A 226,196-nucleotide genomic window follows, 5' to 3' on the forward strand; every position below is an offset into this window, starting at 1 on the left:
ACCCGGGCCAGCACGTCGGAGAGCAACGCCTTGCCGTTCAGCGCGGCGTCGATGTCGGCCTGGATCGCCAGGTCGCAGAACCCGGCGGGGTTGAGCGGACTCGGCGTCGCACCGTCCGGCGCGTCCCCGACGCACCCGAACTCGCTCGCGAGCGCCGCCGCCGAGTCACCGGCGTCGACGCGCGGCACGACAGCGATGTCGACGTTCTGCTCGACCAGTTCCTTGCTGAAGAGGTCCTCGGCGGTCGGCGTGACGACCTCGGAGTCAACCCCGCGGTCCTTCAGTTGCACTTTGATCCGGTTCGCGAGGCTCACGTACGGCTCGGTCTTCTCCGGCGCGGCGATCCTCAGCTTGAGCGGCTTGCCGTCCTTCTGCCACTCGGTGCCGGACTTCACGAACCCGGACTCGGTCAGCAACTGATCGCTCAGCGCCGCGTCGAGCGTGTTCGCGTTGATCGTCTTCGTGTACCCCGCACGGCTGGGCGGCACGACGTAGGAGTCGGCGCGGAACGAGGCACTGGGCCCGCTCTGCGTGCCGGACGCGATCAGCGCCTCCCGATCGAGCGCGGCGAGAATCGCCTTCCGCATCTTGACGTCTTTGAGCTGCGCGCTGCCCGGCCGGAGCAGCACCTGCACGACCTCGTTGCGCGGCACGGGTTGCGTGGTGACCTGCTCGATGGTCTTCAGCAGGTTCACGTCCGACGCGTCAGCCCTCAGCAGTGCGGCCTGATTGTCGCCTTTGGACAGTGACTCGGCCATCTGACTGTGCGTGGCACGACGAATCACGACCCGGTCGAGCGTCGTCGGCACCTCCCAGTACCGGTCGCTGCGTTCGAGCACGACTTCGCCTCGTGGTTCGTCGAGGCTGCGCACCTGGAACGGGCCCGCGGTGGCCGGGAAGTTGCTGGAGAGCACGTTCGACCACGTGCCCGGGGCGTCCTTGAGGAGGTGGGCCGGCAGGAGGTTCGAGAACAGGCTCCGCCAGCCCGGGAACGGCTTCCCGAAGGCGACCTCGACGACCTTGCCGCCCTCCCGGGCGCTGATGTTGTTGATGAGCCTGTAACCGGCCGGATCCACGACGCCCGGTTCGGCGCGCATACGCTGCCAGAGGTAGTAGAAGTCCTCGGCGGCGATCGGTGCGCTGTCCGACCAGCTGGCGTCCTTGCGGATCGTGTAGGTGACCGTGAACGGTTCGGCCTTGGTGACCTTGGCGCTCACCATCAGGTTGCGGTCCAGCTGCGGGGCGCCGTCGTTGCCCGGCCGGAACGGGGATGGGAGCAGGAGTGAGCTCAGCGCGGTGGTGATGGGGCTCTGGGCCGCCAGGGAGTGCGGGTTGTAGCCGCCTGCCACGTCGTCCACGCCCACGACTATCTCGGTCACCTTCGGGCCCGTCGTGGTGATGACCGGGGCCTCGGACTTGGGGACCAGAGGGGGAGGGGGCGCGTTCGTGCACGCCGCGGCTGTTGTGCACAGCACTGCGGCGGCTAGCACTCCCCCGAGTCGCCTCATGGTCCTCACATTGCCAGAAGGGGTGTGGTGGTGTTCGGGCAACCCAGGTTTTGTCACCCTTGCCACTCGTGGCGTCAGTTGTCGCCTCACTTGGTTGGACGCGGGTGGGCGGGGTGGGGTTGCGTTCCAGCGTGGTCGTGCAGACCTGGACGAGCTTTGGTTTCGACATCGCCGCTTCGCGACGATAGGGATTGGGGCTTGACTTCGGGGCCCTTGCGAGGCGCTGGTCGGCCGGAAAGGGCCGGGCTGAAAAGCGCCCGGCCGAGCCACGAGTGGTAGCACCTCGCACCCAAAGTCAAGCCCCAATCCCACACGTACGTGGTTGCGTCGACACCGCACGTCACCGATACCGGCTGGACGGTTTCGCCACGACTGACGGGCTCGCCTTCGGCTTCGCGTAGCTCGGGCGCGCGTTGTCTTCAGCCAAGAAGGACGCCTCGCCTCCGGCTTTGCCGTTGGGTCTTGGGTGGGCTCGGCTGCGCCATCGCGATGCTCGCGCTCATTCGGCCTGTCCTGCGGCTTCGTTCTCCTCAAGCCATTGGTCACTTAGCTCTTGGCTGCCCGTCGCTCGGCTACCGAACGCTCTGCCACCTCACCCGCCCATCTGGCCCCGTCTCCCCCTCGTTCCCCACGAACGCCGAAGGGCGGCAGAACCCTGGTGGGTCCTGCCGCCCTTCGTGCGGTCAGCGGTGGTGCGGTCAGACGCGGTTCTTGAGGCGCGAGCGCTCGCGGCCCCGCAGGTTCGCGTCCAGGATCACCTTGCGGACGCGGATGACCTCGGGGGCCACCTCCACGCACTCGTCGAAGGCGCAGAACTCGAGGGCCTCCTCGAGCGAGAGCTTGCGGGGGCGGGCCAGGGTTTCCATCACGTCCGCGGTGGAGGAGCGCATGTTGGTGAGCTTCTTCTCGCGGGTGATGTTGACGTCCAGGTCCTCGGCGCGCGGGTTCTCGCCCACGACCATGCCCTCGTAGGCGTCGGCGCCGGGCTCCACGAAGAAGGTGCCTCGGTCGGCCAGCTGGATCATCGCGTACGCGGTGATGGAGCCGGTGCGGTCGGCCACCAGGGAGCCGTTGTGGCGGGTGCGGATCTCGCCCGCCCACGGGCCGTAGCCCTCGGAGACGGCGTTGGCGATGCCGGTGCCGCGGGTCTCGGTGAGGAACTCGGTGCGGAAGCCGATGAGGCCCCGCGACGGGACCACGTAGTCGAGCTTGATGCGGCCCGTGCCGTGGCCCGACATGTTCTCCATGCGGCCCTTGCGGTTCGCCAGGAGCTGGGTGACGGCGCCGAGGTGCTCCTCGGGGCAGTCGACGGACAGGCGCTCGAACGGCTCGTGGATCTTGCCGTCGACGGTGTGCGTGACCACCTGGGGCTTGCCGACGGTGAGCTCGAAGCCCTCGCGGCGCATCTGCTCGACCAGGATGGCGAGGGCGAGTTCGCCTCGGCCCTGCACCTCCCAGGTGTCCGGGCGCTCGGTCGGGAGGACCTTGACCGACACGTTGCCGACGAGTTCGGCGTCGAGGCGGGCCTTGAGCACGCGGGCGGTGAGCTTGGTGCCGCCGTTGCGGCCCGCCAGCGGCGAGGTGTTCACACCGACGGTCATCGAGATGGCCGGCTGGTCGACGGTGATGCGGGGCAGCGCGACCGGGGCCTCGGCGTCGGCGAGGGTGTCGCCGATCGTGATGTCCGGGATGCCGGCGATGGCGACCAGGTCACCCGCGCGGGCGAACTCGGCCGGCTGGCGGTCGAGGGCCTCGGTGATGAGGAGTTCGGTGATGCGGACCTTGACGGGCTCGCCGTCCTCGCGGCACCACGCCACGGTCTCGCCCTTGCGCAGGGTGCCCTGGTGGATGCGGCACAGCGCGATGCGGCCGAGGAACGTCGACGCGTCGAGGTTCGTGACGAGCGCCTGCAGCGGGCCGTCGACGTCGACCTCGGGGGCCGGGATGTGCTCGAGCAGCACCTGGAACAGGGTGTCGAGGTTCTCCTCGTCCGGCAGGCCGCCGTCCTCGGGCTGGGTGAGCGACGCACGACCGGCGCGCGCGGAGGCGTAGACGACCGGCAGGTCCAGGACGGACTCGTCGGCGCCGACCTCGGTCGCCAGGTCGAGCAGCAGGTCGTGGGCCTCCTCGACGACCTCGGAGATCCGGGCGTCGGGGCGGTCGACCTTGTTGACCAGCAGGATCACCGGAAGGCCGGCGGCGAGGGTCTTGCGCAGCACGAAGCGCGTCTGGGGCAGCGGGCCCTCGGACGCGTCGACGAGCAGGACGACACCGTCGACCATGGACAGCGCGCGCTCGACCTCGCCACCGAAGTCGGCGTGGCCGGGGGTGTCGACGACGTTGATGATCACGTCGCCGTCCGGCGTGTGCCTGCGCACAGCCGTGTTCTTGGCGAGGATCGTGATGCCCTTCTCGCGCTCGAGCTCGCCCGAGTCCATGACCCGGTCGACGAGCTCGGCACGCGCGGAGAAGGCGCCGGACTGGCGCAGCATGGCGTCGACCAAGGTCGTCTTACCGTGGTCGACGTGCGCGACGATCGCGACATTTCGCAGGTCAGTGCGCGTCTGAAGGGCAGACGCGGTGGCCGTGGGCACGCAGAACTCCTAGAGCTTCGAAGGCGTTGGAGGGGCTCGCGCCGGACACTTCGATGCGCAGGGCCGTTGCTCATACTACCGGCTGCGTCGCCATTACCACACAACACTGCCAGTGAACTGAGCCTCACCTACTCTAGCGATACGTGTCGGAGTGGAGTTCAACCAGTGGGTAAAAAGCTCAAGAAGAAGTGCTGCCGTTCGAAACCCCAGTGCAAGCGCTGTCCGGTCCCGTTCCTGCTCAAGGAACGTGACAAGGCCCGCAAGAAGGCCGCCAAGAAGGCGGCGAAGGCAGCCAAGAAGGCCCTCAAGAAGGCCGCGTGAGACCTGAGGCCCTGGCACACGTCGACGAGGCTCTCGACCTCCTCCAGCGCCACTCGATCGAGAGCGCGAGAGCCGACTGGGCCGCCTTACGTGCTCAAGCTCACGCCGCCGAGAACGCCGACGAGGCGATCCGGCACGTGATCGCGGCCCTCGGCAACCCGCACACCCACCTGATCACGGCCGAGCGCGTGGCCTCACCGCCACCGCCCGTCGTGCCGACCGGTCAGGTGACCGGAACGACCGCTGTCGTGCGTCTCCCCGAGATCCACGCGAGCCACGGCCACACCTACGTCACCGAGGGCCTCAAGCTGATGCGCGCCCTCATCGCGGCGCACCCGATCGGGTGGATCGTGGACCTGCGCGGCAACCGCGGCGGCGCGATGCACCCGATGCTCACGGTCGTGGCCCCGCTGCTGGGCGAGGGCGAGCGCGGCAGGTTCGTCGGCCCGCACGGCGAGACCGGCTGGGGCGTCAGGCGCAGGCACCTCTACAGCGGCGGCACGCGCTCGTACCGCTGGCACCGGGTCCCGCCCGCGCAGCACGGCCCCGTGGCGGTGCTCGTCGACGGCAAGACCGCCAGTTCCGGCGAGGCGGTGCTGGTCTCGTTCCTGGGCGCGCACAACACGCGCTCGTTTGGCGCGCCCACCGCCGGCTTCGCGACGGCGAACCAGACCTATCAACTCAAGAACGGCGCGCGGCTCGCCATCACCACCGCGGTCATGGCCGACCGCACTGGCAGGACGTACGGCAACGCCCCGATAGCCCCGCACGTGTCCACGGACGACGCGCTCACCAAGGCCATCGAGTGGATCGAGAACCAGACCTAGTGCTGGAGCACGGCCTCGTTCAGCTTCAACAGCTCCGGCGCCGTCCGAGTCGCCTCGAACTCGCAGATCTCGTACTTCACGAGCTTCTGCTCCGCCCACGGGTCCGTCGCGAGCAGCGCTTCGAGCTTGCCCCGGGGCATGGGGCGCGTGATGATCACGCCGCCCGTCCTCGGCACCTGACGCCCCGAGGCGAGGAACAGTCCCCGCTCGTACTGCTTCTCGACCCACGCTCGGTGGTCGGGGAGGGCGTAGTCGATCTGTTCCAGTGGCGCGGAATACTTCAGCAGCACGATGAACATCCTTCGACGGTAGCCCTATACTGGGCATCGTGCGCACTCTGAACGCCTTCTGGTGGGCCGCTTTCAGGCGGCCGGAGTAGACGCGCGCTCGTAAGAGACGCAGGCCGCCCCGACGGGCGGCCTTTTTCATGCGGTCAGTCCCGGGGCAGGTCACCGAAACCCAAGGGAAGGACCAACATCATGATCCGCCTCTCCGCCATCACGCCCTCCGGCCAGGTGCACCTCGGCAACTACCTCGGGGCGCTCCGCACGTGGGCGACCGAGGGCACCGACGAGGACGTGTACTTCATCAGCGACCTGCACGCGATGACGTCGTCGCACAACCCGCAACGCCTGCGATCCATGACGCGCGAGCAGCTGGCCGTGCTCGTCGCGTCCGGCATCGACCCCGCGAGCGTGTGCGTGCAGAGCGACCTCATCCGCGAGTTGGGGGCCCTGAACTGGGTTCTGGAGTGCACCTGCACCTACGGCGAGGCCGCGCGGATGATCCAGTTCAAGGAGAAGTCGCTCGGCCGCGAGTCGGTGCGGCTCAGCCTGCTGACCTATCCGGTGCTGATGGCCGCGGACATCCTGTTGCAGGGCACGGCCGAGGTGCCGGTCGGCGAGGACCAGCTCCAGCACGTCGAGCTGGCGCGGGCGTTGGCGCGCCGGTTCAACCACGCCTACGGGGACGCGTTCATCGTGCCCACGGCGGTGGTGCCGAAGGTCGGGGCGCGCATCAAGGACCTCTCGGACCCCGCGCGCAAGATGGACAAGTCGGCGCAGAACTCCGCGGGCGTGGTGTTCGTGCTCGACGACCCGGACCTGGTGCGGCGCAAGGTGCGCCGGGCCGTGACGTCGACCGAGGGCGTCGCGAACCTGACCGAGATCCTGGCCTCCTGCACCGGCAAGGAGCCCGAGGACTACACGAGCAGGTTCTCCGAGCTGAAGAACGACGTGGCGGAGGCCGTGATCGAGGAGCTGCGACCGGTGCGCGACCGCACGCTGGCGTTGCTGGGCGACCCCGCCGAACTGGACCGGATCCGGAAGGCCGGTGCGGAACGGGCCCAGGACCGCGCCCAGCACCGGCTGACCGCGGCGCTGAGGTTGTCCGGTCTCAGTTGAGGAGAGCCTGAAGGGCGGGCACCAGCACGCGATCCGCGGGCAGCCAGTCCACGGCGGGCAGCTCGTCGGCGGTGAACCACCGGACAGCGTTGTGCTCCAACGCTTCCGGCTCACCGTCGGCGAGCTCCGCGGCGAAGATCCGCAGCACGAGATCGCGCTTCAACGGCACGTCCGGCCCGACCTGCTCGCCCACCACGACCGTAGCCCCGAGCTCCTCCAGGCATTCGCGCACCAAAGCGTCGGAAGGCTTCTCACCGGCCTCGACCCGGCCGCCGGGCAGTTCCCACTTCCCCGCCGTGTCAACGGGAAACGACCGCTGCTGCGCCAGCATCCGTCCATCCCGGACGATCGCCGCCCCGACCACGACTCGGGCGGACACCAGGTCCGCGCACCGGGCGGCCAGCAACGCGGACCGCTTCTGCAGCACCCGCAACGCCATCCCGCGCCCGACCGTCACGTCCGCGAACCGCCCGACGACCCCGCCGACGGCCTTCCACGAGACCCGGTCGACCACCATCGTCCCGGCCCCGGTCACGACGAGATCCGTGTGCAGCTCCAGGAAGTCCCCGGCAGCGGACACACCGGACAGATCCGCGCGGGTCACCACCAACCGGACACCGAACGGCCCGACGAGCTCATCTCCCAGGCACAGCAACGGTCCCCGCACCCGCACGCCGAACCCCGCGAGCAGCGAGGTGTCGAGCAGGGCACCGGCAACGGCGGCAACGGGCGCGTCGACCAGTGCCGACGCTCGCAACTCTGGCACCAGAGCTTGCTACCAGGACGGCCAGCGGATCTCCAAACGCGCACCACCGGCGGGCGACTCGGCGGCCAGCACGGACCCGCCGCGCCGTTGCACGAGGTGCGCCACCAACGCGAGCCCGAGGCCGAAGCCACCGGTCCGGCGGCCGCGGTCCTCGTCCACCCGGTAGAAGCGGTCGAACACCTTCGTCCGGTGCTCCACCGGGATGCCGTGCCCGTCGTCGTCCACGATCAGCCGCACGTCCCGGCCGACCGGCACGAGCGTCACGGTGATCGTCGAGTACGCGTACCGGGCGGCGTTGCGCAGCAGGTTGTCCAGCACCAGCTCGACCTCGGACCGCGCCGCCGACACCAGGCACGCCGACGGCGGCGCGTTCAGCCGCACCAGCAGTTCCGCGTCCAGCCGGGAGATCGCGGCCTCGGCCTCCAGCACCAGGTCGACGGCCTCGGCGCGCGGCGGTGCCCCGGTGTCCGCGCGGGCGAGGATCAGCAACGAGTCCACCAGCGCGCTGAGCCTGATCGACTCCTCGACCACGGACTCCAGCACCTCGATCGAGAAGTCCGGATCGGGGTGCGCGACGGCGACCTCCGCCTGCGCCCGCACCGACGCGACCGGTGACCGCAGCTCGTGCGCCGCGTCCCCGGTGAAGCGTCGCAACCGGTCCGAGGCGTCGTCGCGCCGGGCCAGCAGAGCGTTCAGCGCCTCGGCCAACGCCTGCAGTTCGTCGCGGGACGGCGGCACCGGCAACCGTTCGCCGTGCGGCAACTCCCCCGCCGCGACCCGCATCCGTTCGACCGGCCGCAACGACGACCGCACCGCGATCCAGGTCGCGATCCCCACCAGCCCGGCCACCAGGACCGCGGCGACGGCGAGCCAGCGCGTGCCGAGCGTGTTCGCGCTCCCGTACCCGAGCAACGTGCTGCCGTACACCTCCAGCCGCGGCGTCCCGTCCCCGCCGAACACCACCTGCCCGCGGAACCGCAGCGCCGACTGGCCCTCCATGCGCAGCACGGGTTCGCCGGACTTCAGCGACCGGATGTCCTGCGCCGTCAACGGAAGCGGCGGCCCGCCGTCCACCGGCACCCCGGCGACGTCGAGCACGCGCGGCGGGGCCTTCTCCAGTTCCTGGTCCACCGCGGTGATCTGGATCAGCCCGATCAGCGCGGGCGCGATGCTGGTGAACGCGAGCAGGCACAGCAGCGCCACCCCCGTGGCCACCACGGTGATGCGAAAACGCAGGGTGCGCCGCAACCACCAGCCAGGGGTCACTTGTTGCCCAGCGCGTTGTCGAGGTCCGGAGTGGACGCGATGTACCCGTGGCCGCGGATCGTCCGCACGACCTCACCGGCGCCGACGGCCTCCAGCTTGCGCCGCAGGTACCCGACGTAGACCTCGACGGCGTTGCGCGTCGCGGCCTGCTCGTCCCCCCACACCGTGCGCAGCAGTTCGTCCTTGGTCACCACGGACCCGGCGCGGGACGCCAGCACGTCGAGCACGGCGTACTCGCGCGGCGACAGCGACACGTCCTGCCCGCCCCAGCTGACCTCGCGCAACCCGCGATCGATCACCAGGCTGCCGAGCGTGAGCTTGCGGCGCGCGCCTCCCCCGCGGCGCAGCAACGCCCTGACCTGCGCGACCAGCACGACGAAGCTGAACGGCTTGACCAGGTACCCGTCGGCGCCGAGGTCGAGGCCGTCCGCCTGGTCGATCTCACCGTCCTTCGCCGACACCATCAGCACCGGAGTCCGCACCCCGTCGGCCCGCATGCGTTGCAGCACGCGGTACCCCGACAGACCCGGCAGCATGATGTCCAGCAGCACGACGTCGAACGCTCCGGTCAGCGCCACTCGCAACGCCGTGGGCCCGTCGGAGGCCGTGACGACCTCCATGCCCTCGGCCGAGAGCCCGCGCTCCAACGCCCGGCGCACGCCGACTTCGTCGTCCACGACCAGCACACGAGGCTTCACGGGTCACAGCATGCCGCGCCGGACTCTCAGCTGCCCGCAAGATCTCAGCCGACTCTCAGAAAACGTCGTGCGGCAGGCACATAAGCGCAGGTAGGCGTAGTCTCAGCACCATCTCAGCAACCCACCACCAAGCTATGAGTACAAGCCCTTGGAGGAGGGGAACCACTGATGAACAAGCGAAAGGTGACCCTGGCCGCTGCGGCGGCCGGTGTGCTCACCGGTGCGGCAGGCCTGAGCCTGCTCGCCATGCCGGCGGGTGCGGGCCAGCCGCCCACCCTGCCCGACGTGTCCGCCGAGTCGCTCGTCGAGCAGGTGCTCACGAGCAAGCCCGGTGCGTTCGGCGGCACCGTGGAGGTCGACAACAAGCTCGGTCTCCCGTCGATCGCCGAGATCCCGCAGCTCGCCGACGGCAAGCACAGCGCGCGGATCTGGACGGACGGCAACGGCAAGTTCCGCGCCGCCCTGCCGAACGGCCAGTCCGAGCAGACCATCGTCGACGACGGCACGACCACCTGGTCGTGGAACTCCGCCGACAACGAGGTCACGAAGTCCGAGCACAAGGCCGACCAGCCGCGGCCTTCCGAGGACAAGTCCGAGTCGGTCAACCCGGCCGAGGCGGCCAAGCAGGTCGTCGGCATGACCAAGGAGTTCAGCGACATCACCGTCGACGGCACCGCGCGAGTCGCGAACCGTGCCGCCTACGAGTTGGTGCTGACCCCGAAGGCCACCGAGAAGACGCTGATCCGCGAGGTGCGGATCGCCGTCGACTCGGAGCTGAAGATGCCGTTGCGCGTTCAGGTGCTCACCAACGGCACGGCCGAGCCCGCGGGCACGGTCGGCTTCAGCGAGATCAACGTCGGCCCGCAGGACTCGAAGCTGTTCGAGTTCACGCCGCCCGCCAACGCCAAGGTCACCACGCCTGAAGCGAAGGAAGAGCGCCGGGGCGAGAAGCCCGAACTGGGCATCGAGCAGGCGTTGCAGGGCAAGGACCCGCAGATCTTCGGGACGGGCTGGGACACGGTCGTCGGTGCGCGCATTCCGGCCGAGGCCATGACCCAGGTGCCTGCTGAGGCGCAGGGCCTGGTCGACAAGTTCACGAAGAAGGTCAGCGGTGCCTGGGGCAGCGGTCAGATCTTCAACACGAAGGTCGCGACGATCCTGATCGCGGACGACGGCCGCGTGGTCGCGGGTGCCGTTCCCGAGCAGGTCCTGTTCGACACGATCGGACAGGTGAAGTGACCACCTCGACCAGCGCGCCGGTGACAGCGCCTGCCAAGACCGCTGTCGCCGCGCGGACCAAGGGTCTGCGCAAGGAGTACGGGAGCACGGTCGCCGTGGACCGCGTCGACCTCGAGGTGCCGGAAGGAGCCGTGCTCGGCATGCTGGGCCCCAACGGGTCCGGCAAGACGACCACGATCCGGATGCTGCTCGGGTTGGTCCGCCCCACGCAGGGGGAGATCGAACTGCTCGGCCGGCCGCTGCCGGATGGTGCCGAGCAGTCGCTGCCGCACGTGGGCGCGCTGGTCGAGGGTCCGGGGTTCCACCCGTTCCTCAGCGGGCGGGAGAACCTCGTCAGGTGTGCCGCGTTCGAACCTCTGCTGCCGCGCAAGGAGATCAAGCAGGCGGTCGAGGACGCGATCGAACGCGTCGGGCTCGCCCAGGCGGCCCACCGCAGGTACCGGGGGTACTCGCTCGGCATGAAGCAACGTCTCGGCCTGGCCGCGGCGTTGCTCGTGCCGCGCAAGCTGGTCGTGCTCGACGAGCCGACCAACGGCCTCGACCCGGCCGGCACGCGGGAGATCCGCAAGATCGTCGCGGACCTGCACGCGGCCGGCAGCACGGTGGTGGTGTCGAGCCACCTGCTGAGCGAGGTCGAGGCGACCTGCACGCACGTCGCCGTGTTGCACCGCGGAACCGTGGTGGCACAAGGGGAACTGACCGAACTGCTGCAGGCGGGCGGGTCGGCGCTCCAGGTCATCACGCCGGACGTCGAGAAGGCGCTGAGCGCGTTGCGCCAGGCCAAGATCTCCGCTCGCCCGCTGGGCGACGGCCTGCGCGTCGAGCTCGCGGGGACGAGCGCGCCGCAGGTGATCGAGACGCTGGTGCGCGGTGAGGCCCGAGTTTTCGAGGCCACGCGGTGGAAGACGGGACTCGAGGAGCTGTTCGCGCGGCTCACCGAGGCCGAGGAGGCCGAGCGCGGAATGTCCGCAGTGGACACCCTGGACGGGGGACGCCGGTGATCACGCGCCAGTTCGGTTCCGAGTTGCGGTGGATGCTGCGCCGCCCGCGCACGTTGATCGGGCTGTTCGGCCTGATGCTCGTGCCGATCATCATCAGCTTCGGCATCTGGACCGCGGGCGACGACGGCGGCGGAGGCCCCGGCATCGCCGCGATCATCCAGGGCAACGGCCTGGTCGTGCCGATCTTCACGTTGTTCCTGTCGCTCAACCTGTTGCTGCCGCTGGTGGCGTCGATCTGGGCGGCGGACGGCCTGGCGGGCGAGGCCCAGCACGGCACGTTGCGCGGCCTGCTCGTCGCCCCGGTGTCACGGGTGCGGCTGCTGTTCGTGAAGCTCTTCGGCCTGGCCGCGATGTCGCTCTTCGCCGTCACGCTGATGGCCGTGGTCGGCATCATCGCCGGCACCGCGTTCCTCGGCTCCGACGGCATGGCGACGTTGTCCGGCACGACGTTGTCCACCGGTGAGGGCCTGGTCCGCATCGCGTTGTTCGTGGTGCTGGTGACGTTCCAGATGGTGTCGGTGGGCGCGGTCGCCCTCGCCGTCTCCGCCACCACCGAGCACCCGCTCGTGGTGCAGGCGGCGACGATGGTGACGATCATCGTGTTCCAGGTGCTGGGGCAGTTCAGCTCACTCGACTGGCTGCACCCGTTCCTGATCACGACGGGCTTCCCGGGGCTGGTCGACGTGATGCGCGATCCGATCCCGTGGGGCCAGATCGGCGACAGCACGGTGCTCGCCGGGTGCTACCTGTTGATCGGCACTGGGCTCGCGGCGATCCGCCTGGTCACCAAGGACAGCTAGCAGTCGACAGCTTGGCGACGCTTGCTCGGCGTTCCGCCCGCTCCGACACAGCACTGACCGCCGGTGGCGGACACGTGGGAAGCGCCACGTGTCCGCGACCGGCGGGGTTGCTGTGGGCACGAGGGCGAGGCGCCGCGAACGCGAGGTCCTCAGCTGCGACATCTCGGTCGTCTTCGGTCAGCGCGTGCCCTTGCCAAGCGAGCAGGTCGTGTTCCTGGGGCGCGCTGGAATCACGAACGCGGACGCGCCATGGCCGCCCTCGTCCCCAGCCTCGAACGCCGTTCTCTGCCGAGCAGACACGGCCATGCCTCCCGTCTCGCGCACGGCGGGAAGCAGAACGGGCACTCGTACCCGTCCGGCGCGTGGCTGATCACCGCCGGAAGCCGCCCTCGCTGTTCAGCACCTGACCGGTGATCCACGCTCCGTCGGGCGAGCAGAGCCACGAGATCAACCGGGCGGCGTCGTCCGGCAGGCCCCAGCGCTTCGCCGGCATCCGCTCGTTCACGAACTCCACGAGCTCCGACCCCGCCCAGCCCGTGTCGGTCGGCCCGGGGTTCACCGCGTTGACCGTGATGCCCCGGTCCGCCAGTTCGTACGACAAAGTCGCCACGATCGCCGCCAGCGCCCCCTTCGAGGCCGCGTAGGCCACCTCGCCGGGCATCGGGCCCAGGTTCTGGCCGGACGTCATGAACACGATCCGTCCGCCATCGGTCCTGGTCCACTGCTGAGCAAACGCTTGCGCGAGCAGGATCGACGAGCGGGTGTTGACGGCGTAGTGCTCGTCGAGCTTGGTCGCGTCCATCTCGGCCAGCGAGCCGTCGCCGCCGGAGCGGGCGTGGTTGCACACCAGCACGTCGACCCGGCCGTGCGCCTCGATCGCGGCCGCCATCAGCTCCGCCGGGGCGTCCGGCCTCGCCAGGTCCACGCCCAGGCCCTGCACGCCGAGGTCCGCCAGCACCTCGCCCACGTCGTCGGCGCCCCACGGCTGTCCGGCGTCGTGCGCCACGTGGTGTTGCACGAACACCTCAGCGCCCAGCCCGATCAGGCGTTGCGCGATGGCGTAGCCGATGCCCTGCCGCCTGCTCACGCCGGTGACCAGCGCGACGCGTCCCCCGAGTTGTCCCATAGGGCCTAACAACTACCCGACTCGCGCGACGCCGTCCAAGTCAATTGCGAGCCGCACGCGGTCGCCGACGGACACCGGGCCGACGGCCTCGTACTCCTCGCCGTCGATCTCCACGAGCAGCCGGACGTGGTCGCGCCGGTGCACGCGTTCGACGACCGTGCCTTCCAGCGGGCCGTTCGAGTCCACGCGCAACGCCGTGGCGCGCAGCCCGACCCGTCCGGCATCGAGCCCCACGAACGAGCCGGGCACGAACTTGTTGCAGCCCAGGAACTTCGCGGTCTCCACGTCGACCGGTGACGACCACACCTCGGCCGGCGGGCCGACCTGGACGATGCGGCCGCGCGACATGATCGCCACGCGGTCGGCCAGGGTGAAGGCCTCGTCGTGGTCGTGCGTCACGACCAGCGCCGTGGTCGCGGCCTCGCGCAGCAACCGGGCCAGGTCGACGGCGAGTTGTTCGCGCAACGCCCGGTCCAGCGCCGACAGCGGTTCGTCCAGCAGCAGCAACCGGGGTGACGGTGCCAACGCGCGGGCCAGCGCGACGCGTTGCTGTTCGCCGCCGGACAGCTGCGTCACGCGGCGGTCGGCATAACCTTCGAGGCCGACGAGTTCCAGCAACGACAGCACGCGCTTGTCGCGCGCCTCGCGTTCGACCTTCTGCATGCGCAGGCCGAACGCCACGTTGCCCGCGACCGTGCGGTGCGGGAACAGCTGCCCGTCCTGGAACACCAGCCCGAACTCGCGCCGGTGCACGGGAACGCCCGCGAGGTCGGCCGAATCCCACCGCACCGCACCGGAAGACGGCTTCTCCAGACCCGCGACCGTGCGCAGCAACGTCGACTTGCCGCAGCCCGACGGCCCGAGCAGCGCCACGACCTCGCCGTCCGCCACCTCCAGCGAGACGCCGGACACCGCCGTCGTCTGTCCATAGCGGACGGTGATCGCGTCCAGTTCCAGTGCCATCAGAACTCCCCGCTGCTCGGCACGCGCAGCCGTTCGATCAGCAGCACGCACCCGACCGTCACGACCATCAGCAGCGCGCACGCCGCGTAGGCCATCTGGCTGTTCAACTCCCCCGGCCGCGACATCAGCCGCGCGATCACCACCGGCAACGTCGGCGCGTCCGGTCGAGCGAGGAAACTCGTCGCCCCGAACTCCCCCAACGCCACCACGTACCCGAACCCCGCCGCGGCTGCGAGAGACCGGCCGACCAGCGGCAGGTCCACCTCGCGCCACACCCGCGCGGGCGAGGCACCCAACGTCGCCGCCGCCTGCCGCAGCCGTTCGTCGACCGCCCGCAGCACCGGCAGCACCATCCGCACGATCAACGGCGTCACCACCAACGCCTGCGCCAGCGGCACCAGCATCGGCGAGGTGCGGAAGTCGCCCGGCAGCGCGTCCATCGTGATCAGGTAGCCGAAGCCGACCGTCACCGCGGACACCCCGAGCGGCAGCATCAACGCCGTGTCGAGCACCTCGGCGAACCGCGCCCCCGACCGCCGCAACCCGACCAGCACCACCGCCGAGAACACCCCGACCACCAACGCCACCAGCGTCGCGTCGAAGGCCGTGCGCAACGAGTTCACCGCCGCGTCGATCCCGGTCACCGCCAACGTGCCGCGCTCACCCCGGCTGTTCAACGCCACGTACCCGGCGAAGCTCCAACCGTCCCGTGTGGACAGCGACCGCGTGATCAGCCCGACCACCGGCAGCAACAACAGAGCCACCACAGCGAAAGCGGCACCGACGACGTACCACTCGCCACCGGACGGCCTGCGAGCCAACTCCTCGCGACCGCGCAACGCCAACGCGGTCTCCCGGCGCCTGCGGGCCAACGCCCCGAGCACCAGCACCGCGAGCACCGCCGCGAACTGCAACAACGACAACGCCGCCGCCCCGGACAGGTCGAACAACTCGACCGTCCGCAGGTAGATCTCGGTCTCCAGGGTCCGGAACCGCGACCCGCCGAGCACCAGCACCACACCGAAACTGGTGGCGCAGAACAGGAACACGACCGCCGCCGCCGACCCGATCGCCGGTGCCAACGCGGGCAACACGACCGAGAGGAACGCACGCGGCCGTGACGCCCCGAGAGCCCGTGCCGCGTCTTCGGCCCGACGATCCGTGTGCGCCCACAGCCCGCCGACGGTCCGCGCGACCACGGCCACGTTGAAGAACGCGTTGGCCAGCACGATCGGCAGCACCCCGCCGTCCGGCCAGAACGTCCGGAAAGCCAGGCCCACCACCACGGTCGGCAGCACGAACGGCACCATCACGGCCGCCCGGATCACGCCGAGCCCGCGGATCCGGCAGCGGGCCAGCACGAACGCGAGCGGCATGCCGGCGACGACCGCCACGACGGTGGAGGCGGCGGCCTGGCCGAGGGTGAAGCCGACGAGTTCCCAGGTGTCGGTGGAGAGGGCGGCGTCGAGGACACCGCCCTCGCGCAGGCCGAGGGTGACGATCGCGAGGACGGGCCAGGCGAAGAAGAGGGCGAGGAAGGCCAGCGGCAGCAACGCCGCCGCAGACCAGCCCCACCGCGCCGGAATCAGGCGCGGTGCCTTGCCCGTGCGCGAACTCAGCCCTGCACCAGCTTGCGCCACTGCTCGACCCAAGCCTCGCGGTTGTCCTTCACCTTGTCCGCCGGCAACGACTGCGGCGAAGACGGCAACGGAGCGTCCTTGGCCCACGACTCGGGCAGCGCGACGCCCTCACGTGACGGGTACACGTACATCTGCTCGGCCACCTGCGCCTGGAACTTCTCGCCCAGCAGGAAGTCCAGCACCTTCTTGGCGTCCTCGGGGTTCTTGGCGCCCGAGAGCACGCCCGCGTACTCGACCTGGCGGTAGCAGGTGTCGAGCACGGCCTTGGTCTTGCCGCCCTCGGCCGACGGCGACGACGCGTACGACACGACGATCGGCCGCGTGCCCTTGGTGGCGGAGAACTCCTGGTTGTAGGCCTCTTCCCAGCCGCTCACGACCTTGACGCCGTTGGCCTTGAGCCTGGTCCAGTAGTCCTGCCAGCCGTTCTCGCCGTACTTCGCGATCGTGCCGAGCAGGAACGCGAGACCGGGCGAGGACGTGGCCGGGTTCTCGACGACCAGCATGTCCTTGAAGCGGGGGTCGGCCAGGTCGTCGTACGACTTGGGTTCGACGCCGCCGAGCTTGGCCGGGTCGATGTTGAGGCACACGTCCCCGACGTCGACGGCCTGCAGCCGGTTCGTGTCGTCGGCCTTGTACCGCTGGGCACCCTTCGACGCCTCCGGCGAGGCGTACTCCGCGAACACGCCCTCCGACAACGCCCGCGACGCGAACGTCGAGTCGACGCCGAACGCGATGTCACCGATCGGGTTCGCCTTCGTGAGCACCAGCTTGTTCGTCAGCTCGCCGGCGTCACCGCTCGCGATCTGCTTCACCGTGATGCCCGAGGACTTCTGGAACTCCTCCAGCACCTCCGGCTGCACCGCGAACGAGTCGTGGGTGACCAGCGTGACCTCGTGCGACTGCGGTGCGGTCGACGTCCCGGCCGAGCACCCGGCCAGCACGAGAGCAGCACAAACAGCAAAAATCCTTCTCATCAGACCTCTCCCTACGCCGGTATGACCCGGATCAGGTGGACGGTCGAGGGCTTGCGAGCCCTCCTCTCAGCCCGGCGCTTCACCGGACTCCCGTGGTAAACGCGCAGCTTACGTCACGTGATGGGACGATCAGGACATGGCCGAGCTGTTGAGCGACGATCAGTTGAACGACGTGCTGCCCAAGCTGCCCGACTGGAGCGCCCAGGACGCGGCGCTCGTGCGGACCGTGGAGCTGGAGAGCTTCCCGAAAGCGATCATGGTCGTGAACCGGATCGCGGAGATCGCGGAGAACGACAACCACCACCCGGACATCGACATCCGTTACAAGACACTGACATTTCGCCTGTCCACGCATTACAAGGGAGGAATCACCGCGCTGGACGTGACCCTCGCCGAGGAAATCGACGGGGTCCTGGACGCGCTGGGCTGATTCGGTCAAGATGTGCGCTGCCGCCGCCCGCGGAAATGAGAGGGAACACCCTCATGCGGTTGCGCACATCACTTTTTGCTCTGGTTTTGACCGGGACACTCACCGCAATTCCGACCGGAGCGCAGGCCGTACCTTGTGCCGTGACGGACACGATGATCAAGGCCAGTCAGGCCTGGGTCGACCGCGGCACGGACCAGGCGGCGAACAACTGGTCCAACGCGAACTTCCACGTCGGCAACCTCGCCCAGGTGCGCACCACCGGGATCAGCAACCACAAGACGTGGCCGTGGGTGCAGGCGAACTCCTACCTGCTGCCGATCGACCCCGCGAACCCCTTCGCCCCGGACGCGCAGGCGACCGGTGAGCCGTACCTCGACGTGGCGTTCTTCCACCCGGAACCCGAGGTGCTGCAACCGTTGCGGGACAACCTGCGCGCCCAGGTGAAGGACGGGAGGAACCACTGGCGGCAGCCGGACGCACTGGCCATGGCGCTGCCGTCGTTCACCCGAATCGCGTTGGCCGACAACGACAAGGCGATGCTCGACTACTCGTTCAAGTCCTACAAAGCCTTGAAGGCAAGGACGTTCAACGAGTTCACGGGCCTGTGGAGCCTGAACGTGCAGACGAACGGCTGGGCCGTGCAGGGCCTCGCGAAGGCGATGCTCGCGCTCCCGGCTGACCACCCGTACCGCGCCGAGTACGCGAAGACGCTGGCCAAGAGCCTGAAAACCCTCAAGCTCCTGCAACGCCACGACGGTTTCTGGGGCGCCACGGGCAAGGACTCGGCGGCCACCGCGATGATCACCTACGCGATCGCGGCGGGGATCAACGCGGGTGTGCTCGACAAGCAGAGCTACCTGCCGCACGTCCAGAAGGGCTGGCAGGCGTTGCAGACCGCGCTCGACGCCGACGGACTGCTCGGCTGGACCGCGGCCCGCAACTCCTGGAAGCCCGCGTCAGCCGGCGACTCGGCTGGGTTCGCTGTCGGCAGCTTCCTCGTCGCCGGGCAGCAGATCGTTGCGCTTACGCCTGGTTGCTAGGCCGATCGCGATCAACGTGAGCATGCCCGCGGCCGGATAACCCCAGCCGAGCACCACGAAGACGAACGGGCGCGGGAAGTCCCAGATGTTCGGCTGGGCGAGCAGCAGGAACGAGATCAGGTAGCCGCCGGTCAGCAGCACCCACAGGCCGGCGGTGATCTTGCAGAGCAGGTGCCCGCCCTCGTAGATCAGCCACAGCAGGGCGGGCACCATCCACACCCAGTGGTGGCTCCACGAGATCGGCGACACGAGCAGGCCGAGCATCTGGACGCTGACGATCAGTGCCAGCACGTCCTTGGTCCTGCTGACCGCGAACCACGTCAGCGCGGCCGCGACGAGCACGGCGGCGATGTAGATCGGCCCGGTCTGCACGTCGTAGCCGAACGTCCGGCTCAACGCGCCGCGCATCGACTGGTTGATCGCGCTGCCGACGGGCCCGACGCGACTCGCGTCACCGAGCAGCTGGAACCAGAACTTGTCCGACTGCGAAGGGGAAATCGCCCACCCGATGCCGTAAACGACGACAAAGGCGACGAACGACCACACCGCGGCCATCCACCGGCGTTGAATCAGGAAGAACAGCCCCGAGATCGCGGGCGTGAGCTTGATGCCCGCGGCGAAACCCACACCGGCGCCACCGACCCAGTTGCGCGCGCTGGCGAGCGTGCCGATCAGGATGGCGACCAGCACGAGGTTGATCTGGCCGTAGTTCAGCGTCGTGCGGACCGGCTCGATCCACAGCGTCAGCGCGGTCCACATCATCACGCGGCGCGGGTCCTGGAGCTTCAGCAGCTTCAGGGTGACGTGCACGATGTAGTAGAGGCAGCCCAGGCAGATCAGCTGCCAGAGCCAGCGCGACGCCTCCCACGGCACCCAGCTCATCGGGGTGAAGATCGCGGCGGCGAACGGCGGGTAGGTGAACGGCAGCGGGAACACGTCCGCGTACTGGTCGAGCCGCCACTCGTAGAGGTCGCCGGAGAACAGGTGCGGCGACCCGTTGCGGTACACCAGCAGGTCGATCATGGTCATCTTCGCCTGGAACGCGACCATGAACAGGTGCCCGGCGACCGACAACGCGAGCAGCCACGGTGCTACGGAGAGCACACGCGCTTCCACAGCACGGAGTTTCACCCCGAAAACGTTACCCGAGGCAACGAACCGGGGTACCCCGGCGTCAACTGAACGGGAGAGTCGCAAGAGGGAGTTTTTTCGATCATGTCAGTTGATGTTGTTGTCGCCGCTGTCGCCGCTCTGGTCATGCTGGGGGTCGCGTTCGGAGTGTTCGCGGCTGCCGCGCGCGCGAAGAACCACGTGTAAAGCCGTTGTGAGCCAAAGAGAAAGGGCCAACCTCCACAAAGGAGGTTGGCCCTTTCGCCGTTCCAGAGGGGGAGGGAACGGCCGATCAGAAGTAGTGCGCACGCCCGCCGATCGGCTTGCCGACCGCGCCCAACACGGCGAGGATCGCGCCGATCACCAGAAGCACCACGCCGAGCGTCGTCAGGATGCTGATACTCGTCAGCCATCCGACGACGAGCAGGATGAGACCAAGGACGATCATGACACCTCCAGGTGGGGACTCCTTTTCAGGATTACCCCGCGGAGGTCGGTACAAACCTCGCTTCATACATCGGTCACCGATGAAATTCGCTCCCTGATTCCGGCGGCCCGCGCGTCCCCCAACTCCTCGAAGATGGCCGCAGACTCCGCGAGGGACTCCCGCGCGCCCTCCGCGTCGCCCGCCACCAGCTGGCTCTCGGCGAGTTCGCTCAGCGCGTCCGCGAGGTCGAGGGTCTCCCTGCGCTGCCGCATCATGCGCACCGCCTCGCGGTGGTGCCGGACGGCCTCGTCGGTGCGGCCCGCCGTCAGGTGGATGTCGGCGATCGTCTGGAGCGCGAGCATCATCGTGGGGGACGGCAGCGGCATGTTCTGCGCCTCGAACCACGCCCACGCGACGAGGCAGAACTCCAGGCCGCGTTCGGAGTCCCCGACGCGGTGGTGGGCACGGCCCAGTGCGACCCGCAGGGCCGCCTGCTCCCTCGGTTCGAGCCGTTCCACCTGCGGGTACACCGCGAGCAGGGCTGCCAGCGCGTCGGCGTCGCGGCCCTGTTCCTCGTAGACGAAGGCGAGACCCCGGGCGAGGTTCGCCTTGCCGTCGGCCCGCCCGAGCAGTTCCTCGCACCGCATCGCGGCGTTGATCTGGGCCTCGCCCTTGATCCAGTCGCGCTGCGCGACGTGCACCCCCGCCAGCGAGCGGTGCAGGCGCGCCTGCCCGAACACGTTCTCCAGCCGCAGCGCCGCCTCCAGCCCAGCGGTCTCGACCGCCTCCGCCTCGGCCAGGCGGGCGCTGTTCACCAGGTAGAGGTGCATGTTGTAAGCGGCTCGCCACGCGTGGTCGTCGGTCCCGGCGGTCGCCATCGCCGGCACCACCCGCGCCATCACCTGCCGTTCCGCGTCGTACCACGCGTGCGCGGCGTCCACGTCCGGCAGCGGCACCAGCACCACCTCCTCGGCGGCGGGTGCGGCCACCGGCGTCCACTCGATCGGAGCCGAGGCGAGCCAGTCACCCGCCACGAGCGAGGTGTGCAGGTAGTGGTCGAACAGGCGGCTCCTGGCGGCGGAGCGCACCTCGGCCGGCAGCTCGCCCACGCGTTCGGCGGCGTAGTCGCGCAGCAGGTCGTGACGGGTGTACCGGCCGCCGGGCGCCGCGGTGAGCAGGCTGCCTGCGACGAGTTCGGTGAGGACCCTCCTGGCCCGCGCCACGGGCAGCGCGGCGAGGCTCGCCACGGCCTCGACGCCGAAGTCGGGGCCGGGGTGCAGGCCCAGCAGCACGAACACCTCGGCCGTGGTCTCGCTGACCGACCGCAGCGACCAGGAGAAGACGGCGCGCACGGCCGTCGCCGGGTCCTCGATGTCGAGCGCGTCGAGCCGTTCCTGGGCCAGCTCGTCGGCGAGGGTCGTGAGCTGGTCGCCGTAGGCCGCGCGGGCGGCCACGATGCCCAGCGCGAGCGGCAGGCCCGCACACCGTTCGACCAGGCGGGCGACGGCCTCCGGCTCGGCGGCGGCGCGGTCGGCACCGATCCTGGCGCTCAGCAGGACGGTCGCCGCGTGGTCGTCCAGCACCTCGACGGCGAGCGGCCGCGCGCCCTCCCGCACGACCAGGCCGCTCAGCCGGTTGCGGCTGGTGACCAGCACCAGGTTGCCCGTGCCGCCGGGCAGCAGCGGGCGGACCTGGTCGACGTCGCGCGCGTTGTCGAGCAGCACCAGCAGCCTGCGCCCGGCGAGCACCGACCGGTACTCGGCGATCAGGGCGGCACCGGACGGCGGGAGGTCGTCCTCGGCGACGCCCAGCGCCAGCAGGAAGTCGCGGGCCACGGCGACCGGGTCGAGCGGGTCGGCGTCCAGGTCGAAGCCGCGCAGGTTGACGTGCAGCTGGCCGTCCGGGAAGCGGCCGGCGACCTGGTGCGCCCACTGCAACGCGAGGGCCGTCTTCCCGACCCCGCCGATGCCGTTGAGGGCGGAGATCACCACGGGCTCGCCCGGCCTCGTCCTGAGCATCTCGGTCAGGGCCCCGAGCTCCTGCTCGCGGCCGACGAAGTGCGGGTGCGCGGGCGGGAGCTGGCGGGGCACCTCCGCCGCCGCGGACGCCTCGTTGGCCAGCACCCGCGCGTGCGCCTCCCGCAGCCGTGCGCCGGGATCGACGCCCAGTTCGTCGGCGAGGTGCGCGCGGATCTCCTGGTAGGCCGCGAGCGCGTCGGCCTGCCGGCCCGCCTGGTGCAGGGCGAGCATCAGCTGCGCCCAGAACGTCTCCCGGTCGGGGTGCTGCCGCACGAGCGCGCGGAGTTCCGGCACCAGCACGTCGGTGACACCGGCGAGGTCGGCGTCGATCCGCTGTTCCAGGGCGACGATCCGCTCGTGTTCGATCGGCGGCACGTCGTCGCGCTGCACCGGGTCGGACTGGACGTCGGCGAGCACGGGACCGCGCCACAGTTCCAGCGCCTCCCGGTGCGCGCCCTGCCCGGTGAGCCGGCGGAACCGCATGAGGTCGAGCTGTCCGTCGTGGACCTCCGCCGTGTAACCGCGCGTCCTGGTGCGGACGCAGTTGGCCGCCCCCAGCGACTGCCGCAGCCGCGCGACGACCATCTGCAACGTCTGGCGCGCCCTGTCCACACCGGGCGGGCTGCCGTCCCAGACCCGTTCGACCAGCTCGTCCACCGGCACGAACTCGTTGGGGCGCAACAGGAGCGTGGCGAGCAGCACGCGGCCGCGACCGGCCGGCACGTCGACCTGCTCACCGTCGAGGAGAACTTCCAGCGGCCCCAGAACGCGGTACTCGACGATCACCCTGCGAGTCTATTGCCGGTCAGGCCTCGGGCAGCGTCGCGAGCAGGTCCCGGACCTCGGCCACGTCCGACCGTTCGAGCCGCTCGTAGAGGGCGAGCGCCTCGACGAGCGATTCCCTGGCCGTCGCGGGGTCTCCCGCCCTGATGCCGAACTTCGCCAGGTGGACGAGCGCGTGGGCGGCGTCGAGGTGGGCGTTCATCCTGCGCAGCACGTCGAGGCCGGCGCGGTAGTGCGCGGTGGCCTCCGCGTACCGGCCGAGGTCCGCGTAGACGTCCGCGAGCGTCTCGAGGTTGTTCGGCATGGGATTGGCCGTGTCCGCGTCGGAGATCGCGGCGAATCTCGCCTGCGCCTCCAGGCAGAGTTCCAGCGCGCGGTTCAACCGGCCGACCCGGTGGTGTGCCCGGCCGTACGCACCGACGAAGCACGCCTGCTGGTATTCGGTCAGCTCGGCGATCCTCGGGTAGATCGGGCCCAGCACTCGCAGCATGCGCTCGTGCTGTCCGGTCACCTCGTAGATGTGGGCGAGGCCACGCGAGACGTCCGCCTGCCCGTTGGCGTTGCCCATCTCCTGCTCGCACCGCAGGGCGGCGAGGAGGTGGTCCTCGGCTTCGGGGTAGTTCTCCTTCGAGATGTTGATCGCGCCGAGCGCGCGGTGCATGCGTTGCCTGCCGAACACGTCGTCGCGCCGGCGCGCGGCCTCCAGCCCGAGCAGTTCCGCGGCCTCGAGGTCCGCCAGCTGCCCCTCGCGCAGCAGCAACAGGTGCAGCGTGTAGGCGAGCCGCCAGACGAGGTCGTCCGCACCCGCGGTCACCATGTCGCGCAACACTCCCAGCAACACCCGGTGCTCGGAGAGGATCCAGAGCCGCGCCGACGGCACGTCCGCCGGCTCCAGGACCACGGCGTCCGGGGACGGGGGCGCGAGCGGCGTCCACTTCGCGTGGGGCTCGGCGCACAGGTTCGCGGCCAGGGCGCTGTGCGCGTAGTGGTCGAACATGCGGTTCTGCGCTTCGGCCCGTTCTTCTCGGGCGAGCTCGCCGAACCGTGCGGAGGCGTAGTCGCGCAGCAGGTCGTGCAGGGTGAACCGGCCGGTGGCGGTCCTCGTGACGAGGCTGCCCGCGACCAGTTCGTCGAGCACGCGCCGGGCCCGGGCGGGCGGCACCGCGGTGAGGCTCGCGGCGGCCTCCACCGTGAACTCGGGCCCGGGGTGGGCGCCCAGTGCCACGAACGTCCTGGCCGCGCCGTCGCTCACGCACCGCAGCGACCAGGAGAAGACCGCGCCGACACCCGTCTCGGGGTCGTCGATGTCGAGCGCGCGGAGCCGTTCCCCTTCGAGCTCGTCGGCAAGCGTCGTGAGGGAGTCGCCGTAGGAGGCGCGGGCAGCCACGATGCCGAGCGCCAACGGCAACCCGGCGCACCGCTGCACCAGCCGGGCCACCGCGGCGGGCTCGGCCGCGACCCGAGCCGCACCGATCCGCTCGGTCAGCAGGTCGGTCGCCGCCTGCTCGTCCATCACGTCGAGCGCGACGGGGTGCGCGCCCTCGCGGACGACGAGGCCGCTCAACCGGCTGCGGCTGGTGATCACCACCAGGCTCCCGCCGCCACCGGGCAACAACGGACGCACCTGCTCCACGTTCCGCGCGTTGTCGAGCAGCACCAGCACCCGCCGGTCGGCCAGCGTCGAACGGCAGGCATCGAGCACCGCGTCGTCGGACCTGGGCAGGTCCTGCACGCCCAGCGCCACGAGAAAGTTGCGAGCGGCCGCGACCGGGTCGAGCGGTTCCGCGCGCAGGTCGAACCCGCGCAGGTTCACGTACAACTGGCCGTCGGGGAACCGATCGGCCAGCTGATGCGCCCACCGCACGGCCAGCACCGTCTTCCCGACCCCGCCGATGCCGTTGATCGCGGAGATCAGCACGGGTTCGCCCGGCCGCGCCCGGAGCGTCTCGGTCAGCCGTGCCAACTCGTCCTGGCGGCCGACGAAGTGCGGGTGCACCGGTGGCAGCTGCCGCGGCACCTTGACGGACACGTCGCCGGCGAGCACCTGCGCGTGCGCCTGCCGCAACCGCGGACCGGGATCGACGCCGAGCTCGTTGGCCAGCAGCGTGCGGATCTCCTGGTAGGCCGCGAGCGCCTCCGCCTGCCGGCCGGCCCCGTGCAGCGCGAGCACCAACTGAGCCCAGAACGTCTCGCGCAACGGGTGTTCCCGCACCAGCGACCGCAGCTCCGGCACCAGCACGTCCGCGGCCCTGGCCAGATCGGCGTCGATCCGCCGTTCCAGCGCGACGACCTGCTCCTCGACGAGCCGCTGTACTTCCTCGCCGTGCAACGAATCAGACCTGACGTTCGCCAGCACCGGCCCACGCCACAACTTCAGCGCCGCACCGTGCTCCCCCTGCGCGACGAGCTCCCGGAACCGGGTGAGATCGAGCTGGTCCGGCCCGACCTCGGCCCGATAGCCCTGCGCCGACGTCCGAACGCAGTTGGCCGCGCCCAACGACCGCCGCAACCGCAGCACCACCGTCTGCAGCGTCTTGTGCGCACGCTCCGGGTCGGGCGGATCGCCGTCCCACACCCGCTCGACCAGCTCGTCGACCGACACGAACTCGTTGGGACGCAACAGGAGCGCGGCTAGCAGCACCTGACCGCGACCGGCCGGAACAGCGACCGGCACGCCGTCGAGGAGCACCTCCAACGGCCCCAGCACGCGGAACTCGACGATCACGCCGACGAGTCTATGGGTGTGCGCGGACGCCGCACTCTCGATAGACGGCAGCGGCCAGTGCCTCCGCTTCCGCGGAGCCGGCCACGTCCCCCGTGGCGAGGCGTGCCGCGGCGAGCGCCTTGAGCGACTCCGACTCCTCGTACCGCTGGTGCAGGCGCTGGTGCACGGCCACCGCCTCCTCCGCGCTGCGCACCGCCTCGCCGGGTTCGCCCAGTGAGAGGTGCAGCCACGCCCGTTCCCTGCTCGTCTTGCCCGTGTTCAGGCCGAGCTCGCCGCCGAGTATCTCGGTCATCTCGTCCAGGTGGTGCGCCGCCTGCTCGTGCTCACCGAGCCGGCAGTGCGCACGCGCGGCCGCGAGATGCGCCTCGCCCCGCATGTGCGGCTCGCCCTGCTGGTCGGCGACCTCGACCAGCAGCCTGGCCACGGCCGCCGCGTCCTCGTGTTCGCCCAGGCGGTCGAACAGGTCGGCCATCAGCAGCCAGGCGTCGCCGTGTTCCTCGAGGCTGGCTCTCGTCTGCAGCGCTTCGAGCACGTCGAGCGCACTGTCGAACGCCTCGTCGACCTGCCCGAGGACCATCTTCGCGCGGGCGAAGGCGATGGCGCCGATCATGATCGGCTGGGGGTTCCCGAGCGTGGTCAGCAGTGCGTTGTAGGCCTCGTGGTGCGCGATCGCGTCCGCGAACCTGCCGAGCACGTCGTAGAGGCTGGTCAGCATGGCGTGGACGTGGATCCGCACCGCTGACGAACTGGCCAGCTCCAGCGCTCTGAGCAACGAGCGCTCCGCGCCCAGGAGGTCGGGCGCGTAGTACAGGGCCGTGGCGATGTTGGACAGGCTGACCGCCTGCCCCTCCAGATCACCCATCTGCTCGTGGATCGCCAACGCCCGCTCGTGGTGGTGGAGCGAGGCCGTCACGTCGCCCTCGTCGTGCCGGACCACGGCCGCCATGAGCTTGTGCGCGGTCGCCTGGGCCTTCAACCGGCCGGTCCGGAGGCTCAGTTCGAGCGCCACGGTCGTGAGTTCCCGCACGCGGTCGAAGTTGCCGCGGTACACGTGGTAGACCGCGTGGGAGAGGTTCGCGTCGGCGATCAGGTCGTCCTCACCGGACGCCTGGGCCGACTGGTCCCGGATCTCGCACAACACCGACCACCGCGTGAGGTCACCGAGTTCGTAGCAGTACGCGCTGAGCACGGCGCCGATCTCGTTGGCGGGCCAGTGTTCGCCGCGGTCGGCCGCGAGCACGACCGCCGACAACAAGTTCTGGTACTCGCTCGCCATCCACGCGAACGCCTCGTCCGGCGTCTTCAGCACGACGTCGGGCAACTGGGTCGTGGTGGTGTTGAGGGGAAACCGGCGCTGGTCGGGGAACAGCAGCTCACCGACGTCGTCGGTCATGCGGCGGTAGAAGTCGTAGAGCCTGGTGACGGCCTCGCCGACCTCGTCCCGGGCGCACTTCTCGTTGGCGTACACGCGCAACAGGTCGTGCAGGGCGAAACGGTCGCCGCGTTGTTCCACGAGGTGCACGGAGACGAGCTGGTCCAGGTGCGGTCGCGCGTCGGGCAGGCCGGCGATCACGGCGGCTTCGTGCGCGGTGAAGTCGGCGCCGGGCAGCAGACCGAGGCGGCGCAGCACCAACCGGGCCTGCTCGGGCAGTGCGGCGTAGCTCTCGTCGAACACGACGCCGACCGCGGCCGCCGGATCGCCGGGCACCGCCAGCTCGCCGAGCCGGTCGGCGCCGAGTCGCGCGACCTTGCTCGTGATGGTCATGTCGTCCTGGGCGCGCAGGTCCGCCGCCGCGATGCGCAACGCCAGCGGCAACCCGCCGCACAGCCGCACGAGCGCGGCCGCGGCGTCCTTCTCCCGATGCACTCTCGCGGCGCCGAGCACCCGTTCCAGCAACCGCGTGCCGCCGTCATCGGTCAGCGTCGGCAGCCGCACGAGGTCGGCGTCGTTGAGCGTCAGCCCGCGCAGGTCACCCCGGCTCGTGACGATCGTCAGAGCCCCCGCCGACGCGGGCAGCAGCGGCCGCACCTGCTCGGCGTTGGCCGCGTTGTCCAGCAGCAGCACCAACTTCCGGTCCGCGACGAGCGACCGGTACAGCGCCACCTGCTCGTCCAGTCCGCCAGGGACGGTGTCGACGCCGAGCCCCTTGAGCACCAGCACGAGCGCTTCCTGCGGTGCCATCGCGCGCACCTGATCCTGGCCGCGCAGGTTGACGAAGATCTGCCCGTCCCCGAACCGCCCGGCGATCCGGTGTGCCCAGTGGACGGCGAGGGAGGTCTTGCCGACACCACCGGTGCCGGAGATGACGATGATCCGGGCCTCGCTCGCGGCCAGCCGTTCGACGTCCCGCTCCCGCCCGACGAACGTGGCGAGGTCCGGCGGCAGCTGCCTCGGCGTGACGCGCCGTTCCCTGGGAGCCGCGACCTCGCCGCGCAGGATCTGGTCGTGCAGCGCGCTCAGTTCGGGTGCCGGATCGATCCCCAGCTCGTCCGCGAGCATCTCGCTGACCTGCCGGTAGGCCGCCAGTGCCCCCGCCTGCCGCCCGGACCTGTACAGCGCCAGCATGAGCTGGTGCCAGAACCGGTCGCGCAGGGGGTGCTCGCGCGTGAGTTCCTGCAACTCCGGCACCAGTTCCACCGACCGCCCGGCCGCCAGATCGGCCTCGATCCGCTTCTCGACCGCCGCGAGCAGTTCCTCCACCAGCAACGGCACCTCGTCGCGGTGCAACGACTCCGAGGCGACGTCGGCGAGCACCGGCCCCCGCCACAGCGCGAGCGCCGCAGCGAACTCCTCCCGCTCGACGAGCCGGCGGAACCTGCCGAGGTCGAGCTGGTCGGGCTCGATCCTGGCCAGGTACCCGCCCCGCTCGGTGTGCAGGCAGTTCGCCGCACCCAACGCCTGCCGCAGCCTGGTGACCACCATCTGCAACGTCTTGTGCGCCCGGTCCAGATCAGGCGGCTCCCCGTCCCAGATCCGCTCGACCAGCTCGTCCACGGACACGAACCGGTTGGCGCGCAACAGAAGTGTGGCGAGCAGTACCCGCCCCCGCCCCGCCGGAACCGCCACGGGCTCCCCGTCGAGCACGACCTCCAACGGCCCCAGCAGCCGGTACTCAACCCTCACAGGCCGAAGTCTAGGGGCGGTCCGCCGCGGGGGCCGGAAGCGCCGCGATCGACTCCCTGACCGCCGCCGGAGACGAGAACGGGCCCTGCGCCGAAACCGGCCCAGAGCCCGCCTGAACTGCGAATCCGCTAGACGTTGAAGCGGAACTCGACCACGTCGCCGTCGGACATGACGTAGTCCTTGCCCTCCATGCGGACCTTGCCCGCCGCCTTCGCGTCGGCCTTGGAGCCCGAGGCCACCAGGTCGTCAAACGACACGACCTCGGCCTTGATGAAGCCCCGCTCGAAGTCCGTGTGGATCACGCCGGCGGCCTGCGGAGCGGTGGCGCCCTGCGGGATCGTCCAGGCGCGCGACTCCTTCGGGCCCGCGGTGAGGTACGTCTGCAGGCCGAGGGTGTGGAAGCCGGCGCGGGCCAGGGCGTGCAGGCCCGGCTCGCTCTGGCCGATCGACTCCAGCAGCTCCAGGGCCTCGGACTCGTCGAGCTCGATCAGCTCGGACTCGACCTTGGCGTCGAGGAACACGGCGTCGGCCGGGGCGACCAGCTCGCGCAGCTCCTTCACGCGGGCCTCGTCGCTGAGAATGCCCTCGTCGGCGTTGAAGACGTAGAGGAACGGCTTGGTGGTGAGCAGGCTGAGCTCGCGGAGGAGTTCACCGTCTACTTCGGACTGCGCCGAGAAGAGGGTGCGGCCGGAGTCGAGGATCTCCTTGGCCTTCTTGGCGTTCTCGAGGGCGGCGCGGCGGTCCTTCTGCATCCGCGCCTCCTTCTCGATGCGCGGGATGGCCTTCTCGAGGGTCTGCAGGTCGGCGAGGATCAGCTCGGTGTTGATCGTCTCGATGTCGCTCGACGGGTCGACGCGGCCGTCGACGTGCACGACGTCCGGGTCGTCGAAGACGCGGATGACCTGGCAGATCGCGTTCGCTTCGCGGATGTTCGCGAGGAACTTGTTGCCGAGGCCCTCACCCTCCGACGCGCCCTTGACGATGCCCGCGATGTCGACGAACGACACCACGGCGGGCACCTCGCGCTCGGAGCCGAAGATCTCGGCGAGCTTGGTGAGGCGCGCGTCCGGCAGCGGCACGACGCCCACGTTCGGCTCGATGGTCGCGAACGGGTAGTTCGCGGCGAGCACGTCGTTGCGCGTGAGCGCGTTGAAGAGGGTGGACTTGCCAACGTTGGGCAGGCCGACGATACCGAGGGTCAAACTCACGGTGAGCGAGTCTACGGCAGCCGACGGTCGTGTCCGATTCCCGCGAGCCAACGCCCGTTCTCGCTGGCAGGATCGTTGGCATGGTCATTGACGAAGAACACGCGTACCGGGTGTGCTCCGCACGTGACGCCCGTTTCGACGGGTGCTTCATCCACGCGGTCCAGACGACCGGCATCTACTGCAGGCCGTCGTGCCCCGCGGTGACCCCGAAGCGCCGCAACAGCCGTTTCTTCCTGACGGCGGCCGCCGCCCAGTCGGCGGGCTTCCGCGCCTGCCGCCGCTGCCTGCCCGACGCCGTCCCCGGCTCCCCGGAGTGGAACCTCCGCGCCGACCTCGCGGGCAGGGCGATGCGCCTGATCAGCGACGGCATCGTGGAACGCGACGGCGTGACGGGCCTGGCGTCGAAGCTCGGCTACTCCGAGCGCCACCTGACCCGCGTCCTCACCGCCGAACTGGGCGCGGGCCCGCTGGCCCTGGCCCGCGCGCACCGGGCCCACGCGGCCCGGCTGCTGATCGAGACGACGGAACTCCCGTTCGCCGACATCGCCTTCGCCGCGGGCTTCGCCTCGGTGCGCCAGTTCAACGACACCATCCGCCTCGTCTTCGCCTCCACCCCGTCCGACATGCGGGGCCGGGGCAAGGCCCCGATCGGCACGCCGGGCCGCATAGTCCTGCGCCTGCCGTACCGCCCGCCGTTCGACGCGGAGGGCCTCCTGCTCCACTTCCGCGCCCACGCGCTCCCCGGCGTGGAGGAGATCACCACCGACTCCTACGCCAGAACGCTGGCCCTCCCCCACGGCGAGGCGACGGTCCGCCTGACGTTCCCGACGGACCACGTCCTCTGCTCCCTGCGCCTCGCCGACATGAGGGACCTCGGCGCGGCCGTGGCCCGAGTCCGCCGCCTCCTGGACCTGGACGCCGACCCGGTGGCCGTCGACACGTTCCTGGGCACCGACCCGACGATCGGCCCGCTGGTCAGGGCCACCCCGGGCATCCGCGTGCCGGGCAGCGTCGACGGCGCCGAAACCCTCCTGCGCCTGGTGGCGCCGTTCGCCGGCGTCCCGCTCCAGATCCCGGACGGCAACCTCACGCACCTCTACACAGCGGCCGACCACCCCCTGACCGAGGCCCTGGCCACCGGCAGACTCGCCGTGGACGTGGGCAGAACGCTCGAAGACCTGACCGAAGAACTGACCACCGCCGCAGGCCCCGAGGTGGCAAACGAGGTGGCGATGCGAGTCCTGGGCGCCCCGGACGTCCCGGCACTCCCCACCTCCGCCCGGCACCTGGCCGCCGAGGCCCAGAACTGGCGCCCGTGGCGCTCCTACGCGGCAGCACACCTGACGAGGAAGGCAGCAACATCATCATGACCGTCGCCCACACGTCCACAGTGGACACCCCAGCGGGCCCGTTCACCGCGATCGTCGCCTCCGACGGCGCGGTCCTGGCCAGCGGCTGGACCGCGGACCTGGCCCTGCTGACCCCGCAGATCCACGCCACCCTCATGCCCACCGAGATCACCGAACGACCGGACCTCGGCGACGTCACCAAAGCGGCGATCGCCTACCACGAGGGCGATCTGACGGCGATCGACTCCATCCCGGTCCGCCAGAAGTCGGGCCCGTTCCTCCAACACGCCTGGGACGTCCTGCGCACGGTGAAGGCAGGCGAGCCGGTCACCTACTCCGAGTACGCGGAACTCTCCGGCCGCCCGGCCGCGATCCGCGCGGCGGCCTCGGCCTGCGCCCGCAACTCGGCGGCCCTCTACGTCCCGTGCCACCGGGTGATCCGCCTGGGCGGCAACCTGGGCGGCTTCCGCTGGGGCCTCGACGTGAAGCGCTGGCTCCTGGCCCACGAGGGCTAACCGACGAGGTTGATCTCCGGCGGCCCGCTGATGGTCACCAGGTCCGCGCCGCACCGCGCGCACGGCCTGGTGATCGGCCACACGAGGTTCGTCTGCACGGACTGCTCACCGCCGTACCAGTCGTCCACGCCCGCGTCACGGCACGTGTGGCAGCCGACGCGGTAGTAGAACCGGACCCACGGACCGGCCCCCAGCTCACCGGTCTGCGCCGCCGGACGCTCGTGGTCGGTGAACGGCGACCACCAGAAGGACAACCGGCACCGCAACGTCCGGGTGGCACCGTCACCGGCCGAATCGAAGCCGGTGACGCGGATGGGCGCCGGGTGATCGCCCGGCCGGATCTCGGTCTGCCCGGCCTGCTCGTCCTGCCACTCAAGCGCAGACCGGGACGAGTGGCACACGCCGTGCTCCGCACCGTGCCGCAGGCTGACGGTCCGGCCCGCCCGGCGGCACACGAAGCAGTCGTGCGAGTACTCCACCTTGTTCGACCACCCGAAGTGGGCGGCCTTGGTGACCGTGACGCGCGCGGTGATTTCCACGTGGGACAGCACCGGCCGAGGTTAGGCCCTGTCCTGCAAGTCCGCCGGGCGACAGTGGCGGCCGAGGGACCCGGAGGCGGCACCGCCACGACGCCCGAATACCTCCGGTATGAGGGCATCGCGGCGGCACCGCCTCCGGCTCGCTCACCCGCGCCTGCCACCGGACAGACCTGCAGGACAGGGCCTAACCGAGCGAGACCTCCAACGTGGACCCGGAACGCGCCTTGCGCACCCTCAACCGGGTGGGAATGCGCTGCCGCAGTTCCTCCACGTGGGACACGAGCCCGACGACCCGCCCGCCGGCGCGCAGTTCGTCCAGGGTGTTCATGACGATGTCGAGCGTGTCCGAGTCGAGGGTGCCGAAGCCCTCGTCGATGAACAGGGTGTCGAGCAGCGCGCCACCCGTCTCGTTGGCGACGACGTCGGCCAGCCCCAGCGCGAGCGACAACGACGCGAGGAACGACTCCCCACCGGACAACGTCTTCGCCGGGCGCGCACGGCCCGAGTAGTCGTCCAGCACGTCCAGGCTCAACCCGACCTTGCGGGTTCCCTTGGAGCTGGCGGAATCGGAGTGCACGAAGCCGTACCGCCCCTGGCTCATCCGGTGCAGCCGGGCGGAGGCCGCGACCGCGACCTCCTCCAGCCGGGCCGCGAGCACGTACGACCGCAGCGTCATCCTCTTGGCGTTCTGGCCGGAACCGTTGATCACGTCACTCAGCCCGACGAGCTCCGCGTAGGCAGACTCCAGCGGTTCCAGCGACTTCCACTCGGCGCGCAACCGCGCGGCCAGCTGACCGACCCGGTCGAACGCCTCGCGGGCGCGGACCCTGGCCGTCGCGGCGGAGGACGCGGCGGCCCGCGCCGACGACCACACGGCGGTCACCTCGCCCAGGTCCACCTCGGCGTCCAGGTCGACCCCGGCCAGCTCCTCCAGCGTCGCGAGCGCGGAGGCCCGAGCGCGTTCCCACGAGGCGATCCACTCGTCCAGCGCCTGGAGCTTCTCGGGCGATCGGGCCGCGGCCCTGGCGGCGTCCACGTCCGCGAAACCCGCCTCGGTGGCGAGGGTGGTGACCAGCGTTCGCTGCTCGTCGACCCGCGCGGCGGCGGCGTCGCGGGCGGAGCGGCGATCGGCCAGTTCCACCAGCGCCTTCGCCAGGCGCAGCAGGTGGTCGCGCCGCGTCAGCACGTCCTCGTGCTCGCCGCGGGCCTTGTCCAGGCGGGCGCCCCGGTCGTCGACCACGACCACCAGCGAGGCGTGTTCGGTGCGCAGGCTCACCAGGTCCTGCTCCACCTGGGCCTTCTCCGCGCCCAGTTCGCGCGTCTTGGCCTCCAGGCCGACGAACTCGGTCTGCCGCTGCGCACGGGTGCGGGCCAGGTCCAGCGCCGCGCGGTACTCGGCGACGGCGACGGCCGGTTCGTCGGAACCGAGGGCTTCCCAGCAGGCCTGGATGCGCAGCTCGGCGCCGTGGGCGGCCCGCTCGGCCTCGGTGCGGCGGTCCAGCGCCACCTGCTCCTCGGCCGCCGCGTCGTCCTCGTCGGTCGCTCCCACGCCACCCAGCATCGGCTGCGCGGGTGCCGGGTGGGAGGACGAACCGCAGACGGCACAAGGCTTGCCGCGCTTGAGAGCCGCCGCCAGTTCGATCGCCATGTTCTCCAGGCGCTGGTGGCGGACCTGCTGGAGGACGTCCTTGGCCTTCTGGTGGACGTCGATCGCCTCGTGCACGGCCTTCTTGGTGCGTGCCAACGCCTCCGTGGCGTCGGGGAGGGCCAGGGCGGCGTCGGCCCTGGACTTCAGCGCCTCCAGGCGGGCGGAGGCCTCGGCGGCCGCGTCGAGCTGGAGGCGGCACCGGGCCACGCGTTCCGGGAGCACGTCCAGTTCGGCGTTCAGCGCCAGCAGGCGGCGTTCCACCTTGTGCGAGTTGTCCTTCAGCACCGAGAGCCTGCGCCGGTCGGACTGCTGGCGCTCGGCCTCGGCGGCCAGTTCGCCCAGGCCGCCCGCCTCCTCGCGGAAGCGCTCGGCGTCCTCCCGCAACGACGACCCCGCGTACCCCAGGCCCGCCAACGCCTCCGCCGCCCTGGCCTCGTCCCGCACGGCGAACTTGTAGGTCTCCTGCAGTTTCGCGATCTCGCCGAACGCGGGGCCCACCGGGCTCGCGCGGCGGGCGGCGTCGCGCTCGGCGAACCACGACGCGGAATCCGCGGCCTCCACGCGAGCCAGCATGTCCCGGGCTTCCCGGGCCCGCCGGAGCTGTTCGGCCTGCACCCTGGACTGGGCCAGCAACGCCTCCGCTCCGTCGGCCACGCCCGCGGTCTCCTCCGACAACGCGTCGGCCGCGGCCACGGCGGACGAGAGCCGCTCCAGCGCGGAGTCCAGCCAGCCCGGCTCGGACGACGGCTCCTCACCGGCGGCCTCGGCCACGCGCTGCACCAGTTCCGCGGCGACCTGGCGGCGGTCCTCCAGCGCCCGGCCGGCGGCGACCCTCTTGTCGCGGAACCACTTCTCCACGTCCAGGAACCGCCCGGTGCCGAAGAGCTTCTCGAGCAGCACCTCGCGCTCGGCGGTGTCGGCGCGGAGGAACCTGGCGAACTCTCCCTGCGGCAGCAGCACGACCTGGAAGAACTGGTCGTGCGACATGCCGAGCAGGCTGTCGACCGCCTGCGCCACGTCGTCGATGCGGGTGAGGCCTTCCCCGTCCCAGCCCTCGAGCCACGTCAGCGAGCACTTCGCGGGCTGGGTCGTGAAACCGCCGGAACCACGCTTCTTCGGCCGGTCGAACTCGGGTGAGCGGACGATCCTGAACCGCCGCCCCTGGACCGTGAGTTCGAGCGACACCTCCGTCGGCTTCTGCGGATCGGCGTAGTCGCAGCGGAGCTTCTTCACGTCCCCGCGGGCACCGGGAACCTTGTTGAACAACGCGAACGCCACGGCGTCGAGCAACGTCGTCTTGCCCGCGCCCGTGTCGCCGTGCAGCAGGAACAGCCCGTCCGCGCCCAGTTCGTCGAAGTCGACGACCTCGGTCCCCGCGTACGGCCCGAACGCGGTCAGCTCAAGGCGATGAAGTCTCACTGCCTCTTCTCCCTCGCCACCGACGCGAACGCCTCGCGCAACAACGCCTTCTCGGCCTCGGAAGGCTCGGAGCCGCGCGTGTCCGACACGAAGCAGCACGCCACTTCCTCGTCGGAACGGCCGCGCACCCGTTCCGCATAGGTCATGTCGTGCTGCAGCCCCTGCTCCGGCCGCCACTCCACGTGCACCGCGTGTTCGAAGCGCTTCTGCAACTGCCGCAACGCGTCCATCGGGCGCACCTGGTCCGTCAGCACCACCGACAGGAAGTGGTCCTCCAACGGCGTGTGCGCCGGATCTTCCAGCACCTCGGCCAAAGTGCCGGACACCACCGCCAACTGACGCGGCACCGGCAGATCACGCCGTTCCACGCCGACGAGCCCACCGGCGTCCAGTTCCACCAGCCACACCGACTTGCGGTGCCGCGCCTCGGAGAACGAGTACGCCAGCGGCGACCCCGAGTAGCGCAGGTTCTCCGCCAGCGTCTGCGGCCCGTGCAGATGCCCCAGGGCCACGTAGTCGACGCCCGCGAACACCTGCATCGACACGTCCTGCACACCACCCACCGCGATGGTGCGCTCGGACTCCGAAGGCGCCCCTCCGGTCACGAAAGCGTGCGCCAGCACCACCGAACGCGACTCGCGCGATGCCAGGTCGGCGCGAATCCGCCGCATCGCCTCACCGAGCACGGGCGCGTGCCCCTTGTCCGCCACCCCGAGCACGTGCCGCGCCGGTTCGGGTTCGAGGAACGGGATCCCGTACACCGCCACCGGACCGTGCTCGTCCTCCAGCTCGACGGGCTTGTCCAGCAACGAGATCTGGGTGCGCAGGTGCAGCCCGCCCGCCGCGGCGAACTCCCCGAACACCCCGATCCGCGCCGCCGAGTCGTGGTTGCCCGGGGTGATCACGATCCGCGCGCCCGCGGCACGGATCCGCATGAGCACCCGAGCGCACAACGCCACCGCGTCCGCCGACGGCACCGCGCGGTCGTACAGGTCGCCCGAGATGACCACGACGTCGACCTTTTCGGAAGACACCAGGTCAGCGAGGCCGCTCAGCACCGACTCCTGCTCCACGAGCAGGTCGCGGCCGTGGAACGTCCGTCCCACGTGCCAGTCGGAGGTGTGCAGGAGTCGCATGGGACCAACCGTAGAGACGGGGTCTGACAAATCTCCGGGAGGGTTCCCGGCGTGTCACCCGATCGAGTTCAACATCTCTGGGGGAGCATCATCGGTGCCGTGACCGCAGTGATCATCACCGCCCTGATCGTCCTGGCGCTCGTCAGTGCCGGGGCGCTGCTGTTCGTCTGGCGCCTGTACCAGGACAGCGTCCGGCGCACCGACGAAGCGTTGGCAGCCATCAGCACGGAACGCGCGCGCTACGACTCCCAGCAGCTGGCTTTGCAACGCTACGAAGTGGCGTTCTCCAGTGTTTCGGGACGCGGCGAACTCGGCGAACAAGTGCTCGTCGAAACGGCGCGCGCACTCGGTCTGAGGGAGAACATCCACTACACGCTCCAGACGGACGTGGCAGGCGGCGGCTCGGTCCGGCCGGACATGGTGCTGAACGTGGGCGGCGGCCGCGCGGTCCCGGTCGACTCGAAGATGTCCATGGCCACCTGGGCCGAGGCCGTCGAGACCGACGATCCGCAGGAACGCCAGGACGCACTTCGCGTGCACGTGCGCAACATCCGTTCGCGTGCCGCCGAACTGGCCGGCAAGGGCTACCAGCGCTGGGCCGACGCCATCTACGGCACGATCATGTTCGTTCCCAACGACGGCGCGGTCGTCGCGGCCCTCGACACCGATCCCGAACTGCTGCGCTGGCTGCTCGACCGGCGCGTCTTCCTGTGCGGCCCGACGGGGTTCGCGGTGATCGCGTCGAGCGCGATGTTCGCGGTCACCGAACGCGCGCTGGCCGACGACGTCGAGCAGGTCAGGCTGTCCGCCGGGCGCGCGAACCGGGCCGCCGACAGCGCTATTGAGGCCGTCAACCTCTCCACTACGCACCTGCAGCGGTTCCTGAGTGCACGCCGCCGCGAACTGGAGGCGTTGGAGGGTTTCCGGGCGAGTGTGGAGCCGTTGACGGACGCTTCAGCCACGCCCACGCCCCTTCCTCTCGTCCGAAGGGCTGACGAACAGTCCGCTTAAAACGCACGCACTGTGTCCGCAGGTTGCTTCTGGGTGAGAAACGAACGGACTGACGAACACCGAATGGCCGAACGGCTACCGTGTGCGTCGTGAGTGAGTTGCGCGAGCGTTCAACGGCCTTCGATGACGACGTCGAAGACTACGAAGAAGTGCCGTGGAACTACCGGGCCATCTTCGGCGAGTTCAAGGGCATCCCCTGGTGGGCGGCCATCCTGGCCGCCCTGATCCCGGCGTTCATCGGCGCGTTCATCGACATCAACTCCAGCAAGACCGTCGGCTGGACGTTCAACGTCGTGTTCTTCGCCGGCGCGCTGGCCGCGATCCTGCTGGTGCAGCGCCGCAGCCTCTTCGGGCCGATGGTGCAGCCGCCGCTGATCCTCGCCGCGACCGTGCCCGCCCTCGTGCTGCTCACCGGCGGCGTCTCGAAGGGCGGCCTGTCCGCCATGGCGCTCGGCCTGGGCAAGCCGTTGATCGACAGCTTCCCGGTCATGGCCGTCACCACGATCGTCACGGTCGGCCTCGGCATCCTGCGGATCTTCCTGCAGAAGGACCCGAACCGCCCCACCAAGGACGAGGTCCGCGAGGCCAAGGCGGAGATCAAGGAACGCTCCAAGCCGGTTCGCCGCCCGCGTGAGGACGCCGACGAGGACGTCTCGCGTGAGGAACGCCCGCGCCGCCCCCGCCCGGAACGCGCCGAACGGTCCGACGACGACCGCCCGCGCCGCCCGCGTCCCGAGGGCGCGCCCGCCCGCCGTCCCCGCCCGGACGGTGCCCGCGGCGAACGCCCGGCAGGCCAGCGCAGGCCCCGCCCGCCCCGCGACGACCGCTAGCGCCTGGCCAGCCGTTGTTCGCGGCCACTCCCCCAACCGCGAACAACGAGGTCGGAACAACTTCAGGGCAGAACCGCAGCACTCTGCCAGCATGAGTGCGATGCCTAGGGGAGAACGTCCACTGGACGAGGGCGACAGCCCGTTGCTGCGGTTCGCAAGGGATCTGCGCGGGCTGCGCGCGGACGCCGGCACCCCGACCTACCGGGAACTCGCCCGGCGTGCGCACTTCTCCGTCACCACGTTGTCCGACGCCGCCGGTGGCCGCAAACTGCCCGGACTGGACGTCACGCTCGCCTACGTACGCGCGTGCGGCGGCGACGACCTGACGTGGACGCAACGCTGGCACGAGGTCAACGAGAGCTGCGCACTCTCGAAGACCAGCCCCTCGCCGTACGTGGGCCTGAGCGAGTTCACGAGAGAGGACGCGGACCGCTTCTTCGGCCGCGAGAAACTCACCAACGCCCTGAAGCACCGCCTGGAGACGCACGACTTCCTGGCCGTCTTCGGAGCGTCCGGCGAGGGCAAGTCCTCCCTGCTCAAGGCAGGTCTCGCCCCGCACTTCACGCACCCGGTCACCTGCACCCCGGGCACCGACCCGGACGCGGCCCTCGCCGAGGCGCTGGACCGGAACCCCGACCTGCTGATCGTCGACCAGTTCGAAGAGCTCTTCACCCTGTGCGACGACCCGGTGCAACGCGAGGCGTTCGTCGATCGCCTGCTCACCGCCGGGTGCAAGACGGCGATCGCGGTGCGGTCCGACTTCTACCCGCACTGCTCGCAGCACCCGGCGCTGGCCGAGGCGCTCACCGACGCCCAGGTGCTGCTCGGCACGATGACGCCCGACGAGCTGCGGCGCGCGATCACGCAGCCCGCAGCGAAGGTCGGGTGCGTGGTCGAGGGGGCGCTGCTGACCACGCTGATCGCCGAGGCCAGCGGCCGCAGCGGGGTGTTGCCCCTGGTCAGCCACGCCCTGGTGGAGACCTGGCACCGCAAGCGCGGCAACATCCTCACGCTGGCCGGGTATCAGGCGGCGGGCGGGATCCACGGGGCGCTCGCGCAGAGCGCCGAGGCCGCGTTCGCGAGCCTGAGCCATTACCAGCAGCACCTCGCCAAGCAGCTCCTGCTGCGCCTGAGCACCAACGACACGAAACGGCCCGTCTCACGCCAGGAAGTCGTCGGCGAGGAGGTCCTCGACGCTCTCGCCGACGCCCGGCTCATCACCGTCGACGAGCACACCGTCGCGGTCACCCACGAGGCGTTGTTCCGCGCCTGGCCCCGCCTCGCGGCCTGGCTGGACGAGGACCGCGAGGGCCTGCGCACCCACCGCAGGCTCACCGACGCCGCCCGCACGTGGCAGGAGCTCGACCGCGACTCCGGAGCGCTCTACCAGACCGTCCGGCTGGCCGAGGCCGTCGAGTGGGCGTCCCGCGGCGACATCGTCCTCACGAGCACCGAGCAGGCGTTCCTGACCGCGTCGGAGCACCTCGCCCGCCGTCGCACCCGCCGCCTGCGCCTGGCCGCGATCACGTTGGTCGCGTTGGTCCTCACGGCGAGCATCAGCGCCGTCACGGCCACCCAGCAACGCCGGGAGATCGAACGCCTTGGGCTCGTGACGCAGTCGCAGCAGCTAGCGGCCCTCTCGGCCGCGTTGTTGCAGAGCAACCCGGACGAGGCCGCCCGCACCGCCGCCGAGGCCTTCCGCACCGCGCCGACCAAGGAGGCGCGCAGCCAGGTGCTGAGCGTCGCGGCCGGGCGGCAGCGCGAGGCCAAACCGGTCGTGGGCGTCGGCATCAAGATCGGCAACGGTCTCCTCGGCGTGACGTCGCAGGCCGGAGCGCCGCTCTACGACTCCACCACGCTCGCGCCCGTCACCGTCCTGCGCCCGGACGACCAGGTGGTCGGTCTGGACTTCGCCCCGGACGGGAGCATCGTCGTCGCGGACTCGAACGGCCGTGTCACCCTGCACTCCTCCCCCGTCGCGGAACCCGTGGTGCTGCGTGAGTCCGGCGAGTGGGGCAGGGCGTGGTTCATCGACGACGGCCGTGCGGTCGTCATCGGCAGACAGGTGTGGGACGTGCAGGCGCGCACACTCCGTGCCGAAATCCCCGTAGGTCCCGAATCGCTCTGGTGGGACGCCTACGGCGACACGCTCGTCACCAGCAGCGGCACGGCCGTCTCGCTGTGGAACCTCAAGACCGGCCAACGGACCGGCGGGTTCCAGCTCGACACCGAGGTCCGCACGGCGAAGCTGCTGCACGGGGGCCTGCTCGCGATCGGCACCGTCCAGGACGACCTGCGGTTGTGGAACACGGCGACCGGCAGCCCGGTCCGCGCGCTGACCCCGCCGAGCGGCTGGCTCACCACGGCCGTGAGCGCCGACCGCACCGTTCTCGCCGTGGCGGGGTCGGGTGACACCCAGGTGAAGCTGTGGGACGTCGTCCACGACACCGCGCTGCCGCCGGTCCGCGTCGACACCACGACGGCGGAGATCGCCTTCACCCGCGACGGCAGGCTCGTGTGGAGCGCGGGCACCAAGTTGCGGGTCCTGCCGCGCAGCGCCGTGCCCGTCGCGTCCGCGCACTCGGTGCGGGCGCTCGCGATCGACCGCGACGGCAGCGTCCTCACGTTCGACGAGGCGGGCGTGATCGAACGCCGCGACACCGCGTTGCGCAGCATCAGCCGGATCACCACGGGTGCGCCCGGCCGTTCCCTCGCCTGCTTCAGCCCGGACCGCAAGCAGCTCGCCACGTCCGGCGGCGACGAGATCGCGGCGGTGCGCCGCACGTCCGACGGCAAGCTCGACACGACCAGCGCCGACGGGTTCCCGCCGGCCGCGCTCGCGTTCGGCGGCGGCCTGCTCTACGCGGGCGCGAGCCGGACGGCGACGGTGCTCACGGACTCCACCAAGACCATCGACACGACGAAGGAGGGGCCCACGACCGCCGCCGCGTTCGGCCGCACCGACCGGGAGATCGTGCTCGGCACCGAATGGGGTCTCGTAGTCATCAAAGACGTCCGCACCGACGACGACTTCAACCTCGGCGCGGTGCACGAGGGCCCGGTGCGCGCGCTCGCGATGTCCCCCGACCAACGCACGCTCGCGACGGCAGGCGATGACGGCGTAGTGCTGCTCTGGGACACCGAGACGTGGAAGAAGAAGGGCGAACTGCGCGGCCACACGGGCACGGTCGGCACGTTGGCGTTCAGCCCCGACTCCACCCGGATCGCAAGCGGTGGCAACGACAAGACCGTCGTCGTCTGGGACGTGAGCACCACACAGGCGTGGGCGACACTGCGCGGTCACGCCGAGGGCGTCACGCACATCGCGTGGATGCCCGACGGCCGTGCGGTGGTGTCAGCGGCCGCCGACGCCCTGCTCGTGTGGCAGCTCGACGTGGACAAGGCGCTCGCGACACTGGGGTGAGCGGCCGGACGGTGCCGTCCGGCCGCTCGAACATTTAGCGAACGAGGTCCTTGCGGAGCTCACGCGGCAACGAGAACGTGATGCGCTCGTTCGCCGTGGTGATCTCCTCGACCTCGCCGAAGCCGTGCGTCTCCAGGAACTTCAGCAGTTCCATCACCAGCAGGTCCGGCACGGACGCGCCCGACGTGACACCCACGGTCTCGACGCCCTCGAGCCACGCCAGGTCGACCTCCTTGGCGTAGTCGATCAGGTACGAGGCCTTGGCGCCGTGCTGCAACGCCACCTCGACCAGGCGGACCGAGTTGGAGGAGTTCTTGGAGCCCACGACGAGCACCAGGTCGCACGACGGCGCCATCGTCTTCACCGCGGTCTGGCGGTTCGAGGTGGCGTAGCAGATGTCGTCCGACGGCGGGTCCTGCAAGTCGGGGAAGCGGTCCTTGAGCTGCCGCACGCGCACCATCGTCTCGTCGACCGAGAGCGTGGTCTGGGACAGCCAGATGACCTTCGAGGGGTCGCGCACCTCGACGCGGGCGGCGTCCTCGGCGGTGTCGACGAGCTGGACGTGGTCCGGCGCCTCACCGGCGGTGCCCTCGACCTCCTCGTGCCCCTCGTGGCCGATCAGGAGGATGTCGTAGTCCTCCTTGGCGAAGCGCACCGCTTCTTTGTGGACCTTCGTCACCAGCGGGCAGGTGGCGTCGATCGTGCGCAACGAACGCTGCTCGGCCTCCGCGTGCACCGCGGGCGACACGCCGTGCGCTGAGAACACCACCAGTGCGCCCTCAGGAACCTCGTCGGTCTCGTTGACGAAGATGGCGCCGCGGTCGGACAACGTCTCCACGACGTACTTGTTGTGGACGATCTCCTTGCGCACGTAGACAGGTGCGCCGTACTTCTCGAGGGCGAGCTCGACCGTCTCGACGGCACGATCAACGCCCGCGCAGTAACCACGCGGCTTCGCCAACAGGACTCGCTTGGGCATGGCTCCAGGGTACCCAGTGAGCTTCCTAGGCATTCGACGTGCAGTTGCGGCAGGCTTAGGCCCATGAAGCCACTGCCTTTGGGTGTTCGCGTCGCCGCCGGCCTCGCGGTGACCGCCCTCGAACAGGCCCGCAGGCTGCCCCAGCAGCTCGCCGGACTCCCGTTGACGGTGGTCAGCGAGGCGATGCAGCTCTCCATGCGCGTGCAGCAGCATGTGACCGAACTCGCCATCAAGGGCGACGACGTCCTCTCCGGACTGCGGCCTGCCGAGGAAGAACCGGAGTGGGCGACCTTCGACGAGGACGAGACGCCCGTCACGACTTCTCAGGAAACTGCCCCGGACACCTCTCTGGCGGACGACCCGTGGGAGGAAGAGGAACGGGCCATCGTCGCCGAGGTGCCCGACTTCCTGCCTGCCTACGACGAACTGTCGATCGCCCAGCTGCGGGCGCGGCTGCGCAACCTCGACGTGGCGCAGCTCGAGGAGCTGCTGACCTACGAGAAGGCGCACGAGTCACGGCCTGAGTTCGTGGGCATGCTCAACCGCAGGATCGCGACGGTCAAAGCCCAATCGTGAGTGAAGCAAAATCCACGCCGGAGAACCCCTGGCCGGTGCGGACGGTCGCCCGCAAGCTGCTCGACTGGATCAACCGGCTCGGCGACGTCTGGGTCGAGGGTCAGGTCACGCAGCTCAACGCGCGCAGCTCCACGGCGTTCCTGACGTTGCGCGACGCGAGCGTCGACATGTCGATGTCGATCACCGCCAACTCGTCGCTGGTGCGCGAGCTGCAGCTCACCGAGGGCAGCCGGGTCATCGTGCACGGCAAGATCAGCTTCTACCCCAACCGGGGCACGCTGTCGTTGCGGGCGGACGAGATCCGCGCGGTCGGCATCGGCGAACTGCTGGCGCGCATCGAACGGCTGCGCAAGCTGCTGCACGCCGAGGGCCTGTTCGACCCGCGCCGCAAGCGCCGTCCCCCGTTCCTGCCCGGCAAGATCGGGCTCATCACCGGACGGGCGAGCGCGGCCGAGCGGGACGTGCTCACCAACGCGCGGAATCGTTGGCCTGGAGCGCACTTCCGCGTCATCAACGTCGCCGTGCAGGGCCCGACGGCGGTGACCCAGGTGATGACCGCGCTGTCCACTTTGGAACGCGATCCCGAGTGCGACGTGATCATCATCGCCCGCGGCGGCGGCAGCGTGGAGGACCTGCTGCCGTTCTCCGACGAGGCGCTGTGCCGCGCGGTCGCCCAGTGCCGCACGCCGGTGCTGTCCGCGATCGGCCACGAACCGGACACGCCGCTGCTCGACCACGTCGCTGACGTGCGATGTTCGACGCCGACCGACGCTGGCAAACGGGTGGTTCCGGATGTCGCTGAGGAGAGTGAACGCGTTCGCCAGATGCGCGATCGCGGACGGCGCGCGCTGCACGGCTGGGTTGATCGAGAACGCAAACTGCTCGACGCGTTGAGGTCCCGACCAGTACTTTCGGACCCGCATGGCCCGCTGGAGCGCCGTTCCGAAGAAGTGAAGCGTTTTCGCGACCAAGGTCGCAGGGCCGTGACGCAACGACTCGATCGGGAAGACGTCCACCTGTCGGGGACCAAAGCCCGCTTGACGACCCTCGGACCAGCCGCCACGCTGGCCCGCGGATACGCCGTTGTGCAACTCGTCACACCTGACGGGCCCGACGGCGTGTTGCGCTCTGTGGCGGACGCACCGGCCGGAACACAGCTGCGGGTACGCGTCGTTGACGGAGCAGTGCGCGCGGTCGTCAGCGACCCGGAAGTCGACTCGGAAGGGGGAGGTACCGATGATGCGTGATGCCGTGTTCCTGCCCCTCACCCTGGAGGCGGCGGGTTCCTGCGGCTCTGGCCTGCGGACGAAGGCGGAGGCGGCGAACCGCGCCGCGGCGGAGTGCTGGACGGCGATGGTGGGCGACTGCGACACCCCGAGCCGCCGCACGCTGGTCCTGACGTTGCACGACCTGAGCGAGGCCACCGCCGGTACCGTGCAGTACCGGCGCGTCGCGGAGGCCGAGGCGCTCATCGACGAGGCGGTGCGAGAGGGTGACGGCGAGGAGTTCGCGGAGGCGCTGGTCGGCTACGACCTGGCCGTCGCGACCGTGCTGAGCCGTCTGAGGAGTCAATCCGCGTGAGTTCGGAAACACTCGGTTACGAAGCCGCCCGTGACGAGTTGGTCGAGGTGGTCCGCAAGCTCGAGGCCGGTGGCCTGTCGCTGGAGGACTCCCTCTCGTTGTGGGAACGCGGTGAGGCGCTCGCCAAGACTTGTGAGCAGCATCTCGCCGGTGCGCGCGAGCGAATCGATGCAGCTCTGGCTGTCGTCGAGGAGGACGTTTCGGACGCGTGATCCCGTGCAAGGATTCAGTTGCCGATCACAAAATCCGGCACGCTGAGTAGTCGCATGGAGGCGCGCAATGGTGAACACCCCCGCGGAACGACGTCGCGAAGCCCCCGACCGGAACCTGGCATTGGAGCTCGTGCGCGTCACCGAGGCAGCGGCGATGGCCGCGGGCCGGTGGGTGGGACGCGGCGACAAGAACGGCGGTGACGGCGCTGCCGTCGACGCGATGCGCAAGCTCATCCACACCGTCTCGATGCGCGGTGTGGTGGTGATCGGCGAGGGCGAGAAGGACGAGGCGCCCATGCTGTTCAACGGCGAGGAAGTCGGCAACGGCGAGGGCCCCGACTGCGACGTCGCGGTCGACCCGATCGACGGCACCACGTTGATGGCCAAGGGAATGCCGAACGCGCTGGCGGTGCTCGCGGTCGCCGAGCGCGGGGCCATGTTCGACCCGTCCGCCGTGTTCTACATGGAGAAGCTCGCCGTCGGCCCGGAGGCGGCCGACGTCATCGACATCACCGCGCCGCTCGCCGAGAACATCCGGCGCGTCGCGAAGGCCAAGCACAGCGACGTCTCCGACGTGAACGTGTGCATCCTCGACCGGCCGCGGCACGAGAGCATCGTGCGGGAGGTGCGCCAGGCCGGCGCGCGCATCCACTTCATCTCCGACGGCGACGTGGCCGGTGCGATCGCCGCCGCGCGCCCCACGTCGGGCGTGGACATGCTCGTGGGCATCGGCGGCACGCCCGAGGGCATCATCGCGGCGGCGGCCCTCAAGTGCGTCGGTGGCGCCATTCAGGGCCGGTTGTGGCCGAAGGACGACGAGGAGCGCGAGAAGGCGATCGGCGCGGGCCACGACCTCTCCCGCGTGCTCACCACGAACGATCTTGTCAGTGGCGACAACGTCTTCTTCTGCGCGACCGGTGTGACCGATGGTGACCTTCTGCGCGGCGTGCACTACCGCGCGGGCGGCTGCACGACCCAGTCGATCGTCATGCGCTCGAAGTCCGGCACGGTCCGCATGATCGACGGCTTCCACAGCCTCCACAAGCTGCGCGAATACGCCTCGGTCGACTTCGACCTGCCCGAGGACGTTCAGCAGCCTTTGCCGTAATCGTCCCATTCACTGTGAACTGTGAACGCTCGGTAACCAGACGAGTGACCCTAGTGACAGTGTGACCTTCGTCCATAACTTCCCTCCTGACCCCGGCAACCCTGCGCCGGGTTCAGGAAAGGAAACTCAACGATGAGGGCACGTTCGTTGTTCTCCGCAATCGTCGTGGCCGCGGGCGCCCTGCTCGCCACGGTCACCGCTGCGGCTGCGGCACCGGCTCCCACCGCCGACGGCGAGGTCTCGCCGATGATCGTCGGTGGCACCAACGCCTCCCAGGTCTACCCGTTCATGGTGTCCCTGCAGAGCACCTCCGGCAGCCACTTCTGTGGCGCCTCGCTGGTCAAGGCCAACTGGGTCGTGACGGCGAAGCACTGCGTCCAGGGCTCCTCGGCGTCCTCGATCCGCACCCGGATCGGCACGACGAACCGCACCAGCGGCGGCACCACGACCGGTGCGTCGCGCATCATCCTGCACCCGTCCGCGGACCTCGCGGTCGTGCAGCTCAACACCTCGGTCAGCCAGGCCCCGATCAGCATCCCGACCTCGTCGGGCGCGGTCGGCACGGCCACCCGCATCATCGGCTGGGGCCAGACCTGCCCGGTCCGCGGCGCGTGTGGTGCCCCGGTGACCCTGCAGGAGCTCAACACCTCGATCGTCGCCGACAGCCGGTGCTCCGGCATCAGCGGCGTGTCGGAGATCTGCACCAACAACACCGGTGGCAACAAGGGCGCCTGCTACGGCGACTCGGGTGGCCCGCAGGTGAAGTCGGTCGGCGGCCGCTGGGAGCTCATCGGCGCGACCAGCCGCTCCGGTGGCGGCGCGAACTGCGCCCAGGCGCCGTCGATCTACGTCGACGTCGCGTACTACCGCTCCTGGATCAACTCGAACGTCGGCGGCCTGTAACCAGGTAAGCGCGTTCCCGAGGCCCGTCTCCCAACTGTTATGGGAGGCGGGCCTTCGCGTTGCAACCTGAGTGATCCTCCCGTCGTCTACTTCGGCAAGGGATGGATCGAACCAGGGGGTGCGCCATGCGGATGCTGGTCGCTGCGGTCGCGTTGTTGTCGCTCGCGGGGTGCGCGCAGGGTTCTGTGCAGGCGGAAACCCCGACATCGGGCCCGCCCTCGTCGTCTTCGGTGCTGTCGTCCTCGACCGTGCCGCCCCCTCCGTCCACCACTTCGGAAACCCCTCCCCCGCCGCCTCCGCCGCCGCCCGTCGTGAAGCCCACGCCGTGCACGATCAGCGACGGCGCCTGCATCCAGCTGTCGACCAACCAGACGTGGGTCGTCCGGGGCGACAAGATCGTCTACGGGCCGAAGCCGATCACGCACGGCCGCAAGGGCTTCGAGACGCCGCTCGGCAACTTCCCGGTGCTGCGCAAGGTGAAGGACGAGTGGAGCCGGCCGTACAACGCGCCGATGCCGTGGTCGACCTACTTCACCGAGAGCGGCATCGCGTTCCACGAGGGCGAACTGGACGTGCCGTCGCACGGCTGCATCCACCTCGACCCGCAGGCGGCGCAGTACTACTTCACCAACCTCTCGATTGGCGAGACCGTCCAGGTGGTCTCATGATCATCAGCCATGAGAATCGTGGCCGTCACGGCCCTCTTCCTGCTTAGCCTCACCGCTCCCGCACACGCCTCCGGCTGCACCGTCTACAACGGAGCGTGCGTGCAGAAGCACTCGAACCTCGCCTGGCTCGTCACCAACGGCGTGACGAGCTACGGCCCGGTCCGGATCAGCCACGGCAAGCCCGGCTTCGGCACGCCCGTGGGCAACTTCCCGGTGCTGCGCAAGGTGAAGAACGACTGGAGCGTCCCCTACAACGGCCCGATGCCCAACTCGGTGTACTTCACGACCGACGGCATCGCGTTCCACCAGGGCGACCTGAACTCCCAGTCGCATGGCTGCGTCCGGCTCTCCTGGAACGACTCCGAGGTCTTCTACAACAACCTCTTCCCCGGCGAGCGCGTCCAGGTGCTTCCATAAGTCGGTGATTGAAGTCACCCCATCGTGGTTACCCCACTACCGAGGGGTGATGAGAGATGCGAGTTCTGATCGCGACGGTGCTCCTGATCCTCGGCTTTGCTGTTCCCGCACAGGCTCAGGCGGGATGCACCGTCCAAAACGGAGCGTGCCTGGAGAAGCATTCCAACCAGGCGTGGCTGGTCTTCAACGGCAACGTGAGCTACGGGCCGGTGACCATCAGCCACGGCAAGCCGGGGTACGAAACCCCGGTGGGCACGTTCTCGGTGCTGCGCAAGGTGAAGAACGACTGGAGTGTTCCCTACAACGGGCCGATGCCGAACGCGGTGTACTTCACCACGACCGGTATCGCGTTCCACCAGGGTGACACCGCCGTCCAGTCGCACGGCTGCATCCGCATGCCGTCGGACGCCTCGCTGGTGTTCTACGACAACCTGATGATCGGCGAGCAGGTCCAGGTGCTGCCGTAACCGATTCCCGTTGTCAGGCCCGACCGTTCGCGGTCGGGCCTGTCAGCACTTCTCCCGCCTGCCGGCGAACTCCTCGGCGGTCAGGTAGTCGCCGCCGAACTTGACCTTGCCGTCCTTCAGGCCGTCCAGCGTGAACTCGACGGTCGAGGTGTCATCGTTCTGCCGCACCGACAGCCGGACCGGCTGATCGCCCTGCGGCGGTTGCCAGGCGACCTTCTCCTGCGCGCCTTCCGGCTTCTGACTGACGGTCACCTCGCCGATCTTGACCGGCTGCGCGAACTCGAGCCGCCAGATCTCCTTGCCGTCCTGCTCGACCCGCACGTCCGACACCGGCGGCGCGTCGCAGCCGGTGTCGACGAACTGCGGCAGCCCTGTCGGCGTGAGCTTCACCGCCCAGGACTGCCCGGCGGAGCAACCCCCGAGCGCGGTCACCGCGGCCAGCACCGCGACGAGCTTCCACCGGGTCATTCCACGTCTCCTCAGCCGATCGCCACCCACCGGCGCCCATCATCGCCTCCCGGCGCCGCCGGCGGTGCCGCAGGGCTCAGGTGCCGTCGCTGGAGTGTCCTGGGAACAGGTGCGCCGACGGGTTGAGCGCCACCGCGATGTTGTTGACCGCGGTCGCCGCCTCCCCGAAGCCGGTGGCGATGAGCTTGACCTTGCCGGGGTACTGCGCCACGTCGCCCGCCGCGTAGACCCGGTCGAGCTTGGTCTTCATGGTGGAGTCGACGAGCACGGCGCGGTGGTCGAGTTCGAGCCCCCACGACTCGATCGGGCCGAGGTCGGCGGTGAAGCCGAGGGCAGCCACGACGGTCTGCGCGGGCAACGTCCGCGCGTCGCCGCCCTTGACCTTGACGTCCACTTCGAACAGTGGCTCGCCGCGCAACGCGAGCACCTCGGCGTCGGTGATCATCTCGACCCCGAGTTCGCGGACCTGCCGCACGGTGGCGGCGTGCGCGCGGAAGTTGGCCCTGCGGTGCACGATCTTGACGCTCGCGGCGATCGGGTGCAGCGCCAGCGCCCAGTCGAACGCCGAGTCGCCGCCGCCCACGATCACGACGTGCTGCCTGGCGTGCTCGGCCAGCACCGGCACGAAGTGCACCATGCCGCGCCCCAGCCAACCGTCGCCGGCGGGTAACGGCCGGGGGTTGAACTCGCCCATCCCGGCCGTGATCAGCACGGCCTTCGTGGTGATCGAGGACCCGTCCGCGAGGCCGATCCGCAGACCGTCCTCAATGGACTCACAGGTGCGCGCCTGCCGGCCGAGCAGGTAGGTCGGCTTGAACTGACCGGCCTGCTCCACCAGGCCGTTGACGAGGTCACGTCCTCGCACGGCGGGGAACCCGGCCACGTCGAAAATCATCTTCTCCGGATACATCGCGGTGACCTGACCGCCCGGTTCGGGCAGGGCGTCCACGACCGCGACGTTCATCTCCCGGAAGCCTGCGTAATAAGCGGCGAACAACCCAGTCGGACCCGCTCCCACGATGAGGAGGTCGACGTCACGCTCCATGAGTGGTGCCCTTCTGCCAGTGGTGGGTGGCAGTGCTGTGATCGACCATAGAGACTCGAAGGTATGTCTGAACAGGAGTACCGCGTCGAGCACGACACGATGGGTGAGGTCCGCGTGCCGGTCGACGCATTGTGGCGCGCGCAAACCCAACGCGCGGTCGAGAACTTCCCGATTTCCGGTCGAGGCCTGGAACGCGCCCAGATCCGCGCGCTCGGTCTGCTCAAGGCGGCGGCCGCCCGTGCCAACGCCCGCCTCGGCGTCCTCGAAGAAGACGTGGCCTCCGCCATCGCTGCCGCCGCCGACGAGGTCGCCGCAGGCAGGTGGGACGACCACTTCCCGGTCGACGTCTTCCAGACGGGCTCCGGCACGTCCTCGAACATGAACGCCAACGAGGTCATCGCCACCCTGGCCACCCGCGCGCTCGGCCGTGACGTGCACCCGAACGACCACGTCAACGCCTCGCAGTCGTCCAACGACACGTTCCCGACGACCCTGCGCGTGGCCGCCACCGAGGCCGTGGTGACCGACGTGATCCCGTCGCTGCAGTACCTCCTCGGCGTGCTGGAGTCACGGGCTCTGGAATGGGCCGACCTGGTCAAGTCCGGCCGCACGCACCTCATGGACGCCGTGCCGATCACGCTGGGCCAGGAGGCAGGCGCCTGGGCGTCGCAGGTCCGCTACTCCGTGGAACGCCTCTCCGCCTCGATTCCACGCCTCGCGGAACTCCCGATCGGCGGCACCGCGGTCGGCTCGGGCCTGAACGCCCCCGCCGAGTTCGGCGCCCTGGTCGCAGCCGAACTGGCCGCCGCCACCGACCTCCCCCTGGCCGAGGCCCGCGACCACTTCGAGGCGCAGGCCACCCAGGACGGCGTCGTCGAGATCTCGGGCCAGCTCCGCGCGACCGCCGTGGCGTTGTTCAAGATCGCCAATGACCTCCGCTGGCTCGGCTCGGGCCCCCGCACGGGCCTCGGCGAACTCGCCCTGCCCGACCTCCAGCCGGGCAGCTCGATCATGCCGGGCAAGGTCAACCCGGTGATCTCCGAAGCGACGATGATGGTCGTGGCCCAGGTCATCGGCAACGACGCCGCCGTCGCGTTCGCCGGCTCGCAGGGCAACTTCCAGCTCAACGTGATGCTGCCGGTCATCGCCCGCAACGTCCTGGAGTCGTCCCGTCTCCTGGCCGCGGTGTCCCGTCTGCTCGCCGACAAGGTCCTGCTCGGCACCGAGGCGCAGGCTTCGCAGATGCGCGAGTACGCCGAGTCGTCGCCGTCCATCGTCACGCCGCTGAACCGCTACATCGGCTACGAGGAGGCGGCGTCGATCGCCAAGCAGTCGCTGAAGGAGCGCAAGACGATCCGCGAGGTGGTGCTGGAACGCGGCCACGTGCCGGGAAAGCTCACCGAGGAGCAGCTCGACGCGGCCCTCGACGTCCTGCACATGGCCCGCGGCGGCCGCTGACGTTCAGGCGCTCCGGTCGTCACGCCTCGGCGACCGGAGCCGCCACGTCCTCGGCCAGGAACGGATAGCGCAGACAGGCGACCGCCAACCACTCCTCGTCGGTCATCTGCGGCACTTCCCACCCGTTGGCCGCCATGTGCGCGAGGAACGCTTCGGGCAGCGCCACGTGGTACTTCCGCAGGTAGTGCACGAGCGTGCCGCCCCAGAACCACACGCCGTCGGTCCACTCACCACGTTCGTTGACGCTCGGACCGTCCGGGTCAAGCAGGTCAGTCGCCCACGCCATCGGCAGCACGACCATCTGCCCCTGCTCCAGGTATCGCAGCGCGTCCTTCGCCCAGGGCTGTTCACCACCGGCCATCGCGGCCCGGACCTCGTCGGCCGACTCGTAGAAGCCGATCTCGCGTGCGCTGACACCGCCGCCGCGGAGCTGGTACGGCGTCACCTCGACCTCACCGCACACCGCGGTGGAGACGGTGACCAGGTCGCCTTCCGCGGTCATGACCTCGCAGGCGACCTCGATGTCGAAGGGAAGATCGACCCCGAGGCTCAGCCAACCGCGGTGGTCGACCGCAGCGGGGTTCTCGACCGCGCTCCGCTCCACACCCCGTGCGTCGGTGAGCCGGACTTCAACCGCCCCGTCCACCCACCGAACCGCCTGGCACACAACGCGTGTCATGTGGCCAGACGGTAGAGAACGTCAGGAGTACATCGCGAGCCAAATGGCGATGTAGTGGCAGATCGCCGCCACGACCGTCGCGGCGTGGAAGAACTCGTGGTACCCGAACACCTGCGGCCACGGGTTCGGCCACCGGGTCGCGTAGAACACCGCGCCCACGGTGTACAAAGCGCCACCCACCAGCAGCAACACCAGCGCCGCAACCCCGGCGTGGTGCAGCAGCTCGGGCAGCACGAACACCGCCACCCACCCGAGCGCGATGTAGATCGGCACCCCGAGCCAGCGCGGCGCGTGCGGCCAGGCGAGCTTCAGCGTCACCCCGAGCAGCGCGCCGATCCACACGACCCACAGCACGGTGGAACCGGTGCCGGGATCCATGGCCAGCAGCGCGAACGGCGTGTAGGTGCCCGCGATGAACACGAAGATCATCGAGTGGTCCATGCGCTTCATCCACGTGCGGACGCGGTCGGACTTCCACGTCACGCGGTGGTACAGCGCCGAAACACCGAAGAGTCCGAGAACTGTCAGGCCGTAGACGGAGGTGGCCAGGGCAGCGCGCGCGGACACTGTGGACGCCGCGAGAGCGATGAGCGTCGCGCCTGTCGCCACCGAGGCGATGAACGACCAGAAGTGCAGCCATCCACGCAGGCGCGGCCGCAGTCCGGGCTGGGGAGGAACGGTCGCAGTGGTCACAGGACCCTAGGTTACGCGACCGTAGGTTTCCTACCGCGACTCAGTGATGAACCTTGCACGGCGTACGCTGTTCGGACGTGGCACTCCGCACCCGTGTGAAAGACGTCGCAATCCACTTCTACGAGTGGATTCTCCGCCGTGAGGTGAGTTCGAGCGCCCAGGCGCCCAAGCACGTGGGCGTGGTCCTCGACGGCAACCGCAGGTGGGCACGCGAAGCCGGGTTCACCGACGTCGCACATGGACACCGGGCCGGCGCGCGCAAGATCCTCGAACTCCTCGAGTGGTGCGGCGAGGCGAACGTCGAGGTCGTCACGCTCTGGATGTTGAGCACCGACAACCTCAGCCGCGACAACGACGAGCTGGCGCCGTTGCTCGACATCATCGCGGACATCACCGACGAGCTGGCCGAGGACGGCAAGCCGTGGCGGGTCCGGCACGTCGGCGCGCTCGACATGCTGCCCAAGGAACACGCCGAGCGCCTCACGAACGCCACCGCGCGCACCAAGAACCGCACGGGCATCCAGGTCAACGTCGCCGTCGCGTACGGCGGCCGGCAGGAGATCGCGGACGCCGTCCGGAAGTTGCTGCAGGCGCACGCGGAGCGCGGCGGCACGATCGAGGAACTCGCGGAGGTCCTCGACGTCGACCACATCGCCGAGCACCTCTACACGTCCGGGCAGCCCGACCCCGACCTGATCATCCGCACGTCCGGTGAGCAGCGGCTCTCCGGGTTCATGCTGTGGCAGTCGGCGCACTCGGAGTTCTGGTTCTGCGAGGCCTACTGGCCCGGATTCCGCCGCACCGACTTCCTGCGGGCCATGCGCGAGTACGCGAAGCGCCACCGCCGTTACGGCGGCTGAACCTCAGAAACGCCGAAGGGGCGCTCACCGCGAGGTGAGCGCCCCTTCGTGCAACCGAGATCAGCCCCAGTGCGGGCCGAAGTCGTCGCCGTCTTCGATGCCGCCGGCGGCGCAGGTGTCGGTGATGGAGGGCGAGTTCACCGGAACCGCTCCACCGAGCACCGCGACGTTGTTGCCACAGGCACCAACGACACCGTTGAGGTTGTTGGCGTTGCCGACGATCAGCAGCGGCTCGTTGACCCAGTGGTGGCCGGGGGCGGCCATTGCCGGGGAACCGATGGCGGCGAACGCAGCAGCGACGCCGAGCGCGGCGGCAGCCTTCTTCAGCACGATTTTTCTCCTCATGAAGGTTTAAAGCGGGAAAAACGCGTCTGGGGGCGCCAGAAATGACGCCCCCAGACGTGGATCAAAGGGAGATCAGCCCTCGTCGACGATGCCGCCGGCGGCGCAGGTCTCGGTGATCGACGGCGAGTTGATCGGCACGGCGCCGCCCAGGACACCGACGTTGTTGCCGCAGGCGCCGATGGTGCCGTTCAGGTTGTTGCCGTTGAGCAGAACCAGCAGGGGGCCGTTCTTCCAGTGGTGTCCACCGTGGCCCTCGCCGGCCATGGCGGCCGGGGCGAACGCGAGCGACAGCGCGGCAGCAGCAGCCACCACGGCACAGGCCTTCTTCATGTGATTCTCCTTCATGTCGGGTTATCCCCGTCATTTCCGGAGTCTTCGGGGATCTCCGGAGTCGGTGGGGTCTCCGGGCGGAAACGCTATAGGTGTTGATCCGAATTCGCGGCCCGCGTGACCCCATTGTGTGACGTCAAGATCAACAACATTCCCCGATGGAGTGGTCGTCGATTCACGATTCGGTCGCGAGTAAGACGCTGTGGTAGACGCTCTAAGCTCTCCGGCTCATGGACGCCAACGAGCTCGTGCGCGCGTACCTGGTGCTGGGGCTGCGGCTCGGGCGCCTGGTGTCCGGGTTCGTCGACTCGTTCACCGGCGACCCGGCCCTGAGCCGCGCCGTCGACAACGAACCACGCCTGCACCCCAGGGCGTTGGGCGACCACGCCCGGCTGCTGCGCCGCGAACTGCCCGGCAGCGACCTCGCTGAACAGCGCAAACGGTTCCTCGACGCGCACCTGAGGGCGTTGGAGTGCACGGCGCGCAAGCTCGACGGCCAGCGCATCTCGTTCGTCGACGAGGTCCACCAGTACTTCCAGGTGCGCATCCGCCCCGGTGACGAGGACGCGTACCGGCAGGCGCACCGCAGCCTGAACGCCGTGCTCGAAGGCCCCGGCACGCTCGCCGAACGCCTCGGCGACTTCCGCGCGGACGACGAGGTGCCCCGGCGCCGCCTCCAGGGCGCCGTGCAGGCGTTGTCGAGCGCGCTGAGGGACCGGGTGCGGCAGAAGTACGCGCTGCCCGAGCAGGAGATCGTCGAGTACCAGATCGTCACGAACAAGCCGTGGAGCGGCTTCAACTACTACCTGGGCGACTACCGCAGCCGGGTCGCGATCAACGCCGACATGGGTCATCGCATGGCGAACCTGCCGCACCTGGTCGCGCACGAGTCCTATCCGGGCCACCACACCGAGCACTGCCGCAAGGAGGCCGGGCTGGTCGCGAAGCGCGGCCACGCCGAGCAGTCGATCTTCCTGATCAACACGCCGCAGTGCCTGATGGCCGAGGGCATGGCGGACCTGGGCCTGCACGCCGCGGTCGGGCCGGGCTGGGGGCGCTGGACCGAGGAGGTCCTCGGCGACCTGGGGTTGCGAATGGACGGCGCACTGTCCGAAAAGGTCGAGGCGGCGGCGTCCGGCCTGCTCACGGTGCGGCAGGACGCGGCGCTGCTGCTACACGATCGGGGTGCGGATCAGGATGACGTGGTTGCGTATCTGTGCAGGTGGCTGCTAGTCCCCGAGGCACGCGCACGGCAGATGGTTCGTTTTCTGGCGGACCCGTTGTGGCGCGCGTACACGACCACATACGTCGAAGGGGTGCGTCTGGTGCGGGCTTGGCTCGACGTCCGCGCACCCGGTGAGTCGCTCGACTCCCGCTATCTGAGACTTCTCGACGAGCCCCTCGTACCGGATTCACTCGAATCCCAGGTGCGTGACGGTCTGTCGTGGCTTGCCCGCAACACCCAGGAGAACGCCATCTGACCAGGTAGAACACGTCTGCGGTCATGTTTCGGTTTGTTGTCCGGTAGATGACAAATTCGGATTCACCTGTGTGGCTTCGTGCAGATGGGGCACTTCCACAGGTAACTTCGAAAGCGGCGGGACGCGACCACTGCGGACCGCGCAGGGAGGCTCTGATCGTGGCAGAAAAAGTCGCGAGGGGGCCGGCACCCGGCCCTCGTGGTCGACCTGCCTGACGCCGTCACCGGCGGAAGGCGAGACGACCGATCAGGGTGGTGCCTGGCCCAGCGAGGAGCGGACGCGGGTGCCGCGTTCGTGAGGGAGTTGCCGTGAACGCACGACGTCCCGCGAGCCGTACCTCAGGCTCATCGCGCAGTTCTTCCTCCCGGCGCAAGTCCGCCGCCCCAGCCATCACGACATATGTGCTGGACACGTCGGTACTGCTGTCCGATCCTCTCGCCCCCACCCGGTTCGCGGAGCACGAGGTCGTGCTCCCGCTCGTGGTGATCAGCGAGCTGGAGGGCAAGCGCCACCACCCCGAACTGGGCTGGTTCGCAAGGGAAGCACTGCGTCTTCTCGACGACCTGCGCTTGCGGCATGGTCGCCTCGATTCGCCGATCCCCATCGGGGATCTGGGAGGCACCTTGCACGTCGAGCTCAACCACTCCGACCCGGAGGTGTTGCCATCAGGTTTCCGAACGGACTCCAACGACGCCCGAATCCTCGCGTGCTCCCTCAACCTCGCTGCTGAGGGGCGCAACGTCACCCTGGTGACGAAGGACATGCCGCTGCGGGTCAAGGCCGGATCGGTCGGACTGCCGGCGGAGGAGTACCGGGCGCACGACGTGACCCTGTCAGGCTGGACGGGAATGTCCGATCTGGACGTTCCGCAGTCCCTGGTGGACAGCCTGTTCAAGGAGAACGTCGTCGACCCCACTCAACACGAGGACCTCGAGCACATCGCCGAACTGCCCTGTCACACCGGACTCCGGTTGCTGTCGGGCACGTCGAGCGCTCTGGGCCGGGTGACCGCGGACAAGCAGATCAGGCTGGTGCGCGGAGATCGGGAGGCGTTCGGACTGCACGGGAGGTCCGCGGAACAGCGGATCGCCCTGGATCTCCTGCTGGACTCCGATGTCGGCATCGTCTCGCTGGGCGGACGTGCGGGCACGGGCAAGTCGGCGCTGGCGCTCTGCGCGGGCCTCGAGGCCGTGATGGAGCGCAGGCAGCACCGGAAGGTCGTGGTGTTCCGGCCGTTGTACGCGGTCGGCGGCCAGGAGCTCGGGTACCTGCCGGGTAGTGAGAACGAGAAGATGGGGCCGTGGGCGCAGGCGGTGTTCGACACCCTCGGCGCGCTCGTGAGCCAGGCGGTCGTGGAAGAGGTGATGGACCGCGGCATGCTCGAGGTCCTGCCCCTCACCCACATCCGCGGCCGTTCGCTGCACGACTCCTTCGTGATCGTGGACGAGGCGCAGTCGTTGGAGCGCAACGTGTTGCTGACCGTGCTGTCGCGGCTGGGCAGCAACTCGCGGGTGGTGCTGACGCACGACGTGGCGCAGCGCGACAACCTGCGGGTCGGGCGGCACGACGGCGTGGCGGCGGTGATCGAGAAGCTGAAGGGCCACCCGCTCTTCGCTCACGTCACGCTGACGCGCTCGGAGCGTTCGCCGATCGCCGCTCTCGTCACCGAGATGCTGGAGGAGGACTACGCCTCGTAGTCCTTGGTTTGCTCAAGGACGGCCCCGCGCACTTTCGTTGCGCGGGGCCGTTTTCCTTCTTGGGGTCTAGTCCAGGGCGCGTTTCATGAAGCCGCGCAGGCCGAGGGCTCCGAAGCCCGCGATGGAGACGACGAGCACGAGCAGCACGATCGGCAGCGGCATGTGCGGGACGTTCGGCACGAGTTCGGCGCGCATGCCCTCGCTGATGTAGGTGAGCGGGTTGAGCGCGCAGACCACCTTGAACCAGAGGAGATCGTCGCTCAGCGACCGCCACGGGAACTGCGCCGAGCCGGTGAACAGCAACGGCGTCAGGATGACCGCGAACATGACGTTGACCCGGCGTGCGGGCACCGACGTGCCGATGACCATGCCGACGGATCCGCCGGCGAGGCAGCCCAGGACGATCACCAGCAGTGCGCCGGGAATCCCTTCCCACGGCCAGGAGACGTCGAGCATCACGAACCCGACGGGCACCATCAGCACGGCCGCGAAGAAGCCGCGGACGGCGCCGAACACGATCTTCTCGACGGCGACGAGCGGGATGGAGATGGGCGCGAGCAGCCGGTCCTCGATCTCGCGCGTCCAGCTGAAGTCGAGCACCAGCGGCAGCGTGGTGTTCTGCAACGCGCCCAGGAACCCGTTCATCGCGATGATGCCGGGCAGCAGCACCTGCGCGAAGTCGTTCTGCACGTAGCCGATGTCCCCCAGCACCTTCGCGAAGATGAAGAGGATGAAGAACGGCTGGATGATCACCTGGGCGAGGAAGCTCGGCAGCTCGCGGCCCGTGACGAACACGTCGCGCCACAGGATCGCCCGGAACGTCCGGAGTTGGCTCACCGCAGCTCCCTGCCGGTCAGGTGGATGAAGACGTCTTCAAGGCTGGGCTTGCCGATCGCGACGTCGCTGACCGTCACGTCCAGGTCCCGCAACACGTTCAGCACGGCGGGCAACGTGATCGCGGTGTCGGCGTCGGTGTAGACGCGGAACATGTTCCCGATCTCCTCGACCCGCTGCGCTCCGTCCACTTCGGACAGAACTTGGGTGATCTTGGCGCTGTCGTGGCCGTTCGGGCCCACCGTGACGCTGACGGTGTTGCTGCCGGGCAGGTTCTTCGTGAGCTCGTCCGGCGCGTCGAGGGTGAGCAGCTTGCCGTGGTCGACGATGCCGACCCGGTCGCACAACTTGGTGGCCTCGTCCATGTCGTGCGTGGTGAGCACGACCGTGACCCCGTCGGCGTGCAGCGCCGCGACCCGTTCGTGCACGAAGAGCCGGGCCTGCGGGTCGAGCCCGGTGCTCGGTTCGTCGAGGAACAACACCTTGGGCCGGTGCATCAGCGCGCGAGCGATCATCAACCGCTGCGCCTGCCCACCGGACAACGTGTCGACGAGCGCGTTCTGGTGGTCCTTGAGACCCATCCGCTCGATGATGTCGTCCGCGAGCTGCTGCCGCTCCTTCGGCCCGATGCCGTGATAAGCCGCGTGGAACAACAGGTTCTGCCGCGCGTTGAGCGACCGGTCGAGGTTGTTGCGCTGCGGCACCACGGCCAGCAACTGCCGCGCCCGCTTCGAGTCGGCCACCACGTCGACCCCCTCCACGAGCGCCTGCCCCGAGGTGGGGCGGACGCGCGTGGTGAGGACGCCGACCGTCGTCGTCTTGCCGGCCCCGTTAGGCCCGAGCAACCCGAAGACCTCACCCCGATGAACGTCAAAACTCAGACCGTCCACCGCAGGTTTTTGTCCAGTTTTATAGACTTTGCGGAGATCTCTTACCGAGACCGCTTCGTCCACTTTCTCACCATCCCCCTGGCAACGGCCTTCCCTCCGCAAAACCAGCGGCGGACTGAACGCCGAGCACAGCCTTGTCGTGGAATTCCTCCAGCGAGGTCGCACCGGCATACGTGCAGGCCGAGCGAACGCCGGACGTTATCGCATCGAGCAGATCCTCCACGCTCGGACGCACCGGGTCCAACCGCATTTTCGAGCTGGAGATCCCTTCCTCGAACAGCCCCTTCTTGGCCCGCTCAAACGCGTTGTCCCCCCGCGTCCGCGCGCTCACGGCCCGCTTCGAAGCCATTCCAAAGGATTCTTTGTAGAGGTTGCCGCGCTCGTCCCGCTGCAGATCCCCGGGCGACTCGTAAGTACCCGCGAACCAACTGCCGACCATCACACTGCTCGCCCCGGCAGCCAACGCCAACGCCACGTCCCGCGGGTGCCGCACACCCCCGTCGGCCCACACGTGCTTCCCGAGTTTCCGCGCCTCAGCAGCACACTCGGCCACAGCGCTGAACTGGGGCCGCCCCACCCCGGTCATCATCCGAGTGGTGCACATCGCGCCCGGCCCAACCCCGACCTTGACGATGTCGGCCCCAGCCTCGACCAAATCCCGCACACCGGCGGCCGTAACCACGTTCCCCGCGGCCACCGGCACGCCAGGATCGGCCTCCTTCAACGCCTTCAGCGCCGCGATCATCTTCTCCTGGTGCCCATGAGCCGTGTCCACCACAAGAACATCCACCCCGGCCTTGACCAACGCCTCAGCCTTGGCCCGCACATCCCCGTTGACCCCAACAGCAGCCGCAATCTTGAGCTTGCCGCCACCATCAGCCGCAGGCTGATAAACCTCGGCCCTGAGCGCCGTCAACTCGGTCAACACCCCACGAAGCCGCATCGACTCGTCCACACCCAACGCCACCTTGTGCGCACTGTGATGCAACTCGTCGAACACATCCTGCGGCCGCGACTCGAGCGACAACTTCAACACGTCGGTGTTCATGACGTCCCCAAGCCGCGCAAACCGATCCACCCCGGTCAACGCGGCCTCGTCCACCACCCCGAGCGGCCGCCCGCCGCCGTCCACCACGACCACGGCCCCATGAGCCCGCTTGTGCAACAGATTCCACGCATCCGCCACCGCATCACCGGTGCCGAGCGTCAACGGCGTGTCCCAAACAGGATGCCGCTCCTTGACCCAGGCAATGATCTCCGCAACGGCCTCGGTGGGCACGTCCTGCGGAATCACCACCAGCCCACCCCGCCGCGCAATGGTCTCAGCCATCCGCCGCCCGGCCACAGCCGTCATGTTCGCGACGACGATGGGGATCGTGGCCCCGGTGCCATCCGAGGTGGAGAGGTCGACGCCGAACCGCGACTCCACGGCACTCCGGCCGGGAACGAGGAACACGTCGTCATACGTCAGGTCGTAAGAGGGTCGATGCCCTTCGATGAACCGCACGTGCTTCCACGATACCCGCAGCGTCTCACCTGGGCACGCTCCTCACCCGCCGGCCCAGCCCTACCCGCTGGCGGCGTCGTGCGCCAGCCTTGCCTCGCGTGTGGAACGCCGCTCGTCAGCACACCCCCGCAGCCCGTGCCGCGCTGTGTCGGCAGCGGGGCGCGCTGCGGCAACAGCGGAGCGTGCCGTGTCGGCAGCGGACCGCGCTGCGGCAGCATCGCTCGCCTGCCGCGCCCGGTTGGATGCGTCCCCGACTGCCCCGCCAATCAAGCAGGCCGCGCCCCTTCTCACGCCCGCCCCACGCGACCACCCGAACCACAACTACATGGACTACTCGCACGGCGATCGCTACCACCAGTTCACGCTGAGCCAGAGCACTCGGGTTCAGCCAGCCGCACCCTGCCGGTCATGCCCGCCTGCGACTCCGCTCGGCTGGCCTCGCCTGGCCACGCTCTTGTCTCGGCTGGCCACGCTCTTGTCTGCCTGTCGAGTTCGAGTGAGCCGGGTTCTAGGGGCGGGCCGGTCCTGTTCGGACGCCTCACGTGCGGAATCGGGATGGAGGCCAGGCCTGCCAAGCGTGCACCCAATACAGCAGCACCCAATACAGCAGTCCGGGTCCCGACCGCCCCGGCCCCCGCGCTTCCTTACCTTGCGGAACGAGTGAAAGTCGATTTGGGTTCCCGGCTATCCACAGGTTATCCCACGCTCAGGTTTCCGCAGTTCAGAAGGACACCAACCTGTGGATAACTCGCGATCTTGCTGCAACCAGCAGGCTGGCCGGCAGCGCCGGCCGCGCACCTTGCTCGGCCTCAACAGGTGGAACCTGGGGGCGAAGGCTGCTCTGCTGGTGCGTCGCGGCGCGGCTTGGCACGTCTCGAGCGCGACTCGGCGCGACAGCGGGCCGAAGGGTCAGGGCTTTGGGGTCCACGCGTAGCCCGTTGTGGTGGTGATGGTGGTGAAGCCCAGGCGTTCGAGGATGGGGCGGCTGTCCTCGGAGGCGTCTACCTGGAGGTATTTGGTGCCTCGGGCCACTGCCAGGCGGGCTCGGTGGGCGATCAGGGCTCGGTAGATGCCTTTGCCTCGCCAGGCCTTCAGGGTGCCACCTCCCCACAGGCCCGCGAACTCGGTGCCGGGGACGAACTCGATGCGCGAGGACGAGACGACCTCGCCGTTGGCCTCGGCGATCACGGGTACCACGTTCGGGTCGTGCTGCTTTTCGAGGAGGTGGTCTACCAGCCAGTCGTGCGGCCTGCCGAAAACCTTGGTCGCGGTGGCGGCCAGTTTGTGGATGTCGGACTCGTCCTTTGCCTCGCGGATGACCACGCCGTCGAGGGGTGGCTGGGTGGTCAATTCGTTGGCGAGGCCTACCAGGACCGTTTCCTGGCCTTCTGACTCGAAGCCTGCTGCCAGTAGGCGGTCCGGGAGGTCCGCTGGGGTGTCGTGGCTCCAGGTCTTCCACTCGACGCCCTGGTTGCGGGTGGTGAAGTAGTCGCGTTGGCGGGCGATCAGGGTGTCGAGGGTGGTGCCTTCTACGCCCAGGGTTGGTGGGCCGGCGATGAAGCCTCGGCGGCGGGGCCAGGTCACGCGGTAGACCGGGCCGTCCTGGTGCACTTCGGCGCCTGGGTCCGGGGTTGTCCACTCTGCTGGGCGGGCCTGGGTGTCGAAGGCGCTGAGCAGCGCGGCAGCGGAGGTCATTGGCTTGACGCTATGGCCGGCGGCGATTGGGCGCATTCGAATATCGAGCCGGGTGTCAGGCCTTTGGATGTGGTTGTGCGGTGGGCAGCAGTGCCCGCACCTCCTCGATCGTCGTTGCTTCTGACGGGTCCTTGTCCGGGCGGTAGCGCACGACTCTCGCGAAGCGCAGGGCCACGCCTCCCGGGTAGCGCGGGGAGACTTGGACGCCGTCCAGTTCGATCTCGATCACCAGGTCCGGGCGGACCATGACCACCCAGTCGTTCTGGTCGGTGGCGATCTCCTGCAGGGCCTTGGTCTGCCACTTCAGGAGTTCGTCGGTCAGGCCCTTGAAGGTCTTGCCGACCATCACCGGTGGGCCGCCGTCCGGGTCTCGGGCGCCCAGGTGCAGGTTCGACAGCCAGCCTCGGCGGCGGCCGCTGCCCCACTCGACGCCCAGCACCACCAGGTCGAGGGTGTGGACGGGCTTCACCTTCTGCCACGCGCTGCCTCGGCGGCCTGCCGCGTAGGGCGAGGCCAGCGACTTCACCATCACGCCCTCGTGACCCGCGGACAGGGCGGCCTTCACCACGGCCGCGGCCTCTTCGGGGGACGGGTCCAGAACGCCGGGGATGACGTGCTCACCCGCTACCTGCCGCAGGGCGGCCAGGCGGTCGCGGAGCGGGTCGTCGAGCAGGTCCTTGCCGTCCAGGTGCAGGCAGTCGAAGAAGTACGGGTGCAGCAGCAGCTCGCGTTCGTCCTGCGCGCCGAAACGGCTCATCGTCTCCTGGAACGGGCGGGGTCTCCCCTCGTCGGTCAGGGCCAGCGTCTCGCCGTCGAGCACCACTGACGTGCACGGCAGGCCGCGCACCAGTTCGACCAGCTCGGGCACGGTCTTGGTGATCTCGCGCAACGTGCGCGTGTAGACGTGGACCTCGTCGCCGGAGCGGTGCACCTGGATGCGCGCGCCGTCGAGCTTGTGTTCCACGACGCAGCTGCCGAGCTCGGTCAGCGCCTCGTCCAGCGACTCGGCGGGCGAGGCCAGCATCGGGCGCAGGGGGCGTCCGACCTCCAGCCGGAACGCCTCCAGGGCCGGTGCGCCGCCTTCCAGCGCGGCCACGGCGGTCTCCGGTAACCGGCCGGACAGCATGAACGCCCGCCGCACGGTGTCACCGGGCACGTCCGCCGCGGAGGCGATCGCGTCCAGCATCACGCCCTCCAGCGCGCCCTGGCGGAGCTCGCCGGTGAGCAGGCGACGTAAGAAGTCCTGCTCCTGCTCGGTCGAGCGGGCGAAGAGCGCGGTCAGCAGGTCGACCCGGCGTTGCGCCGAGCCCTTGCCGGACGTCGCGGCCACCTCGGCGAGCGCCGCGTCGACCTCGGCGATCGTCAGTTCGGCGCTGTCCACGGGCGCGACGGACAGGTCGACGACGGTGCGCCAGCCCGCACCGATGCGACCCTGCCGCGGCGTGCCTATGAGGAAAGACACCACCGCGACCACTACGTCCGCCGTCGCCGCGCGCAGCAACGCGGACAGCGCCTTGACCTTGGCCAAGCGCGACCGGGTCGCCGCTACGGCGGCTGACGTGTCGACCACTTCGGAGAGAAGCACAGGTCTCATGGTGCACCCGAGCACTGACAATTTCTGGAGGCGCGGACTAGGCTGGCCGCGTCAACCGTTCTACCTGGGGGTTTACCACGCCATGCGTGCTTTCATCGCTGCCGCCCTGCTGTTCGCCGCCGTCGCGGCCACCTCGTTCGGCGGTCCCGCCACGGGCGACCGCGAGCACATCCTCGGCACCGACACGAGCGCTGACACGAGTGCCAAGCGCGAACACATCCTCTAGGCCACCGCGACGGCCGCGATCTCCCTGACCGCCTCGCGCAGGCGGTCAGGCGTGAGCGCCGCGTAGCCGAGGACCAGCCCGGGCCACATGGGCGTGCGCGTGTACTGCGCCAACGCCCAGACGTGCACGCCACGGTCCTCAAGTCTGCTCTTCAGCGCGAGGTCGTCCGTTCCGTCGGGCATGCGCAGCACGACGTGCAAACCGGCCGCAACGCCGATGGGCTGCCACGCGGGCAAATGCGATGCAACGGCCTCCAGCAACGCATCCCGCCTCTTCCGGTAGAGCGCGCGCGTACGGCGCAGATGCCGGTCATAGCCGCCCGTGCGCAACAAGTGCGCGAACGCTGCTTGCGGGATCGTGCCGGTGCCCATGTCGTTGTACTGCTTGCGTTGCACGATGCCCTCACGCAGCCGTTCGGGCACTACGAGCCATCCGAGGCGCAATGCGGGCGCCAGCACCTTGCTCGTCGTCCCCTGGTAGACCACGTGGTCGGGTGCTAGCGCCTGCAACGCTCCCAGGGCCGGACGGTCGTAGCGGTGCTCGGCGTCGTAGTCGTCCTCGATGATCAACCCGTCCCGCTCGCGCGCCCAGTCGACGAGCGCTCGCCGCCGCTCCGGGTGGAGGACCACGCCCAGCGGAAACTGGTGTGCCGCGGTGACCAGGACGGCTCGACAGTCCGTTTTGGACAGCAGGTCGACGCGGATGCCCTTGTCGTCCACCGGAACCGGCACGGTGTTGAGTCCGTGCGACCGCAGCATGTGCTCGCCGCCGAAGTGGCTGGGTTCCTCGATCGCGATGCTGCCGTTGAGGATGCGAGCGGTGAGCTGGAGACCGTCCGCGGCGCCGTTGGTGATCACCGCGTCCTTCGCGACGACCGCTCTGACGCGCGCCAGGTAGTCGACGATCTCCTTGCGCAGCCCCACGAATCCGGCCGGGTCGGGGTAGGCGAGGTCGTCGTCGGGGAGCTCGGCGAGCGCCGCGCGGTGCGCCGCCACCCACTCGGCTCGGGGGAAGGCGCCGAGCGCGGGCAGGCCGGGTCGCAGGTTGTAGCGCCACCGCTGGGGTGGTTCCGGAACGCCGCACGCGCCGGCCGGGCCGAGGCTCGCAACCGTGGTGCCGGAGCCGCGTCGCGTCGTGAGGTAGCCCTCCGCGACGAGCTGCGTGTACGCGGACGTGACGGTGCCGCGTGCGACGTCGAGTTGGGCGGCCAGGTCCCGGCTCGACGGCAGCCGGGTGCCCGGCGGGAGGCGCCCGTCCCGGATCGCCTTGCGTAGCTCGACCTCCACACCGCGGCGCCGCTGATGCCCCGGCAGCAGCAGCTCGCGGAAAGTGGTCCAGTTCGTAGCCATTGAAGTGGAGCTTATGCCTGGACCAGTTCGGCGCAAGGCTTTCAGGCATGAAACTCGGGGTGGCCGCGGGAGCGACAGCGGCAACGATCGTCGGCGCGTCGGTGCCGGTCACGGGCATGTTGGAGGGCTATCCGGTCCTGACCGGTCAGGCCATGCGCTACGCCCTCGGCGCGGCGGTGTTGCTGCTGGTGGCACGCCGTCTGCCGATGCCGTCGTGGCGGGACGTGCCGCCGCTGCTCGGTGTGGTCGTCACGGGCATGCTCGGCTTCAACGCGGTGCTCATCGCCGCTCAGCAGTACGCGGAACCCGGCTTCGTCGCGGCCGTCATGGGCGGTGCGCCGATCGCGTTGGCACTGCTTTCTCGTCAACGCACCGTGGCCGCCGTGGTAGGTGCCGTAGTGGTGGCGGCGGGCATCGTGCTGTTGTCCGGCGGCGGGTCGTGGCACGGGCCAGGTCTCGCACTCGCGTTGGTCACCATGGCCGGTGAAGTCTGCTTCACGCTTTTCGCCGTGGGAGTCGTACGGCGCCTTGGCGTTCTGGGCGTGGCCACGTGGACGTGCATCCTCGCGACGGTGATCGGCGCGGTGCTGGGGACGTTCGTCGGCGGCTGGCGGATGCCGGACGCGCGGCAGGCCTTCGCACTCGGGTTGCTGGCGATCGTGGTGACCGCGCTGGCGTTCGGGCTCTGGTACTTCGCAGTGAACCGGTTGGGGTCCGACCGCGCTGGGGTGCTCATCGGACTGATGCCGGTGTCTGGCCTTGCGACTTCCGTGCTGCTGGGTGCGCAGTCGCTCTCTCTCGTGTCCGTCATTGGCGTCACCACGGTCGCACTCGGGTGCGTCATCGGATTGCGGCGGAACGGAGCAGAAGCGGGGCCGCTGCCGACAGTTCGTCGTGCGAGCGACCCCGCGCCTCTTCCGGCAACGCAGCAGGTCAGGTGAGATCCGGCCCCTGGGAGCGCAGGTCGTCCACGCGGGACATGGCGTCGCGGAGTTCGTCCAGCCATGTGTCTGCGTGTTCGCCAACCAGGCGCACGGCCCATGCGAGAGCGTCTGCTCGTGAGCGGGCCACGCCGGCAGCCACCAACGTGTCCAGCACCTGGCGTTCGGGCTGACGCAGGCGCGTCATCACCGGAACGGCCAGGTGGGTGAAGAGTTCGCGCGTGCCGCCCTGGACGGCTCCCCAGGCGACCTTGCGGCCGTAGCGGTGCTCGGCCTGACGCGCGATCTCGATGCGTTCGTCGCGGGTTTCCTCACGCCAGCGCGAGATGCGGCCCGACTCCGCTGCGGACCTGGAGGCGTCGTCGAAGTCGCCTTCCAGGTCGGGCAGGGTGCCGATGACCGTGATCTCCTCGCGGTCGACGATCACCTCGGCCGCGCCGGTGAACCAGCCGTCGGGGAGCCTGCCCGCGAACCACGCCGCCGCGTCGTCGGCCGAGGGCAGGTCGGCCTGCTGCCACCCGCCTCTGCCTCGCCATCCACGTCCCATTGCGACCACCTCTGATTACATGATTACGTCATTACTGACGTTACGCCTGCAATCCGCGGGTGGTGTTCGCCGTCAGCGAAGTGACCAGGGCTTCTGCGGAGATGACAGGCCTGTCGCAGACGTAGCCGCGGCACACGTAGGCGGCTGGGGCCTCGTCGACGAGCGGGCGGTCTTCCAGCAACGGGACCGATGACGGCTCACCGGCCACGACGACGCCGCCTCCGGGCACATGAGCCACGGCTGCCGCCCACAGCGATGCGCGCCGTGTGTCGTCGGAGCCCACCACGGCCACTTGGAGCGGTCCGGCCACCAACGCCTCGGCAACCGTCAGCCAGTGCCCGGCGAACCGAGGCGCGCGTGCGGCCAGCAGACCAGCGCGGGTCACAGCGGCCGCGGCCGCCTCGTAGTAGCGCGAAGAGCGGTCGGGGCCGGACAGCAAAGACGCGGTCAGCAGGGCTGAAGCCAGCGAGGATGCGCCTGAGGGAGAGGCGTTGTCCGTGGAGTCGGCGGGGCGGCGGACCAGCGCCTCGGCATCGTCGGCTGTGTCGTAGTAGGCGCCGGGAGAGTCAGGAACGGCGAAACGAGAGAGTGCGGTGTCCAACAGGCCGCACGCGAGGTCCAGCCAACGGATCGAACCCGTGACTTGATGCAACGCCAGCAGGCCATCAGCAACGCAGCCGTAGTCCTCCAGAACGCCGAACGATGGCCCGGCGACGCCGTCACGCGAGGTCCGCAGCAATCGGCCCTCCACCAGGTGCACGGACGCCAGCAACGACGCCGCGTCCGAGGCCGCCGCGATCCACGACGGCTCGTCGAAGAACGCTCCGGCCTCGGCCAACGCCGCGATCACCATGCCGTTCCAGGAGGCAACCACCTTGTCGTCACGGCCGGGCTGCGGCCGTGCGGCACGCACGGCCATCAACGACGCCCGCACCTCCTCCCCCGGCTCCGACACGAACCGCAACGTCGACTTGCCGTCCTCGAAGTTCGGCTCAGCGGTCACACCGAAAGCGGGTGCGGCAGACCCCAACTCGTCGTAGGACCACACGTAAGTAAGGCCCTCAACGCCAGAAGTGTCTGCGTCCAGCGAAGCCGCGAACCCACCGGCGGCCGTGCGCAACTCACGCAGCAAGAACGCAACCGTGTCACGCACGACGCGCGCATAACGCTCAACCCCGGTCACACGAGAGAGGTGCACGTAGAACCGGAGCAACAAAGCGTTGTCGTACAACATCTTCTCGAAGTGCGGCACCGTCCACGACGCGTCGACGCTGTACCGCGCGAACCCACCCCCGAGCTGGTCGTAGAGCCCGCCGTTGGCCATCGCGTCGGCAGTGGCCGTCGCCATCGAGACCGCCTCGACCGACCCGGTGCGTTCGTGGTGCCGCAGCAGGAACTCCAGCGCCATCGACGGCGGGAACTTCGGCGCCCCACCGAATCCGCCGTGGCGCCGGTCGAACTCCCCGAGCAACGACACCACCGCACCAGCCAGCACGTCGGCGTCCACAGCGGACGGCGGCAACGGCACCGCCTGACGCGAGATCTCGGCCACCACAGCGGAAGCGGACTCCAGGATCTCGTCCGGACGTGACGCCCAGGTCGCCGACACGGCCTCGATCAGTTGCCGGAACGACGGCATGCCTGGCCGCGGCGATGGCGGGTAGTAGGTGCCCGCGTGGAACGGCCGCGCGTCCGGCGTGAGGAACACCGTCATCGGCCATCCGCCGTGACCGGTCATGGCCTGTGTGACCTCCATGTACACGGCGTCGACGTCCGGGCGTTCCTCCCGATCCACCTTCACCGACACGAAGTTCTCGTTCAGGTACGAAGCGACCGATGCGTCTTCGAACGATTCGTGCGCCATCACGTGGCACCAGTGGCAGGCGGCGTAACCAACGGACAGCAGCACCGGCACGTTGCGCCGTCGGGCCTCCTCGAACGCCTCCTCGGACCACGGCCACCAGTCGACCGGGTTGTCCGCGTGCTGGAGCAGGTACGGGCTGGTCGCGTCCGCAAGTCGGTTCGCCATGCCTTCCACCCTAAATCGCCTGCGAAAACAACGACTCTCGATCAAACTCGACCTCGTGGACGACTCGACGAGCGGCAGAGCACCGTACGACCTCAGGCACGAGACCGGACCGTTCGACGTGTTCGGTGACGTGCACGGATGCCGTGCGGAACTAGAGGAACTGCTCGCGAAGCTCGGCTACGAGATCCAGCGCGACGACAAGAACCGCGCCATCGACGCGATCCCACCGGGCACTCGCAAGGCCGTGTTCGTCGGCGATCTCGTGGACCGCGGCCCGGACACTCCCGGCGTGCTGCGGCTGGTCATGGGCATGGTCGCCAACGGCCACGCCTTCAGCGTGCGCGGAAACCACGAGGAGAAGCTCGTGCGCGCGTTGCGGGGCCACAACGTAACGGTGCGCCACGGCCTGGAGAAGTCCCTCGACCAACTCGCGCAGGAAACGCCTGAGTTCCGCCGAAAAGTCGAGAAGTTCTGCGACAGCCTCGTTCCGCACTACGTCCTCGACGGCGGCAACCTGGTCGTCGCGCACGCCGGTCTGCCCGAACGACTGCACGGCCGCGAGACCGGCAAGGCGCGCAGCTTCGCGTTGTACGGCGACACGACCGGCGAGAAGGACCAGTACGGACTGCCTGTGCGCCTGCCGTGGGCCGACAACTACGGCGGCGCGGCCATGGTGCTGTACGGACACGTGCTGTCAGACGAGGCGGAATGGGTCAACAACACCATGTGCCTCGAAACGGGTGTGGTGTTCGGCGGCAAACTGACCGCGGTGCGTTATCCGGAGAAGGAACTCGTCTCCGTGTACGCGCACCAGGCCTGGTACCGCAGCGACGGGCCGTTCCCGTCGAACGCCGACCGGGTGGTGTCATGATCCTCCAGGTCGTCATCGGCTCGCACGCCTACGGACTCGCCGGCGAACAGTCCGACGTGGACAGACGCGGGGTGTACGTCGCGCCCACCGAAGCGTTCTGGCGCTTCGAGAAACCGCCGACGAGCGTCGAGGGCCCCGAACCGGAGTTGCTCAGCTGGGAGGTCGAGCACTTCTGCAAGCTGGGCCTGAAGTCGAACCCGACGGTGCTCGAGACGCTGGTGAGCCCGCTCACCGAGATCAGCACGCCGATGGGCGAGGAACTCAAAGAACTGTTGCCCGCGTTTCTCTCTCGGCACGCCGTCAGGGCGTTCACGCGCGCGACGGAGATGCAGCTGTCGCGCGCGGGACGCAACCTCAAGCCGAAGCAGCTCATGCACGTCGTACGGCTCCGGCTCGTGGGTCTCAACCTGCTGCGCACGGGCCGATACGACATCACGGCAGATCGTGAGCTCCTCAAGATCCGTCACGAGGAGATGCCGTGGAACGACGCCGTCGCATGGGCGCACAGGTTGGGTGACGAGATCGCGGAAGCGAAAGGCCCGCTGCCAGAGGAACCGGACAGGGCGCGGGTGGAGGACTGGGTGGTGTCGGTGCGCAGGAGGATGTTGTGAGCTACGAGGTTCCCGACCTGAGCGCGGTGGTCGCAGAGCAGTCGCACGACCTGCTGTTCGCGACGGTCTCCGGCGCCCACCTGTACGGCTTCCCGTCCCGCGACTCGGACGTGGACCTGCGGGGCGTGCACGTGCTGCCGCTCGCCGAGGTCCTCGGACTGCGGCACGGACCGGAGACCAAGGAACGGATGTGGGTGCGGGACGGGGTGGAGATCGACCTCGTCACGCACGACGTGCAGAAGTTCTGCCGTCTGCTGACGCGCCCGAACGGCTATGTGCTCGAACAGCTGCTTTCGCCGTTGGTGGTGCACACGACCAACGCGCACAAGGAGCTGACCGCGTTGGCGAAGGGGTGTCTGACGTCACGCCACGGGCACCACTACCGCGGGTTCGCCGTCACGCAATGGCGGCTGTTCGAGAAGACGGGCGAGATCAAGCCGTTGCTGTACACGCTCCGTGCGTTGCTGACGGGCGTGCACCTCATGCGCACCGGCGAGGTCAACGCGCACCTGCCGACGCTCGTCGAGAAACTCGACGGCCCCGACTACCTGCCCGGACTCGTCGAGGCCAAGATCCTCGGCGAGCACCGCGCGCTGGCGGGCGTGCAGAACAGGCCGAGTCCCGAACGGCTGGAGGCCGACGTCGCGCACTGGCACGAGCAGCTGCGACTGGCGCGGGAGACCAGCGACCTGCCGCTGGAGCCGCCCGCGTTCGAGGAGGTCCACGACTTCGTGGTGAACCTCAGGCTGACCTAGTCCTTCTTCTCCGGCGCGGTGTCCGCCGTCTTCGAGGGCTCGGCCGGCTCGTCGAACGACGCCGGCAGGCCCTTGATGTGCTTGTTCATCGACTTGACGAGGAAGAACACCGCGATGAAGAAGACGATCAGCAGGACGAGGCCGACCGGGGAGGACTTGCCGAAGTCCTCGCCCTGGCCGCCCTTGTCCGTGTCGTTCGTGTTCGACGGCTGCACGGCGACGAGCGCCACCGTGCTGCCGAGGGAGAAGTCTGGGGAGAGCACCCCTAGACCTTAACTCCGGCGAACAGGTCGGTTTCCGGCAGCGTCGAGTCGACCTGGGAGCGGACGAGCTCGTACTCCTCGGTCGGCCAGATCTCGCGCTGCAGTTCCATCGGGATCCCGAACCAGCGGCTGGTCGGGTCGATCTGGGTGGCGTGCGCCTTCAACGCCTCGTCGCGCACGTCGAAGTACTCGGCGCACTCGACCTGGGTCGTCACGCGATCCATGACGTCCGGGCGGTCGGTGTTCCAGTTCGCGAGCCACTCGCCGTACGGCGACTCCAGGCCGCGGGCCTCCATCGCCTCGTGGAAGGCGACGATCTTGGCACGCGAGAAGCCGTGGCCGTAGTAGACCTTCTGGGTCTCCCACGCCTCACCGAGTTCCGGCTTGAACGAGGCGTCGGCGGCCGCGTCGAGGGCGGCCATCGAGATCTCGTGCGTGCGGATGTGGTCCGGGTGCGGGTAACCGCCGTTCTCGTCGTAGGTGACGACGACGTGCGGGCGGAAGTCGCGGATGGCCTCCACCAGGGACGGCACCGACTCCTCCAGCGGCACGAGGGCGAAGCAGCCCTCGGGCAACGGCGGGAGCGGGTCGCCCTCGGGCAGACCGGAGTCCTTGAAGCCCAGCCAGCGGTGCTGGATACCGAGGATCTTGGCCGCGTTGGCCATCTCCTCGCGGCGGACCTCGACGATGTTCTCCAGCACGTCCGGCTTGTCCATCGCCGGGTTCAGAATGCTGCCCGCACCACCGTCGGTACAGGTCACGACCATCACGTCGTGTCCTTCGGCGATGTAGCGAGCCATCGAGGCCGCGCCCTTGCTCGACTCGTCGTCGGGATGTGCGTGCACTGCCATAAGGCGCAGCTTGTCGGCCATGACCCCCGTGGTCCTCCTGTGTCAACGGTCCTGCGACACTCATCAACTGAACGTCGGGCACCATTGTTCCCCAGAGACCGAGGAGGGCGCGGACAAGTGGCACAGCGCGTGCTCCCCGAGGGGCGCTACAGCAGGCAGAGCCGCAAGCCGCTCTCGAAGTGGGCTCGCTGGGCATTACTCGCTGTAGCGGTGGCAGTAGGTGCCGTCATCGCCTTCGTCGGTTACCGAAATCTCGGCACAAAACCGATCGAGGCGAAGCAGACCGCGTTCATCCTCCTCGGCGACGACCAGGTGAAGGTCAGTTTCGAGGTTTCCCGCGATCAACCGGAGCGCGCTGCCGTCTGCATCATTCGGGCCCGATCCAAGGACGGGGACGAAGCAGGTCGGCGTGAAGTTCTGGTGCCCCCGGGAAATGACGTCGTCGTAGAGACAACAGTTCTCCGCACCTCGAAGCCGCCGGTCACCGGCGAAGTGTTCGGGTGCTCCTACCAGGTTCCCGCCTACTTGTCCACGAGCTAGCGGCCAAGCGGGTGATCTGCGGTTTAACGGCGAGATTCGGGAACAAATCGCCGTCGTTGAACGTTGTCTGCGTGTTACTATTGCAGCTCAAGCACGGCCCCGGCGCGGGCCGTGTTTTTCCGTTCCGAGCCCCAGGCCCGGGAACTATCTGGTGCACACGCATGCACCAGAGCAAGACGAGGAGTTGGTGACCGTGAGCGACACCCAGGTGACCTGGCTGACCCAGGAGGCCTACGACCGGCTCAAGGCTGAGCTGGACGAACTGATCGCGTACCGCCCGGTCATGGCTGCCGAGATCAACGCTCGTCGCGAAGAGGGCGACCTCCGCGAGAACGGTGGCTACCACGCGGCACGCGAGGAGCAGGGCAAGCAGGAGGCGCGCATCCGCCAGCTGCACGAGCTGCTCCAGGCCGCGAAGGTCGGCGAGGCTCCCACCACCAAGGGTGTCGCGGCACCGGGCACGGTGCTCACCATTCGCTACGAGGGTGACGACGAGTCGGAGACCTTCCTGCTGGCGACCCGCGAAGAGGGCGCGCACGGCGAGATGGAGGTCTACTCCCCGCTGTCGCCGCTCGGCAAGGCTCTGAACGGCGCGAAGGACGGCGAGACCGTGTCCTACGAGCTGCCCAACGGCAAGCAGCAGAAGGTCACGCTGATCTCCGCGGTGCCGTACTCGGCGTAACACGCCACTCGACGTGCGAAGGGCCGGTCACTTCTGTGGCCGGCCCTTCACGCGTTCCAGGAGCGGCCGCACACGTGGGGGCACCGGCGTCGACAGCGCGATCGACGTCGACAACCGGCGGACGTGCGGCACGTCGACGATGTGATCGACGACGCGCTGCAGGTCGGAGTTCGACCGCGCGACCATCCGCACGAACAGATCGCCCTGGCCCGTCGTCGCGTGCACCTCGCACACCTCGGGAATCGCGGCCAGCCCCTCGCACACCTCCGAGCGGCGGCCCTGCGCGATCTCGACGGTGGCGAACGCCGTCAGCCCGTACCCCATCGCGCCGAGGTCGAGTGCCGGCGGGAACCCGGTGAGCGCGCCGCGTTCGGTCAATCGATCCAGTCTGGCCTGCACGGTTCCGCGCGCGACCCCCAGCCGGCGCGAGCATTCGAGCACGCCCAGGCGGGGTTCGTCCGTCAAGAGCAGGAGCAGCTTCGCGTCCAGTTCGTCGACGAGCTGGTCAGAGTGCTCACTCTGCTGATCAGTGGCCATAGATCACTATACAAATTGCCCTGAGAAATCGCTGACTGTTGCTCATCATGTCGGGTCTATTCATGCTGAATGACATGACGCAGCAGCTTGACGACGTGAGCTACGACCAGCTCCGGCAGCTCGTGGGGTTGGTCGACTACGACGCGACCAAGGACCCCTTCCCCGTGCGCGCCATGGACGCCGTGGTGTTCGTCGCGGGCAACGCCACGCAGACCGCGTGGCTTTACCAGGTGGCGTTCGGCATGGAGCTCGTGGCCTACGCGGGCCCCGAGACCGGCCAGCGCAGCCACAAGTCGTTCGTGCTGAAGTCGGGCTCGGCCCGCTTCGTGATCCACGGCGGCGTCACGCCCGGTTCCGACCTCCTCGACCACCACCGCCGCCACGGCGACGGCGTCGTCGACCTCGCCCTGGAGGTGGGCAACGTCGACCAGTGCGTCGAGCACGCCCGCAAGCAGGGCGCGACCGTGCTGGAAGAGCCGCACGACGTGTCCGATGAACACGGCACGGTGCGTCTCGCGGCCATCGCGACGTACGGCGAGACCCGCCACACGCTCGTGGACCGCACTCGGTACAACGGCGTCTACCTGCCCGGTTACGTCGCCCGCACCTCGACCGTGAAGCGTCCGGAAGGCGCCCCGAAGCGCCTGTTCCAGGCCGTCGACCACTGCGTCGGCAACGTCGAGCTCGGCAAGATGGACTACTGGGTCGACTGGTACAACCGCGTCATGGGCTTCGTGAACATGGCGGAGTTCATCGGCGACGACATCGCCACGGACTACTCGGCACTCATGTCGAAGGTCGTCTCCAACGGCAACCACCGCGTCAAGTTCCCGCTGAACGAGCCGGCGATCGCGAAGAAGAAGTCGCAGATCGACGAGTATCTCGAGTTCTACGAGGGCGCGGGCGTCCAGCACATCGCGCTGGCCACCAACGACATCATCGCGACCGTCACGGCCATGCGCGACGCGGGCGTCGAGTTCCTGGAGACCCCGGACTCCTACTACGACGACCCCGCGCTCCGTGCGCGCATCGGCGAGGTCCGCGTGCCGATCGAGGTCCTCAAGGAGCACCGCATCCTGGTCGACCGCGACGAGGACGGCTACCTGCTGCAGATCTTCACCAAGCCGATCGGCGACCGTCCCACGGTCTTCTACGAGATGATCGAGCGGCACGGCTCGCTGGGCTTCGGCAAGGGCAACTTCAAGGCACTTTTCGAGGCGATCGAGCGCGAACAGGAGCGACGCGGCAACCTCTAGTTGTGTTCCCCCGGTAGGCTGCCTTACGGGGGGCTCACATCGTCTGGAGGTGGCATGGCATTCGCACGACGCGTGGCCGCGGTGATTCCGCTGGTCGGAGCCGTGACCACGGCAGTGGCACTGACCGGCGCGGCGTTCCTGACGGTGGCGCACGCGGGCTGTGACGAGGCCGGCCGCTTCGTCCGCACCGGCGACGCGATCCAGTTCGTCGGCGGCTGTGTCAACGGCGCCGACCTGCCGGCGGCGCCGACGGCCGAGGCCGAGAACGTGGACAGGTTCGGCTCGAAGAAGCCTTAGCGAACGACGAAGGCCCCCTCACCGCTGGTGAGGGGGCCTTTCGCATTGTCTGGCGGTGTCAACCGCAGTCGCCAACGCAAGGCGACCACCGTCTTGGCCCGGCGCGCGCACGCAACTGGCGGCCACCAACGCACGCCAACCACCTACGAATCCTGGCGTGGCGAAGCGAAGCGAGCCCGAACGAGCTGATCAGCTCTGGGAACCGGTTCCGCCGTTCATGGCGATTGGGGCTTGACCTGACGGACCACCCTCGCAAGGTGACAGAACCCCAGGTACGCGACCAACCCCGCTGGAACAGGAACCCGCCAGGCAAAGCCGACCCGCAGGAACTCAGCCCAGCGCGGCCAGCAGGTCCGCCACCAGGTCGTCCCCGGACTCGATGCCCACCGAAACGCGCACCAGATCCGCCGGCACCTCCAGCAGCGACCCGGACGTGGACGCGTGTGTCATCTTCCCGGGGTGCTCGATCAGCGACTCGACGCCACCCAGCGACTCGGCCAACGTGAACAGCTTCGTCCGAGCGCACACCTCAAGGGCAGCAGCCTCGCCACCCTCGACCAGGAACGACACCATCCCGCCGAACCGCCGCATCTGCTTCGCCGCGACGGCGTGCCCGGGGTGCGACTCAAGACCGGGGTAGATGACCTTCTTGACCCGCGGGTGCCGCAGCAGAGCCTCGGCCACGAGCTCGGCGTTGTCGGAGTGCTTCTCCATCCGCAGCTCAAGCGTCTTGATGCCGCGCAGAGTCAGGTAGGCGTCGAACGGCCCGGGCACCGCACCGGCACCGTTCTGCAAAAAGCCAAAAGCCGCGTCGATCTCGGCATCGGAAGTGATCAGAGCACCGCCGACCACGTCGGAGTGGCCACCGATGTACTTGGTCGTCGAGTGCAGCACGACGTCCGCGCCCAGCTCCAGCGGAGTCTGCAGGGCGGGCGAGGCGAAGGTGTTGTCGACCACCAACCGAGCGCCGGCCTCGTGTGCGACAGAAGCGATCGCCGCGATGTCGCCGATGTTCAGCAGCGGGTTGGTCGGCGTCTCGATCCAGATCAGCTTCGTCTCGGGGCGCACGGCCGCGCGGATCGCGTCGATGTCGGAGACCGGGGCCGGCGAGTGGGTGATGCCCCACTGCGAGAAGACCTTGTCGATCAGGCGGAACGTGCCGCCGTAGGCGTCGTTCGGGATGACGATGTGGTCGCCGGGCTTGAGGAACGTGCGCAGGGCGGCGTCGGTCGCGCCCATGCCGGAGGAGAACGCGCGGGCGTGCGTGCCGCGTTCGAGGGACGCGAGGCACGTCTCGAGGGCGCGGCGGGTCGGGTTGCCGGTGCGCGAGTACTCGAAGCCCTCACGGAGGCCGCCCACGCCGTCCTGGGCGTACGTCGACGTCGCGTAGATGGGGACGTTCACCGCGCCCGTGGTCGGGTCCGGGTCCTGACCGGCGTGGATCGCCCTGGTGGCGAAGCCGTACGGAGTGCTCATGTCCGAAGGGTACTCACCCGTCCGGCCCCCGACCGACGCAGTCCACGGGGTGAACATCACCCGCAAAAAGAGCCCCCGGCCACCAAGAGGTGACCGGGGGCTCCGACAAAACGAGGCTTTACCAGCCCTGCTGCTGACCGCCGTAGCCCTGCTGCGGAGGCTGGCCGTAGCCACCCTGCTGGGGCTGCTGCGGGTAGCCACCCGTCGAAGGCTGCTGCGGGTAGCCGCCGGTCTGAGGCTGGCCGTAGCCGCCCTGACCGGGGTAGCCGCCGCCTGCGGTGTCCGGCCAGTTGATGACGACCGTGCCGCAGATCTTGTCCGAGTAGGTCTCGTTCTTCGGCTTGTTCCACAGCGGCGACAGGTAGTTGATCAGCGAGCCGATGCCGCAGAGCAGACCGAACGCGTAGTTCAGCAGGAGGCGCAGGAACGCGGTGCCGCCGCCGGGCGGCTGCTGCGTGTCCTCCTTGATCAGCTTGATCTTGGCGACCTTCTTGCCCATCGACTGTCCGGTCGAGCCGCCCTTGAGGACGGTGTTCCAGATGAAGAAGCCGAGCAGGCCGCCGTAACCGACGACGTACGCGATCAGCACGAGGATGCCGCCCGTGGAGGCGTCGCTCGTGGAGGTCGCGCCGATGCCGGCGAAGACGCTGATGATGATGGCCGCGACGACGCCGGGCGCGACGTAGTCGATCAGACCGGCGATGGCGCGCGGGCCCCACTCGGCGTAGCCGGTGGGAGGCATCGGAGCCATGCCGTAGCCCGGCTGGCCGTAGCCGGCGGGCGCGCCGCCGTAGCCGCCCGCGGCCTGCTGGCCGTACGGGTTCGACTGCGGAGCGCCGTAGCGCTGCTGCGGGGCGCCGTAGGCACCGGCCGCGGGCTGGCCGTACGGGTTGGACTGCGGTGCGCCGTACGGCTGCTGCGGCGGCTGCTGGCCGTAGGCCGGCTGCTGCGGAGCGCCGTACGCGGGCGGCGGCTGCTGGGCGGGGAAACCGCCGGAGCCGGGTCCCTGCGCAGGGAAGCCACCCGAGGACGGGGGCACCTGCCCGGGGCTGACGACCTGGGTGGCGTCCGCGTTCTGCTGCGGTGCAGCGGGAGCCTGCCCTGGCGAGACGACCTGCGTCGCGTCCGGGTTGGGGTTCGCCGCTGCCGGCTGGCCACCTCCCGGGACGATCTGCGTTGCGTCCGCGTTGGGCTCCTGCGGCTGACCGCCGAACGGATTTCCTGGCGGCTGCGGAGCGTTCATCCGGTTTCCAACCCCCTTGGCTGGGCCGTGTACGAGTGAGACAGGTGTTGATCTGGGGCGTCACGCTATCGGACGCACGGGGTTCTACGCTCAGCGACCAGCCAAGAACCCCAGAATGTCCTGCCGAGTTACGACACCCGCAGGCTTCCCGTCCTCCAGGACGAGGGCCGCGTCGGCGTGCGAGAGCGCGCTCATCGCGATGCCGACGGGCTCGCCCGCACCGAGCGTGGGCAGCGGCGGCGACATGTGCTTGTCCAAACGGTCGGACAGCTGGGCCTTGCCGGCGAACAGCGCGTCGAGCAGGTCCCGCTCGTTGACGGCGCCCGCGACCTCGGCGGCCATGATGGGCGGCTCGGCGTTGACGATCGGCATCTGGGAGACGCCGAACTCGCGCAGGATCGCGACGGCGTCACCGACGGTCTCGTTCGGGTGGGCGTGCACGAGGTCGGGCAGCATGCCGCCCTTGCGGCGCAGCACGTCGCCGACGGTCGCGCCGGTCGAGTCGGGCGGCAGGAAGCCGTAGGACGCCATCCAGCGGTCGTTGAAGACCTTGGACAGGTAACCGCGGCCGCCGTCCGGGAGGATCACGACCACGACGGCGTCTTCCGGCAGGTCCTTGGCGATGCGCAGCGCCGCGGCGGCCGCCATGCCGCAGGAACCGCCGACGAGCAGGCCCTCCTCGCGGGCGAGGCGGCGGGTGACGTCGAACGAGTCGGCGTCGGAGACCTCGATGATCTGGTCGGCGACGGTCTTGTCGTACGCCTCGGGCCAGAAGTCCTCGCCGACGCCCTCGACCAGGTACGGGCGGCCGGTGCCGCCGGAGTAGACCGAACCCTCCGGGTCGGCGCCGATGACCTGCACCGCGCCGTTGGAGATGTCCTTGAGGTAGCGGCCGGTGCCGGAGATGGTGCCGCCGGTGCCGACGCCCGCGACGAAGTGAGTGATCTTTCCTTCGGTCTGCCGCCAGATCTCGGGGCCGGTCTGGTGGTAGTGGCTCGCCGGGTTCTCCGGGTTGGAGTACTGGTCGGGCTTCCACGCGCCGGGGATCTCGCGGACCAGGCGGTCGGAGACGTTGTAGTACGAGTCGGGGTGCTCGGGCGCGACGGCCGTCGGGCACACCACGACCTCGGCGCCGTAGGCCTTGAGGACGTTGCGCTTGTCCTCGCTGACCTTGTCCGGGCACACGAAGACGCACTTGTAGCCCTTGCGCTGGGCCACGAGCGCGAGGCCGACGCCGGTGTTGCCCGAGGTGGGCTCGACGATCGTGCCGCCGGGCTTCAGCGCACCGGACTTCTCAGCCGCCTCGACCATGCGCAGCGCGATGCGGTCCTTCACGCTGCCGCCGGGGTTCAGGTACTCGACCTTGGCCAGCACCGTGGCCTTGATGCCCGTGGTCAGGGAGTTGAGTTTGACCAGCGGCGTGTTGCCGACCAGATCGACGACGTGCTCGACGTACTCCACCGGTATCTACTCCCCTGTTCCACTCTCCGAGATAGCGGAACGAAGCCTAGCTCTAGTGGCTGCGGAGGTTAATTCGAACGGCGGTGCCGACGATTCCACTGGAGAAGGGGGTGGTGCGGATGATCGGGCTGAGGACGCTGCGGGCGGTGGCCATGACGGCCGCGACGCTCGGAGGACTGTCGGGTGCGGCCATCGGCCTGCTCACTGAGCAGGGCAGACGCGCTCGGACGGCGATCGGCGTGCTGGAACACCTCTGGCCGGCGCCGGACGGGGTGTACCTCGACGACGGCCGCGACCCGCTGCGGTTCGCGGTGCTCGGGGACTCGATGGCGGTGGGCGTCGGTGTGACCCATCCCTCGCAGATGCCGGGCGTGTTGCTGGCCCAGGCGCTCGCGGAGGAGGCCGAACGGCCGGTGCGCCTCTCGACGTACGCCATCAGCGGCTCCACCACCCGTGACCTGGTGCCGCAGGTAAACGCGGCCGTGCTGGACGCCCCGCAGGTCGCGTTGATCATCATCGGCGCGAACGACGTGACGTCGCGGATGGGCACCGCCGAGTCGGCCCGGTTGCTGGCCGAGCAGGTGCGGAAGTTGCGCGCCATCGGGTGCGGCGTCGTCGTCGGCACCTGCCCTGACCTGGGCATCGTGCGGCCGATCCCCCAACCCTTGCGGATGGTCGGACACCGGTACAGCCTGCGGCTCGCGGCCGCGCAGACCGCCGCGGTGCGTCGCGTCGGTGCCGTGCCGGTGTCGTTGGCGAACCTGCTGGCGCCGGAGTTCATGGCACGGCTGGACATGTTCAGCTCGGACCGCTTCCACCCGAGCGCGGCGGGCTACGAGGCCGCGGCGGGCGTGCTGCTGGCGCCGTTGTGCCAGGTGGCCGGGCTGCAACCGGGCTGGGTCGCGCCGGTGCTGCCGTTGCGGTCGGCGGCGGCTCTGGCCGTGCGGCCGTCACGGGTGCCGTCGTGGCTGCTGAAGCGGCACGCCTGAGTTTCGGAATTCTCGTCACTCGCGCTGGCCGGGGTGAGCGGGCGTTAACTAGGCTCGACGGCAACCCTGACTCTCAACGAGGAGTTTCGTGATGCCTGAGGCAGTGATCGTCTCCGCCGCCCGCTCCCCCATCGGACGCGCGGGCAAGGGTTCGCTGAAGGACGTCCGTCCCGACGACCTGGTGGCGCGGATGATCCGCGCGGCGCTGGACAAGGTGCCGCAGCTCGACCCCGCGCAGATCGACGACCTGATGCTCGGCTGCGGCCTGCCCGGCGGCGAGCAGGGCTTCAACATGGCCCGTGTCGTGTCCGTGCTGCTGGGCTACGACAACCTGCCCGGCACGACCGTGACCCGGTACTGCGCCTCGTCGTTGCAGACCACGCGCATGGCGCTGCACGCCATCAAGGCGGGCGAGGGCGACGTGTTCATCTCGGCCGGTGTCGAGACGGTGTCGCGGTTCGCCAAGGGCAGCTCCGACTCGTGGCCGGACACGCACAACCCGCTGTTCGGCGAGGCCGAGGCGCGCACGGCCTCCGTTGCTGCTTCCGGCGCTTCCGAGTGGATCGACCCGCGCACGCTCGACGTCGTCCCGGACGTCTACATCCCGATGGGCCAGACCGCCGAGAACCTGGCGCTGCTCAAGGGCGTCTCGCGCCAGGAGATGGACGAGTTCGGCGTCCGGTCGCAGAACCTCGCCGAGAAGGCGATCGCGGACGGCTTCTGGGCCCGCGAGATCACCCCGGTCGAACTGCCCGACGGCACGATCGTCTCCGCTGACGACGGCCCGCGCGCCGGGGTCACCTACGAGGCCGTGTCGCAGCTCAAGCCGGTCTTCCGCCCCGACGGCCGGATCAACGCCGGCAACTGCTGCCCGCTCAACGACGGCGCGGCGGCCCTCGTGATCATGTCCGACACCAAGGCCCAGCAGCTCGGCATCACGCCGCTGGCCCGCATCGTGTCGACCGGCGTCTCGGGCCTCTCGCCGGAGATCATGGGCCTCGGCCCGGTCGAGGCCTCGAAGCGCGCCCTCGCGCTGGCCGGCCTGTCGGTCTCCGACATCGACCTCGTCGAGATCAACGAGGCGTTCGCCGCCCAGGTCATCCCGTCCTACCAGGACCTCGGCATCGATCTGGACCGGCTGAACGTCAACGGTGGCGCCATCGCCGTCGGCCACCCGTTCGGCATGACGGGCGCGCGCATCACGACGACCTTGATCAATTCGCTCCAGTTCCACGACAAGCAGTTCGGCCTCGAGACGATGTGCGTCGGCGGCGGCCAGGGCATGGCGATGGTCATCGAGCGCCTGAGCTGAGCGTTTGCTCGTTTTCGGACAAGATCTGCAAATTGAAGCTTGCAAGTAGCTCCGCTTCACCCGAACGGAGCTACTTGCAAGCCCCCTTTCTGCCGATGAGATGAATCGTCGCCCAATGGCGTCATCTGGCGAGGGGAAGTCCGTCCCTACCGATGAGTAAGGAGGGGTCGGACATGCCCTATGTGTGGTGGCAAAGCGAATATGACCTGCAATGCCATGCTTTCTCTCTCGATCAAGCCGATGGCCCGCGCAGCTTTTACGAGGCGGTTTGCGACCATTCGGTGCCAGACGAACGAGTCTCGCGGGCGCAGGCGGGCGCGCTCTGCATGGACTGCCTGATCAAGGTCGGCACCGAACTACCGGACGTGCGCTGGCGGGTCTAGACCCGTTTCATGCCGATACTCGCCGGTGCGCTCTCCACGAACCCGTGTCGTGCGTAGAGACGACGGCCGGGCGGGTCGGCCAGCAGGTTGACGTACGCGTTGGGCGCGTGCGCTTCGATGCGATCGACCAACGCGGTGAGGATCGCGTCACCGATGCCTTTGCGTTGATGATCCGGCAGCACCGCCATGTCGATGATGTGGAAGTACCAACCGCCGTCGCTGAGCACCCGGCCCATGCCGACGGTTTCCCCCGATTCCACGTGAACGACAATCGCACTGGCCCACGCGCCGTCGATGCCGTTTTCGGCTTCTTGCCTGGTGCGCGCACTCAGTCCGGATTCCTGCCGCAAGCGCAGGTAGTCGTCGACCGATGGCGGTTCCAGGACGAGTCGATAAGCCGAATCCACCGCAATTCCCCCTCAGTTGTGCGCATTGTTCGCGCGATGACGATAGAGGGCGGTGCGCGCCTCTTTGGTGTCGAGCTTCTGGAGACCGGTGGCGGCCCAGCTCGCGAACGACTCGTCCTCGTGATCCAGGTGTTCGACCAGGATCGGCAACGCCTCGGGTGATCGCGCGTCACCGATCAGTTCGAGCAGCCAGCAACGCAGGCCGTGGTCCTCTTCCGTCCGGAACGCGGCGATCAACTCGTCGAGGTGCTCTGCCGCGTGCGGTCGCAACGTCCAGAACCCGTCCTCCCGGGCCTGCGGATCACGGCGGCGCATCATCCGCATGCACTCGTCGAACCTGTTCGTCATGTCTCCCCCGTGAGAAACGCCGAAGGGGCGCCCCGCCGAAGCAGGACGCCCCTCCAGCACACCCGAAGCGTCAGTCCGAGTTGAAGTACGACAGCAGGCGCAGGATCTCGGTGTACAGCCACACGAGGGTGACGGTGAGACCGAACGCGATCTGCCACGCGAACTTGGCCGGCACGCCGGCGCGGATGGCCTGGTCGGCCGCGTCGAAGTCGATCAGGAAGCTGAACGCCGCGAGGCCGATGCAGACGAGGCTGAAGATGATGGCGATCGGGCCGCCCGAGCGGATGCCGAGGCCCTCACCGGAGCCGAAGAAGCTCAGGATGAAGTTGAACAGCATCAGCACGCCGACACCGATGATGGCGCCGGTGATCCACTTGGTGAACTTCGGCGTCACGCGGACAGCGCCGGTCTTGTAGACCACGAGCATGCCGAGGAACACGCCGAGCGTGCCGATCACGGCCTGGCCGATGACCGCGATGCCGTTGCCGGGCACCACGTTGTCCAGCGCACGACCGATGATGTAGCTGATGCCACCGAGGAAGATGCCCTCCGCGACGGCGTACGCGATGACGAGCGGCGGGCTCGGGTTGCGCTTGAACATGATGATCAGCGCGAGCACGAGGCCGACGATCGCCGCGGGGAACGCGAGGGCGTACAGCCCCGACACGAACGTGGCGACCGCACCGACGGCGACCACGCCGAGGGTGATGGCGGTCTTGGTGACGACGTCGTCGATCGTCATCGGCCGCTCGCTGGTCAGCGGCGGCGGGCCCTGCTGGTAGCCAGCCTGGTCTGGCTGGCCGAAGCCTGCGTAGCCTCCGTACCCGCCGCCGGTCGGCAGGTTACGGAAAGCCGGGTTGCTGCTCGAGCGCACCTGGTCCTCCTGGGGCGTTGCTTTACGCCGTCACTGGATACAACGAGCACGTTCCGTGCCGTGTTCCCCGTCGGTAAAGGCGACTTTACCCGCAACGACGATCACACGTGCGCAAATACTGCGCTAACTCCGGAGCGTAGTGAGACTACGGCGTGTCGCGGCGTGTCACCCACGATGGGCGTAATGCCCGTCACATTCCAATCACGTTCACACCCTCAGTAGCGCGAGACTTCCCCCTCGTGGCGGCTTGTCCCCGGTGTGGGGGACCGACAAGCTCGCACGCGGGATACACACAGGTCAGAGGGGATCACGATTCACCATGGGCTGGAAACGTCTGGCCGCCGTGGCGATGGTTTCGGGGCTCGCGCTCCTCACCGTCCCCGCGACGGCGACAGCTGTCGGCGTCAAGGGCATCGGCCACAACGCGTCCGGGCTCCAGCCCAACGCCACACCCGGTAGCGAGTGGCACGGCTCATACGTCTGGCAGGGCAAGCACGTGTGGTGCGTGCAGTACGCACTGCCCGCGCCGGACAGCAACGTCGGCTACCAGGAAGGCGACGAGCTCAAGACCAAGGCCGGCAAGTCGCTCGCCCCGGACATCGCGGCGAACATCTCCTACCTGCTGCTGCGCTACTCCACGACGCAGTCGCCGGACGAGGCCGCGGCGCTCGCGCACCTGCTGCACACGTGGACGTCCGTCGTGGACGGTCCGGTGCGGCTCGACACGACCGACCCGAAGCTCCTCGCCTACGACTCCGCCTTCTACGCCGCGCGCCTGCCGCAGTCCGTCATGGACACCGTCGCGCGCATCAAGGCCGACGCCGAGGCCAACCGCGGCCCGTGGAAGCTCACCGCGACCGCGCCGAAGGAACCGCTGATCATCGGCGCCGAGTCCACCTGGACCACGTCGTTGCTCAAGGCGAACGACAAGGGCGTCACGAACGCCCCGATCGCCTTCACGCTGACCGACGCGAAGCTCGCCGACGGCTCGACCAGCGGCACGGCCAAGACCGGTGCCGACGGCAGCCCGGCCGCGATCAAGCTGATCGCCACCGGCCCGAAGCCCGCGATCGCCGTCACCGCGGACTCCCCCGCCGACCGTCCCGTCGTGCACTTCCCGATCCAGACCGAGAACATGCAGCGCATGGTCACGACCGGTGGCGAGAAGAAGCTGAACGCCGGCGCGAACACCACCGCGAAGACCGCTCCGGGCGCCGTGAAGATCACGAAGATCGACTCGGAGACCAAGAAGGCCATCCCGGGCGTCGCGCTGCGCGTCACCGCGAAGGACCAGACGAAGCCCGCGAAGAAGCAGGACGACACGGACCTCGTCGGCACGGACGGCAAGCCGCTGGTGCTGCAGACCGGCCCCGACGGCACGGTCGAGGTGCCGGACCTGCGCACGCCGCAGGAGATCTGCCTCGTCGAGGTGGCCGCCCCCAAGGGTTATGAGGAGTTCTTCGACCCGAAGGCGCCGCCGTCGGCGTGCGGTGCGGTCGCGGCGGGCCAGACGCTCGCGCTCGAACTGGTGAACAAGCCGAACACGCCCGTGGTGCCGAGCACGATCCCGGCGGGTGCGGACGGCCAGACGCCGGTCGCGACCGCGTCGTTCGACACGCAGCTGCGTCCGGGCCTGATGCTCGGCGTGGGTGGACTGGTGCTGCTCGGTGCGGCGCTGGCAGGCTTCCTGGTGTGGCGCAGGCAGTGAGTCCGAAGGCTTTTCTGACCGGTGCGCTGGTGGCGGGCATTGCCGCCGCCGGCGTGCTGGTCGGCACGTCCGAGACCGAGGTCCTGCGCGGGCGCGCGGTCGCGGACGAGATCCCGGTGGTCGGGCCGGGGCCGGTGGCGGACAGCCTGAGCACCGGCCGCGGTCCTGACCTCACCGGGTTGCTCGGCGGGGCGAACACGGACAACGCCAAGCCCGCCGATCCCCCACCGCAGCAACAACAACAGCAGCCCGCGCCGCCCAAGGCCGGACCGGGTTCGGTGCGGCTGCCCGCGGGCGGGTCGGCGACGCTCGTGCGCAAAGAGGTCAAGGACGGCGTGCTGCCGGTGCCGGACGGCATCGGCGAGGCGACGTGGTGGGGCACCGAGCTCGCGGGCGCGGAGGGCGCCACGGTGCTCGCCGGGCACGTCGACTGGAAGGGCGCGAAGGGCCCGTTCGCGGAGCTGTGGCAGGCGCAGAACGGCCGTGAGGTCGTGATCGCCGACAGCGCGGGCAAGGAGTTCAAGTTCCGCATCAAGCAGATCGAGACCGTGCGCAAGGAAGAGCTGCCTGCGCGCGCGATGGAGTTCTTCGGTCCGCGCGGCCCTCATCGGCTCGTGCTCGTCACGTGCGGCGGCACGTGGATCGGTGGTCAGCAGGGGTACGAGGCGAACCGGGTCGTGATCGCCGAACCCGTTCTGTGACCAATTGCCCACCTCGCGCAACCCGTTCGGGTAACCAGTCGTCTCCTTTAGTGTGAAACGGTGGGGATGGTTGACCACGGGCCTGGCTCTGGGGCTGGTTCTAGCGATGGTGTTCACGCTCGGCTCGAACAAGGAGCCGGCGAACCAGGCTGATTCAGGTCCGTTGCCGATGGCACCGCGACTGCCCGCTCCCAAGGACGCCGGGCCGACGCCGACGGTGCCCGCGCCGTCCCCCGAGCAGATCGCCGCGCAGCCGTGGATGCGCAAGCTCGGACCCGGCGAGAAGCCGCCGCAGTTCGTCCTCTTCTCGTTCGACGGCGCGGTGTCGAAGCAGCACTGGGACAAGGTCCTGCCCATCGCGAAGGACAAGAAAGCGCACGTCACCGGCCTGCTGTCGGGCGTCTACATGCTGGCCGACGCGGACAAGAACCAGTACCAGCCGCCCGCGGGCCTCAAGCGCGGCGTCTCCGACATCTCGTTCGGCGGCACCAGGCAGGACATCACGGCCCGCATCGGCTACCTGAACCAGGTGATCGCCGACGGCCACGAGATCGGCACGCACTACAACGGCCACTTCTGCTCCGGCGGCACCCAGCCGTCCGTCGACAAGTGGGACAACGCGGCCTGGAACGCGGAGCTGGACCAGTTCCGGCAGATCGTCGACAAGTCGCGCGCCGCGGGCCTGAACCTGCCCGCCGACGCGGTCCGGGGTGGACGGACGCCGTGCCTGGAAGGCAACTGGGATCAGGCTTTCCCGGCGATGGCCGCGCACGGACTGGTCTACGACACCAGCAAGGTCGCGCTCGGCGTGCAGTGGCCGACCGTCCAGAACGGACTGTACGAGTTCCCGATGCCCGAGGTCCGCGTGCCCGCGCTGGGCAAGCAGGTCGTGATGATGGACTTCAACCTCTGGTACTCGCTGAACCAGGCGAAGGACCAGCCGGAACGCGCCGCGGACTTCTCCCAGATCGTGCTCGACACCTACAAGTCGGTGCACCAGGCCGCGTTGAACGGCAACCGCGCGCCGATCGTCGTCGGCAACCACTTCAACGAGTGGAACGGCAACGCGTTCTCCACGGCGATGGAGCAGTTCATGGAGTTCGTGTGCGACAAGCCGGAGACGGTGTGCGCCACCTACACCGAGGTGATCCAGTGGATGCAGCTGCAGGATCCGGCGGTGCTGGACCAGCTCCGCCGGATGCCCGCTGCTCGCAACTGAAGTTCTAGCCGTCGGTGGAGATGATCCGGTCGTCGTTGGCGCCCGGTGAGCCGTTCGCGTCCTGATTGGACGTTCCGAGCCACAGCGTGCCGTCCGGCGCCGGAGTCACCGCGCGCACCCGGCCGTAGCTCGAGAACACCGCCTGCGGGGTGCCGAGCGTCGTGCCGTTCACCGGGATCTTCCAGACGCGCTTGCCGGTGACGGCACCGACGTAGAGGGCGTTCTTGTAGAAGGCGACGCCCGCGGGCCCGGCCTGGCTCGTCGACCAGGTCTTGACCGGGTTGGTCATGCCCGCGGTGTTGCAGTTGCCCTCACACGTCGGCCAGCCGTAGTTCTTGCCGGCCTCGATGCGGTTGAGCTCGTCGGTCGAGTTGTTGCCGAACTCCGTGGCGTACGCGGTGTTGCCGATCCACGTGATGCCCTGGACGTTGCGGTGGCCGATCGAGTAGACGACGCTGCCGGCGCGAGGGTTGCCGGCAGCGGGTTTGCCCGCCGCGTCGAAGCGGAGGACCTTGCCGCCCAACGAGTTCCAGTTCTGCGCGTTGGCCGTGTTCTGGCCGTCGCCCGTGGTGGCCCACAGGAAGCCGTCCGGACCCCACTCGAGGCCGCCGCCGTTGTGGTAGCGGTTCTTGGGGATGCCGGTGACGATCGGCTGCGGGGTGCCGCCGAGCTGGAGCTTGGCGACGCGGTTGTCGCTGGCCGTCGAGTAGTAGATGAAGACCGAGTTGTCGGTCGCGAACGTCTTCGACACGGCGAGGCCGAGCAGGCCGCCCTCGCCGTTCGTGGTCTGGGCCTGTTCGACCGTGTCCAGTTCGGTCACGGTCGTGCCCTTGATCTTCTTGATCTTGCGGGTGTCCCGCTCGGTGAAGATCCCGCTGCCGTCCGGCAGGAACTCGATGTCCCACGGGATGTCGAGCTTCGTGGCGAGGGTGCGTTCCGCCAGCGTGGACGGCCCGTCCTGGGCCGACGCGGGCAGCACGCACAGGGTTGCGGCCACGGCAGTGCAGGCTGCCGCTGCTGCGATACGACGAGCACGCATGGAGTGCTCTCCTTAGGGTCCGCTCGAATTAGTCTGCGGCGGCGGTGTTGCAGGGCGTGTTTACGCAATCACAGATCGCAGCCACCCGCAACGCTCGCTCGTTGTTCCGGGAACGACAGCTTCGCGGACCAGCTCTGGACCTCGACGCCCTTCACCCCATACCGTGTGGTTCGCCGCCGCACTCACGGAAAGCGCTTGCCCGCCTCACGGCCGGCGAGCCGGAGACCGAGGAGTTGCGCCATGAACGTTGCCGTCCCGACCACCGAGACGAAGCTTCCCGAAGTCAAGCGCGAGTGGGTCAAGCCCGACTTCCGCGACTTCGAGACGCCGATGGAGGTCACCGCCTACGCGGCCCGCAGCTGACGTCAGGCATCGCGCCGGGGTTTCTGGTCTGCTACCGGGAACCCCGGCTCCGCGCGTCGTTCCTGGAGGTTTCCGCCCATGTCTGCCGTTGCCCCTGCGGAGTTCGTCGCCGAGTTGCGCGCCCTCGCACCCCGGTACTGGGACAGCCACCCGTTCCACCTGCGCATGCACGCAGGCCGGCTGAGCAAGCACGAACTGCAGGCGTGGGCCGCGAACCGCTGGTACTACCAGCGGTGCATCGCGCAGAAGGACGCCGCGATCCTGTCCAACTGCCCGTCGCCGGAAATCCGGCGCCAGTGGCGGGAGCGGATCATCTGGCACGACGGCACGCAGCCGGGCGAAGGTGGTGCGGAGAACTGGATCCGTCTCGCGGAGGCCGTCGGGCTGACGCGGGAGGAGGTGCTCGACGAACGGCACGTGCTGCCCGGCACTCGGTTCGCCGTGGACGCATATGTGAACTTCGCGCGCACGCGGCCGTGGGTGACCGGGATCGCCTCCGGGCTCACCGAGATGTTCTCGGGTGCGTTGATGCGCAGGCGTTTGACGGCGTTGCGGGAGCAGTACCCGTGGATCGCCGAGGAGGGCTTCGCCTACTTCACCCATCGCATCCAGGCGGTCGCCGGTGAAGGACAGGCCACTTTGGACATCGTCGTGGAGCATTCGCGGACCCGTGAGCAGCAGCTCGAGGCGGTGGCCGCGCTGTCGTTCAAGTGCGACGTGCTGCGGGCCGTGCTGGACGCGGTCGACTACTACTCGGGCAAGGGCAAGCCGTGACAACGGCCCTGGACTCGGTGCCGCGGATCCGGCGCGGGGTGAAGTGCACCTACGACCAGATCCGCTCGGCGCACGTGGTGCTGTTCCCCGAGGGGGTGCTGGTGCTGAACGAGACGGCCGCATCCGTTGTGGCGCTTTGTGATGGCGTTCGGTCGGTCGGCGACATCGCGGTGGTGCTGGCGGACGAGTACAGCGGCGTGGAGCCGTCGGACGTGGCCGCGCTGGTGTCGCGGCTGGTCGAGCGGAGGGTGGTGGACGTCGATGGCTGAGGCGCCGTTCGGACTGCTGGCGGAGCTGACGCACCGGTGCCCGTTGCAGTGCGGGTACTGCTCGAACCCGCTGGAGCTGGTGCGGCGGGAGGCCGAGCTGTCGACCGAGGACTGGCGGCGGGTGTTCGACCAGGCCCGGTCGCTCGGCGCGTTGCAGATCCACCTGTCCGGCGGCGAACCGTTGCTGCGGCCGGATCTGCCCGAGCTGGTGGCGCACGCGAACAGCCTCGGGTGCTACGTCAACCTGGTCACGTCCGGCGTCGGGCTGTCGCGCGACCGGTTGCGAACGTTGGCCTCGCTCGGTGTCGATCACGTGCAGCTCTCGTTGCAGGACGCGACCCGCGCCGGGAACGACCGGATCGCGGGCATCAAGGCGTTCGACCGCAAGGTGGAGGCGGCGGCGTTCGTGCTGGAGGAGGGGCTGCCGCTGACCGTGAACACGGTGCTGCACCGGCAGAACCTCGACAACATCGCCGGCATCATCGCGATGGCCGAGCAGATGGGCGCCGAACGGCTGGAGCTCGCCAACACCCAGTACTACGGGTGGGCGTTGCGCAACCGGGCCGTGCTGCTGCCGACCCGCGAGCAGCTGGCCGTCGCCGATCCGATCGTCGCCGCCGCGCAGGCGAGGTTGAAGGGGCGGATGGAGATCGTCTACGTCATCGCGGACTACCACGAGGCGCATCCGAAGCCGTGCATGTACGGGTGGGGTGCGCGGCAGTTGACGGTGGCGCCGAACGGGGACGTGCTCCCCTGCCCCGCCGCTTCGGTGATCTCGTCCTTGCAGATCGAGAACGTGCTTTCTTCGTCGTTGCACGACATCTGGCACGACTCGCCGTCGTTCAACGCGTACCGCGGGTTCGGCTGGATGCAGGACCCGTGCCGGTCGTGCCCGCGCAAGGAGATCGACTTCGGCGGGTGCCGCTGCCAGGCGTTCCAGCTGACCGGTGATGCCGCGGCGACCGATCCCGTGTGCTCGCTGTCTCCCGCGCGGTCCACTGTGGACCTGATTCTGGAGACCGAGATGAAGCCTGCGGCCGAACCCGCGATGGCGATGAGGAAGATGCGGTGAAGGCGGTTCTGCTCGGCACGACGGCCGGTGGTGGGTTCCCGCAGTGGAACTGCGCTTGTGCTCTGTGCGTCCGTGCGCGGTCCGGTTCGTTGCCCTCGCGGACCCAGGACTGCCTGGCGATCAGCGCGGACGGCACCGACTGGTGGCTGGTCAACGCCTCGCCGGACATCCGCACGCAGATCGCCGGGTGTTCGGTCCTGGACCCCGGTCCCGGCGCGCGGGAGACCCCGTTGCGCGGGGCGTTGTTCACCGACGCCGAGCTTGATCACACGCTCGGTTTGCTGACGTTGCGCGGCGGGGCGGGGCTGACGGTGTGGGCGCCGGGACCGGTGCTGCACGCGTTGCAGGACCAGTTCGACCTGCGTTCGGTGATCGACGGGTACGCGCCCGTGGCGTGGCGGCAGGTGGACGGCGACTTCGACCTCGGGGGCCTGCGGGTGTCGGCGATCCCGATCAGCGGCAAGCGGCCGAAGTACGCCCGATCGTCCACTGTGGACGGCCACTGGGTGGTGGCGTACCGGTTCTTCGACCCGGCCACCGGTGGGGTGCTGGTGTACGCGCCGTGCCTGGCGTCGTGGCCGCCCGGCTTCGACGAGGTGGTGGCCGATGCCTCGTGCGTGCTGCTGGACGGCACGTTCTACGCGGCGTCGGAGATGGGGTCGGCGACCGGCAGCTCGTCCGGGCAGGCCGCGATGGGGCACCTGCCGATCACGGCCAGCCTGCCTGAGCTGCGCCGATTCCCTGCCGTGCGGCGGATCTACACGCATCTGAACAACACCAATCCGGTGCTCGACCCGGCCTCGCCTGAGTCTTCGAAACTGCGCGAGGCGGGCGTCGAGGTCCCGTTGGACGGCACGGTCCTGGAGATCTAGGCCAGAATCGGCGGATGTCCTACGTGATCGGTGGACGTCCGCTCGCCGCGCGGCTCGTCGCGGAGATGCCGTCGTTCGTGCGGCAGGTGGTGTCGGCGCTGGTCGAGCGCGTGCCGGCGTACTCCCAACTGCCCGCGGAGGAGCTGTCCGGCGACATCTACCGGGTCACCGAGCACGCGTTGCGGGCGTTCGCTCTCGTGCTCGACTCGGGCGAGTTGCCGTCGGCCGAGGAGCTGCGGTTCCTGCGCGAGTCGGCGGCGCGGCGGGCCGAGGAGGGTGTGCCGATCGACGTGGTGCTCACGGCGTACCACGTGGGCATCCAGGTCGTCTGGGAACGGCTGGTGCCCGAGGCCCGGCCGGAGGAGGTGCAGGACGTGCTGGCGCTCAACGCGTTGGCGCTGCGGTACTTGCAGCTCGTGACGCCCGTGGTGAGCGCCGGATACCTCGACGAGCGGCAGACGATGTTCGACGACGAACGCTCGGCGCGGGCGACGTTGCTGACCGGCCTGCTCGCCGGAACCGTTGAGGCGCAGGGACCTTACGTCGTGCTGGCGTTGTCCGTGCCGCCGCACCCGGACGAGCTGCTGCCGGACGTGGACACGGCGGTGGCGTCGCGGCGCAAGCTGCGGCGGTTGCGGGTGGAGCTGGAACGGCACAGCCGGGAGCCGCTCTCCTCCCTGACGCCGGAAGGTGGTCTGGCGCTGCTGCCCGGCGAGGACCTGCCGTTGGAGCGGATCGTGGCGGACGTGACGCGGGCCGCCGGCGTCCCGGTGACGGTGGCGGCGATCGCGGCCCCTCCCTCCGGGGTCGCGACCGCCGCCGTGCTGGCGCGCGAGGTGCTGGCCGTGGCGTCCGGTCCCGGCCTGTTCCGCCTCACGGACGTGCTGCTGGAGTACCAGCTCTCCCGGCCGAGCGCCGCGCTCGGGCCGTTGGCGGAGATCGTCGCGCCGCTGACCGAGGAACTGGTGCAGACGCTGGAGGTCTACCTCCGCCGCGGCTCACGCAGGCCCGCCGCCGGTGAGCTGCACGTGCACCCGAACACCGTCGACTACAGGCTGCGGCGCGTGGCGGAACTGACCGGCCTCGACCCGACGCGCATCGAGCACGTCACGCTTTTGACGGCTGCGCTTGCTGCACGGCGCGCGCGACCGTAGCCCCGAACACCTTCATGCCCGCAGCGTTGGGGTGCAACGGCGCCGCGATCGTCGTCGGGATCAACCCTTCCAGGTACCGCTCGGACGGCTTGGCGCACGTGTCGTGCCCGACGCTGACAGCCGCTAGGTCCACATAGGACGCACCACGCTTCTCCGCCTCCGCCTTGGCCGTGGCGCTCAACAGGTTCACCGACCCCTGGATGTAGTCGGCGTCCCGCGCCCAGATCGGCTGCACCGGGTAGCACCCGCCGGGCCGCACGTACGTCCCGTAGCCGGTGACGAGGATCTTGGCGTGCGGTGCCCGGCGCTTGACCTCGTCGAGCGCGGCCCCGAACTCGGGTGCCCACTGCGCGATCTTCGCCGCCACCTGGTCCCCACCCGCCGTCAGCCGGTCCTTGCACGAGAGCCCGATCGGCTCCGGCAGCAGGTTGATGCAACCCAGCGCCGTCTGCACGAGCCCGACGTCGTTCCCGCCGATGGTGATCGACACCAGGTCCGTGCTCTTGGAGAGCGCCTCGTACTGCGGCTTCACGAACCCGAACTGCCGACCCGCGAAGTCGTCCGTCGTAGCACCCGAACACGTGACGTCCGTGAGCTTCGCCTTGAGGATCTTCGCCGCGACCTGCGGGTAGTTGTTGTTGCTGCTGCGCAGGCACCACAGCGCCGGGTCCTGGTTCGGGATCAACGGCCCGGCCGCCGCCGAATCGCCCATGGCCACGTACTCGACGACGTCTGCTTGCGCCGTGCTTGTTCCGGCGACCAACATCGCCAGCGCCGCCACGCCCGCCAAGATTCGCATCCCGATCCTCCAACGTCGTTGTCAGGTCTGCTCATCGTGGTGGCTCAGGTCACCGCCGCGGGTAGGACGTTGCCCAGAGTCATCCGGTCGTGTTTGTGACCGATCACAATGGGCCTCGTGACCCCAGCCGAACTGCTAGCCCTGGCCGCCCGCTCCTGCGTGGACGCCGCCGCCCTCCTGCGCGACGTCCACGTCGACGTGTCGTCGAAGGGCACCTACGACCAGGTCAGCAGCGCCGACCTGGCAGTGGAGTCGTTCCTGCGCTCGGCGTTGGTGGCCGGCGCCCCCGACTCGGCCGTCGTAGGCGAGGAACTCGGCAGCGCCACGGCCCCGGTGACCTGGTACGTCGACCCAATCGACGGCACCCGCAACTTCGTGCGCGGCATCCCGTTGTCGTGCATCTCCGTGGCCGCGGCGGTGGACGGCGTGCTGGTCGCGGGCTGCGTGCTCGACCCGTTCCGCGACGAACTCTTCACCGCTGCGGTCGGGGTGCCGTTCTCCGTCCGGTCCGGTGGCCTGGTGATCCCGCCGTCCGCCGGACCCCGGCCGTTGGTGCTGACCGACATCCCGTTGCCCGGCAGCCCTTACACGGGCGAGATGGAACTGCTCGGCTCGTTGCTGGAGATCGCCGACGTCCGCCGCGTCTACTCGACCGCTCTGTCCTTGGCCTGGGTGGCGGCCGGCCGCGCCGACGCCGTCGCGAACATCGGCGTGTTCCCGTGGGACGTGGCCGCCGGCGCCGTCCTGGTCCGCGAGGCGGGCGGCAGGTACGTCGAGGTGGCTGACAACGCCTTCGCCGCGGGCCGTGGTGAGATCGTCGACTGGCTGGTCTCCCACGTGAAGGGCATCGTCTCGTGATCGATCTCAGCGGCAAGGTCGTCCTGGTCACTGGCGCGGGCGGCGGTGTGGGCGCGGGCATCTGCGATCGTTTCCTGGATGCGGGCGCTCACGTCGTGCGCCACCGCGGGTTGGCCGACGGCGACCTGCGAACCGCGGCTGCCCGTGTCGTCTCCGACGCCTTTTCTCTGCACGGCCGCCTGGACTGCGTGGTCAACAACGCGGGCGTGCAACCCGTGGAACCGTTGCCGGACATGACCGTCTCGCAGTGGCAGTCCGTTGTGGACACCAACCTGCTGGGCCCGTTCGCCGTGACGCAGGCCGCCGCTCCGCTGCTGCCTCCCGGCGGTTCGGTCACGCACATCGCGTCGATCGAGGGCACCCACCCCGCTCCGGGCCACGCCCACTACGCCGCCTCGAAGGCCGCACTGATCATGCACGCGCGTGCGGCAGCGTTGGAGTACGGCCCGCGCGGCATCCGCGTGAACACGGTCTCGCCTGGCCTGATCGCCCGGCCCGGCATCGCCTCGGATTGGCCGGAGGGCGTCGCCCGCTGGGAGGCCGCCGCGCCGTTGGGACGCCTGGGCACGCCGTCGGACATCGGCGACGCCTGCGTGTTCCTGGCCTCGGACCTGGCCCGCTGGATCACCGGCCACGACCTGGTCGTGGACGGCGGCGTGACGGCCCGCCCGACCTGGTGACCACCCAGCATCCTTCGTACCGCCCCAAATCACCCGTCCGGTTCATCCTGAATCGCCTGGCGTGATAGGAGGAGGCATGGGAGCCGGACCCCGACGCGACGTTCGACAGCGACGAGATGGTCGCGCCACCCGTGATCGGCGACTGGGACGACTGACCCGGCCCCGTCACTCCCCCACGAGGTACTTGTAGGACAACGGCGTCAGGTTGGGCACCGCGATCTGCCACGGGTGGACGACCCGCAACTTCCCACCTGAAGCCGTCGGCGGCGTAGCGGTGCGGTCGAGCACGATGCTGCTGACGATGACCAGCATCGTGTTCGGGTACTTGTCCAGGTGCAGCTCGACCTCGTTCTTCGTCAAGACGATCTCGGAGCTGTCCGTCCACACCGTCGTGGTGCCCTTCACTTCCACGAACAGGTGCTCACCCGCACGGCGGGCATCGATGTCGTAGGACTCCTTCGCACCCACGTCCTCGACCTCGTACCCTTGCCCGTCGAGGTGCTCCATCGCCACCGCGACGGCACGACGTTCGATCGCGATGCGCTCCGCCGAACTGAGGCGCAACCGACGCCGACGCCGGGCCTTTCCGGCGGACCGCTCGGCCTCGACCTCCGCGTCGGCTATCTCTGGCGCCTGCTCGCCAGGCAGATCGACGGCTCGTTCGACGATTTCGTAAAGCTCGCTGAGCACACCGCCGAGAAACGTCAGGTCGGCTTTCAACACCTCGTCCGAAGGCAACGCGCCCAACGAGTACTCGAACGCGACGACGTTCCCGGCTTCGTACGCCCGCCCCAGATCCGACTTGCGCGCCTTGAGTTCGATCTCGTCGACGAGGTCCGGACGCTCGAGCAGACGCGTCGCCAACCGACCCCGCATCCACCGCGCCCGCTCCTGCAGTTCGCGCCGGGGCCGCGGCTTGAACTCACCGTTCTGCCAGCGAGTCGCGCCCTGCATCAACGACAGGTAGACGCGGTCGCCCGGCGCGGAGAACAGGTAGACGACGTACCAACCCTTGGTCGCGGAATCCGAGCGGCTGAACGAGTGCACGCGGGCCCACGGGATCTCAGCCTTGAGGCCGGTGCCATCACTTCCCTCGGCCTGCCAGTCGTCGATCTCCACCGGCACCGCCTGCCGAATCGCGGGCAACTGCTCCTTCAGCCAGTCCGCCACCTCGTCCCGGACCAGCTGGCCACGCCGCTTCATCCCCAGCGTGTTCTTGGAGGTCCACTCGGGCTGAAGCAGCAGAACAGCGCGCAGATGCTCACGCATGAAGAACGGACCTCTCCCCCAACAGCACGATCAGTAATCACAAGATCGCACGTCGCCCGTTCAGGTGTTACTCGATTGGATTTCCCCTTGCGTCATTCCACTTCACTCCGTCAACGCGCGAGGTCAGCCAGCGAGCAGGAGGCCGTCGAGGTCCGCAGAAGTCGCTCGTGATCAAGGCCACACCGGAACGGGCCTGCGAATGGTCTCGACGGCAGCAGCGATGATCACCAACAGTCACCGCGACGCGCGATGTCACCGGCAGTTACAAGATCACCCCCTGACCGCGTATCCGCTGGTCAGAGGGTGATCCATACAGGTGAACGAAAGTACCCCCGACGGGATTCGAACCCGTACTGTGATCCTTTTAAGGGACCTGCCTCTACCGATTGGGCTACGGGGGCGCGGTGAGCCTAGGCCTTGATCGTCGGCTTGTGTGAGCGGATGGTGGTTTCTCGCCCGAGCGGCCCAGCGAATTGGACTAGAGCGAGCATCCGGGTAAGCGTCGAACGGACCCGAACATCAGCGTGCCCTTCCGGCGCCGAGGAGCTCCTTGAAGCGGAGCGCCACCCAGTCGTGGACCGCGGTGGAGACGCTGGTGTCGTCGGCGCGGTGTTCGAACCAGCGCCAGTCGCAGTTGACGTTGATCTCCAGGAACACGTGGTCTCCACCGGTCACCAGCAGGTCGAACGCTGCTACCTGGACTCGCCAGTGGCGGGCGAGGGCTAGCAGCTTGTCCGAGAGGGACGCGGGCACCGACGTCGGCGTGACGCGGACTGCGTCGGGATCCACCCAGAGTTGGGCCGGGTCGAGTTTGTCGACCTGGAAGGCGATGCAGCGTTCGCCCACCACGAAGACTCGCAGTTCCGTTTCGGACGGGACGTACTCCTGGACGATCACCGGGGCCGGCTCGGGGGCGTCTGAGGCCCTGGAGGTTTCCAGGGGTCTCGGGAAGAGGCCGTGTTGGACGCCTGGGCGGGGTTCCAGGAGGTGTCGGCCCGCCGTTTTGACGATGCAGGCGCCGCCTCCTGGGCGCGTTCGGCCCGGACGGGTTGTCACGGCCGTGCGCGGCACACGCAACCCGAAAGAAGAGGCGTCGGAAAGCTGCGTGAGGCGGTCCAGGTGCGTCGAGAAGCGGCTGGGGTTCACATGTGCCCAGTCGGCTCGGGAGGACAGCCAGTTGGCCACTGAGGCCCACTGGTCGACGGCGTAGGCGCCAGCGAGGGTGCCTGGTTCCACCGGGACCGCGGAGAGTTCGAAGTGGCGGCGCCAGACGAGCAACGGCCTGAGCAACCAGCGGTCGAGTTCGATCAACGGCTGGTCGGTGTAGACGGAGAGAGGGAGGTCCACGCAGCGGTCGGCGTCTATGCGGGCCATGCGGATGCCGCGTTCGGCCAGGGCGATGGAGAGTTCGTTCATCTCCATGTCGGCTGCGCGGGCGAGGACCAGCACGCACGGTTGTGGGTTGCCGTCGCCCTCGTCGACCATGCCGAGGCGGTGGACCTGCTCTTGGAAGTCCAGGCACTTGGGTGGCGAGCGGAAGAGGTATTCCTGGCCCTGGAGCAGAAGGGGCCTGGCAGCCTCGGACGGGGCCCCTGGCACCCGCCCGTCAGCCGACCTGCTCAATCGTCCTTCTTGCTGCGGAAAACTTGCCCCGCCTGCGCGTACTCTGCGGCGTACTGCGCCAACGCGGGGTCCTCGATCTCACCGCGACGAAGCTGTGCGGCCAGCTCCTCGAGAGACATCGGGATCACCTCTCTCCCCACATGGCGAATCACGCATTCAGGTGATGCACCAGCCGTAGCTTCGAAACACGTAACGCAATGTCAAGGCAGCCCCTGGAGCTTACTCCGATTGGGGGCTCAAGTTCCGCCTCCAGACCAACGAAGTGCCCCGAACGGGATCCCGTTCGGGGCACTCGGTCACTCACAAGGAGTGATGGTCTAACCGTGCGTCAGGAAGGACGTCACGCCCGACGTCAGGACTGGACCGCGCGGTCGAAGTCCGACTTCGGGTCGTTGATCTGTCCCAGAGCCACGATCTCGCGGCCGTAGAACAGCGCCTGCGTCCAGTCCATCAGCACGCGCAGCTTGCGGTTCACGGTCGGCATGAACGCCACGTGGTAGCTGCGGTGCATGAACCACGCGGGCACGCCCTTGAAGCGCAGGCCGAACACGTCCGCGACGCCCTTGTAGAGGCCGAGGCCCGCGACCGAGCCGAGGTACTTGTGGAAGTAGTCCTTCGGCTTCTGGCCGCGCAACGACGCGACGATGTTCTTCGACAGCAGCTTCGACTGACGGATGGCGTGCTGCGCGTTCGGCACGCACGTCGCCGTCGGGTCCTCCTCGATGCGCGAGAGGTCCGGCACCGCGGAGCAGTCACCGGCGGCCCACACGCCGTCGAGGCCCTGGACCTGCATGGCGGCGGTGCACCGGACGCGGCCGCGCTCGTCGAGCGGGAGGTCCGTGTTGCGCAGCACCGGGTTCGCCTTCATGCCGGCGGTCCAGATGATCGTGTCGGAGTCGAACTCGGTGCCGTCGTCGAGAACGACGTGGCCGCCCTCCAACGACTTCACGCGGGTGTCGAGGTAGATCTTCATGCCGCGCTTCTCGAGCGCCTCGACCGTCCACGCGCCGAGCTTCGCGGAGACCTCGGGCATGATCCGCCCGGCGGCCTCGACGAGGACCCAGTTCATCTCTTCGGGCTTGATGCCCTCGTAGTACTTGAGCGCATACCGCGTCATGTCCTCGAGCTCGGCGAGCGTCTCGATGCCCGCGAAGCCACCACCGATGACGACGAAGCTGAGCAGCTTCTTGCGCAGGTCCGCGTTGTTCGTGCTCGCGGCCTGGTCCAGGCGCGACAGCACGTGGTTGCGGACGTAGATCGCCTCGCCGATCGTCTTCATGCCGATGCCGACCTCGGCCAGGCCGGGGATCGGAAGCGTGCGGGAGATCGCACCCAGCGCGGAGACGAGCACGTCGTACTCGATCTCCTCGACGTGGCCGTCCGACAGCTCGGCGGTCACGATCTTGCGCGCGTGCTCGATCTTGGTGACGCGGCCCGTGACGACGTGGCAGCGCTTGAGCACCTTGCGCAGTGGAGCGACGACGTGGCGCGGCTCGATGGAGCCGGCCGCCGCTTCGGGCAGGAAGGGCTGGTAGGTCATGTGCGGCTGCGGGTCGATGACAGTGACGGACGCCTCGCCGGAGCGCAGTTTCTTCTGCAGTCCGAGAGCCGTGTACATCCCGACGTACCCACCGCCGACAATGACGATTCGCGTGGGGTTCGACTTCACAGCAGCCATACACACATGGTCGCACCACGACCCCATTTTTCGCGCGTCCGAAGGGGCCGTTGTGACTACCGTCGCCGGGTGATGCCGGACACGATCGCGCCTGACCTGGGACTCGACCCCAACTCGAGGCGTTGTGCCTGAGAGTCTCGATTCAGATCCTCAGCGCGACGACCCCGATGACGACCGTCAAAGCACCCAGTCCGAGCACCTCCACGAGCCCGATCCCGGCACCCGATGGGACCACGGCCGCGAACGCCGCCACGACAAATGTGATCACTTGGACAATGGCGAACCGGCGCGCTGGTGCTTTCAGCGCAGCGAGCTCGATTTTCGTTTTCACCGGAACGACCGCCGCGAGCGCGGAAGTCACGTGAATCAGGTGCAACGACGGAATCATGATCAGCACGCCGAGCCGCAACGGGTGCCCGTCCGCGAACGCCATCGCCAGCGCCGCGTACCCGATCAGCAACGCCGGACCGGCGCTCCCCGGCATCAGCACGGTCAGCACCGTCAGCCCCACGACGATCACCAACGGCACGAGCGACGTCGCCTCCAGGTGCAGCACCACCGCCACCGGCACGGCCGCGAGCACGATCAACAACCGCATCAGCACGACCGCGTCACCGCCACCCCGTGCTCGGCCATCCTCCGCAGCCGCACCCGGTGCTCCGCGGCGATCAACTCGGCCGCCACCTCACCCCACTCGGACTCGGGATCCGGCACCAACTCCTCCGGCAACGTGTTGATCGCCAGCACCACGTGCCCGTGCCGTCGCGCCGACACGGCCAGCTCTGCGATCTCGTCGTCGAGGAACGGCGACAGCAGCACGACCACGCATCCGTGCGGAAGCCGGCGCAACGCCACGTGCGACGCCCACCCGGCCGCCTGCACGCACACGACGAGCTGCGTGCGGATGCGCATCAGGTGCCGCCGCCCCACCCCGGACCGCACGTTGAGCTGCGGCCGGGACAGGTCCATCAACGCCACCCGGTCGCCCTGCCGCAGGTAGCCCGCGGCCATCGACGCCGCCCGCCGCACCGCCCGGTCGAGACTGCCGCCGGGCCGCGTCGTGGCGCCGTACCGGGGCGACGACCACTCGGCCACTTCCGCGCCGACGTCCGCGCGCGTGTCCAGGGCCAGCACGATCTCCGCGTCCGCCTCGGCGTGCCGTTCCCGGACGTGCACGACGCCGGTGCGGGTCGTCACGCGCCAGTCGATGCGCTTGAGCCTGTCCCCCGGCTGGAACGCCCTGATGTCGCGCAGTTCCGTCGAGTCCCCGGCCCGTGGCGACCGGTGGATGCCGACCAGCCCGGCCGGACGCGGCGGCAACGGCCCGGACGGGTGGTGCTCGACCGGCGGCAGGATCGTGCGGACGTGCTCGACGCCCACGATCGGGCCGTAGACGTGCAGGCCGTCCGGCCCGGCGAACAGGTGGTCCAGCCGCAGGTCGACGCCCGGACCCCAGGCGTCGCGGCGGATCTCCACCGCCAGGTCGGGCGAGTGCGCCGGGATCGCCCTGGCCCCACCGGGCAGCTTCACGACCGCGATCTCCGCGTCCGCGCCGTCGACGTGCGCGACGGTGTGCACGACCCCGGCCCCCGCCCCGCGCGGCACCGGCCGCACGCTCACGACGGGCTTGCCCCGCGGTTTCGACGTCAACAGCACGGACAGGACCAGCGGCACGCCGAACAGCACGAGTTCGGGCTGGTGCAGGAACATCCCGGCCACGACGAGCCCGACCCCGAGCCACACCGCGCGCGAGTACGCGTCGGTCGGGTGCCAGTGCGCGCCGTGCGACTGGGAGAACGCCTCCCTGATCTTGTCCGCTCTGCTCATGAGCTGGGCGGGCCCGGCACCTTGCCGAGCAGATCGGTCACCACCTGCACGCCGTTCACGCCGGACGTCCACGTCTCGGGCTTCATCACCAACCGGTGCGCCAGCACGGCGACCGCGCACTCCTTGACGTCCTCCGGCGTCACGTACGCGCGTCCGTCCAAAGTGGCCAGCGCACGCGCGACGAGCACGAGCCCCTGCGCCCCGCGCGGCGACGCACCGACCTCGACGGACTGGTGCCCGCGCGTCGCCACCGCCAGATCAACGCAGTACCGCAGGAGATCGTCGTCCACTGTGGTCTGTTCGAGCAGCGCCTGGAGCTCGGCGAGCCGGCCGGGAGCCAGCACCGGCGGCACCTCGGCCTCCTCGCGTTGCCGCACGAGCCGTCGTCGCAGGACCTCGATCTCCTCCTCGGCGGGCGGGTAGCCGATGTCGAGCCGCACCAGGAACCGGTCGAGCTGCGCCTCGGGCAACGGGTAGGTGCCCTCGTACTCCACGGGGTTCGAGGTCGCCAGCACGTGGAACGGCCGGGGCAGCGGGAACGTGCGCCCCTCGACCGTCACCTGCCGCTCCTGCATGGCCTCCAGCAACGCGGACTGCGTCTTCGGCGGCGTCCGGTTGATCTCGTCGGCGAGCAGCAGCCCGGCGAACACGGGCCCGGGCCGGAACTCGAACTCGCGGCTGCCCGGGTCGTAGAGGAACGACCCGGTGACGTCCGCGGGCAGCAGGTCCGGCGTGCACTGCAGACGCCGGAAGTCCAACGACAACGCCTGCGCCAGCGACCGCGCGATCAACGTCTTGCCGAGCCCCGGCACGTCCTCCAGCAGCACGTGCCCGCCCGCCAGCACGGCCGCGAGCGCGAGCCGCACCGTCCGGGTGCGCCCGACGACGACCTTGCCGATCTCGTCGAGGACCTCCTCGGCCTCCACCGCAATCGTCACTCGACCCTCCTGAGCTTCTCCGCGAGTGTCTTCGGATCGGGCATTTCGCCCGCGTCGATCCCGAGCCTCGAAAGCCGTCCGCGAAACCGGTCCTCGTACCGCCGGGGATCTTCCGCCGCCTCCGCCAACCGGCTCGCCAACGTGCTGGCGTGCGCGGTGCTGATCGACGCGGGCGGCGGCGGGTCCGCGGTCCACAGCACGTCGGTGGCGCGCGGGAGGCGGCTCACCAGCACCCCGAACGCCGTCGGCGGCACGGCCAGCACCACGGCCCACTGCACGGGCACGCCGAGCCACCAGATCACGACGCCGATGACGACCCCAACCATCAACGCCACCGCGGTCTTCACGCGAGCTCCCGAACGATGCGGCCGAGTTCCTCACGTGCCTGCTCGGCCTGCGCGGCCGTCACGTCCTCGTGCCCGAACCGCGCCCGCTGGTACAGGTCCTTCAGGACCGCGGCGTCCACCCCGAGCCGTTCGGTGAACTCGGTCGGCGTCTGGTGCGGCAACCGTTCTTCGGCGGCTTCGAGGGCGAGCCAGGCGGCGATCACGGCGTCGCGCGGCGGCCGCCCGGGGTGCGCGGTGAACTCCCGCAACGCCTTCTCGACGCGCCGGACCACCGCCTGTTCGCCCACCTCGTGGCCTTCGATCTCGATCCCGCGCTCGCCCCTGCGCCGCCGCCACTCGGGCAGTCGCAGCGCGAGGATGATCCCGACCAGCCCGAACAGCACCAGTCCCAGGAGCAGCAGCAGGTAGACGGTGAGGGGCGCGGCGATCAGGCCCGGCAGCTCGGTCGGCAGCGGCACGTCCACCTGGCCGGGGCTGTCCTGCGGCGGCGGGCGGTCGTCGAGGCGGTCGACCAGCGTGATCGGGGACGTGCCGCCGGCCGCGACGACGACGATCAGCAACGCCGCCACCGCCACCCCTGCCCGCCACCACTTCATGCGGGTCAGCGTGACACGCGACGGGACACTTCGGATGATCCTTTGGTCGGCTACTCGAAGCGTTCCGCCGGCACCAGGCCGTCGAGGAACGTCACGAGGTCCGGAGCCAGCGCCACCTCGGACTCGTCGTCGGCGTCGAGCCAGACCACCGACGGCTCCCCGCCCGCCCGGTAGTCCAGGGCGATCCACGTGTGCCCGTCGCCGGTCAGCAGCACGACGGGGGACGGCAGCCCCCACTCCTCGACCAGGTAGGGCGTGTCGAGCAACGACAGCCCGCGCTCGGCGGTCCCGATGCCCATCAGACTGTCGAACGGGACGTGGTCCGGCGCCCACGAGGTCCGTTCGGTCGTCGGGAACGCGGACCGCTCATCGACCACGGTGCCGCCGTTCTGCACGCGCAGCAGGTCGAGCAGTGCGGAAGGCAGCCGCACGCCCAGCAGTGCCTCGGCGGCGCGGACGGCCTCGTCGGTGAGCGGGGGCAGCACGCCGTAGGTGCCTTCTGCCCAGAACGCCTCGGTCATCGCACCATCAGCCCTTCACCCCTGTCACGCCGTGCCCGTTATCCGCTGGTCGAGTTCCGTAGTGTGGCTTCCATGTCCGAGGAGAAGACCGAAGAGAAGCCCAAGTCTCCCACCGATGATCTGGTGACCACCCAGCACAGCATCACGGTGAGGGGACAGGAGCTGAGCTACACCGCCACCACCGGGCGGGTCGTGCTCAGGCAGGAGGTGTTCAAGGACGGCGTGTTCGAGGGCCACAAGCCCAAGGCCGAGATGTTCCTGACCGCCTACACGCTCGACGGCGCCGACCCGCTCAAGCGGCCCGTCACGTTCGCGTTCAACGGTGGGCCCGGCTCGGCCAGCCTCTGGCTGCACATGGGTGTTCTCGGGCCGCGCCGCGTGCTGAGCGGTGACGTCGGTGAGCTGACCGCCCCGCCGTACGGGCTCGCGGACAACGAGGAGACGCTGCTCGCCGAGAGCGACCTCGTGTTCATCGACCCGGTGTCGACCGGCTTCTCCCGGGCCGCCGAGGGCGAGAAGCCCGGCAGCTTCCACGGCTACCAGCCCGACGTCGACTCCCTCGCCGAGCTCATCCGCATGTGGACCGCGCGCAACGGCCGGTGGATGTCGCCGAAGTTCCTCTGCGGCGAGTCGTACGGCACGCTGCGGGCGGCCGGTCTGGCCGAGCAGTTGCAGCGCAAGCACGGCATGTACCTCAACGGCCTCATGCTGGTCTCGTCGGTGCTGGACTTCGCGACGCTGGAGTTCAACGAGGGCCACGACCTCGGCTACACGCTCTTCCTGCCGACGTACGCGGCCATCGCGAACTACCACGGCCTGCACGGCGACCGGCCGCTCAAGGAGGTGCTCGCGGAGGCCGAGGAGTTCGCGGTTCGCGAGTACCCGTACGTGCTCGCGCGCGGCAACCGGCTGACCGACGTCGAGCGCGCCGCCGCGATCGAGAAGATCGCCCGGCTCACCGGTCTGACCGAGGAGTACGTGGACGCGGTCGACCTGCGCGTCGAGCACATCCGGTTCTTCACCGAACTGCTGCGGCGCGACCGCAAGACCGTCGGCCGCATCGACGGCCGCTTCACCGGGTGGGACAAGGACTACGGCCGCGAGGAGATCTCCGCGGACCCGTCCATCGACGCGATCCTCGGCCCGTACACGGCCACGATCAACCACTACCTGAACGCCGAACTGGGCTACTCCAACGACCTGCCGTACACCACGTTCGCCTCGGAGGCGATCGAGAAGTGGTCGTACAAGGAGTTCGAGGGCCGGCACGTCACGACGGCGGGCAAGCTCTCCGCGGCGATGCGGGCCAACCCGCACCTCAAGGTCCACGTCGCGTTCGGCTGGTACGACGGGGCAACGCCGTACTTCGCGGCCGAGCACCTCATCGCGCACCTCCAGATCCCGAAGGAGCTCACGGCGAACATCGAGTCGGCCTACTACCCGGCGGGCCACATGATGTACGTCCACGAGCCCAGCCGGATCCAGCAGTCCGAGGACCTCGCGGCGTTCGTCCGGAACTCCTCCAACACGTGATCCTCGACCTGACCGACGACACCGTCCTGCGCGAACTCTGGACGGTGCAACGACTGGCGTACGCCGTCGAGGCCGAGCTCATCGGCTTCGACGGCATCCCGCCGCTGCACGAGTCGCTGGACGAACTCCGCGCCACCGACGAGACCTTCCTCGGTCTGCACGACGACGAGGGGCTCGTCGGCGCGGTGTCGTACCGCCTCGAAGGGTCCACAGTGGACATCTGCCGCCTGGTCGTGCACCCGAGGGCGCACCGCCGCGGCATCGCGTCGCAGCTCCTCGACGCGCTGCCGGACGGACCGCAGATCGTCAGCACGGGCACGAAGAACGAACCCGCGCTGGCCCTCTACCGCAAGCGCGGCTTCGTGGAGACCGGCACGCACGAGGTCGGCCCCGGCGTGTCGATCACCGACCTGGCCCGCGCGTGATCCTCTTCCTGAACGGGACGTCCAGCTCCGGCAAGTCGAGCATCGCCGCGGCGTTGCTCGAGGAGCTGGACACCCCGTTCTTCCACCTGGCCGTCGACGCGTTCGGTGCCATGCGCGCGGTCGAACGCACGCTGGAACTCGACGGCCCCGCGCAGCAGGACCTCCTGCGCCGCACCAGGGCCGGCTTCCACCACGCGGTCGCGGGCATGGCCTCGGCGGGCAACGACGTCGTGATGGACCACGTGCTGAGCGAGCCGTGGCGCCTGCAGGACTGCCTCGACGTCTTCCAGGGCCTGGACGTGGTCCTGATCGGCGTGCACTGCCCTCCGGACGAGTTGGAGCGGCGCGAACGGGCGCGGGGTGACCGAGTGCCCGGAGCGGCTGCGATGCAGCTCCAGAGCGTCCACCAGCACGGCCTCTACGACTTCGAGGTCGACACCAGCACGAACGGCCCGCAGGAGTGCGCGCGGGCCATCAAGGAGTTTCTGCGGCGGCCACCGGCGGAACGGGCGTTCGAGGTGCTTCGGCGGCGCTGACCGGCCGCCTCGCCGAGTCGACCCGCTGCCCGGTCTCCGCGTCGAGGTACTGCACGCGCAGGAACCTGATGCGGGACCCGGCGATCACCACGCGTTCCCAGTCGCGGCCGATGACCGTGGTCTTCTTCTCGTCGCCACCCGTGACGGGCTCGCCGACGTAGGTCAGTCTGGTGCCCTCCAGCACGATCTCGCGGGTGTCCGGGTCGCCGGTGGCGTCGTAGGAGCGCAGGAACCCGAAGAACGAGTTGCCGTCCTCCAGCATCACGTGCACCCAGCACAACGCGTCGGCGGGCCGGTCCTCGCGGAACACCTTGACCCACGCCGACTGCTTGCCGAGCGTCCGCGCCTGCTTGCGCCGGCGGGCCAGCACGAAGTCGAACGCCAGCGCCAGCAGACACGCCAGCGCGAGCTCCGCGACCGCGCTCCAGCCGACCAGCGCCAGGTTCTGCTTCACGTAGTCGGGCTTGGCCACCAACGCGTTCAGGTCGACGAAGAGCTTCCAGCCAAACCACTTCGCGGTGAGAGCGTGCACACCGAGCAGGAGCGCGGAGGCGAGCACGGTGAAGACGAGGCTGCTCAACGCGACCCGCGAGGCCTCGCGGAAGACGGTCTCCTTGGCGCCCGCCCGCCGTTGCTCGCGCAGGAGCTCGAAGACGATGCCGGGCGCGACCAGGGCGAGGAACGAGGCCAGCGCCCCGATCGTCTGCGGCACCACTACTCGGTGCTCCCGGAGATGGGCGGCGGCAGGCGGTCCTCCGCGTCGTGGAACTCGTGCGGCGGCTTCCAGGGACGCGCGGGACGAGCGTTCCAGTCGTCCTCGTCGGACGGCACCTCGTACTCGGCAGGAGGTTCGGGAACCGCCCCGAGCAGTTCCTCCGCCTGCTCGAAGGGGCTCTTCCGGCCGTCTTCGGGCTTGGTCATGAGGATCAAGTTAGCACCGGTGCACGAACCCGCAGCCGGAAACGAAAGAGGGGCCGCGCCCGAAGGCACGACCCCTCCCCGAGACCACTCGGTCAGACGACCGCGCGCTCCTCCGCGAAGTGGCACGCGGCGGGGTGATCGTCGTTGCGCACCACGAGCTCGGGCACCTCGGTCGCGCAGATGTCCTGCGCCTTCCAGCACCGCGTCCGGAACCGGCAACCCGAAGGCGGGTCGATCGGCGACGGCACGTCACCCGTCAGGCGGATGACGTCACGACGTCCGCGCTGGGTCGGGTCCGGCACCGGCACCGCGGACAGCAGCGCCTGCGTGTACGGGTGCATCGGGCGCTCGTAGATCTGCTCCTCGGTGCCGATCTCCACGATCTTGCCGAGGTACATCACCGCGACGCGGTCCGACAGGTGGCGGACCACCGACAGGTCGTGCGCGATGAAGACGTACGAGAGGCCCATCTCCGACTGCAGGTCGCCCAGCAGGTTCATGACCTGCGCCTGGATCGACACGTCCAGAGCGGACACCGGCTCGTCGCACACGATCACCTTGGGCTTCAACGCCAGCGCGCGGGCGATGCCGATGCGCTGGCGCTGACCGCCAGAGAACTGGTGCGGGTACCGGTTGATGTGCTCCGGGTTGAGACCCACGGTCTCCAGCAGTTCCTGGACCTTCTGCTGGCGCGAACCCTTGGGCGCGACCTCGGTGTGGATCTCGTAGGGCTCCCCGACGATGTCGCCGACCGTCATGCGCGGGTTCAGCGACGTGTACGGGTCCTGCAGCACGATCTGGATGTCGCGCCGCAGCTTGCGCAGCTCCGAACCCTTCATGCCGAAGATGTCGCGGCCCTCGAAGCGGGCCACGCCCGACGTCGGCGGTTCCAGGCGCATCAGCACCTGGGCCAGCGTGGACTTGCCGCAGCCGGACTCGCCCACGACGCCCAGGGTCTCGCCCTTGTTCAGCGAGAACGAGACGCCGTCGACGGCCTTGACGTGGCCCACGGTGCGCTTGAACAGCACGCCGACGCGGACCGGGAAGTGCTTGACGAGGTTCTCGACCTCGAGGATCGGCTCAGACACGAGCGACCACCTCCTCCGCGATGTGGCACCGGCTGGTGCGGCCCATGCCGAGGTTGTGCACGGTCGGCACCTCGGTCGAGCAGCGGTCGAACACGCGCGGGCAGCGCGGGTTGAACGGGCAGCCGGCCGGGATGTTGGTCAGCGACGGCGGCAGACCCTTGATCGTCTTGAGTTCCTGGCCGCGCAGGTCGACGCGGGGCAGGGACTCGAGCAGCGACTCGGTGTACGGGTGTCCCGGCGCGCGGAACAGCTCGTAGACGTCGGCGTGCTCGACGATGCGGCCCGCGTACATGACCGAGATCCGGTCCGCGACGTCGGCGACGACGCCGAGGTCGTGGGTGATCAGGATCATGCCCATGTCGCGTTCCTTCTGGATCTCCGCCAGCAGGTCCATGATCTGGGCCTGCACGGTGACGTCCAGCGCGGTCGTGGGCTCGTCCGCGATCAGCAGCTCCGGGTCGAGAGCCAGCGACATCGCGATCATCGCGCGCTGCCGCATGCCGCCGGAGAACTGGTGCGGGTAGTCGGTGACCCGTCCCTTGGCGTTCGGGATCTTGACCTGGTCGAGCAGTTCGACGGCGCGCTTGCGAGCGTCCGCTTTGGACATCCCGCGGCGGACCTTGAGCTGCTCCTCGATCTGGAACCCGATGGTGAACACCGGGTTCAGCGCCGAGAGGGCGTCCTGGAAGATCATGGCGATGCCCTCGCCACGAACCTGCCGCCGCTCGTCCGCGGACTTCTTCAGCAGGTCCTCACCGCGGAACTTGATGGTGCCGTTGGTGATGAACCCCGGTGGCGTGTCCAGGATGCCCATGATCGTCTGCGCGGTCACGGACTTGCCGGAGCCGGATTCACCCAGCACGGCAAGGGTTTCGCCCGCGGAGACGTGGTACGAAACGCCGTTGAGCACCTTCGCGACACCGTCGCGGGTGCGGAATTCCACGTGGAGATCCTCGACCTCCAGCAATGGCTGAGTCACAGGATTCCCCTATCGGGACTTGGGGTCGAGGGCGTCGCGCACGGCGTCGCCGAGCATGACGAAGGCCAGCACGGTGATCGTGACGAAGCCCGCGGGGAACAGCAGCATGTGCGGTGCCGCCTGGAAGTAGTCGCGCGACTCGGAGATCATCACGCCCCACGACACGACCGGCGGACGCAGGCCGATGCCGAGGAACGCGAGCGTCGCCTCGGCGCCGATGAAGGCACCCAGCGCGATCGTCGCGTACACCAGCACGGGCGCCACGGTGTTCGGCAGCAGGTGCCGGAGCACGATCCGCAGCGGGGAGGCGCCGAGACCGCGGGCGGCCTTGACGTAGTCCTGCTGCTTCGCCACGAGCGTCGCCGACCGCATGATGCGCATGGCCACCGGCCACGACAGCACGGCGATCGAGAGCACCACCTGCGTGATGATCTGGAACGCGCCGGGGTTCTCGGTCGGCGCGTTCAGCGTCGTCAGGATGACGATGGCACCGAGCACGAACGGGATGCCCGCGAAGATGTCGCCGAAGCGCGACAGCAGCGAGTCGATCCACGTCTTGGCGTAGCCCGCGAAGATGCCGATGATCGATCCGATGAGGACGGTCAGGATCGTCGCGAACAACCCGACGAGCAGCGACGCGCGGGCGCCGTGCATCGCGCGGGCGTAGACGTCGTAGCCCTGCAGGTCGTAGCCGAACCACGCGTCACCGGACGGCGCCTGCAGCGACTTGTCGAGGTCCGCGTGGCGCGGGTCGACGGAGGTGAACAGCGTCGGCCAGATCGCCATCAGCACGATGACCGCGATGATCACCAGCGAGATGACGAACGTGGGCTTGCGGCGCAGCTCGCCCCAGGCGTCGCTCCAGAGCGAACGAGGCTTCTTCTGTTTCTGCGACGAGTCGTCGACGTGGCTGAGCTGGTCGACACCGGCCGCCGCGGAGGCCTCGAGTCCGGTTCCGCCGGACACGGATCCTGGGTCACTCATAGCGAATCCTCGGGTCGAGAACGGCGTACAGGAGGTCGACGAGAAGGCTCATCAGCAGGTACACGAGCACCAGCAACGTCACGATGCCGGTGACCATGACGCCTTCCTTCTCCTGGATGCCGCGGAAGATCAGGCCGCCGATGCCGTTGATGTTGAAGACGCCCTCGGTGACGATCGCGCCGCCCATGAGGCTGCCGAGGTCGGTGCCGAGGAACGTGATCACCGGGATCAGCGAGTTGCGCAGCAGGTGGATGCCGACGACGCGGGACTGCGGCTGGCCCTTGGCGATGGCCGTGCGCACGTAGTCGGCGCGGCGGTTCTCGACGATGCTGGTGCGGGTCAACCGGGCCACGTAGGCCATCGAGAGACTGCCGAGCACGAAGCCGGGCAGGATCAGCTCCCCGAACGTCGGATCGGAGCTGACCGAGGTGTCCATGATGTCGAAGCCCTGCGGGCCGAGGTAGAGCCGCAGCACGAAACCGGTGACGAAGACCGGGAGCGAGATCAGGAACAGCGTCGAGACCAGGACGAGGTTGTCCAGGAAGCCCGACTTGCGCAGACCGGTGAGGACGCCGGCGATGATGCCGATGACGGCTTCGATGATGAGGGCGATGATGCCCATCTTGAGGGTGATCGGCCACGAGGTGGCGATCTGCTCACCGACGGACACGCCGTTGAAGGTGGTGCCGAAGTCGCCGACGACCAGGTTGCCCAGGTACTTGAAGTACTGGACGACGAGCGGGTCGTTGAGGTTGAGCTTTTGGCTCATCTCGGCGATGTAGGCCGGATCGCACGGCCGCTGGCCGCACTTGCCCGCGAAGGGGTCCTGCGGGATCGCCCAGACCAGGGCGTAGATCAGAAAAGTGGTCCCCAGGAAGACCGGTATCAGCTGCAGCAGACGGCGCAGCACATAGCGACCCATGAGGTCGGCTCCTTGCGTGGTGGGGGGGCGCCCGAAGTCCTGAAACACCGGTCCGGCCCCGCGCCCGTAACGCTTGAGGGACGCGGGGCCGGACGGTGTGTTGCTTCAGAACTCAGGTGTTAGGCAATCAGGCCTTGACGCGGAACGTCTCCAGAACACCCTGCCGCTTGAACGACATCTTGGCGTCGAGCAGGTTCTTGGAGCGACCGCCGATGCCCTTCTCGTTCCAGGTGGGCATGGAGGGCAGTTCCTTGGCGATGATGTCCTCGGCCTGCTGGTAGATCTTGATCGCCTCGTCCTCGTTGGCCGTCTCGTCGGCCTTCTTCAGGAGCGCGTTGACCTCGGCGTTGTCGAAGTTCGAGTCGTTCGACGAACCGCCGGTGCGGTAGAGCGGGTTGAGGAAGTTCTCGATCGACGGGTAGTCGGCCGACCAGTCCGAACGGCTCATGCCGGTCAGCTGCTTGCCGTCGACGATCTGGCGGAACGCACCGAAGTTGGTGGCACCGACGAACTCGCACTCAACGCCCAGGGTCTGCTTGATGCTGTTGCAAGCCGCCTCGAGAGGCTCCTTGCGGCCACCGTCCTGGTTGGACTGGATGGTCAGCTTGCCGGTGAAGCCCGACTCGGCGAACAGCTGCTTGGCCTTCTCCGGGTTGAACTTGCAGTACTCGCCGCAGGTGTCCGCGCGGTAGCCCTTGATGCCGGGCGACACGAAGCTGGTGGACGGCACGTACGAGCCGGCCAGCACGGTCTTCGTGATCTGCTCCCGGTTGATGGCCATCGAGACGGCCTGGCGCAGCTTCAGGTTCTTGAACGCCGGGATGTACTGGGGGAACGCGATCGCGCTCTGGCCCAGCAGGTTGGCGGTCACGACCGCGTCACCGAGGTCGGCCTTGTACTTCTCGCCGACCTTGGCCGACGGGGGCAGGGCCTCCATGAAGTCCAGCTTGCCCGCGACCAGGTCCTGGTACGCGGTCTCCTGGGAGGAGTAGATCTTGTAGTCAAGGGTCTTGAAGTGGATCTTGTCTTCGCCCTTGTAGTCGTCGAAGCGCTCCATCTTGATCAGCGCGTTCGGCGTGCGGGAGACGAACTTGACCGGGCCGTTGCCGATGGGCTTGGCCTCGGCGGCCTTCGGGTCCGCGAAGAACGAGTCGGCCATCGGCGAGAACGGCGTGTAGCCGATCATCGTCGTGAAGACCGAGGTCGGGCCGTTGAGGGTGACCTTGAACTCGTAGTCACCGACCAGCTCGAGGCCGGACATCTTCTCGGCCGTCGGCTTGGCGTTCTCGTCAGCCGGGTGAACGTCCGAGAAGCCCTGGATCACGGAGAAGAACGACGCGGCCTGCTGCGCGTTCGGCGCGTACGCGGCCCAGTTCCAGGCGTCGACGAAGTTCTTCGCCTTGACCTCGGTGCCGTCGTGGAACTTCCAGCCCTGCTTGATCTTGATGTTGTAGACCTTGGCGTCAGCCGACTTGATGTCTTCCGCCATCAGGTTGTACGGCGCGCCGTCTTCGGCCTTGTAGCCGACCAGCCGCGAGAACAGCGAGTCGGTGACCTTGCCACCGCCGGCCTCGGTCGTGTTGGCCGGGAACAGCGTGCTCTTGGGCTCGGTGCCGTAGATGGACACCGTGCCGTCCGGGTTGTCCTTGCCATCGGCAGCGTTCGTGGAACCGCCACCGCCGCCGCACGCGCTGAGCGTCATGGCCAGCGCGGCGGGCAAAGCCACCCACGCAACCCGTGATCGCGACATCAGTCTCTCCCGCCTTTCCCCGGCGCCGCTCCGCAGATATTGCGTGCGCGCGCCTCCCCGGGAGGTCTCGTCCACCTCCCAAAACGTGAGAGGACGTTAACCGGGGCGTCCAGTACATCGCGCACCGAAATCGGTCACAAAATAGTCACGATCAGCTCAAGCGCACCTTAATTCGGCGCTAGACCAGCGAAAACGCGATGCCGTCGAGGATGTCGTGCTCGCTGCACACGAGCGTGCGAATACCCGCGCGATTCTCGAGCTCGTCCGCAATCGCGCGCAGGACCACCGCTCCACCGCAGATCACGTCCACTCGGCCGGGATGCATGGGTCCCAACGAGGCACGATCATCATGCGTCATGGAGAGGATACGGTCGGTGATTTCACGAACATTGTCAAGTGTGATGCGGCTGAGGTGAATATCGTCGCTGTTGTACACCTCCAGCCCCTGGACCAGGGCTGACAATGTCGTAACCGTCCCGGCGACCCCGATCCACGTCTTCGTCTTCTCCACCGGAACGACTTCGAAGGCCTCTTTGATCGCGGCCCTCGCAAACGCTTCCGCCTGTTCGATTTCGTCCTTTCCGGGCGGATCGGAGTGGATGAACCGCTCGGTGAGGCGCACGCATCCGATGTCCATCGACCGCGCGGCCTCGACGTCAGAGCCGGTCCCGAGGACGAACTCGGTGCTGCCACCACCCAGATCGGTGACGAGGAAGGGTCCCTCGTCCGGGTCAAGATCGGCCACCGCCCCGAGGTAGGACAGCCGCGCCTCCTCGTCCCCGGAGATGACCTCCGCCGGCGCCCCGAGGATCTGCTCGGTCATGTCAAAGAACTCGTCGCGGTTGCTCGCGTCCCGGGTGGCACTGGTGGCCACCATGCGTGCCGTCTCGACTCCCTTGCGTTGCATCGTGCGCGCGTAGTCGAGCAACGCCTGCCGCGTCCGCTCGATCGCGTCGGGATGCAGCCGCCCGGTCGCGTCGACCCCCTGCCCGAGCCGGACGATCTTCATCTCGCGGTGGACGTCCCGCAGCCACGCGGTCCCGTCCTCCCGCTTGGTGACGTCCGCGATCAGCAACCTGATCGAGTTGGTCCCGCAGTCGATGGCCGCGACCCGCGACATGTTCACCCCTGTGCGTTGATCCGGTACTCCTCGGCAAGCATGGCGTAGACGAGGCTGTCGGCCCACTCACCCTTGAAGAACTCGGCGTGCCTCAGCAGCGCCTCCCTGCGCATGCCCAGGCGTTCCATCAACCGCCACGACGCCTCGTTGCGCGCGTCACACTCGGCCACGATCCGGTGGAGGCCGAGCCCTTCGAACCCGATCTTGAGCATCGCCCTGGTGGCTTCGTTCGCGTACCCGCGGCCTCCGAAGTCCGGGTTGAAGACGTACCCGACCTCGCCCTCCGCGTCGAGTTGCCCCATGCCCAGGCTCTTGTCGAGGCGTTCCGCCGTCTCCTCGGGCGTCGCGGGCTCGCTGTATATATATCGACAAACCTCGGGGTTCGACCGGTACGCGTGCAGGTCGTCGAAGTCGCTCGGTTCGAGCGGCCGGAGCACCAGCCGTTCGGTCCGGATCGGGTAGTCAGGCCTGAACACGGGCGTACTCCTCTGCCAGGAGCGCGTACACGAAGAGGTCGCCCCACTCCCCCTTGAAGATCTCGAGCTCCCGGTAGTGGGCTTCCCTGCGCATGCCCAGGCGTTCCATCAACCGCCACGACGGCTCGTTGCGGGGGTCGCACTCGGCGATGATCCGGTGCAGGTTCAGGTCGTCGAACCCGAGTGCGAGCATCTTCCGCGCCACCTCGGTCGCATAGCCCTTGCCTTGGAAGTCGGGGTGCAGGCTGTAGCCGATCTCGCCCTGCCCGTGCTTCTCGCTGCGCCACTTCAGCATGGCGTCGCCGATGACCCGGTTCGCGTCGGGGAGTTCGATCGCGACGATCAGCCGTTGGCCCTCTTCGGCCAACTGGGTCTCGGTGATCCGCTTGGCGAGGACCTCCGCGCACTCTTCTTTGGTGGTGGCGTCGTTGTAGAGGTAGCGATGCACCTCGGGCAGTGCGCGGTAGGCGAAGAAGTCGTCTAGGTCGTCGGGACGGAACGGCCGCAGCAGCAGTCGTTGTGTCCGGATCGGGAAGTCAGGCTTCAGCACGTCCCCACAGTGCCAAGGAACGCGCGTCGTGCCACGCGCTTTTCGCCGGCGGTCAGGCTTTGGCGAGGTGGAGGAACGCCTCCCACGCCTCGCGGGAGAGCGGGAGGTGGGTGGCCGGTGCCTTGCTGTCGCGGATGCCGATGCCGTGCCCGACCTCGACGCAGTCGCTGGCAGACGGGCTGTAGCTGCTCTTGCGCCACTCGGACATCCGGCACGCCTCCTCAGGCAAGCATTGCGGTGATCAGCCTCCTCGATTGTTCCGCATCCAAGGCCTCCTGATCCAACCGCTTCAGCACAGCGGAGTAGCTCTCCAGCGATGCGGTGTCATCGAGGAAGAGTCCCGAGTTCTCGCTCTCGATGAAGACCACCGGCTGGTACCTGTCGAAGCTGAGCTGGGTGAAGGAACCAGACATGCCCGCGTGCGCGCCGATCGCGGTCGGCACGACTCGGAGGGTGATGTACTGCCGCACCAGCAACATCAGGATGTGGGTCAGCTGGGAGCGCATCACGTCAGCGCCGCCGACCGGCAGTCGGAGCGCCTGCTCGTGCACGTAGAAGACGAACTGCCTGCCAGGCTTCAGGATTGCCTGGCGGTCCAGCTTCGCGTGGATGAGGGCGTCGATGTCCGCGGGCTTGATCTTGGCCGACTTCTCCGCGGCCGCGCGCATGTAGGCCGCGATCTGGAGGTGGCCGGGGACGAGGTTCATCGACCACACGGTGACCAGGTTGGCGAGGCGTTCCTGGCTGATGAGCGAGTGCACCTGCTCGGGCACGCCGTCCTCGGGGAACTGGAGCCAGCCGCGTTCCCGCGACTCCCGGTGCAGGGCGACGAGGCGGTCCACCTCGTCGTTGGGCGTGCGGCAGTAGGAGAGCACGCGGACGAGTTCGATCTCGGTGACGCCGCCCTTGCCGTTCACCATGTCCGAGATCTTGGCTTCCTGCCAGTTCAGCACCACGGCGAGCATGCGCTGAGTCAGGCCGCACTGTTCGATGGCGTCGCGGACGCCATCGCCGAACTCCCGGCCCACCACGGTTGAGTTGCGTTTCGGCATGGGGTCGAAGCTAGGAGACGGACTCCCTTTCGCTCCAACGTTTCTGCCCGAATCGCCCCGAACGAAGTACGAGTTGGAGACGTTCCAACCCGACACCCCGCGCTAGCTCGGCGTGCTCGTTGCCAAACTCTGCGACGTCGTCTGCACCGAGCTGCTGCCACTGTTGGCGCTGCTGCTTCCGCTGTTGCTCGTGGACGAGCTGTCCGGCGTCGACTGCTGCGGCGGGACCGTCGTCGTCGTGGTGGTCGTCGTGGTCGTTGTGGTGGTGGACGACGTCGTGGTGGTGGTCGTCGTGGTCGTCGTCGTGGTGCACGTGGACGGCGGCGTCGTCGTGGTCGTGGTCGACGTGGTGGTGCTCGACGTCGTGGACGACGTGGTGCCCGTGGTGGTGGTCGGGCAGTTCGGCGGCGTCGTGGTCGTCGTGGTGGTGGTCGTGGTCGTCGTGGGGTTGCCGGTGTTGCCGTTGCCGTTGTCCGGCGGGTTGCCGGTGTTGCCGTTCCCGTTGCCCGGCTGCGGGTTCTGCTGGCCGTTGCCGGTGTCCGGCAGGAGCGGCAGGGTGTCGACGTTCTCGCTGTAGACCTTGGCCCAGTTGAGGACCTTCTTCACGTACTCGGGGTCGCGGTTGTAGTTGAAGACCGCGGCGGCCCGGTCGGACTGCTTGGACAGGTCCTTGCCGCCCGAGCACAGGTAGCGGCCGGCGCCGAGGGCGGCGTCGTAGATGTTGTTGGGGTTGACGACGCCGTCGTCGTTCAGGTCGCCGCCGTAGCTCGCCCACGTCGTCGGGATGAACTGCATCGGGCCGACCGCGCGGTCCCAGGCCGTGTCGCCGTCGAGGCGGCCGCCGTCGGTGTCGCGGATCGCGGCCATGCCGGGGGCGCCGTTGAGGACCGGGCCGAGGATCTTGGGGGTGGCATCGCCGACAGCGTTGACACGGCCGTTGTTCGCGTGGTTCGACTCGATCTTGCCGATGCCCGCGAGCAGCGCCCAGTCGAGGTTGCAGCCGGGGAGGAGTTCGCCGAGCTTGTCCTCGGCGCGCAGGTACGCCTCGACCATGACGCCGGGGATGTCGTGGACGCCCTGGACGTCGTCGCTGCCGGGGTCGAGGTCGAGGTCGTCCTCGTCGATGTCGCCGTCCTCGAGGTCGGCGAGCAGCGCCGCGCTCAGCTCCTCGGACAGCGGCAGGCGGCCGGACGCGCCCAGTTCCGCCGGGTCGCGGTGCAACGCTCCGTAGACGTCGGCGGGACCGAGGGTGACGTTGATGTCGTGGTGCTTGGCGAGGTTGACCCAGTCGACCAGCTTGGTTCCGACGATCATCGCGGGGGCGAGCATCGCAGCCAGCGCTGCCACGGCGAAGCCCTTTTGCCTAGGGCTCAACACCGATGGACCACGCAGTTTGGCCATTGCCACGAATACTCACCTCTCGTGCGTCATCGCGGCTCGCCGTCCTGCAGTTACGGCGAAAGCCCCCGTCGGTGACCAGTCCCACCCTGCCTCACTACGAAGCCTAGGTGTACCCAAGACGGAGTGAAGCGTGTGTTCGGTTCCGTTGACCGTTAACTGGCCGAACATTCACCGGCAGGCCACAGTCCCTGCTCCTTCAGGAGTGCCAGCGCCTCGTCCCCCATGGGGTTGACGCCGGGGCCCTTGGCGAGGGAGTGGGCGACGTGCACGTGCAGGCACTTGACGCGCACCGGCATGCCACCGGCGGTGACCTGCGTGCCGAGCGACTCGATGGCGTCGCGTTCGGCCAGGTACGCCTCGTGTGCGCGCTGGTAGGCGGCGGCGAGGTCGGCGTCGGTGGCCAGGCGCTCCTGCTGCTCCTTCATCAACCCGCCGCCTTCGAGCGTGCTGACCAGCGAGTTCAGCTTGGGGCAGGTGAGGTAGTAGAGGGTCGGGAACGGTGTCCCGTCGGGCAGTCGCGGCGCCGTCTGCACGACGTTGGGGTGCCCGCTGGGGCACCGAGAGGCGATCGCACGCGTCCCGCGGGGCGTGCGGCCGAGCTGCTGAGCGACCGTTTCCAGGTCAGCAGCACTTACTTGTGCGTCACCGATTCCCAAAGTTCCTCGTACCAAGATCCTTGTGCCGCCTGCTTGCCCGACGGCCTCTCCGTTTCCGTGTTGCGACTCTCGTCACCCGGCAGTTGCACGATGTAGGGCGTCTCGCCGGGCCGCACCCAGTGCAGCCGCTTGCGCGCCTCGATCTCGACGTACGCCGGGTCCTGCAGTTCCGCCTTGCGCTTCTCCAGTGCGGAGACGGTCTCCCGCAGCTTCTGCTGTTCGGCACCCACGTCGCGCAGCTCGTCACGTTGCGAGAGGTAGGTCCGGAGCGGGACCGCGATGCTCAACGCCAGTGCGCAGAGCACCATCGCGAACATCGCGGCCCGACGCGTACCGGTCATGCCGAACGCGCCACCCGTGCCGTCACTGCGCCTGGACGGCGCCTTCGGACGGGGTGGCTTGCGCGCGCGTGCGGGCCGCGCCTCCCGCTCTTCGCGGGGGCGACGGGGACGACGCGCGCGCTCGGCCATGTCCTACAGCCTCTCAGCTCTCCGGCGTGTAGCGCGGGAACGCGAGCTCGCCCGCGTACCGCGCCGCGTCGCCGAGGCTCTCCTCGATGCGCAGGAGCTGGTTGTACTTCGCGGTGCGCTCACCACGCGCCGGCGCGCCGGTCTTGATCTGACCGGCACCGGTCGCGACGGCCAGGTCGGCGATGGTGGTGTCCTCGGTCTCGCCGGAGCGGTGGGACATCATCGACTTGTAGCCGTAGCTCGTGGCCAGCGAGACCGCGTCGAGCGTCTCGGACAGCGTGCCGATCTGGTTGACCTTCACCAGCAGCGCGTTGGCGGCGCGGCGGGAGATGCCCTCCTCCAGGCGCTCCGGGTTCGTCACGAACAGGTCGTCGCCGACGATCTGGACCTTCTCGCCCAGCTCGGCGGTCATCTGGACCCAGCCGTCCCAGTCGTCCTCGGACAGCGGGTCCTCGATGGAGACCATCGGGTAGTCGCGGACGAGCTCGGAGTAGTAGCCGATCATCTGCTCGGCCGACCGCTTGTTGTTCTCGAACGAGTAGGCGCCGTCCGCGAAGAACTCGGTGGCGGCCACGTCGAGCGCGAGCGCGATGTCGCGGCCCGCCCGGTAACCGGCCTTCTCGATGGCCTCGAGGATGAGGTCGAGCGCGTCGCGGTTGCTGCCGAGGTTCGGCGCGAAGCCGCCCTCGTCACCCAGCCCCGTCGCGAGACCCTTGCTCTTCAGCACGGACTTCAGCGAGTGGTAGACCTCGGTGCCCCAGCGCAGGCCCTCGCGGAACGTCTCCGCGCCGATCGGCGCGATCATGAACTCCTGGATGTCCACGTCGGTGTCGGCGTGCGAGCCACCGTTGAGGATGTTCAGCATCGGCACGGGCAGCACGTGCGCGTTGGGCCCGCCGACGTACCGGAACAGCTCAAGACCGCTGCTCGTCGCCGCCGCCTTCGCGACCGCGAGGCTCACACCGAGAATCGCGTTGGCGCCGAGCCGCCCCTTGTCCGGGGTGCCGTCGAGGTCGACGAGCTTCTGGTCGACCACGCGCTGCTCGACGGCCTCGATGCCGACCAGCTCGGGCCCGATCTCGTCGAGCACCGCCGTGACCGCGCGCTCGACACCCTTGCCCAGGTACCGCTTGGCGTCGCCGTCCCGCAGCTCCACCGCCTCGTGCTCACCGGTAGAAGCACCCGACGGAACCGCGGCACGCTCCAGCGTGCCGTCGTCCAGAGCCACCTCGACCTCGACGGTGGGGTTGCCGCGAGAGTCCAGGATCTCGCGTGCTCCGACCTGCTCGATGACCGCCACTTGCGCTCCCTGTTTCTGCTGCGTCTCGTCGTCGCGACGAGCCTACTTGGGCCAGGTGACCGGCAGGGGCTCGACACCGTCGGATCACAGCGGACCGCCCAGGCCTGTCGTCTGAATCGTGCCAGAAGACCGGCTCGGGAGGAACCGCTTCGCTCGGCACGGGGGCTTCGCGGCCCTGTCACCTTCCGAACTGCGAGCATCCCGGAGATTTCGGGCGCCGCGGATTCCCACTCGTCGAGTTCCAGCAGCTCCAAGCCCTCGAAAGCGTTGTAGGACAGGCCGACGAGAGACCTCGGCGGACGGCGTCCTCGGTCACACCGTTCCCTCCGGGGAACTGGTCACCTGGACGGAGAACGTGCGCATGCTGTTGTCGCCCGGCTTCTCCACGCCGAAGCCGGCGGCCCGCAGAATCTCGAAGATCGCGTCGCCCATGATCTGCGTTATCTCTCCGGAGCGCCAGATGGCGGGGTCGTCGAAATTCCCCTGCTCCACGGCATTGACAGCCGCCTCGCGCAGGTGCGGCTGCGCCTTCCAGATCACATGGACTCCACCCTCGTCGTCCGCACCCAGGTCGATGTCGAGCTCGACTCCAGCGCCGATTTCCCTGTACTCGTCCCTGTGCACGGGCAAGCCCGCGAGGTTCAACTCCTCGTCATCGTGCTCGTCACCTCAGGCCAGTGCCTTCGCCGCCCGTTCGACGACGAGCCCGAGGCCCTCGGTCGCGTTCTCCTCACTGGAGGCGCTCGCGCTCACCGCCACGACCAGGTCGCGGCGCGAGAACACCGCCTCGCACTTCCAGGCCAGGTCAGCGACGTCGGGCATGCTGTGGCAGAACGCGTAGAAGTCCTCCGCGCCCGCCGGTTTCGGGATGTCCAGGTCAGCCTTGACCGTGCGTTCCGGCTTGTTGATCTGGGCCGTGTAGGTCTTGCACGACCGGGCGGTGTCGCGCACCGAGTCGACGACGTGCTGGGCGCTGACGCCCACCAGGCCGAAGACCTGCTGGTCGATGTTCGTCCACACCCTCCGACGGGAGGTGGAGACGCCGGCGTCGACCCTCGCGCCGAGGCACACCGAACTGATGCGGCCCGCGGTGTCGGCGAGTTCGGCGGTCAGTTCCGGCTTGTCCGCGACGAACCGGCTGCCCAGATCGGCGAACGCGTCCAGGGGCAGCAGCGCGACCTTGACCTTCACGTCCATCGCCTTCACCAGGTCCGGCGTGGACACCGTGGACGGCACAGGCGGTGGTGGCGGTGCGGCCGGTGCCGGCGCGCAGGCCGCGAGCGTGACGACGCACGCGGCGATGACGGCTCTCATCTTCAATTCCCCCAAGGAATTCACGGCATGCGGTCTGGCACCGAGGCGAGGCCGTGTTTGGTGACCTCGGCGTCGACGGTGGCGCGCAACGCGTCCACGTCGGTCATCCGGCTGCGGAGTTCGTCGAGCCAGTCCGCGGTGGTGTCCCAGCCGACCGGGGCGTCGGACTTCGTCCAGCCCTGCGAGATGTCGACGGCCAGCTCGAACGCCTCCGCCGCGAGGTCGGACAGGCCCGCCGCGGTCGGCAGGAGCACCAGGTCGCGGAGTTCGTGGTAGGCCCGGGGATCGCGGCCGCGCCACTTGGTGACGTACTTCCGGTAGACCTCGAGCAGTTCGACCAGTCCGGCCTCCGGGTCGAGCAGCGGAGCGGACTGTTCTCGCAACGCCGCTGCGGCTCGCGCCACCAACTCGGGTTTCGCGGCCGTCTCGACGGGCGTCTGCGGGCCTCGTCCGAGCCTGACCCGGTGGTTCAGCGACAGGTAGATCACCGGAGCGTCCGTGGTCAGCGCGTGCACGTGGGCCGACGGGTAGTAGTGGGGCCCGCTGTCGTCCAGGGTGATGCCCTGCACCAACGGGCCGAACCGGCGCAGCAGCACGCGTGGTCCCACGACGGTCAGTTCGGGGAAGAGGGCCGCCCACTCGGCGGTGACGCGGCGGGCGTCGGGGCGCTTCATCCGACGGTTCCGACGGCCTTCGCGACGATCGGGAGGGCGTTGCCGAGGGTGCCCTTGGCCTTGTCGACGTTGGCCGTCGCCACCAGGACCACGGACGCGAACTCGCCGCGCGTCACCAGGCCGTAGCAGCGGCCGAAGGTGGGCGAGACCGTTTCGCACCAGGCGATCTGGCCGTCGGCCTCGGGCTGCTTGGGCGTCTCGAACTCGCCGTGCACCGTCACGGTCGGCGTGCCCTCGCTCCAGGTCTCGACGAAGCTGCCGCACGAGATCAGCTTGCGCACGCTGTCGATGATCTCGTTGGCCTTGATCTCGTCGTAGTGCACGACCTTGGTCTTGACCACCGAGCCGGCGACGAACCACGTCGAGCCGGTCTCGTTGCCGATCAGGCGGTTGGAGCCCAGCTCGCCCTCGCAGGTCACGGTCAGGAGCTTGGCCTTCACGTGCTCGGCCGGGCCCTTGTCGAGCTTGCCGCCCAACGCCTCGAACGTCGTCGCGGCGATCACCTGGCCGAGCTTCTGCTCGACCTCGGCGGCACTCAGCTTCGGCGCCGCGCTGGTCGTCGTGGTCGTGGTGGTGGTCGGTGCGGACGACGGCGCGGACGTGGCGTCGGTCGTGCCGCAGCCTGCGACGAGCGTGAGCAGGCATGCGGAAACAAGCGCATTGCGCATTACTTCAGTCCCCCAGGACGCTGTGGTTAGCGCGCTGATGCTAATCGACCGCTCGCCACCGTTCATTCCTTTTCGGACAGGCGTACGGGCAGGTGCTTCACGCCGTTCTGGAAGTTCGACCGCAGGCGGCTGATCTCGCCGTCCAACTCCAGCACACCGGGCAGATCGAGCACCGCCTCGAACACCGCCCGCATCTGGGTCCGGGCCAGCTGCGCGCCGAGGCAGAAGTGCGGACCGTGGCCGAAGCTCAGGTGATCGGCCTCGCGGCGCCCCACGTCGAACCGGTCCGGCGAACTGAACACCCGCTCGTCGCGGTTGGCCGAGGTGAACCACACGACCACCTTGTCCCCGGCCCGGATCTCCTGCCCTGACAGCGAAGTGTCCTGGACACAGGTGCGGCGGAAGTGCATCACGGGTGTCCACCAGCGCAGCATCTCCTCCACCGCAAGGGGAAGCAGCGTTCGGTCGGCGCGCAGCCGGGCGTATTCGGACGGGTGGGACAGCAGGGCGATGAGACCGCCGGGGATGCCGTTGCGGAGGGTTTCGTTGCCTGCCACGGAGAAGAGCCAGAAGAGGTTCTCGAACTCCTCCAGCGAGATGTCCTCCCGCATGAGGTTGCTCAGGACGTCGTCGGAGGGATGAGCGCGCTTGTACGCACCCAACGCGTGGGCGTAGGCGTAGAGGTCCGGCATGCCGTCGCGGGCACGGGGGTCGCGGCCGTCGGAAGGGCGCAGCTCCAAGGCTTTCAACGCCATGTCGGTCATGCCAGTAGTGGAGCTGGAGGACAGGGCGTACTCGGGGTCCTGGAAGCCGATCACGCGGTTGCTCCAGTCGTAGAGCAGCGCTCTGTCGCAACGCGGGACGCCGAAGATGTCGGCCAGGGTCAGCAACGGCAGGTCGGCGACGTCCGCGGCGAAGTCGCCGGACAGCGAAGAAACGATCTCAAGAGCGTTCGCGCGGATCCGGGACTCCAGCAGCGCCACGGCGCGCGGGGTGAAGGCTTGGGTGAGCATGCGGCGCAACCGCGAGTGCGACGGCGGGTCCTGGTTGAGCATCATGCGCTGGACGTAGGCCAGGTCGGCGGGCTGCGGGTCGCGGATCTGGGTGGCGCCGCGGTGCGAGGAGAAGACGGACGGGGTGCGCAGGACGGTCTTGACGTCCGCGTGGCGGAGGACGGCCCAGAAGTCGCCGACGCGGACCACGTCCTTCTCACGCAGCCGGGTTAGTGCGTCGTGCGGCACGCCCGAGGTATACGTGTCGGGTCGAGGATCAGCTCGGCATCGGTCCGCATAGAACGGGATTCTGACGTGCTTCATGTCGAACGTGGGGGAAACGGGCCGTTGCTGGTGCTGCTGCACGGGCTGGGCGCCACCGGCGAGGTCTGGCAGGACGTCGTGGCCGCGTGGCCCGGCCGCTGGATCGCGCCTGATCTGCCTGGTCACGGGCGCAGCGGCAGGCTGGAGCGGTACACGTTCGGGGCGTTGGCGGCGGCCGTCGCCGAAGAGATTCCGAACGAACCCGCGACCGTCGTCGGGCACTCGCTCGGCGGGGTGGTCGGGCTCGCGCTCGCCAGCGGCTGGTTCGGGGTCGAGGTGACCACGGCGGTCGGCGTCGGGATCAAGGTGCAGTGGAGCGACGAGGAGCTGGCCAAGGCCGCGGCACTCGCGGGCAAGCCGGCCAAGGTCTTCGAAACCAAAGACGAAGCCGTCGAACGGGCCTCCAAGATGGCCGGCGTGCCACTGCGCCACGGCGTGTCCGAAGTGGACGGTGGGTGGGCGCCGGCGTTGGACATGAGGGCGTTCGGCGTGGGCCGGCCGGACATGGCCGGGCTGATCATGGCCTCGCAGGCCCACGTCGTGCTGGCGGCGGGCGAGAACGATCCGATGAGCCCCCAGGAACAGCTGCGGGAGCTGGTGCCCGAACCGGTGGTGTTCCCCGGCGCGGGCCACAACGTGCACGTCGAGTCGCCCTCGTCCGTCACCGCCCTGCTCGCTCAGCTCGCCACGTAGCCGCCGTCCGCGGTGATCACCGAGCCGGTGATGAAGCTGGCCCGGTCGGTGGCCAGGAACAGCACTGCCTCCGCGATCTCCTCCGGCTGGCCGACGCGCTGCAACGGCAGGTCCTTCGCGATCGCGTCGAACACCTCGCCGGCCTCCGCCAACGCCTTGTCGGTGGCGACCGGACCGGGCGCCACGGAGTTCACGCGCACGCCGGCGGCACCGAACTCCGTGGCCCACGAGCGGGTCAGCGCGTCCATCGCGGCCTTGGAGGCGTTGTAGACGGACCCGACAGGGGTGCCGACGACGGCCGCGATGGACGAGACGTTGACGATCGAGCCCTTGCCGCGCGCGACCATCGCCGGGGCGAGCGCGGCGGTGAGGAAGTAGGTGCCGCGCACGTTCACGTCGAACACCTGCTGGTAGGTGTCGAGCGACTGCTCGGCGGTCGGCGAGAACGGGAAGATGCCCGCGTTGTTGACGAGGACGTCGACCTCGCCGACCTCCTCGGCGAGCTTGCGGACGTCGTCGACGCTGGCGACGTCCGAGACGACGAAGTGACCGGTGCCGCCCGCCTGCTCGATGAGCGCGACGGTCTCCTTGCCGAGTTCGGCGCGGCGGCCGCTGAGGTAGACGGTGGCGCCGGCCTCGGCGAGCTTGACCGCGATCGCGCGGCCGATGCCCGAGGTGGCTCCGGTGACGAGGGCCTTCTTGCCTGCGAGTTCCTTGGTGGACATGTCCTCGAACCTGGCCCGGCCAGATCGTCCGGCCATGAATTCCGGATGAATCAGCTGGTCAGAGCCGGTACCCGCCACCCGAAGTACATGCGCACGAAGAACGGCAGGCGGTACCGGCCGAGCACCAGCGGTTCGATCAGGTGGACGTCGGCGAGCGCCTCCAGCAGGAACTCGATCGCGCCCGGATCGCCGCCGGACATCTCCGCGGCCTCGCCCACGTCGATGACGTCCTCCTCGCGCCGCGCGAAGCACTGCAGCAGGTGGCGTTCCTCGTCGGTGAGCTGCCGATCCGCCTTGACCAGCGGCGCGAGCACGGCCTGGCAGTCCGACGAGATGGCCGCGCCGAGCCGCGTCTCGCGTTCCATCTGGGCGAGCAGCATCGCGACCGTCCAGTTGGGACGAGCGGCGAGCTTTCCGGCCAGCACGCGGATCGGGTTCGGCAGGTACGAGACGCGCTCCAGGACCACGGCCGTCACGTCGGCCTCGGCGTCGGCCCGCGCCGGGTCCAGCACGCGGCGGAACAGCTGGTTCGCCTCGGCGTCGGTCAGCCCGGCGATCTTGAGCCAGAAGACCCCTGCCAGCTCGTTCCACCGGCGCACGCTGGTGAGGATCCACGCCGAACCGGGCGTGCGCAGCTCCGCGATCCCCGCGGGATCACGGACGTCGTCGACCACCACCAGGAACCGCTTGCCGCGCGCCTTCTCCCGCCACAGCGCGGCTTTGTCGCCCTGCGGGTTCTCGACGCCGACCGCGCGCAGCAACTCGCCCGCGACGTCGTCACCGCGCACGAAGAGCTGCCCGTCGGGGTAGCCCTGCTGGGCGAGGTGGGCGACGTGGACCGCGAGCGTCGTCTTGCCGCTGCCGTGCATGCCGGTGATGCCGACCGTGCTGGGCAACGCCCGCAACGCCTGGGCGATCTCGGCGGCGCGGCCGGTGAAGTCGAGCAGGCCGGGCGGCAGCTGCTCGGGCCGGCGGGCCAGGACGACCTCACCCCGCAGGATCCGCGCGTGCACGGCACGCAGCTCAGGTCCGGGTTCGAGGCCGAGTTCCTCGTTCAGCAGGGTGCGCACCTGGTGGAACTGCTCCAGCGCGTCGGCCTGCCTGCCGTCGCGGTAGAGGGCCTGCATGAGCAGCGCGCGCGGCCGTTCCCGCAACGGGAACGTGGCGACGTGCTTCTGCAGGTCGAGGACGTCCATCTCGCGTTCGAGCAACGCCTCCCGGCACTGGAGTCGCTCGTTGGCGATCCTGACCCGCTGGGCCTCGAAGTACGTGCTGCCCAAGCCTTCGAACGGTTCGCCGCGGCAGTCGTCGAAGAGCTCGGCCCGCAGCGTGTAGCCGCCGTCCTTGGACTTCAGGTCCAGCTCGGGCAGCAGCTTGCGGATCTTGTACATGTACGTCCGCAGCGCCATGACCGCGCTCGGCCTCGGGTCGTCCCAGACCATGCCGATCAGCTGGTCGTTGCTCAGCCGCGTGCCGTTGTTCAGCAGCAACGCCGCCAGGACGGCCCGCTGTTGCCGCGGGCCCAGGTCGATCTCCTCGTCGTCCCGCCAGGCTCGTACCGGACCCATCAGTGAGAAGCGCAGGCTCATACAACCGGTCAACGCCCGTGCGCATTCCGTGCTTCCCCGTCTCAAGGACTGGTGGGCAACGGCCTCGGCTCGATCACCTGCTTCATCACGATCGTCGACGTCAGCCCGCGCACGCCCGGTAGCTTCGCCAGCGTCTCCTCGTACAACCGCTGGTACGACGTGAGATCCGCGGTGACGACGCGCAGCAGGTAGTCGGGGCTGCCGAACAATCGTTGCGCCTCCACGACGTTCGGCACGTCGACCAACGCGCGGTCGAACTCGTCCATCGTGTCGAGACGGAGCTTGGCGAACACCAGCGCCTCGAAGCCGAACCCGAGCGCGGCCGCGTCCACCACCGCGCGGTAGCCGTGGATCACGCCCTCGCGTTCCAACTCGCGCAGGCGGCGCTGGCAGCGGGAGACGCTGAGCTGCACGCGCTGGGCCAGGTCGGTGACGGTGATCCGCCCGTCGCGCTGGAGTTCAGCAAGAATCTTGCGGTCCACGGCGTCCATGAGCAAAGAACGCAAACACCTTGCCGTCGAGTTCCCCTAGTTTTGCCCTCATGAGCAACCCGCTGCGACAGCTGACCCTGGACGACCTGCGGAGCCGCACGAGCATGAAGTGGCGGTACTACGACGAGGACGTGCTGCCCGTGTGGGTGGCGGAGATGGACGTCCTGCTCGCCGAACCCGTCGAGAGCGCGATCATCGACGCCGTAAAGCGCGGGGACACCGGCTACCCCAACGGCACCGCCTACGCCGAGGCGCTCGCGGCGTTCGCCGAGAAACGCTGGGGTTGGACGCCCGAGATCGAGTGGATGAAGATCGTCCCGGACGTCATGATGGGCGTCGTCGAGATGCTCCGGCTCGTCTCCGACCGGGACGCGCCCGTCGTCGTCAACTCCCCCGTGTACGAGCCGTTCTACATGTTCATCCGCTCGACCGGGCGCACCGTCGTCGAGGCTCCGCTCGGCACGGACCACCGGATCGACCTCGGCACGCTGCGCACGGCGTTCGAGGAGGCCGGGCGGGGTGCCGTCCACCTGCTGTGCTCGCCGCACAACCCGACCGGCACCGTCCACACGGCCGCCGAACTGACCGCGGTCGCGGAACTCGCGCGCGAGCACGGGGTGCGGGTCGTCGCCGACGAGATCCACGCGCCGATCATGGCCGCGGGCGCGACGTTCGTGCCGTACCTGAGCGTCGCCGGGGACGGGCTGTCGCTCATGTCGTCGTCGAAGGCATGGAACCTCGCCGGGCTCAAGGCCGCGCTCGCGATCGCGGGACCCGAGTCCGCCGACGACCTCGCCCGGCTGCCCGTCGAGGTCGCGGACGGGCCGAGCCACGTCGGGATCATCGGCCACACGGCGGCGTTGCGGGAGGGCGGCGAGTGGCTGGACGCGCTGCTGGCCGGGCTCGACGAGAACCGCCGACTGCTCGTCGAACTGCTCTCCGAACACCTCCCGGCCGTCCGCTACACGCCGGCGCAGGGCACCTACCTGGCCTGGCTCGACTGCCGCGACCTGGGGCTCGGTGACAACCCCGGCAAGGTGTTCCTCAAGGAGGGCAAGGTCGCGCTGGTGCCGGGACACACGTTCGGCACGGGCGGCGCCGGATTCGTCCGGATGAACCTCGCGACCTCGCCGGAGATCATCACCGAGGCCGTGCTGCGGATGGCGAAAGCCTGGAACAAAGCCTCGCTCTAGGACCCGGGGCCTGGTACGGCTGGAGTCCGTGCGGATCAAACCCGGCTTCGCGGCGGTGACGGTGCTGGTCTGGGCGTCCGGTTACCCGGTCGGCGCCCTCGCCGTGGCCGTCGCGCCGCCGTTCCTGATGACCACGATCCGGTTCGTCATCGCCGCCGCGCTGATGGCGGTCATAGCCTTGATGACCAGCGCGAGCTGGCCGCGCGGACGGCAGCTCGTGCACACGTGCGTGGCCGGGCTGCTGGTGCAGGCGGTCCAGTTCTCCGGCGTGTACCTCGGGCTGCGGATGGGCGTTCCGGCGGCGACCACGGCGTTGGTCATCTCGTGCACGCCGGTGCTCACGGCGGCGGTGGCGGCCTGGGTGTTCCGCGTCCGAATTGGACTCAGGCAGGTCGCCGGGCTGGTGCTCGGGATCGCGGCGGTGCTGGCGGCACTCTGGGACCGGCTGGGGTCGTTCGGGACCGGCGCGATGTTCACGGTGCTCGGCATGCTCGGGTTCGTCGCAGGTGGCGTGTACCAGCAGAGGTTCTGCCGGGACACGGACTTCCGCAGCGGCAACGCCGTGCAGCACGCCGTGTCCGTGCCGGTCGTCGGGCTGCTGGCGCTGACCGAGTCGTCCCCGGTGACCGACTGGGAGCAGTTCTGGCTGACCGTCACGTTCCTGGTTCTGGTCAACTCGGTGGGCGGCGCGTCGCTGTTCCTCGTCGGCGTCCGCACCGGCGGCGCGGCGGCCATGACCACGCTGTCCTCTGTGGTCCCGTCGGTCACGGCGCTGATCGCGTGGCCGTTGCTCGGGCAGGTCCCGACGGCCGGGGTGCTCGCCGGCCTCGTGCTCGGTTTCGGAGCGTGTTGGCTCGGGGCGGTCGCCCGTTCAGGTCCTGTCGCCCGGACGGCAGTCGAAGAACCGGCAGGCGGTAGGTAACGTTGATCGAATGACGGACGGCACCTTCGAAGCGTTTCGGAAGGCCGAGGCGTTGATGGCGCAGCGCAGGCCTCTCGACGCGCTGCGCGAACTGAGGCAGGTGCTGGACGAGGCCGGCGAGGCGCCGTCCGTGCAACTGCTGGCCGGCCGGGCCTACCTCGGATCGGCGCAGCTCAACAGGGCTGAAGAGGCGTTCCGCAAGGTGCTCGACCTCGATCCGAGTGACCACTACGCGCGGTTCGCGCTCGGCAAGACGTTGCAACGGCAGGGGCGCCTGCCCGAGGCGCTCGCCCAGCTCCGGATGGCGGTCGCGATGCACCCGTCACCGGAGTACCAGGAAGCGCTCGGAGAGGTCAAAGCCCGGCTGGCCCTGGGGAACTAGCTCGCGCCGAAGAGCGTGTCTCCCCAGAACCCGCCCTCCTTGACCCCCGGCGGGACCGCGAAGTGCCCGGAGCCGGTGTGCTCCACGTACTCCATCATGTCGTCCTTTGTGGACAGCGCCTGCTGCATCGGGACGAACTGGGTGCGGCTGTCCCGGTTGAACGCCACGAAGAACAGCCCGGCGTCGAGGTGCCCGAGACCGTCCGAGCCGTCGGTGAAGTTGTAACCGCGGCGCAGGATCCTGGCACCGTTCAACGACTCCGGCGAGGCGAGCCGGATGTGCGCGATGTCGTTGATCAACGGCACTCCGCCCGCGCCCTTGACGTGCAGGTCGGGTTCGTCGAACTCCTTGGCCTGCCCGAGCGGCGCGCCTTCGCCCTTGGTGCGGCCGACGATCTGCTCCTGCTCGACCAGCGACGTGCGGTCCCAGATCTCGATGTGCATCCGGATCCGGCGCGACACCAGATACGTGCCGCCGACCAGCCACTCCGGCCCGTCCTCCTTCGCCACCCAGACGTGGTTGCGCAGGTGATCGGTGTCCTCGGCCTTGATGTTGCGGGTGCCGTCCTTGAACCCGAACATGTTGCGCGGCGTGGCCTGGTCGCGCGTGGTCGACGACGTGCGGCCGAAGCCGAGCTGCGACCAGCGCACCGCGACCTTGCCGAACCCGATCCGCACCAGGTTCCGGATCGCGTGCACCGCCACCTGCGGATCGTTCGCACAGGCCTGGATACACAGGTCACCGTTGCTGCGGGCCGGGTCGAGGTCGTCCTTGGGGAACCGCGGCAGGTCGATCAACCGCTCCGGCCGCTGGTCCTTGAGCCCGAACCGGTCGTCGAACAACGACGGCCCGAAGCCGATGGTGATCGTCAACGCGGACGCCGGCAGGTCCAGCGCCTCACCGGTGTCCTTGGGCGGCGCCTCGACGTTACCGCCGACCGCACCGTTCTCCGCGGCCTCCTGCCCCGCCGTCATCCGCTCCGCGGCAACAGTCCACTCCTTGAGCAACGCCACCAGCTCAGCACGGCTCTTCGTCTTCACGTCGAGCGCCACGAAGTGCATGTGGTCCTGCGCGGGCGTGGTGATGCCGGCCTGGATCTCACCGCGGAACGGCACCTTGGCCGCCGCGACGTTCTCCACCGCCGTCGACTCGCGCGACGCGAACACACCGGCGGCGGCGCCCGCGCCCGCGAGCGCCACCCCGGCGCCCGCGAACCCGAGCAGCCGACGCCGGGGAACCCCTTCGGTCACTTGGCGGACACCACTTCCGCGACCTTGCTGACCGGCTCGCCCAGTGCGTCGACGGCCTCGGCCAGCGCCTTGATCTCGTCCTGCGTCAGCTCGGTGTAGAGCTTGAACCCGTCACCCTTGCGGTGCTTCTCCAACGCCTCGTCCAGCGCCTTGAACTTGTCGTCCAAAGTGGACACGAGCGCCTTGTCCTTCTGCTCCACGGCCGGGCGCAGCGCGGCGATCGCGGCCTGCGAACCGTCGACGTTGGCGCGGAAGTCCCACAGGTCGGTGTGCGAGTAGCGGTCCTCCTCGCCGGTGATCTTGCCGGTGGCGACCTCGTCGAGCAGCTCCTTGGCACCGTTCGCGAGCTGCACGGGCGTGAGCTCGACGGACTTCGCCTTGGAGACGATCTCCTTGACGTTCGTCAGCAGGTCGTCCGCGATCTTGTCGGAGTCGGCCTGGAGCCCGGACTCCCACAGGTCCTTCTCGAGCCGGTGGTAGCCGGTGAACGCCATGCCCTCCTCGATGACGTCCTCGCGGCCGTCGATCTTGGGGTCGAGGTCGCCGAAGCTCTCCGCGACGGGCTCGATGCGTTCCCAGTAGAGGCGCGAGACGGGGAAGAGCGCCTTGGCGTCGTCGACCTTCTTGGCCTTGACGGCGTTGACGAACTCCTCGGTCTTCACCAGCAGCTGGTCGGCCTGCGAACTCACGTAGCGCTGGTAGCTCTTGGTCGCCTCGGCCAGCAACGCGTTGCCGTCGGTCGACTTCTTGGCGTCACCGGTGACCGTGAAGTCGCCGCGGATGCCGTCGCCCTTCATGCCGGGCTTGCACGCGGTCTGGAGCTTGCCGGACTCGGTGACCTCGACGATCAGCTTCCGGCTGAGCCCGGGCCCGATGTTCTCGACCTCGCCGAGGATCCGGTCGCCCTCGGCGTAGAGGTAGAACTCGGTCACCTTGGTGCCCTTGTTGGTCACCTCGAACGTGACGTTGCCGGTGGCGGCCTCGGTCTTGGCCACCTTGCACGCGTCGTCACTCGCCTCGACCGCGATGCTGCCGCTCGCGCTGTCGGTCGTGCCGCCGTTGCTGCACGCCGCCAGCACCGCGAGAGAGCCCAGGATGACTGCTGCCTTGCGCACGGTTACTCCAGTGATCAGTTGGCCACGGCGACGCGACGGCGCGGCCGGATGAGGAACAGGGACAGGACCACCACCACGTAGGCGACCCACGCGATGGCCTGCAGCACGGACGTCCGCTGCGAGTAGTTGAAGAAGCCCTTGAGCAGCGCGCCGTACCAGGAGTCCTCGGGCAGCACGTCGCTGATGTCGAACGCCAGCGTGTTGAGCCCGGGCAGGATCGCGGCCTCCTGCAGGTCGTGAATCCCGTAGCTGAGCACCCCGGCCGCCACGAAGACGAGCAGCACCCCGGTGATCGTGAAGAACTTTCCAAGATCGAACCGGATCGCACCCTGGTACAGAAGTGCGGCGATGGCCACAGCAACCGCGATGCCCGCCACGAATCCGATCAACGGCTGCGTTGTTCCACCCCCGGCAGCCTGCACGCTGGAATAGAAGAAGACCGCCGTCTCCAACCCTTCACGGCCAACCGACAAAAGGGACACGAGAATGATGGCAAAAGGTCCGATTTGCAACGCTTCATCCATCTTGCCGCGCAACTCCGCGGCAATCGTCTTGGCCGCCTTGCGCATCCAGAAGATCATTCCCGTGACGAACGCGACCGCGATGATCGACATCGTCCCGCCGAACGCCTCTTGCTGCTCAAACGTCATCCCGGCAGCACTGAACGTAATGATCGCCCCGGCCGCCACGGACAACACCACAGCAGTGGCAACGCCGACCCAAACCCACTTGAGCGCGTACCTTCTGTCCGTTTTGACCAAGAATGCGATCAGGATGCTGACAACGAGCGCGGCCTCAAGCCCCTCGCGCAGCCCGATCAGCCCATTGGCAAACAACATCCGGACGCCTCCACAATTAGGTCGGCCTCATTTAAGGTAAGCCTCACCTGATTGTCCAGCCGCCAACAGTGCCGGTTGCATCACGGTTCACCCCGTCGCCCGCCTCGACAAGCACGTAGCCTGGGTGCCGTGGTCCCGCCGCCCGCAGTCCAGGAACCCGCCCGCCGCAACCGTTCAGGCAACATCATCGGCCGCATCATCCTGGTGCTGCTGCTGATAGTCGTGGTAGCCGCAGGCGCCTGGGGCCTGGGCGCCCTGAACCGCCGAGAGGCCGCCCCACTGGGCCCACCCCCGTTCCTGGTCCCGATCCAAGAGGTAGAACCAGGCGCCGCGGCCCCAGGCAGCGCAGCCTCCCCAGGCACCACCGAAACCGCGAACCCACTGGGCGAGTGGGCAGCGCGCGTCGCCTCCAAAACCGACATCCCGGTCCGCGCCCTGCACGCCTACGCGTCAGCAGACCTGGCCATGCAACAAGAGGCCCCAGCGTGCCGAATCAGCTGGGCCACCCTGGCAGGCATCGGCCGAATCGAGTCGCACCACGGCAACATCAACGGCGCCAAGCTCCAGGACAACGGCCTACCGTCCCGCCCGATCATCGGCATCCCGCTGGACGGCAGCCCAGGTGTCAAAGCAATCCGCGACACCGACGGCGGCCGCCTGGACGGCGACACGACGTGGGACAGGGCCGTGGGCCCGATGCAGTTCATCCCGGGCACCTGGAACCGCTGGGCGAAGCGCGCAGCGGGCGACGGCCTACCAGCAGACCCGCAGAACATCGACGACGCGGCCCTGACCGCAGCCCGCTACCTCTGCGGAGGCGGCGCAAGGGACCTGGGCACGGGCCAAGGCTGGTGGCAGGCAGTGCTGGCGTACAACAACTCGGTGGAGTACGGCCAAAACGTGTTCAGCGGAGCCGACGCCTACGCAAGGGCAAGCATCCCGCAGTAGCACGCGAAGCCGAAGGCGAGCCGACCCGACGGCGAAGCCGAGGTGCTCTTGGCTTTGCTTTTGCCCTTAGCCAAGAGGCTTCGGCGGTGGGGTCCCATCACGAGTCGCACCACAGCTCTTGCTGCATGAGGGGAGGGGTGTCAAACCGCCACGCTTTTCGGCGGTTTGACACCCCTCCCCTCATGTGGCCCGCTCTTGGTGCGACTTGTGATGGGACCCCACCGCCAACGCAACCAACAACGCAACAGGCAGCCGCCCAACACAAACAGGCGTGCCATCAACCCACGAGCGGCGCTGGCCCCCTGATCAGATTGCCGGGGTCTGGGGCAGAGCCCCAGGGAACGCACGCAAGGCGAACCCGCCGCACACAACAGGGGAACGCTACGGACCAGGCGACTCAAACAAGAGGAGGCTGGGACCGGGCGGAAAGTCGGTCCCAGCCCCCTCCTCTCAAACCCCTGCCAAGGGCGCGGAGGACGTGGAGGTTTCCTCAGCAGGGGACGAAACAGGCGGTTCCTCGTCAACAGGCGGCTCAGCCCGATCGCAAGGCGGGGTAGTGGTAACCGGCGGCACCACAGGCTCCTCAGCCCGAGGCGTAGAAGGCGGCACCTCAACCGGCGGCGTAACAGGAGGAGTAACCGCAGGAGTCTCAACCGGAGTCCCAACAGGACTCTCAACAGGAACCTCAGGCAGAGTCTCCGCAGGCGGAGCAGGCTCCACACTGGACTCAACGGCCGAAGAGGTAGTAACCACAACAGAAGAGGACTCGGCCGGAGCCTCAGGCTCAACCTCACCAGGCTCATTCCGCCCAGTAGCAGATGGCTTGCCCCCGGAAACCGGAACCCGAACGGTCTCGGTAACCGCAACCCCACCAACAACCCGAGTAACCGTGGAAACCCGAGCAGCAGCCCGAACCTCCCGAGCCGCCCCCTCCACCACCACAGTCTCGGTAACGGTGGACAAAGACCCAGCAGTCTCAAAGGGTTCGGTCCACCAAGACGAAGTGGGCCGAACAGAAGGCGGCGCAGCCAGAGGAGCCTCACCAGCCCCACCAGTGAACGCGATCAACGCGAACATGCCGCCCAAAGCCAGAAACGGCACGACGACCACTGCCCCGAAGCATCCACGCCCACTGCGCGGCTCTTCACGGTGACTCATCCCAGCACACCCCCGAACGGTGACGACTGTTCCATCTGGTTGATCGTCCACATGGAACAGTCCGTCACAGTTCTTTAGTCACACGATGGGGTGTTCACGACAACGGCGGCAACTCCGGAGCGTGAGCGGCGGGTGAAGATGAAAGGGTTTCCAGGGCCAACGAAACGGCCTTCTCCAGCTGCGGGTCACGGCCGGAAACGCGGTCGGCAGGCGTCATGACCACCTCGACGTCCGGGTCGACACCGTAGTTTTCGACCCCCCACCCGTGGCCGGTGAAGTACGAGGCGTACCTCGGTTGGGTGACCATCGTGCCGTCGACCAGCGTGAACATCATGTCGATGCCGATGACGCCACCCCAGGTCCGAACCCCGACCACCGGCCCGATACCGAGCTCTTTGATCGCCACGTTGACGATGTCCCCGTCCGAACCGGCGAACTCGTCCGCCACCGCGACAACGGGCCCACGAGGCGCGTCCTGCGGGTACGACTCGGAGGCCGTGTACCCGCGGGCAACGGACCAGCCGATCACCTTGCGGCCGAGCTTCTCGATCACCAGCTGCGAGGTGTGGCCGCCGCCGTTCTCCCGAACGTCCAGCACCAGAGCCTCGCGCGACAACTCCACCCGCAGGTCGCGGTGCAGCTGAGCCCAGCCAGCGCCCATCATGTCGGGAACGTGCAGGTACCCCACCCGGCCACCGGAAGCTTCGTGCGTGAACGCACGGCGCCCAGCGACCCAGTCGTGATAGCGCAAAGGCTCTTCGTCAGCCAATGGCACCACAACGACCCGACGCAGCTCGCCACCACCACCAGGACGCACGGTCAGTTCAACGGGCTTCCCCGCAGTCCCGACCAACAACGCCCCGGGCCCGGCCAGCCCAACAGGACGACCATCCACGGCCACTAGAACGTCCCCCGCGCGCACGGCCACCCCAGGCGCACACAGAGGCGAACGCGCGTGCGGGTCGGACGTCTCACCGGGGATCACGCGCTCAACGACCCACGAGTCACCAACGCGAGCCAGATCAGCCCCGAGCAACCCCTGACGGCGCGACGCGGGCACGGAAGGCGCAGAACCCCAGACGTAGGCGTGCGAGGTGCCCAGTTCGCCCTGGACCTCCCACAAGAGGTCCACGAGGTCGTCGTGGCTGCCCACCTCGGCCACCAGCGGCCGGTAGCGGTCCAGTTCGCCCTGCCAGTCGACGCCGCCCATGTCGGTGCGCCAGAAGTGGTCGCGCATCAGGCGGCCGTTCTCGGCGTACATCTGCGCCCACTCCAGCGCGGGGTCGACCACGACCCGCAGCCGCGCGAGGTCGATCTCGACGTAGTCGGCCGAGTCCTCGTCCGCCTTGCTGTCCGACGGCACGACGCGCAGGTCGCCGCGGTCCTCGACGACGATCCGCTTGCCGTCGCCGGACACCGCAAACGCTTCCGCGCTGTCCGCCAGCACCTCGGTCTTGGTCTTCGTGAAGTCGAAGCGCTCCAGCACGGTCCGCGGCGGACGGGCCTCGGGCGACGCCAGGTTGTCGCCCAGCACGCCGAGCAACGGGCGGCGCAGCCACAGCAGGCCGCCCTTCGCCGCGCGCAACGACGCGTAGTCCGCGGCCACGACGGGCACCGGCACGACGCGGTCGGCGAGGCCTTCGAGGTCGACCTTCGTCACCGGGGTCTTCTCGTCGTCGTCCTCGGAGTCCTTGTCCTCGTCGCCGACCGGGCGGCCGCCGTGCATCGGTGCGAACGGCGACGGCGTGGTCGCGGCCAGCGGCACGAGGTACGGGCGGCAGCCGGTCGGGAACGACAGGTCGAACACGTGCGCGTCGTAGATCGGGTCGAACGTCCTGACCGACAGGAACGCGAGGTACTTGCCGTCCTCGGTGAACGTCGGCGCGAAGTCGGCGAACCGCAGCGGCGTCGCGTCCACAACGGACAGATCCGCCGCGTTCACCATCTTGATGTGCCGCAACGACGACGGGCCGGGGTGCGACCACGCGAGCCACGAGGAGTCGGGCGAGAACGCGAGGTTCGTGATGTGCGCGTTGGCACCGGACACGACCTCGCGCACTTCACCGGAAGCTGAGTCCACCAACAACAACCGGCCGTCGTGCGTGGCGACGGCGACGCGCGAGCCGTCCGGTGCGGCGGCCAGCGACATCACGCGACCCAGCGCGCCGGAAGCGATGCGGCGCGCGGTGTTGCCCGGTTCCACGCCACCGACGGGCGCGATCTCCAGGGCTTCCTCGCCGTCGACGTCCGTCACCCACACCACCTGCCCGGTCTCGCCGAGCACCTTCGGCAGCCGGGCGCGCACGTCGGAACGGTCGGCCAGCGCGCGCACAGGGCCGTCGCGATGCGTCACCCAGTGCACCGAACCGCGCACCTCGACCGCCGACGCCCGGCCGGTGTGGTCGACGCTGAACGACTCGACGTTGCCGGAAGCCTTGATGTGACGGGGTTGCAGGCCGGTGCGCGGCCCGCCGAGCTTGATGTCGAGCTTGCGCAGTTCGGAAAGGCCTTCGAGCAACCACAGTTCGCCCGCCTGGTGGAAGATCACCCGCGAGCCGTCGCTGGAGGCGTTGCGCGCGTAGAACTCCCCGGAGGAGTGGCGGCGCAGGTCGGTGCCGTCCGGCTGCACGGAGTACAGGCTGCCGACGCCCTCGTGATCGGACAGGAACGCGATCCGGCCGTCGACCCACATCGGGTTGGAGAGCGTCGACTTCAGCTCGGGAAGGATGCGCTCGAACTCGCCGGAACCGGAGAGGTCCACCCACAGCTTGCCCGCCGTGCCACCGCGGTACCGCTTCCACGCCGACGGTTCCTGGAGGTAGCTGGAGGACGTGACGACCTGGCCGTCGGGTCCGAACGAGACGTCGTTGACCCACCCGTACGGCAGCACCTCCGACGGTCCGCCGTCCAGCGGAACGGCGTGCGCTCTCTTGCGGTTGCGCGACATGGTGCCGGTCGTCGTCACCGCCAGCACTCGCCCGTCCGGCGTCCACCCGGACACGGCCGAGCGGGCCACGCCCCAGTGCGTCAATCGGCGGGCCGGGCCACCGTCCACAGGGGCCACGCGCACCTCGGGAGCACCGTCGATCACGCTGGCCCACGCCAGTTGCGTGCCGTCCGGCGAGAACCGGGGCGTGCGGGCGGGCACCTGATCAGCGGACGCGCGCCAGGCCCTTCCTCCGTCGACGGGCGCGAGCCACACGTCGTCCTCGGCCACGAACGTCACCAAGTCACCGCGCAGATGCGGATACCGCAGGTAAGTCACGAGATCGACGTTAGCCCAGACTCACCGTTTCAGGAGGGCAAAAAACGCCGCCAGTCCTCCGCGGCAAGAGATTCAAGACCTTCGGCCCGTGCCTTGGCTTCGGCTTCCCGGACGTTCGCGGCGAAACGGCGAGAAACCTGTCGCAGTTCCGTCTCCGGGTCCTCACCCGCGAGCTTGGACAAAGCGGTCACGGCGAACAACGTCGTGCCCGTGTCGTCACCCTCCGGCAGCAGGTCGACGGGGAAGCCCGCGCGTTTGGTGCGCTGCACCAGCTTCGCGGCGAGCGCCACGGCCGGCTGGCCGAGGGCCACACCGTCCACACTGGACTCGCGCTTCTTCTCGACCTGCTTGAGCTCCTCCCAGCGGTGCTGCTGCGAGGTCGCGTCCGTCACGGCGGGGTCGTTGCCCTCGAAGACGTGCGGGTGCCTGCCGACGAGCTTCGCGACCAGTTCGGCCGACACCGCGTCGATGTCGAACGGGTCGTCGGCGTCCTCGGCGGCGACGCGGGCGTGGAAGAGCACCTGGAGCAGCACGTCGCCGAGCTCCTCGCGCATCGCCGCGCGGTCGCCGTCCTCGATGGCTTCCAGCAGCTCGAAGGTCTCCTCGACCAGGTACTGCCGCAACGAGTCGTGCGTCTGCTCGGCGTCCCACGGGCATCCACCCGGCGACCGCAGCCGGTGCATGACGGCGGCCGCGTCGAGCAGGCCCGCGCCCACCGGCTCCGGCGTCGTGATCACGGCAGCGTCCGGGTACGGCGACGCGTCCGTCGTGATCACCACCGTCCCGTCCTCCAGCACGGCCGGTGCGAGCCCGTCCACGCCTAGTTCGCCCCAGGACTCCAGGGGCACGCCCTCGCCCGCGTAGACGGCCTTGGCCGTGCGCAACGCGGGCAGGGCGGCAGCGGGCAGCACGGCTCCGAGCCGCTCGCTGAGGACGACGACGGTGATCAAGACTTGTTCTGGGTCGTGCTCACACCGACGTACCCGCCGCGCTCGCCGACGTTGCCGACGACCTGCGCGTTGGTCGGGTCCCACACGCCGTAGCGGGGGTTGACCTCGATGTTCGTGTCCGCGGTCAGGAACTGCGCGATCCGCAGGCCGAACGCCGCGAGCAGCTGCGGGTCGATGCGCTCGACGAGGTCCTCCTCGCCGGGCGTCGGCGCGACCTGGCTGCGCTGCTTGACCAGCGCGACCATCCAGCTCGACTGCTGCTCGTCGGCCGGGAAGGCGACGACGGTGCCGGGCTTCACGCCCCACAGCATCGTGTGGACCAGCGACGGGTTCTCGGTGACGCGGACCTTCTGGTTCGTGCCCGAAGCCTGCTGACCACCGGCGGTGCGCGGGGCCTCCTGGACGAACCGCGACATCTTCGAGGCGTCCGCGGCGACCTCGGCGGCCTTCTCCTTGGCCTCCTTCGGGTCTTGGACCTGGAAGAAGTCGATCTCGACCTGGAGCGTGGAGAGGTTGCGGCGGGCGAGCTCACCCATCACCAGCACGTCGCGCTGACGGCGGTAGATCGTGGTCTCGTCGTGCTCGCTCTGCTTCGCGGCGGCCTCGGGGCCACCCTTCTCCCTGATCGCGTCGTACACCTTGGTCTCGTCGACCGTGATGTTCTCGCGCTGCGCCGCAGCGGCCGCGATCTGGTGGGTGATCTCGTCGGCCAGCACGAGCTTCGACACCTGGTCCAGCTTGCCCTGGTCCTGCATCTGCTGGGCGGCAGGCTCCTTCTTGAGCACCTTCACGGTGCGGTCCTGGACGGTCTGCAGCCCGATCGTCTCGCCACCGACGATCGCGGCCGAACCGGCCTTGGCAGGCCCGGTGCCACAACCGGTGGCGAGGAGCGCCACGGCAACACCGACCAGCGAGAAACGCTTCAGAACAGTGCTCACGAGGACCTACCCTCTCACGCCTTGGTGACCGGGGTCACGGGAGTCCCCGCGAGTGAGTCGAGGAACGCACTGCACCAGTCCAACAGCTCCTGGTCGCGCAGCTGCGGTGCACCCATTCGGCCGCCTGCCGCACCCTCGGTCGGACGGGGCACGGTGACCGTTCCCATCGCCTGCTTGTAGACCGCCTTCGGGAACAGCCGACGCAGCCTGACCAGCTGCGAGTCCAGCAGTTCGAGCTTCGCGAACCGCAGGTTCTGGCCCATCGCGATGACCTCGGTGACCCCGTGCCGGCGGCAGGCGTGCCGCAGCCGGGCGACGCCGAGCAGCCGTTCGACGGGCTCGGGCGGGGTGCCGTACCGGTCTTTCAACTCTTCCCAGACGGACGTCAACGCCTGCTCGTCCGACGCGGCCGCGATCTTGCGGTAGGCCTCGAGCCGCAGTCGCTCGCCCGGTACGTACTCGTGCGGGATGTGCGCGTCGACGGGGAGGTCGACCCGCACCTCGGCGAGCTCCTCTTCCTCGGCGCTCTCCGCCCCGGCGTGCTTGCGGAACGCCTCGACGGCCTCGCCGACCAGCCGGACGTAGAGGTCGAAGCCGACGCCCGCGATGTGCCCGGACTGCTCGGCGCCGAGGATGTTGCCGGCGCCGCGGATCTCCAGGTCCTTCATCGCGACGGCCATGCCGGCGCCGAGTTCGGTGTTCTGCGCGATCGTCGCGAGCCGGTCGTGCGCGGTCTCGGTCAGCGGCGACTCGGACGGGTACAGGAAGTACGCGTACCCGCGCTCGCGACCACGGCCGACACGGCCGCGCAGCTGGTGCAGCTGGGCGAGGCCGAGCAGGTCGCCGCGTTCGACGATCAGCGTGTTGGCGTTGGAGATGTCGAGGCCGGTCTCGACGATCGTGGTGCAGACGAGGACGTCGAACTCGCGTTCCCAGAAGCCCTGGATGATCTTCTCGAGCTTGTCCTCGTTCATCTGGCCGTGCGCGGTGACGACGCGTGCCTCCGGCACCAGCTCGCGGATGCGCCGCGCGGCCTTCTCGATGGACGAGACCCTGTTGTGCACGAAGAAGACCTGGCCGTCGCGCAGCAGTTCGCGGCGGATCGCGGCACCGACCTGCTTGTCGTCGTACGCGCCGACGTAGGTGAGGATCGGGTGCCGTTCCTCCGGCGGGGTCAGGATCGTGGACATCTCGCGGATGCCCGCGAGCGACATCTCCAGCGTGCGCGGGATCGGCGTCGCGGACATCGTGAGCACGTCGACGTGCGTGCGGAGCGCCTTGATGTGCTCCTTGTGCTCGACGCCGAAGCGCTGCTCCTCGTCGACGATCACGAGGCCGAGGTCCTTGTACCGCACGGACTTCTGCAGCAGCCGGTGCGTGCCGATGACGATGTCGACCTCGCCGTCCGCGAGGCCCGCGACCGTCTGCTCGGACTCCTGCGCGTCGGTGAACCGGCTGAGCCCCTTGACGTTCACCGGGAACTGGCGCATGCGTTCGGCGAACGTGTTGAGGTGCTGCTGGGCGAGCAGCGTCGTCGGCACCAGCACCGCGACCTGCTTGCCGTCCTGCACGGCCTTGAACGCGGCGCGAACCGCGATCTCCGTCTTGCCGTAGCCGACGTCACCGCAGATGACGCGGTCCATCGGGACGCCGCGTTCCATGTCGGCCTTGACCTCGTCGATCGCGGCCATCTGGTCCTGCGTCTCGGTGAACGCGAACGCGTCCTCCAGCTCCCGCTGCCACGGCGTGTCACTGGCGAAGGCGTGTCCGGGTGCGCTTTGGCGAGCCGCGTAGAGCTGCACGAGTTCGGCCGCGATCTGCTTGACCGCCTTGCGCGCCTTGGACTTCGTGTTCTTCCAGTCGCTGCCGCCGAGCTTGTTCAGCGTCGGCAGCTCGCCACCGACGTACCGGCTGACCTCGTCGAGCTGGTCCGTCGGCACGAACAACCGGTCCCCCGGCTGCCCGCGCTTGCTGCTCGCGTACTCCAGCACCAGGTACTCGCGGGTGGCGCCCGCGACCGTGCGCTGCACCATCTCCACGTACTTGCCGATGCCGTGCTGCTCGTGCACCACGAAGTCGCCGGCCTTGAGCGCCAGCGGGTCCACCGCGTTGCGCCGCTTGGACGGCATCTTGCGCATGTCCTTCGTGGACGTACCGCCGCGCCCACCGGTCAGGTCCGTCTCGGTGAGCACCACCAGCGCCAGATCGGGCAGCACGAACCCGTCTTCGAGCGCACCCCGCACGACGGTGACCATGCCGCTCTTGGGTGCCACGTCGAGGCTTTCGACGCAGACCGCGGCGACCTCGGCCTCCTTGAGCCGCTCCTCAGCACGCTGCGCCGTCCCCGCACCGGGCACCACGAGCACAGCCGCACCACCGGTGGCCGTGTGCGCCTTCAGGTCGGCGAAGGCCCGTTCGACATCCCCCTGATACGCCTCGACGGGCTTGACGTCGAGGTGCACCACGTCCTTGGAGTCCGTGGTGAGCTGGCTGAGCGTCCACCAGGGACGGTCGTTGCCCTTGGCCAGCTCGGCGATCTCGCCGATGCCCTGGTACGCACTGCGTCCGAGATCGATCGGCGCCTTCCCACCTCCGGCCGCCGCCATCCACGACGCCTCGAGGAACTCCTGCCCGGTCCGCACCAGGTCCGCAGCCCGAGCCCGGATCTTCTCCGGATCGTTGAGCAGCACGTGGGTGCCGGGTTCCACGACATCGGTCAGCAACTGGAGTTCGCCGGGACACAGCGCGGGAATGAGCGCTTCCATGCCCTCGACCGCGATGCCACCGGAGATCTTCTCCAGCATCTCAGCGAGGTGAGCGTCCGACTGGTGCTCCTCAGCCAACGCCGCCGCGCGGTGCTTCACGTCCTCGGTCAGCAACAGCTCACGGCACGGCGGCGCCACGAACTCCTGCACCTCTTCGGGCAGCGACCGCTGGTCCTGCACGGAGAACGGCCGAATCTCGCTGACTTCGTCGCCCCAGAACTCGACGCGGTAAGGGTGCTCGGCCGTGGGCGGAAAGATGTCCAAAATCCCACCGCGCGTGGCGTACTCACCACGCTTCTCGACCATGTCGACGCGGCTGTAGGCGTTCTCCGCGAGCCGAGTGACGAGCTCGACGAAGTCCTGCTCCTCCCCGACCTTCAGGTGCACGGGCCTCAAATCACCCAGCCCGGGCGCCATCGGCTGGATGAGACTCCGCACCGTCGTGACCAGCACCCGAATGGGATTTCCCTCGGGGTGCTTGAGGCGCCGCAGAATCTGCAGCCGCGCCCCCACCGTGTCGGCCCGCGGACTCAACCGCTCGTGCGGCAACGTCTCCCAACTGGGGAAGAACGCGACCTTGTCCTGACCGATCAGGTCCTTCAGGACACTCGTCAGCTCCTCCGCCTCACGCCCGGTGGCCGTGACAGCCAACACCGGCCGCGCAGTGGACAGCGCGGCCGCAACCAGCGGCCGGGCAGCCAGCGGCCCGTCGAGCTCCAACTCGGGCACACCGGCCGAGTCGATCAACGTGCGGAGGGCTTTGTCGGGCAGGACACCATCGAGCAGGCCGAGCAGCGGCATGTGAGAAACCCCGGTCGTGGGAGACGCCAGACAGACCCCTGCCTGGGACGAGGGGTCTCACCACCCACCTTAGCTCGTTCCGCGACCCCTTATCGGGTGGCTCGAGCACGGCTCCGGCCACGCACCCAACCGCACTCGCCAACGCAAGCCGACCACCGTCTTGGCCCGGCGCGCGCACCCAACCGGACAGCCACCAACGCAAGCCCCACCACCTGCGAGACCTGGCGTGGCGAAGCCGAAGGCGAGCCCGAACGGGCTGATTCAAACCGGTGAGCCGGTTCCGCCGTTCATGGCGATTGGGGCTTGACCTTGAGGGGCTGGACGCCACCATGTCCGGTCCGGCCGGGGCGCTTTCACCCCGGCCTTTGAGGCCGATCAGCATCCAGCTAGAGGCTCAAGGTCAAGCCCCAATCGCAACCCACTTCAAACGTCTCGACCCAACGGGACCACCCTCGCAAGGCGACCGGAATCCCAGGGACTCAACCCCAAAACCACTGGCAACACCCAACCCCCGCCAGCCACCCTGACCAACATGAAAGAAATCAGGGCTGACTACGACGATCAGTCCATCGTGGTCTACCAGGCCTACTCCCCGGCCATCGCCGACCCCGCGCTCGAGGCCCAACGCTTCGTCCCGCCGTTCAAGATGACCAGGATGACGTGGATCAAGCCGTCCTTCCTCTGGATGATGTACCGCTGCGGCTACGCCACCAAGGAAGGCCAGGAACGCGTCCTCGCCATCCGCATCACCCGCGAGGGCTTCGACTGGGCGGTCGACAACGCGGTGAGCAGCCGGATCCCGGGCAAACCCCAGGTGCGCGTCCAATGGGACCCGGAACGCGGCCTCAACCACGAGGCGCTCCCCATCAGGTCCATCCAGATCGGCCTGACCGGCGAAGCCGCCCACCGCTACGTCCGCGACTGGACCGTGAGCATCACCGACGTGACTGACCTGGCTCGCGAGATCCACGCAAAAGTCCGCGCACAAGACTTGGAAGGCGCCCGCGAACTCCTCCCTCCCGAACGGCCTTACGGAACCTCCACGACGCAAAACGCATAGTTAAGACATGCGCGCACTAGTTGCAGCAGGGTTGGCCCTAGGCCTGGCGGCCTGTTCATCGCCGGAACCAGGCGGCACCGCCCCGTCGAAGGCCCCGGCCCCACGAGGCCTGCAGGTCGAGGAAGTGGCCGGAGGGTTCCAGCACGCCTGGGACATCGGCTTCCTCCCGGACGGCGGAATGCTGGTCACCGAACGCCCAGGCCGCATCAAGCTCGTCAAAGACGGCCAGGTCACACCAATCGAAGCCGACCTCAAGGACGTCCAGGTCAGAGGCGAAGGCGGCCTCATGGGCCTGGTGATCCACCCGGACAACCAGCGCTTCACCGTCTGCTACAACACGGCACAAGACGTCCGGCTGACCACGTTCAAGCTCGACGGCACCAAGGCCACCAAGACAAAAGACCTGCTCACGGGCATGCCGTCCAACCCGAGCGGCAGGCACTCCGGTTGCCGGCCGACGCTCGCCCCCGACGGCACCATGTTCATCGCGACCGGCGACATCGCCCAGGCCCGCAACCCGCAGGACCGCACCAGCCTCGGCGGCAAGGTGTTGCGGATCGACCCCGAGACCGGTGAGGGCGCCAAGGACAACCCGTTCGCCGGCTCGACCAACGCCAACGAGCGGCGGATCTACAGCTTCGGGCATCGCAACGTGCAGGGTGTGGTGTTCCGGCCCGGGACGGACCAGATCTTCTCCAGCGAGCACGGGCCCGACGTCGACGACGAGGTCAACCTGCTGCAGAAGGGCGCCAACTTCGGGTGGGACCCGTCCAAGGGCGGCACGCAGAGCCGGTACGACGAGGACGTGCCGATGACGGACCTGCAGCGGTTCCCCGACGCGGTGCCGGCGGTGTGGTCGTCCGGGTCGCCCACGGAGGCGATCTGCCAGGCCGCGTTCTGGAACGGCAAGTTGGCCATCACGGCGCTCAAGGGCTCGAAGCTGCTGCTGTTCACGCTCGACGAAGCAGGCAAGGTGCAGAACGTCGCGATCCCCGACGAGCTCAACGACAGGTACGGACGGCTCAGGGCGGCCCGCACGGCGCCGGACGGGTCGCTGTACATCACGACGTCCAACGGCACCGACGACAAGCTGCTGAAGCTCAGCGGAACGGTCTAGCGCGTCCGAGCCGTTCGACCCCTCGACGAACGGCTCGGACGCCGGACTCCAAGGGACTCATCGCTGAGGCGTACCCACGCCGTTTCACTGCGTGCACGCATTTGGCAATTTGCACAACGCATGACGACAAAACGAGTGCAGCTGCACTACGACGAAAAGCGCAGCTTCGGCTTGTGGTCCATCGCGGACAGGCCCTTCCAGGCGAGGTTGACGAGGTGCGCGGCCACCTCGTCCTTCTTCGGCTTGCGCACCTCCAGCCACCACTGCCCGGTCAGCGCGACCATGCCCACCAACGCCTGCGCGTACAGCGGGGCCAGCTTGCGGTCGTAGCCCTGGCGCGCGAAGTGCACCGCGAGGATGTGCTCCACCTGCGACGCGATGTCGTTGATCAACGAGGAGAAGGTCCCCGAGGACGACGCGACGGGCGAGTCGCGCACCAGGATGCGGAACCCGTCCGTCGAGCCCTCGATGTAGTCGAGCAACGCGCACGCGGCCTGTTCGAGCAGCTCACGCGGGTGCGAGCCGCCTTCGAGGGCCGTCATGATCTGGTCCATCAGGCGCTGCATCTCGCGGTCGACCACGACGGCGTAGATGCCTTCCTTGCCGCCGAAGTGCTCGTAGACGACGGGCTTGGACACGCTCGCGCGGTGCGCGATCTCCTCGACCGAGGTCGCGTCGAAGCCCTTCTCGGCGAACAAGGAGCGGGAGACGTCGAGGAGCTGCTCGCGGCGTTCCTTGCCCGTCATCCTCACCCTGGTCACCGAGTCAGCCTACAAAGCTCACTCCCGCGCGGTGATCCTGGCCAAGCGCTGTTCACTCGGCCAGCGGACGTGCCACGCCCAGCCGAACTTCTCGAACAACCAGATCAGGCGGGCCGAGATGTCGAGCTGGCCGCGCTGGACGCCGTGCCGCGCGGACGTCGGGTCGGCGTGGTGCAGGTTGTGCCACGACTCGCCGAAGCTCAAGATCGCCAACGCCCAGACGTTCGCGGAACGGTCCCGCGCGGCGAACGGCCGTTCGCCCACCATGTGGCAGATCGAGTTCACCGACCACGTCAGGTGGTGCAGGAACGCCACGCGCACCAGGCCCGCCCAGAAGAACGCGGTCACGGCACCCCACAGCGACCACGTCAGCAGGCCGCCCAGCACAGCGGGCGCGAGCAGTGAGATGACCGTCCACACCCAGAACAGCCGGTCGATGCGCACCAGGTCGTCGTCGGCCATCAGGTCGGGCGCGAACCTCTTGTGGTTGGTCTTGTCGCGCTCGAACAGCCACCCCGTGTGCGCGTGCCAGAAGCCCTTGGCCAGGGCAGCCGGGCCGCTGCCGAACAGCCACGGCGAGTGCGGGTCGCCCTCGCGGTCGGAGAACGCGTGGTGCCGCCGGTGGTCCGCGACCCAGTCGATCACCGGGCCCTGCAACGCCATCGAGCCCGCGATCGCCAGCACGATCTTCAACGGGCGCTTGGCCTTGAACGAGCCGTGCGTGAAGTAGCGGTGGTAGCCGATCGTCACGCCGAGGCCGGTGAGGTAGTAGAAGGCGACGAAGAGCCCGACGTCGACCCAGCCGAGGCCCCAGCCCCAGGCGAACGGGACGGCCGCCAGCAACGCCAGGAACGGCACGATCACGAAGACGTACACACCCGACTGCTCGGCATGACTGCGCCGGCCGTCGGTCAACGGTTTGGGGCCCTGATCGGTGGACCGGTTCACAGTCGAAGTCATCCGGAACCTCTGGGGGTGAGAGGGGATCGACTTACCTACGCAACCGTAACTTACGGAAGCGTAGGTTAGGCACCCTCGTTTCGCCATACCCCAGGTGGAAAAGGCATCATTCGAAGATGGCCAGACGCAAGATCATCCGGATCACCACGATCTCGCTGCTCGCCCTGCTCGTGCTGGTCACGGCCGCGCTGGGCGGCATCGGCTGGTACTACAGCGGCGAGCTGCTCGAACCCGACCGCTGGACCGGGCGGTACCCGGACACGGCGATCGGCCACGAGGGCCAGACCGTCGTGCTGGCCGAGTCGGTCTCGACGGTCCAGCAGGGCACGCTCGGCCTGATCTGGCCGGGCGGCCAGGCCAAGATCGGCGAGATCACGAAGACCAGGGACGGTCGCGTCGAACGCCCGCTGCTCGAGGGCAGCGCGCCGCCGGACGGCACCAAGGTGCGCATCGAGACCGCCGTCTACGAGGGCAACCCGAAGACCGCGCTGGGCCTGGTCTACAGCGACGTCGCGGTGCCCACCGAACTCGGCGACATGCCCGCGTGGCTCGTGCCCGCCGAGAACAAGGACACCTGGGTCATCAACGTCCACGGGCGCGGCGCCAAGCGCGAGGAAGGGCTGCGGGTCGTGCCGCAGTTGCACCAGGCCGGGCTGCCCGTCCTGCTGATCACCTACCGCAACGACGAGGGCGCGCCGGCGTCCCCCGACGGCCTCTACCACCTCGGCGACACCGAGTGGCGCGACGTCGAGGCCGCGATCAAGTACGCGCAGAGCCAGGGCGCGCGCAACGTCGTGCTCTACGGCTGGTCGATGGGCGGCGCGATCGTCGGCCAGACGCTGGCCCGCTCCGGTGTCGCGGCGGCCGTCAGCGGGGTCGTGCTCGACTCGCCCGTCACGAACTGGACGCAGACCCTGAACCTCCAGGCGAGCAACCGGGGCGTGCCGACGTGGCTCACGCCGATCGCCGAGCTCGTGTCCGGCTGGCGCGCCGACATCGACTTCGACCGGTTCGACCTCGTCCGCAACCCGCCCGCGCTCAAGCCGCCGACGCTGGTGTTCCACGGCTCGGCCGACGAGACCGTGCCCGCCCAGTCCTCGCGCGACCTCGCGACCGCGGCGGGCGGGCTCGGCTGGCCGCTGCAGTACGTGGAGATCCCGGGCGCCGACCACACCTCGGGGTGGAATGTGGCGACGGACACGTATCGAACGACGCTGGGCGACTTCCTGACCAGGTCAGTCGGCACCAAGCCGTGATCTTGAACTGGGCCGGTGGAGTGGTGGTTGGACAAGAAGAGGACCACTCGTGACAACATGTGCCCTGGGCGTGCGCGAGTTCGCCCGTTCCGCCATGGTGTAAAGGCAGCACCTCTGATTTTGGTTCAGATGGTCCAGGTTCGAATCCTGGTGGCGGAGCAGGACCTTGAAAGCGCAGGTCAGGGTGTCTTTGGGAGGTGCGAAGCTGCCCGAGGAAGCGGTCGACGAGCAGGGCAACGTGGGCCACCGCCATCACGAGATGTCCGACGCGTGGCTGGTGGGTCGCGCGAGCGAACTCGTCGCCGTGGCCCAGAGCAGCCACCTCGCCGCACAACTGGACGCGGCCTCCGAGATCGACCACATCCTCGCCGAGGCCCAGGGCCGCGGTGAGCCCCGCATCGTCGCGCAGCTGCTCAGAGCCGCTGCCGTGGTCCGGTTGGTCACGCCGGGATTGGTCGACATGTCCGACCCGCAGCTCGACGAGATGCTCGCGCACTGCCGCCGCCACGGCCTGATCGTGCTGGAGGCGGACGCACGGGCGTTGCGCGGCCGCCGGTTCCTGCTGGGCAACGCCGAGGACAAGGCGCTGACCGAGATCGCGTCGGCACTCGCGATGATGCTCGACGAGGAACCGGACGTGGACCCGGTCTTCGACAAGCGCGTCTGGGACCAGCTGCTGGCCAACACGTTCCAGGACATCGCGCTGGTGCTGACCCAGCTCGGCGTCTACGAGATGGCCGACGACGTGCTGGCGGGCGCGAACAACGCGTTGCGCGAGAGCGGCCAGCCCCACCAGATCTACGTGCACCTGGTCAACCGCGCCCGGCTCCGGATCGGCTGGGGCATGCGCCTCGAACGGGTGAACCTGCACGAGGCCGCGGCCGAGCAGTTCCTCGTCGCCTCCGGGCTGGCCGAGGCCGCCGAGGTGCCGTTCCGGCAGTCGCTGCACCCCGGCAGGCGTGACCTCGCCGCGGCCGAGCAGGTGCCGATCCTCGGTGCCGCGCACGCGCTGACGAGCCCGGCGGAGAGCCACCTCGACCGGCTGTGGTCGTTGCGCGGCCTGTCGATGTACGCGCGGGAGCTGATCATCGTCGCGATCGCGCTGGCCCGGTGCCTGGTCGAGGCGAACCGGCTGGACGACGCGTTGAAGGTCCTCGACGACACGCGCACGCAGATGGAGCACGACACGTCGGAACCGTCGCTGGTGCTGTCGCTGGAACGCGAGTACGCGCACCTCTGCGGCCCGCACACCACGTCGGCGTTGCAGGCGTACAACGCGGCCCTGGAGTTGGAGCTGTGGCAGATGCGCGAGTCGCGCGTGGCCACGTTGCAGACCCGCCGCGAACACGAACGGCTGACGCGCGCGCACGGCCAGATCGCGCAGCAGGCGTTGCAGGACCCGCTGACGGGCCTGCCGAACCGCCGCGCGCTCGACGACAAGATGGGCGAGCTCATCGCCGGTCAGGTCGATCCGTTCTCGATCGCACTGGTCGACCTCGACGGCTTCAAGGGCGTGAACGACCGGCATTCACATGCCGAGGGTGATGATGTCCTCCGGGTGATTGCCAGCACACTCCGGCAGGCCCTGCGGGGTGACGACATGGTGGCCAGATACGGCGGTGACGAGTTCGTCGTCCTGCTGCCGGGGGCCCCTCTGCACGCCGCCGAAGCAGCCCTCGGACGGGCCGTGGATGCCGTGGCAGGCCTGCCAATCGACCTCTCCAGAGGGGTGACGCTGTCGGTCGGCGTGATCTCCCTGCGCCCCCGCGAATCCGCGAATCAGGCCCTGTCAAGGGCGGACTCGGCGATGTACGTGGCGAAGCGTCAAGGTGGCTGCCAGGTGGCCGCGGTGGCTGGAGAGCCGTCCGCGGAGGCCTAGGCTGGTCGGCGGACTTCGAACCACCCAGCCTGTTAGGGAGAGCATTGATGCTCGAGGGCCCTGTCAGCACGGTCGTGCTCGCCGCCGGGGAAGGCACCCGCATGCGGTCGTCCACGCCCAAGGTGCTGCATCGGATCGCCGGACGCTCACTCGTCGAACACGCGGTGCGCGCGGCAGCCGGTACAGACCCCGACCACCTCGCCGTCGTCGTCGGACACGGCCGTGAAGCAGTCACTGAGCATCTGGAAACTCTCGCCGGGGCGTTGGGCCGCAAGGTCACCGTCGCCGTGCAGGCCGAGCAGAAGGGCACCGGCCACGCCGTCTCGTGCGGCCTCGCCGAACTGCCGGACGACCTGGGCGGCACGGTGATCGTCAGCTACGGCGACGTGCCGCTGCTCGACACCCAGACGTTCCAGGGCCTGCTCGCCGAACACCGCGACGCCGGCAACGCGGTCACCGTCCTGACGGCCGTGGTGGAGAACCCCACCGGGTACGGCCGGATCGTGCGCGACTCCGACGGCACCGTGCAGCGGATCGTCGAGCAGAAGGACGCCTCCTCCGCGGAACAGCTGATCACCGAGATCAACTCGGGCGTGTACGCGTTCGACGCGGCGGTGCTGCGCGACGGGCTCTCCCGGTTGTCGACCGACAACGCGCAGGGCGAGCTCTACCTGACCGACGTGCTGGGCATCGCCCGCGGCGACGGCCTGCGGGTGGGCGCGCTGATCGCGTCCGACCGGTGGCTGGTCGAGGGCATCAACGACCGCGTGCAGCTCGCGGCCGTCGGCGCCGAGATGAACCGCCGCATCGTCGAGGGCCTGATGCGCGGTGGCGTCAGCGTCGTCGACCCGGCGTCGGTGTGGGTCGACGCGGACGTCACCGTCGGCCAGGACGCCCTGATCGAGCCGAACGTGCAGCTCCGCGCGGGCACGACGGTCGGCGCTCGTGCGGTGGTCGGCCCGGACACGACTCTCTCGGGCGTGACGGTCGGCGAAGGCGCTTCGGTCGTGCGGACCCACGGCAGCGACTCGGTGATCGGCGACAACGCGTCCGTCGGCCCGTTCGCCTACCTCCGCCCAGGCACGTCTCTAGGCGTGAAGGGCAAGATCGGCACGTTCGTCGAGACGAAGAACTCGCAGATCGGCGCCGGTTCGAAGGTCCCCCACCTGTCCTACATCGGCGACGCCACGATCGGCGAGCACAGCAACATCGGCGCGGCCTCGGTCACCGTCAACTACGACGGCGTCAACAAGCACCGCACGATCGTCGGTTCCCACTGCCGCACCGGCTCGGACAACATGTTCGTAGCCCCGGTGACCGTGGGCGACGGCGCGTACACGGGCGCGGGCACGGTCCTGCGCCGCAACGTCCCACCGGGCGCGCTCGCCGTGTCCGGAGGCCCGCAGCGCAACCTCGAGGGCTGGGTCATCAGCCGCCGCGAGGGAACGGCAGCGGCTCAGGCGGCAGCCGAGGCCCTGGCGAAGCAGAATGCCGACGAGAAGACAGAGGAGGGTCGCTGACTGTGAACCCGCAGATGCCCGGCACACCGAAGAAGAACCTGATGCTCTTCGGCGGGCGTGCCTATCCGGAGTTGACTGAAGAGGTCTCGAAGCACCTCAACGTCACGGTGACCCCGCAGTCCGCCTACGACTTCGCGAACGGCGAGATCTTCGTCCGCTTCGAGGAGTCCGTCCGCGGCTGCGACGCCTTCGTCATCCAGTCGCACACCGCGCCCATCAACCAGTGGCTGATGGAACAGCTGATCATGGTCGACGCCCTGAAGCGCGCCTCGGCCAAGCGCATCACCGTGATCATGCCGTTCTACCCGTACAGCCGTCAGGACAAGAAGCACCGCGGCCGCGAACCGATCTCCGCCCGCCTGGTCGCCGACCTGTTCAAGACCGCGGGCGCCGACCGCCTGGTCTCCGTCGACCTGCACACGGCCCAGATCCAGGGCTTCTTCGACGGCCCGGTCGACCACCTGTGGGCGATGCCGCTGCTGGCCGACCACATCCGCGGCAAGTACGCGGGCCACGAGATCACCGTCGTCTCCCCCGACTCGGGCCGCACCAAGCTGGCCGAGAAGTGGGCCGACACCCTCGGCGGCGCTCCGATCGCGTTCATCCACAAGACCCGCGACCCGCTCCGCCCCAACGAGGTGGTCTCCAACCGCGTCGTCGGCAAGGTCGAGGGCCGCCTCTGCATCGTGATCGACGACATGGTCGACACCGGCGGCACCATCGCCGGCGCCGTCAAGCAACTCCTGAACGAGGGCGCGTCCGACGTGGTCATCGCGGCCACGCACGGCATCCTCTCGGGCCCCGCGACCCAGCGCCTGCAGGACTCCGGCGCCCGTGAGGTCGTGTTCACCGACACTCTGCCGATCCCGGCGGAGAAGCGGTTCCCGAACATGACCGTCCTGTCGATCGCGCCTCTCCTGGCGCGCGTGATCCAGGAAGTGTTCGAGGACGGCTCCGTCACCTCTCTGTTCGACGGCAACGCCTGACCTCAGCTCGACTCGAAGGGCCTTCCGCCACGTGCGGGAGGCCCTTCGGCTTGTTCAAGGGCGGTGCCAACCGCACCCGCCAACGCAAGCCGACCACCGCCCAAGCCCAGCGCGAGGTGCCAACCGGACAGCCAACAACGCAAAGCCGGCCACCTACGAATCCTGGCGTGGCGAAGCCGAAGGCGAGCCCGAACGGGCTGCTACCAGGGTGGCCTTTCCGGTCCGACCAGCGCCTCGCAAGGGCCCCGAAGTCAAGCCCCAATCGCAACCCACTTCAGGCGTCACGACCTGATGGACCACCCTCGCAAGGCGACCGAACCCCAGGAACGCAACCAACCCCGCTGGAACGCAACCACCCGCACGCAACCGGACCACAGCAACCCGGCCCCCGCACGCCACCCGAAAACCCGCAGGCAGCGGAGTTCACCCGCCTGGGACCACCCCCGATTAGGCCCCCGCCCCACCCTCACCTACACTGGTCGGGTTGCCTCGGCGAGGGCGAGCTTCACAGCTCGGCGTGATCGACGCGGTGGCTTGATGCCGCGCGTGTTGACCCCTGTTCCGCGCTGCTCGCCGCCGCAGGCCACCACCCAGAGCTGAACACCGCTGAACCACTGAACCTTGTGCACCGCCCCGACGTGCAAGGCCAGACTTGTAAGGAGTACCCCACCGTGTCCGAGGTTCGTCTCGCCGCTGAAGAGCGCACCGAATTCGGCAAGGGCGCAGCCCGCCGCACCCGTCGCGCCGGCAAGATCCCCGCGGTCCTCTACGGCCACGGTTCCGACCCCAAGCACCTGGCCCTGCCGGCGCTGGAGTTCGCCCGTGTGGTCCGCGAGCACGGTCAGAACGCCGTCCTCACCCTCGCCCTCGACGGCGCGGCTGAGCTGGCGCTCACGAAGACCGTCACCACGCACCCGATCAAGAACTACATCGAGCACGTCGACCTGCTGCTCGTGAAGCGCGGCGAGAAGGTCACCGTCGAGGTGCCGCTGGCCATCTCGGGCGAGCCCGCTTCGGGCACGCTGCTGACGCAGGACCTCAGCACCGTCCAGATCGAGGCCGACGCGCTCAACATCCCCGAGCAGATCGAGCTGTCGATCGCGGGCGTCGCCGCCGGCACCCAGATCCACGCCGGCGACCTGACCCTCCCGGAGGGTGCTGTCCTGATCACCGACGCCGAGGCTCTCGTCGTCGCCGTGAACGAGGCGCCGTCCGCGGCGCAGCTCGAGGGTGACGACGCGGCCGCGCCGGCCGAGGCCACCGAGGAAGACTGAGCCCCATCACGTCGGGCCGAAACGACGGCGCGTCGCCTCCTCACGAGGGGGGCGGCGCGCCGTTGCAGTACCTGAGCCCGGCAGACGTCCGGTCGAAGACCTTCCGCCGCAAGCGCCAGGGCTACGACCCGGACCAGGTCAACGAGTTCCTCCAGATCGTCGCCGACGCGCTCGCCGGCAGGCTGCGGCTGAACCCGGACCACGTGCGCACCGTCCGGTTCGCCGCGGTCCCCAACGGCTACGACCCGCTCAGCGTCGACGGCGTGCTGCACCTGCTGGAGTTCCAGCTCCGCAACGGCATCGTGCCGCCCACGGGCCTCAACTCCGGCGACGACCTGCACGCGCGCAAACTCGGCAAGACAGGCACCGGCTACGATCGCGCCGAGGTCGACGCCTTCATCATCCGTGCCGCGGCCAACCTGGACGGCCGGGGCTCCATGACCTCCACCGAGGTCCGCAACACCCGGTTCAGCACCACGTCCGGCCTGCTGGGCAAGGGGTACCAGGTGCAGGCCGTGGACACGTTGCTGGACGATCTCGAGCAGGAGTTGCGGTTCCGTGGACGCTGACCTCGCCCTCATCGTCGGGCTGGGCAACCCAGGCCCCAAGTACGAGGGCAACCGCCACAACATCGGCTTCCTCGTCCTCGACGAACTGGCCGGGCGCGTGGGCGGCAAGTTCAAGGCCCACAAGTCGGGCGCCGAGATCGTCGAGGGCCGTCTGTCCGGCCACCGCGTCGTGCTCGCCAAGCCCCGCAGCTTCATGAACCTCTCCGGCGGCCCCGTCGCGAGCGCCGTGAAGTTCTTCAAGCCCACCACGATCGTCGTGATCCACGACGAGCTGGACCTCCCGTTCGCCCAGCTGCGGATGAAGCTCGGCGGCGGCGACAACGGCCACAACGGACTCCGCTCCATCACGAAGTCCCTGGGCACCAAGGACTACCACCGGCTGCGCTTCGGCGTGGACCGCCCGTCCGGCCGCCAGGACCCCGCCGACTACGTCCTGAAGGACTTCTCGACGGTCGAACGCAAGCAGCTCGCGCTGGAGATCGACCGGGCGGCGGACGCGGCCGAGGCGCTCGTGACCAAGGGCCTGGAAGCCGCGCAAAACAGCTTCCACTGATCGGCACAATGGACGGCATGAGCAACCGAAAGGGCCATGCCGCGTAGGCACCCCGGCATGCTGCTGGACAGCTTCTCGCCACGACTCAGGTCGGACGTCCAGCGGCTGGAGGCGAGCCGCAACTACCTCGGCCCGTTCGCCGTGGAGATCGCACTCCGCGCCTGGACCGATTTCGTGCACAGGCCGAACCGCAGGATCTGGGACTTCGACGTCGAGGGTTGCGGAGAGCGGTGGTGCTGCACGGATCCCCGGGAAGCCCGCGAGATCCTCGGCGCCGTCGCCTGCGCGCTTCCCCGCAAGAGCGCCAGGGAACTGCGCAGGCGGCTCCAGGAACTCGATGACCTCTACTAGCCGCGCCGCGCCGGCCGGGACCCCTCCCCGCGCGCCACTCCTAAGCTCCCGCGACCCGTGCGAATCCGGCACGGCCGAAGGACGGGGCGAGGTGTGCCTGTGGGGTGGAGATGGCGTCGAGGTGTTCGGTCGCAGGAGTACCTGGCGGACGCCGTGGCCGACCTCGCACGGCGGTGCCGGGAAGCGGACGCGCTCGCCAGGGAGCGACACAGGCTCCTGCGCGCCAGACCCGTCGACACAGGCCGGACCGCAACCGCGAGCAAGAGCACGACTGGCAGTCCGGCCACGGCAGCGAGCAAGAGCGCGCGCCACGACACCGCGGCGTTCCACTTGCCGGACACGATCCAGCCGGTGCCCGGTCTGGTCGAGGAAGTCGCTCGGCTGAGCGAGGCAGGCAGGCCGAGGCAGGCGCTGGACGTGGTCATGCGGGTCCTGCGCGACGACCCGCGGTCTGCCGACGCCCACCGGTGCGCCCTGATGCTCTGCTCGGCCCGCAAAGCCCGGTCGAACGCGGCGGACCCCATCACCGAGGAGCAGCTCCGCGATCCGTTGCTCGACCCGGTCCGCACGGTCTGCACGTCCTGCGGGACCACGTGGTTCTCCGCGCACGAACTCGTCCGCGACGGGTCCTCGCTCACCGTCGTCAACCCGGTCGGGCTGCAGTGCCAGACGTGCCGGTACACGGTGTGCCGCACCTGCCTCACCCCCGATCTCCGCTGCCCGGGGCTGGACTGCGCGGGAGAGCTGGGAACGCCGGTGCTCGCCACCGGCCTACCGGCCGCACCGCGGTTCGCCGCGATCGAGCAGGTGGTCGTGGTGATCGAACAGGGTGAGCCCGAACCGAAGGAACTGTTCGACGTCTTCAGTGCGAACAACCCCGATGTCGATCTCCTGAACGTGCGGATCCACGCGGTGACCGCGTTCCCCGGCGTGGACGACACGTTCGGCTACTTCGTCGTGATGCGGCTGGAACGGGAAGGACGGGTCCGTCCCGGCGCTCTCCAGCGCACCGCCCTCGCCGTCCTGCGCCATCCCGCCTTCGGGGTCGTGCGGTTCTACCTGGTGGAGGCCGGGTGAACATCGGCGCGGACTCCCCCGGTGGGGGAGCCCGCGCCGACGGGTGCTCAGACGAGCTCGGCTGCCGCCGACCGCCGCAGCTTCCCGGACGGCGTCTTCGGCAACGTCCCCGGCGGCTGCACCACCACGGCGAACGGCCGCAACCCGACCGCGTCGACGACCCGGGCCGTCACCTGCTTCACGAGGTCCTTCTCGGCGTCGGCGTCCCCGGCGAGCTTCGACTCCAGCACGACGGCGAACCGTTCGCGCTGCGTGCCCGCGTCCAGCCGAACCGCGACGGCGTTACCGGCCCGCACGCCCTCCACCGAGCACGCGGCACGCTCCACATCGGTCGGATAGATGTTGCGGCCGCCCATGATGATGACGTCCTTGCGGCGCCCGCAGACGACGACCTGGCCGTCCTCCACCAGGTATCCGAGGTCCCCGGTGGACAGCCAGCCCTCAGCGTCCTGAGTGGCCAGAGGACCGTTCACGGTCAGGTACCCGGGAGTCACCGCCTCGCCGCGGATCTGCAACTCACCGACGTCCCGCACGCCCAGCACGTCGCCACCGTCGGACACCACGCGCAGCTCCAGACCGGGCAACGGCGGCCCCAGCAACGGGAACGCACGCCCACCCTCGGTGGGCACGGCGCGATGCTTGGCCTCCAACGAATCGGCGTCCACGACGTCCACCGACAGCCCGGTGAACAACGGCGCGAAAGCCACACCGAGAGTGGTCTCGGCCATGCCGTAGGCAGCCAGGATCGACTCGGGACGCAGCCCGAAACGTTCACCGGCCACCACGAAGGCCTCGACGGCGGCCGGGTCGATCGGCTCGGCGCCGTTCAGCGCCAACCGCATCGACGACAGGTCAAAACTGTCAGAAGAAGAGGCCAGACGACGAGCCACGATGGCGTAGGCGAAGTTCGGAGCAGCGGTGATCGTCCCGCGGTACCGGGTGATCAGATCGGCCCACAGGGTAGGCCGCGACAGGAAGTCGACAGGGGTGACCTTCACCAGTTCCAGGCCGAAGAGCATCGGCACGGTCAGGAAGCCGACCATCCCCATGTCGTGGAACAACGGCAGCCAGGAAATCATCACGTCGGACTCGGGGTCGAGCGCCGCCGCGATCTCCATACCTCGCGCGTTCGCCATCAGATTGCGGTGCGTGATTCGCACCGCCTTGGGATCGGCGGTGGAGCCACTCGTCAACTGCAGCAGTGCCGTGGCATCCTCGTCGGTGGGAACAGGAGCAGCGATCGGTTCCGCGTCGAGTTCGGAGAGCAGTCGGTAGGGCACTCCGTGCTGGTCCAGAACGGCAGCCAGGGCGTCGAAAGGGCTGCCGAGCAGGACCAGACGCGAATCGATCATGGCGAGCACCCGCAACGTGTCCTCGGCCCACTCGGCCAGGTCGGTGCGTGGTGTGGGTTGATGCAACATCGTGACGCTGCCACCACACAGCCATGCGGCCTGCACGGCTGGGGCGATCACGGCTGGTTCGGCGGCGAGCACGGCGATCGCGGTGCCCGGCGCCACGTCGAGCGCACCGGCCATCCGCCGGGCGCGTTCGTGCACCTCGGCCCAGGTCCGGCGGACGGGCGCGGCGGGTTCACCCGTCGTCATGCCCCTGTCCCGGCCGTTGGCAGCCGTCGCCAGCATCACATCCACGAACTGACTCATGTTCGCGATCGTAGTGGCGCCGTTTGGTCCATCAGGGCGAAACGTTATGCCACGCGAAACGCGATACTCCCCAGTACAGGTACGCAGGAGGAGGTCATTGGTGGATCGGGGCGGTCCCGGAGCGCAGCATCGTCTACCCGCGCATCCGGCTCCTCTGCTCTCCGCGCAGGACGTGGCACTGGTCGCGTTCCACCGGCCCCCCAGCGGGCAGCGCGGCTACGACGCGGCTGAAGTGGACGCGTTCCTCGACCGGGTCGAGGGCACCATGAAGAGCAAGGACATCCTCACGCGCGAAGACGTCCTCAGCGTGAAGTTCAGCACGGCGACCCGCGACCCGGGCTACGACGTGAACGAGGTCAACGTCTTCATGGAACTCGTGGCGGACACGCTGCGGTCCACTCCGCAACGCCAGCAGGCCGCGGCGCCTGCCAAGGGCGCGCACGCCACGTCGCAGGCGATGAGACCGGCGGTCCGGTTATCGCCGGACGACGTCGCCGCCGTGCGCTTCCACAAGCCCAGACCGGGGACCCGCGGCTACCACGAGGGACAGATCGACGCGTTCCTCGACCGCATCGAGCAGACCCTGCGCGGCAGGGACAACCTGACCGCCCAGCAGGTGCAGGACGCCGTGTTCGGCGAGACCGCGCCCGGCACGTTCGGCTACGACGAGGAAGACGTCGACACGTTCCTCGACCTCGTGGTGCTGATGTTCGAGGTCGCCCCGCCCCCGCGCGACGCAGGCCCGCCCACCACGGTGCTCCCTCCGCTGCCCCTGCAGCAACAGCGGCCGCAGCAACGCTCCGCGCGGCCGGAGGAACGCACCCAGCAGCCGCAGCAGCGTCCTAGGCCTTCTCAGGCCCCGCAACGCCCGCCCGCGCAGCGGCCGGCCGCCCCGCAGGAGGTCGAAGCGGCGAAGTTCACCGCCGCCGACATCCGCAACATCGCGTTCCACCGTCCTCCGCGTGGCCGCCGCGGCTACCAGGAGTCCCAGGTGGACGCGTTCCTCGACCGCATCGAGGCGACGCTGCTCGGCCAGGACAACCTGACCGCGAAGGACATCCGCGACATCCGGTTCTCCCGTCCGCTCATCGGACGACGGGGCTACGACGAGACCGAGGTCGACGCGTTCCTCACCGCGATCGAGCAGCAGCTCTCCGGGCCGATGCGCAGCAGCATGCCGCAGGTGAAGTCGTGGAAGGACCTGCGCCAGCTGCGGATCCCGCAGGCGGCGTCGGGCCAGCGCGGGTACCGCACCGCGCAGGTCGACCGGATGCTGGAGGAGATCGGCGTCGCGCTCGACGGCATGCTCGGGGCGTCGTCCGAAGAGGTCATGAAGGCGCGCTTCAGCTACGCGCTGCTCTCCGGGCAGGGGTACGACACGGCGTTCATCGACGAGCTGTTGCCGCAACTCGCCGACGAACTGCGCCGCAAGGGACGCTAGCCGGACAGGACGGGCAAGCCGCGCAGGACGAGGCTGGCCGGACAGGATCTAGCCCTCGACGACCTCGGCCGCGACCATCCAGGCGGTCTCCACTTCGGACTCCTCCGCCAGCACGGCGCGGAGTTCGGCGTCGAGCTTCAGCAACCGGCCGGAGTCGGTCGCGGCCTCGGCGAGTGCCGCGTGCAGCTCGGCTTCCTTCTTGTGCAGCACCTCGAGGCGGCGTTCCAGCCGGGCCAGCTCCTTGCGGGCGGCCCGCTGGTCGGCGGCGTTCGACGGTGCCTTCTCGGCGGCGGGCGCGGCGGACGCGGATTCCCTGTCCCGCACCGAGTCGCGGCGCTTCAGGTACTCCTCGATGCCGCCGGGCAGCTCGGTCAGGCCGCCGTCGCCGAACAACGCGACGACCTTGTCGCACACGCGCTCGACCAGGTACCGGTCGTGGGAGATCACGACGAGCGTGCCGGCCCACGAGTCCAGCAGGTCTTCCAGCTGCTGCAACGTGTCGATGTCGAGGTCGTTGGTCGGCTCGTCGAGCAGCAGCACGTTCGGCTCGGCCATCAGCAACCGGCAGAGCTGCAACCGGCGCCGCTCGCCACCGGACAGGTCCGAGACGGGCGTCCACTGCTTCTGCGACGAGAACCCGAAGCGCTCGCCCAGCTGGGAGGCCGACATCTCGTACTTGCCGAGCACGACGCGCCGCGCGACCTCCTCGATCGCCTCCAGCACGCGCATCGACCCGTTGAGGTCGAGCAGCTCCTGCGAGAGGTGCGCGATCTTGACCGTCGAGCCCTGGATCCGCTTGCCCGTCTCGGGTTCCCGCTCGCCCGCCAGCAGCTTGAGCAGCGTCGTCTTGCCGGAACCGTTGACGCCGACGAGACCGATCCGCTCGCCGGGACCGATCCGCCAGGTCAGGTCGCGCACCAGCACGCGGTCCGGAATGGACAGTGTGGCGTCCTCGACCTCGATCACCGTGCGGCCCAGGCGCTTCTTGGCGAACGCGAGCAGCTCGACGTTGTCGCGCAACGGAGGCACGTCCGCGATCAACGCCTCGGCGGCCTCGATCCGGTAGCGGGGCTTCGAGGTCCGCGCGGGGGCGCCGCGGCGCAGCCAGGCGAGTTCCTTGCGCGCCAGGTTCTGCCGCTTCTCCTCGAGCGTGTCCGCGAGCCGCTGCCGCTCGGCGCGCGCGAAGATCCAGTCGGCGTAACCGCCCTCGTACTGCTCGACCTTGCCGTTCACGACCTCCCACGTGCGGTTGCAGACCGTGTCGAGGAACCACCGGTCGTGGGTGACGACGACGAGCGCGCACTTGCGGGCCAGCAGGTGTTCCGCGAGCCACCGCACGCCCTCGACGTCGAGGTGGTTGGTCGGCTCGTCGAGCACGAGGAGTTCGAGGTCCTGGATCAGCGCGGCGGCCAGCACGACGCGGCGCCGTTCACCACCGGACATCCTGCTGACCACCGAGTCGAGACCCAGCGCGGTGATCCCCAGACCATCCAAAATGGACCGGACGCGGGCGTCGGAGGCCCACTCGTGCTCGGCGTCGAACCCGAGCGGGTCGATCACCGCGTTGCGCACGGTCGAGCCCTCGGGCAGCTCGGTCCGCTGCGTCACGACGGCCATCCGCAGGTCGCGCGACCGGGACACCCGGCCGTCGTCCGCGGGCTCCACCCCGGCCAGGACCTCGAGCAGCGTCGTCTTGCCGCCGCCGTTCAGGCCGACGACGCCGATGCGGTCGCCCTCGTTGACGCCGAGCGACACGCGGTCGAGCAGCGGCCGGACGCCGAACGACTTCGCCACGGACTCCAGGTTGACCAGGTTGGCCATCAAAACCTCACGACTTCGGAAGAAACTGCCCGACGAAGGCTACCCACCGGGGCCAAAGGCCCTGATGGCCAGCCTTGGCCCGGAAGCGTGCCCGCGGCGCGCGATGGTCTGGACGGACTAGGCGTGAACCTCGGGCGGGGTGGGCTTCGGCTCTTCCGTCGTGATCACGCGCGCACCCGGCACCGGCCCGTGCGCCACCCGGACCGTGCGGCACACACCGGCACCGGCGAGTTCGGCGGCCACCTTCACGGCGGCGTCACCGTCCTCGCACAGGAACGCCGTCGTGGGGCCGGAACCGGACACGATGCCGGCCAGCGCGCCCGCGTCGACGCCCGCGCGGAGCGTGCGGCGCAGGTTCGGCCGCAGCGACACGGCGGCGGCCTGGAGGTCGTTGCCGAGCAGCAACGCGAGCTGGCGCGGATCACCGGAGGACAGGCCTTCCAGCACGGCCTCGACCTCGCCGACGCGGGGCGGATCTCCCTCGCCGCGCAGGCGGTCCAGCTCGTCGAAGACGTCCGGAGTGGACAGTCCGCGACGGTCGAACGCGAGCACCCAGTGGAACTGGTGACGGGCGAGCACAGGCACGATCCGCTCGCCGCGGCCGGTGCCGAGCGCCGTGCCGCCGTAGAGGGCGAACGGGACGTCGGCGCCGAGCTTGCCGGCCAGTTCGGCCAGCTCGTCACGGCTGATGTCGAGGCGCCACAAGGACGACAGGCCGACGAGCGTCGCCGCCGCGTCCGCGCTGCCGCCCGCCATGCCGCCCGCGACGGGGATGGCCTTGCGGATGACGACGCGGACCTTGGGGTCGTCCGCGTCCTTGCCTACGTGTGCGGCCAGCAGTTGCACGGCGCGCCAGGCGAGGTTGGAGGCTCCGGTGGGCACCTGGTCGGCGCCCTCGCCGTGCACCTCGACGCCTGGCTCGTCGGCGACCGCGACCGTGACCTCGTCCACCAGCGACAGCGCCTGGAAGATCGTCACCAGGTCGTGGTAACCGTCCGGGCGCACGTCACCCACGGCCAGGTGCAGGTTGACCTTGGCCGGGACGCGAACTGTGACCGGGGGAGGAACGACTGCGAGCACGATGTCAGCCTACGGGCGTTCTGGCCCGCTGGACTCCTCCCCCGGTACCTGCCGATCTCAAACCGGGATGACCGAACCGTCGAAGGTCTGCTTGATGTAGTCCTTGACCTGCTGCGACCCGAGCAGCTCGGCGAGATCCTTGATCCGCTTGTCGTCCTTGAGCTCGGTGCGGGTGACCAGGCCGTTCGCGTTCGGGTTGCCCTCGGCCTTCTCCAGCGCGAGCGAGTCGGTGGCGGGCTTGAGGCCGGCGTCGATGGCGTAGTTGCCGTTGATGACGGACGCGTCGGTGTCGTCCAGCGAACGCGGCAGCTGAGCGGCCTCCAGGGGCACGAACTGGAGGTTCTTGGGGTTCTCGGCGATGTCGCGCACCGTCGGCTGGTCGGCCTGCTTGAGCTTGATCAGGCCGTTGGCCTCCAGCAGCTTGAGGCCGCGCGCCTCGTTGGTGGCGTCGTTGGCGACGGCGACCTTGGCCCCGTTCTGGAGTTCGTCGAGCTTCTTGACCTTCTTGGAGTACAGGCCCAGCGGCTCGACGTGGACGGGCTGGACCCACTCCACCTTGGCGCCGCTCTCCTTGGTGAACGTCGCCAGGTACGGGACGGTCTGGAAGTAGTTGGCGTCGAGCGAGCCGTCGACCAGCGCCGTGTTCGGCTGCACGTAGTCGGTGAACTCGACGACCTCGATCTTCAGACCCTTCTGCGCGGCGAGGTTGTCGGCCACGTACTTGAGGATCTGGGCGTGCGGGACCGGGGAGACGCCGACCTTGAGGGTGTCGGCGGCGCTGGAGGTGCCGGACGAGCAGGCGGACAAAGCGCTGATACCGGTCAAAACGGCGGCAATCAGGGCAGCACGAATACGCATGACGTTCCTTTTGAGAATTTGCTGACGGTCAGACTGAGGCGTGCCGGCGCCGGTCGGACGCACGGGCGGCACGGGTGAAACCGAACTGGATCACGGTGGTCAGCACGGCGAGCCACGCCACGGTGCTCCACAGGATCCGGTCGTTGAAGCGCTGGTAGCCCTCGCGGATCGCCAGGTCGCCGAGGCCGCCGCCACCGATCACGCCGGCCATCGCCGAGTACCCGACGAGGGCGATCACGGTGACGCCGATGGCGTTGATCAGGGCGGGCATCGACTCGCGGATGAGCACGCTCTTCACGATCTTGAGGGTGCTCGCTCCGGTCGTGATCGCGGCTTCCACCACGGTCACGTGCACCTCGGACAGGATGTTCTGCACGAGCCTGCCGACGAATGGGATCGCTCCCACGGCCAGCGGCACGATGACCGCCGTGCTGCCGATCGAACCACCCACGATGAGGCGGGTGACCGACGTGAGCGCCACGAGCAGCACGATGAACGGCATCGAGCGGCCCAGGTCGGTGACGAAGCTGAGAACCCTGTGCACCGCGGCGTTCGGCTTCAGCCCACCCTTGGCGGTGAGCTGAAGCCAAACACCTACGGGAACGCCGAGCAGTGTTGCGATGACCGTGGAGACGCCGACCATGTACAGCGTTTCTCCGGTGGCCTCGACGAGATACGCGATCACGTCGGACCAGGGTGTTGCAGACCTCACGCAGCTACTCCCTGTGGCCCCTTCAGGGACCTCTGCACAGCGCCGCCTGCCTCGCCGATCCACTCCAGCGCCGAGTCGGAGCGCTCACCGTTCAGCCCGAGCCGGAACCGCGCGACGGGCGTCTCGCCGAGGCGCGTCAGGCCACCGCCGACGATGTTGAGCTCGACCCCGAACCGGTGCGCGGCCTCGGGCAGCAACGCGCCGACCGCGGCGAACCCGACGAGCACGACGTCCGCGACGCGGTCGTAGGCGCTCTCGTTGATCGGGTTGAGGTCGACGGCGGGCAGCAGGGCGCTGCTCGTGCGGCTGATCGGGTTGTTGACCAGGTCGAGCACCTTGCCGTGTTCGACGACCTTGCCCTGCTCCAGCACGGCGACGTCGTCGCAGATCTTCCGAACCACGCCCATGTCGTGCGTGACGACGAGCACGGTCACACCGAGCTCAGCGCGCGCACGGTCGAGCACGGTCAGCACGGAGCCGGTCGTCTCGGGGTCGAGGGCGGACGTGGGCTCGTCGGCGAGCAGGACGGACGGGTTGGCGGCGAGGGCGCGCGCCACGGCGATGCGCTGACGCTGCCCGCCGGACAGCTGGTCGGGGTAGGCGGCGGCCTTGTCGGTGAGCCCGACGAGGTCCAGCAGCTCGCCGACGCGGGTGCGGCGCTGCGGTCCGGGGACGCCCGCGGACTCGAGGGGCAGGGCGATGTTGCCGGCCGCCGTGCGCTGACGAAGGAGCGAATCCCCTTGCGGCACAACGCCGATCTGCCTGCGCGCGGCGCGGAGAGCACTTCCGTCGAGGCTGGTGATGTCGGTGCCGTCGACGCGGATCGCCCCGGAGTCGGGACGCTCGAGCAGCGCGACGCAGCGAGCGAGCGTCGACTTGCCGGCGCCGCTCGGGCCGACGACACCGAGCACGGTGCCGGCCTCGACGTCGAGGGTCACGCCGTTGAGGGCGGAGACGCCCTGGAAGGTCTTGGTGAGGTTTTCGACAGTGATCACTTCTGCTCCACGGCTGCGCGCGACGGCACACCGTCCTGTGTGGACGTGCGCGGTCGAGGTGTGCTGCTCAGGGGGTGCGCCACTCGTTCACTGAGTGCGCGTCAAAGGACTTTGAGAAGGCGCCTTAGACGAGGTGGCGACGACATGCAGAAGCGGTGCGACGGCACTGGTCGACAACTCGACGGCGCGTCAGCATTCGCACGGTACCCATGGTGCTCCTCCATCGGTCCTGGCGTTAGCACCTGCCCGCATCCAGCGGGTGGTTGCTGCGACGTCGTAGAGCCAGGTCTCTCAGTCGCTCCGGATGGCAAGTAGCAGTCAACCGGACGGACGTTCGGTTGCGCAAGCCAAAACCGGATTCGTTCGACAGATCACACTGTTGGCCGAAGGATCCCCGGCCTAGACCTCAGCGATCCGGATGAAGTCGATCACGCTCAACTGCTCGCCCCGCAGCTGAGGGTCGACCCCGGCCTTCGCGAAGACCTCGTCGACGTTCGGCGACCAGGATTTCAGCGCCGCACGCAGCGTCTTGCGCCGCTGGGCGAACGCGGCGTCGACGAGCGTGAAGAGCTTCTTCCGGTCCACTGTGGAGAGTGGATTCTCGTGGCGCTGGAAGTAAACCAGGCCGGAGTCGACGTTCGGGGCGGGCCAGAAGACGTTCTTGCCGATGCTGCCGGCCTTCTTGGCGTCGGCGTACCAGGCGAGCTTCACGCTGGGGACGCCGTAGATCTTGCTGCCGGGCTTCGCGGCCATGCGGTCGGCGACTTCCGCCTGGACCATGACCAGACCCTTTTGGAGGGACGGGAGTTCGGCCAGGAGGTGCAGCACCACGGGGACCGCGACGTTGTACGGGAGGTTGGCGACGATCGCGGTGGGTGGCGCGGGCAGGTCTTCTTGGGTGACTTTCAGGGCGTCCTTCAGGACGACGTTCAGCTTGTCCGCGTTGTCCGGGTCCAGTTCCTGGACTGTTTGCGGGAGTCGCTCGGCCAGGGGTGGGTCGATTTCGACCGCTATGACCTTGGCCGCGTTGGGGAGGAGGGCGAGGGTCAGGGAGCCCAGGCCTGGGCCTACCTCCAGGACCACGTCGTCTTTGGTGAGGTCTGCCGCCGCGACGATCTTGCGGACCGTGTTGGGGTCGTGCACGAAGTTCTGGCCCAGTTTTTTGGTTGGGCGGATGTTCAGTTCCGCGGCTAGGCGGCGGACTTCGGCAGGTCCCAGCAGGCTCACTTGGGCATTCTCGCAGGTTGGGGTGCAGGGCCTATGACGGGCGTGGTTGGGTCATCGCCGCTGGCGCGTCGATAGGGATTGGGGCTTGACTTCGGAGCCCTTGCGAGGCGCTGGTCGGACCGGAAAGGCCGGGCTGAAAAGCGCCCGGCCGAGCCACTAGTGGTAGCACCTCGCACCCAAAGTCAAGCCCCAATCCCACGCGTACGTGGTTGGGTTTGTGCTGGCACGTCACCGATACCGCTTATCCAGCGCAGAGAAGAGGGACGGCTCGCCTTCGGCTTTGCGTAGCTCGGGCGCGCGTTGTCTTGAGCCAAGAGCTAAGGACGCCTCGCCTTCGGCATTGCCGTTGTGCCTTGGGTGGGCTCGGCTGCGCCATCGCGGTGCTTGCGCTCTGTCGGCCTCGCCATCCGCCACGTCTGCCACCCGCCACCCCTGCTGCGGCCTCCACCCGTCTCTGCCCCCTCCCGGAGCGGTCCCTCCCCTCCCGGGCACGACGAAGGCCGCCCAGGCGTACCTGGGCGGCCTTTGTCAGGGGACCGAGAGGGGTGGTGCGGGTTTACGGCAGGCCGAGCTTCGCGCGGCAGCCCGGCCACGCGCCGTACGTGCCGCCCGCGCGGTCGCGCAGCTTCGTCGCGATGGCGATCTGCTGTTCGCGCGTTGCCTGGTGCGGGAGCTGGGCGTAGGCGGTGCCGCCGTGGGCCGCCCAGGTGCTGGCCGAGAACTGGAGGCCGCCGTAGTAGCCGTTGCCCGTGTTGATGGCCCAGTTGCCGCCCGCCTCGCACTTGGCGAGCTTGTCCCAGACGTCGCTGTCGGGGAGGGGCTTGGTGCCCACGGTGATCTTCTTGGGCTTCGGTTCCTTGGTGACCTTGGAGCTCAGCTTTTCCTTGCTGACCTCCTTGCCGTTCTTGATGGTCACCTTGTACTGCGAGATCTGCTCGCCGGGGGTGCCGGGGTCGGTGACCGTCTGCTCGCCCGCGTTCATGTTCGGGTCGTTGGTCTTCTCGACCGGCGGGGCGACCGGCTCGGTCACGTTGATGACCGTGACGCCCGTGCGGGAGATGTAGACCTCGGCGCCGCTGGCCAGCTTCACGTCCATGCCGGACGTGATCGAGTCCTCGGCGCCCAGGGTGATGTTCTCGCCCTTGAGGAGTTCCTCGACGGAGAGCGCGGTGGTCTGGATCTCGCGGACCGGGTTTGCGCCGTCGAAGAGCTTGATGTTCTTGCGGGTCTTGACTTCGAGGTTCATGCCCTCGAGGGGGATGTCGTGGGTGCCCTGGGCGGACATCCACGCGCCTTCGAGGTTCACGCCGAGCTGCTTGGCGGCTTCCTCGACGGTGACGGAGCGGACCCAGTCCTCGCGGGCCTGGCCGTCGACGCTCATCTTCAGGAGGCGGCCGCGGTCGAGGCTGATCTTGCCGCCGTCGGAGATCGGGGCGTTCAGCGACGGGGACAGGGCGTCGTGCTCACCGACGACGATGCCTTCCTCCGCCAGGACGTCGCCGACCGTGCCCTCGTAGGAGTGGACGGTCTGCATCGCGCCGTCGATCTCGACGGTCAGCGACTTGTCCATCGCCATGGCGGTCACGCCGCCGCCGGAGATCGAGACGAGGATCGCGGCGACCGTGCCCTTGAGGAAGCGGCGCTTCCAGTTGGTGACGGTCTTGACGAGGAGCTGCGGGTCCTGCTTCTCCTCTTCCTCCGACGGGAGGACGAGGGGCGGCATGATCGTCGTCTCGGCGTTGATGAGACGGATCAGCTCGTCGACGTCGACGTTCGCGGTGGCGAGCAGGTCGTCCGCGTCCGGACCGAGCACCTCGAGCACGTCCGCGGGCGTGATGGTCAACGCGCCGGGCGGGAAGCTCGGGTGTGGGTCAGCGACGCTCACCGACGTCTGGCCGACGGGCGTGAACCAGTCGGTGTCGTCGTTGAAGTCGTAAGGCGCGGCAGTTCTGTCGCTACCGGACATCAGGGTCGATACCTCCATTGCGGAAGCTTTGAGGCCACCGCACAGTTGGCGTTGACAAGATCATTCGAGTTGGAGCTCGAAGGTTCCCGGCAACTCCTCCTACGTGGTCTCGCTTCTTCGCGCTTCTGGCTTCGGTCCCGCCCCGACTGCGGGCGTGCTCCGAACCGACAACATCGGCTCTGGTGGCACGGTCACGGGACAGTAACGGGGCAACCGACGTTGCGCAAACACCCCCACCAATGTTGTGACGTCAGTCACCCTGTGGGGGTAGGAACCGCCTACTCCGTTCGCTGTAAGTCGCATTTCAGTGCCCGAGTCCGAACACTCGTTGAGCAGTACGGGTGACGGCGGTGCAGAGTTCAGACAGATCTTCGCCACGGAGCGTAGCGAGGTCCCGAATTGTGTAATTCACACAATAGGGTTCGTTTGGGCGGCCGCGGAACGGATGGGGCGTCAGGAACGGCGCATCCGTCTCGACGAGAAGCTGATCTTGCGGTACGAGCGCCGCCGCTTCCCGCAGCGCACGGGCGTTCTTGAACGTCACCGGGCCCGCGAACGACAGCACGTACCCCGCGTCGACGCACCGCCGGGCGAAGTCCGCGTCGCCGGAGAAGCAGTGGAACACCACAGTGGACGGTGCTCCCTCGGCGTCGAGGATCTTGAGGATGTCCTCGTGCGCGTCCCGGTCGTGGATCATCAACGGCTTCCCGACGCGCTTGGAAAGGTCGATGTGCCAACGGAAAGCCTCGTGCTGGGCGGCCGGCGGCGAGTAGTCCCAGTAGTAGTCGAGACCCGTCTCGCCGATCGCCACGACGCGATCCAGCACCGCGAGGCGCTCCAGCTCGGCCTTCTCGACCTCACCGAAGGTGGAGGTCCGCGTCGGGTGCACGGCGACCGCCGCGTAGACCCTCGGGTCCCAAGTGGACGCTTCGGCGGCCCACGTGGCAGCGGCCAGGTCGTCCGCCACGGTGATCACGTGCGAGACGCCGGCGGCGTTGGCCCGATCGAGCAGAACGGCCACACCGGCGGCATCAACAGCACCACACGCGTCGAGATGCGTGTGAGCGTCGATCACCGGTGCCGGAAGAGCTTCCGGCACCGGCGGTCGTTCGCGCTTGTCCGCCACTAGTCGGTGACGATCGGAGCCCACTCGGGCCCGGTCTCGCCCAGCTTCGCGTCGAGCTTGCCGAACAACGGCGACGGCTTCTCGAGCGGCCGGCCGACCTCCAGCGGCGTCGACTCCCAGCGAGCCTGCTCACCGGCGTAGTCACCGGTCAGCACCGGGTAGGAGCGCTCAGGGATGTCGAGGTCGGTGACCTCGTTCATCTGCGGCTGTGCGGCCCACACGCCCGTGCCGCCCAACGCCTCGTGCACCTTCTGCGCCGAGTGCGGCAGGAACGGCGTCATCAGCGTGTTCGCGTCCTGCACGACCTGCAGCGCCGTGTGCAGCACCGAGTCGCGGCGCTCCGGGTCGTCCTTGAGCTTCCACGGCTCCTGGTCCGACAGGTACTTGTTCGCCGCCGAGATGACGCGCATGGCCTCGCCCGTGGCCTGCTTGAACCGCGAGCGACGCAGGTGCGCCCCGACCGTGTCGAACGCCGCGCGGGACTGCGCGAGCAGCTCGTGGTCCGCGGGCGTCAAGCCCACGGCCTTCGGGATCGCGCCCACGTTCTTGTGCGCCATCGAGATCGAGCGGTTGACCAGGTTGCCCCACTCGTTCGCCAGCTCGAAGTTCGTCCGCCGGACGAACTCCTCCCAGGTGAAGTCCGTGTCCTGGTTCTCCGGACCCGCGACGGAGATGAAGTACCGCAGCGCGTCCGGACCGAACTCCTTGAGGAAGTCGCCGACGTAGATCACGGTGCCGCGCGACGTCGAGAACTTCGAGCCGGACATCGTCAGGTACTCCGACGACACGACCTCGGTCGGCAGGTTCAGCGTGCCGAACCGGCCGGGCTCGCCGCCCTTGTCGCCCGCGCCGTTCTGCCCGAGCAGCAGCGACGGCCAGATCAGCGAGTGGAAGACGATGTTGTCCTTGCCCATGAAGTAGTAGCCCTGGGCGTCACCCGTCCAGAACTCCTTCCAGGCGTCGGGGTTACCGGTGCGGCGCGCCCACTCGACGGACGCGCTCAAGTACCCGATCACCGCGTCGAACCACACGTAGAACCGCTTCATCGGCTGGTCGCTCCACCCGTCGAGCGGGATCGGAATGCCCCAGTCGAGGTCGCGGGTGATCGCGCGCGGCCGCAGGTCCTTGATCAGGTTCTGCGAGAACTTGAGCACGTTCGGGCGCCAGTCGGCGCGCGTGCCCATCCAGCCCGACAGCGAGTTGATGAACGCCGACAGGTCGAGGAACAGGTGCTCGGTCTCGACGAACTTCGGCGTCTCGCCGTTGATCCTCGATCGCGGGTTCTTCAGGTCGATCGGGTCGAGCTGGTTGCCGCAGTTGTCGCACTGGTCGCCGCGCGCGCCGTCGTACCCGCAGATCGGGCAGGTGCCCTCGATGAAGCGGTCGGGCAGCGTGCGGCCGGTCGACGGGCTGATGGCGCCCATCTCGACCTTGGGCACGACGTAGCCGTTCTTCCACAGCGCGAGGAAGAGGTCCTGCACCACCTGGTAGTGGTTGCCGGTGGTGGTGCGGGTGAAGAGGTCGTAGGAGAGGCCGAGGCCCTGCAGGTCAGACGCGATGACGCGGTTGTACTTGTCGGCGAGCTCGCGGGCCGTCAGGCCCTCCTTCTCGGCCTGCACCTGGATGGGTGTGCCGTGCTCGTCCGTGCCGCTGACCATGAGCACCCGGTGTCCGGACATTCGCATGTAGCGGGAGAAGACGTCGGACGGGACACCGAAACCGGAGACGTGACCGATGTGCCTGGGGCCGTTGGCATAAGGCCAGGCCACCGCGGTCAGTACGGAGGCACTCATGGACATAGCCTACGGAGGCGGTGCCAGGCGGTTTTCACCGAGTGGGAGGTCTGATTGTCCGCGACCAGAATGCTGGTGCTCGGGATCGTCAAGCTGGTCGGCGAGGCCCACGGCTACGTGGTGCGCCGCGAGCTCAAGTCGTGGTCCGCGGACACCTGGGCGAACGTGCAGCCGGGGTCGATCTACCACGCGCTGAAGTCGCTGGCCAAGGACGGACTGCTGGAGCCGGTGGGCGTCGAGTCCGGCGAGGGCCCCGCCCGCACGACGTACAAGATCACGGCCGCCGGTGAGCGCGAGCTGGACGACCGCATCGGGCACGCGCTGGCGAACCCTACGGCGGGCAACGACGAGGTCTCCGCGGCTGTCGCCATGCTCAACCTCGTTCCCCGCAAGCAGGCCGTCGTGCTGCTGAAGAACCGGCTGGCGGGACTCGAGGGCCAGCTCACCCCCACCCGGCACGGCATCGACTCGATGCCGGAGATGGGCAAGCCCGCGCACGTCAGCGAGCTCTTTCGACTGTGGCTCGTCCATCTCGAAGGTCAGGTCCGGTGGACTCGGGAGTTGATCGAACGCCTAGAGGCCGGCGAGTACGAACTTAAGGACTAGTCAAACTTGATTAGCCGGAGCTAGCCTCTAGTCAAACTTGACTAGAGGGGGTTTCGTCATGATCGAGGCACGCGGTCTCGCGCGCCGGTTCACGACCAAGACCGGTCCGGTGGACGCGGTGCGGGGTGTGGACATCGACGTCGAGGAAGGCGAGCTCGTCGGGTTCCTCGGCCCGAACGGCGCCGGCAAGTCCACGACGTTGCGCATGCTCACGACGCTGCTGCAACCGACGGCGGGCACGGCGACGATCGCCGGGCACGACCTGTTGAAGGACCCGGCGGGCGTGCGCCGCAACATCGGCTACGTCGGCCAGAAGGGCGGCGGTGGCCTCGACCAGCGGGTCGGCGACGAGCTGGAGTTCCAGGCCCGCTTCTACGGCATGTCGAAGCACGACGCCCGCCGGAAGGTCGCCGACCTGCTCGAACGGTTCGACCTGACCGGGCTGGAGAAGCGCGGCGTCGTCACGTTGTCGGGCGGCCAGCAGCGCCGGCTCGACATCGCGATGGGCATGCTGCACGACCCGCGGCTGCTGTTCCTGGACGAACCGTCGACCGCGCTCGACCCGCAGAGCCGCCGCAACCTGTGGGACCACATCAAGCTGCTCCAGGCCGACGGCACCACGGTCTTCCTGACCACGCACTACCTCGACGAGGCCGACTTCCTGAGCGACCGGCTGCTGGTCATCGACCACGGCGCGATCGTCGGCGAGGGCTCGCCGGACGAGCTCAAGCACCGCGTCTCCGGCGACCTGGTCGAGCTGGGCACGGCCCAGGCTGCCGTCGTCGCCGCCAAGTTCGAGGACGCCGTGGTCGACGGCGAGAAGGTCAGCTTCCGGATCCCGAACGGCGACCGCGCGTTGCCGAGCCTGCTGCGCGACCTCGACAACATCGGCGTCGAACTGCAGTCCGTCCAGGTGCACCGGCCGACGCTCGACGACGTGTTCCTGACCATGACCGGCCGATCCCTGCGGGAGGGCAGCAATGCTGCGTGACACCTGGCTCGTGTTCTGCCGCGTGATGCTGCCTGTGCTGCGGAACCCCGTGGCGGTCGTGTTCGGCATCGCCCAGCCGTTGCTCTACCTGGGGCTCTTCGGGCCGTTGCTCGGCGACACCGGCTGGCAGTGGTTCGTGCCGGGCCTGCTGGTGCAGATGGCGTTGTTCGGCACGGCCTACGCGGGCTTCTCGCTGCTGCCGGAGGTCCGCACGGGCGTGATGGAACGGCTGCGGGTCACCCCGGTCAGCCGGGTCGCGCTGCTGGTCGGACGGGTCGGCAAGGACGTCGTGCTGCTGGTCGTGCAGAGCCTGCTGATCATGCTGGCCGCGATGCTGTTCGGGTTCCGGGCCTCGGTCGGGCAGATGTTGCTCGGGCTCGGGCTGGTGGCGTTGCTCGGCATCGCGATCGGCTCGGTGTCGTACGCCATCGCGTTGAAGGTGAAGCTGGAGTACGTCTTCGCGTCGGTGCTGTCGGCGTCCATCGTGCCGTTGATGCTGCTGAGCGGCGTGCTGCTGCCGATGTCGAACGGCCCGGAGTGGCTCTACTGGCTGTCGCGGATCAACCCGCTGGCGCACGTCGTCGACGCCGAACGCTCGATCTTCAACCCCGGCACGATGACGTACGGGCTGGTCTCGGTCGCGGTGCTCGTGCTGGTCGGCGTGTTCTACGGCGTGCGCACGTTCAACAAGGAGTCAGCTTGATTTGATCGCCGCGTCGTAGAGGGTCTTCTTGCTGATCCCTGCCGCCTCCGCGACCTCGGCGGCGGCCGACTTCATCCGCTCCCCGTCGGCGACGCGCTGCTTGACCTCGGCGACCAGCGTGTCGAGGTCCGGCGTGTCCTGCACCGGCGCGGGACCGAGCACCACGGTGATCTCGCCGCGTGCGCCTTCCACGGCCCATGCGGCGAGTTCTGCCAATGTCCCCCGCACGACCTCTTCGTACTTCTTCGTGAGTTCGCGGCACACGGCGACACGGCGGTCCGGCCCCAGCACCTCGACGGCGTCCTGAAGGGTGTCCGCGAGCCGATGGGGTGCCTCGAAGAAGACGACCGTCCGTTGCTCGGTGGCCAAAGGCGCGAACCAGCGCTTGCGTTCACCGGACTTGCGCGGCGGGAAGCCGTCGAACGCGAACCTGTCACTCGGCAGCCCGGACAACGCGAGCGCCGTCGTGACCGCGGACGGCCCCGGCAGGCACGTGACGGTGATGTCCTGCTCGACGCACGCGGCGACCAGCCGGTAACCCGGATCCGACACGGACGGCATTCCGGCGTCCGTCACGAGCAGCACGGTCTCGCCGTTGTGCAGCGCTTCGAGCAGCTGCGGGACGCGCCCGACCTCGTTCTGGTCGTAGAAGCTGAGCACCCGCCCGGACGGCTTGACCTGCAACGCGGCCGCGAGGCTGTGCGTTCTCCTGGTGTCCTCGGCGGCGATCACGTCGGCGGTCGCGAGCGCCTCGATCAGGCGCGCGGAAGCGTCGCGGATGTCGCCGAGAGGGGTGGCTGCCAGGACCAGACGGCCTGAACCGGATACAGGACTCACAAGCTTCACCCTACGATCGGCGGCGTGACAGTCCTCGTGCAGCCAGGAGTGGCGCCCGTCGTCGTCGAGGAGCCGCGCTCGGATCGTGCGGCCGCACTCGACCCGCCTCCTTACGGAGACCGGATGCGCGGGTGGCTCATGACGGCCGTCGTGACCCTCATCGGTGCCGTCGTGCGCTTCTGGAACGTCGGGTATCCGACGGACAAGGGCACGCCGATCTTCGACGAGAAGCACTACGTGCCGCAGACCGCGCAGGTGCTGCGCAACGGCGGCTACGAGGACAACCCCGGCTACGAGCTGATCGTCCACCCGCCGCTCGCCAAACAGCTGATGGCGATCGGCCAGGACCTCTTCGGCTACGACGGCCTCGGCTGGCGGTTCGCCTCGGCACTGGCCGGTGCGATCACGATCCTGCTGATCGTCCGGATCGCCCGCCGCCTGACCCGCTCGGACCTGCTGGGTGCGCTCGCGGGCGTGTTGCTCATCGCTGACGGCGTGTCGCACGTCCAGTCGCGGATGGGCATGCTCGACATCTTCCTGGCGTTGTTCGTCGTCGCCGCGTTCGGCTGTCTCGTCGTCGACCGCGAGCAAGTGCGCGAACGACTGGCCGTCGCCGTGCGCGAGGGGTTCATCAACAACTCGGCGTTCGGGCCGTGGCTGGGCTTCCGCTGGTGGCGTTTCGGCGCGGGCGTGATGCTCGGTGCCGCGTGCGGCATCAAGTGGTCGGGCATCTGGTACATCGCCGCGTTCGGCCTTCTGACGGTGCTGTGGAGCGCGCTGGCCCGCCGTGCGGCCGGTGTCGAGGAACCGTGGCTGGGCGCGCTGGTGAAGGACGTGCTGCCGTCGCTGGGCGGCCTGGTCGCGATCCCCGTGCTCGTCTACGTCGTGACGTGGTTCCCGTGGATGGCCAGCGAGACCGGCATCGACCGGCACGTGGTCGGCAGCAAGGTCCAGGACGTCTCGTACATCCCCGACGTGCTGCAGTCGCTCTGGTACAACGCCCAGAACGTCTACAAGTTCCACGTCGGCCTGGTCACCTCGGCGACCAACACGCACCCGTGGGAGTCGAAGCCGTGGACGTGGCCGATGGGCCTGCGTCCGATGCTCTACTACTACGACAACACCGTCACGGGCTGCGGTGCGGGGTCGTGCCTCGGCGCGATCATGCTCATCGGCACGCCCGCGATGTGGTGGCTCGCGTTCCCGGTGATCGGCTGGGCCCTGTACCGCACGATCGGCCGGATGGACTGGCGCTACGCCGCCGTCCTGGTCGGTTACGGCGCCGGCCTGCTGCCGTGGTTCCTGAACCTCGACCGGCAGATGTACTTCTTCTACGTCACGCCGATGGCGCCGTTCCTGGTGTTGCTGATCGTGCTGGCGCTGGGCGAGATCCTCGGCCGTTCGTCCGCCGGTTCGGAACGTCGTGGCACCGGGATGCTGGTCGTCGCTCTGTACGTGGGCATCGTGGTGGCGAACTTCGTGTGGCTGTGGCCGATCCTCAACGGCGTGCCGATCACACCCGAGCTGTGGCAACAACAACTGTGGTTGCCTAGCTGGCGCTGATCTCCAGCGCTCGTTCCTTGGTCAGGTCACCTTCGAGTCTGAGGGTGACCTGATCTTTTTGCCAGAGCAGGGTTTGGCCTGCCAGTTGTGGTTCCTCGGTGTGCCACTCGCCGTTGCGGTCGATGTAGAAGAACACGTGCGGGTACGGGATCCAGATCTTGTCGTTGATCTGCTCGACGCCGTCCTGGTGGATGAGCTTGCCGACGGTCGAGCTGATGGTGCCGTCGAACTGGTCGAGCCGCAGGTCTCCGTAGTGCAGGGTGACGAACCGTCCTTCGTGGACGGTCACCTTGTCCGGGGTGCCGAGCTTCTCCGGCAGGTGGATCTCGAACGGCATCTGCTTCCTGGCTTCTTGCAGCGAGACGTCCTGGCTCGGCAGCGGCGGCGCGATGCTCTGCGGCGCTTCCGTGCGGAACTCGACGCCGGCGAACTCCAGCAGTTGCTGGACGCCCGCTCGGACGGCCGGGGACACCGCGAACGCGATGGCGAACGCCGTTGCCGCGGCTATGAGTGCTTTGAGCCAGGTGCGGCGCTTCGGTGCGTTGATCTTGGCGAGGACCTGCGCGCTGACGTCCGGCGGTTCCGGCACGTGCAGGTGGCGGCCGAGGTCGCGCAGGGCTTCCGCCTGGTCATCGATCATGGGCCACCTCCTCCAGCATCGGGCGCAGCTTGTGCAGCGCTCTGGACAGCCGCGACTTCACGGTTCCCTTGGCCAGCCCCAGGGTCTGCGCGGTCTCGGCCTCGGTCAGGTCGAGCAGGTACCGGCACGTGACGACCTGCCGGTCGCTCTCGCTCAGGCTCTGCACGGCCTTCAGCAGCTTGGCCCGCGAGTCGTCCACCAGCGTGCCGGGGTCGTCGTGGTCGACGGTCTCCGTGATGGTCGCGAGCTTGAGCTCCATCAGGTTGCGCCGTCTCTTGCTGCGGTGCAGGTTCTTGGTCTCGTTGGTGACGATCTTGAGCAGCCACGGCCGGAAGTCCGCGTCGGCCTTGAACGTGTGCAGCTTCCGATAGGCCTTCACGAACGCCTCCTGCACCACGTCCCCGGCGTCCGCACCGGCCCCGAGCAGGTACGCCGTCCGGTGCGCGAGCGCGGTGTACCGGACGACCAGCTCGCCGTAGGCCGCCTGGTCGCCTGCGATCGCCCGTGCCACCGCTTCGTCCGTGATGCCCTCTCTACACCGGGAACCACTCCTTGGTTCCCGGTGTATTCGCGTCATGAGGATTCTCGCCTTGATATGCGCTTTCCTGCTGATCAGCGCACCCACCGCCGTCGCCGGCGGCTGGGCGGTCACCTACGTCGACCCCGTCCCGTCGATCCAGCCGTCCGTCACCCACACCGTCGGCTACTGGGTGCTGCAGCACGGCACGCACCCGCCGTCCGGCGAACTGGGCAAGACGGGCCTGCGCTTCCAGTCCGGCGCGGACTCGCGTTCGTTCGTGGGCGTCGCTTTGGGCGAACCCGCGCACTTCGCCGTCACCTTTTCCCTGCCGGCCGGCACCTATGAGGTGTTCGGGGTGCAGGGGTGGTTCCCGGAGCACCCGCTCGGGACGTTGACGGTGCCGGGCACTCTGCTCGTGAAACCCGTGGACCCGCAGATGGTGCAGGGCCTCGACGACGTGGGCTGGCCGTGGCAGGAGATCGCGCCACCGTTGAAGAAGCCCGTTGAGGTGTCACCTGCTCCGGCTGCTGCGGTGGTGCCGGACGCGCCTTCGGGAAAGCCCTTGCCGGTGTGGCTCGTCGGGCTGGTGGTGCTCGGGGCAGTAGGAGGGTTCTTCGTGCTGCGCAAGAGGTTGAGGCCGTCCGGCCGAAGGTGAGTGGTGAGGCGATCGGCGGAAACCGCCTCACCACTCTTCGCGTGGCATCCCGTGAGATGCCGAGGCTTCCGGGTGAACCACGACCTAGGTCGTTGAAGGCTGAACCACCGTTACGGACCGGTCCAACGTTCACCCGGTTCGCCTAAGCACCAACCGGAACCGGTACCGCGCTGAGCAATTCAGCGCGCACCGTTCGCCTACATCGGCATGTGCCTCGTCGGCGGCGGACCCGGCTTGGTGATCATCTTGGTCACCGGGCCCTCCTTGCTCATCCCCTGCTGGTCGAGGAACGAGGACAGCTGCCCCCGCACCTGCGCCAGCGACGGACGGCGCCCCGGTTCGGGGTCCATCGCCGCCAGCAACAACCGGGCGTGCGCGCTGTTCTGCGGCAGCTTGGTGATCGGTTCGCCCTGAGCCGCGGCCATCAGCGAGGAGATCGGGTTCTCGCGGGAGCCGCGCGGCGGGTGGCCCGTCAGCGCGTACGACACGGTGGCCGCCAGCTGCCACGAGTCCGACGCCGGGGACGCCGTTTCGCCTCGGGCCGTTTCGGGCGCGAGGAAGTCCGGCGTGCCGACCATCATGCCGGTGGCCGTGAGGGTGCTGTCGCCCTTGGAGCGGGCGATGCCGAAGTCGATCAGGTGCGCGGTGCCCTGGCCGTCGACGATCACGTTGGACGGCTTCACGTCGCGGTGCAGGACGCCCCGGTCGTGGGCCGCTGCCAGGGCGTCGGCCATGTTCAGCCAGAGGCGGGCGGCGAGCTTGTCGTCGATCAGGCCGTTCTTCAGGACCGTCTCGGACAGCGAGGCGCCCTCGATGTACTCCATGACCAGGGCGAGGCCGTCCGGGTCCTGGACGATGTCGAACACGCGCACGCAGTTCGGGTGGCGGACGGCGGCCAGCGCGCGTGCCTCGCGGAGCATGCGGGCCTCGGTCTCGTTGTCCGGGGCGTGCGCGAGCTTCACGGCGACGGTGCGGTCGAGCTGTTCGTCGACGGCGAGCCAGACCGTGCCGAAGCCGCCGGAGCCGAGCTGGCGGACGCGGCGGAACCGGCCGTTGCCCGGGTTCCAGACCTTGCCCGACTTCTGCACGGGTGCGGGTGACTCGGCGTTGGCCGCGCCCGGACCGAACGGCAGCGGGCCCGGCGTGTCCGCGAGCACCGCCGGGTTCGACGGCTGGGGCGGGCCGGGCTGCGGCATGACCTCGGCGACGCGGGTCGGCGGGTACTGGCGCGGCGGCTGGTTCTGAGGCGGCTGCTGCGGCTGCGTCACGGGCCGCATCGGCCGGTTCATCGGCGCCGGCTGGTACTTCGGCACCTGCGCCGGCTGGTACGGCGGCGGGTTCTGGCCGGGCGGCGGCTGGTGCTGCGCGGCCGTGATCGGCTTGGTCGGCGCCTTCTGCTTCGGCTGACCCTGCGGCAGCTGGTTGTTCTGGGGCTGCGGCGTGCGCGCCACCGGCTGCGGTGGCTGGTTCTGCGAGTTCCGGTCCTGAGACCGGTCGCGGCCGGGGCGGTTGAGCATGGCGGTAGTCAACCCGAAAATCCGCACGACGATTGACCCGATTACCGCAATTGGCAGAAACCCGAGCAGCACATGGCCCACCAGCGTCACGGGGAATGCCGACGTCGTCACCAGCAGTACCAGGAACATCGGCCAGAACACCCGGCGCGGCCAGTTCGGCCCGAGCCGGAACGCCGACCCCGACTGGAGCATGACGAACAGCAGGCAGAGCAGCGCGAGCACGATCGTGATGCCCGCGGCGACCAGGAAGACGACGGACTGGCCGGGCCGCTGGATCACGCCGATGATCGACGGAGCCCCGTCGACCAGGTAGTTGCCCTGCGAGAACGTCCCGAAGCAGGTGGCCTCGTCGAGCGAGTCGGCGCCGGTGATGCTGCGCCCCTGCAGCCCCTGGACGGTTCCGCGCATGATCAGCCACGGCAGCACCAGACAGCTGGCGACGCCGAGCACGGTGAAGATGGCACCGGTCACGGGCCCGTAGGAGTTGCCGACAACGCGGCGCACCGCGATGGACAGCAAGGCACCTATGGTCGGGAACAACCCGAGCACCGCACCGAGCGCCGTGGTGGTCCACACCCAGTCACCGGGGCAGACACTCGCACCCACGAAGCCGTGCAGCCACGTGAGCAAGGACTCAGCGAGCCCCACGACTCACACCACCCCTTCCGAGATCACCCCCAGCCTAGGCGCCCTGTCAGCTTACTGTGCGTAATTGGCCTGCGGTTGACGCCACAGCAACCCTTTCCTTGATCACCGCGTTGTACCTCCGCCCATCGCACGTTCGGCCTGTTGGCTCTTACACGTTGCGATGGACGGCTCCGTTGACAGGAGTCGCCCTTTTTGCGCGATTCGTTATCGAAGACACGCCAAGAACGAGGTGGCGAACGGGTGATCAGGAACGGGCCTGGTGATCGACCCTGGTGAGAGTGCTCCCCTGCCCCGCCGACGCGCTGGAGATCTGCACAGCCGGGTCGGGCGCCACGGGCAGGTCACCGAGGCCGGCGACGAACTCGACGGTCCACAGGTGCGAGCCGGTCTGCTCCGCGTAGGAGTCGGAGAGGCCGTAGGTGGCGCGGGTGTTCTTCTGGTCGTACATCTCGACGGTGGCCTGCGAGCCGGCGTGGCCCTGCTCACCGGGTGCGCAGGTCAACTCCAGCCGGACGCGGATCCACTGCGGCTCGGTGGCCGGGTCCGCTTCGAGTTCCTCGGCGAGCGCGCTGCACTGGCTGCCGTGGGCGCGGAAGGTCAACGCGGCCCGGAAGACGACGAGCTCACCGGCCGTGCAGCCGGTGAGAACGCGCGCTTCGACAGCTGTCTCCGTGCTGGAGACGACAGGGCGGGCGGCCGTGCACCTGGCGGCAGGGGCCTCGGAGGCCGCTGCACCGCTGGAGGTGACGGCCCCGAGTAATAACGCGGCGACCACAGATCTCATGTGGAGAAAACTATTTGTCGACGCCGCGTTCTTCATCCAACTTCACCCCATAGATGGGTGAGGTGCGAAAACGTTCCACCCCAGGTCACAGGCCGGAGTTTCGGTCCGGTTTCTGGCGGGGTCCTGTCAGTGGTCGTGATCGTGGTCGTGCTCGGCGGTGGGCTGGTAGATGTAGAACATCGTGACCGGCTCGTCGCCCGCGACGGTCTCGTGGTCCACGCCCGGCGGCACGAACGCGTACGAACCCGCCGTCGCCTCCACGCCCCCGATGCTCACCGTGCCGTCGATGACCCACGTGTGCTGGGTGGCGGACGGGTGGTTGTGGCCGACGTCGCGTGCGCCCGGTGCCATCTGGAGCAGGCCGACGATGGTGTCTCCGTTGGGGGACTTCCACAGCAGCTTGTTCTTCAGCCGTTCGTCGCCGTGCAGCGGGAACGCCTTCATCTGCGCAAGGGCATCGGCGGACAGGACCGTGACCTTGTCCTGCGGCGCGTCGCTCATGGGTACAGCCTTTCGCGGGAACTGAAGGAGCTTACGGCCCTTATATAGACGAAAGGTGCGCTCACATTACGGTGAGCGCACCTTTCACAGGTCAATTCAGCTGCACTTCGCCTCACCGTTGAACAGCATGAACGTCGTGACCTTGCCGTCGGTGACGTGGAAGCTCAGCACGTCGGTCCGGTCGGGCACCGGCACCTCGAACGTCTTGCCTTCCTCCTTCTCCACGGCGTTCGGGTAGGCGGCCTTGACCTGCTCGATCGTCGACCCCTTGGTGATGCCCTTCGCCGACGTGACCCCCGGCGGCGCGATGATCATGCGGATCTGGTCGCCCGCGACCAGCACACCACCGTTGGCCTCACGCTCTTCAGCCCGCGCGACGATCCGCTGCGTGGACTCCGAGATGAGCTCGGTCGCCTTGGCACTGGCCTCGGCCGACGCCGCGGCCTTCTCGGCGTAGGCGGCGTACGCGGCGGCACCGGCGTTCGGACCGGGCGCCTCGCCGACCGCCGCCTGCGCGTCGTCGGCGGCCTTCTGCGCGGCCGCGTACTTCTTGTCGAACTCGGCTTCTTCTTCGAGCTTCTTCGGGTCCGGCTGCGGCGCGCCCGCGTACCGGTAGTCCTCGCACTTGTCGAACTTGCTCACGACGACGTCGGCGAGTTCGCCGGACGCGAGGGCGTCCTGCTTGGACATTCCCGGCTTCAGCTTCCCGAATCCGGTGACGTCGAGGACCTTCTTGTCCGACTCGGCGGGCTGCTGGTCCCCCGACCCGCTGCCCGCCGAACAACTGACGGCGGTGAGTGCCACCGCCACCACGCACACTGCTTTGAATCCCCCAAGGATGTTCACGTCGCACAAGGTATCCGGCGCGGTGCACCGAGCCGAGCGGGTTTCCCGAGGTCCGCATCACTCGTCCACATCGGACGGACGCGCAAAAAGAAGTAGGGCCGGTGGTCGCAATGACCACCGGCCCTACTTCTTACGTGGAGCTGAGGGGAATCGAACCCCTGACCTTCTCGATGCGAACGAGACGCGCTACCAACTGTGCTACAGCCCCTTGCTGCCTTACGAAGAGAACTATAGCAGTTCCGGGAGGGCGGTTTTCACCACCCCCGCTAAGCCCCGACAGCACCCCTGTACCGCAGCGACTCCAGTCCCTCTAACTCGACGAAGACCGGGTCCTCGTCGTCGGAGTCGACCGGGATCGTGCCGGGACGGACGTGGTGTTCGAAGCGCGGCAACGGCGGCAGCGCCGGACGTTCCTCGACGACCTCGACCCTCGTGGTCTCCTGCTCGTCCGCGGAGGCCTGCTTCGGCAGGTCCGCGACGACCGGGGCCGCCGGCGCCTCCTGCTGCTGCGGGCCCGTCGCACGGCGGCGACGCACCTGCTGCAGGCGAGCGAGGCGGCGAGCGCGGATCTCCTCCTCGATCCGCACCTGCCGGCGCAGGTACGTCAGGTACCCGACGAGCAGCAGGTCGATCGCGGCGTGGCCGTACCAGAGCTTCGTGAAGAAGACCCCGGCGACGATGCCCGACGCCACCGCGGCGACGAACAGGAACGCGACCACTCTGCGCCGGAACGCGTACTTGGCCTGGGCGACCAACGCCGCGGTCTCCGGGTCGTAGCCACCGCGGCCACGCCGGAACGGGCGCTCGACGTACTCCTCCTCGTCGAAGTAGTCGTCGTCGATGTCGTGGATGTCGTCGTACTCGGCGTCTGGCATGGCGTCGTACTCCTCCCCCACGCTGCGCGCACTCTCCTGGCGCTTGCGGGCCATCATGGGGACGAGGACCACGAGCCAGGCGACGACCAGCGCAACGATGATCAGCGAACTCGGCATTCCCCGTTCACCTCCCCCGGCCCACGCGTGGTGCTGCCAACCACGCTAGTCACAACAGTCACACCTGTCTCGGAGGCTCGCCGGACTCGGTGCGTACCAAAGTGTGGTGTATCACCCACTTTTGGGTGAAGTGATTACGACGAACGGAAGCGCGGATCAGGGAAGACGGGCCTCTCCGCGTGCGACCAAACGGCGCACTAGGCCATCAGTGACCTCTTCGGACGTGAGCGCGAAGCAGAGGTGGTCGCGCCACAGTCCGGCAACATCCAGATAACGCTTGAAGAGGCCTTCCTCGCGGAAGCCGGACTTCTGGAGCACCCGAATCGAGGGTCCGTTCTCGGGTCGCACGGTCGCTTCGAGCCGGTGCAGACCAGCGTCGCGGAAAGCGTGGTCCGTGAGCAACGCCACGGCCGCCGTTGCGACGCCGCCGCCCGCCCGATCAGCGGCTACCCAATAGCCGATCCACGCGGACAGCAGCGAGCCCCGCACGATGTTGCCGACGGTGATCTGCCCGGCGACCTCGCCGTCCACGAGGATCATGAACGGCAGCGTGGTGCCGCGCCGGGCCATGCCCCGCAGCGACGACCACTGCGCGGGCCAGGAGAGCGCCGCGTTGCGCTCGTCCCAGCCCTCCTGCGCCGTGGGTTCCCACTGTTCGAGGTAGCCGCGGTCGCGGATGCGCAGCCTCGACCACTTCCCGCCGTCGAAGAACCTGGGCCCGCGCAGTTCGACGGTGCCCGCGCGCACCTGGAGGGGCCCCAGCCGGGCGGGCCAGCCGGGGTGTCTGCCCAGATCGGCGAAAGCGCTCATCCACGCTGCGCTAGGAAGCTGACCAGCACCTCTTCACCGACGGAGATCTCGGTGACGTCCTCGTCGACCATGATCAGGCAGTTGGCCTCCGCCAGTGACGCGAGCAGGTGCGACCCGGACGTGCCGAGCGGCTGCACCAGGTACTCGCCGTTGTCCGCGTCGCGCAGCAGCTGGCCGCGCAGGAAGCCCCGGCGGCCCTTCGCCGACTGCAACGGCGAGAGCAGGCGCGCGGACACGGCGCGGCGGTACGGGTTCTTCTTGCCCAGCGCGGCCCTGATCAGGGGCCTGACCAGCACCTCGAACACCACAAGCGCGCTCATCGGGTTCGCCGGCAGCAGAAACGTCGGCACGGCGTCGGGGCCGAGCCTGCCGAAGCCCTGCGCGGAGCCGGGGTGCATGGCGACGCGGTTGACGTCCATGTCGCCGAGGTCAGCGAGGGCCGCTTTGACCTCGTCGCCGACGGTGCCGCCGACGCCGCCCGCGATCACGACGATCTCGGACAGCAGCAGCCTGCCCTCGACCACCTCGCGCAGCCGGCGCGGGTCTGCCGACATGATGCCGACCCGGCTGACCTCGGCGCCCGCGTCGCGTGCGGCGGCGGCCAGCGCGTACGAGTTCACGTCGTAGACCTGGCCCTGACCAGGCGTGCGGTCGACGTCGACGAGTTCCTCACCGAGAGAGATGACGGACACGCGCGGACGTGGGTGCACGAGCACCTTGTTTCGTCCGACAGCGGCCAGCAGGCCTACCTGAGCAGCACCGATGGACGCGCCACGGCGTACCGCGACGTCACCGGTCTGCACGTCCTCGCCGGTGCGGCGGACGAACCCGGCGGACGGCACGCTGCGGTTGACGGTCACCTTGGCCTGGTGACCGTCGGTGTAGCCGAGCGGCACGACGGCGTCCGCGAGCGTCGGCAGCGGCGCGCCCGTGGCGATCCGCACCGCCTGGCCGGGCTGCAACCGGCGGGGTTGCCGGGAGCCGGCCGGGATCTCGCCCACGACCGGCAGCTGCACCGGGCTCGCGTTCGCGCCGGACACGTCCACGCTGCGCACCGCGTACCCGTCGACGGCGGCCTGGTCGAAGCCGGGCAACGCGCGTTCCGCGACGACCTCTTCGGCGCAGAGCAGGCCCTGCGACTCCGAGATCGCGACTCGCACGGGTGCGGGCCGCACCGCGGCCGCGATCACCCGAGCGAGCTGCTCGTCCACTGACCTCATGTGATTGGTCCTCGCGCTCAGGAGTTGTCGAGGCGTTCCCGCAACCACTCACGCAGATCGGGTCCGTACTCCGGGGTGTTGAGTGCGAAGTCAACCGCAGCCCGCAGGAATCCGGCGGGATTGCCGAGGTCGTGTCGCCCGCCGCGGTGGACGACGACGTGCACCGGGTGACCCTCGTTGATCAGCAGCGCGATGGCGTCGGTGAGCTGCAGCTCGCCTCCCGCGCCGGGCGTGATGCGCTTCAGGGCGTCGAAGATCGCCCGGTCGAGGAGGTACCGGCCGGCCGCGGCGAACGTCGACGGCGCGTCCTCGGGCTTGGGCTTCTCGACCATGCCGACGACCTGCTTGACGTCGTCGTTGCCGGTGTCGCGGACGTCGAACACGCCGTACGCGGAGATCTGCTCACGCGGGATGTCGAACGCCAGCAGGACGCTGCCGCCCTTCTCCTCGCGGACCTTCGCCATCTTCTGCAGCGCGTCGTTGGGCAGGATGATGTCGTCCGGCAGCAGCACCGCGACGGCCTCGTCCTCGCCGGTCAGGTTGCCCTCGGCGCACCCGACCGCGTGGCCGAGCCCGAGCGCCTGCTCCTGGATCGCCGTCTCGGCCTTGATGAGCTTCGGCGCCCGCTGGATCTTCTCGACCAGGTCGGTCTTGCCCTTGGCGGTCAGCGACTCCTCGAGGTCGGGGTTCTCGTCGAAGTAGTTCGCGACCGACGCCTTGGTCGGCGAAGTCACGATGACCAGCTTCTTCGCGCCCGCCTCGGCCGCCTCACGCGCCACGTACTCGATGGCGGGGGTGTCGACCAGGGGTAGCAGTTCCTTCGGCACGGCTTTGGTCGTGGGGAGGAAACGGGTGCCCAGACCGGCCGCGGGCACGATAGCGGTGTGGAAGGCGCTGCTCATGGGCTGCGATGCTAACGACATACCGAGGGGTACCCGACATGACGTCCGATCTTCGTGACCGGAAGGCCACGTTGCGTTCACAGTTGCTGGCCGCCCGACGTTCGCTTTCTCCCGAGGTTCGCTCATCTGAATCCCGGGCTTTGGCCGCACATCTGTCTTCCCTGGACGTTTCCGCTGGTCAGACGCTGTGCGCTTTCATCCCGGTCGGCTCGGAGCCCGGTGAGGCGTCCTGGCTGGAGGGGTTGCGGTGCCGCGTGTTGCTACCGATCGTGACCGGTCCTTCCGCGCTGGACTGGGCGGTGTACTCGGGACCCTCGTCGCTCGCGCCGGCCGGGTTCAAGCTGCTGGAGCCGACCGGTGAGCGGCTCGGCGCCTCGGCGATCGCTGGAGCCTCGCTGGTGCTCGTGCCCGCACTCGCCGTGTCGGTGACCGGGGTGCGGCTGGGGAAGGGGCAAGGTCACTACGACCGGTCGTTGCCGCTGGTCAACGCGCCTTTGATCGGCGTCGTGCGGGATTCCGAGGTGCTTTCGGAGGTCCCGGGCGAGCCTCATGACGTGCGGATGAACGGCGTGTTGACGCCCTCGGTGGGCCTGCGATGGCTGTGACATTGACCTGGGGTGTTTGCGCTCCGGGAAGGTCCTGAGCGAAAATCGTGTTGGCACTCACAACGGTCGAGTGCCAGAGCTAGGAGCAAACCCAGTGCCTACGTACCAGTACGCCTGCACCGCGTGTGAGCACCGGTTCGAGGCTGTGCAGTCGTTCAGCGACGCCTCCCTCACCGAGTGCCCGGAGTGCTCGGGCAAGCTGCGCAAGCTCTTCGGCGCCGTCGGCGTCGTGTTCAAGGGCAGCGGTTTCTACCGCACGGACAGCCGCTCGGGGTCCAAGAGCACGTCCTCGTCGACGTCCTCTTCGTCCTCTTCGGACTCGTCGTCCTCCTCTTCGACGACCTCGTCCTCGTCTTCGTTGTCGGAGAAGAAGTCCACTTCGTCTTCTTCGTCTTCTTCTTCGAGCACCCCGGCGGCCGCAGCGTCCTGAGGAAGATCGCGAGTTGTCCACAACTCGCGAGTTATCCACAACCTGAGGCTCAACCCGGATTGCCATGCCTCCGACCCCCCTACGGTCGGAGGCATGACCATTTCCCCCACCCTCCCCGACAAACTCCGCACCCTCCTCCGCCGCCCGCTTTCCGTTGCGTGGCGCCGTTTCCTGGCACTGGGCCTGACTCTGCTGGCCCTGGCCACCTTCTTCTGGCCGGACGTGGGCCACCCGACGTTGGTCGCCTCCCGAGATCTCCCAGCGGGCATCCCGTTGTCCGCCGCCGACCTCCGCCTGGTCTCCCTGCCCTCCCCCGTGGCGGGGACCTTCGCGAATTCCACCGATCTGGTGGGCAGACCGCTCGCCGCCCCCACGCGAGCAGGCATCCCGCTCACAGACTTGGCCCTGGCAAGCACCCCACCGAACCAGGCCGCAGCCGCCGTACAACTGGCTGACCAGGCCTTGGCCGCGGTCATCCGCCCAGGCGCACGCGTGGACGTGATCTCCCAGTCCGGCGAGGTGCTGGCCGAGAACGCCACGGTCCGCGAAACCCAGGGCCAAGTGGTCGTCCTGACGTTGCCGAGACTTAATGCAACCCGAGTGGCCGCGATGTCACTGGACCAAGCGTTAGCCGTTACTCTCCGCTGATGCTGAAGGGATTCAAAGACTTTCTGATGCGCGGAAACGTCGTCGACCTGGCCGTGGCCGTGGTCATCGGCACGGCCTTCACCGCGATCGTCACCGCATTCACCACGAGCCTCATCAAGCCCCTCATCTCCGCTCTCGGCAGCACCGAGACGAGGGGTCTCGGCATCCAACTGCGCGCAGGCAAGGAGGACACGTACCTCGACTTCAGCAACGTCATCAACGCGACCATCAACTTCGTGATCGTGGCCGCGGTCGTCTACTTCGTCCTGGTCCTCCCGATCAAGAAGATCCAGGACCGCCGCAAGCGAGGCGAAGAGGCGGGCCCGGCAGAGCCCACCGACGTCGAACTGCTGAAGGAAATCCGCGACCTCCTCGCCTCACAGCAGGCCACCACCCCCCAGCCCCCGGCCACCGACCGCCGAGGCCCAGCAATCTGACCGTCCCGTCCCCGCCGAGACGAAGCGCGCAGCCCCCCAGCCCGCGCGCTTTGTCAAGGCAATCGACCCCGCCCAGACCCCAAGGCCGCCACGGGCAACCGCAGCCGGGCAGCGAAACGACCAGCAGCAGCCCCGGCCCGAACAGGGCGAAGCGCGGCAAGCCAGGGCGAGGCGGGACGACAGGGCGGGCCGAACGCAAGGCAGGCCGAGCGCAAGGCAGACGGAACGCCGGCCGCCGAGCGCTAGGCGACCGAGCGGATGGCAGCGATGCGTTCGGCCACAGTGGCTTGAGGGGATGCGAAGCCGAAGGCGAGCCCGTCAGAGCGTAAGCATCGCGATGGCGCAGCCGAGCTCCGAACGAACCCGCGCACGCACGCAACCCGCGGTCGCGAACGCAAGGTGACCACCGTCTTGGCTTCGGCGCGGGGTGCCAACCGCAGTCGTCAACGCACGGCGACCACCATCTTGGCCCGGCGCGAGGTGCCGACCGGCAGCCCACCAACGCAAGCCCAACCACCTACGAGACCTGGCGTGGCGAAGCCGAAGGCGAGCCCGAACGGGCTGATTCAAACCGGTGAGCCGGTTCCACCGCTCATGGCGATTGGGGCTTGACCTTGAGGGGCGGGATGCCAACCTGTCTCGTCCGGCCGGGGCGCTTTCACCCCGGCCTTTGAGGCCGCGAACAGGTTGGCATCCCGCCAGAGGCTCAAGGTCAAGCCCCAATCGCAACCCACTTCAGACGTCACGACCTACGCGAGCACCCTCGCAAGGCGACCGGAACCAAGCGAACGCGACCAACCCCGCTGCGAACCGCAAGCCAGCGAACGCAACCAGACCCGCACCTCACCCACCGTGATGAGGCGGCCGATTCTCCCGATACCACCCCTCACGGTCCTCAGGACCGGACCGCTCATCCGAGGTGGTCTCCGGCAAAACCTCACCGAACACCTCAGCCAACCGGCGACGCCGAGCAACAGCGTCAGCGTCCCCGGCCGACTCAGGCGATGGTGATGGTGATGGTGAATCACTCTTCGTCAAGACCGCTCAACTGCTCGATCACGTAGGGCACCAGTGCCGACAGGGTTGCCATGCCGTCGCGGACCGCGGAGCGCGAACCGGCGAGGTTGACGACCAAGGTGCTGCCCGAGACGCCGGCGAGGCCGCGCGAGATGCCCGCGTCGACCGCGCCCGCGGCGAGACCGGAGGCTCGGAGTGCCTCGGCGATGCCGTGGATCGGGCGGTCGAGCACGCCCTGCGTGGCGTCGGGGGTGACGTCACGCGGGGACACGCCTGTGCCGCCCACGGTGACCACGAGGTCGACGCCACCGATGACGGCCGTGTTGAGCGCGGCCCGGATGTCGACCACCTCACCCTCGACCGCGACGGTGCCGTCGACTATGAAGCCCACTTCTTCCAGAAGTTCGGTGACGAGAGGCCCGGAGTTGTCGTCCTGCTCGCCGTGCGCCACCCGGTCGTCCACGATCACGACCAAAGCGCGGCCAAGGCGCTGCGCGCTGCGTTCCATACCGATCACCGTAGCGGGAGTCTGACTTCGAAGCGGCAGCCAGGACCGTGGTTCTCCGCACCGATCTGGCCGTGGTGGGCTTCGACGAGGCCACGCGCGATGGAAAGGCCCAGTCCGGCGCCGGACGGGTTGCGGGCGGCGGTGCCGCGGAAGCCCACGTCGAAGACGTGTGGCAGCACGTCTTCGGGTATGCCGCCGCACGTGTCGGCCACGCGCACCACGGCGTCGGGTCCGTCCACATCGACCTGGACGGACACCGTGCCGCCTTCGGGTGTGTAGCCGATGGCGTTGGACACGAGGTTGCGCACGACACGCATCAGTTCGGGGTCGGAGCCGCGCACGACCGGCCATTCGCGAGCGTCGGCGCGCAGCGAGACGCCCTTCAGGGCGGCGACAGGACGGGACGCGGCCACGACGTCGGAGACCACGTCGGCGAGGCGCACGTCGTGCATCGAGAGGTTCAGGGCGCCGGCGGTGATGCGGGAGAGCTGGAACAGGTCGTCGACGAGCTTCGCGAGGTGATCGGCTTCCAGAGCGATCTGCTTCGCGTAGACGGCCACCTCGCCCGGCTCGGAGACGACGCCGTCCTCCAGGGCCTCGGTCATGGCTCGGATGCCGGCCAACGGGGTGCGCAGGTCGTGCGAGATCCACGCGACCAGTTGTCGGCGGGCTGCTTCCGCCTCGCGTTCCCACATGGTTCGCCGGGCGATCGCGCGGCCCAGCATGATCGAGAACGGCACGGTCACCACGGCTACCACCGCGCACACCATCAACGCCGCGTTGAGCATCGGCGTGAACATGAAGCCGCTGACCACCAGCACGCCGGCGATGGTGGCCACCACCGGCACGATGACCATCACGGTCATCACGGTGGTGAGCGAGACGCGGCTCAGCCGATCGAACATGGGTCATACCGGTAGCCGACGCCCCACACGGTGCTCAGCCGCCGGGGCTTCGCGGGGTCCTGCTCGATCTTCTCCCGCAACCGTCGCACGTGGACGGTGACGGTCGACTGGTCGCCGAACTGCCAGCCCCACACGCGTTCCAGCAGTTCCGCGCGGCCGAACGCCTTCCCTGCGTTCGAGATGAAGAACGCCAGCAGGTCGAACTCGCGGGTCGTCAGCTGCAACGGCTCTCCGGCCAGCGTCGCGGTGTGCGCGGCCACGTCCAGGACCAGGTCGCCGTCGCGGACCACCCGCGGTTCGAACGCCCGGTGCGCCCGCCGCAGCACCGACGAGACCCGCAACGCGAGCTCGCGCGGGCTGAACGGCTTGGTGACGTAGTCGTCCGCGCCGATCTGGAGTCCGGCGATCCGATCTTCTTCCTCGCCCAGGGCCGTCAGCATCACCACGGGCGTGCTGCCGCGCGCCCGGATGCGCCGGGCCACCTCGAGGCCGTCGATGCCGGGCAGCATCAGGTCCAGCACCACGATGTCCGGCTCCTGAGCAGCCATCAGCTGCAGCGCCTGCTCCCCGTCGCCGGCGAGTTCCACCTCGTACCCGGCGTGTTCGAGGTAGCGGCGCACCACGTCGCGCACCGTCGTGTCGTCGTCGACGACCAACACCCGTTCCACCACGTCACCACGCTAAGCCACAAACGCCGTGAAACCCCGCAACGTCACGAGGACGTAAGAAGAGGCCCGGGCCTGTGTGCGGGGCAGGTGCTCACAGGTCCGGGCCTCAGTGGGGGTCGTGAAGCCTCGGCTCGGACGGGCGGCGGTTGTCCGAGACGAGGCGTCCCCCGACCTATCCCACCTCGACGCCGTCGAGGGTGGCTTCCACGGTCTTGTTGTCGGACAACGTGATCGTGACCTTGTCGCCGGGCGCCTTGGACCGGACGGCGGCCACCAGCGTGTCCGACTCGTCGATGCGGCGGTCACCGAACTTGGTGATCACGTCGCCGGCCTTGAGCCCGGCCTTCTCGGCCGCGCCGCCGGAGGTGATCTCCGAGATGCGCGCGCCCTGCTCGGTGTTCTCGACCTTCACGCCGAGCACGGTCTGCTTCGGCTTGCCGGTCTTCACGATCTCGTCGATCGTGCGGCGCGCCTGGTCCATCGGGATCGCGAAGCCGATGCCGACCGAACCGGCCTGGCCCTGCCCCTGGCTGGGGCTGTAGATCGCCGAGTTGATGCCGATGACCTGGCCCTGCATGTTCACCAGCGGTCCGCCCGAGTTGCCGGGGTTGATCGCGGCGTCGGTCTGGATGGCGTTGAGGACGGTGGCCTGCGAGTTGCGGTCGCCGCCGGCGGAGACCGGACGGTCGAGCGAGCTGACAATGCCGGAGGTGACCGTGCCGGCCAGGTCGAACGGCGACCCGACCGCGACGACGTTCTGGCCGATCTTCATGTCGCCGGAGTTGCCGAGGTTCACGACCGGGAGGCCGGAGACGCCGTCGGCCTGGATGACGGCGATGTCGGAACTCGGGTCGCGGCCGAGGATCTTGCCGGAGACCGTCTTGCCGTCCTGGAAGACCACCTTGATGTCACCACCGCTGGCGGCACCCTCGATGACGTGGTTGTTCGTCACGATCTGGCCGTTGCTCGAGATGATGAAGCCCGAGCCCTCGCCGGCGCCGGAGCGCGTCGTGACGCGGATCTGGACGACGGACGGCAGCAGCTTGTTCGCCACGTCCTCGACCGAACCGGCGGGCGCGTTGGACGTCTGCGAGGCTGGGCGCGGCGAGTCGAGCGAGCTCACGGACGACGACTCGTTCGCGAAGGTGTAGCCCAGGTAGCCGCCGATGCCGCCGGAGAGGCCTCCGACGAGCAGCACGAGGGCGGCCACACCGGCGACGACCTTGCCGCGGCCCTTGGGGCGAGCAGGAGCGGGCGGCAGCTGGCCGGGCGGGAGGTAGTACTGGCCTGTCTGAGGGCCCTGCTGACCGGGCGCGGCGAACGGGTTGGGCTGCTCGAACGACCCGGAATGCGGTCCCGCGTGCTGCTGCGCGAACGGACCGGACTGCGGTCCCGGCTCCGCGCCGAACTGCGCGGTCGTGGCGCCGAGGCCGAGCGGGTGAGGTTGGCCGGACCCAGAGGGTGAGGAGTGCTGCCGGCCGGGTCCGGACCCGCCGAGCTGCGTCTGGCCCGCGTCAGGTGAGGGCACCTGCGGCTGGGCCGAAGTGAAGGAGGCAGGAACGTCGCCCAGGCCCGCCGGCGCGGCCGAAGCCGCTGCCTGCTGCGGTGCTGGTGCGGACGTTGCCCCAGCCTGGCCGGATCCCCCCTGCAAAGGATCCGGCTGGCCGGGTTCCGGCTGCGACGGGCCCTGCACCCGCGCGCCGGAGTCTGTCTGACCGGCGCTCGTCGGCACGGAGTTGGTGTCTTCCGGCTGCGGCGCGGGCTGGTTGCTCTCGGTCATGGCCATAGTCTCTCGGCCCGTCCTGAGAGAACCCTTAAACCAGCCTGGGAGCTACTTGTGTGTTCCCCGGAGGCGCTCGGCGATCTGCTCGGGCGTCACGTCGTTGATCCAGACGGCCTCACCGGACTCGGACCCGGCGAGGTACTTGAGCTTGTCCTTCGTCCTCAGCACCGAGAAGACCTGCAGGTGGAGCCACATCTCCTCGCGCCCGGCGTGCACCGGCGCCTGGTGCCACGCGGCGATGTAGGGCAACGGCCGGTCGTAGAGCGCGTCCAGCCGGTGCAACACCTTCAGGTACACCGACGCGAAGTCGTCACGTTCCACAGAGGACAAAGCGGCGATGTCGGGCACCTGCCGCCGAGGCGCCAAAACGACCTCGACCGGCCAGCGGGCAGCAGCCGGCACAAAAGCGACCCAGTGCTCGGACGTCTCCACCACGCGTGCGCCCGCGCGAAGCTCGGCCTCCAGCACGTCGCCGAACAACGGCCGCCCGTGCTCGGCGTGGTAGTCGAGGGCAGCGGAGAGCATCCGTTCGGTCCGCGGCGTCACGAACGGGTACGCGTAGATCTGGCCGTGCGGGTGCGACAAAGTCACACCGATCTCTTCACCGCGGTTCTCGAACGGGAAGACCTGTTCGACCCCTGGCAACGTTGACAAGAAGGCAACGCGATCCGCCCACGCGTCGACCACGGTGCGCACGCGTTCCTGGGACAACTCGCCGAAAGACTTGTTGTGGTCGGACGTGAAGCACACGACCTCACAACGACCACGGCCCGGCGCGCGCACGAACACCGACTCGCCGTCCACAGTGGACGGCACGTCGGGAACGTTCTGCGCCAGCGACGGGAAGCGGTTCTCGAACACCACGACGTCGTACTCGGCCTCGGGGATCTCCGTGGGCCGGCCGGGCGTCGACGGGCACAACGGGCAGAGGTCCGCCGGTGGCTTGTAGGTGCGCGTCTGGCGGTGGGCCGCCATGACGACCCACTCGCGGGTCAACGGGTCCAGCCGTGCTTCGGACATCGGCTGAGTCTCGGGAAGATCCCGGGTGTCCACCGCGACTCTCGGTGGCGCCTCAGCGCTGTCGTCGAAGTAGATGATCTCCCGGCCGTCCGCCAGTTTGCCCGCGGTACGCCTCACGCCAACTCCTCGCCACTTCCCGGTACATGAGCCAACACCAACTCGCCGACCTGCTCGGAGAGGATCGCCCGCGCGTCGTCCGGCAAACCCTCGTCCGTCACGAGGACGTGCGCCTCGTCGAGGTCGGCGATCGTGGAAATGCCGACGGTGCCCCACTTCTCGTGGTCCGCCACCACGACGACGCGTCCGGCCGCGTCGACGAGCGCGCGGTCCGTCTCGCTCTCGTTGAGGTTAGGGGTGGTGAAGCCGGAGCGCTCGGCCATGCCGTGCACGCCCAGGAACACCACGTCGAGGTGCAGCGATCGCAACGCCTGCACGGCCACGGGACCCACCAGCGCGTCGGACGGCGTGCGCACGCCACCGGTCAGCACGACCGTGCGGTCCGTGCGCCCGCTCTGCTGCAACACGTCGGCGACGCGGATGGAGTTCGTGACGACCGTGAGGTCCGGGATGTCGTCCAGGAACCGGGCGAGCGTCCACGTCGTGGTGCCCGCGGACAGACCGATGGCGGTGCCGGGACGCACGAGGCCTGCGGCGGCGGCCGCGATCGCCTCCTTCTCCGGCAGCTGACGGACCGACTTGGCCTCGAACCCGGGCTCGTCGGTGGAGCGCCCGACGACGGACGTGGCGCCGCCGTAGACCTTCTCCACCAGGCCGCGCGCGGCGAGCACGTCGAGGTCGCGGCGCACGGTCATGTCCGAGACGCCGAGCCGCACCACGAGGTCGCTGACGCGCACCGCCCCTGTGCGACGGACCTCTTCGATGATCACGGCTTGCCGTTGACGTGCCAGCACCTCACACCTCTTCCCTGAGGACGACGACGTCCCCGGCTCGCACGGTGAGGCGTCCGGAGACCTGCGTGCCGGACAACACGTCGACACCGGTCGCGTCGATCTCCGCGTCGGCGTCCGTGTGGTTCACGGCGAAGAGAAACGATACGTCTCCCCTGCGCCGCACGAGCTCGATCGGCGAACGCGACACCGCAACGCCCGCACCGGAAAGCGCGTTTTCCACCGTTCGGCCGAGACCGCCCGCGTCGAGATCGCAGGCCACGTACCAGGCGACACCGTTGCCGAACGCGTTGCGTGTCACCGCCGCCACACCGGGCAACGGCCCGTCCGCATAGGAGACAACGACGTCGGCGGTGCGGGTGTGCAGGTGCTCCGTCCACAACGAGGCGGTCGAGCCGTCGCTCAACGAGACCGTCTCGTTCTCCGTCAACGGGTGGAACTCCTCCGACCACACGCCGAGGACGTCCCGGAACGCGCCGGGGTAGCCGCCGAGTCGCACCCGCGTGTACTGGTCGGTGACGCCGGACAGGTACGTGACGACGACGTGCCCGCCGCCCGCCACGTAGTCGGCGACGACGGCCGCGTGCGCGTCGGACACCGCGTAGAACGCGGGCACGACCACGAGCGAGTACTTCGAGAGGTTCGTGCCGGGCGCGACGAAGTCGACCGTGACACCGAGGTCCCACAGCCCCTTGTAGTACCCGAGAACGTGCTGCCAGTAGTCGAAGTCCTGCGTCGGGTGGGCGTCCTGGCGCAGTGCCCAGCCGGACTGGAAGTCGAACAGGACCGCGACCGAAGCGTCCACAGTGGAACCGACGACGTCCGCGAGCTTCGCGTACTCGGCGCCGACCTCGCAGACTTCCCGGTACACCTTGGTGTCCGTGCCGGCGTGCGGCACCATCGCCGAGTGGTAGCGCTCGCTGCCACCGCGCGACTGCCGCCACTGGAAGAACAACGTGCCGTCCGCGCCGCGCGCGATGTTCTGGAACGAGTGCCTGCGTTGCTCGCCCGCCGTCTTGGCGATGTTGCGCCGCTGCCAGTTCACCGCGGACGTCGAGTTCTCCATGAGCAGCCACGGTTTGCCGCCCGCGAGGCCGCGCACGAGGTCGGCGGACATGGCGAGTTCGACGTGCCGGTCCGGTGACTGGGCCTGCGTGTAGTGGTCGTTGGAGACGAAGTCGACCTCGCGCGCCCACTTCCAGTAGTCGAGGTCGCCGAACGTCCAGTTGACCATGAAGTTCGTGGTGATCGGCACGTCCGGCGTGATCAGCCGCAGCGCGTCCCGTTCGGCCTTGTACAACTCCAGGATCGCGTCGTCGGAGAACCTGTCGTAGTCCAGGACGTGCGCCGGGTTCTGGAACGTCGGCGTCACGCGCGGCGGCAGGACCTGCGCGAAGTCGGTGTAGCCCTGGCTCCAGAACGCCGTGGACCACGCGTCGTTGAGCTGGTCGAGCGTGTAGCGGGCCGCCAGCCACTCGCGGAACGAGGCCGCGCACGTGTCGCAGTAGCAGCGCTTCACGTGGCACGCGTACTCGTTGCCGACGTGCCACGCGGCCAGCGCGGGGTGGTCGCGGTAGTGCGCGGCCATCTCGGCGGCGAGCGCCGTCGCCCGGTCGCGGTAGATCGGCGACGTCGGGCAGTACGCCTGCCGCGAGCCGTGCGAGAGCCGCACGCCGTCCGCGCGGACGGGCAGCATCTCGGGGTATTCGGTCGTGAGCCACGGCGGGGGCGCGGCGGTGGCGGTCGCGAGGTCGACCCGGATGCCGCCCTCGTGCAGCAGGTCCATCACGCGGTCGAGCCAGTCGAACCGGTACTCGCCCTTGCTGACCTCGATCTTCGCCCAGCTGAAGATGCCCAGGCTGACCATGGTGACGCCGGCCCGTTGCATGAGCTCGACGTCCTCGGCCCAGACGTGGTCGGGCCACTGCTCGGGGTTGTAGTCAGCCCCCCAGCCGAGCCCTGGCAGGTCCGTTGGCCATGTCGTCACGGCCGCAAGCGTGGCCGACAACAACCCCCAACGTCAACACAAGCAAACATAACTCTGCGTTGAGGTCTGTTCATAAAGTTCCCGGCACGAGTACCGGGAATCGCCAGAACCGTGGCTGTGCACTGGTTTAACAGCTCCGTAACGACACTTGACAGGATGTGTGCCTGGGACCACATTGTGCGCAACTTTGTTTGAGTCCTGTTCGGTTCGCCCGAGCGGTTGTCACCCGTAGGAGCGATGATGGTTCTGCACACGCCTGGTTCCACTCCGTTACCGCACTTCGGTCGGCGAACGATGCTGCGAGTCATGCTGGCCGGCGCCGGCGTCGCCGCGACCGGTGGTCTGCTGTCCGCGTGCGGTGGCGGCGCGAGCTCTGGCGGTGACTCCAAAGTGGTCACCTTCGGCAACAACCTGTCCGACCAGGTGCCGAAGGACGCGATCACCGCTGCCGTGAAGGCCTTCGAGGCCCAGTCGGGCGGCCTGTCCGTCACGATCAACACCAAGCAGCACGAGCAGTACCAGGAACAGATCAACAACTACCTGCAGGGCAAGCCGGACGACGTGCTCGCGTGGTTCGCCGGCTACCGCATGCGGTTCTTCGCCGACCAGGGCCTCACCGGCGACCTCAGCGACCTCTGGGGCAAGATCGGCGGCAACTACTCCGACGCCCTCAAGCAGGCGTCGACGGGCACGGACGGCAAGCAGTACTTCGTGCCGTTCACGCAGTACGCGTGGGGCATGTTCTACCGCAAGAGCCTCTGGCAGGAACGCGGCTACGCGGTGCCGAAGACGCTCGACGAACTCGTGGCGCTCTCGACGAAGATGAAGGCCGACGGCCTCATCCCGATCGCCTTCGCGCAGAAGCAGGGCTGGCCCGCCATGGGCACGTTCGACCAGCTCAACTTCCGCACCAACGGCTACCAGTTCCACGTCGACCTGTTGGCCGGCAAGGAGGACTGGCAGGACAAGCGGGTCAAGGACGTGTTCGACACCTGGAAGCGGCTGCTGCCGTTCCACCAGGAGAACGCGCTGGGCCGCGAGTGGCAGGAAGCCGCGCAGACGTTGCAGCAGAAGAAGTCCGGCATGTACCTGCTCGGCGCGTTCGTCGGCCAGCAGTTCCCGGACGCCGAGAAGGACGACCTCGACTTCTTCCCGTTCCCGGAGATCAACCCGACGCACGGCACCGACACCGTCGAGGCGCCGATCGACGGCTACATGACGGCGAAGAACCCGTCCAATTCGGACGGTGGCCTGAAGCTGCTGGAGTACCTGTCCTCGGCCGAGCCTCAGCTCGCCTACCTGAAGGCCGACCCGACCGCGGTCGCGACCAACCAGAAGGCCGACCAGGCGTCGTACAGCCCGCTGCAGAAGAAGGTCGCGGACACCATCAAGGGCGCCAAGCACATCACGCAGTTCCTCGACCGCGACACCGACCCGGGCTTCGCGAGCGAGGCCGCCACCAACGGCCTGATCGCGTTCATCAAGGACCCGAACAGCGTCGACTCCGTGCTCAAGGGCATGGCTGACCAGGCGAAGAACATCTTCAAGTGACCGCGGTTCAGGAGAAGCCGAAGGCGGTGGCCCCCAGCGGGCCGCCGCCTCGTCGGCGTGGAAAGCGTGCCACGGCCCTCGCCGGCACGGACAAGCTCGTGCTGGCGCTCATGCTCGGCATCCCCACGATCGTGCACCTGCTGTTCGTGTGGATCCCGACGCTGGGCTCGGTCGCGTTGTCGTTCAGCAGGTGGAACGGCATCGGCGGCTTCGAGGACATCGAGTGGATCGGTGTCGGCAACTACGTGGAGATCTTCACCGAGTACCCGCGCTTCTGGCCGGCGGTGCAGCACAACCTGATCTGGCTGGTCTTCCTGCTGGTCGTCCCGACCTCGGCGGGCCTGCTGCTGGCCGTGCTGCTGGACCGGGAGTTGCGCTTCAGCCGCATCTACCAAAGCGCGCTGTACATGCCGATGGTGCTGTCGCTGGCCCTGGTCGGCTTCATCTGGCAGCTGATCTACACCCCGGACGGCGGCCTGCTGAACTCGTTGCTGGGCCTGAGCGCCAACCCGGTCGACTGGATCGGCGACTCGGACATCAACCTCTACGCGGTGCTGGTAGCCGCGGCGTGGCGCCACACCGGCTACATCATGCTGCTGTACTTGGCGGGCCTGAAGTCCGTCGATCCCGCGTTGAAGGAAGCAGCCGCCCTGGACGGCGCCTCCTCGGCGCAGACGTTCTTCCGCGTCACGTTCCCGGTGATGAAGCCCGTCAACATCGTCGTCCTCGTCGTGACGGTCATCGAGGCGCTGCGCGCGTTCGACATCGTCTACGTCATCAACAAGGGCCGCAACGGCCTGGAACTGCTGTCCGTCCTGGTGACCGACAACATCATCGGCGAGGCCTCCCGCATCGGCCGCGGCTCCGCGGTCGCCGTGGTCCTGCTGACGATCTCGCTCGGCTTCATCATCACGTACCTGTACCAGGTGTTCAGCAAGGAGAACCGCGCATGACGGCCACCTTGGAACGCCCAGCGCCCACTCCCGCGCGCAAGCGTGGGGTGACGCCGGCCCGCATCGCCCTGCACGTCTTCCTGATCCTGACGTGCCTGATGACGCTGGCGCCGTTGCTGTGGGCCGTCTACGCGTCGCTGCGCACCTACGAGGACACGTCGGTCAACGGCTACTTCTCGATCGCCAAGTCGTTGACGTTCGAGAACTTCGCCAAGGCGTGGGAGATCGGCGACCTGCCGCACTTCTACTGGAACACGCTGCTCATCACGATCCCGGCGCTCGTCGTCACGCTCGTGCTCAGCTCGATGGTGGCGTTCGGCGTCTCGCGGTTCAGCTTCAAGTTCAACATCGCGCTGCTGATGCTGTTCACCGCCGGAAACCTGTTGCCGCAGCAGGTGATCGTGACGCCGCTCTGGCGCCTCTACCGGCTGATCGTGGTGCCGGAGTGGGTGTCCGAGAGCGGCTCGCTGATCGACTCGCAGCTCGGCGTGATCCTGATCCACATCGCGTTCCAGATGGGCTTCTGCACGTTCGTGCTCTCGAACTACATGAAGACCATCCCGTACGAGCTGACCGAGGCCGCACGGGTGGACGGGGCGTCGGTGTTCCGGCAGTACTGGCAGCTGACGTTGCCGTTGTGCCGTCCGGTGCTGGCCGCCCTGGCGACTTTGGAGTTCACCTGGATCTACAACGACTTCCTGTGGGCGTTGGTGCTGATCCAGGACGGCGACAAGATGCCGGTCACCTCGGCGTTGCAGAACCTGAAGGGCACGTTCTTCACCGACAACAACCTGATCGCAGCGGGCTCTCTCCTGGTCGCGCTGCCGACGCTGGTGGTGTTCTTCGTGCTGCAACGGCAGTTCGTGGGCGGCCTGACCCTGGGCTCGACCAAGGGCTGAGCCCGCCTCCGAAACGCAAAGCGCGCCCCGGCCGTCTGGCCGGGGCGCGCTTTCGTCTGTTTGGGGCTACTTCCCGCCGGTCTGCGGGTTGTAGTCCGAAATCGTCCCCCACCGACCGACCGGGATCACGATCACCCGAGCCTTGCCGACCACGTTGGAAATCGGGATCGCACCATCAGCCGGCGTCGGATCCCCGTGCTTCCGCGAGTCCGACGAGTTGTTCCGGTTGTCACCCATGACCCACAACTTGCCCGCAGGCACGGTGACCTTCTCGAACGCCTCCTGCTGCCGCGGCCCACCACCGAAGTTCAGGTAGGGCTCGTCCAACGGCTTCCCGTCGACCATCACCCGCCCCTGGTCGTCGCAGCACTCGACGGTCTGCCCACCAACAGCGATCACGCGCTTGATGAAGTCGGTCCCGGAAGGCTCCGACAGGTTCACCATCGACCCGAGGTCCTGCAGCGTCCCGACGACGAAGTTGGGCGGCTCCTGGCCCCCGGTCCAGTTCGGCGGACCGCGGAACACGATCACGTCGCCGGGCCGCGGGTCGTTGAACAGGTACGTGATCTTCTCGACCAGCACCTTGTCGTTCACGCACCCGGTGCACCCGTGCAGCGTCGTCTCCATGGAGGCGGACGGGATGACGAAGACGCGCGCGACGAACGTCTGGATGACGACGGTCAGCAGCAGCGCCACGCTGAAGATGACCAGCAGTTCCTTCCAGAACGGCTGTTTCTTCTTCTTTTTGCGGAACCTGGGCTCCGGGGTTTCTTCCTCGTAGGCGGAGGAACGCGACGAACGGTCCTCGTACGACGAAGCTCGCGAAGCGGACGTCGAGAAGCGTGACGTGGGCTCGGCGGGGCCGTCTCCGGAGGGAGGGGTGGTCTCCCAGGTCGACGAATCGTCGTTCACGCGATGACTCACACGCCCCACCTTACGGACGTCCGGGTAGGCGCAACGTGAACAGGGCCCCGCCCTCGGGGGCTCTGCCCGCCGTGGCCGTGCCGCCGTGCCGTTGTGCCACCTGCTTGACGATGGCGAGTCCGAGACCCGAACCCGGCAGGGTCCGTGCCTCGGACGAACGGTAGAACCGCTCGAAAACGTGAGGTAGATCGGCGTCCGCGATGCCGGGGCCCGCGTCCGCGACCTCCACGATGGCGCTGCCGTCCCCCATCTGGCGAAGGGTCAGGCGCACCGCCGAGCCCGAAGGGCTGAACTTCACCGCGTTGTCGAGGAGGTTCAGCACCGCGCGCTCCAGAGCACTGGAATCACCCAGAAGTGTCCACGGTTGCAGCTGCACGTCGAACGTCACGGCGTTCGAGGCGCGGCGGCGCGCGCGGTCCAGAGACCGTTCTACCACCTCGACGAGGTCGACCGGCTCGTGCACGACCTGCGGGGCGTCCTCGCGGGCGAGTTCGACCAGGTCACCGATCAGGGTGGTGAGTTCGTCGATCTGGGCGCGCACGTCGGCCTGGATCTCCGTTTTGTCCTCTTGCGACAACGTCGGGGAGCCCGGGCGTTCGGAGGCGAGCAGCAGTTCCAGGTTGGTGCGCATGGACGTCAGCGGCGTGCGCAGTTCGTGGCCCGCGTCGGCGACCAGGCGGCGTTGGCGTTCCTGCGACTCGGCGACGGCGCCCAGCATCGCGTTGAAGCTGTGAGTGAGACGCGCCAGCTCGTCGTCGCCCGACACCGGGATCGGGGTCAGGTCGCCGGTGTTCGCGACGCGTTCGGTGGCTTCGGTGAGCCGTTGGACGGGTCTCAGACTCGTCCTGGCCACAGCTGTTCCGGCGATGGCCGCCAGCAGCACGCCCGCGCCGCCTATCAGCAACAACACCACGCTGAGCTTCGCCAAAGTAGTCCGCTGCGGCACCATCGACTGGGCGATGATGATCGCCTGGCCCGACTGGTACGGCACGGCGATGACGCGCGACTCGGTCTTGTGGTCGGTCCAGATGAACTCGCCGCGGTCGCCGTCCGCGACGTCCCAGGCCTCCTGGACGGTCGGCGGCGGCTCGGACTCCTTGGGGTACGAGAGCTTGCCGGAGTCCGCCATCAGCACGCCCATCTTCACGTCGCCGGCCGCGAGGAACGCGGCCGGGTAGTTGATGAGCTCGTTCGGGTCGTTGACCTTCTTGCCGTTGGCGACCGTGGCCGCGCGCTGGCGCAGACCGTCGTCCAGCGCGTCGTACGTGCTCTTGCGAACCACCACGTACGCGCCGAGGGACACCAACGCGACGGCACCGGCGACGCAGAACGCCGCGAGCCAGGTGACCCGGGCCCGCAGCGACGCCCTCTGCAGACGCCCCTGCGGTTCGATCACGGAGGGGTCTCCCGCAGCACGTAGCCCACCCCGCGCACCGTGTGGATCAGCCTCGGCTCGCCCTCCAGCTCCGTCTTGCGGCGCAGGTAGCCCACGTAGACCTCGAGAGCGTTGCCCGAGGTCGGGAAGTCGTATCCCCACACGTCCTCCAGGATGCGGCTGCGGGTGAGCACCTGGCGCGGGTGCGCCAGCAGGAGCTCGAGCAGCGCGAACTCGGTGCGGGTGAGGCTGATCGGACGGTCACCGCGGCGGACGTCCCGGGTGGACGGGTCCAGCTCCAGGTCGGAGAACTTCAGCGCGGCCGCGGACTGCTGGGCCGCGTCGTCGTCGTGCGCGGCCCGGCGCAGCAACGCGCGCAACCGGGCGAGCAACTCCTCCAGCGCGAACGGCTTGGGCAGGTAGTCGTCGGCACCGGCGTCCAGACCGGACACCCGATCGCTCACGGCGTCGCGCGCCGTCAGCACGAGAATGGGCAGGTCGTCACCGGTGCTGCGCAGCCTGCGGCACACCTCGAGGCCGTCGAGGCGGGGCATCATCACGTCGAGCACCATCGCGTCCGGCCTGGCGGCGGTCACCGACTCCAGGGCCTGCATGCCGTCTCCGGCAGTCTCGACCTGGTAGCCGTTGAACTGGAGCGAGCGGCGGAGTGACTCCCTGACCGCCCGGTCGTCGTCGACAACGAGGATGCGCATGAGGGCAGTCTTGCCGAGCCATCTGAGAAGTGCCTGAGAAGGGCCTCAACAGCGGGTGTGAATTCGGCGTTAGCCTTCCAGGCCCCTGGCGACGGGTGCGTTCCACTTCCGCCAGAGCGCAATCAGCCTGATGGTGATGATCGTTGCCGCACCGGTCAACGCGACCAGGCCTTTCGGGAATCCGGCCCACTCCCCCGCAGCGACGATGACCGCGCCGGCCAGCGCGGCCACGGCGTAGATCTCTCTCCTGAGGACCAATGGGATCTCACGAAGAAGAAGGTCCCGCAGGGCGCCACCACCGATTCCGGTCGTCATACCGATCAGACAGGCCGCGTAAGGAGTCGCGCCAAGTGAGAGCGCAGTTGACGTGCCGGACGTCACGAACAGACCGAGGCCCACGGCGTCCAACAACAACACCGAGCGGCGGAGCTTCGCGACCTGCGGGTGGAACCAGAAGACGATCAGGCCCGTGCCGCCGGCGACCAGCAGGTACGGCCAGTTCCGCAGCGAGGTCGGCGGGTGCACGCCGAGCAGCACGTCGCGGATGATGCCGCCGCCCAACGCGGTGGTGAGCGCCAGGATGATCACGCCGAACACGTCTAGGCGGGCTCGTACGGCGGCGACCGCTCCGGAGGCGGCGAAGACCGCGATACCGATCAGCTCCAGGACGATGAGCAGCACGAACGGAGAGCGTAGTGCGTTACTTCGGCAGCGCTTCCCGGCGGTAACCGGCCTCCATGCGTCCGCCTGCAGCCATCAACACACCCTCGACGGCGGCGATGAACCGTTCGGCACCGGACCCGCGCACCAACTCGCGGTAGGAGTCCACGAGCTCGTCCTCCCCGGCGTCCCGCAACCGCCGCAGCAGCCACTTGCCGTGCCCGAGCCACCGGTTCCGCACGACCAGCGCCAGCTCTCCCGCGCTGGTCAGCAACCGGGCCGCGACGAACAGCCGTTCGTCCTCGTCCCGCGCCCCGATGAGGTCCTCGAGCAGGTCGGTGGCGCCGTAGCGGCGGTCCTCCAGTTCGGACGCGCTCGCGGGTGCCGGTCCGGCGTCGAGCAACGACCGCGCCTCGGCCCGCATGCGCTGCCCGGTGCCGTCGGAGTCGAGCATGAGGAACCCGTCGGCACACATGTTCAGCAACGGCGGCCGACGGCCCTCGGCGTCGCGGGCCACGAAGTCCCAGAACGACTCGATCGTGTGACAGAACAGCTCGACCGGCCAGCCGCGGTGCCGCAGCGTCTCGCGGAACGCGCCGGGCAGGTCGCGCACGATGACGATCATGTCCAGGTCGGAGTTGGCCGTGTAGGTGCCCGCCGCCACGCTGCCGCCGAGGAACGCCGCCGTCGCGAGCGGGTAGTACGTGTCGAGCAGGTCCCGCGCCACCTGCACCGGGTCCTTGTCCCAGTCCAGCGGGTGGCCGGTGACGTAGTAGTCCTCGTCGGGGTTCAGCGGGCCGAGCACGTGCTCGACGCACGGCCGGATCGCGGGCAGCACCTCGTTCAGGTCGACGAGCCAGGGGTTGTCCTCGGCGTCGAAGAACGGCCTGATCATCAGGAACTCGGTGCGCGAGATCTCCCGCACGCTGACCGGAGCGCCGCTGAGATGCTTGGCATAGCCCTTCAGGCGCCAACCCATGTTGTCGCCGTAGGCATGCCTGACCTCGTCCTGGTCCCCCGCCACAAGCCCATTGTTCACACGCGTGCAACCGCCAGCAAATACCCCAGTGACGGCTGGATCGCGAGCGGCGACAAGATCTCGTCCAAATAGCGGCGCGCTTCTTCTCCGTGCTCCGCAACGAGAGCGTCGTAATGCATGCGCGCACCTTCCTGCATTCGCGGCACGGTCCGGCGCGTCTCGTTGCTCAGGTCCAGCAGTTCCACGACCTGCAAACCCGCTGCCGCCAACAGCTTCGGGTAACCGCCGAACGTCGGCAGCTCCTCGATGTCGTACGTGGTCAAAATGGACTCGATCTGGTCGAGCACGCCGTCCGCGACCGGCCTGCGCTGCACGAAGTCCGACACGACCACCAGACCCGACGGCTTCACGACACGGGCGAACTCGCGCAACACGCCGACGCGGTCCCCCAAGTGCGGCAACGTCTCCACGGCCCACGCCGCGTCGAACGAGTCGTCGGGGAACGGCATCTGGTGCGGGTCCGCGTGCACGAACCGCACCTGGTCGTCCACGAACAGGGCTTCGGCCCGGGAGTTCGCGCGCGAAACGTAGTCGGCGAACGGCGACACCGAGACGATGTCCGCGTGCGAGGCCTCGGCCAGCCGGAACGCGGACGTGCCGACGCGCCGGCCCAGGTCCAGCACGCGCGAGCCGTGCCACGCGCCGAGCTTGTCGATGTGCAGCGCCGTCATGCGTTCGGCGGCGATCCGGTTCGACGACTCGTCCTCTTCGGACGTCCACAGGCCGAAGTGGAGGTTGTGGTCCCAGATCGCGCGCATGACCTCGTGGTAGACGTCGGCCATCAGAAGAAGTCCGCGAGCCGGGGAACGCCGGACGTGCCGGTGAGCTGGTCGAGCACCACCGCGTCGGCCGGGTCGCCCTCCAGCAAACCCGCGCGCCGCAACGCATGCGTGTTCTGCGCACCGGAGAACCACGGCCCCAGCGCGCGGGCGTGCAGCCGGATCGCGCCCGTGCCACCGGGTTCGACGCGCACCGCGCCGTCCTCGACGACGAGCCGGTGCAGGCCCGCGTGCCACGGCGCGTGGGCGTCGACGACCTCCAGGTCCACCACGGTGTCGGCGAGCCGCGGCCAGCCCCGCGCGGCCACGGCGGCGGGCAGGTCGACGACGCGTTGCATCCACGTCGAGCTCCACACCGAGTGACGCATCGGGGTGCTGCCGAGGAAGTTGACCGTGGCCGGGTCGGCGATCAGCACGTCGATCGCCTCGAGCGTGCCCGCCCACGACGCGAGCGAGCGGAGGAGGGTCAGTTGGGCGTCCACGTCGACGGCGATGAGGTCGTGCACCTTGAGGCGGCCCATGTCGCCGCCGGGCTCGCGTTTCGCGGTCAGGTACCCGCGCAGGCCGTTCGGGCCGGGCAGCACCGTCACCAGGTCCATCTCCAGCACCTTCTCGGCGTCGATGCGCGGAGGGCGGCGGTCCGCCATGCCGTCGATCGTCCTGGCCACTTCGAGATAGCAGTCGCGCAACGCGGGGAGATCGCTCCCGGTCGCGGGGCGCGAAGCTATCAGCTCGGCGGGCTTCGGAACTGAGAGCAGCCTGTCCATCGGCAGCTCGACCCACTCGAAGACCCCGGCCTTCTCCCAGCCGCGACCCCGGTACAGCGCGGGCACCGTCGGGTAGAGCGCGGAGATCGGCTGGCCGTGCTCGCGCATGACGTTCAGGGCCGCGTCGAGCAACGCGTTCGCGACTCCCCTGCCGCGGAACGAGCCGTCGACGGCGACGCCGCCGATCCCGCCCATGGGGACCGCGACGCCGCCGTAGAACTGGGCGAACGCACCGACGCCGAGCACACCCGCGGCCTGGCCGTCGATCTCGGCGAGGAGACCGTGCGTACCGTCCCTCATCAACCGCTCGGGCAGTTCGGTCGCGTTGAACGCCACCTTGCGGAGCCGGAACACGGCGTCGCGGTCGTCCTCGGTGTACTCACGGATGCGCACGGACAACTATCTACCAGGAAAAGAAGCCCTGCCCCGTCTTCTTCCCCAGCTCGTTGCGCGCAACCTTGTCTCGTAACAACTGCGGCGGGTCGAACCGGGGTCCGAGCTGTGCCGCGAGGTGCTCGGCGATGGCCAGCCGGACGTCGAGTCCGACCAGGTCGGTGAGCTCCAGCGGGCCCATCGGCCAGCGGTAGCCGAGCTTCATCCCGGTGTCGATGTCGGCGGCGGAAGCGACGCCTTCCTCGACCATCCGGATCGCTTCCATGCCAACGGCGACGCCCAGACGCGAGGTCGCGAAGCCGGGAGAGTCACGCACTTCGATCACGGTTTTCCCCAGTTCTTCAGCCCAGGTTCGCACCTTGGCCACGTTCGCCGGGTCGACGCCGTCGTGGTGCACGAGCTCGACGAGCTGCTGCACCGGAACCGGGTTGAAGAAGTGCATGCCGAGCACGCGTTCGCCGGGCAGTCCGGCGGCGATCTCGGCGATCGAGAGCGACGACGTGTTGGACGCCAGGATCGCGTCCGGGCACTGCGCCGCCGCGTCGCCCAGCACCTTCTGCTTGAGCGGCACGTTCTCCGGCACGGCCTCGACGACGAGGTCGGCGTCCGCCGGCGGCTCACCGATGGTCAGGTTCGCCATCATCGAGTCGGCCGCGTCGATCTGGATCTTGCCCTTGCTCTCGGCCTTCTGCAGCGACGCCTTCACGGCGAGGAACGCGGCGGTCGACCGTTCGGCGTCGGCCTCGACGAGCCACACCTTGTTCCACCCGGTCAGGAACAGGTGCGCGATGCCCGCGCCCATCGTGCCGCCGCCGATGACGACGGCCTTCACGACTCGACCACCTCGGCGGCGAACATGGCGACGAGCTCCATGCCGCCGATCTCGGCGAGGTTGGCGCCCGACGTGGCCCACTCGGGGGACTTCAGGGCAGCCTTGAAGGTCTCTTCGGACGTGAAGTACATCTCGGCGATGAGGTACGGGTCGGTCTCCCCGAGGAAGCCGGCCAGGAACACCTGCTGCACCTTGGCGACCTCGGCGCGGACCAGGCCGGGAACGGAGTTCACCACGGGCAGGTGCGACTCGAAGTACTTCTGGTCGAAGTCCTCGGGGTCCGCCGGCCGCCGGTACAGCGCGATGTACTTGATCATGTGACACCATCCTCCTCGACTCGCCGAGCACTGTAACGCCCGGAGCACCCGGCGGGCTGAGGCACGATGGTGGAGTGCGGATCATCCTGCTGCGCCACGGACAGAGCCTCGGCAACGTCGACGAGCTCGCCTACTGCCGCATCCCCGACCACGCCCTCCCGCTCACGGCGGCGGGCGAGGACCAGGCGCGGGCGGCCGGCGCGACGATCAGGGACCTCGTCGGCGACGGCCCGGTCGCGGCCTACGTCTCGCCCTACAAGCGCACCAAGCGGACGTTCGAACTGCTCGGCGTCGACGCGGAGCGGATCGTCACCGAACCGCGGGTGCGCGAGCAGGACTGGGGCAACCTGCAGGACCCGGTGCAGCAGGAGGTGCTCAAGCACCAGCGGCACGCGTTCGGGCACTTCTTCTTCCGGCTGCCCAACGGCGAGTCGGGCGCGGACGTGGACGACCGGGTGGCGGCGTTCCTCGACGGCCTGACCGTGCGGATGCACAAGGACGAGCACCACCCGAAGACGGTGCTGGTCGTGACACACGGCCTGACGATGAGGTTGTTGTGCCGCAGGTTCTTCGACTGGAGCATCGACCTGTTCGAGTCGCTGTCCAATCCGGACACCTGCGAGAACCGCGTGATCGACCACGACGGCGACGGGTGGAGGCTGGACCGCCCCTTCGACCAGTGGCGCGACGCACCGGACGGAACGGTCCAACACCCGGTCTAGAGAAGGCCTCTTTTGTAAGCCGCGACGAGTCGACGGGGAACGAGGAGTTCCTTGCCGTCCAACGTCCGCACGGTCACCAGGTCCGGCGCGACGGCCTTCCACTGCGACCGGCGGTGCCGCGTGTTGGACCGGGACGTCTTGCGCTTGGGAACGGCCATCAGCGCTCTCGCTTTCCGTAACGGCGGTTGAACTTCTCGACCCGGCCCGCGGTGTCGACGAGCCGTTGCGTGCCCGTCCAGAACGGGTGCGAGTCGGCGGTGACGTCCACGACCAGCAACGGGTACGAGTTGCCGTCCTCCCACTCGATCGTCTTGCTCGACGTCGCCGTCGACCGGGTCAGGAACGTCTTGCCGGTGGACGCGTCCTGGAAGACGACGGGGTGGTAGTCGGGGTGGATTCCTGGCTTCATACGTCCAGCTTTCGGATCGAGTCCACGAAGGACAGTTCGTCGTCGGTCAGCAGCGCCTGAGCGAACGCCGCCGTGATCGTGTCCGGCTCGCCGAGGGTGATCGCCACGATCTGAGTGGTCTTGCCGCCACGGGGCCCGCCTTCGCCGACGTGCATGCCGCAGCCCGCGGATTCCAGGTGCAGCGCCACGTCCGGTTCGTCCGCGACCCAGAGCCGGCCGCGCGAACGCACGACCGTTCCGTCGAGCAACGAGTCGAGGGCGTCGTTCAACCGCGCCGGGTGGAACGGCCGGTCCGCCGTGAAAACCGCCGTCGAGACACCGCATTCCGGCGTCAACGGCATCAGCCGCGGCCGTGTGCTCTTACGCACGCACACCGTTTCCGGCGTGCAGCGGTGGGCGCCGGGAGCGAGCCGGTCGAGCACGGCGAGCGTGCGTTCGTCCGGTTCTCCTTGCAGCACCAGGACGTCCGCGGTCTCGGCCTGCGCGACGACGACCTGCGCCACCGTCCGCTGGTCGCTGACCATGGAGGCGTCGCCGAGGGCGTCGTCCAGCCAGCTGGCCGCGTCGAGCACGGTGATCACGCACTCGACGTCGAGGTCGAGCTTGCGCCGCACCGCGTCGGGTTCCAGCAACGGGTCCAGGTGCAGCACGACCGTGTGGCCCTTGAGGCTCTTGAGCAGCTCACGCAGGTCCTCGCGGACCGTGCAGGACACGCAGCCGTGCAGCAGTTCGACGTCGGTCGCGATGCCGTCGACCCACCGCCGCACGCACGTTTCCGCGGCGACGTGCCGCACGAGCACCGAACCGGGCCGGTCACGCCACACCCGCACGGCGACGTCGTGGTCCACCAGCCCCGCCACCATGACGACAACGGTTTCCATGTGAGGTACCGTAGATGAAAACGAAAGTCGTTTCAATCTGGAGGTACTCGTGCGCTGCCAGCTGACCGGCCGGGAGCCGGGCTTCGGCAACCGCGTCTCGCACTCACAACGCAAGACGCGCCGCCGGTGGGACCCGAACGTCCAGCGCAAGCGGTACTTCGTGCCGTCGCTGAACAGGTTCGTGACGCTCACGCTGTCCGCGAAGGGCATCAAGACCGTGGACAAGATCGGCATCGAAGCCGCCGTGGCGAAGCTGAGGCAGCAGGGGGAGAAGGTCTGATGGCGAAGAGCACGGACGTCCGGCCGATCATCAAGATGAGGTCCACCGCCGGCACCGGGTACACGTACGTGACCCGCAAGAACCGCCGCAACGACCCGGATCGCCTGGTGCTGCGCAAGTACGACCCGGTCGCGCGCAAGCACGTCGAGTTCAAAGAGGAGCGCTGACGTGGCGAAGAAGTCGAAGATCGCCGCGGACCGACGACGCCGCGAGGTCGTGGCCCGGTACGCGGAACGGCGGGCCGAGCTCAAGGAGAAGCTGCGGCACCCCGAGACGCGCGAGGAAGCGTTGCGGGGCCTGCAGAAACTGCCGCGCGACGCGTCCCCGACGAGGTTGCGCAACCGCGATGTCGTCGATGGACGGCCGCGTGCCTACAACCGGAAGTTCGGCCTTTCCCGCGTCCGGCTCAGGGAAATGGCCCACCGCGGTGAGCTGCCCGGCGTGTCGAAGGCGAGCTGGTGATGCGCGAACGGAAGCCGCTCAAGCGCAGGGTGAACCTGCTCGCGAAGGAGGGCGTGACCGTCGTCGACTGGAAGGACGTCACGCTGCTGCGCAAGTTCCTCTCGGACCGGGGCAAGATCCGGTCCCGGCGCGTGACCGGCCTGACGCCGCAACAGCAGCGCCAGGTCGCCACCGCCATCAAGAACGCACGGGAGATGGCCTTGTTGCCGTACCCGTCACAAACGCGATGACCCGCACCGCCGCGCTGGCCAGCAGGGCCAGCGCGGCGAGTTGCACCAGCAACGCGAGCACCCAGGTCGTGTGTTCGTCGACCGTCAGATCGCCACGAACACCCACCAAGAAGGTCGCGTAAAGGCCCCAGCACTGCAGCGCGGCCAAGCCCGCACCGACGATCGTGGTCTTCAGCGAGACGACCACCACGACGGCGGCGAGCAGGATCAGGGCGAGCAGCGGCCAGGCGCCGGTGAACGTGGTCACGCCGACTCCCGCGCCGAATCCGAGCGCCGAGCCGTAACCACCCCTCATTCTTCGCATCCGATCGGTGTATCGCGTCAGGTGAGATCAGCGCCACCTCCCAGGCGTGAAGTTGGTGCTTTCGAGTGAGGCACGATCGGTCGAATGAACCTGTACGACGTGGTCCACCGCCGCAGGGACACCCGCGCCGAGTTCTCCGGTGAAGAAATCCCCGCCGACGTCCTCCGCCGCGTTCTGACGGCCGCGCACGCCGCCCCGAGCGTCGGGTTGTCCCAGCCGTGGGACTTCGTGCTCGTGCGGGACGAGTCGATCCGGCGTTCCTTCCGCGACCACGTTCAGGCCGAACGCAGCGTCTTCGCGGCGCAGCTCGACGAGGAGCGCGCGGAGACGTTCGCGCGGATCAAGGTCGAGGGCGTCATGGAGTCGTCGCTCGGCATCGTGGTCACCTACGACCCCGACCGGGGCTCGCCGGCGGTGCTCGGCAGGCATGCAATTGCGGACGCGGGCTTGTACTCGGTGTGTCTGGCCATCCAGAATCTGTGGCTCGCCGCCACCGAAGAGGGCCTCGGTGTCGGCTGGGTGAGCTTCTACCGAGAAGATGTGCTGCGCCGCCTGCTGGACATCCCCGCCAGGGTCCGTCCGGTGGCGTGGTTGTGCGTGGGACCGGTTCGTTCGCTGCCTGATACGCCCGATTTGGAACGTCACGGTTGGCGCAACCGGCTACCCCTCGACGACGTCCTGCACCACGATCGGTACGGGGCGCGGCACACCCGGTAGCCTGTGCGGGCCGCTCGGCGAGTCGGAACGGAGTCGATGACCGAGGTGGAGCAGCGCGAACCGCTGGTAGCGGGCCAGATTCCGCGATTGGACCTCGAAGTCCGCGCGTTGTACAACGCTGGCCGCGTGCCTGAGGCGAACAGCCTCTTCGACGAGGTGGTCACCAAGGTGTCCCCCGGCGCTGACCGGTGGGTCCGGTCCGCCGTGCTGGTCAACAGGGCCGTGATGGCCTGGCGACTCGGCCGCATCCCCCTCGCGCTGGAACTGGCGGCCGAGGGCTGGACCGACCTCGACGCCGAACGTTCCGACAGCCCGGCCGTGGCCCACACGATGGGCTCGCTCGGTTATCTGATGGAGGGAATCGGCAACCGGCGTGCCGCCCTGGACATGCTGCGGCTGTCCGTCCAAGTGGCACGGCGGGCGGGCAACACCGACGTGCTGGCCCAGTGCCTGCAACGCCTCGGCGGCTCCCTCAACTTCCGCGCCTGCTCCGGGCCTTCCGCCGCGGCGCCCGCGATCTTCGAGGAAGCACTGGCCTACCTGGACGAAGGCCTCGGCATCGTCAAGGACGAGGGTCACCGGCGTGCCCTGCTCGGAGCGTGCGGGCGGTCGCTCGCCGGTGTCGGCCAGCTCGACAAGGCCGAGGAGATGGGCGAGGAGACCCTGCGGCTGTCGTTGGACGCCACCGACCTGTGGGGCATCTCCGTCGGCAACTGGGTCCTCTCCGTCGTGCGCCGCGAACAGGGCGACCTCGACGAGGCGCGCACACTCGCGTCGCGTGCGGTGTCCCACGCCGAACGCATCAACGACACGTCACTGCTGCTGCGGTTCTCCACGGAGCTCGCGGACATCTGCCACGGGCTCGAGGACGCGCAGGGCGAAGCCGAGGCGTTGCGACGGTCCATGCAGGCCTCCCGCACGGCCAGGGAGACGTTGCAGGAGGGCCTCGGCCAGGCGCTGGAACAGCGGCGCGTGGCCGTTCAGGCGCAACGGCTCGCGGTGGCGGCGCAGGAGGCCGCGGCGCGCGATCCGTTGACGGGCCTGGCGAACCGGCTCGGGCTGGAACGCGCGGCCGCCGCGCTGCTGGAGTCGACGGCGGCACGCGGGCGGGTGCCGTGGCTGGTGCTGGTCGACGTGGACTGGTTCAAGAACGTCAACGACGACGCCGGGCACGCGACGGGCGACGCGGCGTTGCGCGAGATCGCGACGCTGCTGCGGCGTGAGTGCCGCGCGGACGATCTGGTGGCGCGCTGGGCCGGTGACGAGTTCGTGGTGCTGCTGGGCGACACCGGGCCGAACATGGACGTCGGCCCGAACGTGGCGGAGCGGATCCGCGCGGCCGTCGACGGGCACGACTGGACGATGGTGCTGGGCGCGGTCCGCCGCCCGACCGTGAGCATCGGCGTGGCGGCGGGACCGGCCAAACTGGACCAGCTGTTCGCGGCCGCGGACATGGCGCTCTACCGCGCCAAGCGCCACGGCCGCAACAGGGTCGAGGTCGAGCCCTCGGTGGACGAGGTCGTGCCGTAGCGGCCCGTCAGGCGATCAGGCCGCCGCGGTAGGCCACCAGCGCGGCCTGCACGCGGTTGACCGCGCCGATCTTGCCGAGCACAGACGAGACGTAGCCCTTCACCGTCGCCTCCGACAGGTGCAGGGTGCCGCCGATCTCCGCGTTGGACATGCCCTGACCGATCAGCACGAGCACCTCGCGCTCGCGTTCGGACAGGCTCTGGAGAAGCCGTCGCGCCGGCTCCGCCATTCGTTCGCCGTCGGCCACCGCCGCGAGAACTCTCGCCGCGACGCCGGGGTCGAGAACTGCTCCCCCGCGCGCGAGATCACGCACGGCTTTGACGAGCTGTTCCGGTTCGGTGTCTTTGAGAAGGAAGCCGGCCGCGCCGAGACGCAGTGCTTCCGAAACGTATTCGTCGACGTCGAACGTGGTCAGGATGCAGACCCTCGGTGGGTCCGGCAGGGTCCGCAGCCTCCGCAAAGCCACGAGTCCGTCCGAGGTGCGCATCCGGATGTCGAGCAGAACCACGTGCGGACGGTGCTGGCGCGCCAGGTCGGCTACCAGGTGTCCGTCATCGGCCTCAGCAACAACTTCGATGTCTCCGACGCTGCTCAGGATCATGCGAAGGCCGGAACGGACGAGATCCTCGTCGTCGGCCAGCAGAACCTTGATCACGACGCCTCCCGCATTGGCGTTCCGTGCTCCCTCATGTTCGTGATCTTCGCGTACGCACGCCGAAGGTCACGTTAATTCTCAGTTATCTCATCATGTGGTAACGGATTTTCGAGATCACCGGCAACGTTCACAGTTACCGGAATTGGCCGCTGACTTCGCTGCGTAGGCAAGCCACCAGGGCTTTAGAGGCATCTTCGGAACTGTGCGTGACCAAAACTGGAAATCCCACTGAGTGGAATGGCGTACCAGAAACACGAGTCCACCCTCGGTAATCCGATTCAGATGTCTCGTTTGGCCTCGTTTCTGCCCATATGGCTTTTCGATGGGTTTCCGCATCGATACAGAGGCCTCGGCTCGGTTCCGGAAAACGCGAAGGTCTTTCGCAATAGCTCTACCGGAAAGTAACGTGCGTCACAACAGCCCTGCCCTGCACGGAGAGGAGCTTCGCGCGATGCGGAGAGCCAATCCGGTGACGTCCCTGCTGGCGACTGCCGCCGTCACCGCCTCCCTTCTGATCGTCCCCACCGCCGCTCAAGCCGACGAACCGCCGCGGGCGGCCGCGTTCGCCGCCGACGACTACTGCCTCGGGCAGTGCGGCGAAATCGTGCCGCCCGGCAACAACGGCAACGCGACGCTGGCCGAGATCCTCACGCACAAGGCGTTCGGCACCAGGCCCGCGCACTCGGCCGACCAGCTCGGCAAGTACGACGCCCTGGTGTCCGGATACTCCGGCCTGACCAACTCCCAGCTGACGGACTTCTTCAACGACGCGTCGTTCGGGGTGCCGTCGGACCAGGTGGAGAGCACCGTTCGGCCGCGGTCGGACGTGACGATCGTGCGGGACAAGAAGATCGGCATGCCGCACATCACCGGCACCACGCGGTCCGGGACGATGTTCGGCGCCGGGTACGCGGCCGGCCAGGACCGGCTGTGGCTGATGGACCTGTTCCGCCACCTCGGCCGCGGCCAGCTCACCGGGTTCGCGGGCGGCGCGCCGTCCAACCGGGTGCTGGAGCAGAGCTTCTACAACCAGATCCCGTACACCGAGGAGGACCTGCAGAAGCAGATCGACTCGGCGGCAGCGAACGGCGGTGAGCGCGGGCGGCAGGCGTTGGCCGACGTCAACGACTACATCGCCGGTATCAACGCCTATCTGACCCAGTCGGTGTCGGCGCGGAACTTCCCCGGCGAGTACGTGCTGACCGGGCACGCCGACGCGATCACGAACTGGAACGACATCCAGCCGTTCAAGTCGACCGACATGGTGGCGATCGCCGCGGTGGTCGGCGGTCTGTTCGGCGCGGGCGGTGGCGGTGAGGTGCAGTCGGCGCTGGTGAAGCTGGCCGCGCAGAACCGGTACGGCGCCGCGGTCGGTGAGCAGGTGTGGCAGGCGTTCCGGGCGCAGAACGACCCCGAGGCCGTGCTGACCCTCCACGACGGACAGTCCTTCCCGTACTCGGCCTCCCCCGCTTCGCCTGCCGGGGTGGCGCTTCCCGATGGCGGTTCGGTCACGCCGGAGCGGATGGTCTACGACGAGGTGGGCGGGACGGGTGCTCCCGTTGCCGTTCCGGCCTCTGCCGAGGTGGCGAAGGCCCGTGGGATCTTCGAGGACGGCGTGCTGCCGCCCGACCTGTTGAACAAGAAGCACGGCATGTCGAACGCCCTGGCCGTGTCGGGTGCTCACACGGATTCGGGCAACCCGGTCGCCGTGTGGGGGCCGCAGACCGGGTACTTCGCGCCGCAGTTGCTGATGCTGCAGGAGCTCAACGGCCCGGGGATCCGTTCGCGCGGGGTGTCGTTCGCCGGCGTTTCGATGTACGTGCAGCTCGGCCGTGGTGTCGACTACTCGTGGAGCGCGACTTCGTCCGCGCAGGACATCATCGACACCTACGCCGTCGAACTGTGCAACGCGGATGGTTCTCCTGCTTCTGCCGCTTCCACGTCGTACGTGTTCCACGGTGCTTGTCTGCCGATGGAGCGGTTGGAGCGCAAGAACGCCTGGAAGCCGACCGTTGCCGACGGGACTCCCGCCGGCTCGTACACGCTGGTGATGTACCGGACCAAGTACGGGCTGGTGACGTCGCGGGCGACCGTGGGCGGCAAGGTCGTGGCGTACACGACGTTGCGGTCGACCTACATGCACGAGGTCGACTCGATCATCGGGTTCCAGGAGCTCAACGATCCTGGGGCGATCCGTTCGGCCGCGGACTTCCAGCGGGCGGCGCACAAGATCGGGTACGCGTTCAACTGGTTCTACGTGGACTCCCGTGACACGGCGTACTTCAACTCGGGCCTGAACCCGATGCGCCGGTCCACTGTGGATCCGAACCTGCCGGTCTGGGGCCGGGCCGAGTACGAGTGGGTGGACTGGAACGGCGATACGAACGTGAGCGCCGTGCTGCCGTTCGCAGGGCACCCGAACTCGATCAACCAGGACTACTACATCTCGTGGAACAACAAGCAGGCCAAGGACTTCACGTTCGGCGGGTTCGGCCACAGCGCCGTGCACCGCGGTGACCTGCTGGACCGCCGGGTTCGTGCGCTGCTTTCTTCTGGCCAGAAGGTGACTCGTGCCGCGCTGACCCGCGTGATGGCCGAGGCGGCCGTGGCGGACCTGCGGGCCGAGCAAGTGCTGCCCGAGTTGCTCAGGGTCGTGGAGTCCGCTCCCGTCGATCCTTCCCTTGCCCCGGCCGTGGCGGCGTTGAAGGCGTGGCAGGCCTCCGGCTCGTTGCGCAAGGAGACCGCGAAGGGCAGCAAGACCTACGGGCACGCCGAAGCCATCCGGATTCTCGATGCCTGGTGGCCGTTGCTGGTCGAGGCGCAGTTCAAACCATCGCTGGGTGATGGGTTGTACAACGCCGTCGTGGCGGCCCAGCAGATCGACGAGTCACCGTCCGACACGCACGGTGCCGCGCCGCACAAGGGTTCCTCGTTCCAGTACGGCTGGTGGGGCTACGTGGACAAGGACCTGCGCAAGGTCCTGGGCGACCCGGTGCAGGGCGCGTTCCCGCAGTCCTACTGCGGTGGCGGCACGTTGTCCGGCTGCCGCACGGCCCTGGTGACGTCGTTGTCCGCGGCCGTGGCCAAGCCCGTCGGGACCGTCTATCCGGGCGACGCCGACTGCGCCGCAGGCGACCAGTGGTGTGCCGACACGATCATCCACCGCGCCATGGGCGGCATCACCCAGGACAAGATCCACTGGCAGAACCGCCCGACGTACCAGCAGGTCGTGCAGTTCCCGTCCCGCCGCGGCCAGAACATCACCAACCTGGCTGCAGGTAAGGCGGCCACCGCGTCGTCCCACGAATCGGGCTGGAACAACCTGCCGCCGTCGAACGCGGTCGACGGGAATCCGACCTCTCGCTGGGCGAGCGACTGGAACGACAACCAATGGATCCAGGTCGACCTTGGCTCTGTGCAACGGATCGGTCGCGCCGTGTTGCGCTGGGAGTCGGCGTTCGGCAAGGGCTACCGCATCGAGATTTCCAATGACGGCACGAACTGGCGGAACGTTTTCTCCACAAGTGCTGGCGATGGCGGCGAGGATGTCGTAGCGTTCTCACCACAGGACGCGAGATACCTCCGGATGACCGGTACCCAACGGTCGGGTCAGTACGGATACTCCCTGTACGAGCTTGAGGTCTACGTTTCGTAGGCCTTCGAGATGAGGACGCCGATCCACCCCCAGGGGTCGGCGTCCTCTACTTATTTCAGGCCCTGAACAGGTAGTTCCTGACCTCGTCGCCGATGTTGTGCGTCGGCACCCACTCGCTGCCGTGCCACGTGCTCATCCGGTACCCCCGCCCGGTGAGGAAGTCCGCGACGTCCTTCGCGTGGTACCCGAAGCGCTCCACGTGCCGTTCCTCGATCTCCAGCAGGAACGCCGGCTTGAGCCGCGCGATCGTCTCGACGGCCCCCTCCAACACTCGGAGCTCGGCCCCCTCGACGTCGGCCTTCACGAAGTCCAGCTTCGTGATTCCCTGCTCCTCGACGAAGTGGTCGAGCGTGTCCGTCTTGACCAGAACGTCCAGATGCTGGTCGAACTCCTCGTTGGACCCCAGCCCGTTGGCACCGACCGTGAGAAACGACCGCCCAGTGACCGGACTCCCGTGCCGCACCGGCACGGACATGACCTCACGCCCCTGCTTCTCGGCCCCCAGAGCCACCGAGTGCCGGCGAATGTTGGCCCCTTCCCGCGGCCGCAGCACGTACGAAAGGGCAGGATGCGCGAAAACCAGGGGCTCCACGCTGTGCACAGTCCCTTGTGGACCGACCAGTCTGGACAACGTCACCGTGTAGAGCCCCAACGCGGCCCCGACGTCCACGCAGACGTCTCCAGGCTTGACGACCTTGCGGAGCCCGATGAGTTCCGCCTCGGCATAGGGCGTGAGCCGGGCCAGCGCCCGCAACCCGGCAACAACCGCGGCACTGCGAAGTTGGGTCAACACCCGGTCCAGCCTAGACGTGCCCGTTCGCGTGCCGTTCGCCCGCAGGCAACCCGACCTGGTCAGCGAACTCGGCAGCCACCCTCGCACCCCCATAAACGCTGAGGGCCTTCACCAGGTGCACCTTCAAGTCCCGCCGATGAGCATCCTCGAGCTCAGGCATCGCCCGCTCCACACTGCTGACCAACGACTCGGCCCAATGCGCGCTGGGCTCCCGTTGCGCGATCTTCACCAGCTCACCCAACTGATCAGCGAGCCGCACAGCTTCCTCAACCCGGTACCCGTTGCGCTGCAACCACCAAATGGTCGCCGTGCCGACGTCAGTCAGCACCTCGTCCCTCAGATACCGAATCTCAGCCCGCTCAACATCCCGCTCAGCCAACTTGAGCGTCGAGTTCCGCAACAACTCGACGTGCTTCCTGGCCATCTCCAGGTCGTCCTCCTGGACCGCGACCTTCACCTGCTCGGCCCGAGCCCAGACATGGGTCCCAGGCACCTGCCGCTCAGTGGCGAGCTCGTCCCCCAACTGCACCTGCAGGGCAGCATGGTGCACCAACATCGCCTTGCAACTGATCTCCTTGGCCCGCAGCAAAACGTGATGGACAGCAGCGTTCTTAGGCGAGTTGTGCCGCAGCCCGGTAGCCAAGTCCAACCGCCACACCACCACCAACTTGAGCTGGAAATCCAACCCGTAAACCGCACTGGCCAACGGCGTCTCGAACTCCTGCTGATGGCTGCTCACCGGCGGCACGAACGTGATCTCGTCCCCACGCCTGGGCACCCGCCGCCGCCACCAGGCCCTGAGGGCGCCAAGGGGTCCAGGACGGAAGTCGGGCCACGGTCTGCTCACACGCCCTCCCTACCTGACGTTTGTGCCCGGCAGAAGGTGGCCTGCCTCACTTCCCTCCAACGGCCGCAGCCCTCCCTCGGGGTTCCTCACAGTGCGTGAGCGGGCCTGCCGGCCGGCTAGCCGGGGGCGCTGGTCAACTCGGTAGCGGCACCCCGCTAGACTGCTCGTGCCAGCCCTAGTAGCTCAGGGGATAGAGCATCGGTTTCCTAAACCGTGTGTCGCAGGTTCGAATCCTGCCTGGGGCACCACCTTTCGCCGGGTGAATTTGCAGCCGCTGACCTGCACAAACAGGTCAGCGGCTGCAGTTTTCAGCGGCCACTGAAATGGATCTCCAGCCTGCGCCGTGACTGGACTTGTGGCCTGAACGGGCGTAGGTGCCCGTCATGGCTTCCTCCGAGCTGGGCAACTGCCTGAACCTTGCGTCTTCCTTAGCGATACGTCTCTTTTCCGTTATATGTCTTGATTTGAGGGCTCGCGTGCAGTCTCCTGCGTCGCATGCTTGTGACCTCACCCACGTCTTTGGGCCTGGCCTCGGACAGTGATCTGCTCTCTGGAGTGGAGAACGCCATCAACGGGGTCTTCGACCCCGTCTCCGAGGCGGTCTCTGGCTTCGTGTTCGCGAAGGTGACCGTGTTCGGGGTGGCCTTTCCCTGGATAGTCGGCTGGCTCGTGCTCGCTGCCGCGTTCTTCACGGTCTACTTCGGATTCATCCAGGTCCGGGGCTTCAAGATGGCCATCGACATCGTGCGGGGCAAGTACACGCGCGACGACGAGCCCGGGGAGATCAACCACTTCCAGGCTCTGGCCTCGGCGGTGTCGGGCACCGTGGGCCTGGGCAACATCGCCGGTGTCGGTGTGGCGGTCACGATCGGTGGGCCCGGCGCCACGTTCTGGATGATCGTGTGCGGCCTGCTCGGCATGTGCACCAAGTTCGTGGAGTGCACGCTGGGTGTGAAGTACCGCGAGCAGCACGCGGACGGGTCGGTTTCCGGTGGGCCGATGCACTACCTGCGCAAGGGACTCGCCGAACGGGTCAAGGGCACGGCGGGGGTGGCGATCGGCAAGGTTCTCGCAGCCGGAGCGGCGCTCATGATCCTGTTCTTCGCCATCGCGGGCGGGAACATGTTCCAGGCCAACCAGACCTTCGAGCAGTTGCGGAACGTCACTGGCGGTGAGACCGGACTCTTTGGTGGCGACGGCGCAGCCGTCGTGTTCGGTGTCGTTCTGGCGGGCGTGGTCGGGGCTGTGATCATCGGTGGGATCAAGTCGATCGGTCGGGTCACGGGGCGGCTCGTGCCCGCGATGGCCATCATCTACATCAGTGCGTGCCTTCTGGTCATCCTGTTCAACATCGGTTCGCTGCCCGCCGCGGTCGGCGAGATCATCAGCGGCGCCTTTGCGCCCGAGGGTGTTGCGGGTGGCGCGATCGGCGCGCTGATCGTCGGTTTCCAGCGAGCCGCGTTCTCCAACGAGGCCGGGCTGGGTTCGGCGCCGATCGCGCACTCGGCGGTCAAGACGAAGCACCCGATCACCGAGGGGTACGTCGCGCTGCTGGAGCCCTTCATCGACACGGTCGTCATCTGCACGATGACCGCGCTGACGATCGTCATCGCCAAGACGCAGTTCTGGACCGACGCCCGCGCGACCGTGGCCGCCGGCGGGGACAGCCCCGGCGGTGTGACCGTGACGTCGGACGCCTTCGGTTCGGCGCTGCCCTGGTTCCCGTACATCCTGACGATCGCGGTCGTGCTGTTCGCGATCTCCACGATCATCACCTGGGCCTACTACGGCGAGAAGGCGTGGACCTACCTGTTCGGCCGCGGCAAGGCGAGCACCAACGTCTACCGCGCGCTGTGGTGCACCTTCATCGTCGTGGGCAGTGTGCTCTCGCTCGGCACGGTCATCGACTTCGCGGACGCGGTGCTGTTCACGCTGGCCCTGTTCAACATCGTCGGCCTCTACGTCATGGTGCCGATCGTCAAGCGTGAGCTGCGGTCGTTCCACCAGAAGATCCGCGACGGCGAGATCACCAAGGTCGGCTGAACCGGTACCGGCGCGTCCCCACGAGCGCAGTTCAGCCGCCCGATCTGACATGGCTTACGTAGGGCTCGTAGGCCGCTAGGTCTTGGTGGGGCTCGTAGGTGCTGAGGTAGTAGTAGTCGGCGATGATGTTGGCCTGCTGCTCGGTGTTGAAGTCCGCGAAGGTCTTGTTGCGCAGGCCTTCGGGGCCGCCGTAGTTGTAGAGGTTCTTGTTGAAGAAGCCCGCCATGGCGGTGGGGAGCAGGCTCAGGATGCTGCGGCCGTGTTGGTACTGGTAGGCGTGGGTCAGTTCGTGGACCAGCCAGCGCTCGTACCGTGCCTGGTTCTGCGGTGTGGTCAGGACGCCCTTGGGGAAGGTGACCAGTTTGGGGAGGGTTCTGGCTACGCCGAAGCTGCCCAGCAGGCCGCCTTCGGCGAGGGTTAGCGCGCTTAGGTCCAGGGCTTCGCCGAACACCTTGGCGGCTATGGAGATCTCGGTGGATTCCAGGTTGCGGCGGAAGGCTGCTCGGAACATCTTGGTGGCTCCCGGCTCGGCTACTGGTGTGATGGTAGGCCGGTGTTCGGGGCGCCAGTAGTGCCGAGCGTCAGGCGGTAGCGCATTTCCTTCAGGTCGGCGCCGCCGATGGTTTCGGTCTTCACCTGGCCGTTGGGGAGGAAGCCGAAGCGCTCGTAGAAGCGGCGGGCTCTCGGGTTGTCCTCGAACACCCACAGGCCCACGTCGGTCTTGCCCTCCAGGGCCGCTGACGCCAGTGCGAAGCCCAGGCCCGTGTCGTAGGCCGAGGCCAGGACGTAGATCGCGTACAGCTCGTGCTCGGCATCCGGTTCGCGGGACGGGCCCACCGAGGCGAAGCCGACGATCTTGTCGTTGGACAGGGCTGCGACCCACACGCCGCCGTTTGGGATGTCGCGTTCCCACATGGCCGTGCAGCGTTCGAGCGAGCGATTGTCCAGGATCTCGTCTGGGACCAGGCCTCGGTACGCGTCCTTCCAGGCTTGGACGTGCACCAGCGCTACGGCGGGGGCGTCGGTCACCACTGCTGGACGGACTGTCATGGCATCCCCCAAGATCGAACGCATGCGGATCATCGTCGACGCGGACCCCGGCATCGATGATGCCCTCGCTTTGTACTACCTGCGTGCGCAAGCCGACATCGAAATAGTTGCCATCGGGACGGTGCACGGGAACGTTCCGGTCGAGGTGGCCACGGCCAACGCGCTGAGGCTCGTCGAGCGGCTGGGCATCGACGCCCCGGTGGCGATGGGGGCGGCGAAACCGCTGGCTCAGCCGCTCATGACCGCCGAGGACGTGCATGGGCAGGACGGGCTCGGCGGGCATGCTGGTGAAGAGCCCAGGACCACGCACGTGGAAGAGAGCGCTGCCGAGCAGTTGGCGAACCTGGCCCGCCGAAACCCGGGACAGCTCGATCTTCTTGCGATTGGGCCGCTCACCAACGTCGCGTTGGCGTTGCAGATCGAGCCGCGGCTGCCGGAACTGCTCGGCAAGGTGGTGGTGATGGGTGGTGCGTTGAACGTGCCCGGCAACATCACGTCGTACGCCGAGGCCAACTTCTGGCACGACCCCGAGGCGGCCGACCTGGTGCTCGCGGCCGGGTTTGAGGACCTCACGATCGTCGGGCTCGACGTGACGATGGCGAGTCACGCGCCACAGGAGTGGTTGGAAGCGCTCCCACAGGACTGCTACCCGCGGCGGATCCTCGGTTTCTACGCGGACTTCTACGGCAGTTTCCTGGGGAAGAAGGGGTTCGTACCGCACGACCCCCTGGCGGCTGCGATCCTCGCGCAGCCGGAACTCGCGACCTACCACGAGGACCGGTTCGCGATCGAGCTCACCGGGCGGTACACGCGGGGCAAGATCGTTGCCGACCAACGGTTCCTCGCGCCGGACAGCCCGTTCGGCCGTGACATCGCCACCGAACGCACGAAGGCCAAGTACGCCACCACCGCCGACCACGCCACCTTCCTCGACCAGCTGAGGCGTGCTGTGACACAACCATGACAATTCGCCTACGGGAACCGAACAAACGCCGGGGACCGTAGGAAGCATGAACGTCCACTTGAAACGATGGCTCGTGGTCTCGGGGGCCGCCGTGGTCATCGCGACGGGCGTCGTGGTCGGGGGCTCCTACTGGCGGCTCGAGAGCAATCTCAAGACCGTCGATCTCGCGAAGGAGATCACCCACCCCAGGCCTCCGTCGACGCCGGGCCGCCCCCTCAACATCCTGCTCCTCGGCAAGGACGACGGCCGGTCCGACACCGCTATGGTCGTCCAGCTGAACGCCAAGGGCGACACGGCCCGCGTGATCAGCATCCCGCGCGACACGATGGTGCCGAGGCCTCGGTGCGGGAACAACCCGCCCGCCGCGCTCGCCATGTTCAACAGCGCCTTCTCCACGGGCGGCGCCGCCTGCACGGTCGCGACGGTCGAGCAGATGAGCGGCATGCGGATCGACCACTTCGTGCAGATCGACTTCAACGGCTTCCGCGACGTCATCGACCGGCTCGGCGGCATCGACGTCACCATGCCCGAGGCCATCGACGACGCGAAGAGCGGTCTGCACGTGCCGGCCGGGCCTACGAAACTCGACGGAACGCAAGCGCTCGCATTCGTGCGCACCCGCTACAGCATCGGGGACGGCAGCGACCTGAACCGCATCAAGAACCAGCAGCTCTTCATGCGGGCGCTCAGCGAGA

General features: G+C 68.7%; 226 protein-coding genes, 4 tRNA genes, 1 pseudogene and 1 riboswitch (2 of these 232 cut by a window edge). Of the genes and pseudogenes, 94 read left to right on the plus strand and 137 right to left on the minus strand.

Annotated elements, in window-relative coordinates; genetic code table 11:
- Together JNUCC0626_RS28545 and typA are read right to left on the minus strand one after the other, a co-directional pair.
- A protein-coding gene (locus JNUCC0626_RS28545; protein ID WP_394613832.1) for an ABC transporter family substrate-binding protein crosses the window boundary here: on the minus strand, nt 1–1,508 show its 5' portion. It extends 157 nt beyond the left edge of the window; only the first 1,508 of its 1,665 coding nucleotides appear in the window; the start codon lies at nt 1,506–1,508; the stop codon falls past the left edge of the window.
- A 698-nt stretch (nt 1,509–2,206) separates the two neighbouring features.
- Nucleotides 2,207–4,102 carry a translational GTPase TypA gene (gene typA / locus JNUCC0626_RS28550; protein WP_394613833.1) on the minus strand — a complete coding sequence of 632 codons (1,896 nt, stop codon included), beginning with the start codon at nt 4,100–4,102 and terminating at the stop codon, nt 2,207–2,209.
- A gap of 165 nt (nt 4,103–4,267) precedes the next feature.
- On the opposite strand from typA, the gene JNUCC0626_RS28555 reads away from it, so the two are divergent.
- Complete coding sequence (locus tag JNUCC0626_RS28555; RefSeq protein ID WP_162185756.1) at nt 4,268–4,423, plus strand: hypothetical protein; 156 nt, start codon at nt 4,268–4,270, stop codon at nt 4,421–4,423.
- Entirely contained in the window at nt 4,420–5,250 is an 831-nt protein-coding gene (locus JNUCC0626_RS28560) for a S41 family peptidase (protein WP_394613834.1), read from the plus strand. The genes JNUCC0626_RS28555 and JNUCC0626_RS28560 overlap by 4 nt, the downstream gene beginning before the upstream one ends.
- Here JNUCC0626_RS28560 and JNUCC0626_RS28565 read toward each other — a convergent pair.
- Complete coding sequence (locus tag JNUCC0626_RS28565) at nt 5,247–5,549, minus strand: YciI family protein (protein WP_394613835.1); 303 nt, start codon at nt 5,547–5,549, stop codon at nt 5,247–5,249. The two genes, JNUCC0626_RS28560 and JNUCC0626_RS28565, sit on opposite strands and share 4 nt — an antisense overlap.
- 180 nt (nt 5,550–5,729) lie before the next feature.
- Here JNUCC0626_RS28565 and trpS point away from each other — a divergent pair, with 180 nt between their 5' ends.
- Nucleotides 5,730–6,653 (plus strand): tryptophan--tRNA ligase, encoded by a 924-nt coding sequence (trpS, locus tag JNUCC0626_RS28570; protein ID WP_394613836.1) that lies wholly within the window; start codon nt 5,730–5,732, stop codon nt 6,651–6,653.
- Here the strand turns inward: trpS and JNUCC0626_RS28575 are convergent.
- Genes JNUCC0626_RS28575 through JNUCC0626_RS28585 form a run of 3 tightly spaced genes read right to left on the minus strand, consistent with a single transcriptional unit; the run spans nt 6,646 to nt 9,383 of the window.
- Nucleotides 6,646–7,419, minus strand: a complete 774-nt coding sequence (locus JNUCC0626_RS28575; RefSeq protein WP_394613837.1) for a (deoxy)nucleoside triphosphate pyrophosphohydrolase — start codon at nt 7,417–7,419, stop codon at nt 6,646–6,648. The genes trpS and JNUCC0626_RS28575 overlap by 8 nt on opposite strands.
- A 9-nt stretch (nt 7,420–7,428) precedes the next feature.
- Nucleotides 7,429–8,634, minus strand: coding sequence for a sensor histidine kinase (locus JNUCC0626_RS28580; protein ID WP_394613838.1), 1,206 nt, complete (start codon nt 8,632–8,634; stop codon nt 7,429–7,431).
- A 47-nt stretch (nt 8,635–8,681) separates the two neighbouring features.
- Entirely contained in the window at nt 8,682–9,383 is a 702-nt protein-coding gene (locus JNUCC0626_RS28585; protein WP_394613839.1) for a response regulator transcription factor, read from the minus strand.
- 168 nt (nt 9,384–9,551) lie between these two features.
- On the opposite strand from JNUCC0626_RS28585, the gene JNUCC0626_RS28590 reads away from it, so the two are divergent.
- The 3 genes from JNUCC0626_RS28590 to JNUCC0626_RS28600 are packed head-to-tail and all read left to right on the plus strand — an operon-like array spanning nt 9,552 to nt 12,423.
- Nucleotides 9,552–10,622 carry a LolA family protein gene (locus JNUCC0626_RS28590; protein ID WP_394613840.1) on the plus strand — a complete coding sequence of 357 codons (1,071 nt, stop codon included), beginning with the start codon at nt 9,552–9,554 and terminating at the stop codon, nt 10,620–10,622.
- Nucleotides 10,619–11,623, plus strand: a complete 1,005-nt coding sequence (locus tag JNUCC0626_RS28595; protein ID WP_394613841.1) for an ABC transporter ATP-binding protein — start codon at nt 10,619–10,621, stop codon at nt 11,621–11,623. The genes JNUCC0626_RS28590 and JNUCC0626_RS28595 overlap by 4 nt, the downstream gene beginning before the upstream one ends.
- Entirely contained in the window at nt 11,620–12,423 is an 804-nt protein-coding gene (locus tag JNUCC0626_RS28600; protein WP_394613842.1) for an ABC transporter permease, read from the plus strand. The genes JNUCC0626_RS28595 and JNUCC0626_RS28600 overlap by 4 nt, the downstream gene beginning before the upstream one ends.
- Before the next feature lie 370 nt (nt 12,424–12,793).
- On the opposite strand, the gene JNUCC0626_RS28605 is transcribed toward JNUCC0626_RS28600, so the two are convergent.
- The 4 genes from JNUCC0626_RS28605 to JNUCC0626_RS28620 are packed head-to-tail and all read right to left on the minus strand — an operon-like array spanning nt 12,794 to nt 17,126.
- Entirely contained in the window at nt 12,794–13,549 is a 756-nt protein-coding gene (locus JNUCC0626_RS28605) for an SDR family oxidoreductase (protein ID WP_394613843.1), read from the minus strand.
- A gap of 12 nt (nt 13,550–13,561) precedes the next feature.
- Nucleotides 13,562–14,512: an ABC transporter ATP-binding protein gene (locus JNUCC0626_RS28610; protein WP_394613844.1), complete on the minus strand. Its 951-nt coding sequence runs from the start codon at nt 14,510–14,512 to the stop codon at nt 13,562–13,564.
- Nucleotides 14,512–16,152 (minus strand): ABC transporter permease, encoded by a 1,641-nt coding sequence (locus JNUCC0626_RS28615; RefSeq protein ID WP_394613845.1) that lies wholly within the window; start codon nt 16,150–16,152, stop codon nt 14,512–14,514. The genes JNUCC0626_RS28610 and JNUCC0626_RS28615 overlap by 1 nt, the downstream gene beginning before the upstream one ends.
- Nucleotides 16,128–17,126, minus strand: a complete 999-nt coding sequence (locus JNUCC0626_RS28620) for a thiamine ABC transporter substrate-binding protein (RefSeq protein ID WP_394613846.1) — start codon at nt 17,124–17,126, stop codon at nt 16,128–16,130. The genes JNUCC0626_RS28615 and JNUCC0626_RS28620 overlap by 25 nt, the downstream gene beginning before the upstream one ends.
- A gap of 136 nt (nt 17,127–17,262) precedes the next feature.
- Between JNUCC0626_RS28620 and JNUCC0626_RS28625 the strand changes: the two genes are divergently transcribed.
- Nucleotides 17,263–17,556, plus strand: coding sequence for a 4a-hydroxytetrahydrobiopterin dehydratase (locus JNUCC0626_RS28625; RefSeq protein WP_394613847.1), 294 nt, complete (start codon nt 17,263–17,265; stop codon nt 17,554–17,556).
- Between the two features lie 140 nt (nt 17,557–17,696).
- The gene (locus JNUCC0626_RS28630) at nt 17,697–18,596 is read left to right on the plus strand and encodes a glycoside hydrolase family 88 protein (RefSeq protein ID WP_394613848.1); all 900 of its coding nucleotides are present in this window, start codon (nt 17,697–17,699) and stop codon (nt 18,594–18,596) included.
- On the opposite strand, the gene JNUCC0626_RS28635 is transcribed toward JNUCC0626_RS28630, so the two are convergent.
- From JNUCC0626_RS28635 to ychF, 6 genes are all read right to left on the minus strand, one after another.
- Nucleotides 18,513–19,727 (minus strand): mannosyltransferase, encoded by a 1,215-nt coding sequence (locus tag JNUCC0626_RS28635; RefSeq protein WP_394613849.1) that lies wholly within the window; start codon nt 19,725–19,727, stop codon nt 18,513–18,515. The two genes, JNUCC0626_RS28630 and JNUCC0626_RS28635, sit on opposite strands and share 84 nt — an antisense overlap.
- 271 nt (nt 19,728–19,998) lie before the next feature.
- Nucleotides 19,999–20,154 (minus strand): DUF6131 family protein, encoded by a 156-nt coding sequence (locus JNUCC0626_RS28640; protein WP_285643488.1) that lies wholly within the window; start codon nt 20,152–20,154, stop codon nt 19,999–20,001.
- Between the two features lie 62 nt (nt 20,155–20,216).
- Complete coding sequence (locus JNUCC0626_RS28645; protein ID WP_394613850.1) at nt 20,217–22,937, minus strand: AfsR/SARP family transcriptional regulator; 2,721 nt, start codon at nt 22,935–22,937, stop codon at nt 20,217–20,219.
- A gap of 19 nt (nt 22,938–22,956) precedes the next feature.
- On the minus strand, nt 22,957–25,659 hold the full coding sequence (locus JNUCC0626_RS28650; protein WP_394613851.1) for an AfsR/SARP family transcriptional regulator: 2,703 nt from the start codon (nt 25,657–25,659) through the stop codon (nt 22,957–22,959).
- Between the two features lie 10 nt (nt 25,660–25,669).
- Nucleotides 25,670–28,783 (minus strand): AfsR/SARP family transcriptional regulator, encoded by a 3,114-nt coding sequence (locus JNUCC0626_RS28655; protein ID WP_394613852.1) that lies wholly within the window; start codon nt 28,781–28,783, stop codon nt 25,670–25,672.
- Between the two features lie 128 nt (nt 28,784–28,911).
- Nucleotides 28,912–29,991 (minus strand): redox-regulated ATPase YchF, encoded by a 1,080-nt coding sequence (gene ychF / locus JNUCC0626_RS28660; RefSeq protein WP_394613853.1) that lies wholly within the window; start codon nt 29,989–29,991, stop codon nt 28,912–28,914.
- Between the two features lie 80 nt (nt 29,992–30,071).
- Between ychF and JNUCC0626_RS28665 the strand changes: the two genes are divergently transcribed.
- Together JNUCC0626_RS28665 and JNUCC0626_RS28670 are read left to right on the plus strand one after the other, a co-directional pair.
- Nucleotides 30,072–31,361, plus strand: coding sequence for a bifunctional transcriptional activator/DNA repair enzyme AdaA (locus tag JNUCC0626_RS28665; RefSeq protein ID WP_394613854.1), 1,290 nt, complete (start codon nt 30,072–30,074; stop codon nt 31,359–31,361).
- Complete coding sequence (locus JNUCC0626_RS28670) at nt 31,358–31,855, plus strand: methylated-DNA--[protein]-cysteine S-methyltransferase (protein ID WP_394613855.1); 498 nt, start codon at nt 31,358–31,360, stop codon at nt 31,853–31,855. The genes JNUCC0626_RS28665 and JNUCC0626_RS28670 overlap by 4 nt, the downstream gene beginning before the upstream one ends.
- On the opposite strand, the gene JNUCC0626_RS28675 is transcribed toward JNUCC0626_RS28670, so the two are convergent.
- The 3 genes from JNUCC0626_RS28675 to JNUCC0626_RS28685 all read right to left on the minus strand — a co-directional run bounded on the left by JNUCC0626_RS28675 (nt 31,852) and on the right by JNUCC0626_RS28685 (nt 36,597).
- A complete protein-coding gene (locus tag JNUCC0626_RS28675; RefSeq protein WP_394613856.1) occupies nt 31,852–32,406 on the minus strand; it encodes a hypothetical protein in 555 nt (184 codons plus the stop codon). The two genes, JNUCC0626_RS28670 and JNUCC0626_RS28675, sit on opposite strands and share 4 nt — an antisense overlap.
- Before the next feature lie 172 nt (nt 32,407–32,578).
- Complete coding sequence (locus tag JNUCC0626_RS28680) at nt 32,579–35,461, minus strand: AAA family ATPase (RefSeq protein ID WP_394613857.1); 2,883 nt, start codon at nt 35,459–35,461, stop codon at nt 32,579–32,581.
- Nucleotides 35,458–36,597: an exonuclease SbcCD subunit D gene (locus tag JNUCC0626_RS28685; protein ID WP_394613858.1), complete on the minus strand. Its 1,140-nt coding sequence runs from the start codon at nt 36,595–36,597 to the stop codon at nt 35,458–35,460. Before JNUCC0626_RS28685 ends, JNUCC0626_RS28680 begins: the two co-directional genes overlap by 4 nt.
- A 99-nt stretch (nt 36,598–36,696) precedes the next feature.
- On the opposite strand from JNUCC0626_RS28685, the gene JNUCC0626_RS28690 reads away from it, so the two are divergent.
- From JNUCC0626_RS28690 to JNUCC0626_RS28700, 3 genes are all read left to right on the plus strand, one after another.
- Nucleotides 36,697–37,608, plus strand: coding sequence for a DNA recombination protein RmuC (locus tag JNUCC0626_RS28690; RefSeq protein WP_394613859.1), 912 nt, complete (start codon nt 36,697–36,699; stop codon nt 37,606–37,608).
- 89 nt (nt 37,609–37,697) lie between these two features.
- The gene (locus JNUCC0626_RS28695; protein ID WP_394613860.1) at nt 37,698–38,438 is read left to right on the plus strand and encodes a DUF6542 domain-containing protein; all 741 of its coding nucleotides are present in this window, start codon (nt 37,698–37,700) and stop codon (nt 38,436–38,438) included.
- Between the two features lie 91 nt (nt 38,439–38,529).
- The gene (locus tag JNUCC0626_RS28700; RefSeq protein ID WP_394613861.1) at nt 38,530–41,862 is read left to right on the plus strand and encodes a hypothetical protein; all 3,333 of its coding nucleotides are present in this window, start codon (nt 38,530–38,532) and stop codon (nt 41,860–41,862) included.
- A 34-nt stretch (nt 41,863–41,896) separates the two neighbouring features.
- Here the strand turns inward: JNUCC0626_RS28700 and JNUCC0626_RS28705 are convergent, their stop codons facing one another.
- Entirely contained in the window at nt 41,897–42,841 is a 945-nt protein-coding gene (locus JNUCC0626_RS28705) for a 4-hydroxy-3-methylbut-2-enyl diphosphate reductase (RefSeq protein WP_394613862.1), read from the minus strand.
- Between the two features lie 63 nt (nt 42,842–42,904).
- On the opposite strand from JNUCC0626_RS28705, the gene JNUCC0626_RS28710 reads away from it, so the two are divergent.
- From JNUCC0626_RS28710 to JNUCC0626_RS28750, 9 genes are all read left to right on the plus strand, one after another.
- Nucleotides 42,905–43,417, plus strand: a complete 513-nt coding sequence (locus JNUCC0626_RS28710; protein ID WP_394613863.1) for a lipid droplet-associated protein — start codon at nt 42,905–42,907, stop codon at nt 43,415–43,417.
- Complete coding sequence (gene xseA, locus JNUCC0626_RS28715; protein ID WP_430623481.1) at nt 43,414–44,664, plus strand: exodeoxyribonuclease VII large subunit; 1,251 nt, start codon at nt 43,414–43,416, stop codon at nt 44,662–44,664. Before JNUCC0626_RS28710 ends, xseA begins: the two co-directional genes overlap by 4 nt.
- Nucleotides 44,654–44,998 (plus strand): sugar ABC transporter substrate-binding protein, encoded by a 345-nt coding sequence (locus JNUCC0626_RS28720; RefSeq protein WP_394613864.1) that lies wholly within the window; start codon nt 44,654–44,656, stop codon nt 44,996–44,998. The genes xseA and JNUCC0626_RS28720 overlap by 11 nt, the downstream gene beginning before the upstream one ends.
- Entirely contained in the window at nt 44,995–45,210 is a 216-nt protein-coding gene (locus tag JNUCC0626_RS28725) for an exodeoxyribonuclease VII small subunit (protein ID WP_285643515.1), read from the plus strand. Before JNUCC0626_RS28720 ends, JNUCC0626_RS28725 begins: the two co-directional genes overlap by 4 nt.
- 67 nt (nt 45,211–45,277) lie before the next feature.
- Nucleotides 45,278–46,318: a class II fructose-bisphosphatase gene (gene glpX / locus JNUCC0626_RS28730; RefSeq protein ID WP_394613865.1), complete on the plus strand. Its 1,041-nt coding sequence runs from the start codon at nt 45,278–45,280 to the stop codon at nt 46,316–46,318.
- Between the two features lie 132 nt (nt 46,319–46,450).
- Nucleotides 46,451–47,221, plus strand: coding sequence for a S1 family peptidase (locus JNUCC0626_RS28735; RefSeq protein ID WP_394613866.1), 771 nt, complete (start codon nt 46,451–46,453; stop codon nt 47,219–47,221).
- 125 nt (nt 47,222–47,346) lie between these two features.
- Nucleotides 47,347–47,889, plus strand: coding sequence for a L,D-transpeptidase (locus JNUCC0626_RS28740; protein ID WP_394613867.1), 543 nt, complete (start codon nt 47,347–47,349; stop codon nt 47,887–47,889).
- Nucleotides 47,890–47,898: 9 nt separating this feature from the next.
- Nucleotides 47,899–48,306 carry a L,D-transpeptidase gene (locus JNUCC0626_RS28745; protein ID WP_394613868.1) on the plus strand — a complete coding sequence of 136 codons (408 nt, stop codon included), beginning with the start codon at nt 47,899–47,901 and terminating at the stop codon, nt 48,304–48,306.
- 56 nt (nt 48,307–48,362) lie between these two features.
- A complete protein-coding gene (locus JNUCC0626_RS28750) occupies nt 48,363–48,773 on the plus strand; it encodes a L,D-transpeptidase (RefSeq protein WP_394613869.1) in 411 nt (136 codons plus the stop codon).
- A 42-nt stretch (nt 48,774–48,815) separates the two neighbouring features.
- Here JNUCC0626_RS28750 and JNUCC0626_RS28755 read toward each other — a convergent pair whose 3' ends face one another.
- Both JNUCC0626_RS28755 and JNUCC0626_RS28760 read right to left on the minus strand, forming a co-directional pair.
- Entirely contained in the window at nt 48,816–49,241 is a 426-nt protein-coding gene (locus JNUCC0626_RS28755) for a hypothetical protein (RefSeq protein WP_394613870.1), read from the minus strand.
- Nucleotides 49,242–49,317: 76 nt separating this feature from the next.
- Nucleotides 49,318–50,286: an NAD(P)/FAD-dependent oxidoreductase gene (locus JNUCC0626_RS28760; RefSeq protein WP_394613871.1), complete on the minus strand. Its 969-nt coding sequence runs from the start codon at nt 50,284–50,286 to the stop codon at nt 49,318–49,320.
- A 63-nt stretch (nt 50,287–50,349) separates the two neighbouring features.
- On the opposite strand from JNUCC0626_RS28760, the gene JNUCC0626_RS28765 reads away from it, so the two are divergent.
- A complete protein-coding gene (locus JNUCC0626_RS28765) occupies nt 50,350–51,744 on the plus strand; it encodes a class II fumarate hydratase (RefSeq protein ID WP_394613872.1) in 1,395 nt (464 codons plus the stop codon).
- 19 nt (nt 51,745–51,763) lie between these two features.
- On the opposite strand, the gene JNUCC0626_RS28770 is transcribed toward JNUCC0626_RS28765, so the two are convergent.
- Both JNUCC0626_RS28770 and trhA read right to left on the minus strand, forming a co-directional pair.
- Complete coding sequence (locus JNUCC0626_RS28770; protein ID WP_394613873.1) at nt 51,764–52,423, minus strand: hypothetical protein; 660 nt, start codon at nt 52,421–52,423, stop codon at nt 51,764–51,766.
- Nucleotides 52,424–52,444: 21 nt separating this feature from the next.
- Entirely contained in the window at nt 52,445–53,116 is a 672-nt protein-coding gene (gene trhA, locus JNUCC0626_RS28775) for a PAQR family membrane homeostasis protein TrhA (RefSeq protein ID WP_285643529.1), read from the minus strand.
- 77 nt (nt 53,117–53,193) lie between these two features.
- Between trhA and JNUCC0626_RS28780 the strand changes: the two genes are divergently transcribed.
- Nucleotides 53,194–53,976: an isoprenyl transferase gene (locus tag JNUCC0626_RS28780; protein WP_394613874.1), complete on the plus strand. Its 783-nt coding sequence runs from the start codon at nt 53,194–53,196 to the stop codon at nt 53,974–53,976.
- Between the two features lie 60 nt (nt 53,977–54,036).
- On the opposite strand, the gene JNUCC0626_RS28785 is transcribed toward JNUCC0626_RS28780, so the two are convergent.
- Together JNUCC0626_RS28785 and JNUCC0626_RS28790 are read right to left on the minus strand one after the other, a co-directional pair.
- Nucleotides 54,037–54,306 carry a hypothetical protein gene (locus tag JNUCC0626_RS28785; RefSeq protein WP_394613875.1) on the minus strand — a complete coding sequence of 90 codons (270 nt, stop codon included), beginning with the start codon at nt 54,304–54,306 and terminating at the stop codon, nt 54,037–54,039.
- 87 nt (nt 54,307–54,393) lie between these two features.
- Complete coding sequence (locus tag JNUCC0626_RS28790) at nt 54,394–54,651, minus strand: hypothetical protein (RefSeq protein WP_285643532.1); 258 nt, start codon at nt 54,649–54,651, stop codon at nt 54,394–54,396.
- Between the two features lie 230 nt (nt 54,652–54,881).
- Here JNUCC0626_RS28790 and JNUCC0626_RS28795 point away from each other — a divergent pair, with 230 nt between their 5' ends.
- Together JNUCC0626_RS28795 and JNUCC0626_RS28800 are read left to right on the plus strand one after the other, a co-directional pair.
- Nucleotides 54,882–56,132, plus strand: a complete 1,251-nt coding sequence (locus JNUCC0626_RS28795; protein WP_394613876.1) for a DUF885 domain-containing protein — start codon at nt 54,882–54,884, stop codon at nt 56,130–56,132.
- Between the two features lie 389 nt (nt 56,133–56,521).
- Nucleotides 56,522–57,829: a PhoH family protein gene (locus JNUCC0626_RS28800; protein ID WP_394622124.1), complete on the plus strand. Its 1,308-nt coding sequence runs from the start codon at nt 56,522–56,524 to the stop codon at nt 57,827–57,829.
- A gap of 66 nt (nt 57,830–57,895) precedes the next feature.
- On the opposite strand, the gene JNUCC0626_RS28805 is transcribed toward JNUCC0626_RS28800, so the two are convergent.
- From JNUCC0626_RS28805 to JNUCC0626_RS28825, 5 genes are all read right to left on the minus strand, one after another.
- On the minus strand, nt 57,896–58,666 hold the full coding sequence (locus JNUCC0626_RS28805; protein WP_394613877.1) for an ABC transporter permease: 771 nt from the start codon (nt 58,664–58,666) through the stop codon (nt 57,896–57,898).
- Nucleotides 58,663–59,616: an ABC transporter ATP-binding protein gene (locus JNUCC0626_RS28810; protein WP_394613878.1), complete on the minus strand. Its 954-nt coding sequence runs from the start codon at nt 59,614–59,616 to the stop codon at nt 58,663–58,665. Before JNUCC0626_RS28810 ends, JNUCC0626_RS28805 begins: the two co-directional genes overlap by 4 nt.
- A 4-nt stretch (nt 59,617–59,620) precedes the next feature.
- Complete coding sequence (locus tag JNUCC0626_RS28815) at nt 59,621–61,060, minus strand: GuaB1 family IMP dehydrogenase-related protein (RefSeq protein ID WP_394613879.1); 1,440 nt, start codon at nt 61,058–61,060, stop codon at nt 59,621–59,623.
- A gap of 909 nt (nt 61,061–61,969) precedes the next feature.
- Nucleotides 61,970–62,755, minus strand: coding sequence for a GNAT family N-acetyltransferase (locus JNUCC0626_RS28820; RefSeq protein WP_394613880.1), 786 nt, complete (start codon nt 62,753–62,755; stop codon nt 61,970–61,972).
- Nucleotides 62,756–62,810: 55 nt separating this feature from the next.
- Nucleotides 62,811–64,340 (minus strand): ATP-dependent DNA ligase, encoded by a 1,530-nt coding sequence (locus JNUCC0626_RS28825; RefSeq protein WP_394613881.1) that lies wholly within the window; start codon nt 64,338–64,340, stop codon nt 62,811–62,813.
- Nucleotides 64,341–64,431: 91 nt separating this feature from the next.
- Here JNUCC0626_RS28825 and JNUCC0626_RS28830 point away from each other — a divergent pair, with 91 nt between their 5' ends.
- The gene (locus JNUCC0626_RS28830; protein WP_394613882.1) at nt 64,432–64,575 is read left to right on the plus strand and encodes a hypothetical protein; all 144 of its coding nucleotides are present in this window, start codon (nt 64,432–64,434) and stop codon (nt 64,573–64,575) included.
- On the opposite strand, the gene JNUCC0626_RS28835 is transcribed toward JNUCC0626_RS28830, so the two are convergent.
- A complete protein-coding gene (locus JNUCC0626_RS28835; RefSeq protein WP_394613883.1) occupies nt 64,572–65,924 on the minus strand; it encodes a PLP-dependent aminotransferase family protein in 1,353 nt (450 codons plus the stop codon). The two genes, JNUCC0626_RS28830 and JNUCC0626_RS28835, sit on opposite strands and share 4 nt — an antisense overlap.
- A 47-nt stretch (nt 65,925–65,971) precedes the next feature.
- Between JNUCC0626_RS28835 and JNUCC0626_RS28840 the strand changes: the two genes are divergently transcribed.
- Complete coding sequence (locus JNUCC0626_RS28840) at nt 65,972–66,865, plus strand: DMT family transporter (protein ID WP_394613884.1); 894 nt, start codon at nt 65,972–65,974, stop codon at nt 66,863–66,865.
- On the opposite strand, the gene JNUCC0626_RS28845 is transcribed toward JNUCC0626_RS28840, so the two are convergent.
- Nucleotides 66,858–67,412, minus strand: coding sequence for a hypothetical protein (locus JNUCC0626_RS28845; protein WP_394613885.1), 555 nt, complete (start codon nt 67,410–67,412; stop codon nt 66,858–66,860). The genes JNUCC0626_RS28840 and JNUCC0626_RS28845 overlap by 8 nt on opposite strands.
- Nucleotides 67,413–67,452: 40 nt before the next feature.
- Complete coding sequence (locus JNUCC0626_RS28850; protein WP_394613886.1) at nt 67,453–69,441, minus strand: thioredoxin domain-containing protein; 1,989 nt, start codon at nt 69,439–69,441, stop codon at nt 67,453–67,455.
- An 88-nt stretch (nt 69,442–69,529) separates the two neighbouring features.
- Between JNUCC0626_RS28850 and JNUCC0626_RS28855 the strand changes: the two are divergent.
- From JNUCC0626_RS28855 to JNUCC0626_RS28865, 3 genes and pseudogenes are all read left to right on the plus strand, one after another.
- Nucleotides 69,530–70,279: pseudogene (locus tag JNUCC0626_RS28855) on the plus strand (metallophosphoesterase); the annotation flags it as partial.
- 29 nt (nt 70,280–70,308) lie between these two features.
- Complete coding sequence (locus JNUCC0626_RS28860) at nt 70,309–70,923, plus strand: nucleotidyltransferase domain-containing protein (protein ID WP_394613887.1); 615 nt, start codon at nt 70,309–70,311, stop codon at nt 70,921–70,923.
- Nucleotides 70,920–71,678: a nucleotidyltransferase domain-containing protein gene (locus tag JNUCC0626_RS28865; protein ID WP_394613888.1), complete on the plus strand. Its 759-nt coding sequence runs from the start codon at nt 70,920–70,922 to the stop codon at nt 71,676–71,678. The genes JNUCC0626_RS28860 and JNUCC0626_RS28865 overlap by 4 nt, the downstream gene beginning before the upstream one ends.
- Here JNUCC0626_RS28865 and JNUCC0626_RS28870 read toward each other — a convergent pair.
- Both JNUCC0626_RS28870 and mca read right to left on the minus strand, forming a co-directional pair.
- A complete protein-coding gene (locus JNUCC0626_RS28870; RefSeq protein ID WP_394613889.1) occupies nt 71,675–71,941 on the minus strand; it encodes a hypothetical protein in 267 nt (88 codons plus the stop codon). The two genes, JNUCC0626_RS28865 and JNUCC0626_RS28870, sit on opposite strands and share 4 nt — an antisense overlap.
- 2 nt (nt 71,942–71,943) lie before the next feature.
- Entirely contained in the window at nt 71,944–72,792 is an 849-nt protein-coding gene (mca, locus tag JNUCC0626_RS28875; RefSeq protein WP_394613890.1) for a mycothiol conjugate amidase Mca, read from the minus strand.
- Nucleotides 72,793–72,909: 117 nt separating this feature from the next.
- On the opposite strand from mca, the gene JNUCC0626_RS28880 reads away from it, so the two are divergent.
- Both JNUCC0626_RS28880 and greA read left to right on the plus strand, forming a co-directional pair.
- The gene (locus JNUCC0626_RS28880) at nt 72,910–73,332 is read left to right on the plus strand and encodes a DUF4307 domain-containing protein (protein WP_285643557.1); all 423 of its coding nucleotides are present in this window, start codon (nt 72,910–72,912) and stop codon (nt 73,330–73,332) included.
- 187 nt (nt 73,333–73,519) lie between these two features.
- Nucleotides 73,520–74,014 carry a transcription elongation factor GreA gene (gene greA, locus JNUCC0626_RS28885; RefSeq protein ID WP_285643559.1) on the plus strand — a complete coding sequence of 165 codons (495 nt, stop codon included), beginning with the start codon at nt 73,520–73,522 and terminating at the stop codon, nt 74,012–74,014.
- Between the two features lie 27 nt (nt 74,015–74,041).
- Here greA and JNUCC0626_RS28890 read toward each other — a convergent pair whose 3' ends face one another.
- Nucleotides 74,042–74,551, minus strand: a complete 510-nt coding sequence (locus tag JNUCC0626_RS28890; RefSeq protein WP_394613891.1) for an Lrp/AsnC family transcriptional regulator — start codon at nt 74,549–74,551, stop codon at nt 74,042–74,044.
- A 74-nt stretch (nt 74,552–74,625) separates the two neighbouring features.
- Here JNUCC0626_RS28890 and hppD point away from each other — a divergent pair, with 74 nt between their 5' ends.
- Both hppD and JNUCC0626_RS28900 read left to right on the plus strand, forming a co-directional pair.
- Nucleotides 74,626–75,807, plus strand: a complete 1,182-nt coding sequence (gene hppD, locus JNUCC0626_RS28895; RefSeq protein ID WP_394613892.1) for a 4-hydroxyphenylpyruvate dioxygenase — start codon at nt 74,626–74,628, stop codon at nt 75,805–75,807.
- A gap of 54 nt (nt 75,808–75,861) precedes the next feature.
- Nucleotides 75,862–76,104 (plus strand): hypothetical protein, encoded by a 243-nt coding sequence (locus JNUCC0626_RS28900; RefSeq protein ID WP_285643564.1) that lies wholly within the window; start codon nt 75,862–75,864, stop codon nt 76,102–76,104.
- Between the two features lie 330 nt (nt 76,105–76,434).
- On the opposite strand, the gene JNUCC0626_RS28905 is transcribed toward JNUCC0626_RS28900, so the two are convergent.
- From JNUCC0626_RS28905 to JNUCC0626_RS28915, 3 genes are all read right to left on the minus strand, one after another.
- A complete protein-coding gene (locus tag JNUCC0626_RS28905; RefSeq protein WP_394613893.1) occupies nt 76,435–77,580 on the minus strand; it encodes a cystathionine gamma-synthase in 1,146 nt (381 codons plus the stop codon).
- 118 nt (nt 77,581–77,698) lie between these two features.
- On the minus strand, nt 77,699–78,823 hold the full coding sequence (locus JNUCC0626_RS28910; protein ID WP_394613894.1) for an RDD family protein: 1,125 nt from the start codon (nt 78,821–78,823) through the stop codon (nt 77,699–77,701).
- A 90-nt stretch (nt 78,824–78,913) separates the two neighbouring features.
- A complete protein-coding gene (locus tag JNUCC0626_RS28915; RefSeq protein ID WP_394613895.1) occupies nt 78,914–80,284 on the minus strand; it encodes a cystathionine beta-synthase in 1,371 nt (456 codons plus the stop codon).
- Nucleotides 80,285–80,403: 119 nt separating this feature from the next.
- Between JNUCC0626_RS28915 and JNUCC0626_RS28920 the strand changes: the two genes are divergently transcribed.
- From JNUCC0626_RS28920 to JNUCC0626_RS28930, 3 genes are all read left to right on the plus strand, one after another.
- The gene (locus JNUCC0626_RS28920) at nt 80,404–81,273 is read left to right on the plus strand and encodes an SGNH/GDSL hydrolase family protein (protein ID WP_394613896.1); all 870 of its coding nucleotides are present in this window, start codon (nt 80,404–80,406) and stop codon (nt 81,271–81,273) included.
- A gap of 91 nt (nt 81,274–81,364) precedes the next feature.
- Nucleotides 81,365–82,585 (plus strand): acetyl-CoA C-acetyltransferase, encoded by a 1,221-nt coding sequence (locus JNUCC0626_RS28925; RefSeq protein ID WP_394613897.1) that lies wholly within the window; start codon nt 81,365–81,367, stop codon nt 82,583–82,585.
- 173 nt (nt 82,586–82,758) lie between these two features.
- Nucleotides 82,759–82,968 carry a hypothetical protein gene (locus JNUCC0626_RS28930; protein ID WP_394613898.1) on the plus strand — a complete coding sequence of 70 codons (210 nt, stop codon included), beginning with the start codon at nt 82,759–82,761 and terminating at the stop codon, nt 82,966–82,968.
- On the opposite strand, the gene JNUCC0626_RS28935 is transcribed toward JNUCC0626_RS28930, so the two are convergent.
- From JNUCC0626_RS28935 to JNUCC0626_RS28945, 3 genes are all read right to left on the minus strand, one after another.
- Nucleotides 82,965–83,318, minus strand: a complete 354-nt coding sequence (locus JNUCC0626_RS28935) for a GNAT family N-acetyltransferase (protein ID WP_394613899.1) — start codon at nt 83,316–83,318, stop codon at nt 82,965–82,967. The genes JNUCC0626_RS28930 and JNUCC0626_RS28935 overlap by 4 nt on opposite strands.
- A gap of 69 nt (nt 83,319–83,387) precedes the next feature.
- Nucleotides 83,388–83,723, minus strand: coding sequence for a HEAT repeat domain-containing protein (locus tag JNUCC0626_RS28940; protein WP_394613900.1), 336 nt, complete (start codon nt 83,721–83,723; stop codon nt 83,388–83,390).
- A 70-nt stretch (nt 83,724–83,793) separates the two neighbouring features.
- Nucleotides 83,794–84,597: a Bax inhibitor-1/YccA family protein gene (locus JNUCC0626_RS28945; RefSeq protein ID WP_394613901.1), complete on the minus strand. Its 804-nt coding sequence runs from the start codon at nt 84,595–84,597 to the stop codon at nt 83,794–83,796.
- Between the two features lie 319 nt (nt 84,598–84,916).
- Here JNUCC0626_RS28945 and JNUCC0626_RS28950 point away from each other — a divergent pair, with 319 nt between their 5' ends.
- The 3 genes from JNUCC0626_RS28950 to JNUCC0626_RS28960 all read left to right on the plus strand — a co-directional run bounded on the left by JNUCC0626_RS28950 (nt 84,917) and on the right by JNUCC0626_RS28960 (nt 88,225).
- On the plus strand, nt 84,917–86,305 hold the full coding sequence (locus JNUCC0626_RS28950) for a SpaA isopeptide-forming pilin-related protein (RefSeq protein ID WP_394613902.1): 1,389 nt from the start codon (nt 84,917–84,919) through the stop codon (nt 86,303–86,305).
- Nucleotides 86,290–87,006 carry a class F sortase gene (locus tag JNUCC0626_RS28955; RefSeq protein ID WP_394613903.1) on the plus strand — a complete coding sequence of 239 codons (717 nt, stop codon included), beginning with the start codon at nt 86,290–86,292 and terminating at the stop codon, nt 87,004–87,006. Before JNUCC0626_RS28950 ends, JNUCC0626_RS28955 begins: the two co-directional genes overlap by 16 nt.
- Nucleotides 87,007–87,076: 70 nt before the next feature.
- On the plus strand, nt 87,077–88,225 hold the full coding sequence (locus tag JNUCC0626_RS28960; RefSeq protein WP_394613904.1) for a polysaccharide deacetylase: 1,149 nt from the start codon (nt 87,077–87,079) through the stop codon (nt 88,223–88,225).
- 4 nt (nt 88,226–88,229) lie between these two features.
- Here the strand turns inward: JNUCC0626_RS28960 and JNUCC0626_RS28965 are convergent, their stop codons facing one another.
- On the minus strand, nt 88,230–89,222 hold the full coding sequence (locus JNUCC0626_RS28965) for a PQQ-dependent sugar dehydrogenase (protein WP_394613905.1): 993 nt from the start codon (nt 89,220–89,222) through the stop codon (nt 88,230–88,232).
- A gap of 282 nt (nt 89,223–89,504) precedes the next feature.
- Between JNUCC0626_RS28965 and pqqA the strand changes: the two genes are divergently transcribed.
- The 6 genes from pqqA to JNUCC0626_RS28995 all read left to right on the plus strand — a co-directional run bounded on the left by pqqA (nt 89,505) and on the right by JNUCC0626_RS28995 (nt 93,768).
- A complete protein-coding gene (gene pqqA / locus JNUCC0626_RS28970) occupies nt 89,505–89,627 on the plus strand; it encodes a pyrroloquinoline quinone precursor peptide PqqA (RefSeq protein ID WP_063757028.1) in 123 nt (40 codons plus the stop codon).
- Nucleotides 89,628–89,705: 78 nt separating this feature from the next.
- The gene (gene pqqC, locus JNUCC0626_RS28975; protein ID WP_394613906.1) at nt 89,706–90,401 is read left to right on the plus strand and encodes a pyrroloquinoline-quinone synthase PqqC; all 696 of its coding nucleotides are present in this window, start codon (nt 89,706–89,708) and stop codon (nt 90,399–90,401) included.
- Nucleotides 90,398–90,670: a pyrroloquinoline quinone biosynthesis peptide chaperone PqqD gene (gene pqqD / locus JNUCC0626_RS28980; RefSeq protein ID WP_394613907.1), complete on the plus strand. Its 273-nt coding sequence runs from the start codon at nt 90,398–90,400 to the stop codon at nt 90,668–90,670. Before pqqC ends, pqqD begins: the two co-directional genes overlap by 4 nt.
- Nucleotides 90,663–91,742: a pyrroloquinoline quinone biosynthesis protein PqqE gene (pqqE, locus tag JNUCC0626_RS28985; protein WP_394613908.1), complete on the plus strand. Its 1,080-nt coding sequence runs from the start codon at nt 90,663–90,665 to the stop codon at nt 91,740–91,742. The genes pqqD and pqqE overlap by 8 nt, the downstream gene beginning before the upstream one ends.
- Nucleotides 91,739–92,614, plus strand: coding sequence for a pyrroloquinoline quinone biosynthesis protein PqqB (pqqB, locus tag JNUCC0626_RS28990; RefSeq protein ID WP_394613909.1), 876 nt, complete (start codon nt 91,739–91,741; stop codon nt 92,612–92,614). Before pqqE ends, pqqB begins: the two co-directional genes overlap by 4 nt.
- Before the next feature lie 14 nt (nt 92,615–92,628).
- Nucleotides 92,629–93,768 (plus strand): PucR family transcriptional regulator, encoded by a 1,140-nt coding sequence (locus JNUCC0626_RS28995; protein WP_394613910.1) that lies wholly within the window; start codon nt 92,629–92,631, stop codon nt 93,766–93,768.
- On the opposite strand, the gene JNUCC0626_RS29000 is transcribed toward JNUCC0626_RS28995, so the two are convergent.
- On the minus strand, nt 93,722–94,567 hold the full coding sequence (locus JNUCC0626_RS29000; protein ID WP_394613911.1) for an SGNH/GDSL hydrolase family protein: 846 nt from the start codon (nt 94,565–94,567) through the stop codon (nt 93,722–93,724). The two genes, JNUCC0626_RS28995 and JNUCC0626_RS29000, sit on opposite strands and share 47 nt — an antisense overlap.
- A 117-nt stretch (nt 94,568–94,684) precedes the next feature.
- On the opposite strand from JNUCC0626_RS29000, the gene JNUCC0626_RS29005 reads away from it, so the two are divergent.
- Complete coding sequence (locus tag JNUCC0626_RS29005) at nt 94,685–95,425, plus strand: inositol monophosphatase family protein (RefSeq protein WP_394613912.1); 741 nt, start codon at nt 94,685–94,687, stop codon at nt 95,423–95,425.
- Nucleotides 95,422–96,105: an SDR family NAD(P)-dependent oxidoreductase gene (locus tag JNUCC0626_RS29010; protein ID WP_394613913.1), complete on the plus strand. Its 684-nt coding sequence runs from the start codon at nt 95,422–95,424 to the stop codon at nt 96,103–96,105. Before JNUCC0626_RS29005 ends, JNUCC0626_RS29010 begins: the two co-directional genes overlap by 4 nt.
- Before the next feature lie 165 nt (nt 96,106–96,270).
- Here the strand turns inward: JNUCC0626_RS29010 and JNUCC0626_RS29015 are convergent, their stop codons facing one another.
- From JNUCC0626_RS29015 to JNUCC0626_RS29065, 11 genes are all read right to left on the minus strand, one after another.
- Entirely contained in the window at nt 96,271–97,374 is a 1,104-nt protein-coding gene (locus tag JNUCC0626_RS29015; protein WP_394613914.1) for an MrcB family domain-containing protein, read from the minus strand.
- Between the two features lie 327 nt (nt 97,375–97,701).
- Nucleotides 97,702–97,775, minus strand: a tRNA-Leu gene (locus tag JNUCC0626_RS29020).
- 118 nt (nt 97,776–97,893) lie between these two features.
- A complete protein-coding gene (locus tag JNUCC0626_RS29025; protein ID WP_394613915.1) occupies nt 97,894–98,997 on the minus strand; it encodes an ATP-grasp domain-containing protein in 1,104 nt (367 codons plus the stop codon).
- A complete protein-coding gene (locus JNUCC0626_RS29030; protein ID WP_256238980.1) occupies nt 98,994–99,116 on the minus strand; it encodes a hypothetical protein in 123 nt (40 codons plus the stop codon). Before JNUCC0626_RS29030 ends, JNUCC0626_RS29025 begins: the two co-directional genes overlap by 4 nt.
- A 233-nt stretch (nt 99,117–99,349) precedes the next feature.
- Nucleotides 99,350–100,675: an NAD(P)/FAD-dependent oxidoreductase gene (locus tag JNUCC0626_RS29035; protein WP_394613916.1), complete on the minus strand. Its 1,326-nt coding sequence runs from the start codon at nt 100,673–100,675 to the stop codon at nt 99,350–99,352.
- A gap of 142 nt (nt 100,676–100,817) precedes the next feature.
- A complete protein-coding gene (locus tag JNUCC0626_RS29040; protein WP_394613917.1) occupies nt 100,818–101,273 on the minus strand; it encodes a hypothetical protein in 456 nt (151 codons plus the stop codon).
- Nucleotides 101,273–102,502 (minus strand): DUF58 domain-containing protein, encoded by a 1,230-nt coding sequence (locus JNUCC0626_RS29045; protein WP_394613918.1) that lies wholly within the window; start codon nt 102,500–102,502, stop codon nt 101,273–101,275. Before JNUCC0626_RS29045 ends, JNUCC0626_RS29040 begins: the two co-directional genes overlap by 1 nt.
- Nucleotides 102,499–103,440 (minus strand): AAA family ATPase, encoded by a 942-nt coding sequence (locus tag JNUCC0626_RS29050; RefSeq protein WP_394613919.1) that lies wholly within the window; start codon nt 103,438–103,440, stop codon nt 102,499–102,501. Before JNUCC0626_RS29050 ends, JNUCC0626_RS29045 begins: the two co-directional genes overlap by 4 nt.
- Nucleotides 103,437–103,787 (minus strand): hypothetical protein, encoded by a 351-nt coding sequence (locus JNUCC0626_RS29055; protein WP_394613920.1) that lies wholly within the window; start codon nt 103,785–103,787, stop codon nt 103,437–103,439. Before JNUCC0626_RS29055 ends, JNUCC0626_RS29050 begins: the two co-directional genes overlap by 4 nt.
- Nucleotides 103,784–104,383: a DUF4129 domain-containing protein gene (locus tag JNUCC0626_RS29060; RefSeq protein WP_394613921.1), complete on the minus strand. Its 600-nt coding sequence runs from the start codon at nt 104,381–104,383 to the stop codon at nt 103,784–103,786. The genes JNUCC0626_RS29055 and JNUCC0626_RS29060 overlap by 4 nt, the downstream gene beginning before the upstream one ends.
- 50 nt (nt 104,384–104,433) lie before the next feature.
- Nucleotides 104,434–104,904 (minus strand): SMI1/KNR4 family protein, encoded by a 471-nt coding sequence (locus tag JNUCC0626_RS29065; RefSeq protein ID WP_394613922.1) that lies wholly within the window; start codon nt 104,902–104,904, stop codon nt 104,434–104,436.
- Nucleotides 104,905–104,976: 72 nt separating this feature from the next.
- Between JNUCC0626_RS29065 and JNUCC0626_RS29070 the strand changes: the two genes are divergently transcribed.
- Genes JNUCC0626_RS29070 through JNUCC0626_RS29080 form a run of 3 tightly spaced genes read left to right on the plus strand, consistent with a single transcriptional unit; the run spans nt 104,977 to nt 107,398 of the window.
- Nucleotides 104,977–106,437: a S10 family peptidase gene (locus tag JNUCC0626_RS29070; protein WP_394613923.1), complete on the plus strand. Its 1,461-nt coding sequence runs from the start codon at nt 104,977–104,979 to the stop codon at nt 106,435–106,437.
- Complete coding sequence (locus tag JNUCC0626_RS29075; RefSeq protein ID WP_394613924.1) at nt 106,434–106,862, plus strand: GNAT family N-acetyltransferase; 429 nt, start codon at nt 106,434–106,436, stop codon at nt 106,860–106,862. The genes JNUCC0626_RS29070 and JNUCC0626_RS29075 overlap by 4 nt, the downstream gene beginning before the upstream one ends.
- Nucleotides 106,859–107,398 (plus strand): chloramphenicol phosphotransferase CPT family protein, encoded by a 540-nt coding sequence (locus JNUCC0626_RS29080; RefSeq protein WP_394613925.1) that lies wholly within the window; start codon nt 106,859–106,861, stop codon nt 107,396–107,398. The genes JNUCC0626_RS29075 and JNUCC0626_RS29080 overlap by 4 nt, the downstream gene beginning before the upstream one ends.
- On the opposite strand, the gene JNUCC0626_RS29085 is transcribed toward JNUCC0626_RS29080, so the two are convergent.
- From JNUCC0626_RS29085 to JNUCC0626_RS29185, 21 genes are all read right to left on the minus strand, one after another.
- On the minus strand, nt 107,337–108,110 hold the full coding sequence (locus JNUCC0626_RS29085; protein ID WP_394613926.1) for a DUF6338 family protein: 774 nt from the start codon (nt 108,108–108,110) through the stop codon (nt 107,337–107,339). The two genes, JNUCC0626_RS29080 and JNUCC0626_RS29085, sit on opposite strands and share 62 nt — an antisense overlap.
- A 2-nt stretch (nt 108,111–108,112) precedes the next feature.
- Nucleotides 108,113–108,319: a hypothetical protein gene (locus tag JNUCC0626_RS29090; RefSeq protein WP_394613927.1), complete on the minus strand. Its 207-nt coding sequence runs from the start codon at nt 108,317–108,319 to the stop codon at nt 108,113–108,115.
- A 92-nt stretch (nt 108,320–108,411) separates the two neighbouring features.
- Nucleotides 108,412–109,407: an ABC transporter ATP-binding protein gene (locus tag JNUCC0626_RS29095; RefSeq protein WP_394613928.1), complete on the minus strand. Its 996-nt coding sequence runs from the start codon at nt 109,405–109,407 to the stop codon at nt 108,412–108,414.
- Nucleotides 109,400–110,350, minus strand: coding sequence for an ABC transporter ATP-binding protein (locus JNUCC0626_RS29100; protein WP_430623482.1), 951 nt, complete (start codon nt 110,348–110,350; stop codon nt 109,400–109,402). Before JNUCC0626_RS29100 ends, JNUCC0626_RS29095 begins: the two co-directional genes overlap by 8 nt.
- 45 nt (nt 110,351–110,395) lie before the next feature.
- The gene (locus tag JNUCC0626_RS29105; protein ID WP_394613930.1) at nt 110,396–111,370 is read right to left on the minus strand and encodes an ABC transporter permease; all 975 of its coding nucleotides are present in this window, start codon (nt 111,368–111,370) and stop codon (nt 110,396–110,398) included.
- The gene (locus tag JNUCC0626_RS29110; RefSeq protein ID WP_285643623.1) at nt 111,363–112,292 is read right to left on the minus strand and encodes an ABC transporter permease; all 930 of its coding nucleotides are present in this window, start codon (nt 112,290–112,292) and stop codon (nt 111,363–111,365) included. The genes JNUCC0626_RS29105 and JNUCC0626_RS29110 overlap by 8 nt, the downstream gene beginning before the upstream one ends.
- A gap of 127 nt (nt 112,293–112,419) precedes the next feature.
- On the minus strand, nt 112,420–114,042 hold the full coding sequence (locus JNUCC0626_RS29115; RefSeq protein ID WP_394613931.1) for a peptide ABC transporter substrate-binding protein: 1,623 nt from the start codon (nt 114,040–114,042) through the stop codon (nt 112,420–112,422).
- A 178-nt stretch (nt 114,043–114,220) separates the two neighbouring features.
- On the minus strand, nt 114,221–115,162 hold the full coding sequence (locus JNUCC0626_RS29120; protein ID WP_394613932.1) for an exopolyphosphatase: 942 nt from the start codon (nt 115,160–115,162) through the stop codon (nt 114,221–114,223).
- A gap of 2 nt (nt 115,163–115,164) precedes the next feature.
- On the minus strand, nt 115,165–115,638 hold the full coding sequence (locus JNUCC0626_RS29125) for a GNAT family N-acetyltransferase (protein WP_394613933.1): 474 nt from the start codon (nt 115,636–115,638) through the stop codon (nt 115,165–115,167).
- A complete protein-coding gene (locus tag JNUCC0626_RS29130; protein WP_394613934.1) occupies nt 115,625–116,188 on the minus strand; it encodes a GNAT family N-acetyltransferase in 564 nt (187 codons plus the stop codon). Before JNUCC0626_RS29130 ends, JNUCC0626_RS29125 begins: the two co-directional genes overlap by 14 nt.
- Before the next feature lie 52 nt (nt 116,189–116,240).
- Nucleotides 116,241–116,396, minus strand: coding sequence for a DUF397 domain-containing protein (locus JNUCC0626_RS29135; protein ID WP_394613935.1), 156 nt, complete (start codon nt 116,394–116,396; stop codon nt 116,241–116,243).
- Between the two features lie 13 nt (nt 116,397–116,409).
- Nucleotides 116,410–117,240: a helix-turn-helix domain-containing protein gene (locus JNUCC0626_RS29140; RefSeq protein WP_394613936.1), complete on the minus strand. Its 831-nt coding sequence runs from the start codon at nt 117,238–117,240 to the stop codon at nt 116,410–116,412.
- A gap of 102 nt (nt 117,241–117,342) precedes the next feature.
- Nucleotides 117,343–118,587: a lytic transglycosylase domain-containing protein gene (locus JNUCC0626_RS29145; RefSeq protein WP_394613937.1), complete on the minus strand. Its 1,245-nt coding sequence runs from the start codon at nt 118,585–118,587 to the stop codon at nt 117,343–117,345.
- A 206-nt stretch (nt 118,588–118,793) separates the two neighbouring features.
- Nucleotides 118,794–119,312 (minus strand): DUF501 domain-containing protein, encoded by a 519-nt coding sequence (locus tag JNUCC0626_RS29150; RefSeq protein WP_394613938.1) that lies wholly within the window; start codon nt 119,310–119,312, stop codon nt 118,794–118,796.
- Nucleotides 119,273–119,767: an FtsB family cell division protein gene (locus JNUCC0626_RS29155; RefSeq protein WP_394613939.1), complete on the minus strand. Its 495-nt coding sequence runs from the start codon at nt 119,765–119,767 to the stop codon at nt 119,273–119,275. Before JNUCC0626_RS29155 ends, JNUCC0626_RS29150 begins: the two co-directional genes overlap by 40 nt.
- Nucleotides 119,768–119,780: 13 nt before the next feature.
- Nucleotides 119,781–121,067, minus strand: coding sequence for a phosphopyruvate hydratase (gene eno, locus JNUCC0626_RS29160; protein WP_394613940.1), 1,287 nt, complete (start codon nt 121,065–121,067; stop codon nt 119,781–119,783).
- Nucleotides 121,068–121,379: 312 nt separating this feature from the next.
- Nucleotides 121,380–121,712, minus strand: a complete 333-nt coding sequence (locus JNUCC0626_RS29165; RefSeq protein ID WP_394613941.1) for a hypothetical protein — start codon at nt 121,710–121,712, stop codon at nt 121,380–121,382.
- A gap of 24 nt (nt 121,713–121,736) precedes the next feature.
- Nucleotides 121,737–122,381 (minus strand): hypothetical protein, encoded by a 645-nt coding sequence (locus tag JNUCC0626_RS29170; protein WP_394613942.1) that lies wholly within the window; start codon nt 122,379–122,381, stop codon nt 121,737–121,739.
- 20 nt (nt 122,382–122,401) lie between these two features.
- Complete coding sequence (locus JNUCC0626_RS29175; protein WP_394613943.1) at nt 122,402–123,055, minus strand: hypothetical protein; 654 nt, start codon at nt 123,053–123,055, stop codon at nt 122,402–122,404.
- Nucleotides 123,052–123,723 (minus strand): hypothetical protein, encoded by a 672-nt coding sequence (locus tag JNUCC0626_RS29180; RefSeq protein ID WP_394613944.1) that lies wholly within the window; start codon nt 123,721–123,723, stop codon nt 123,052–123,054. Before JNUCC0626_RS29180 ends, JNUCC0626_RS29175 begins: the two co-directional genes overlap by 4 nt.
- A 62-nt stretch (nt 123,724–123,785) precedes the next feature.
- On the minus strand, nt 123,786–125,039 hold the full coding sequence (locus tag JNUCC0626_RS29185; RefSeq protein ID WP_394613945.1) for a cytochrome P450: 1,254 nt from the start codon (nt 125,037–125,039) through the stop codon (nt 123,786–123,788).
- Between JNUCC0626_RS29185 and JNUCC0626_RS29190 the strand changes: the two genes are divergently transcribed.
- A complete protein-coding gene (locus JNUCC0626_RS29190; protein ID WP_394613946.1) occupies nt 125,031–125,732 on the plus strand; it encodes an alpha/beta fold hydrolase in 702 nt (233 codons plus the stop codon). The genes JNUCC0626_RS29185 and JNUCC0626_RS29190 overlap by 9 nt on opposite strands.
- On the opposite strand, the gene JNUCC0626_RS29195 is transcribed toward JNUCC0626_RS29190, so the two are convergent.
- The 3 genes from JNUCC0626_RS29195 to JNUCC0626_RS29205 form a co-directional block, all read right to left on the minus strand.
- Nucleotides 125,717–126,457 carry an SDR family NAD(P)-dependent oxidoreductase gene (locus JNUCC0626_RS29195; RefSeq protein WP_394613947.1) on the minus strand — a complete coding sequence of 247 codons (741 nt, stop codon included), beginning with the start codon at nt 126,455–126,457 and terminating at the stop codon, nt 125,717–125,719. The genes JNUCC0626_RS29190 and JNUCC0626_RS29195 overlap by 16 nt on opposite strands.
- 50 nt (nt 126,458–126,507) lie before the next feature.
- On the minus strand, nt 126,508–128,025 hold the full coding sequence (locus JNUCC0626_RS29200; RefSeq protein ID WP_394613948.1) for an AfsR/SARP family transcriptional regulator: 1,518 nt from the start codon (nt 128,023–128,025) through the stop codon (nt 126,508–126,510).
- A 62-nt stretch (nt 128,026–128,087) separates the two neighbouring features.
- Nucleotides 128,088–128,537 (minus strand): Lrp/AsnC family transcriptional regulator, encoded by a 450-nt coding sequence (locus tag JNUCC0626_RS29205; RefSeq protein WP_394613949.1) that lies wholly within the window; start codon nt 128,535–128,537, stop codon nt 128,088–128,090.
- A 50-nt stretch (nt 128,538–128,587) separates the two neighbouring features.
- On the opposite strand from JNUCC0626_RS29205, the gene JNUCC0626_RS29210 reads away from it, so the two are divergent.
- The 3 genes from JNUCC0626_RS29210 to JNUCC0626_RS29220 are packed head-to-tail and all read left to right on the plus strand — an operon-like array spanning nt 128,588 to nt 131,034.
- Nucleotides 128,588–129,730 (plus strand): MalY/PatB family protein, encoded by a 1,143-nt coding sequence (locus JNUCC0626_RS29210; RefSeq protein WP_394613950.1) that lies wholly within the window; start codon nt 128,588–128,590, stop codon nt 129,728–129,730.
- 28 nt (nt 129,731–129,758) lie between these two features.
- Nucleotides 129,759–130,652 carry a DMT family transporter gene (locus JNUCC0626_RS29215; protein ID WP_394613951.1) on the plus strand — a complete coding sequence of 298 codons (894 nt, stop codon included), beginning with the start codon at nt 129,759–129,761 and terminating at the stop codon, nt 130,650–130,652.
- Between the two features lie 10 nt (nt 130,653–130,662).
- Nucleotides 130,663–131,034, plus strand: coding sequence for a tetratricopeptide repeat protein (locus JNUCC0626_RS29220; RefSeq protein WP_191305703.1), 372 nt, complete (start codon nt 130,663–130,665; stop codon nt 131,032–131,034).
- On the opposite strand, the gene efeB is transcribed toward JNUCC0626_RS29220, so the two are convergent.
- Genes efeB through efeU form a run of 3 tightly spaced genes read right to left on the minus strand, consistent with a single transcriptional unit; the run spans nt 131,031 to nt 134,238 of the window.
- Nucleotides 131,031–132,284 carry an iron uptake transporter deferrochelatase/peroxidase subunit gene (efeB, locus tag JNUCC0626_RS29225; protein ID WP_394613952.1) on the minus strand — a complete coding sequence of 418 codons (1,254 nt, stop codon included), beginning with the start codon at nt 132,282–132,284 and terminating at the stop codon, nt 131,031–131,033. The two genes, JNUCC0626_RS29220 and efeB, sit on opposite strands and share 4 nt — an antisense overlap.
- A complete protein-coding gene (gene efeO, locus JNUCC0626_RS29230) occupies nt 132,281–133,399 on the minus strand; it encodes an iron uptake system protein EfeO (RefSeq protein ID WP_394613953.1) in 1,119 nt (372 codons plus the stop codon). Before efeO ends, efeB begins: the two co-directional genes overlap by 4 nt.
- Nucleotides 133,400–133,413: 14 nt before the next feature.
- Nucleotides 133,414–134,238, minus strand: coding sequence for an iron uptake transporter permease EfeU (efeU, locus tag JNUCC0626_RS29235; RefSeq protein ID WP_394613954.1), 825 nt, complete (start codon nt 134,236–134,238; stop codon nt 133,414–133,416).
- Between the two features lie 129 nt (nt 134,239–134,367).
- On the opposite strand from efeU, the gene JNUCC0626_RS29240 reads away from it, so the two are divergent.
- Entirely contained in the window at nt 134,368–135,186 is an 819-nt protein-coding gene (locus JNUCC0626_RS29240) for a lytic murein transglycosylase (protein ID WP_394613955.1), read from the plus strand.
- Nucleotides 135,187–136,438: 1,252 nt separating this feature from the next.
- Here the strand turns inward: JNUCC0626_RS29240 and JNUCC0626_RS29245 are convergent.
- From JNUCC0626_RS29245 to mfd, 4 genes are read right to left on the minus strand one after another with little or no spacing between them, the layout of a single operon-like run.
- Nucleotides 136,439–139,609: a S41 family peptidase gene (locus tag JNUCC0626_RS29245; RefSeq protein ID WP_394613956.1), complete on the minus strand. Its 3,171-nt coding sequence runs from the start codon at nt 139,607–139,609 to the stop codon at nt 136,439–136,441.
- A gap of 29 nt (nt 139,610–139,638) precedes the next feature.
- Nucleotides 139,639–140,559 (minus strand): MazG family protein, encoded by a 921-nt coding sequence (locus JNUCC0626_RS29250; RefSeq protein WP_394613957.1) that lies wholly within the window; start codon nt 140,557–140,559, stop codon nt 139,639–139,641.
- Nucleotides 140,556–141,497, minus strand: coding sequence for a hypothetical protein (locus tag JNUCC0626_RS29255; RefSeq protein ID WP_394613958.1), 942 nt, complete (start codon nt 141,495–141,497; stop codon nt 140,556–140,558). Before JNUCC0626_RS29255 ends, JNUCC0626_RS29250 begins: the two co-directional genes overlap by 4 nt.
- Before the next feature lie 14 nt (nt 141,498–141,511).
- Nucleotides 141,512–145,063 carry a transcription-repair coupling factor gene (mfd, locus tag JNUCC0626_RS29260; protein ID WP_394613959.1) on the minus strand — a complete coding sequence of 1,184 codons (3,552 nt, stop codon included), beginning with the start codon at nt 145,061–145,063 and terminating at the stop codon, nt 141,512–141,514.
- A gap of 532 nt (nt 145,064–145,595) precedes the next feature.
- On the opposite strand from mfd, the gene JNUCC0626_RS29265 reads away from it, so the two are divergent.
- Together JNUCC0626_RS29265 and JNUCC0626_RS29270 are read left to right on the plus strand one after the other, a co-directional pair.
- Nucleotides 145,596–146,123: a DUF4291 domain-containing protein gene (locus tag JNUCC0626_RS29265; RefSeq protein WP_394613960.1), complete on the plus strand. Its 528-nt coding sequence runs from the start codon at nt 145,596–145,598 to the stop codon at nt 146,121–146,123.
- Nucleotides 146,124–146,130: 7 nt separating this feature from the next.
- Nucleotides 146,131–147,240 (plus strand): PQQ-dependent sugar dehydrogenase, encoded by a 1,110-nt coding sequence (locus JNUCC0626_RS29270; RefSeq protein ID WP_394613961.1) that lies wholly within the window; start codon nt 146,131–146,133, stop codon nt 147,238–147,240.
- Nucleotides 147,241–147,386: 146 nt separating this feature from the next.
- Here the strand turns inward: JNUCC0626_RS29270 and JNUCC0626_RS29275 are convergent, their stop codons facing one another.
- Nucleotides 147,387–147,986, minus strand: a complete 600-nt coding sequence (locus tag JNUCC0626_RS29275) for a TetR family transcriptional regulator (protein WP_394622125.1) — start codon at nt 147,984–147,986, stop codon at nt 147,387–147,389.
- Between the two features lie 33 nt (nt 147,987–148,019).
- Nucleotides 148,020–148,961 (minus strand): acyl-CoA desaturase, encoded by a 942-nt coding sequence (locus tag JNUCC0626_RS29280; protein WP_394613962.1) that lies wholly within the window; start codon nt 148,959–148,961, stop codon nt 148,020–148,022.
- Between the two features lie 116 nt (nt 148,962–149,077).
- Here JNUCC0626_RS29280 and JNUCC0626_RS29285 point away from each other — a divergent pair, with 116 nt between their 5' ends.
- The 10 genes from JNUCC0626_RS29285 (at nt 149,078) to JNUCC0626_RS29330 (ending at nt 158,426) form a co-directional block, all read left to right on the plus strand.
- A complete protein-coding gene (locus JNUCC0626_RS29285) occupies nt 149,078–150,217 on the plus strand; it encodes an alpha/beta hydrolase family protein (RefSeq protein ID WP_394613963.1) in 1,140 nt (379 codons plus the stop codon).
- An 88-nt stretch (nt 150,218–150,305) separates the two neighbouring features.
- Nucleotides 150,306–150,376 (plus strand) — tRNA-Gln (locus tag JNUCC0626_RS29290).
- A gap of 7 nt (nt 150,377–150,383) precedes the next feature.
- Complete coding sequence (locus JNUCC0626_RS29295; RefSeq protein ID WP_394613964.1) at nt 150,384–152,096, plus strand: GGDEF domain-containing protein; 1,713 nt, start codon at nt 150,384–150,386, stop codon at nt 152,094–152,096.
- 47 nt (nt 152,097–152,143) lie between these two features.
- Nucleotides 152,144–153,616 (plus strand): bifunctional UDP-N-acetylglucosamine diphosphorylase/glucosamine-1-phosphate N-acetyltransferase GlmU, encoded by a 1,473-nt coding sequence (gene glmU, locus JNUCC0626_RS29300; RefSeq protein WP_394613965.1) that lies wholly within the window; start codon nt 152,144–152,146, stop codon nt 153,614–153,616.
- 14 nt (nt 153,617–153,630) lie between these two features.
- Nucleotides 153,631–154,602 (plus strand): ribose-phosphate diphosphokinase, encoded by a 972-nt coding sequence (locus tag JNUCC0626_RS29305; RefSeq protein WP_285643718.1) that lies wholly within the window; start codon nt 153,631–153,633, stop codon nt 154,600–154,602.
- A 671-nt stretch (nt 154,603–155,273) separates the two neighbouring features.
- Entirely contained in the window at nt 155,274–155,876 is a 603-nt protein-coding gene (locus JNUCC0626_RS29310; protein ID WP_394613966.1) for a 50S ribosomal protein L25/general stress protein Ctc, read from the plus strand.
- A gap of 62 nt (nt 155,877–155,938) precedes the next feature.
- On the plus strand, nt 155,939–156,445 hold the full coding sequence (locus JNUCC0626_RS29315) for a DivIVA domain-containing protein (RefSeq protein WP_394613967.1): 507 nt from the start codon (nt 155,939–155,941) through the stop codon (nt 156,443–156,445).
- Complete coding sequence (gene pth, locus JNUCC0626_RS29320) at nt 156,435–156,998, plus strand: aminoacyl-tRNA hydrolase (RefSeq protein ID WP_394613968.1); 564 nt, start codon at nt 156,435–156,437, stop codon at nt 156,996–156,998. Before JNUCC0626_RS29315 ends, pth begins: the two co-directional genes overlap by 11 nt.
- A gap of 36 nt (nt 156,999–157,034) precedes the next feature.
- Nucleotides 157,035–157,349: a hypothetical protein gene (locus JNUCC0626_RS29325; protein WP_394613970.1), complete on the plus strand. Its 315-nt coding sequence runs from the start codon at nt 157,035–157,037 to the stop codon at nt 157,347–157,349.
- A 99-nt stretch (nt 157,350–157,448) separates the two neighbouring features.
- Nucleotides 157,449–158,426, plus strand: coding sequence for a hypothetical protein (locus JNUCC0626_RS29330; RefSeq protein WP_394613971.1), 978 nt, complete (start codon nt 157,449–157,451; stop codon nt 158,424–158,426).
- A gap of 47 nt (nt 158,427–158,473) precedes the next feature.
- On the opposite strand, the gene JNUCC0626_RS29335 is transcribed toward JNUCC0626_RS29330, so the two are convergent.
- Nucleotides 158,474–160,087 (minus strand): fatty acyl-AMP ligase, encoded by a 1,614-nt coding sequence (locus JNUCC0626_RS29335; protein ID WP_394613972.1) that lies wholly within the window; start codon nt 160,085–160,087, stop codon nt 158,474–158,476.
- A gap of 100 nt (nt 160,088–160,187) precedes the next feature.
- On the opposite strand from JNUCC0626_RS29335, the gene JNUCC0626_RS29340 reads away from it, so the two are divergent.
- Nucleotides 160,188–161,528, plus strand: coding sequence for a DivIVA domain-containing protein (locus JNUCC0626_RS29340; RefSeq protein WP_394613973.1), 1,341 nt, complete (start codon nt 160,188–160,190; stop codon nt 161,526–161,528).
- 48 nt (nt 161,529–161,576) lie between these two features.
- Here the strand turns inward: JNUCC0626_RS29340 and JNUCC0626_RS29345 are convergent, their stop codons facing one another.
- The 9 genes from JNUCC0626_RS29345 to metG form a co-directional block, all read right to left on the minus strand.
- Nucleotides 161,577–163,349: an ABC-F family ATP-binding cassette domain-containing protein gene (locus JNUCC0626_RS29345; protein WP_394613974.1), complete on the minus strand. Its 1,773-nt coding sequence runs from the start codon at nt 163,347–163,349 to the stop codon at nt 161,577–161,579.
- Between the two features lie 117 nt (nt 163,350–163,466).
- Nucleotides 163,467–164,429 carry a 4-(cytidine 5'-diphospho)-2-C-methyl-D-erythritol kinase gene (locus tag JNUCC0626_RS29350; protein WP_394613975.1) on the minus strand — a complete coding sequence of 321 codons (963 nt, stop codon included), beginning with the start codon at nt 164,427–164,429 and terminating at the stop codon, nt 163,467–163,469.
- Between the two features lie 57 nt (nt 164,430–164,486).
- Nucleotides 164,487–165,287 (minus strand): MetQ/NlpA family ABC transporter substrate-binding protein, encoded by an 801-nt coding sequence (locus JNUCC0626_RS29355; protein ID WP_394613976.1) that lies wholly within the window; start codon nt 165,285–165,287, stop codon nt 164,487–164,489.
- Between the two features lie 28 nt (nt 165,288–165,315).
- Entirely contained in the window at nt 165,316–165,972 is a 657-nt protein-coding gene (locus JNUCC0626_RS29360) for a methionine ABC transporter permease (protein ID WP_394613977.1), read from the minus strand.
- 23 nt (nt 165,973–165,995) lie between these two features.
- A complete protein-coding gene (locus tag JNUCC0626_RS29365) occupies nt 165,996–166,994 on the minus strand; it encodes a methionine ABC transporter ATP-binding protein (protein WP_285643704.1) in 999 nt (332 codons plus the stop codon).
- Nucleotides 166,995–167,211: 217 nt separating this feature from the next.
- Nucleotides 167,212–167,305: riboswitch (SAM riboswitch) on the minus strand.
- Nucleotides 167,306–167,393: 88 nt separating this feature from the next.
- Nucleotides 167,394–168,215 (minus strand): 16S rRNA (adenine(1518)-N(6)/adenine(1519)-N(6))-dimethyltransferase RsmA, encoded by an 822-nt coding sequence (gene rsmA, locus JNUCC0626_RS29370; RefSeq protein ID WP_394622126.1) that lies wholly within the window; start codon nt 168,213–168,215, stop codon nt 167,394–167,396.
- Between the two features lie 562 nt (nt 168,216–168,777).
- Complete coding sequence (locus JNUCC0626_RS29375; protein WP_394613979.1) at nt 168,778–170,187, minus strand: transglycosylase family protein; 1,410 nt, start codon at nt 170,185–170,187, stop codon at nt 168,778–168,780.
- Nucleotides 170,188–170,491: 304 nt separating this feature from the next.
- Nucleotides 170,492–171,286 (minus strand): TatD family hydrolase, encoded by a 795-nt coding sequence (locus JNUCC0626_RS29380; RefSeq protein ID WP_394613980.1) that lies wholly within the window; start codon nt 171,284–171,286, stop codon nt 170,492–170,494.
- Nucleotides 171,287–171,312: 26 nt separating this feature from the next.
- Entirely contained in the window at nt 171,313–173,106 is a 1,794-nt protein-coding gene (gene metG, locus JNUCC0626_RS29385; RefSeq protein WP_394613981.1) for a methionine--tRNA ligase, read from the minus strand.
- A gap of 54 nt (nt 173,107–173,160) precedes the next feature.
- On the opposite strand from metG, the gene JNUCC0626_RS29390 reads away from it, so the two are divergent.
- From JNUCC0626_RS29390 to JNUCC0626_RS29400, 3 genes are read left to right on the plus strand one after another with little or no spacing between them, the layout of a single operon-like run.
- On the plus strand, nt 173,161–173,712 hold the full coding sequence (locus JNUCC0626_RS29390; RefSeq protein WP_394613982.1) for a PadR family transcriptional regulator: 552 nt from the start codon (nt 173,161–173,163) through the stop codon (nt 173,710–173,712).
- Nucleotides 173,713–173,770: 58 nt separating this feature from the next.
- On the plus strand, nt 173,771–174,703 hold the full coding sequence (locus JNUCC0626_RS29395; protein WP_394613983.1) for an ATP-binding cassette domain-containing protein: 933 nt from the start codon (nt 173,771–173,773) through the stop codon (nt 174,701–174,703).
- Nucleotides 174,693–175,406, plus strand: a complete 714-nt coding sequence (locus tag JNUCC0626_RS29400) for an ABC transporter permease (protein ID WP_394613984.1) — start codon at nt 174,693–174,695, stop codon at nt 175,404–175,406. The genes JNUCC0626_RS29395 and JNUCC0626_RS29400 overlap by 11 nt, the downstream gene beginning before the upstream one ends.
- Here the strand turns inward: JNUCC0626_RS29400 and rsmI are convergent.
- Nucleotides 175,398–176,243, minus strand: a complete 846-nt coding sequence (gene rsmI, locus JNUCC0626_RS29405) for a 16S rRNA (cytidine(1402)-2'-O)-methyltransferase (RefSeq protein WP_394613985.1) — start codon at nt 176,241–176,243, stop codon at nt 175,398–175,400. The two genes, JNUCC0626_RS29400 and rsmI, sit on opposite strands and share 9 nt — an antisense overlap.
- A 24-nt stretch (nt 176,244–176,267) precedes the next feature.
- Between rsmI and JNUCC0626_RS29410 the strand changes: the two genes are divergently transcribed.
- The gene (locus JNUCC0626_RS29410; protein WP_394613986.1) at nt 176,268–177,806 is read left to right on the plus strand and encodes a dolichyl-phosphate-mannose--protein mannosyltransferase; all 1,539 of its coding nucleotides are present in this window, start codon (nt 176,268–176,270) and stop codon (nt 177,804–177,806) included.
- Here the strand turns inward: JNUCC0626_RS29410 and JNUCC0626_RS29415 are convergent.
- Nucleotides 177,793–178,446, minus strand: a complete 654-nt coding sequence (locus tag JNUCC0626_RS29415; protein WP_394613987.1) for a hypothetical protein — start codon at nt 178,444–178,446, stop codon at nt 177,793–177,795. The two genes, JNUCC0626_RS29410 and JNUCC0626_RS29415, sit on opposite strands and share 14 nt — an antisense overlap.
- Nucleotides 178,436–178,957, minus strand: coding sequence for an RNA polymerase sigma factor (locus JNUCC0626_RS29420; protein WP_394613988.1), 522 nt, complete (start codon nt 178,955–178,957; stop codon nt 178,436–178,438). Before JNUCC0626_RS29420 ends, JNUCC0626_RS29415 begins: the two co-directional genes overlap by 11 nt.
- 79 nt (nt 178,958–179,036) lie before the next feature.
- Here JNUCC0626_RS29420 and JNUCC0626_RS29425 point away from each other — a divergent pair, with 79 nt between their 5' ends.
- The gene (locus tag JNUCC0626_RS29425) at nt 179,037–179,621 is read left to right on the plus strand and encodes a hypothetical protein (protein ID WP_394613989.1); all 585 of its coding nucleotides are present in this window, start codon (nt 179,037–179,039) and stop codon (nt 179,619–179,621) included.
- A 197-nt stretch (nt 179,622–179,818) separates the two neighbouring features.
- On the opposite strand, the gene JNUCC0626_RS29430 is transcribed toward JNUCC0626_RS29425, so the two are convergent.
- From JNUCC0626_RS29430 to JNUCC0626_RS29470, 9 genes are all read right to left on the minus strand, one after another.
- The gene (locus JNUCC0626_RS29430) at nt 179,819–181,786 is read right to left on the minus strand and encodes a serine/threonine-protein kinase (protein ID WP_394613990.1); all 1,968 of its coding nucleotides are present in this window, start codon (nt 181,784–181,786) and stop codon (nt 179,819–179,821) included.
- A 244-nt stretch (nt 181,787–182,030) separates the two neighbouring features.
- A complete protein-coding gene (locus tag JNUCC0626_RS29435) occupies nt 182,031–182,561 on the minus strand; it encodes a hypothetical protein (RefSeq protein ID WP_394613991.1) in 531 nt (176 codons plus the stop codon).
- A 135-nt stretch (nt 182,562–182,696) separates the two neighbouring features.
- A complete protein-coding gene (locus JNUCC0626_RS29440) occupies nt 182,697–183,071 on the minus strand; it encodes a cupin domain-containing protein (protein WP_394613992.1) in 375 nt (124 codons plus the stop codon).
- 96 nt (nt 183,072–183,167) lie between these two features.
- Nucleotides 183,168–183,917 (minus strand): hypothetical protein, encoded by a 750-nt coding sequence (locus JNUCC0626_RS29445; RefSeq protein ID WP_394613993.1) that lies wholly within the window; start codon nt 183,915–183,917, stop codon nt 183,168–183,170.
- Between the two features lie 135 nt (nt 183,918–184,052).
- Nucleotides 184,053–184,125: transfer RNA gene (locus tag JNUCC0626_RS29450), tRNA-Ala, on the minus strand.
- Between the two features lie 58 nt (nt 184,126–184,183).
- A complete protein-coding gene (gene sepX, locus JNUCC0626_RS29455; RefSeq protein WP_394613994.1) occupies nt 184,184–184,909 on the minus strand; it encodes a divisome protein SepX/GlpR in 726 nt (241 codons plus the stop codon).
- A 156-nt stretch (nt 184,910–185,065) separates the two neighbouring features.
- Nucleotides 185,066–185,719 carry a GNAT family N-acetyltransferase gene (locus JNUCC0626_RS29460; protein WP_394613995.1) on the minus strand — a complete coding sequence of 218 codons (654 nt, stop codon included), beginning with the start codon at nt 185,717–185,719 and terminating at the stop codon, nt 185,066–185,068.
- Nucleotides 185,716–186,939 carry a molybdotransferase-like divisome protein Glp gene (gene glp, locus JNUCC0626_RS29465; RefSeq protein ID WP_285642444.1) on the minus strand — a complete coding sequence of 408 codons (1,224 nt, stop codon included), beginning with the start codon at nt 186,937–186,939 and terminating at the stop codon, nt 185,716–185,718. The genes JNUCC0626_RS29460 and glp overlap by 4 nt, the downstream gene beginning before the upstream one ends.
- A 17-nt stretch (nt 186,940–186,956) precedes the next feature.
- Nucleotides 186,957–187,841, minus strand: a complete 885-nt coding sequence (locus tag JNUCC0626_RS29470) for a UTP--glucose-1-phosphate uridylyltransferase (RefSeq protein WP_394613996.1) — start codon at nt 187,839–187,841, stop codon at nt 186,957–186,959.
- Between the two features lie 38 nt (nt 187,842–187,879).
- Here JNUCC0626_RS29470 and JNUCC0626_RS29475 point away from each other — a divergent pair, with 38 nt between their 5' ends.
- From JNUCC0626_RS29475 to mscL, 4 genes are all read left to right on the plus strand, one after another.
- A complete protein-coding gene (locus tag JNUCC0626_RS29475) occupies nt 187,880–188,446 on the plus strand; it encodes a 5-formyltetrahydrofolate cyclo-ligase (RefSeq protein WP_394613997.1) in 567 nt (188 codons plus the stop codon).
- Nucleotides 188,447–188,540: 94 nt separating this feature from the next.
- Nucleotides 188,541–188,876 carry an FmdB family zinc ribbon protein gene (locus tag JNUCC0626_RS29480; RefSeq protein WP_394613998.1) on the plus strand — a complete coding sequence of 112 codons (336 nt, stop codon included), beginning with the start codon at nt 188,541–188,543 and terminating at the stop codon, nt 188,874–188,876.
- A gap of 93 nt (nt 188,877–188,969) precedes the next feature.
- A complete protein-coding gene (locus tag JNUCC0626_RS29485) occupies nt 188,970–189,524 on the plus strand; it encodes an SAF domain-containing protein (RefSeq protein ID WP_394613999.1) in 555 nt (184 codons plus the stop codon).
- Entirely contained in the window at nt 189,524–189,961 is a 438-nt protein-coding gene (gene mscL / locus JNUCC0626_RS29490) for a large-conductance mechanosensitive channel protein MscL (RefSeq protein ID WP_394614000.1), read from the plus strand. Before JNUCC0626_RS29485 ends, mscL begins: the two co-directional genes overlap by 1 nt.
- Before the next feature lie 843 nt (nt 189,962–190,804).
- Here mscL and JNUCC0626_RS29495 read toward each other — a convergent pair.
- The 8 genes from JNUCC0626_RS29495 to JNUCC0626_RS29530 form a co-directional block, all read right to left on the minus strand.
- Nucleotides 190,805–190,999 (minus strand): hypothetical protein, encoded by a 195-nt coding sequence (locus tag JNUCC0626_RS29495; protein ID WP_394614001.1) that lies wholly within the window; start codon nt 190,997–190,999, stop codon nt 190,805–190,807.
- Nucleotides 190,986–191,486 (minus strand): MogA/MoaB family molybdenum cofactor biosynthesis protein, encoded by a 501-nt coding sequence (locus JNUCC0626_RS29500; RefSeq protein ID WP_089909148.1) that lies wholly within the window; start codon nt 191,484–191,486, stop codon nt 190,986–190,988. Before JNUCC0626_RS29500 ends, JNUCC0626_RS29495 begins: the two co-directional genes overlap by 14 nt.
- A gap of 5 nt (nt 191,487–191,491) precedes the next feature.
- The gene (locus tag JNUCC0626_RS29505; protein WP_394614002.1) at nt 191,492–192,391 is read right to left on the minus strand and encodes a sensor histidine kinase; all 900 of its coding nucleotides are present in this window, start codon (nt 192,389–192,391) and stop codon (nt 191,492–191,494) included.
- Nucleotides 192,376–193,062 carry a response regulator transcription factor gene (locus tag JNUCC0626_RS29510; RefSeq protein ID WP_394614003.1) on the minus strand — a complete coding sequence of 229 codons (687 nt, stop codon included), beginning with the start codon at nt 193,060–193,062 and terminating at the stop codon, nt 192,376–192,378. Before JNUCC0626_RS29510 ends, JNUCC0626_RS29505 begins: the two co-directional genes overlap by 16 nt.
- Before the next feature lie 169 nt (nt 193,063–193,231).
- Nucleotides 193,232–194,839, minus strand: a complete 1,608-nt coding sequence (locus tag JNUCC0626_RS29515; RefSeq protein WP_394614004.1) for a trypsin-like peptidase domain-containing protein — start codon at nt 194,837–194,839, stop codon at nt 193,232–193,234.
- Nucleotides 194,840–194,890: 51 nt separating this feature from the next.
- The gene (galT, locus tag JNUCC0626_RS29520) at nt 194,891–195,979 is read right to left on the minus strand and encodes a galactose-1-phosphate uridylyltransferase (RefSeq protein WP_394614005.1); all 1,089 of its coding nucleotides are present in this window, start codon (nt 195,977–195,979) and stop codon (nt 194,891–194,893) included.
- Nucleotides 195,976–196,773 carry a DeoR/GlpR family DNA-binding transcription regulator gene (locus JNUCC0626_RS29525; RefSeq protein ID WP_065914902.1) on the minus strand — a complete coding sequence of 266 codons (798 nt, stop codon included), beginning with the start codon at nt 196,771–196,773 and terminating at the stop codon, nt 195,976–195,978. Before JNUCC0626_RS29525 ends, galT begins: the two co-directional genes overlap by 4 nt.
- A gap of 1 nt (nt 196,774) precedes the next feature.
- Complete coding sequence (locus JNUCC0626_RS29530) at nt 196,775–198,757, minus strand: beta-galactosidase (protein WP_394614006.1); 1,983 nt, start codon at nt 198,755–198,757, stop codon at nt 196,775–196,777.
- A 306-nt stretch (nt 198,758–199,063) separates the two neighbouring features.
- Between JNUCC0626_RS29530 and JNUCC0626_RS29535 the strand changes: the two genes are divergently transcribed.
- Genes JNUCC0626_RS29535 through JNUCC0626_RS29545 form a run of 3 tightly spaced genes read left to right on the plus strand, consistent with a single transcriptional unit; the run spans nt 199,064 to nt 202,160 of the window.
- Nucleotides 199,064–200,308 (plus strand): ABC transporter substrate-binding protein, encoded by a 1,245-nt coding sequence (locus JNUCC0626_RS29535; protein WP_394614007.1) that lies wholly within the window; start codon nt 199,064–199,066, stop codon nt 200,306–200,308.
- Nucleotides 200,305–201,261, plus strand: a complete 957-nt coding sequence (locus tag JNUCC0626_RS29540; RefSeq protein ID WP_394614008.1) for a carbohydrate ABC transporter permease — start codon at nt 200,305–200,307, stop codon at nt 201,259–201,261. Before JNUCC0626_RS29535 ends, JNUCC0626_RS29540 begins: the two co-directional genes overlap by 4 nt.
- A complete protein-coding gene (locus tag JNUCC0626_RS29545; protein ID WP_394614009.1) occupies nt 201,258–202,160 on the plus strand; it encodes a carbohydrate ABC transporter permease in 903 nt (300 codons plus the stop codon). The genes JNUCC0626_RS29540 and JNUCC0626_RS29545 overlap by 4 nt, the downstream gene beginning before the upstream one ends.
- 66 nt (nt 202,161–202,226) lie before the next feature.
- On the opposite strand, the gene lepB is transcribed toward JNUCC0626_RS29545, so the two are convergent.
- The 9 genes from lepB to JNUCC0626_RS29590 form a co-directional block, all read right to left on the minus strand.
- On the minus strand, nt 202,227–203,084 hold the full coding sequence (gene lepB, locus JNUCC0626_RS29550; RefSeq protein WP_394614010.1) for a signal peptidase I: 858 nt from the start codon (nt 203,082–203,084) through the stop codon (nt 202,227–202,229).
- Nucleotides 203,085–203,094: 10 nt separating this feature from the next.
- Complete coding sequence (locus tag JNUCC0626_RS29555; protein ID WP_394614011.1) at nt 203,095–204,480, minus strand: sensor histidine kinase; 1,386 nt, start codon at nt 204,478–204,480, stop codon at nt 203,095–203,097.
- A complete protein-coding gene (locus tag JNUCC0626_RS29560; protein WP_394614012.1) occupies nt 204,477–205,172 on the minus strand; it encodes a response regulator transcription factor in 696 nt (231 codons plus the stop codon). Before JNUCC0626_RS29560 ends, JNUCC0626_RS29555 begins: the two co-directional genes overlap by 4 nt.
- 69 nt (nt 205,173–205,241) lie before the next feature.
- Nucleotides 205,242–205,853: a trimeric intracellular cation channel family protein gene (locus JNUCC0626_RS29565; protein WP_394614013.1), complete on the minus strand. Its 612-nt coding sequence runs from the start codon at nt 205,851–205,853 to the stop codon at nt 205,242–205,244.
- A gap of 19 nt (nt 205,854–205,872) precedes the next feature.
- Entirely contained in the window at nt 205,873–206,856 is a 984-nt protein-coding gene (locus tag JNUCC0626_RS29570; protein WP_394614014.1) for a nucleotidyltransferase domain-containing protein, read from the minus strand.
- Between the two features lie 11 nt (nt 206,857–206,867).
- Nucleotides 206,868–207,653, minus strand: a complete 786-nt coding sequence (locus tag JNUCC0626_RS29575; protein WP_394614015.1) for a class I SAM-dependent methyltransferase — start codon at nt 207,651–207,653, stop codon at nt 206,868–206,870.
- Nucleotides 207,653–208,810 (minus strand): GNAT family N-acetyltransferase, encoded by a 1,158-nt coding sequence (locus JNUCC0626_RS29580; protein WP_394614016.1) that lies wholly within the window; start codon nt 208,808–208,810, stop codon nt 207,653–207,655. The genes JNUCC0626_RS29575 and JNUCC0626_RS29580 overlap by 1 nt, the downstream gene beginning before the upstream one ends.
- A gap of 10 nt (nt 208,811–208,820) precedes the next feature.
- Entirely contained in the window at nt 208,821–209,642 is an 822-nt protein-coding gene (locus tag JNUCC0626_RS29585) for a 3-hydroxyacyl-CoA dehydrogenase family protein (RefSeq protein WP_394614017.1), read from the minus strand.
- Nucleotides 209,639–209,959, minus strand: a complete 321-nt coding sequence (locus JNUCC0626_RS29590) for an EthD family reductase (RefSeq protein WP_394614018.1) — start codon at nt 209,957–209,959, stop codon at nt 209,639–209,641. The genes JNUCC0626_RS29585 and JNUCC0626_RS29590 overlap by 4 nt, the downstream gene beginning before the upstream one ends.
- 74 nt (nt 209,960–210,033) lie before the next feature.
- Between JNUCC0626_RS29590 and JNUCC0626_RS29595 the strand changes: the two genes are divergently transcribed.
- Nucleotides 210,034–210,681 (plus strand): histidine phosphatase family protein, encoded by a 648-nt coding sequence (locus JNUCC0626_RS29595; RefSeq protein ID WP_394614019.1) that lies wholly within the window; start codon nt 210,034–210,036, stop codon nt 210,679–210,681.
- Here the strand turns inward: JNUCC0626_RS29595 and rpmF are convergent.
- From rpmF to JNUCC0626_RS29610, 3 genes are read right to left on the minus strand one after another with little or no spacing between them, the layout of a single operon-like run.
- Nucleotides 210,678–210,839: a 50S ribosomal protein L32 gene (rpmF, locus tag JNUCC0626_RS29600; protein ID WP_394614020.1), complete on the minus strand. Its 162-nt coding sequence runs from the start codon at nt 210,837–210,839 to the stop codon at nt 210,678–210,680. The genes JNUCC0626_RS29595 and rpmF overlap by 4 nt on opposite strands.
- Nucleotides 210,839–211,090: a type B 50S ribosomal protein L31 gene (locus JNUCC0626_RS29605; protein WP_394614021.1), complete on the minus strand. Its 252-nt coding sequence runs from the start codon at nt 211,088–211,090 to the stop codon at nt 210,839–210,841. Before JNUCC0626_RS29605 ends, rpmF begins: the two co-directional genes overlap by 1 nt.
- Nucleotides 211,087–211,971: a GTP-binding protein gene (locus JNUCC0626_RS29610; RefSeq protein ID WP_394614022.1), complete on the minus strand. Its 885-nt coding sequence runs from the start codon at nt 211,969–211,971 to the stop codon at nt 211,087–211,089. Before JNUCC0626_RS29610 ends, JNUCC0626_RS29605 begins: the two co-directional genes overlap by 4 nt.
- Nucleotides 211,972–212,020: 49 nt before the next feature.
- On the opposite strand from JNUCC0626_RS29610, the gene rpmB reads away from it, so the two are divergent.
- Genes rpmB through rpsR form a run of 4 tightly spaced genes read left to right on the plus strand, consistent with a single transcriptional unit; the run spans nt 212,021 to nt 212,943 of the window.
- Nucleotides 212,021–212,251: a 50S ribosomal protein L28 gene (rpmB, locus tag JNUCC0626_RS29615; protein WP_394614023.1), complete on the plus strand. Its 231-nt coding sequence runs from the start codon at nt 212,021–212,023 to the stop codon at nt 212,249–212,251.
- Entirely contained in the window at nt 212,251–212,418 is a 168-nt protein-coding gene (rpmG, locus tag JNUCC0626_RS29620; RefSeq protein WP_090097319.1) for a 50S ribosomal protein L33, read from the plus strand. Before rpmB ends, rpmG begins: the two co-directional genes overlap by 1 nt.
- Before the next feature lies 1 nt (nt 212,419).
- Complete coding sequence (gene rpsN / locus JNUCC0626_RS29625) at nt 212,420–212,713, plus strand: 30S ribosomal protein S14 (RefSeq protein WP_394614024.1); 294 nt, start codon at nt 212,420–212,422, stop codon at nt 212,711–212,713.
- Complete coding sequence (gene rpsR, locus JNUCC0626_RS29630; protein ID WP_394614025.1) at nt 212,713–212,943, plus strand: 30S ribosomal protein S18; 231 nt, start codon at nt 212,713–212,715, stop codon at nt 212,941–212,943. Before rpsN ends, rpsR begins: the two co-directional genes overlap by 1 nt.
- On the opposite strand, the gene JNUCC0626_RS29635 is transcribed toward rpsR, so the two are convergent.
- Nucleotides 212,891–213,247: a hypothetical protein gene (locus tag JNUCC0626_RS29635; protein WP_394614026.1), complete on the minus strand. Its 357-nt coding sequence runs from the start codon at nt 213,245–213,247 to the stop codon at nt 212,891–212,893. The two genes, rpsR and JNUCC0626_RS29635, sit on opposite strands and share 53 nt — an antisense overlap.
- 84 nt (nt 213,248–213,331) lie before the next feature.
- Between JNUCC0626_RS29635 and bluB the strand changes: the two genes are divergently transcribed.
- Together bluB and JNUCC0626_RS29645 are read left to right on the plus strand one after the other, a co-directional pair.
- Nucleotides 213,332–213,964 (plus strand): 5,6-dimethylbenzimidazole synthase, encoded by a 633-nt coding sequence (gene bluB / locus JNUCC0626_RS29640; protein ID WP_394614027.1) that lies wholly within the window; start codon nt 213,332–213,334, stop codon nt 213,962–213,964.
- Nucleotides 213,965–214,000: 36 nt separating this feature from the next.
- Nucleotides 214,001–215,494, plus strand: coding sequence for a GGDEF domain-containing protein (locus tag JNUCC0626_RS29645; protein ID WP_394614028.1), 1,494 nt, complete (start codon nt 214,001–214,003; stop codon nt 215,492–215,494).
- Nucleotides 215,495–215,501: 7 nt separating this feature from the next.
- Here the strand turns inward: JNUCC0626_RS29645 and JNUCC0626_RS29650 are convergent, their stop codons facing one another.
- On the minus strand, nt 215,502–216,149 hold the full coding sequence (locus JNUCC0626_RS29650) for a response regulator (protein ID WP_030481367.1): 648 nt from the start codon (nt 216,147–216,149) through the stop codon (nt 215,502–215,504).
- A gap of 451 nt (nt 216,150–216,600) precedes the next feature.
- Between JNUCC0626_RS29650 and JNUCC0626_RS29655 the strand changes: the two genes are divergently transcribed.
- Nucleotides 216,601–219,804, plus strand: a complete 3,204-nt coding sequence (locus tag JNUCC0626_RS29655; RefSeq protein WP_394614029.1) for a penicillin acylase family protein — start codon at nt 216,601–216,603, stop codon at nt 219,802–219,804.
- A 55-nt stretch (nt 219,805–219,859) separates the two neighbouring features.
- Here JNUCC0626_RS29655 and JNUCC0626_RS29660 read toward each other — a convergent pair whose 3' ends face one another.
- Nucleotides 219,860–220,597, minus strand: coding sequence for an FkbM family methyltransferase (locus tag JNUCC0626_RS29660; RefSeq protein ID WP_394614030.1), 738 nt, complete (start codon nt 220,595–220,597; stop codon nt 219,860–219,862).
- Nucleotides 220,598–220,607: 10 nt separating this feature from the next.
- Nucleotides 220,608–221,375: a hypothetical protein gene (locus JNUCC0626_RS29665; protein ID WP_394614031.1), complete on the minus strand. Its 768-nt coding sequence runs from the start codon at nt 221,373–221,375 to the stop codon at nt 220,608–220,610.
- Between the two features lie 241 nt (nt 221,376–221,616).
- Between JNUCC0626_RS29665 and JNUCC0626_RS29670 the strand changes: the two genes are divergently transcribed.
- A tRNA-Arg gene (locus JNUCC0626_RS29670) sits at nt 221,617–221,692 on the plus strand.
- Between the two features lie 247 nt (nt 221,693–221,939).
- Nucleotides 221,940–223,487 carry an alanine/glycine:cation symporter family protein gene (locus JNUCC0626_RS29675; protein WP_394614032.1) on the plus strand — a complete coding sequence of 516 codons (1,548 nt, stop codon included), beginning with the start codon at nt 221,940–221,942 and terminating at the stop codon, nt 223,485–223,487.
- Between the two features lie 31 nt (nt 223,488–223,518).
- On the opposite strand, the gene JNUCC0626_RS29680 is transcribed toward JNUCC0626_RS29675, so the two are convergent.
- Together JNUCC0626_RS29680 and JNUCC0626_RS29685 are read right to left on the minus strand one after the other, a co-directional pair.
- Nucleotides 223,519–223,998: a hypothetical protein gene (locus JNUCC0626_RS29680; protein WP_394614033.1), complete on the minus strand. Its 480-nt coding sequence runs from the start codon at nt 223,996–223,998 to the stop codon at nt 223,519–223,521.
- Between the two features lie 20 nt (nt 223,999–224,018).
- Nucleotides 224,019–224,561 (minus strand): GNAT family N-acetyltransferase, encoded by a 543-nt coding sequence (locus JNUCC0626_RS29685; protein ID WP_394614034.1) that lies wholly within the window; start codon nt 224,559–224,561, stop codon nt 224,019–224,021.
- On the opposite strand from JNUCC0626_RS29685, the gene JNUCC0626_RS29690 reads away from it, so the two are divergent.
- Together JNUCC0626_RS29690 and JNUCC0626_RS29695 are read left to right on the plus strand one after the other, a co-directional pair.
- Complete coding sequence (locus JNUCC0626_RS29690; protein WP_394614035.1) at nt 224,560–225,501, plus strand: nucleoside hydrolase; 942 nt, start codon at nt 224,560–224,562, stop codon at nt 225,499–225,501. The two genes, JNUCC0626_RS29685 and JNUCC0626_RS29690, sit on opposite strands and share 2 nt — an antisense overlap.
- A gap of 46 nt (nt 225,502–225,547) precedes the next feature.
- Nucleotides 225,548–226,196: the 5' portion of an LCP family protein gene (locus JNUCC0626_RS29695; RefSeq protein ID WP_394614036.1), read on the plus strand. The gene runs 251 nt beyond the window's last position; only the first 649 of its 900 coding nucleotides appear in the window; its start codon is at nt 225,548–225,550; its stop codon lies off the right edge, out of view.

The organism is Lentzea sp. JNUCC 0626 (assembly GCF_043632865.1).
Lineage (GTDB): Bacteria > Actinomycetota > Actinomycetes > Mycobacteriales > Pseudonocardiaceae > Lentzea.

Bases quoted from the DNA above. Each gene is read 5' to 3' on its own strand.
- JNUCC0626_RS28565 (WP_394613835.1), bottom strand. From the start codon at position 5,549: ATGTTCATCGTGCTGCTGAAGTATTCCGCGCCACTGGAACAGATCGAC.
- trpS (WP_394613836.1), top strand. From the start codon at position 5,730: ATGATCCGCCTCTCCGCCATCACGCCCTCCGGCCAGGTGCACCTCGGC.
- JNUCC0626_RS28590 (WP_394613840.1), top strand. From the start codon at position 9,552: ATGAACAAGCGAAAGGTGACCCTGGCCGCTGCGGCGGCCGGTGTGCTC.
- JNUCC0626_RS28605 (WP_394613843.1), bottom strand. From the start codon at position 13,549: ATGGGACAACTCGGGGGACGCGTCGCGCTGGTCACCGGCGTGAGCAGG.
- JNUCC0626_RS28610 (WP_394613844.1), bottom strand. From the start codon at position 14,512: ATGGCACTGGAACTGGACGCGATCACCGTCCGCTATGGACAGACGACG.
- JNUCC0626_RS28620 (WP_394613846.1), bottom strand. From the start codon at position 17,126: ATGAGAAGGATTTTTGCTGTTTGTGCTGCTCTCGTGCTGGCCGGGTGC.
- JNUCC0626_RS28625 (WP_394613847.1), top strand. From the start codon at position 17,263: ATGGCCGAGCTGTTGAGCGACGATCAGTTGAACGACGTGCTGCCCAAG.
- JNUCC0626_RS28640 (WP_285643488.1), bottom strand. From the start codon at position 20,154: ATGATCGTCCTTGGTCTCATCCTGCTCGTCGTCGGATGGCTGACGAGT.
- JNUCC0626_RS28665 (WP_394613854.1), top strand. From the start codon at position 30,072: ATGGTCATTGACGAAGAACACGCGTACCGGGTGTGCTCCGCACGTGAC.
- JNUCC0626_RS28670 (WP_394613855.1), top strand. From the start codon at position 31,358: ATGACCGTCGCCCACACGTCCACAGTGGACACCCCAGCGGGCCCGTTC.
- JNUCC0626_RS28685 (WP_394613858.1), bottom strand. From the start codon at position 36,597: ATGCGACTCCTGCACACCTCCGACTGGCACGTGGGACGGACGTTCCAC.
- JNUCC0626_RS28700 (WP_394613861.1), top strand. From the start codon at position 38,530: ATGAGTGCGATGCCTAGGGGAGAACGTCCACTGGACGAGGGCGACAGC.
- JNUCC0626_RS28705 (WP_394613862.1), bottom strand. From the start codon at position 42,841: ATGCCCAAGCGAGTCCTGTTGGCGAAGCCGCGTGGTTACTGCGCGGGC.
- JNUCC0626_RS28710 (WP_394613863.1), top strand. From the start codon at position 42,905: ATGAAGCCACTGCCTTTGGGTGTTCGCGTCGCCGCCGGCCTCGCGGTG.
- JNUCC0626_RS28720 (WP_394613864.1), top strand. From the start codon at position 44,654: ATGATGCGTGATGCCGTGTTCCTGCCCCTCACCCTGGAGGCGGCGGGT.
- glpX (WP_394613865.1), top strand. From the start codon at position 45,278: ATGGTGAACACCCCCGCGGAACGACGTCGCGAAGCCCCCGACCGGAAC.
- JNUCC0626_RS28735 (WP_394613866.1), top strand. From the start codon at position 46,451: ATGAGGGCACGTTCGTTGTTCTCCGCAATCGTCGTGGCCGCGGGCGCC.
- JNUCC0626_RS28740 (WP_394613867.1), top strand. From the start codon at position 47,347: ATGCGGATGCTGGTCGCTGCGGTCGCGTTGTTGTCGCTCGCGGGGTGC.
- JNUCC0626_RS28745 (WP_394613868.1), top strand. From the start codon at position 47,899: ATGAGAATCGTGGCCGTCACGGCCCTCTTCCTGCTTAGCCTCACCGCT.
- JNUCC0626_RS28750 (WP_394613869.1), top strand. From the start codon at position 48,363: ATGCGAGTTCTGATCGCGACGGTGCTCCTGATCCTCGGCTTTGCTGTT.
- JNUCC0626_RS28755 (WP_394613870.1), bottom strand. From the start codon at position 49,241: ATGACCCGGTGGAAGCTCGTCGCGGTGCTGGCCGCGGTGACCGCGCTC.
- JNUCC0626_RS28760 (WP_394613871.1), bottom strand. From the start codon at position 50,286: ATGGAGCGTGACGTCGACCTCCTCATCGTGGGAGCGGGTCCGACTGGG.
- JNUCC0626_RS28765 (WP_394613872.1), top strand. From the start codon at position 50,350: ATGTCTGAACAGGAGTACCGCGTCGAGCACGACACGATGGGTGAGGTC.
- JNUCC0626_RS28770 (WP_394613873.1), bottom strand. From the start codon at position 52,423: ATGACACGCGTTGTGTGCCAGGCGGTTCGGTGGGTGGACGGGGCGGTT.
- JNUCC0626_RS28790 (WP_285643532.1), bottom strand. From the start codon at position 54,651: ATGAAGAAGGCCTGTGCCGTGGTGGCTGCTGCTGCCGCGCTGTCGCTC.
- JNUCC0626_RS28795 (WP_394613876.1), top strand. From the start codon at position 54,882: ATGGACGCCAACGAGCTCGTGCGCGCGTACCTGGTGCTGGGGCTGCGG.
- JNUCC0626_RS28820 (WP_394613880.1), bottom strand. From the start codon at position 62,755: ATGACCTCCGCTGCCGCGCTGCTCAGCGCCTTCGACACCCAGGCCCGC.
- JNUCC0626_RS28830 (WP_394613882.1), top strand. From the start codon at position 64,432: ATGCGTGCTTTCATCGCTGCCGCCCTGCTGTTCGCCGCCGTCGCGGCC.
- JNUCC0626_RS28835 (WP_394613883.1), bottom strand. From the start codon at position 65,924: ATGGCTACGAACTGGACCACTTTCCGCGAGCTGCTGCTGCCGGGGCAT.
- JNUCC0626_RS28840 (WP_394613884.1), top strand. From the start codon at position 65,972: ATGAAACTCGGGGTGGCCGCGGGAGCGACAGCGGCAACGATCGTCGGC.
- JNUCC0626_RS28845 (WP_394613885.1), bottom strand. From the start codon at position 67,412: ATGGGACGTGGATGGCGAGGCAGAGGCGGGTGGCAGCAGGCCGACCTG.
- JNUCC0626_RS28850 (WP_394613886.1), bottom strand. From the start codon at position 69,441: ATGGCGAACCGACTTGCGGACGCGACCAGCCCGTACCTGCTCCAGCAC.
- JNUCC0626_RS28860 (WP_394613887.1), top strand. From the start codon at position 70,309: ATGATCCTCCAGGTCGTCATCGGCTCGCACGCCTACGGACTCGCCGGC.
- mca (WP_394613890.1), bottom strand. From the start codon at position 72,792: ATGGCAGTGCACGCACATCCCGACGACGAGTCGAGCAAGGGCGCGGCC.
- JNUCC0626_RS28890 (WP_394613891.1), bottom strand. From the start codon at position 74,551: ATGGCCACTGATCAGCAGAGTGAGCACTCTGACCAGCTCGTCGACGAA.
- hppD (WP_394613892.1), top strand. From the start codon at position 74,626: ATGACGCAGCAGCTTGACGACGTGAGCTACGACCAGCTCCGGCAGCTC.
- JNUCC0626_RS28900 (WP_285643564.1), top strand. From the start codon at position 75,862: ATGGCATTCGCACGACGCGTGGCCGCGGTGATTCCGCTGGTCGGAGCC.
- JNUCC0626_RS28905 (WP_394613893.1), bottom strand. From the start codon at position 77,580: ATGAGCACTCCGTACGGCTTCGCCACCAGGGCGATCCACGCCGGTCAG.
- JNUCC0626_RS28910 (WP_394613894.1), bottom strand. From the start codon at position 78,823: ATGAACGCTCCGCAGCCGCCAGGAAATCCGTTCGGCGGTCAGCCGCAG.
- JNUCC0626_RS28920 (WP_394613896.1), top strand. From the start codon at position 80,404: ATGATCGGGCTGAGGACGCTGCGGGCGGTGGCCATGACGGCCGCGACG.
- JNUCC0626_RS28925 (WP_394613897.1), top strand. From the start codon at position 81,365: ATGCCTGAGGCAGTGATCGTCTCCGCCGCCCGCTCCCCCATCGGACGC.
- JNUCC0626_RS28930 (WP_394613898.1), top strand. From the start codon at position 82,759: ATGCCCTATGTGTGGTGGCAAAGCGAATATGACCTGCAATGCCATGCT.
- JNUCC0626_RS28940 (WP_394613900.1), bottom strand. From the start codon at position 83,723: ATGACGAACAGGTTCGACGAGTGCATGCGGATGATGCGCCGCCGTGAT.
- JNUCC0626_RS28950 (WP_394613902.1), top strand. From the start codon at position 84,917: ATGGGCTGGAAACGTCTGGCCGCCGTGGCGATGGTTTCGGGGCTCGCG.
- pqqA (WP_063757028.1), top strand. From the start codon at position 89,505: ATGAACGTTGCCGTCCCGACCACCGAGACGAAGCTTCCCGAAGTCAAG.
- pqqC (WP_394613906.1), top strand. From the start codon at position 89,706: ATGTCTGCCGTTGCCCCTGCGGAGTTCGTCGCCGAGTTGCGCGCCCTC.
- pqqE (WP_394613908.1), top strand. From the start codon at position 90,663: ATGGCTGAGGCGCCGTTCGGACTGCTGGCGGAGCTGACGCACCGGTGC.
- JNUCC0626_RS28995 (WP_394613910.1), top strand. From the start codon at position 92,629: ATGTCCTACGTGATCGGTGGACGTCCGCTCGCCGCGCGGCTCGTCGCG.
- JNUCC0626_RS29000 (WP_394613911.1), bottom strand. From the start codon at position 94,567: ATGCGAATCTTGGCGGGCGTGGCGGCGCTGGCGATGTTGGTCGCCGGA.
- JNUCC0626_RS29015 (WP_394613914.1), bottom strand. From the start codon at position 97,374: ATGCGTGAGCATCTGCGCGCTGTTCTGCTGCTTCAGCCCGAGTGGACC.
- JNUCC0626_RS29030 (WP_256238980.1), bottom strand. From the start codon at position 99,116: ATGTCTCTCGAGGAGCTGGCCGCACAGCTTCGTCGCGGTGAGATCGAG.
- JNUCC0626_RS29035 (WP_394613916.1), bottom strand. From the start codon at position 100,675: ATGGCTGCTGTGAAGTCGAACCCCACGCGAATCGTCATTGTCGGCGGT.
- JNUCC0626_RS29040 (WP_394613917.1), bottom strand. From the start codon at position 101,273: ATGCGGTTGTTGATCGTGCTCGCGGCCGTGCCGGTGGCGGTGGTGCTG.
- JNUCC0626_RS29045 (WP_394613918.1), bottom strand. From the start codon at position 102,502: ATGAGCAGAGCGGACAAGATCAGGGAGGCGTTCTCCCAGTCGCACGGC.
- JNUCC0626_RS29060 (WP_394613921.1), bottom strand. From the start codon at position 104,383: ATGAAGTGGTGGCGGGCAGGGGTGGCGGTGGCGGCGTTGCTGATCGTC.
- JNUCC0626_RS29065 (WP_394613922.1), bottom strand. From the start codon at position 104,904: ATGACCGAGGCGTTCTGGGCAGAAGGCACCTACGGCGTGCTGCCCCCG.
- JNUCC0626_RS29070 (WP_394613923.1), top strand. From the start codon at position 104,977: ATGTCCGAGGAGAAGACCGAAGAGAAGCCCAAGTCTCCCACCGATGAT.
- JNUCC0626_RS29090 (WP_394613927.1), bottom strand. From the start codon at position 108,319: ATGACCAAGCCCGAAGACGGCCGGAAGAGCCCCTTCGAGCAGGCGGAG.
- JNUCC0626_RS29105 (WP_394613930.1), bottom strand. From the start codon at position 111,370: ATGAGTGACCCAGGATCCGTGTCCGGCGGAACCGGACTCGAGGCCTCC.
- JNUCC0626_RS29110 (WP_285643623.1), bottom strand. From the start codon at position 112,292: ATGGGTCGCTATGTGCTGCGCCGTCTGCTGCAGCTGATACCGGTCTTC.
- JNUCC0626_RS29115 (WP_394613931.1), bottom strand. From the start codon at position 114,042: ATGTCGCGATCACGGGTTGCGTGGGTGGCTTTGCCCGCCGCGCTGGCC.
- JNUCC0626_RS29120 (WP_394613932.1), bottom strand. From the start codon at position 115,162: ATGTCGCGGGTCGCGGCCATCGACTGCGGGACCAACTCGATCAGGTTG.
- JNUCC0626_RS29135 (WP_394613935.1), bottom strand. From the start codon at position 116,396: ATGTCCGAGTGGCGCAAGAGCAGCTACAGCCCGTCTGCCAGCGACTGC.
- JNUCC0626_RS29140 (WP_394613936.1), bottom strand. From the start codon at position 117,240: ATGCCGAAACGCAACTCAACCGTGGTGGGCCGGGAGTTCGGCGATGGC.
- JNUCC0626_RS29155 (WP_394613939.1), bottom strand. From the start codon at position 119,767: ATGGCCGAGCGCGCGCGTCGTCCCCGTCGCCCCCGCGAAGAGCGGGAG.
- JNUCC0626_RS29170 (WP_394613942.1), bottom strand. From the start codon at position 122,381: ATGAGAGCCGTCATCGCCGCGTGCGTCGTCACGCTCGCGGCCTGCGCG.
- JNUCC0626_RS29175 (WP_394613943.1), bottom strand. From the start codon at position 123,055: ATGAAGCGCCCCGACGCCCGCCGCGTCACCGCCGAGTGGGCGGCCCTC.
- JNUCC0626_RS29180 (WP_394613944.1), bottom strand. From the start codon at position 123,723: ATGCGCAATGCGCTTGTTTCCGCATGCCTGCTCACGCTCGTCGCAGGC.
- JNUCC0626_RS29185 (WP_394613945.1), bottom strand. From the start codon at position 125,039: ATGAAGCACGTCAGAATCCCGTTCTATGCGGACCGATGCCGAGCTGAT.
- JNUCC0626_RS29195 (WP_394613947.1), bottom strand. From the start codon at position 126,457: ATGTCCACCAAGGAACTCGCAGGCAAGAAGGCCCTCGTCACCGGAGCC.
- JNUCC0626_RS29200 (WP_394613948.1), bottom strand. From the start codon at position 128,025: ATGGGTCCGGTACGAGCCTGGCGGGACGACGAGGAGATCGACCTGGGC.
- JNUCC0626_RS29205 (WP_394613949.1), bottom strand. From the start codon at position 128,537: ATGGACGCCGTGGACCGCAAGATTCTTGCTGAACTCCAGCGCGACGGG.
- JNUCC0626_RS29210 (WP_394613950.1), top strand. From the start codon at position 128,588: ATGAGCAACCCGCTGCGACAGCTGACCCTGGACGACCTGCGGAGCCGC.
- JNUCC0626_RS29220 (WP_191305703.1), top strand. From the start codon at position 130,663: ATGACGGACGGCACCTTCGAAGCGTTTCGGAAGGCCGAGGCGTTGATG.
- efeU (WP_394613954.1), bottom strand. From the start codon at position 134,238: ATGTTGTTTGCCAATGGGCTGATCGGGCTGCGCGAGGGGCTTGAGGCC.
- mfd (WP_394613959.1), bottom strand. From the start codon at position 145,063: ATGCCGCTGCTCGGCCTGCTCGATGGTGTCCTGCCCGACAAAGCCCTC.
- JNUCC0626_RS29265 (WP_394613960.1), top strand. From the start codon at position 145,596: ATGAAAGAAATCAGGGCTGACTACGACGATCAGTCCATCGTGGTCTAC.
- JNUCC0626_RS29270 (WP_394613961.1), top strand. From the start codon at position 146,131: ATGCGCGCACTAGTTGCAGCAGGGTTGGCCCTAGGCCTGGCGGCCTGT.
- JNUCC0626_RS29275 (WP_394622125.1), bottom strand. From the start codon at position 147,986: ATGACGGGCAAGGAACGCCGCGAGCAGCTCCTCGACGTCTCCCGCTCC.
- JNUCC0626_RS29280 (WP_394613962.1), bottom strand. From the start codon at position 148,961: ATGACTTCGACTGTGAACCGGTCCACCGATCAGGGCCCCAAACCGTTG.
- JNUCC0626_RS29285 (WP_394613963.1), top strand. From the start codon at position 149,078: ATGGCCAGACGCAAGATCATCCGGATCACCACGATCTCGCTGCTCGCC.
- glmU (WP_394613965.1), top strand. From the start codon at position 152,144: ATGCTCGAGGGCCCTGTCAGCACGGTCGTGCTCGCCGCCGGGGAAGGC.
- JNUCC0626_RS29305 (WP_285643718.1), top strand. From the start codon at position 153,631: ATGCCCGGCACACCGAAGAAGAACCTGATGCTCTTCGGCGGGCGTGCC.
- JNUCC0626_RS29325 (WP_394613970.1), top strand. From the start codon at position 157,035: ATGCCGCGTAGGCACCCCGGCATGCTGCTGGACAGCTTCTCGCCACGA.
- JNUCC0626_RS29335 (WP_394613972.1), bottom strand. From the start codon at position 160,087: ATGAGTCAGTTCGTGGATGTGATGCTGGCGACGGCTGCCAACGGCCGG.
- JNUCC0626_RS29345 (WP_394613974.1), bottom strand. From the start codon at position 163,349: ATGGCCAACCTGGTCAACCTGGAGTCCGTGGCGAAGTCGTTCGGCGTC.
- JNUCC0626_RS29355 (WP_394613976.1), bottom strand. From the start codon at position 165,287: ATGCGTATTCGTGCTGCCCTGATTGCCGCCGTTTTGACCGGTATCAGC.
- JNUCC0626_RS29375 (WP_394613979.1), bottom strand. From the start codon at position 170,187: ATGTCCGGTAGCGACAGAACTGCCGCGCCTTACGACTTCAACGACGAC.
- metG (WP_394613981.1), bottom strand. From the start codon at position 173,106: ATGAGTGCCTCCGTACTGACCGCGGTGGCCTGGCCTTATGCCAACGGC.
- JNUCC0626_RS29395 (WP_394613983.1), top strand. From the start codon at position 173,771: ATGATCGAGGCACGCGGTCTCGCGCGCCGGTTCACGACCAAGACCGGT.
- JNUCC0626_RS29400 (WP_394613984.1), top strand. From the start codon at position 174,693: ATGCTGCGTGACACCTGGCTCGTGTTCTGCCGCGTGATGCTGCCTGTG.
- JNUCC0626_RS29415 (WP_394613987.1), bottom strand. From the start codon at position 178,446: ATGATCGATGACCAGGCGGAAGCCCTGCGCGACCTCGGCCGCCACCTG.
- JNUCC0626_RS29440 (WP_394613992.1), bottom strand. From the start codon at position 183,071: ATGAGCGACGCGCCGCAGGACAAGGTCACGGTCCTGTCCGCCGATGCC.
- sepX (WP_394613994.1), bottom strand. From the start codon at position 184,909: ATGCCGAGTTCGCTGATCATCGTTGCGCTGGTCGTCGCCTGGCTCGTG.
- JNUCC0626_RS29460 (WP_394613995.1), bottom strand. From the start codon at position 185,719: ATGAGCGCTTTCGCCGATCTGGGCAGACACCCCGGCTGGCCCGCCCGG.
- glp (WP_285642444.1), bottom strand. From the start codon at position 186,939: ATGAGGTCAGTGGACGAGCAGCTCGCTCGGGTGATCGCGGCCGCGGTG.
- JNUCC0626_RS29470 (WP_394613996.1), bottom strand. From the start codon at position 187,841: ATGAGCAGCGCCTTCCACACCGCTATCGTGCCCGCGGCCGGTCTGGGC.
- JNUCC0626_RS29475 (WP_394613997.1), top strand. From the start codon at position 187,880: ATGACGTCCGATCTTCGTGACCGGAAGGCCACGTTGCGTTCACAGTTG.
- JNUCC0626_RS29485 (WP_394613999.1), top strand. From the start codon at position 188,970: ATGACCATTTCCCCCACCCTCCCCGACAAACTCCGCACCCTCCTCCGC.
- mscL (WP_394614000.1), top strand. From the start codon at position 189,524: ATGCTGAAGGGATTCAAAGACTTTCTGATGCGCGGAAACGTCGTCGAC.
- JNUCC0626_RS29500 (WP_089909148.1), bottom strand. From the start codon at position 191,486: ATGGAACGCAGCGCGCAGCGCCTTGGCCGCGCTTTGGTCGTGATCGTG.
- JNUCC0626_RS29505 (WP_394614002.1), bottom strand. From the start codon at position 192,391: ATGTTCGATCGGCTGAGCCGCGTCTCGCTCACCACCGTGATGACCGTG.
- JNUCC0626_RS29515 (WP_394614004.1), bottom strand. From the start codon at position 194,839: ATGACCGAGAGCAACCAGCCCGCGCCGCAGCCGGAAGACACCAACTCC.
- JNUCC0626_RS29535 (WP_394614007.1), top strand. From the start codon at position 199,064: ATGCTGGCCGGCGCCGGCGTCGCCGCGACCGGTGGTCTGCTGTCCGCG.
- JNUCC0626_RS29545 (WP_394614009.1), top strand. From the start codon at position 201,258: ATGACGGCCACCTTGGAACGCCCAGCGCCCACTCCCGCGCGCAAGCGT.
- JNUCC0626_RS29560 (WP_394614012.1), bottom strand. From the start codon at position 205,172: ATGCGCATCCTCGTTGTCGACGACGACCGGGCGGTCAGGGAGTCACTC.
- JNUCC0626_RS29575 (WP_394614015.1), bottom strand. From the start codon at position 207,653: ATGGCCGACGTCTACCACGAGGTCATGCGCGCGATCTGGGACCACAAC.
- JNUCC0626_RS29590 (WP_394614018.1), bottom strand. From the start codon at position 209,959: ATGATCAAGTACATCGCGCTGTACCGGCGGCCGGCGGACCCCGAGGAC.
- rpmF (WP_394614020.1), bottom strand. From the start codon at position 210,839: ATGGCCGTTCCCAAGCGCAAGACGTCCCGGTCCAACACGCGGCACCGC.
- JNUCC0626_RS29605 (WP_394614021.1), bottom strand. From the start codon at position 211,090: ATGAAGCCAGGAATCCACCCCGACTACCACCCCGTCGTCTTCCAGGAC.
- JNUCC0626_RS29610 (WP_394614022.1), bottom strand. From the start codon at position 211,971: ATGGAAACCGTTGTCGTCATGGTGGCGGGGCTGGTGGACCACGACGTC.
- rpmG (WP_090097319.1), top strand. From the start codon at position 212,251: ATGGCGAAGAGCACGGACGTCCGGCCGATCATCAAGATGAGGTCCACC.
- rpsR (WP_394614025.1), top strand. From the start codon at position 212,713: ATGCGCGAACGGAAGCCGCTCAAGCGCAGGGTGAACCTGCTCGCGAAG.
- JNUCC0626_RS29635 (WP_394614026.1), bottom strand. From the start codon at position 213,247: ATGCGAAGAATGAGGGGTGGTTACGGCTCGGCGCTCGGATTCGGCGCG.
- bluB (WP_394614027.1), top strand. From the start codon at position 213,332: ATGAACCTGTACGACGTGGTCCACCGCCGCAGGGACACCCGCGCCGAG.
- JNUCC0626_RS29645 (WP_394614028.1), top strand. From the start codon at position 214,001: ATGACCGAGGTGGAGCAGCGCGAACCGCTGGTAGCGGGCCAGATTCCG.
- JNUCC0626_RS29655 (WP_394614029.1), top strand. From the start codon at position 216,601: ATGCGGAGAGCCAATCCGGTGACGTCCCTGCTGGCGACTGCCGCCGTC.
- JNUCC0626_RS29675 (WP_394614032.1), top strand. From the start codon at position 221,940: ATGCTTGTGACCTCACCCACGTCTTTGGGCCTGGCCTCGGACAGTGAT.
- JNUCC0626_RS29680 (WP_394614033.1), bottom strand. From the start codon at position 223,998: ATGTTCCGAGCAGCCTTCCGCCGCAACCTGGAATCCACCGAGATCTCC.
- JNUCC0626_RS29690 (WP_394614035.1), top strand. From the start codon at position 224,560: ATGCGGATCATCGTCGACGCGGACCCCGGCATCGATGATGCCCTCGCT.
- JNUCC0626_RS29685 (WP_394614034.1), bottom strand. From the start codon at position 224,561: ATGCGTTCGATCTTGGGGGATGCCATGACAGTCCGTCCAGCAGTGGTG.